General features: G+C 71.9%; 203 protein-coding genes, 1 tRNA gene, 3 pseudogenes and 1 riboswitch (1 of these 208 cut by a window edge). Of the genes and pseudogenes, 91 read left to right on the forward strand and 116 right to left on the reverse strand.

Annotated features, from left to right (window positions below; translation table 11 throughout):
* Window positions 1-197, reverse strand: partial view of a metal-dependent transcriptional regulator gene (locus ACZ6B1_RS16900; protein WP_020940714.1) — the start only. It extends 496 nt beyond the left edge of the window; only the first 197 of its 693 coding nucleotides appear in the window; its start codon is at window positions 195-197; its stop codon lies off the left edge, out of view.
* A 237-nt stretch (window positions 198-434) separates the two neighbouring features.
* Between ACZ6B1_RS16900 and ACZ6B1_RS16905 the strand changes: the two genes are divergently transcribed.
* Window positions 435-1196, forward strand: a complete 762-nt coding sequence (locus ACZ6B1_RS16905; RefSeq protein WP_468779051.1) for an SIS domain-containing protein — start codon at window positions 435-437, stop codon at window positions 1194-1196.
* A 15-nt stretch (window positions 1197-1211) separates the two neighbouring features.
* On the opposite strand, the gene ACZ6B1_RS16910 is transcribed toward ACZ6B1_RS16905, so the two are convergent.
* From ACZ6B1_RS16910 to pdxH, 3 genes are all read right to left on the reverse strand, one after another.
* Window positions 1212-2657 (reverse strand): PAS domain-containing protein, encoded by a 1446-nt coding sequence (locus ACZ6B1_RS16910; protein ID WP_468779053.1) that lies wholly within the window; start codon window positions 2655-2657, stop codon window positions 1212-1214.
* A 114-nt stretch (window positions 2658-2771) separates the two neighbouring features.
* Complete coding sequence (locus ACZ6B1_RS16915) at window positions 2772-3227, reverse strand: GNAT family N-acetyltransferase (RefSeq protein ID WP_468779055.1); 456 nt, start codon at window positions 3225-3227, stop codon at window positions 2772-2774.
* A gap of 355 nt (window positions 3228-3582) precedes the next feature.
* Entirely contained in the window at window positions 3583-4269 is a 687-nt protein-coding gene (pdxH, locus tag ACZ6B1_RS16920; protein WP_468779057.1) for a pyridoxamine 5'-phosphate oxidase, read from the reverse strand.
* A 165-nt stretch (window positions 4270-4434) separates the two neighbouring features.
* On the opposite strand from pdxH, the gene ACZ6B1_RS16925 reads away from it, so the two are divergent.
* The gene (locus tag ACZ6B1_RS16925; RefSeq protein WP_468779059.1) at window positions 4435-5535 is read left to right on the forward strand and encodes a citrate synthase 2; all 1101 of its coding nucleotides are present in this window, start codon (window positions 4435-4437) and stop codon (window positions 5533-5535) included.
* 66 nt (window positions 5536-5601) lie between these two features.
* On the opposite strand, the gene ACZ6B1_RS16930 is transcribed toward ACZ6B1_RS16925, so the two are convergent.
* From ACZ6B1_RS16930 to ACZ6B1_RS16970, 9 genes are all read right to left on the reverse strand, one after another.
* Window positions 5602-6633, reverse strand: coding sequence for an isopenicillin N synthase family dioxygenase (locus tag ACZ6B1_RS16930; RefSeq protein ID WP_468779060.1), 1032 nt, complete (start codon window positions 6631-6633; stop codon window positions 5602-5604).
* A 438-nt stretch (window positions 6634-7071) separates the two neighbouring features.
* Window positions 7072-7677, reverse strand: coding sequence for a TetR/AcrR family transcriptional regulator (locus tag ACZ6B1_RS16935; protein WP_468779062.1), 606 nt, complete (start codon window positions 7675-7677; stop codon window positions 7072-7074).
* Window positions 7665-8402, reverse strand: coding sequence for an enoyl-CoA hydratase family protein (locus ACZ6B1_RS16940; protein WP_468779064.1), 738 nt, complete (start codon window positions 8400-8402; stop codon window positions 7665-7667). The genes ACZ6B1_RS16935 and ACZ6B1_RS16940 overlap by 13 nt, the downstream gene beginning before the upstream one ends.
* Window positions 8399-9967: a 4-coumarate--CoA ligase family protein gene (locus ACZ6B1_RS16945; RefSeq protein ID WP_468779066.1), complete on the reverse strand. Its 1569-nt coding sequence runs from the start codon at window positions 9965-9967 to the stop codon at window positions 8399-8401. Before ACZ6B1_RS16945 ends, ACZ6B1_RS16940 begins: the two co-directional genes overlap by 4 nt.
* A gap of 28 nt (window positions 9968-9995) precedes the next feature.
* Window positions 9996-11156, reverse strand: coding sequence for an acyl-CoA dehydrogenase family protein (locus tag ACZ6B1_RS16950; RefSeq protein ID WP_468779068.1), 1161 nt, complete (start codon window positions 11154-11156; stop codon window positions 9996-9998).
* On the reverse strand, window positions 11153-13009 hold the full coding sequence (locus ACZ6B1_RS16955) for an acetyl/propionyl/methylcrotonyl-CoA carboxylase subunit alpha (protein ID WP_468779069.1): 1857 nt from the start codon (window positions 13007-13009) through the stop codon (window positions 11153-11155). Before ACZ6B1_RS16955 ends, ACZ6B1_RS16950 begins: the two co-directional genes overlap by 4 nt.
* A gap of 5 nt (window positions 13010-13014) precedes the next feature.
* On the reverse strand, window positions 13015-14613 hold the full coding sequence (locus ACZ6B1_RS16960) for an acyl-CoA carboxylase subunit beta (RefSeq protein ID WP_468779071.1): 1599 nt from the start codon (window positions 14611-14613) through the stop codon (window positions 13015-13017).
* The gene (locus ACZ6B1_RS16965; RefSeq protein ID WP_468779073.1) at window positions 14610-16286 is read right to left on the reverse strand and encodes an acyclic terpene utilization AtuA family protein; all 1677 of its coding nucleotides are present in this window, start codon (window positions 16284-16286) and stop codon (window positions 14610-14612) included. Before ACZ6B1_RS16965 ends, ACZ6B1_RS16960 begins: the two co-directional genes overlap by 4 nt.
* Window positions 16283-17077: a TIGR03084 family metal-binding protein gene (locus ACZ6B1_RS16970; RefSeq protein WP_468779075.1), complete on the reverse strand. Its 795-nt coding sequence runs from the start codon at window positions 17075-17077 to the stop codon at window positions 16283-16285. The genes ACZ6B1_RS16965 and ACZ6B1_RS16970 overlap by 4 nt, the downstream gene beginning before the upstream one ends.
* Window positions 17078-17197: 120 nt before the next feature.
* Here ACZ6B1_RS16970 and ACZ6B1_RS16975 point away from each other — a divergent pair, with 120 nt between their 5' ends.
* On the forward strand, window positions 17198-17938 hold the full coding sequence (locus ACZ6B1_RS16975) for a class I SAM-dependent DNA methyltransferase (protein ID WP_468779077.1): 741 nt from the start codon (window positions 17198-17200) through the stop codon (window positions 17936-17938).
* A 27-nt stretch (window positions 17939-17965) separates the two neighbouring features.
* Here ACZ6B1_RS16975 and ACZ6B1_RS16980 read toward each other — a convergent pair whose 3' ends face one another.
* Window positions 17966-18913, reverse strand: coding sequence for an EamA family transporter (locus ACZ6B1_RS16980; protein WP_468779079.1), 948 nt, complete (start codon window positions 18911-18913; stop codon window positions 17966-17968).
* A gap of 191 nt (window positions 18914-19104) precedes the next feature.
* Entirely contained in the window at window positions 19105-21924 is a 2820-nt protein-coding gene (locus ACZ6B1_RS16985) for an FAD-binding and (Fe-S)-binding domain-containing protein (protein WP_468779080.1), read from the reverse strand.
* Between the two features lie 156 nt (window positions 21925-22080).
* Here ACZ6B1_RS16985 and serC point away from each other — a divergent pair, with 156 nt between their 5' ends.
* A complete protein-coding gene (serC, locus tag ACZ6B1_RS16990) occupies window positions 22081-23199 on the forward strand; it encodes a phosphoserine transaminase (RefSeq protein WP_468779082.1) in 1119 nt (372 codons plus the stop codon).
* Window positions 23200-23331: 132 nt separating this feature from the next.
* On the opposite strand, the gene ACZ6B1_RS16995 is transcribed toward serC, so the two are convergent.
* Window positions 23332-24849, reverse strand: coding sequence for a cellulase family glycosylhydrolase (locus ACZ6B1_RS16995; RefSeq protein WP_468779084.1), 1518 nt, complete (start codon window positions 24847-24849; stop codon window positions 23332-23334).
* A gap of 137 nt (window positions 24850-24986) precedes the next feature.
* Window positions 24987-25952: a TolB-like translocation protein gene (locus ACZ6B1_RS17000; protein WP_468779085.1), complete on the reverse strand. Its 966-nt coding sequence runs from the start codon at window positions 25950-25952 to the stop codon at window positions 24987-24989.
* Window positions 25953-26040: 88 nt separating this feature from the next.
* Between ACZ6B1_RS17000 and ACZ6B1_RS17005 the strand changes: the two genes are divergently transcribed.
* From ACZ6B1_RS17005 to ACZ6B1_RS17015, 3 genes and pseudogenes are all read left to right on the forward strand, one after another.
* Window positions 26041-26724 (forward strand): GDSL-type esterase/lipase family protein, encoded by a 684-nt coding sequence (locus tag ACZ6B1_RS17005; RefSeq protein ID WP_468779087.1) that lies wholly within the window; start codon window positions 26041-26043, stop codon window positions 26722-26724.
* 50 nt (window positions 26725-26774) lie between these two features.
* A pseudogene (locus ACZ6B1_RS17010) lies at window positions 26775-27179 on the forward strand (Uma2 family endonuclease); the annotation flags it as partial.
* Between the two features lie 52 nt (window positions 27180-27231).
* Window positions 27232-28224, forward strand: a complete 993-nt coding sequence (locus ACZ6B1_RS17015) for an aldo/keto reductase (RefSeq protein ID WP_468779089.1) — start codon at window positions 27232-27234, stop codon at window positions 28222-28224.
* A gap of 141 nt (window positions 28225-28365) precedes the next feature.
* On the opposite strand, the gene thpR is transcribed toward ACZ6B1_RS17015, so the two are convergent.
* On the reverse strand, window positions 28366-28938 hold the full coding sequence (gene thpR, locus ACZ6B1_RS17020) for an RNA 2',3'-cyclic phosphodiesterase (protein WP_468779091.1): 573 nt from the start codon (window positions 28936-28938) through the stop codon (window positions 28366-28368).
* 77 nt (window positions 28939-29015) lie between these two features.
* Between thpR and ACZ6B1_RS17025 the strand changes: the two are divergent.
* Window positions 29016-29159: pseudogene (locus ACZ6B1_RS17025) on the forward strand (Uma2 family endonuclease); the annotation flags it as partial.
* Between the two features lie 153 nt (window positions 29160-29312).
* On the opposite strand, the gene ACZ6B1_RS17030 reads toward ACZ6B1_RS17025, so the two are convergent.
* Window positions 29313-30650 (reverse strand): MFS transporter, encoded by a 1338-nt coding sequence (locus ACZ6B1_RS17030; protein ID WP_468779093.1) that lies wholly within the window; start codon window positions 30648-30650, stop codon window positions 29313-29315.
* Between the two features lie 27 nt (window positions 30651-30677).
* A complete protein-coding gene (locus ACZ6B1_RS17035) occupies window positions 30678-31115 on the reverse strand; it encodes a MarR family winged helix-turn-helix transcriptional regulator (RefSeq protein ID WP_359548596.1) in 438 nt (145 codons plus the stop codon).
* Between the two features lie 155 nt (window positions 31116-31270).
* On the opposite strand from ACZ6B1_RS17035, the gene ACZ6B1_RS17040 reads away from it, so the two are divergent.
* Window positions 31271-31453, forward strand: coding sequence for a ribbon-helix-helix protein, CopG family (locus ACZ6B1_RS17040; RefSeq protein WP_199210976.1), 183 nt, complete (start codon window positions 31271-31273; stop codon window positions 31451-31453).
* Window positions 31454-31463: 10 nt separating this feature from the next.
* On the opposite strand, the gene ACZ6B1_RS17045 is transcribed toward ACZ6B1_RS17040, so the two are convergent.
* Window positions 31464-32915 (reverse strand): NCS2 family permease, encoded by a 1452-nt coding sequence (locus tag ACZ6B1_RS17045; RefSeq protein ID WP_468779095.1) that lies wholly within the window; start codon window positions 32913-32915, stop codon window positions 31464-31466.
* A 149-nt stretch (window positions 32916-33064) separates the two neighbouring features.
* On the opposite strand from ACZ6B1_RS17045, the gene ACZ6B1_RS17050 reads away from it, so the two are divergent.
* Both ACZ6B1_RS17050 and ACZ6B1_RS17055 read left to right on the forward strand, forming a co-directional pair.
* Window positions 33065-33334, forward strand: coding sequence for a DUF2530 domain-containing protein (locus ACZ6B1_RS17050; RefSeq protein WP_468779097.1), 270 nt, complete (start codon window positions 33065-33067; stop codon window positions 33332-33334).
* A 101-nt stretch (window positions 33335-33435) separates the two neighbouring features.
* The gene (locus tag ACZ6B1_RS17055; protein WP_468779099.1) at window positions 33436-35832 is read left to right on the forward strand and encodes an HAD-IC family P-type ATPase; all 2397 of its coding nucleotides are present in this window, start codon (window positions 33436-33438) and stop codon (window positions 35830-35832) included.
* A 3-nt stretch (window positions 35833-35835) separates the two neighbouring features.
* On the opposite strand, the gene ACZ6B1_RS17060 is transcribed toward ACZ6B1_RS17055, so the two are convergent.
* From ACZ6B1_RS17060 to ACZ6B1_RS17070, 3 genes are all read right to left on the reverse strand, one after another.
* Complete coding sequence (locus ACZ6B1_RS17060; protein WP_468779100.1) at window positions 35836-36780, reverse strand: hypothetical protein; 945 nt, start codon at window positions 36778-36780, stop codon at window positions 35836-35838.
* Between the two features lie 146 nt (window positions 36781-36926).
* Entirely contained in the window at window positions 36927-40055 is a 3129-nt protein-coding gene (locus ACZ6B1_RS17065; RefSeq protein ID WP_468779102.1) for a sacsin N-terminal ATP-binding-like domain-containing protein, read from the reverse strand.
* Between the two features lie 69 nt (window positions 40056-40124).
* Window positions 40125-40298, reverse strand: coding sequence for a DUF397 domain-containing protein (locus ACZ6B1_RS17070; protein ID WP_468779103.1), 174 nt, complete (start codon window positions 40296-40298; stop codon window positions 40125-40127).
* On the opposite strand from ACZ6B1_RS17070, the pseudogene ACZ6B1_RS17075 reads away from it, so the two are divergent.
* The 3 genes and pseudogenes from ACZ6B1_RS17075 to ACZ6B1_RS17085 all read left to right on the forward strand — a co-directional run.
* Window positions 40245-40612 (forward strand): annotated as a pseudogene (locus tag ACZ6B1_RS17075) (ATP-binding protein); the annotation flags it as partial. The gene ACZ6B1_RS17070 and the pseudogene ACZ6B1_RS17075 overlap by 54 nt on opposite strands.
* A gap of 156 nt (window positions 40613-40768) precedes the next feature.
* On the forward strand, window positions 40769-41617 hold the full coding sequence (locus ACZ6B1_RS17080) for a helix-turn-helix domain-containing protein (protein WP_468779105.1): 849 nt from the start codon (window positions 40769-40771) through the stop codon (window positions 41615-41617).
* 52 nt (window positions 41618-41669) lie between these two features.
* Window positions 41670-42263, forward strand: coding sequence for a Uma2 family endonuclease (locus ACZ6B1_RS17085; protein WP_468779107.1), 594 nt, complete (start codon window positions 41670-41672; stop codon window positions 42261-42263).
* A 25-nt stretch (window positions 42264-42288) separates the two neighbouring features.
* On the opposite strand, the gene ACZ6B1_RS17090 is transcribed toward ACZ6B1_RS17085, so the two are convergent.
* Together ACZ6B1_RS17090 and ACZ6B1_RS17095 are read right to left on the reverse strand one after the other, a co-directional pair.
* Window positions 42289-42756, reverse strand: a complete 468-nt coding sequence (locus ACZ6B1_RS17090) for a DUF3592 domain-containing protein (RefSeq protein ID WP_468779109.1) — start codon at window positions 42754-42756, stop codon at window positions 42289-42291.
* Window positions 42757-42767: 11 nt separating this feature from the next.
* Window positions 42768-43694: a DUF3027 domain-containing protein gene (locus ACZ6B1_RS17095; RefSeq protein ID WP_468779111.1), complete on the reverse strand. Its 927-nt coding sequence runs from the start codon at window positions 43692-43694 to the stop codon at window positions 42768-42770.
* Window positions 43695-44100: 406 nt separating this feature from the next.
* Here ACZ6B1_RS17095 and ACZ6B1_RS17100 point away from each other — a divergent pair, with 406 nt between their 5' ends.
* The 4 genes from ACZ6B1_RS17100 (at window position 44101) to ACZ6B1_RS17115 (ending at window position 47630) form a co-directional block, all read left to right on the forward strand.
* On the forward strand, window positions 44101-45504 hold the full coding sequence (locus tag ACZ6B1_RS17100; protein ID WP_468779113.1) for an MFS transporter: 1404 nt from the start codon (window positions 44101-44103) through the stop codon (window positions 45502-45504).
* A 62-nt stretch (window positions 45505-45566) separates the two neighbouring features.
* Entirely contained in the window at window positions 45567-46067 is a 501-nt protein-coding gene (locus ACZ6B1_RS17105) for a DUF2771 domain-containing protein (RefSeq protein WP_468779115.1), read from the forward strand.
* The gene (locus ACZ6B1_RS17110) at window positions 46037-46792 is read left to right on the forward strand and encodes a futalosine hydrolase (protein WP_468779117.1); all 756 of its coding nucleotides are present in this window, start codon (window positions 46037-46039) and stop codon (window positions 46790-46792) included. The genes ACZ6B1_RS17105 and ACZ6B1_RS17110 overlap by 31 nt, the downstream gene beginning before the upstream one ends.
* A complete protein-coding gene (locus ACZ6B1_RS17115; RefSeq protein ID WP_468779119.1) occupies window positions 46776-47630 on the forward strand; it encodes a 1,4-dihydroxy-6-naphthoate synthase in 855 nt (284 codons plus the stop codon). Before ACZ6B1_RS17110 ends, ACZ6B1_RS17115 begins: the two co-directional genes overlap by 17 nt.
* Before the next feature lie 51 nt (window positions 47631-47681).
* Here the strand turns inward: ACZ6B1_RS17115 and ACZ6B1_RS17120 are convergent, their stop codons facing one another.
* Window positions 47682-48065 (reverse strand): cold-shock protein, encoded by a 384-nt coding sequence (locus ACZ6B1_RS17120; RefSeq protein WP_468779120.1) that lies wholly within the window; start codon window positions 48063-48065, stop codon window positions 47682-47684.
* Between the two features lie 163 nt (window positions 48066-48228).
* Between ACZ6B1_RS17120 and ACZ6B1_RS17125 the strand changes: the two genes are divergently transcribed.
* The gene (locus ACZ6B1_RS17125) at window positions 48229-48492 is read left to right on the forward strand and encodes a hypothetical protein (protein ID WP_468779122.1); all 264 of its coding nucleotides are present in this window, start codon (window positions 48229-48231) and stop codon (window positions 48490-48492) included.
* On the opposite strand, the gene ACZ6B1_RS17130 is transcribed toward ACZ6B1_RS17125, so the two are convergent.
* On the reverse strand, window positions 48456-49085 hold the full coding sequence (locus ACZ6B1_RS17130) for an HAD family hydrolase (protein WP_468779124.1): 630 nt from the start codon (window positions 49083-49085) through the stop codon (window positions 48456-48458). The two genes, ACZ6B1_RS17125 and ACZ6B1_RS17130, sit on opposite strands and share 37 nt — an antisense overlap.
* Before the next feature lie 59 nt (window positions 49086-49144).
* Window positions 49145-50128 carry a hypothetical protein gene (locus ACZ6B1_RS17135; RefSeq protein ID WP_468779126.1) on the reverse strand — a complete coding sequence of 328 codons (984 nt, stop codon included), beginning with the start codon at window positions 50126-50128 and terminating at the stop codon, window positions 49145-49147.
* A 123-nt stretch (window positions 50129-50251) separates the two neighbouring features.
* Here ACZ6B1_RS17135 and ACZ6B1_RS17140 point away from each other — a divergent pair, with 123 nt between their 5' ends.
* Window positions 50252-52783, forward strand: a complete 2532-nt coding sequence (locus tag ACZ6B1_RS17140) for a helicase C-terminal domain-containing protein (RefSeq protein ID WP_468779128.1) — start codon at window positions 50252-50254, stop codon at window positions 52781-52783.
* 12 nt (window positions 52784-52795) lie between these two features.
* Here ACZ6B1_RS17140 and ACZ6B1_RS17145 read toward each other — a convergent pair whose 3' ends face one another.
* Window positions 52796-53365, reverse strand: a complete 570-nt coding sequence (locus ACZ6B1_RS17145) for a hypothetical protein (protein ID WP_468779129.1) — start codon at window positions 53363-53365, stop codon at window positions 52796-52798.
* Between the two features lie 147 nt (window positions 53366-53512).
* Between ACZ6B1_RS17145 and ACZ6B1_RS17150 the strand changes: the two genes are divergently transcribed.
* Window positions 53513-55162, forward strand: coding sequence for a DNA repair helicase XPB (locus tag ACZ6B1_RS17150; protein ID WP_468779131.1), 1650 nt, complete (start codon window positions 53513-53515; stop codon window positions 55160-55162).
* Here the strand turns inward: ACZ6B1_RS17150 and ACZ6B1_RS17155 are convergent.
* Together ACZ6B1_RS17155 and ACZ6B1_RS17160 are read right to left on the reverse strand one after the other, a co-directional pair.
* Window positions 55114-56316: a glycosyltransferase 87 family protein gene (locus tag ACZ6B1_RS17155; protein WP_468779399.1), complete on the reverse strand. Its 1203-nt coding sequence runs from the start codon at window positions 56314-56316 to the stop codon at window positions 55114-55116. The genes ACZ6B1_RS17150 and ACZ6B1_RS17155 overlap by 49 nt on opposite strands.
* A gap of 147 nt (window positions 56317-56463) precedes the next feature.
* A complete protein-coding gene (locus tag ACZ6B1_RS17160; RefSeq protein WP_468779136.1) occupies window positions 56464-56646 on the reverse strand; it encodes a hypothetical protein in 183 nt (60 codons plus the stop codon).
* Window positions 56647-56954: 308 nt separating this feature from the next.
* Between ACZ6B1_RS17160 and ACZ6B1_RS17165 the strand changes: the two genes are divergently transcribed.
* The gene (locus tag ACZ6B1_RS17165; RefSeq protein WP_468779138.1) at window positions 56955-59033 is read left to right on the forward strand and encodes a HelD family protein; all 2079 of its coding nucleotides are present in this window, start codon (window positions 56955-56957) and stop codon (window positions 59031-59033) included.
* 277 nt (window positions 59034-59310) lie between these two features.
* Here ACZ6B1_RS17165 and ACZ6B1_RS17170 read toward each other — a convergent pair whose 3' ends face one another.
* Window positions 59311-59460 (reverse strand): hypothetical protein, encoded by a 150-nt coding sequence (locus ACZ6B1_RS17170; RefSeq protein ID WP_468779140.1) that lies wholly within the window; start codon window positions 59458-59460, stop codon window positions 59311-59313.
* On the opposite strand from ACZ6B1_RS17170, the gene ACZ6B1_RS17175 reads away from it, so the two are divergent.
* On the forward strand, window positions 59459-60040 hold the full coding sequence (locus ACZ6B1_RS17175) for an LppU/SCO3897 family protein (protein ID WP_468779142.1): 582 nt from the start codon (window positions 59459-59461) through the stop codon (window positions 60038-60040). The two genes, ACZ6B1_RS17170 and ACZ6B1_RS17175, sit on opposite strands and share 2 nt — an antisense overlap.
* Here ACZ6B1_RS17175 and ACZ6B1_RS17180 read toward each other — a convergent pair.
* Together ACZ6B1_RS17180 and ACZ6B1_RS17185 are read right to left on the reverse strand one after the other, a co-directional pair.
* The gene (locus ACZ6B1_RS17180; RefSeq protein WP_468779143.1) at window positions 60037-60762 is read right to left on the reverse strand and encodes a copper homeostasis protein CutC; all 726 of its coding nucleotides are present in this window, start codon (window positions 60760-60762) and stop codon (window positions 60037-60039) included. The two genes, ACZ6B1_RS17175 and ACZ6B1_RS17180, sit on opposite strands and share 4 nt — an antisense overlap.
* Before the next feature lie 91 nt (window positions 60763-60853).
* Window positions 60854-61531: a maleylpyruvate isomerase family mycothiol-dependent enzyme gene (locus tag ACZ6B1_RS17185; RefSeq protein WP_468779144.1), complete on the reverse strand. Its 678-nt coding sequence runs from the start codon at window positions 61529-61531 to the stop codon at window positions 60854-60856.
* 50 nt (window positions 61532-61581) lie between these two features.
* Here ACZ6B1_RS17185 and ACZ6B1_RS17190 point away from each other — a divergent pair, with 50 nt between their 5' ends.
* Complete coding sequence (locus ACZ6B1_RS17190) at window positions 61582-62226, forward strand: HD domain-containing protein (RefSeq protein WP_468779145.1); 645 nt, start codon at window positions 61582-61584, stop codon at window positions 62224-62226.
* Here the strand turns inward: ACZ6B1_RS17190 and ACZ6B1_RS17195 are convergent, their stop codons facing one another.
* Entirely contained in the window at window positions 62227-62517 is a 291-nt protein-coding gene (locus tag ACZ6B1_RS17195; RefSeq protein WP_468779146.1) for a hypothetical protein, read from the reverse strand. It abuts the gene before it with no gap.
* Window positions 62518-62686: 169 nt separating this feature from the next.
* On the opposite strand from ACZ6B1_RS17195, the gene ACZ6B1_RS17200 reads away from it, so the two are divergent.
* The gene (locus tag ACZ6B1_RS17200) at window positions 62687-63763 is read left to right on the forward strand and encodes a GNAT family N-acetyltransferase (RefSeq protein WP_468779148.1); all 1077 of its coding nucleotides are present in this window, start codon (window positions 62687-62689) and stop codon (window positions 63761-63763) included.
* Here the strand turns inward: ACZ6B1_RS17200 and ACZ6B1_RS17205 are convergent.
* Together ACZ6B1_RS17205 and ACZ6B1_RS17210 are read right to left on the reverse strand one after the other, a co-directional pair.
* Entirely contained in the window at window positions 63745-64023 is a 279-nt protein-coding gene (locus ACZ6B1_RS17205) for a DUF4031 domain-containing protein (protein ID WP_468779150.1), read from the reverse strand. The genes ACZ6B1_RS17200 and ACZ6B1_RS17205 overlap by 19 nt on opposite strands.
* A 7-nt stretch (window positions 64024-64030) precedes the next feature.
* Window positions 64031-64414, reverse strand: coding sequence for a hypothetical protein (locus ACZ6B1_RS17210; RefSeq protein ID WP_468779152.1), 384 nt, complete (start codon window positions 64412-64414; stop codon window positions 64031-64033).
* Between the two features lie 55 nt (window positions 64415-64469).
* Here ACZ6B1_RS17210 and ACZ6B1_RS17215 point away from each other — a divergent pair, with 55 nt between their 5' ends.
* From ACZ6B1_RS17215 to ACZ6B1_RS17225, 3 genes are all read left to right on the forward strand, one after another.
* Window positions 64470-65375 carry a MurR/RpiR family transcriptional regulator gene (locus tag ACZ6B1_RS17215; protein WP_390054380.1) on the forward strand — a complete coding sequence of 302 codons (906 nt, stop codon included), beginning with the start codon at window positions 64470-64472 and terminating at the stop codon, window positions 65373-65375.
* 34 nt (window positions 65376-65409) lie between these two features.
* Window positions 65410-66333, forward strand: coding sequence for an N-acetylmuramic acid 6-phosphate etherase (gene murQ / locus ACZ6B1_RS17220; protein ID WP_468779154.1), 924 nt, complete (start codon window positions 65410-65412; stop codon window positions 66331-66333).
* Between the two features lie 112 nt (window positions 66334-66445).
* Window positions 66446-67021, forward strand: coding sequence for a hypothetical protein (locus ACZ6B1_RS17225; protein WP_468779156.1), 576 nt, complete (start codon window positions 66446-66448; stop codon window positions 67019-67021).
* A gap of 15 nt (window positions 67022-67036) precedes the next feature.
* On the opposite strand, the gene ACZ6B1_RS17230 is transcribed toward ACZ6B1_RS17225, so the two are convergent.
* The 5 genes from ACZ6B1_RS17230 to thrC all read right to left on the reverse strand — a co-directional run bounded on the left by ACZ6B1_RS17230 (window position 67037) and on the right by thrC (window position 72487).
* Complete coding sequence (locus ACZ6B1_RS17230; protein WP_468779158.1) at window positions 67037-68161, reverse strand: NADH:flavin oxidoreductase; 1125 nt, start codon at window positions 68159-68161, stop codon at window positions 67037-67039.
* A gap of 204 nt (window positions 68162-68365) precedes the next feature.
* The gene (groL, locus tag ACZ6B1_RS17235; protein WP_143630975.1) at window positions 68366-69988 is read right to left on the reverse strand and encodes a chaperonin GroEL; all 1623 of its coding nucleotides are present in this window, start codon (window positions 69986-69988) and stop codon (window positions 68366-68368) included.
* 296 nt (window positions 69989-70284) lie between these two features.
* Entirely contained in the window at window positions 70285-70488 is a 204-nt protein-coding gene (locus ACZ6B1_RS17240) for a cold-shock protein (protein ID WP_004929928.1), read from the reverse strand.
* Window positions 70489-70931: 443 nt separating this feature from the next.
* Window positions 70932-71207 (reverse strand): MoaD/ThiS family protein, encoded by a 276-nt coding sequence (locus ACZ6B1_RS17245; RefSeq protein WP_468779160.1) that lies wholly within the window; start codon window positions 71205-71207, stop codon window positions 70932-70934.
* Window positions 71204-72487, reverse strand: a complete 1284-nt coding sequence (gene thrC, locus ACZ6B1_RS17250; RefSeq protein WP_468779162.1) for a threonine synthase — start codon at window positions 72485-72487, stop codon at window positions 71204-71206. Before thrC ends, ACZ6B1_RS17245 begins: the two co-directional genes overlap by 4 nt.
* A 17-nt stretch (window positions 72488-72504) precedes the next feature.
* Window positions 72505-72646, reverse strand: a riboswitch (SAM riboswitch).
* A gap of 160 nt (window positions 72647-72806) precedes the next feature.
* Between thrC and ACZ6B1_RS17255 the strand changes: the two genes are divergently transcribed.
* Window positions 72807-73778 (forward strand): glucosyl-3-phosphoglycerate synthase, encoded by a 972-nt coding sequence (locus ACZ6B1_RS17255; RefSeq protein ID WP_468779164.1) that lies wholly within the window; start codon window positions 72807-72809, stop codon window positions 73776-73778.
* Window positions 73779-73873: 95 nt separating this feature from the next.
* Complete coding sequence (locus ACZ6B1_RS17260) at window positions 73874-75292, forward strand: alpha,alpha-trehalose-phosphate synthase (UDP-forming) (protein WP_468779166.1); 1419 nt, start codon at window positions 73874-73876, stop codon at window positions 75290-75292.
* Between the two features lie 24 nt (window positions 75293-75316).
* Here ACZ6B1_RS17260 and otsB read toward each other — a convergent pair whose 3' ends face one another.
* The 3 genes from otsB to ACZ6B1_RS17275 form a co-directional block, all read right to left on the reverse strand.
* Entirely contained in the window at window positions 75317-76150 is an 834-nt protein-coding gene (otsB, locus tag ACZ6B1_RS17265; protein WP_468779168.1) for a trehalose-phosphatase, read from the reverse strand.
* A 66-nt stretch (window positions 76151-76216) separates the two neighbouring features.
* The gene (locus ACZ6B1_RS17270; protein WP_468779170.1) at window positions 76217-76444 is read right to left on the reverse strand and encodes a DUF3263 domain-containing protein; all 228 of its coding nucleotides are present in this window, start codon (window positions 76442-76444) and stop codon (window positions 76217-76219) included.
* A 36-nt stretch (window positions 76445-76480) separates the two neighbouring features.
* A complete protein-coding gene (locus ACZ6B1_RS17275) occupies window positions 76481-77749 on the reverse strand; it encodes an extracellular solute-binding protein (RefSeq protein WP_468779401.1) in 1269 nt (422 codons plus the stop codon).
* Between the two features lie 109 nt (window positions 77750-77858).
* Here ACZ6B1_RS17275 and ACZ6B1_RS17280 point away from each other — a divergent pair, with 109 nt between their 5' ends.
* From ACZ6B1_RS17280 to ACZ6B1_RS17290, 3 genes are all read left to right on the forward strand, one after another.
* Complete coding sequence (locus tag ACZ6B1_RS17280) at window positions 77859-78812, forward strand: ROK family protein (protein WP_468779172.1); 954 nt, start codon at window positions 77859-77861, stop codon at window positions 78810-78812.
* A complete protein-coding gene (gene nagA, locus ACZ6B1_RS17285; protein WP_468779174.1) occupies window positions 78812-79981 on the forward strand; it encodes an N-acetylglucosamine-6-phosphate deacetylase in 1170 nt (389 codons plus the stop codon). Before ACZ6B1_RS17280 ends, nagA begins: the two co-directional genes overlap by 1 nt.
* 119 nt (window positions 79982-80100) lie before the next feature.
* Window positions 80101-81030 (forward strand): 1-phosphofructokinase family hexose kinase, encoded by a 930-nt coding sequence (locus ACZ6B1_RS17290; protein WP_468779175.1) that lies wholly within the window; start codon window positions 80101-80103, stop codon window positions 81028-81030.
* A 4-nt stretch (window positions 81031-81034) separates the two neighbouring features.
* Here ACZ6B1_RS17290 and ACZ6B1_RS17295 read toward each other — a convergent pair whose 3' ends face one another.
* Both ACZ6B1_RS17295 and cdgB read right to left on the reverse strand, forming a co-directional pair.
* The gene (locus tag ACZ6B1_RS17295; RefSeq protein ID WP_468779177.1) at window positions 81035-81973 is read right to left on the reverse strand and encodes a carbohydrate-binding protein; all 939 of its coding nucleotides are present in this window, start codon (window positions 81971-81973) and stop codon (window positions 81035-81037) included.
* A 118-nt stretch (window positions 81974-82091) separates the two neighbouring features.
* Window positions 82092-83750 (reverse strand): diguanylate cyclase CdgB, encoded by a 1659-nt coding sequence (cdgB, locus tag ACZ6B1_RS17300; protein ID WP_468779179.1) that lies wholly within the window; start codon window positions 83748-83750, stop codon window positions 82092-82094.
* A gap of 397 nt (window positions 83751-84147) precedes the next feature.
* On the opposite strand from cdgB, the gene ACZ6B1_RS17305 reads away from it, so the two are divergent.
* Window positions 84148-84666: a flavin reductase family protein gene (locus ACZ6B1_RS17305; protein ID WP_468779181.1), complete on the forward strand. Its 519-nt coding sequence runs from the start codon at window positions 84148-84150 to the stop codon at window positions 84664-84666.
* A gap of 30 nt (window positions 84667-84696) precedes the next feature.
* On the opposite strand, the gene arfB is transcribed toward ACZ6B1_RS17305, so the two are convergent.
* Window positions 84697-85134, reverse strand: coding sequence for an alternative ribosome rescue aminoacyl-tRNA hydrolase ArfB (gene arfB, locus ACZ6B1_RS17310; protein ID WP_468779183.1), 438 nt, complete (start codon window positions 85132-85134; stop codon window positions 84697-84699).
* Between the two features lie 170 nt (window positions 85135-85304).
* On the opposite strand from arfB, the gene ACZ6B1_RS17315 reads away from it, so the two are divergent.
* From ACZ6B1_RS17315 to ACZ6B1_RS17325, 3 genes are all read left to right on the forward strand, one after another.
* On the forward strand, window positions 85305-85880 hold the full coding sequence (locus tag ACZ6B1_RS17315) for a TerD family protein (protein ID WP_061918604.1): 576 nt from the start codon (window positions 85305-85307) through the stop codon (window positions 85878-85880).
* Between the two features lie 118 nt (window positions 85881-85998).
* Window positions 85999-86943 carry a bifunctional GNAT family N-acetyltransferase/NUDIX hydrolase gene (locus ACZ6B1_RS17320; RefSeq protein WP_468779185.1) on the forward strand — a complete coding sequence of 315 codons (945 nt, stop codon included), beginning with the start codon at window positions 85999-86001 and terminating at the stop codon, window positions 86941-86943.
* 300 nt (window positions 86944-87243) lie between these two features.
* Window positions 87244-88833, forward strand: a complete 1590-nt coding sequence (locus tag ACZ6B1_RS17325; protein WP_468779403.1) for a M4 family metallopeptidase — start codon at window positions 87244-87246, stop codon at window positions 88831-88833.
* A gap of 36 nt (window positions 88834-88869) precedes the next feature.
* On the opposite strand, the gene ACZ6B1_RS17330 is transcribed toward ACZ6B1_RS17325, so the two are convergent.
* Window positions 88870-90261 (reverse strand): M1 family metallopeptidase, encoded by a 1392-nt coding sequence (locus ACZ6B1_RS17330; RefSeq protein ID WP_468779187.1) that lies wholly within the window; start codon window positions 90259-90261, stop codon window positions 88870-88872.
* A 71-nt stretch (window positions 90262-90332) separates the two neighbouring features.
* Between ACZ6B1_RS17330 and ACZ6B1_RS17335 the strand changes: the two genes are divergently transcribed.
* Window positions 90333-90833, forward strand: a complete 501-nt coding sequence (locus ACZ6B1_RS17335; protein ID WP_468779405.1) for a hypothetical protein — start codon at window positions 90333-90335, stop codon at window positions 90831-90833.
* Between the two features lie 4 nt (window positions 90834-90837).
* On the opposite strand, the gene ACZ6B1_RS17340 is transcribed toward ACZ6B1_RS17335, so the two are convergent.
* Entirely contained in the window at window positions 90838-91521 is a 684-nt protein-coding gene (locus ACZ6B1_RS17340; protein WP_468779189.1) for a pentapeptide repeat-containing protein, read from the reverse strand.
* Window positions 91522-91638: 117 nt separating this feature from the next.
* Between ACZ6B1_RS17340 and ACZ6B1_RS17345 the strand changes: the two genes are divergently transcribed.
* Window positions 91639-93153 (forward strand): MFS transporter, encoded by a 1515-nt coding sequence (locus tag ACZ6B1_RS17345; RefSeq protein WP_468779191.1) that lies wholly within the window; start codon window positions 91639-91641, stop codon window positions 93151-93153.
* Here the strand turns inward: ACZ6B1_RS17345 and ACZ6B1_RS17350 are convergent.
* Genes ACZ6B1_RS17350 through ACZ6B1_RS17360 form a run of 3 tightly spaced genes read right to left on the reverse strand, consistent with a single transcriptional unit; the run spans window position 93142 to window position 95749 of the window.
* Window positions 93142-93624 carry a GNAT family N-acetyltransferase gene (locus ACZ6B1_RS17350; protein WP_468779193.1) on the reverse strand — a complete coding sequence of 161 codons (483 nt, stop codon included), beginning with the start codon at window positions 93622-93624 and terminating at the stop codon, window positions 93142-93144. The genes ACZ6B1_RS17345 and ACZ6B1_RS17350 overlap by 12 nt on opposite strands.
* 42 nt (window positions 93625-93666) lie before the next feature.
* Window positions 93667-95073 (reverse strand): NAD(P)/FAD-dependent oxidoreductase, encoded by a 1407-nt coding sequence (locus tag ACZ6B1_RS17355; protein ID WP_468779195.1) that lies wholly within the window; start codon window positions 95071-95073, stop codon window positions 93667-93669.
* A gap of 10 nt (window positions 95074-95083) precedes the next feature.
* A complete protein-coding gene (locus tag ACZ6B1_RS17360; protein WP_468779196.1) occupies window positions 95084-95749 on the reverse strand; it encodes a rhomboid-like protein in 666 nt (221 codons plus the stop codon).
* A 277-nt stretch (window positions 95750-96026) separates the two neighbouring features.
* On the opposite strand from ACZ6B1_RS17360, the gene ACZ6B1_RS17365 reads away from it, so the two are divergent.
* Together ACZ6B1_RS17365 and ACZ6B1_RS17370 are read left to right on the forward strand one after the other, a co-directional pair.
* Window positions 96027-97157: a right-handed parallel beta-helix repeat-containing protein gene (locus ACZ6B1_RS17365; RefSeq protein ID WP_468779198.1), complete on the forward strand. Its 1131-nt coding sequence runs from the start codon at window positions 96027-96029 to the stop codon at window positions 97155-97157.
* Window positions 97158-97216: 59 nt separating this feature from the next.
* Window positions 97217-98245: a methyltransferase gene (locus ACZ6B1_RS17370; RefSeq protein WP_468779200.1), complete on the forward strand. Its 1029-nt coding sequence runs from the start codon at window positions 97217-97219 to the stop codon at window positions 98243-98245.
* Between the two features lie 88 nt (window positions 98246-98333).
* Here ACZ6B1_RS17370 and ACZ6B1_RS17375 read toward each other — a convergent pair whose 3' ends face one another.
* From ACZ6B1_RS17375 to ACZ6B1_RS17405, 7 genes are all read right to left on the reverse strand, one after another.
* Window positions 98334-98657 carry a TcmI family type II polyketide cyclase gene (locus ACZ6B1_RS17375; protein ID WP_199211023.1) on the reverse strand — a complete coding sequence of 108 codons (324 nt, stop codon included), beginning with the start codon at window positions 98655-98657 and terminating at the stop codon, window positions 98334-98336.
* Window positions 98658-98677: 20 nt separating this feature from the next.
* Window positions 98678-99157, reverse strand: a complete 480-nt coding sequence (locus ACZ6B1_RS17380) for an SRPBCC family protein (RefSeq protein ID WP_468779202.1) — start codon at window positions 99155-99157, stop codon at window positions 98678-98680.
* 1 nt (window position 99158) lies between these two features.
* Complete coding sequence (locus tag ACZ6B1_RS17385; protein WP_250399651.1) at window positions 99159-99413, reverse strand: acyl carrier protein; 255 nt, start codon at window positions 99411-99413, stop codon at window positions 99159-99161.
* A gap of 21 nt (window positions 99414-99434) precedes the next feature.
* Window positions 99435-100679: a ketosynthase chain-length factor gene (locus ACZ6B1_RS17390; RefSeq protein WP_468779205.1), complete on the reverse strand. Its 1245-nt coding sequence runs from the start codon at window positions 100677-100679 to the stop codon at window positions 99435-99437.
* A gap of 7 nt (window positions 100680-100686) precedes the next feature.
* The gene (locus tag ACZ6B1_RS17395) at window positions 100687-101946 is read right to left on the reverse strand and encodes a beta-ketoacyl-[acyl-carrier-protein] synthase family protein (protein WP_468779207.1); all 1260 of its coding nucleotides are present in this window, start codon (window positions 101944-101946) and stop codon (window positions 100687-100689) included.
* Window positions 101943-102383 carry a cupin domain-containing protein gene (locus tag ACZ6B1_RS17400; RefSeq protein ID WP_468779407.1) on the reverse strand — a complete coding sequence of 147 codons (441 nt, stop codon included), beginning with the start codon at window positions 102381-102383 and terminating at the stop codon, window positions 101943-101945. The genes ACZ6B1_RS17395 and ACZ6B1_RS17400 overlap by 4 nt, the downstream gene beginning before the upstream one ends.
* 89 nt (window positions 102384-102472) lie before the next feature.
* Window positions 102473-103558, reverse strand: coding sequence for a SchA/CurD-like domain-containing protein (locus tag ACZ6B1_RS17405; protein WP_468779209.1), 1086 nt, complete (start codon window positions 103556-103558; stop codon window positions 102473-102475).
* 198 nt (window positions 103559-103756) lie between these two features.
* Between ACZ6B1_RS17405 and ACZ6B1_RS17410 the strand changes: the two genes are divergently transcribed.
* Window positions 103757-105397 (forward strand): FAD-dependent oxidoreductase, encoded by a 1641-nt coding sequence (locus ACZ6B1_RS17410; protein WP_468779211.1) that lies wholly within the window; start codon window positions 103757-103759, stop codon window positions 105395-105397.
* Between the two features lie 79 nt (window positions 105398-105476).
* Here ACZ6B1_RS17410 and ACZ6B1_RS17415 read toward each other — a convergent pair whose 3' ends face one another.
* Window positions 105477-105701 (reverse strand): cold shock domain-containing protein, encoded by a 225-nt coding sequence (locus ACZ6B1_RS17415; RefSeq protein ID WP_390846988.1) that lies wholly within the window; start codon window positions 105699-105701, stop codon window positions 105477-105479.
* A gap of 249 nt (window positions 105702-105950) precedes the next feature.
* Window positions 105951-106024: transfer RNA gene (locus ACZ6B1_RS17420), tRNA-Thr, on the reverse strand.
* Between the two features lie 221 nt (window positions 106025-106245).
* Here ACZ6B1_RS17420 and msiK point away from each other — a divergent pair.
* The 3 genes from msiK to ACZ6B1_RS17435 all read left to right on the forward strand — a co-directional run bounded on the left by msiK (window position 106246) and on the right by ACZ6B1_RS17435 (window position 108837).
* Entirely contained in the window at window positions 106246-107385 is a 1140-nt protein-coding gene (gene msiK / locus ACZ6B1_RS17425) for a diacetylchitobiose ABC transporter ATP-binding protein MsiK (protein ID WP_468779213.1), read from the forward strand.
* A gap of 229 nt (window positions 107386-107614) precedes the next feature.
* On the forward strand, window positions 107615-108076 hold the full coding sequence (locus ACZ6B1_RS17430) for a hypothetical protein (protein ID WP_468779215.1): 462 nt from the start codon (window positions 107615-107617) through the stop codon (window positions 108074-108076).
* 29 nt (window positions 108077-108105) lie between these two features.
* Window positions 108106-108837, forward strand: a complete 732-nt coding sequence (locus tag ACZ6B1_RS17435; protein WP_468779216.1) for a nucleotidyltransferase family protein — start codon at window positions 108106-108108, stop codon at window positions 108835-108837.
* Window positions 108838-108925: 88 nt separating this feature from the next.
* On the opposite strand, the gene ACZ6B1_RS17440 is transcribed toward ACZ6B1_RS17435, so the two are convergent.
* The 7 genes from ACZ6B1_RS17440 to ACZ6B1_RS17470 all read right to left on the reverse strand — a co-directional run bounded on the left by ACZ6B1_RS17440 (window position 108926) and on the right by ACZ6B1_RS17470 (window position 115729).
* Complete coding sequence (locus ACZ6B1_RS17440; protein WP_468779218.1) at window positions 108926-110611, reverse strand: DoxX family protein; 1686 nt, start codon at window positions 110609-110611, stop codon at window positions 108926-108928.
* Window positions 110612-110764: 153 nt separating this feature from the next.
* Entirely contained in the window at window positions 110765-111706 is a 942-nt protein-coding gene (gene rlmB, locus ACZ6B1_RS17445; protein WP_468779220.1) for a 23S rRNA (guanosine(2251)-2'-O)-methyltransferase RlmB, read from the reverse strand.
* Window positions 111707-111802: 96 nt separating this feature from the next.
* Entirely contained in the window at window positions 111803-113203 is a 1401-nt protein-coding gene (gene cysS, locus ACZ6B1_RS17450) for a cysteine--tRNA ligase (RefSeq protein WP_468779222.1), read from the reverse strand.
* Between the two features lie 44 nt (window positions 113204-113247).
* Window positions 113248-113652, reverse strand: a complete 405-nt coding sequence (locus tag ACZ6B1_RS17455) for a PPOX class F420-dependent oxidoreductase (RefSeq protein WP_468779223.1) — start codon at window positions 113650-113652, stop codon at window positions 113248-113250.
* Between the two features lie 55 nt (window positions 113653-113707).
* Entirely contained in the window at window positions 113708-114202 is a 495-nt protein-coding gene (gene ispF, locus ACZ6B1_RS17460) for a 2-C-methyl-D-erythritol 2,4-cyclodiphosphate synthase (protein WP_468779225.1), read from the reverse strand.
* Window positions 114192-114944: a 2-C-methyl-D-erythritol 4-phosphate cytidylyltransferase gene (ispD, locus tag ACZ6B1_RS17465; RefSeq protein ID WP_468779227.1), complete on the reverse strand. Its 753-nt coding sequence runs from the start codon at window positions 114942-114944 to the stop codon at window positions 114192-114194. Before ispD ends, ispF begins: the two co-directional genes overlap by 11 nt.
* Before the next feature lie 302 nt (window positions 114945-115246).
* On the reverse strand, window positions 115247-115729 hold the full coding sequence (locus ACZ6B1_RS17470; protein ID WP_003953493.1) for a CarD family transcriptional regulator: 483 nt from the start codon (window positions 115727-115729) through the stop codon (window positions 115247-115249).
* Between the two features lie 635 nt (window positions 115730-116364).
* Here ACZ6B1_RS17470 and ACZ6B1_RS17475 point away from each other — a divergent pair.
* Window positions 116365-117066 carry a copper chaperone PCu(A)C domain-containing protein gene (locus ACZ6B1_RS17475; protein ID WP_468779229.1) on the forward strand — a complete coding sequence of 234 codons (702 nt, stop codon included), beginning with the start codon at window positions 116365-116367 and terminating at the stop codon, window positions 117064-117066.
* 74 nt (window positions 117067-117140) lie between these two features.
* Here the strand turns inward: ACZ6B1_RS17475 and phoP are convergent, their stop codons facing one another.
* Both phoP and phoR read right to left on the reverse strand, forming a co-directional pair.
* Entirely contained in the window at window positions 117141-117812 is a 672-nt protein-coding gene (gene phoP / locus ACZ6B1_RS17480) for a two-component system response regulator PhoP (protein WP_018568744.1), read from the reverse strand.
* A 5-nt stretch (window positions 117813-117817) separates the two neighbouring features.
* Window positions 117818-119071, reverse strand: a complete 1254-nt coding sequence (phoR, locus tag ACZ6B1_RS17485; protein ID WP_468779232.1) for a two-component system sensor histidine kinase PhoR — start codon at window positions 119069-119071, stop codon at window positions 117818-117820.
* A gap of 235 nt (window positions 119072-119306) precedes the next feature.
* Here phoR and phoU point away from each other — a divergent pair, with 235 nt between their 5' ends.
* On the forward strand, window positions 119307-119996 hold the full coding sequence (phoU, locus tag ACZ6B1_RS17490) for a phosphate signaling complex protein PhoU (RefSeq protein WP_468779233.1): 690 nt from the start codon (window positions 119307-119309) through the stop codon (window positions 119994-119996).
* 522 nt (window positions 119997-120518) lie between these two features.
* Here phoU and ACZ6B1_RS17495 read toward each other — a convergent pair.
* The 4 genes from ACZ6B1_RS17495 to ACZ6B1_RS17510 all read right to left on the reverse strand — a co-directional run bounded on the left by ACZ6B1_RS17495 (window position 120519) and on the right by ACZ6B1_RS17510 (window position 126857).
* Entirely contained in the window at window positions 120519-120980 is a 462-nt protein-coding gene (locus ACZ6B1_RS17495) for a hypothetical protein (protein WP_468779235.1), read from the reverse strand.
* A 72-nt stretch (window positions 120981-121052) separates the two neighbouring features.
* Window positions 121053-125507: a HEAT repeat domain-containing protein gene (locus ACZ6B1_RS17500; protein WP_468779237.1), complete on the reverse strand. Its 4455-nt coding sequence runs from the start codon at window positions 125505-125507 to the stop codon at window positions 121053-121055.
* 155 nt (window positions 125508-125662) lie between these two features.
* Entirely contained in the window at window positions 125663-125995 is a 333-nt protein-coding gene (locus ACZ6B1_RS17505) for a hypothetical protein (RefSeq protein ID WP_468779238.1), read from the reverse strand.
* A gap of 640 nt (window positions 125996-126635) precedes the next feature.
* Entirely contained in the window at window positions 126636-126857 is a 222-nt protein-coding gene (locus ACZ6B1_RS17510) for a CarD family transcriptional regulator (RefSeq protein ID WP_468779240.1), read from the reverse strand.
* Window positions 126858-127324: 467 nt separating this feature from the next.
* Here ACZ6B1_RS17510 and ACZ6B1_RS17515 point away from each other — a divergent pair, with 467 nt between their 5' ends.
* Window positions 127325-127810, forward strand: a complete 486-nt coding sequence (locus ACZ6B1_RS17515; RefSeq protein WP_468779242.1) for a VOC family protein — start codon at window positions 127325-127327, stop codon at window positions 127808-127810.
* A 119-nt stretch (window positions 127811-127929) separates the two neighbouring features.
* Here the strand turns inward: ACZ6B1_RS17515 and ACZ6B1_RS17520 are convergent, their stop codons facing one another.
* Window positions 127930-128691 (reverse strand): phosphoglyceromutase, encoded by a 762-nt coding sequence (locus ACZ6B1_RS17520; RefSeq protein WP_468779243.1) that lies wholly within the window; start codon window positions 128689-128691, stop codon window positions 127930-127932.
* A 265-nt stretch (window positions 128692-128956) separates the two neighbouring features.
* Here ACZ6B1_RS17520 and ACZ6B1_RS17525 point away from each other — a divergent pair, with 265 nt between their 5' ends.
* On the forward strand, window positions 128957-130228 hold the full coding sequence (locus ACZ6B1_RS17525) for an MDR family MFS transporter (RefSeq protein WP_468779244.1): 1272 nt from the start codon (window positions 128957-128959) through the stop codon (window positions 130226-130228).
* Between the two features lie 95 nt (window positions 130229-130323).
* Here the strand turns inward: ACZ6B1_RS17525 and ACZ6B1_RS17530 are convergent, their stop codons facing one another.
* Together ACZ6B1_RS17530 and ACZ6B1_RS17535 are read right to left on the reverse strand one after the other, a co-directional pair.
* Window positions 130324-130554, reverse strand: coding sequence for a hypothetical protein (locus ACZ6B1_RS17530; RefSeq protein WP_468779246.1), 231 nt, complete (start codon window positions 130552-130554; stop codon window positions 130324-130326).
* A 360-nt stretch (window positions 130555-130914) separates the two neighbouring features.
* A complete protein-coding gene (locus tag ACZ6B1_RS17535; RefSeq protein WP_468779248.1) occupies window positions 130915-131364 on the reverse strand; it encodes a DUF2000 family protein in 450 nt (149 codons plus the stop codon).
* Window positions 131365-131413: 49 nt separating this feature from the next.
* Between ACZ6B1_RS17535 and ACZ6B1_RS17540 the strand changes: the two genes are divergently transcribed.
* Window positions 131414-132217, forward strand: a complete 804-nt coding sequence (locus ACZ6B1_RS17540; RefSeq protein ID WP_468779250.1) for an AraC family transcriptional regulator — start codon at window positions 131414-131416, stop codon at window positions 132215-132217.
* A 12-nt stretch (window positions 132218-132229) separates the two neighbouring features.
* Here the strand turns inward: ACZ6B1_RS17540 and ACZ6B1_RS17545 are convergent, their stop codons facing one another.
* From ACZ6B1_RS17545 to mshA, 3 genes are all read right to left on the reverse strand, one after another.
* On the reverse strand, window positions 132230-133033 hold the full coding sequence (locus tag ACZ6B1_RS17545; protein ID WP_468779252.1) for a hypothetical protein: 804 nt from the start codon (window positions 133031-133033) through the stop codon (window positions 132230-132232).
* Between the two features lie 111 nt (window positions 133034-133144).
* Window positions 133145-133645, reverse strand: a complete 501-nt coding sequence (locus ACZ6B1_RS17550; protein WP_468779254.1) for a type III secretion system chaperone family protein — start codon at window positions 133643-133645, stop codon at window positions 133145-133147.
* On the reverse strand, window positions 133638-134975 hold the full coding sequence (gene mshA / locus ACZ6B1_RS17555; RefSeq protein WP_468779256.1) for a D-inositol-3-phosphate glycosyltransferase: 1338 nt from the start codon (window positions 134973-134975) through the stop codon (window positions 133638-133640). Before mshA ends, ACZ6B1_RS17550 begins: the two co-directional genes overlap by 8 nt.
* Window positions 134976-135279: 304 nt before the next feature.
* On the opposite strand from mshA, the gene ACZ6B1_RS17560 reads away from it, so the two are divergent.
* The 3 genes from ACZ6B1_RS17560 (at window position 135280) to ACZ6B1_RS17570 (ending at window position 139042) form a co-directional block, all read left to right on the forward strand.
* Window positions 135280-136068 (forward strand): class I SAM-dependent methyltransferase, encoded by a 789-nt coding sequence (locus ACZ6B1_RS17560; RefSeq protein WP_468779258.1) that lies wholly within the window; start codon window positions 135280-135282, stop codon window positions 136066-136068.
* Between the two features lie 258 nt (window positions 136069-136326).
* Entirely contained in the window at window positions 136327-137418 is a 1092-nt protein-coding gene (locus ACZ6B1_RS17565) for a C40 family peptidase (RefSeq protein WP_468779260.1), read from the forward strand.
* A 322-nt stretch (window positions 137419-137740) separates the two neighbouring features.
* On the forward strand, window positions 137741-139042 hold the full coding sequence (locus ACZ6B1_RS17570; RefSeq protein WP_468779262.1) for a PP2C family protein-serine/threonine phosphatase: 1302 nt from the start codon (window positions 137741-137743) through the stop codon (window positions 139040-139042).
* 19 nt (window positions 139043-139061) lie between these two features.
* Here the strand turns inward: ACZ6B1_RS17570 and ACZ6B1_RS17575 are convergent, their stop codons facing one another.
* The 3 genes from ACZ6B1_RS17575 to ACZ6B1_RS17585 all read right to left on the reverse strand — a co-directional run bounded on the left by ACZ6B1_RS17575 (window position 139062) and on the right by ACZ6B1_RS17585 (window position 140721).
* On the reverse strand, window positions 139062-139409 hold the full coding sequence (locus ACZ6B1_RS17575) for a DUF2516 family protein (protein WP_392295383.1): 348 nt from the start codon (window positions 139407-139409) through the stop codon (window positions 139062-139064).
* A 106-nt stretch (window positions 139410-139515) separates the two neighbouring features.
* Window positions 139516-140160, reverse strand: a complete 645-nt coding sequence (locus tag ACZ6B1_RS17580) for a hypothetical protein (RefSeq protein WP_468779264.1) — start codon at window positions 140158-140160, stop codon at window positions 139516-139518.
* 75 nt (window positions 140161-140235) lie between these two features.
* A complete protein-coding gene (locus tag ACZ6B1_RS17585) occupies window positions 140236-140721 on the reverse strand; it encodes a helix-turn-helix domain-containing protein (RefSeq protein ID WP_468779266.1) in 486 nt (161 codons plus the stop codon).
* 168 nt (window positions 140722-140889) lie between these two features.
* On the opposite strand from ACZ6B1_RS17585, the gene ACZ6B1_RS17590 reads away from it, so the two are divergent.
* The gene (locus ACZ6B1_RS17590; RefSeq protein ID WP_468779268.1) at window positions 140890-141795 is read left to right on the forward strand and encodes an aminoglycoside phosphotransferase family protein; all 906 of its coding nucleotides are present in this window, start codon (window positions 140890-140892) and stop codon (window positions 141793-141795) included.
* On the opposite strand, the gene ACZ6B1_RS17595 is transcribed toward ACZ6B1_RS17590, so the two are convergent.
* The 5 genes from ACZ6B1_RS17595 to ACZ6B1_RS17615 all read right to left on the reverse strand — a co-directional run bounded on the left by ACZ6B1_RS17595 (window position 141773) and on the right by ACZ6B1_RS17615 (window position 146786).
* Window positions 141773-142288, reverse strand: a complete 516-nt coding sequence (locus ACZ6B1_RS17595) for an HAD domain-containing protein (RefSeq protein ID WP_468779270.1) — start codon at window positions 142286-142288, stop codon at window positions 141773-141775. The genes ACZ6B1_RS17590 and ACZ6B1_RS17595 overlap by 23 nt on opposite strands.
* Before the next feature lie 180 nt (window positions 142289-142468).
* On the reverse strand, window positions 142469-144646 hold the full coding sequence (locus ACZ6B1_RS17600; RefSeq protein ID WP_468779272.1) for a phosphotransferase: 2178 nt from the start codon (window positions 144644-144646) through the stop codon (window positions 142469-142471).
* Between the two features lie 235 nt (window positions 144647-144881).
* A complete protein-coding gene (locus tag ACZ6B1_RS17605; RefSeq protein WP_468779273.1) occupies window positions 144882-145046 on the reverse strand; it encodes a hypothetical protein in 165 nt (54 codons plus the stop codon).
* Window positions 145047-145158: 112 nt separating this feature from the next.
* Window positions 145159-145878 (reverse strand): HAD family hydrolase, encoded by a 720-nt coding sequence (locus ACZ6B1_RS17610; protein WP_468779275.1) that lies wholly within the window; start codon window positions 145876-145878, stop codon window positions 145159-145161.
* A gap of 29 nt (window positions 145879-145907) precedes the next feature.
* On the reverse strand, window positions 145908-146786 hold the full coding sequence (locus ACZ6B1_RS17615) for a GntR family transcriptional regulator (RefSeq protein WP_468779277.1): 879 nt from the start codon (window positions 146784-146786) through the stop codon (window positions 145908-145910).
* Window positions 146787-146916: 130 nt separating this feature from the next.
* On the opposite strand from ACZ6B1_RS17615, the gene ACZ6B1_RS17620 reads away from it, so the two are divergent.
* A complete protein-coding gene (locus ACZ6B1_RS17620) occupies window positions 146917-147105 on the forward strand; it encodes a hypothetical protein (protein WP_385010252.1) in 189 nt (62 codons plus the stop codon).
* Here ACZ6B1_RS17620 and ACZ6B1_RS17625 read toward each other — a convergent pair.
* From ACZ6B1_RS17625 to ACZ6B1_RS17635, 3 genes are all read right to left on the reverse strand, one after another.
* On the reverse strand, window positions 147050-148039 hold the full coding sequence (locus ACZ6B1_RS17625) for a winged helix-turn-helix domain-containing protein (protein WP_468779279.1): 990 nt from the start codon (window positions 148037-148039) through the stop codon (window positions 147050-147052). The two genes, ACZ6B1_RS17620 and ACZ6B1_RS17625, sit on opposite strands and share 56 nt — an antisense overlap.
* A gap of 325 nt (window positions 148040-148364) precedes the next feature.
* A complete protein-coding gene (locus tag ACZ6B1_RS17630) occupies window positions 148365-149606 on the reverse strand; it encodes a GNAT family N-acetyltransferase (RefSeq protein ID WP_468779281.1) in 1242 nt (413 codons plus the stop codon).
* A 71-nt stretch (window positions 149607-149677) separates the two neighbouring features.
* A complete protein-coding gene (locus ACZ6B1_RS17635; protein ID WP_468779283.1) occupies window positions 149678-150268 on the reverse strand; it encodes an RsiG family protein in 591 nt (196 codons plus the stop codon).
* A 159-nt stretch (window positions 150269-150427) separates the two neighbouring features.
* On the opposite strand from ACZ6B1_RS17635, the gene dtd reads away from it, so the two are divergent.
* Window positions 150428-150853: a D-aminoacyl-tRNA deacylase gene (gene dtd, locus ACZ6B1_RS17640; RefSeq protein ID WP_468779285.1), complete on the forward strand. Its 426-nt coding sequence runs from the start codon at window positions 150428-150430 to the stop codon at window positions 150851-150853.
* Between the two features lie 34 nt (window positions 150854-150887).
* On the opposite strand, the gene ygfZ is transcribed toward dtd, so the two are convergent.
* The 6 genes from ygfZ to ACZ6B1_RS17670 all read right to left on the reverse strand — a co-directional run bounded on the left by ygfZ (window position 150888) and on the right by ACZ6B1_RS17670 (window position 155709).
* The gene (gene ygfZ / locus ACZ6B1_RS17645) at window positions 150888-151853 is read right to left on the reverse strand and encodes a CAF17-like 4Fe-4S cluster assembly/insertion protein YgfZ (RefSeq protein WP_468779287.1); all 966 of its coding nucleotides are present in this window, start codon (window positions 151851-151853) and stop codon (window positions 150888-150890) included.
* A 9-nt stretch (window positions 151854-151862) separates the two neighbouring features.
* On the reverse strand, window positions 151863-152300 hold the full coding sequence (locus tag ACZ6B1_RS17650) for a Fur family transcriptional regulator (protein ID WP_351666104.1): 438 nt from the start codon (window positions 152298-152300) through the stop codon (window positions 151863-151865).
* A gap of 151 nt (window positions 152301-152451) precedes the next feature.
* On the reverse strand, window positions 152452-153027 hold the full coding sequence (locus tag ACZ6B1_RS17655; protein WP_468779288.1) for a heme-binding beta-barrel domain-containing protein: 576 nt from the start codon (window positions 153025-153027) through the stop codon (window positions 152452-152454).
* Between the two features lie 233 nt (window positions 153028-153260).
* Window positions 153261-154085 carry a hypothetical protein gene (locus ACZ6B1_RS17660; protein ID WP_468779290.1) on the reverse strand — a complete coding sequence of 275 codons (825 nt, stop codon included), beginning with the start codon at window positions 154083-154085 and terminating at the stop codon, window positions 153261-153263.
* Window positions 154082-154906, reverse strand: coding sequence for a hypothetical protein (locus ACZ6B1_RS17665; protein ID WP_468779292.1), 825 nt, complete (start codon window positions 154904-154906; stop codon window positions 154082-154084). The genes ACZ6B1_RS17660 and ACZ6B1_RS17665 overlap by 4 nt, the downstream gene beginning before the upstream one ends.
* On the reverse strand, window positions 154903-155709 hold the full coding sequence (locus ACZ6B1_RS17670; protein WP_468779294.1) for a hypothetical protein: 807 nt from the start codon (window positions 155707-155709) through the stop codon (window positions 154903-154905). Before ACZ6B1_RS17670 ends, ACZ6B1_RS17665 begins: the two co-directional genes overlap by 4 nt.
* A gap of 103 nt (window positions 155710-155812) precedes the next feature.
* Here ACZ6B1_RS17670 and ACZ6B1_RS17675 point away from each other — a divergent pair, with 103 nt between their 5' ends.
* Window positions 155813-156175 carry a DsrE family protein gene (locus ACZ6B1_RS17675; protein ID WP_468779296.1) on the forward strand — a complete coding sequence of 121 codons (363 nt, stop codon included), beginning with the start codon at window positions 155813-155815 and terminating at the stop codon, window positions 156173-156175.
* Window positions 156176-156194: 19 nt separating this feature from the next.
* On the opposite strand, the gene ACZ6B1_RS17680 is transcribed toward ACZ6B1_RS17675, so the two are convergent.
* Both ACZ6B1_RS17680 and ACZ6B1_RS17685 read right to left on the reverse strand, forming a co-directional pair.
* On the reverse strand, window positions 156195-156575 hold the full coding sequence (locus tag ACZ6B1_RS17680) for a VOC family protein (RefSeq protein ID WP_468779298.1): 381 nt from the start codon (window positions 156573-156575) through the stop codon (window positions 156195-156197).
* A 12-nt stretch (window positions 156576-156587) separates the two neighbouring features.
* Window positions 156588-156848: a DUF3099 domain-containing protein gene (locus ACZ6B1_RS17685; protein WP_468779300.1), complete on the reverse strand. Its 261-nt coding sequence runs from the start codon at window positions 156846-156848 to the stop codon at window positions 156588-156590.
* 126 nt (window positions 156849-156974) lie between these two features.
* Between ACZ6B1_RS17685 and ACZ6B1_RS17690 the strand changes: the two genes are divergently transcribed.
* From ACZ6B1_RS17690 to ACZ6B1_RS17705, 4 genes are all read left to right on the forward strand, one after another.
* The gene (locus ACZ6B1_RS17690) at window positions 156975-157697 is read left to right on the forward strand and encodes an LmeA family phospholipid-binding protein (protein ID WP_468779302.1); all 723 of its coding nucleotides are present in this window, start codon (window positions 156975-156977) and stop codon (window positions 157695-157697) included.
* A gap of 199 nt (window positions 157698-157896) precedes the next feature.
* Entirely contained in the window at window positions 157897-157977 is an 81-nt protein-coding gene (locus tag ACZ6B1_RS17695) for an Ms5788A family Cys-rich leader peptide (protein WP_351055874.1), read from the forward strand.
* 135 nt (window positions 157978-158112) lie between these two features.
* Window positions 158113-158958, forward strand: coding sequence for a sulfurtransferase (locus ACZ6B1_RS17700; protein WP_468779304.1), 846 nt, complete (start codon window positions 158113-158115; stop codon window positions 158956-158958).
* Between the two features lie 55 nt (window positions 158959-159013).
* The gene (locus tag ACZ6B1_RS17705; RefSeq protein WP_042174833.1) at window positions 159014-159301 is read left to right on the forward strand and encodes a DUF1416 domain-containing protein; all 288 of its coding nucleotides are present in this window, start codon (window positions 159014-159016) and stop codon (window positions 159299-159301) included.
* A 118-nt stretch (window positions 159302-159419) separates the two neighbouring features.
* Here the strand turns inward: ACZ6B1_RS17705 and ACZ6B1_RS17710 are convergent, their stop codons facing one another.
* From ACZ6B1_RS17710 to ACZ6B1_RS17720, 3 genes are read right to left on the reverse strand one after another with little or no spacing between them, the layout of a single operon-like run.
* On the reverse strand, window positions 159420-160625 hold the full coding sequence (locus tag ACZ6B1_RS17710) for a hypothetical protein (protein ID WP_468779305.1): 1206 nt from the start codon (window positions 160623-160625) through the stop codon (window positions 159420-159422).
* A 4-nt stretch (window positions 160626-160629) separates the two neighbouring features.
* Window positions 160630-160884, reverse strand: a complete 255-nt coding sequence (locus ACZ6B1_RS17715; RefSeq protein WP_401134665.1) for a MoaD/ThiS family protein — start codon at window positions 160882-160884, stop codon at window positions 160630-160632.
* Between the two features lie 46 nt (window positions 160885-160930).
* Window positions 160931-161782: an alpha/beta hydrolase gene (locus ACZ6B1_RS17720; RefSeq protein ID WP_468779307.1), complete on the reverse strand. Its 852-nt coding sequence runs from the start codon at window positions 161780-161782 to the stop codon at window positions 160931-160933.
* A gap of 171 nt (window positions 161783-161953) precedes the next feature.
* Between ACZ6B1_RS17720 and ACZ6B1_RS17725 the strand changes: the two genes are divergently transcribed.
* The 6 genes from ACZ6B1_RS17725 (at window position 161954) to ACZ6B1_RS17750 (ending at window position 167655) form a co-directional block, all read left to right on the forward strand.
* Window positions 161954-162733: a winged helix-turn-helix transcriptional regulator gene (locus ACZ6B1_RS17725; RefSeq protein WP_468779309.1), complete on the forward strand. Its 780-nt coding sequence runs from the start codon at window positions 161954-161956 to the stop codon at window positions 162731-162733.
* Window positions 162734-162829: 96 nt separating this feature from the next.
* Window positions 162830-163855 carry a LacI family DNA-binding transcriptional regulator gene (locus ACZ6B1_RS17730; RefSeq protein ID WP_468779311.1) on the forward strand — a complete coding sequence of 342 codons (1026 nt, stop codon included), beginning with the start codon at window positions 162830-162832 and terminating at the stop codon, window positions 163853-163855.
* Between the two features lie 142 nt (window positions 163856-163997).
* Complete coding sequence (locus tag ACZ6B1_RS17735) at window positions 163998-165056, forward strand: S1C family serine protease (protein WP_468779312.1); 1059 nt, start codon at window positions 163998-164000, stop codon at window positions 165054-165056.
* 31 nt (window positions 165057-165087) lie between these two features.
* Window positions 165088-165354 (forward strand): hypothetical protein, encoded by a 267-nt coding sequence (locus tag ACZ6B1_RS17740; RefSeq protein ID WP_468779314.1) that lies wholly within the window; start codon window positions 165088-165090, stop codon window positions 165352-165354.
* Between the two features lie 88 nt (window positions 165355-165442).
* Window positions 165443-166177: a response regulator transcription factor gene (locus tag ACZ6B1_RS17745; protein ID WP_468779316.1), complete on the forward strand. Its 735-nt coding sequence runs from the start codon at window positions 165443-165445 to the stop codon at window positions 166175-166177.
* Window positions 166174-167655, forward strand: coding sequence for a sensor histidine kinase (locus ACZ6B1_RS17750; RefSeq protein WP_468779319.1), 1482 nt, complete (start codon window positions 166174-166176; stop codon window positions 167653-167655). Before ACZ6B1_RS17745 ends, ACZ6B1_RS17750 begins: the two co-directional genes overlap by 4 nt.
* 378 nt (window positions 167656-168033) lie before the next feature.
* Here the strand turns inward: ACZ6B1_RS17750 and ACZ6B1_RS17755 are convergent, their stop codons facing one another.
* Together ACZ6B1_RS17755 and ACZ6B1_RS17760 are read right to left on the reverse strand one after the other, a co-directional pair.
* Window positions 168034-169257, reverse strand: coding sequence for an LmeA family phospholipid-binding protein (locus ACZ6B1_RS17755; protein ID WP_468779321.1), 1224 nt, complete (start codon window positions 169255-169257; stop codon window positions 168034-168036).
* A gap of 72 nt (window positions 169258-169329) precedes the next feature.
* Window positions 169330-171129, reverse strand: coding sequence for a bifunctional metallophosphatase/5'-nucleotidase (locus ACZ6B1_RS17760; RefSeq protein ID WP_468779323.1), 1800 nt, complete (start codon window positions 171127-171129; stop codon window positions 169330-169332).
* Between the two features lie 243 nt (window positions 171130-171372).
* Between ACZ6B1_RS17760 and mshD the strand changes: the two genes are divergently transcribed.
* The 8 genes from mshD to ACZ6B1_RS17800 all read left to right on the forward strand — a co-directional run bounded on the left by mshD (window position 171373) and on the right by ACZ6B1_RS17800 (window position 179611).
* On the forward strand, window positions 171373-172299 hold the full coding sequence (gene mshD / locus ACZ6B1_RS17765; RefSeq protein ID WP_468779325.1) for a mycothiol synthase: 927 nt from the start codon (window positions 171373-171375) through the stop codon (window positions 172297-172299).
* Between the two features lie 115 nt (window positions 172300-172414).
* Window positions 172415-172801 carry a GntR family transcriptional regulator gene (locus ACZ6B1_RS17770; RefSeq protein WP_351666146.1) on the forward strand — a complete coding sequence of 129 codons (387 nt, stop codon included), beginning with the start codon at window positions 172415-172417 and terminating at the stop codon, window positions 172799-172801.
* Window positions 172798-173694, forward strand: a complete 897-nt coding sequence (locus ACZ6B1_RS17775; RefSeq protein WP_468779327.1) for an ABC transporter ATP-binding protein — start codon at window positions 172798-172800, stop codon at window positions 173692-173694. Before ACZ6B1_RS17770 ends, ACZ6B1_RS17775 begins: the two co-directional genes overlap by 4 nt.
* Window positions 173691-174716 (forward strand): ABC transporter permease, encoded by a 1026-nt coding sequence (locus ACZ6B1_RS17780; RefSeq protein ID WP_468779329.1) that lies wholly within the window; start codon window positions 173691-173693, stop codon window positions 174714-174716. Before ACZ6B1_RS17775 ends, ACZ6B1_RS17780 begins: the two co-directional genes overlap by 4 nt.
* Window positions 174713-175570 (forward strand): hypothetical protein, encoded by an 858-nt coding sequence (locus tag ACZ6B1_RS17785; RefSeq protein WP_468779331.1) that lies wholly within the window; start codon window positions 174713-174715, stop codon window positions 175568-175570. The genes ACZ6B1_RS17780 and ACZ6B1_RS17785 overlap by 4 nt, the downstream gene beginning before the upstream one ends.
* 124 nt (window positions 175571-175694) lie before the next feature.
* A complete protein-coding gene (locus ACZ6B1_RS17790) occupies window positions 175695-178049 on the forward strand; it encodes an RNA degradosome polyphosphate kinase (RefSeq protein ID WP_468779333.1) in 2355 nt (784 codons plus the stop codon).
* A complete protein-coding gene (locus ACZ6B1_RS17795; protein WP_468779335.1) occupies window positions 178030-179178 on the forward strand; it encodes a CHAD domain-containing protein in 1149 nt (382 codons plus the stop codon). Before ACZ6B1_RS17790 ends, ACZ6B1_RS17795 begins: the two co-directional genes overlap by 20 nt.
* 19 nt (window positions 179179-179197) lie before the next feature.
* Window positions 179198-179611: an NUDIX hydrolase gene (locus tag ACZ6B1_RS17800; protein WP_468779337.1), complete on the forward strand. Its 414-nt coding sequence runs from the start codon at window positions 179198-179200 to the stop codon at window positions 179609-179611.
* Between the two features lie 43 nt (window positions 179612-179654).
* Here the strand turns inward: ACZ6B1_RS17800 and ACZ6B1_RS17805 are convergent, their stop codons facing one another.
* Entirely contained in the window at window positions 179655-179828 is a 174-nt protein-coding gene (locus ACZ6B1_RS17805) for a hypothetical protein (protein ID WP_468779339.1), read from the reverse strand.
* Between the two features lie 101 nt (window positions 179829-179929).
* Here ACZ6B1_RS17805 and ACZ6B1_RS17810 point away from each other — a divergent pair, with 101 nt between their 5' ends.
* Together ACZ6B1_RS17810 and ACZ6B1_RS17815 are read left to right on the forward strand one after the other, a co-directional pair.
* Window positions 179930-180823, forward strand: a complete 894-nt coding sequence (locus ACZ6B1_RS17810; RefSeq protein ID WP_468779341.1) for an SCO4651 family lipoprotein — start codon at window positions 179930-179932, stop codon at window positions 180821-180823.
* A gap of 92 nt (window positions 180824-180915) precedes the next feature.
* Entirely contained in the window at window positions 180916-181113 is a 198-nt protein-coding gene (locus ACZ6B1_RS17815; protein WP_468779342.1) for a hypothetical protein, read from the forward strand.
* A gap of 19 nt (window positions 181114-181132) precedes the next feature.
* On the opposite strand, the gene ACZ6B1_RS17820 is transcribed toward ACZ6B1_RS17815, so the two are convergent.
* Window positions 181133-181438 carry a metal-sensitive transcriptional regulator gene (locus ACZ6B1_RS17820; RefSeq protein ID WP_031173267.1) on the reverse strand — a complete coding sequence of 102 codons (306 nt, stop codon included), beginning with the start codon at window positions 181436-181438 and terminating at the stop codon, window positions 181133-181135.
* A 206-nt stretch (window positions 181439-181644) separates the two neighbouring features.
* On the opposite strand from ACZ6B1_RS17820, the gene ACZ6B1_RS17825 reads away from it, so the two are divergent.
* The gene (locus ACZ6B1_RS17825; protein ID WP_351666163.1) at window positions 181645-182265 is read left to right on the forward strand and encodes a DUF47 domain-containing protein; all 621 of its coding nucleotides are present in this window, start codon (window positions 181645-181647) and stop codon (window positions 182263-182265) included.
* Between the two features lie 7 nt (window positions 182266-182272).
* A complete protein-coding gene (locus ACZ6B1_RS17830) occupies window positions 182273-183271 on the forward strand; it encodes an inorganic phosphate transporter (RefSeq protein ID WP_468779345.1) in 999 nt (332 codons plus the stop codon).
* 107 nt (window positions 183272-183378) lie between these two features.
* On the opposite strand, the gene pstB is transcribed toward ACZ6B1_RS17830, so the two are convergent.
* The 4 genes from pstB to pstS all read right to left on the reverse strand — a co-directional run bounded on the left by pstB (window position 183379) and on the right by pstS (window position 187550).
* A complete protein-coding gene (gene pstB / locus ACZ6B1_RS17835; RefSeq protein WP_390054174.1) occupies window positions 183379-184155 on the reverse strand; it encodes a phosphate ABC transporter ATP-binding protein PstB in 777 nt (258 codons plus the stop codon).
* Between the two features lie 65 nt (window positions 184156-184220).
* The gene (gene pstA / locus ACZ6B1_RS17840) at window positions 184221-185282 is read right to left on the reverse strand and encodes a phosphate ABC transporter permease PstA (RefSeq protein WP_468779347.1); all 1062 of its coding nucleotides are present in this window, start codon (window positions 185280-185282) and stop codon (window positions 184221-184223) included.
* Window positions 185279-186286 (reverse strand): phosphate ABC transporter permease subunit PstC, encoded by a 1008-nt coding sequence (pstC, locus tag ACZ6B1_RS17845; RefSeq protein WP_468779349.1) that lies wholly within the window; start codon window positions 186284-186286, stop codon window positions 185279-185281. The genes pstA and pstC overlap by 4 nt, the downstream gene beginning before the upstream one ends.
* 136 nt (window positions 186287-186422) lie before the next feature.
* Window positions 186423-187550 (reverse strand): phosphate ABC transporter substrate-binding protein PstS, encoded by a 1128-nt coding sequence (pstS, locus tag ACZ6B1_RS17850; RefSeq protein WP_468779350.1) that lies wholly within the window; start codon window positions 187548-187550, stop codon window positions 186423-186425.
* 323 nt (window positions 187551-187873) lie between these two features.
* Here pstS and ACZ6B1_RS17855 point away from each other — a divergent pair, with 323 nt between their 5' ends.
* Window positions 187874-189433: an FAD-binding oxidoreductase gene (locus tag ACZ6B1_RS17855; protein WP_468779352.1), complete on the forward strand. Its 1560-nt coding sequence runs from the start codon at window positions 187874-187876 to the stop codon at window positions 189431-189433.
* A 128-nt stretch (window positions 189434-189561) separates the two neighbouring features.
* Here ACZ6B1_RS17855 and ACZ6B1_RS17860 read toward each other — a convergent pair whose 3' ends face one another.
* The 3 genes from ACZ6B1_RS17860 to ACZ6B1_RS17870 form a co-directional block, all read right to left on the reverse strand.
* The gene (locus ACZ6B1_RS17860; RefSeq protein ID WP_468779353.1) at window positions 189562-190263 is read right to left on the reverse strand and encodes a phosphatase PAP2 family protein; all 702 of its coding nucleotides are present in this window, start codon (window positions 190261-190263) and stop codon (window positions 189562-189564) included.
* Window positions 190264-190485: 222 nt separating this feature from the next.
* Window positions 190486-191487, reverse strand: coding sequence for a C40 family peptidase (locus ACZ6B1_RS17865; RefSeq protein ID WP_468779355.1), 1002 nt, complete (start codon window positions 191485-191487; stop codon window positions 190486-190488).
* Window positions 191488-191600: 113 nt separating this feature from the next.
* Window positions 191601-192380 (reverse strand): trypsin-like serine peptidase, encoded by a 780-nt coding sequence (locus ACZ6B1_RS17870; RefSeq protein WP_468779357.1) that lies wholly within the window; start codon window positions 192378-192380, stop codon window positions 191601-191603.
* Window positions 192381-192623: 243 nt separating this feature from the next.
* Here ACZ6B1_RS17870 and ACZ6B1_RS17875 point away from each other — a divergent pair, with 243 nt between their 5' ends.
* The 10 genes from ACZ6B1_RS17875 (at window position 192624) to ACZ6B1_RS17920 (ending at window position 204501) form a co-directional block, all read left to right on the forward strand.
* Complete coding sequence (locus ACZ6B1_RS17875) at window positions 192624-193052, forward strand: cupredoxin domain-containing protein (RefSeq protein ID WP_468779359.1); 429 nt, start codon at window positions 192624-192626, stop codon at window positions 193050-193052.
* 287 nt (window positions 193053-193339) lie between these two features.
* Window positions 193340-193648: a hypothetical protein gene (locus ACZ6B1_RS17880; RefSeq protein ID WP_014673544.1), complete on the forward strand. Its 309-nt coding sequence runs from the start codon at window positions 193340-193342 to the stop codon at window positions 193646-193648.
* A 168-nt stretch (window positions 193649-193816) separates the two neighbouring features.
* Window positions 193817-194635, forward strand: a complete 819-nt coding sequence (locus ACZ6B1_RS17885; protein ID WP_468779361.1) for a DUF8175 domain-containg protein — start codon at window positions 193817-193819, stop codon at window positions 194633-194635.
* Window positions 194625-195947 (forward strand): hypothetical protein, encoded by a 1323-nt coding sequence (locus ACZ6B1_RS17890; protein WP_468779363.1) that lies wholly within the window; start codon window positions 194625-194627, stop codon window positions 195945-195947. Before ACZ6B1_RS17885 ends, ACZ6B1_RS17890 begins: the two co-directional genes overlap by 11 nt.
* Before the next feature lie 14 nt (window positions 195948-195961).
* Window positions 195962-197500 (forward strand): SCO6880 family protein, encoded by a 1539-nt coding sequence (locus ACZ6B1_RS17895; protein WP_468779410.1) that lies wholly within the window; start codon window positions 195962-195964, stop codon window positions 197498-197500.
* Between the two features lie 14 nt (window positions 197501-197514).
* Complete coding sequence (locus ACZ6B1_RS17900; RefSeq protein ID WP_468779365.1) at window positions 197515-198927, forward strand: ATP-binding protein; 1413 nt, start codon at window positions 197515-197517, stop codon at window positions 198925-198927.
* 12 nt (window positions 198928-198939) lie between these two features.
* Window positions 198940-200448 (forward strand): type IV secretory system conjugative DNA transfer family protein, encoded by a 1509-nt coding sequence (locus ACZ6B1_RS17905; protein WP_468779366.1) that lies wholly within the window; start codon window positions 198940-198942, stop codon window positions 200446-200448.
* Between the two features lie 377 nt (window positions 200449-200825).
* Entirely contained in the window at window positions 200826-201263 is a 438-nt protein-coding gene (locus ACZ6B1_RS17910; RefSeq protein WP_468779367.1) for a hypothetical protein, read from the forward strand.
* Window positions 201260-203353 (forward strand): bifunctional polysaccharide deacetylase/glycosyltransferase family 2 protein, encoded by a 2094-nt coding sequence (locus ACZ6B1_RS17915; RefSeq protein ID WP_468779369.1) that lies wholly within the window; start codon window positions 201260-201262, stop codon window positions 203351-203353. Before ACZ6B1_RS17910 ends, ACZ6B1_RS17915 begins: the two co-directional genes overlap by 4 nt.
* Entirely contained in the window at window positions 203350-204501 is a 1152-nt protein-coding gene (locus ACZ6B1_RS17920) for an LCP family protein (RefSeq protein WP_468779370.1), read from the forward strand. The genes ACZ6B1_RS17915 and ACZ6B1_RS17920 overlap by 4 nt, the downstream gene beginning before the upstream one ends.
* A 15-nt stretch (window positions 204502-204516) precedes the next feature.
* Here ACZ6B1_RS17920 and ACZ6B1_RS17925 read toward each other — a convergent pair whose 3' ends face one another.
* Window positions 204517-205077, reverse strand: a complete 561-nt coding sequence (locus tag ACZ6B1_RS17925; protein ID WP_468779371.1) for a GNAT family N-acetyltransferase — start codon at window positions 205075-205077, stop codon at window positions 204517-204519.
* 82 nt (window positions 205078-205159) lie between these two features.
* Here ACZ6B1_RS17925 and ACZ6B1_RS17930 point away from each other — a divergent pair, with 82 nt between their 5' ends.
* Window positions 205160-205708: a cysteine hydrolase family protein gene (locus tag ACZ6B1_RS17930; RefSeq protein WP_468779373.1), complete on the forward strand. Its 549-nt coding sequence runs from the start codon at window positions 205160-205162 to the stop codon at window positions 205706-205708.
* Window positions 205709-205804 lie beyond the last annotated feature (96 nt).

The raw sequence follows: 205804 nt of genomic DNA on the forward strand, positions 1-205804 counted from the left end.
TCCGTGAGCTCCAGATGCCGGTCGCTGGCCACGGACACCAGACCGTCGCGCTCCATGCGTGCCACGGTCTGGCTCACCGTCGGCCCGCTCTGGTCCAGCCGCTCCGCGATGCGGGCGCGCATGGGGACGACGCCTTCCTCTTCCAGCTCGAGGATGGTGCGGAGATACATCTCCGTGGTGTCGATCAGTCCGGACATACGTGCCCCTCGATTACCTCTGCCGGAACCTGCCCGGCGCGTGCGCTGGCCCTGACCTCAATTCTGCCGGATACCACCGACAACCGTGCCGCACCAACCAAACGAACAGCACCCGTCACGGGACCGGGCGGCCCCCGTCGGCCACCAGTACCCCCCACAACCCCCCGCCCGTATTGACACCGCACTGGTCCAGACCGCACGGTGATCCGCGACACAGACGCTGCGAAGGGGCACCGCATGAGCGACGGCACACCCGCCGACCTGTTCTTCGACGCCGCCATCGGCCTGCTGCAACGAGTCCGCGAGGAGGAGTCCGGGGCGATCACCGCCGCGGCCACCCTGCTCGCCGACACCGTGGCGTCCGGCGGCCGCCTCTTCGCGTTCGGTGCCGGCCACTCGTCGCTGGCCGCCCAGGACGTCGTCTACCGGGCCGGCGGACTCGCGCTCATGAACCTGCTCACCGTCCCCGGAGTCGTCGGCGTCGACGTCACCCCGGCCACCCTCGGCTCCGCCCTGGAACGCGTCGGCGGACTCGCGAGCGCCGTCCTGGACACGTCCCCCCTCCGCTCCGGCGACGCCCTCGTGATCATCTCCCTCTCCGGCCGCAACGCCCTGCCCGTGGAGATGGCCACAGGCGCCCGCGCCCGCGGCGTGAAGGTCATCGGCGTCACCTCGGTCGCGTACGCCTCGGAGACCACCTCCCGGCACACCTCCGGCACCTTCCTGAAGGACCACTGCGACATCGTCCTGGACTCGAAGATCACGGTCGGCGACGCGGAACTCACCCTCGACACCATCCCGGCGCCCTTCGCCCCGGCCTCGACCGTGGTCACCACCGCCCTGATGCAGGCCGTCGTCGCCACCGCCGCCGCCACCCTCGCCGACCGCGGCATCGAACCCCCGCTGCTGCGCTCCGGCAACGTCGACGGCGGCCACGACTGGAACGCCCGGGTCATGACGGAGTACGGCGACCGCATCTTCTACTTCTACCGGCACTGACACCGGGCCACCGGCCTACTCCGCCGCCCGGGGCGCCCGCACCGCGCAGGCGAGATCCAGCGCCGCCCCCACCCGCGCCGCCACGTCCTCCGCGTAGGCCGCGTCCGACCGCTCGAAGCGGCTCCGGGCGGCCCCGCGCAGGAAGGTGACCACGCCCAGCGTCCGGCCCCGGCTGCGCAGCACCGCGCACAGCGCGTGCACCGCGTCCTCGGGCCACTGCCGGGCCAGCGCCCAGTCCCGCGCCCGCTCGGCCGGCACCGGCCCCGCGTCCGCGCGCACGGTGCCGGCCCGCTCGACGCACTGCAGCGCCGGATGACCCTCCTCGTAGCGCAGCGGCAGCCCGGCCGCGCCCGAGACCAGGCTCGGGCCGGGCGCCCCGGCGGGTGACGCGGCGAGCCGCACCAGCCGTACCGGAGCCGAGTCGTCGCCCTCCGCGCGCGGAGCGCCCGCCAGGCGGTCGAGCAGCGCGTGGTCGGCGAAACCGGCGAGCGCGAAGTCGAGATGGACGGTGGCCGCCTCTTCCGGGTCCTCGCACTCCGCGGCCGCCCGGGCGGCCCGGTGGAGCTGGTTGGTGCGGAAGCGCAGCAGGGACGCCTCCTGCTCGCCCTGCTTGGCCTCGGTGACGTCCAGGAAGAGCCAGCCCACGCCGAGCGGCACCGGTTCCTCCGCGAGCGGCGAGGCCAGCCGCACGAAGCCGCTGCGCCAGCAGCGCCGCCGCTCGCCCTCGGGCCCGCGCACCGTCACCCACATCTCGGCGGGCGCGGGCGGCGCGCCCTCGGCCAGCACATGGGTGAGGGCGCTCTCCAGCTCCTCCACCCCCTGCGCGAGCAGCTCGCCCAGCGGCCGCCCGAGCGCCGACGTCCGACCGATACCCAGGGCCCGCGCCGCGTGCCCGTTGACGACGGCCGGCCGCAGATCGGCGTCCACGAGGACCACACCCCAGGACGCGTCGTCGAACAGCGCCTCGCTCAGCGCGATCGACCGCTCCAGGTCGATCTGCGCGTGCACCTCGCTGAAGGCGCAGTACACCCCCGCCGGCTTCCCGTCCGGCCCGCGCACGGCGGCGGACTGCGTCCGCACGAGCACCCGCCCACCGCCCTTGGTCACCAGCGCGAACTCGTGCACCTGCCGGCCGGGCGCGTGCATGGCCGACATCAGGCGCTCCTGGACCTCCTCGGCGTCCGCGCTGCGCACCGCCCAGCCGGCGAACCCGTGCCGCCCGACCGCCTCGGCCACCGTCCAGCCCAGGATGCGCTCCGCCTCGCGGTTCCAGTGCGTCACCACCCCGTCGGCGTCGAAGGCGCACAGGGCCGCGTCCATGCCGTCCAGCAGCGCGGCGAGCAGATCGGAGCCGCCGGACTCCTCAGGGCAGTCGGCACCGTCCGGCCCGTCCGGGCCGCCCCGCTCGGGCTCGTCGGGCCCCAGCTCGTCGGTGGTCCCACTCCGCCGGGAAGCACTCACCTGGACCCCCTGAGACGCTGCGTCCGCGCACGCACGGCGCTCGGTTCGCTCATTGGCCTTCATTCAACTCGAACGTGACGCAGCCCACATCCTGTTCCCGCAAGATTGCCGCAATCATTGCCCGGCCGGTGCCGCGAGCCGCAGGTCGACCCACTCGTCGTCCTCCCCGTCGAGCACATACCGGTCGACCTCCACGAACCCGTGCCGCCCGGCGAACCGCAGCCCGTCCTCGTTCACCGCCAGCACGCACGTCTCGACGACCTGCGCCCCCAGCCCGCGCGCGTGCGCCAGCCCGTCCTCGTAGATCACCGTCCCGAAACCACGCCGCCGGAATCCGGGCAGCACCCGCGCGATCACGGTCGCCACCGCCTCGTCCCCGGTCGGCGGCCGAACGGTGGAACACCCGACCAGCTCCTCCCCGAGATAGGCGTTCACCAGGCGATACCGCCCCACCCGCGTCCGTGCGCCCGCGCGGGACATGGCAGCGGGCGGCACCACCACGTTGTGCACGTACCGCCACTGCTCGAGCATGCCGTCGCCGTCCACGGCCCGAATCCGAAGATCACCCATGCCCGGCAAGCTAGGGGCATCCCCCGGGCCCGTCCACCGCATTCGGCCCGCCTGCCGAGGTCCGCGGAAAATCCCTTGAGCATCCTCGGATCGCTTCTTAGGGTGTCGGTTACACGAGAAGGGAGGTGGTTCGGCAGATGTATGAATACCGGACGCGTGAGGTGGCTGCGGGCTAGCGGTCCGCCACCACACCGAGTGCGGTGCCGGACCAGCGCGTGACAGACGCGTGCAGCCGGCCCCAATCCCAAGCAGTCACCCGACCCGCGAGCTCGCCGGTACGTCCGGCCGGCTTCGCCGCCGTCAGGCGGTGGAACCGAGCTCGCGGGTCGTCTGCGTTCTCCGGCCCCGGGCGGGCTCAGGGGCTCAGGCGTTCCAGGGTCCAGGAGCCGTCGGGGCGGCAGGTGTAGCGCAGGCGGTCGTGGAGGCGGTTCTCGCGGCCCTGCCAGAACTCGACCGTCTCCGGGGCGATCCGGAAGCCGCCCCAGTGCGGCGGGACCGGGATCTCCTCGTCCTCCGGAAAGCGCGCGTCCAGCTCGGCGTAGGCCGCTTCCAGTTCGGCGCGGGAGGCGATCACGGAGGACTGGGCGCTGGCCCAGGCGCCCAGCCGGGACCCGCGCGGGCGGGTCCGGAAGTAGGCGGTGGTCTCCTCGCGGCCGGTGCGGCGGGCGACGCCGGTGACGATGACCTGGCGGGCGATCGGGTGCCAGGGGAAGAGCAGCGAGACGTAGGGACTGGCGGCGAGTTCGCGGGCCTTGCGGGAGTCGTAGTTGGTGTAGAAGACGAAGCCGTCGGTGTCGAACTGCTTCATCAGGACCGTGCGGGAGCTGGGGCGGCCCGCCGCGTCCGCGGTGGAGACGACCATCGCGTTGGGTTCGTAGAGCGTGCCGTGCAGGGCCGCCCGCGCGGCGTCCTCGAACCAGCCGGTGAACTGGTCCATCGGGTGCGCCGGGAGATCCTTCTCGTCGAGGCCCGCGGCCCGGTACTGCTTGCGCATGGCGGCGGGGTCCAGCAGCGGGTCGGGGGTGGGTTCGCGGTCGGTCACGCGGTCATCCTGCCGTATCGAACGCGCGTGGCACTCAGTGTCGCGTGGGCTCCCCAACCGTGGCACTCGGGGTTATGGTGCAGGTTCCGCCGCGGTTTGGGTGACCACCGGCCGATCGGGGCATCACCGGGGTGACCGCCGCCGACATTCACGAGGAGCCGCCTGATGTCCGATTTCGTACCCGGACTCGAAGGGGTCGTCGCGTTCGAGACGGAGATCGCCGAACCCGACAAGGAAGGCGGTGCCCTGCGGTATCGGGGCGTCGACATCGAGGAGCTGGTCGGGCACGTCTCCTTCGGGAACGTGTGGGGTCTGCTGGTCGACGGCGCCTTCAATCCCGGGCTGCCGCCGGCCGAGCCGTTCCCGATCCCGGTGCACTCCGGTGACATCCGGGTGGACGTGCAGTCGGCGCTCGCTATGCTGGCCCCCGTCTGGGGTCTGAAACCGCTGCTGGACATCGACGTGGCGCAGGCCCGTGCGGACCTGGCGCGGGCCGCCGTGATGGCGCTGTCGTACGTCGCGCAGTCGGCGCGCGGGCAGGGGCTGCCGATGGTGCCGCAGCGGGAGATCGACAAGGCCGGCTCCGTGGTCGAGCGGTTCATGATCCGCTGGCGGGGCGAGCCGGACCCGAAACACGTGGCCGCCGTGGACGCCTACTGGACCTCGGCCGCCGAGCACGGCATGAACGCGTCCACCTTCACCGCCCGGGTCATCGCCTCCACGGGTGCGGACGTCGCGGCCGCGCTGTCGGGTGCGGTCGGCGCGATGTCCGGTCCGCTGCACGGCGGTGCGCCCTCGCGGGTGCTCGGGATGATCGAGGAGATCGAGCGCACCGGGGACGCGGAGGCGTACGTCAAGCAGGCCCTCGACCGCGGTGAGCGGCTGATGGGCTTCGGGCACCGGGTGTACCGCGCCGAGGACCCGCGCGCGCGGGTGCTGCGCCGTACCGCGCGGGAGCTGGGGGCGCCGAGGTTCGAGATCGCCGAGGCCCTGGAGAAGGCCGCGCTGGAGGAGCTGCACAACCGGCGGCCGGACCGGGTGCTGGCGACCAACGTGGAGTTCTGGGCGGCGATCATGCTGGACTTCGCCGAGGTGCCGGCGCACATGTTCACGTCGATGTTCACGTGCGCGCGGACGGCCGGCTGGTCGGCGCACATCCTGGAGCAGAAGCGGACGGGGCGGCTGGTGCGGCCGTCGGCGAAGTACGTGGGGCCGGGGTCGCGCAGCCCGCAGGACATCGACGGGTACGCGGACATCGCCCACTGAGGGAGCCGCAGAGGAGCGCGGGCGGTCGCACGTAGGTGCGGCCGCCCGCGGCACTTGCGGCGCCGGTCACGCCGGGGTCAGCAGGTCCCCGTGGTGCCGCTCCGCCGCCAGCGGGTGGGCCCTGAGCTTGCCCTTGAGCTCGTTGTAGCCGTACTCGGCGTACAGCGGGTTGGCCGGGTCGGTGGTGATTCCGGGGGCCGTGGGGGCGTGCGGGAAGGGCAGCGGCTCGACCCTGGCGTCCAGGCGGGGGTTGTAGAAGAACGGGACGGAGAAGCGTTCCGTCGCTCCGGGCGGGCTCACCACGCGGTGGTTGGTGGCGAGCAGGTAGCCGTTGGTCGCGACCTCGAGGAGTTCGCCCAGGTTGACGACGAAGGCGCCCTCGATCGGCGGCACGTCGTGGAAGCGGCCGTCCGCGCGCTGGACCTGGAGGCCGCCGACGGTGTCCTGCAGGAGCAGGGTGAGGAAGCCGTAGTCCTTGTGGGCGCCGACGCCCTGGTCGGTGCCGTCGCCGGCGCTGCCCGGGTAGCGGACGAGCTTGAGGTGCGGGTGGGCGTGCTCGCCGAAGACCGGGTCGTAGAAGTCGGCGGGGGCGCCGATGGCGGTCAGCAGTTCGCGCAGCAGGCGCTGGGCGACGGCGCTCAGCCGGTCGATCCAGGCGAGGGCGGCGGTGCGCAGTCCGGGGAGGGCGGCCGGCCACTGGTTGGGGCCCTGCAGCCACCAGTAGGGCGGTTCGCCGGGGCCGGGGACGTGGGCGGGGCGTTCGGCGCCTATGTCGAGCTGGTCGCGCCAGTCGCGGGCGCCGGCGGTGCGTTCGTCGCCGGTGCGGGTGTAGCCGCGGAAGTGCGGGGAGCCCACGTTGTCGAGGGCGAGCCGGTCGGCCTCGGGGAGGTCGAAGAAGGCGCGCATGGCGGTGAGCAGCGCGTCGGTCTCGGCCGGTGTCACGCCGTGTCCGACGAGCTGGAAGAAGCCGACGTCGTGGGCGGCGCTGTGCAGTTGGGCGTGGAGCAGGGCGCGGGCCTGGGGTCCGCGGTCGGCGGCCGAGAGGTCGATGATGGGGAGCTGGGCGTACGACGGGTTCGTCGCGGTGTGCGTCGTCATGGGGTGCGTCCGCTGGGTGTACGGGGCACGGGTGGCCGCCGGGGGTGTGGCGGCCCCCGGGTGCCGGAAAGAGGGAGGAAGCGCAGAGGGGGCTGGGTCAGGCGGAGAAGCGCCGACAGCCCATGCTCGTGACGCGCACGTAGTCCACGTGGCGGCGTCGGACGAGCATCGGAAGCATGGGGGCAAGGGTACTGCGGCTCGCTGGATGTGCCTGTGGCCCGGCTCACTCCGCCCGGGCCGCGGCGTGCGGGGTGGGAGCTTGCCCTGTATGTGGGCCGTGCGGTGCCGTCCATCCTCTCGGCCGGCCGCGCGCGGAAGTCCTCGGTGAGCTCGGGCCGGCCGCGCCGGCCGCGGTGCGTCCTGCGGGGTCGCGTCGAGGCCGACGAGCTGGAAGTGCTCGCCCATGCGTGCGCCGTGGCTTCGGCCACTGACAGCGGCTCAGTCCAGGGCCGTCTCCACGAGTGCCGCCCACTGGGCGACCACGCGCTCGCGGCGGGCGGTGTCGTCGGTGAGGAGGTTGGCGAGGCCGAGCCCGCGGGCCATGTCGAGCAGGCCCTGGACGGTTTCCCGCACGCCGGGGCGGGACTCGTCGGCGCCGAGGAGTTCGACGGCGATGCGGTGGGACTCGCGGCCGACGCGTGCCTCCAGTTCGGTCACGCGCGCGCGGAGCTGTTCCTCGTCGCTGGCGGCGACCCACAGGTGCAGGGCGGCGCGGAAGAGGGGGCCGGTGTAGAGGCCGACGACGGCGGAGACGACGGCGCGCCGGTCGGCGGGGCCGTCGGGGAAGAGTTCGCGCAGGGCGGTGGAGCGTTGCTCGGCGACGTACTCGACGGCGGCCGTGAACAGGTCCTCGCGGGTGGGGAAGTGGTGCTGGGCGGCGCCCCGGGAGACACCGGCGCGTTCGGCGACGACGGCGACCGTGGAGCCCGCCCAGCCGTGTTCGGCGAGGCAGGCCACCGCGGCCTCCAGGAGCCGCTGCCGGGTGGCCCGGCTGCGGTCCTGTTTGGGTACGCGGTCGCGTTCCGCCGTACTCACACCACCCATGCCGCATCCCGTCTTTCCAGGAAGGCCGTCATCCCCTCCCGGGCCTCGGGCGAGGAGAACAGCCGCGCCGAGAGCGCGGTCAGGGCGGCCGCGTCCCGGTCGAAGGTCTCCAGAACCCTAGCCGTGAGCAGCCGTTTCGTCTCGGCCAGGGCCTGGGGCGAGGAGCGGCGCAGGCCGTCCAGGACGGGGCTGAGGGCTTCGTCGACGTCGTCGGCGGTCACGGTGAGCAGGCCGAGGCGTACGGCTTCGGCGGGGTCGAAGCGTTCGCCGGTGAGGTAGTAGCGGGCCAGGGTGCGCGGGTCGGCGCGTGGCATCACGGGCAGGGAGATCACCGCCGGGGCGACGCCGATGCGGACCTCGGTGAAGGCGAAGGTGGCGGTGGTGGCGGCGGCGGTGATGTCGCAGGCGGCGAGGAGGCCGAGGCCGCCGGCCCGGACGTGTCCGGTGACCCGGGCGACGACGGGTCTGGGCAGCTCCACGATCTGCCGCAGCAGGCCCACCAGGGCGTCCGGGTGCGGCGGGTCGCGCAGGTCGGCCCCTGCGCAGAAGGTGGTGCCGGTGTGGGTGAGGACGACGGCGCGTACGCCGGGGTCCTCGGCGCAGTCGGTGAGCGCCCCGGAGAGGGCGTCGACGAGGGCGGCGGAGAGCGCGTTGCGGGTGCCGGGGGAGTCGAGGCTGAGGGTTTCGACGGCACGCGCGCGCGTGCGTGAGACGAGGGTGCTCAAGGCAGCTCCCGGAGCCGGCGGCGGAGGATCTTCCCGGAGGCGGCGCGGGGCACGGTGCCGATGAAGGTGACGCGGCGGACGCGCTTGTAGGGCGCGACGCGTTCGGCGACGTGCAGCATGACCTCGTTCTCGCTCAGGTCTCCGGCGGTGGGCTGGCGGACGACGAAGGCGTGCGGGATCTCGTTGCCGTCGTCGTCGTGGGCGCCGATGACGGCGGCGTCGGCGATGCCGGTGTGGGTGAGCAGCAGGGCTTCCAGTTCGGCCGGGGCCACCTGGAAGCCCTTGTACTTGATGAGTTCCTTCACCCGGTCGACGACGAAGAGCCAGCCGTCGTCGTCGACATGCCCGACGTCCCCGGTGTGCAGCCAGCCGTCGGGGTCGATCACGGCGGCGGTGGCGTCGGGGCGGCCGAGGTAGCCCTTCATCACCTGCGGGCCGCGGATGAGGATCTCGCCGGGTTCGCCGGTGCCGAGGTCCTTGCCGGGGTCGTCGAGGGAGACGATGCGCATCTCGGTGCCGGCGATGAGCCGGCCGACGGTGCCGGCGGGCGCGCTGTGCAGGGCGTCGAGCGGTACGACGTGGGTGCCGGGCGACAGTTCGGTCATGCCGTAGGCCTGGCCGATCGGGGGCAGGCCGAGGCGTTCGGAGCAGGCGGCGGCGAGACGCGCGTCGAGGGGGGCGGCGGCGCTGATGACGTGCTTGAGGGAGGAGAGGTCGTAGCGGGCGACCGCCGGGTGCTTGGCGAGGGCGAGGACGATCGGCGGGGCGACGTACAGGCCGGTGATGCGGTGGGTCTCGATGGCGGCGAGGAAGGTCTCGAGGTCGAAGCGGGGCAGGACGACGACGGTGGCGCCCTTGCGCAGGGGGGCGTTCATCAGGGCGGTGAGCCCGTAGATGTGGAAGAACGGCAGCACGGCGAGGATGCGGTCGCCGGGTCCGGCCGGGACGGGGGCTTCGAGCTGGGCGAGGTTGGTGGCGATCTGCCGGTGGGTGAGCATCACGCCCTTGGGGACGCCGGTGGTGCCGGAGGAGTACGGCAGGGCGGCGACGTCCTCGGCCGGGTCGAAGCCGATCTCCGGCTCGGGGGCGGTGCCGGCGAGCATGTCGATGAGCGAGCGGTGCCCGGGTGCGCTGTCGCAGACGAATATCTCCCGTATGCCGCCCGCGAGTTCCGCGGCGCGGCGGGCGGTCCCCAGCAGCGGGGAGACGGTGACGATCCAGCGGGCGGCGCAGTCGGCGAGCTGTTTGGCGAACTCCTCCGGGGTGGCTAGCGGGTGCACCGTGGTGACGGAGGCGCCCGCGCGCGTGGCCGCGTAGAAGGCGGTCGGGAAGGCGATGGTGTTGGGGCTGTGCAGGGCGAGTACGTCGCCCTTGCGGACACCGGCGTCGGCGAGGGCGGCGGCGAGCCGCCGGTGGAACCGGTCCACTTGCTCGTACGTGAGGGTGGTGCCGTCCGTGCCGTCGATGAGGGCCGGGTGGTCGCCGTAGCCGGCGGCGGGGCCCAGGACGACGTCGTGGATGGGGAGTTCTACGGGCGGGACGTCTGCGTACTCGCTGCGGAACACGGTTCCTCCAAGCGGCCGCCGCTGCGGCCTAGTACGACTTGGGCAGGCCCAGGGTCTGGTGGGAGACGTAGTTGAGAATCATCTCCCGGCTCACCGGTGCGATACGAGACACGCGCGAGGCCGTTATCAGTGAGGCGAGGCCGAACTCGCGCGTGAGGCCGTTGCCGCCGAGGGTGTGCACGGACTGGTCGACGGCCTTCACGCAGGCCTCGGCGGCCGCGTACTTGGCCATGTTGGCGGCCTCGCCCGCGCCGATGTCGTCGCCGGCGTCGTAGAGGTGGGCCGCCTTCTGCATCATGAGCCGGGCCAGTTCCAGGTCGATGTGCGCCTGGGCGAGGGGGTGCGCGATGGCCTGGTGGGCGCCGATGGGGGCCTTCCAGACGGTGCGCTCACGGGCGTACTCGACCGCCCTGGCGAGCGCGTACCGGCCCATGCCGATCGCGAACGCGGCCGTCATGATCCGCTCGGGGTTGAGCCCCGCGAAGAGCTGCAGCAGACCGGCGTCCTCGTCGCCCACCAGCGCGTCGGCGGGCAGCCTCACGTCGTCGAGGACGAGTTCGAACTGCTTCTCGGCTGCGTTGAGTTCCATGTCGATGGGACGGCGCTGGAAGCCCTCGGCGTCCCGCGGGACGATGAACAGGCAGGGCTTGAGGCGTCCGGTGCGGGCGTCCTCGGTGCGGCCGACGATCAGCACGGCGTCGGCCATGTCGACCCCGGAGATGAAGACCTTGCGGCCGGTGAGGAGCCAGTCGGCGCCGTCCTTGCGGGCCGTGGTCGTGATGCGGTGGGAGTTGGAGCCGGCGTCGGGCTCGGTGATGCCGAAGGCCATGAGCCGGGTGCCGTCGGCGAGCCCGGGGAGCCAGGTCCGCTTCTGCTCCTCCGTACCGAAGCGGGAGATCACCGTTCCGCAGATGGCCGGGGAGACGACGAGCATGAGGAGCGGCGAGCCCGCCGCGCCCAGTTCCTCCAGGACGATGGAGAGTTCGGTGATGCCGCCGCCTCCGCCGCCGTGCTCCTCGGGGAGGTTGACGCCGAGGTAGCCGAGTTTCCCGGCCTCCGCCCAGAGTTCGGTGGGGTGGCGGCCCTCGGCGAGGGTCCGGGCGATGTAGTCGCGGCCGTAGCGCTTGCCGAGGGCCGCCACCGCGGCGCGCAGGGCCTTGTGCTCTTCGGACTCGATGAGAGTGCTCATGGTGTCTCCTGGAGTTCGTTCACGACCGCCAGCAGCGTTCCTGGCTCCACCTGCCGGCCCGTCGTGGCGTGCAGGGCGGTGAGCGTGCCCGTGACGGGCGCCGAGATCTGGTGCTGCATCTTCATCGCCTCCAGCCAGATCAGCGGCTGGCCGGCCCGCACCGTGGCGCCCTCGGTCAGCCCTTCGGCGACCCGGACGACCGTGCCCGGCATGGGCGCGAGCAGGGAGCCCGGGGCGATCTGTGCCGCGGGGTCGGGGAAGCGGGGCAGGACGGTGAGCGCGGTGGAGTTCACGTACACCCGGTCCGTGCCGTACCGGGACACCTCGAACCGGCGCTGGACGCCGTCCACTTCGAGTACGACCAGACGCGCGTCGGCGTGCACCACCCGGACCCCGTCTGCGGTGAGGCCCTGCCGGGTGTGCCGGTAGTGGACCTCGTGTTCCTCGCCTGCCGTCTCGTACCGCTTGACCTGCGGCTGGGAGGGCACGTTGCGCCAGCCGCCGAAGCGGGAGCGGCCGTGGGCGTCGGCGAGGGCGGCGGCGAGCGGGGCGTGCGGGTCGGGGGCCGGGGCGGTGAGGGCGGCGAGGTGGCGGTCGTAGAAGCCGGTGTCCATACGACCGGCGGTGAACTCCGGGTGGCGCAGGGAGTTCAGCAGCAGGTCCCGGTTGGTGACCGGGCCGTGCAGCGCGGCGCGTTCCAGCGCGCCCGCGAGCCTGCGGATCGCCTCCGCGCGCGTGGGGGCGTGGGCGACGACCTTGGCGAGCATCGGGTCGTAGTGGACGCCGATGGTGTCGCCGTCGGTGTAGCCGGTGTCGAGGCGGACCCCGGCGGGTACGGCGAGGCGGTGCAGGGTGCCGGTCTGGGGGGCCCAGTCGCGGGCGGGGTCCTCGGCGTACAGGCGTACCTCGACGGCGTGCCCGCGCGCGTGTGGCGGCTCGCTCGCCAGCGGGTGGCCCTCGGCGACGCGGATCTGCTCCGCCACCAGGTCGACGCCGAACACCGCCTCGGTGACGGGGTGTTCCACCTGGAGGCGGGTGTTCATCTCCAGGAAGTGCGCGCGGCCGTCGGCGACCAGGAACTCCACGGTGCCGGCGCCGACGTAGGACACCGCGCGCGCGGCGCGTACGGCGAGCGTGCGCAGCTCCTCCTGGAGTCCCGTGGTCAGACCGGGCGCCGGGGCCTCCTCGATCACCTTCTGGTGGCGGCGCTGGAGGGAGCAGTCGCGGGTGCCGAGCGTCCACACCGTGCCGTGGGTGTCGGCGAGGATCTGCACCTCGACGTGGCGGCCGCGTTCGAGGAAGGGCTCGGCGAAGACCTCGCCGTCGCCGAAGGCGCTGGCGGCCTCGGCGCGCGCGCCCTCCAGCGCGTCCGGCAGGTCTTCGAGGCTGCGCACGATCCGCATCCCGCGCCCGCCGCCGCCCGCCGCGGCCTTGACCAGCACCGGCAGGTCGGCCTCGGTGACCTCGCCGAGGGGCGCGATGCCCATCAGCTCCTTGGCGCGCGTCTTGGACGCCATCGCCTCGATCGCCTCCGGGGGCGGGCCGATCCAGACGAGTCCGGCATCGAGGACGGCCCGGGCGAACGCGGGGTTCTCGGAGAGGAAGCCGTAGCCGGGGTGGACGGCGTCGGCGCCGGCCGCCAGGGCGGCCTTCACGATCAGGTCGCCGCGCAGGTAGGTCTCGGCGGGTGTCGCGCCCGGCAGCCGTACGGCGGTGTCGGCCACGCGCGTGTGGAGCGCGTCCTCGTCGGCGTCCGAGTGCACCGCGACCGTGCGGATGCCGAGTTCACCGCAGGTGCGGAAGATCCGGCAGGCGATCTCGCCGCGGTTGGCGACCAGCAGAGTCGAAATCATGAGCCTCACATCCGGAAGACGCCGAAGCCGCCGCGCGCGCCCTCGAAGGGGGCGGTGTGGATGGCGGACAGGCACAGGCCGAGGACGGTGCGGGTGTCGCGCGGGTCGATGACGCCGTCGTCGTACAGCCGCCCGGACAGGAACATCGGCAGCGACTCGGACTCGATCTGCTGCTCCACCATGGCGCGCAGGGCGGCGTCCGCGTCGTCGTCGTACGGCCGTCCCTTCGCCGCCGCCGACTGCCGGGCGACGATGGAGAGGACGCCCGCGAGCTGCTGGGGGCCCATGACGGCCGACTTGGCGCTGGGCCAGGCGAACAGGAAGCGCGGGTCGTAGGCGCGGCCGCACATGCCGTAGTGCCCGGCGCCGTACGACGCGCCCATGAGGACGGACAGATGGGGCACGCGGCTGTTGCTGACGGCGTTGATCATCATGGCGCCGTGCTTGATGATGCCGCCCTGCTCGTACTCCCTGCCGACCATGTAGCCGGTGGTGTTGTGCAGGAAGAGGAGCGGGATGTCGCGCTGGTTGGCGAGCTGGATGAACTGGGCGGCCTTCTGCGACTCGGCGCTGAACAGCACGCCCTGGGCGTTGGCCAGGATGCCGACCGGGTAGCCGTGCAGCGCGGCCCAGCCGGTCGTCAGGCTCGTCCCGTACAGCGGCTTGAACTCGTCGAAGTCGGAGCCGTCGACCAGCCGGGCGATGACCTCGCGGGGGTCGAAGGGGATCTTCAGGTCGCCGGGAACGATGCCCAGCAGCTCCTCGTTGTCGTATTTGGGTGGTTGTGCGAAGGGGGGATCGGGATGGGCCTTGCGGTGGTTGAGGCGGGCGACGACCCGGCGCGCCTGCCGGAGCGCGTCCCGCTCGTCGACGGCGAAGTGGTCGGCGAGGCCCGACACGCGCGCGTGCATCTCGGCGCCGCCGAGGGACTCGTCGTCGCTCTCCTCGCCGGTCGCCATCTTGACCAGCGGCGGACCGCCGAGGAACACCTTGGCGCGCTCCTTGACCATGATCACGTGGTCGGACATGCCGGGCACGTAGGCGCCGCCGGCGGTGGAGTTGCCGAAGACGACGGCGACGGTCGGGATGCCGGCCGCCGAGAGCCTGGTGAGATCCCGGAAGATGGCGCCTCCGGGGATGAAGATCTCCTTCTGCGACGGCAGGTCGGCGCCGCCGGACTCCACCAGGCTGATGCAGGGCAGCCGGTTGGCGAGGGCGATGTCGTTGGCGCGCAGCGCCTTCCGCAGGCTCCAGGGGTTGCTGGCGCCGCCGCGCACGGTCGGGTCGTTGGCGGTGATCAGGCACTCCACGCCCTCGACCACGCCGATGCCGGTGACCAGCGAGGCGCCCACCGTGTAGTCGCTGCCCCAGGCGGCGAGCGGGGACAGTTCGAGGAACGGGGTGTCCGGGTCGAGGAGCAGTTCGATGCGCTCGCGGGCGAGCAGTTTGCCGCGGTCGCGGTGCCGTTCGACGTACTTCTCGCCGCCGCCCGCGAGCGCCTTGGCGTGCTCCGCCTCCAGGTCGGCGAGCTTGGCGAGCATGGCCTCGCGGTTGGCCAGGTAGTCGGGGCCGCCGGTGTCGAGGGCGGAGGGCAGGACGGTCACAGCAGGGCCTCCGGGATGTCCAGGTGGCGGGAGCGCAGCCATTCGCCGAGGGCCTTGGCCTGGGGGTCGAAGCGGGCCTGCGCGGCGACGCCGGCGCCGAGGATGCCGGTCACGACGAAGTTGAGGGCGCGCAGGTTGGGCAGCACGTGCCGGGTGACGGGCAGGTCCCGGCTCTCGGGGATCAGCTCCCGGAATCGCTCGGCTGTCAGCTCGTGGGCGAGCCACCGCCAGGCCTCGTCGGACCGCGCCCACACGCCCACGTTGGCGTTCCCGCCCTTGTCCCCGCTGCGGGCTCCGGCGACCAGACCGAGGGGCGCCCGGCGGGCCGGCCCGGGCGGCGGGGGTTCGGGCAGCGCGGGTTCCGGTACGGCGTCCAGTGCGGCCGTGTCCGCGGCCGGTGCCACGGGGATACGGCTGCCGTCGTGGAGGACGGCCACATGGTCGACGGCGCCATGGGGCACGTACACATCCTCGAAGACTCCATAGGGCGCGCCCTTACCCGGTGGGGCGAGCACGTGGAAGCCGGGGTAGCTGGCCAGCGCCAGCTCCACGGCAGCCCCACTGAGGGCCCGTCCCACGAGCCGCTGGTCCGGGTCCCGGACGACCAGGCGCAGCAGGGCGCTCGCGGTCTCCTCGGTGTCCGCGTCGGCGCGGTCGGTGCGCACGAGGTCCCAGCGGACCTCCTGGGGCGGCGACTTGGCGAGCGCGTCCGTGAGCTGCTCGCGCACGAGGGCGGCCTTGGCCTCGATGTCGAGTCCGGTGAGGACGAAGACGACCTCGTTGCGGAAGCCGCCGAGCCGGTTGAGCCCGGCCTTGAGCGTCGGCGGCGGCGCCTCCCCGCGCACCCCCTCGATCCGCACCCGGTCCGGCCCGTCCTGGCTCAGCCGTACGGTGTCCAGCCGGGCGGTGGCGTCCGGCCCGGCGTACCGGCCGCCTGCCGTCTCGTACAGCAGTTGGGCGGTGACGGTGCCGACGTCGACGAGGCCGCCGGTGCCGGGATGCTTGGTGACGACACTGCTGCCGTCGGCGTGGATCTCGGCGAGCGGGAAGCCGGGCCGGCGTACGTCGCCTTCCCCGAAGAACGCGTAGTTGCCGCCGGTGGCCTGCGTCCCGCACTCCAGCACGTGCCCGGCGACGACGGCACCTGCGAGCCGGTCGTACTCCCCCGGCCGCCAGCCGAAGTGGGCGGCGGCCGGCCCGGTGACCAGCGCCGCGTCCGTCACCCGCCCGGTGACGACGACGTCCGCGCCCGCCCGCAGGCACTCGGCGATCCCGAAGCCGCCCAGGTAGGCGTGGGCGGCGAGGGCGCCGGGGTGGGCGGCGCCCAGATCGTCGCCCTCGACATGGGCCACCCGCACCGGTATCCCGAGCCGCTCGCTCAGCTCCCGCACCCGCTCGGCGAGTCCGGCCGGATTGAGGCCACCGGCGTTGGTGACGATCCGCACCCCGCGCTCATGGGCGAGGCCGAGGCAGTCCTCCAACTGGCGCAGGAAGGTGCGTGCGTATCCGGCGGAGGGGTCCTTCAGCCGGTCGCGGCCGAGGATGAGCATGGTGAGTTCGGCGAGGTAGTCACCGGTGAGGACGTCGACCTCGCCGCCGGTGAGCATCTCGCGCAGCGCGTCGAAGCGGTCGCCGTAGAAGCCGGAGAAGTTGCCGATGCGCAACGCGTTCACCGGGTGCCCTCCCGCGGCGGGCGGCCGGTACCGGGCGGGCCGGCGAAGGCCTGGGCGATGCCGAGCCAGCGGTCGGCGTCCGGGCCCTCGGCGCGCAGGGCGAGGTCGGCGCGGTGGGCGCGCTGGGTGACGAGCAGGCAGAAGTCCAGCGCGGGCCCGGTGACACGCTGGGAGGCGTCCTCCGGCCCGTACGCCCACAGGTCACCGGACGGCGCCCGGAGCTCGACACGGAACTCGTCGGCGGGCGGCGTGAGTCCGTGGGCCAGGTGGGCGAAGTCGCGGGTGCGCACCCCGAGTCGTGCCACATGCCTGAGCCGGTCGGTGGGCGGCCGGTCCGCACCGAGGGCGTCGGCGATGTCCAGCCCATGGGCCCAGGTCTCCATGAGGCGGGCGGTGGCCATGGATGCGGCCGACATGGGCGGCCCGTACCAGGGGAACCGGCTGCCGGCCGGCGCGGCACGCACGGCCCGCTGCAGGGCGTCCCGTCCGGCACGCCACCCCGCCAGCAGCTCGGCGCACGGCAGCCGGGCGCCTTCCTCCGCGCCCTCGTCCACGAAGGAGCCGGGGGCGGCCAGCGCCTTCTCGACCAGCGCCTGGAAGGCCCCGGCGTCGGTGACGGCCAGCAGGGCCGAGCGGTCGGTCCAGGCGAGGTGCGCGATCTGGTGCGCGACGGTCCAGCCGGGCGCGGGAGTGGGGCGGGCCCACTGCTCCGGTCCCAAATCCGCGACCAGCAGGTCGAGTTCGTCGCTTTCGGCACACAGGTCGTCGATGACGGGCGTCGGGTCGGCCATGAGGGGGAGCATGGCAGTGGGCCCAGAAACAATCAAGCATGCTTGCATTAATTTTCGCGGCAGGTGTGCCCGCCGAAAAAGGCCGCGCGGCGCCCGACGCTCCCCCTCTACCGTCGGAACATGGTCGATGAGGACGGTTACTTCGGGGAGTCCGTCGCGGCTTCGTACGACGAGTCGGTGGCGGAGATGTTCGAGGACGGGGTCATCGAACCCGCGGTCGGGGTACTGGCGGAGCTGGCCGGCGACGGGCGGGCGCTGGAGCTGGGGGTCGGGACCGGGCGCCTCGCGCTGCCGCTCGCGCGGCGCGGGATCGAGGTGCACGGCATCGACCTGTCACGGGCGATGGTGGACCGGCTGCGGGCCAAGCCGGGCGGTGACGCGGTCGGGGTGACGGTCGGGGACTTCGCGACGACGAAGGTGGACGGCACCTTCCGGGTCGCCTATCTGGTCTTCAACACGATCATGAACCTGACCTCCCAGGACGCCCAGGTGGACTGCTTCCGCAACGCGGCAGACCATCTGGAGCCCGGCGGCTGCTTCGTCATCGAGGTCGGGGTGCCGGATCTGCGCCGGCTGCCGCCCGGGCAGAGCGCGGTGCCGTTCCGCGTGGAGGAGGGGCGGCTGGGCTTCGACCTGTACGACGTGGCGACGCAGTCCGTCAGCTCGCACCATGTGCGGGTGACGGACGGCCGGGCGACGTACTTCTCGGTCCCGTTCCGGTACGCGTGGCCCGCGGAGTTGGATCTGATGGCCCGCCTCGCGGGGCTGCGGCTGCGCGAGCGGTGGGACGGCTGGACGCGGGAGCCCTTCACGAGCGACAGCCGGCAGCATGTGTCGGTGTGGGAGAAGCCGGCCGGCTGAACTCCGGCCGCGCCGTGCGCGCGCCGGTCAGGCCTCGGGGGCCGGTGCCGGGACCTTGCCGCGCCCGACCTGGGACCGCACCGCGCCGATGGACGCCGCGATCACCAGGGCGACGGCGGCGGCCTCCGTGGCGGAGAGCGCCTGGCCGAGCACCAGGAAGCCCGCCGTGGCCGCGATGGCCGGCTCCAGGCTCATGAGGATGGCGAAGGTGTGGGCGGGCAGGCGGCGCAGCGCCAGGAGTTCGAGGGTGTAGGGCAGCACCGAGGAGAGCAGCGCCACCGCCGAGCCGAGGGCGACGGTGGTGGGGTTCAGCAGGCGGCTGCCGGCCTCGGCGATGCCGAGAGGGAGGAAGAGCAGGGCGGCCACCGCCATCGCCAGCGCCAGGCCGTCCGCCTGCGGGAAGCGGCGGCCCGTGCGGGCGCTGAAGACTATGTAAGTCGCCCACATGGCACCGGCACCAAGGGCGAAAGCGACACCTGTGGGGTCCAGGTCGCTGAAGCCTCCGCCGCCCAGGAGGAAGACCCCCGCCAGGGCGAGCGCCGCCCACAGCGCGTTGATCGCCCGTCGGGACGCCAGCACGGACAGCGCCAGCGGGCCGAGGACCTCCAGGGTGACGGCGGGGCCCAGCGGGATACGGGCGACCGCCTCGTAGAACAGGCCGTTCATCGCGCCCATGGCGACACCGAAGACGATCACGGTGCCCCAGTCGGTGCGCGAGTGGCCCCGCAGCCGGGGCCGGCAGACCACCAGCAGGACCACGGCCGCCGCGAAGAGCCGCAGGGTGACGACGCCGAGCGCGCCGGCCCTCGGCATCAGGGTCACCGCGAGCGCCGCGCCGAACTGCACCGAGATCCCGCCGGCCAGCACCAGACCGACCGGCCCGAGCGAGCCGAACGAACCGAACCGACGCGGGGCACCCCCGGAGGATGCCGGCGCATGCTGCGTCGAGGGGGCGGTGTGGCTGGAGGTGCTCACGGGCGGTCCTGGGGCTGGCTGGGATCTGGGGTCGGAGTCAGGGACTCAGGTCATGTTCATCTCGATGTACTTTCAAGTCCAGGGTAATGGACTCCGTCAGGAGTGTGAACCCGGTACGCGACTGTTCCGCATGCTGGGACACCGTGCGTTCACATACCGACACTCCGCCCGTCGTTCGGCCCCCTCCCCCGTCACCCGTCGGCCTCCGTCCCGGCGTCGAGCGCCTCCGCCAGCACCTCCGCCAGATGCCGTCCCCGCACCCCGGCCAGCTGCTCCAACTGGGTACGGCACGAGAAGCCGTCCGCCAGGATCACCGTCCCCTCGGCCGCCGCCCGCACCGACGGCAGCAGCTGTTCCTCCGCGCAGGCCCGGGAGACCTCGAAGTGGCCTTTCTCGAAGCCGAAGTTGCCCGCGAGGCCGCAGCAGCCGCCGCTCAGCTCGCCGGTCAGGCCCGCGGACGCGCGCAGCGCGCGGTCGGCGCCGTCACCGAGGACCGCGTGCTGGTGGCAGTGGGTCTGCCCGGCGACCGGGCGGCCGACGGCGGGCGGGGTCCAGTCGGGGGCGTGCCGCCGCAGCGTCTCGGCGAAGGTGAGGACCGCCGACGACAGCCGGGCCGCGCGCGGGTCGTCCGGCAGGAGTTCCGGGAGGTCGGCGCGGAGGGCCGCGGCGCAGCTCGGTTCCAGGACGACGACGGGAGTGCCCCTGCGCAGCGCCGGTTCCATCAGGTCCAGGGTGCGGCGCAGCACAGTGCGGGCCCGGTCGAGCTGGCCGGTGGAGACGTAGGTCAGGCCGCAGCAGACCCCGCCGCCGACCGGCCGGGACGGTGGCAGCACCACCCTGAGTCCGGCGGCCTCCAGCACCCGCACGGCCGCCTGCCCGACCGAGGGCGAGAGATGCTCGGTGAAGGTGTCGGGCCAGAGCACGACAAGGTCCCCGCTGTTCCGCCGCTCGCGCCGCCGCCACCAGCGGCTGAAGGTCCGCGGCGCCAGCCGGGGGATGTCCCGCTCCGGGGCCATCCCGGCGAGCCGCTTGCCGATCCGGGCCGGCAGCCGCAGCGAGGCGAGCCGGTTGAGCAGCCGTGCCGCGCCGCTCCGCGCCGCCCAGCGCAGCCACACCGGCAGCCGGCCCATGCTGTAGTGGGCGGCCGGCCGGCGCCTGCCCCGGTAGTGGTGGTGCAGGAACTCCGCCTTGTAGGTGGCCATGTCGACACCGACCGGGCAGTCCGAGCGGCAGCCCTTGCAGGACAGGCACAGGTCCAACGCGTCCCGGACCTCCGTGGAGCGCCAGCCGTCCGTGACCAGTTCACCCGCGAGCATCTCGTGCAGCAGCCGGGCCCGGCCCCGGGTGGAGTGCTCCTCCTCGCCGGTCGCCCGGAACGAGGGGCACATCACGGCGGGCCCGGACGCCGTGGTGGTACGGCACTTGGCGACGCCGACGCAGCGGCGGACGGCGGCCCGGAAGTCGCCGCCGTCGGCCGGGTAGCCGAAGGCGACGTCGACCGGGCGGCGGGGCAGCACGGAGAAGCGGAGGTTCGCGTCCAGCGGGTCCGGGCGGACCAGCATCCCGGGGTTGAGCAGATCGTCCGGGTCCCAGACCCCCTTGGCCCGTTCGAAGAGCCGCACCGTCTCCTCGCCGTACATCCGCGGCAGCAGCTCCGCGCGGGCCTGGCCGTCGCCGTGCTCCCCGGACAGGGAGCCGCCGTGGGCCACCACCAGGTCGGCGAGGTCACCGGAGAACCGCCGGAAGCGGCCCACGCCCGCCTCGGTGAGCAGGTCGAAGTCGATGCGGACGTGGATGCAGCCGTCACCGAAGTGGCCGTAGGGAGTGCCCCGCAGGCCGTGGGAGGACAGCAGGGCGCGGAAGTCCCGCAGATAGGCGCCGAGCCGGTCCGGCGGCACCGCGCAGTCCTCCCAGCCGGGCCAGGCCTCCCTCCCGTCGGGCATCCGGGTCGCCGTACCGCTCGCGTCCTCGCGGACGCGCCACAGGGCCCGCTGCGCCGCCGGGTCGGTGACCACGAGGGAGTCGAGGACGTCGGCCGCGCGGACGATCGCCTCCGCACGCGCGCGTGCCTCGGCCGCCGTCCCACCGCCGGTCTCCACGAACAGCCAGGCGTCCCCCCGGGGCAGCGCGGCCGGTTCGGGCACCAGGTCGGCGGCCATGCCCTCCACCGCCAGCGGCCCGAACGGGAGCAGGCCCGCCGCGGCCTCGGCGGCCGCGCTCTCGTCGCCGTACCCCAGCACCGCCAGCGCACGCGCGCGCGGGGCCTCCACCAGCCGTACGACAGCCTCCGTCAGGATGCCGAGCGTGCCCTCGGAGCCGCAGAAGGAGCGGGCGACGTCGGCGCCGTTCTCGGGCAGCAGGGCGTCGAGCGCGTACCCGGAGATACGGCGGGGCAGCTCGGGGAAGCCGGTGCGCAGCCGGGCCAGGTCGCCCGCCACCAGCTCGCGCAGCCCCTCCGGCGCACCGGCCCAGTCCCGCCCGAGCCGCAGTCGCTGCCCGCGCGCGGTGATGACGGACAGCTCCCGCACGCTGTCCGCGGTGGTGCCCCAGGCGACCGAGTGGGAACCGCACGAGTTGTTGCCGATCATTCCGCCGAGCGTGCACCGGCTGTGCGTGGCGGGATCGGGACCGAACCGCAGGCCGTGCGGGGCGGCGGCCTCCTGCAGTCGGTCGAGGACCAGCCCGGGCTGGACCACGGCCGTGCGCGTGTCCGGGTCCAGCTCCAGCAGCCCGTTCATGTGCCGGGTGAAGTCCAGCACCACGCCCGTGCCGGTCGCCTGCCCCGCGATCGAGGTGCCCCCGCCGCGCGCCACCACCGGCACCCCGCGCGCCCGGCACACCTCCAGCACGGCCGCGACGTCGGCGGCGTCCCGCGGGGCCACCACCCCCGCCGGCACGCGCCGGTAGTTGGACGCGTCCATCGTCACGAGCGCCCGGGACGTGATGTCGAAGCCGACCTCGCCCCGGACGGCCCCGCGCAGTTCCGCCGCAAGACCCGAGAGATCCGTCATGCGTCCAGGATGCATCCGCTCACGCACAGTCACCGAAACTTTTCCACAGCCGCACCGGTTTCGTCGTACAACCGCACAAGTCCATGAGCCGGCGGACTCGTCTCATCGGACGGACACGGTTCCGTACCGTTTCGCGTAGCGGATACCCTCCGAAGCGTGGCCGACATCCAGATCCCCGCTGACATCAAGCCCGCCGACGGACGCTTCGGCGCTGGCCCCTCCAAGGTGCGGACCGAGGCGCTGGACGCCCTCGCCGCCACTGGCACGTCCCTCCTGGGTACCTCCCACCGCCAGGCGCCCGTGAAGAACCTGGTCGGCAAGGTACGTGAGGGCATCTCCGAGCTGTTCTCCCTCCCCGAGGGCTACGAGGTGGTCCTCGGCAACGGCGGCTCGACCGCCTTCTGGGACATCGCCACCCACGGACTGATCGAGAACAAGTCCCAGCACCTCACCTTCGGCGAGTTCTCCTCGAAGTTCGCCAAGGCCGCGAAGCTCGCCCCCTGGCTGGCCGACCCCACCGTCGTCGCCGCCGACCCCGGCACCCACCCGGAGGCGCACGCCGAGGCGGGTACCGACGTGTACGCGTTCACCCACAACGAGACCTCCACCGGTGTCGCCATGCCGATCAGGCGCGTGGCCGGCGCCGACGAGGGCGCGCTCGTCCTGGTGGACGCCACCTCCGGCGCGGGCGGCCTTCCGGTCGACATCGCCGAGACGGACGTCTACTACTTCGCCCCGCAGAAGTCCTTCGCCTCCGACGGCGGCCTGTGGATCGGCGTCTTCTCCCCGGCCGCGGTCGAGCGCGCCGAGCGCGTCCACGCCTCCGGCCGGCACATCCCGGAGTTCTTCAGCCTGCCGACGGCGATCGACAACTCCCGCAAGAACCAGACGTACAACACCCCGGCCCTCGCCACCCTCTTCCTGCTGAACGAGCAGCTCGAGTGGATCAACGGCCAGGGCGGCCTGGAGTGGTCGACGGGCCGCACCAAGGACTCCTCGACCCGCCTGTACGGCTGGGCGGAGGAGTCCAAGTACGCCACCCCGTTCGTCACCGACCCGGCCAAGCGCTCGCAGGTCATCGGCACCATCGACTTCTCCGACGAGATCGACGCGGCCGCCGTCGCCAAGGTGCTGCGCGCCAACGGCATCGTGGACACCGAGCCGTACCGCAAGCTCGGCCGCAACCAGCTTCGCATCGCGATGTTCCCGGCGATCGACCCGGCGGACGTCGAGGCGCTGACGAAGTGCGTGGACTACGTGATCGAGAAGCTCTGACCCTCCGGGTACGAGCGGGAGGGCGCCCGGCGCTTGTCGCACCGGGCGCCCTCTTCTCATGCCGCCGTACGGACGGCCGCCTCAGCCGCCGTACGGGCGGCCGCTCTCATACCGCCGTACGGGCCGCATCGTTCACGTCGCGGTGCAGGTAAGCGACGGCACCGCCCCGCCGCCGGGTGCGCCGCCGAAGCCGAAGCTCGTGGAACCGGCGACCGGCACACCGCCGTTGTGAGCGGCGTTCACAGCCGTGACACCGGCCCCGCTCTGCGTGTAGCCCGCGTTCCACATGGACGTGATCTGCTGTGAACCGCTCCAGGTCCACGTCACCTTCCAGGACTTGAGGGCGGCGGTCCCGGTGTTCGTCACCGTCACCTGGGCGTTGAAGCCGCTCCCCCAGTCGCTGCTGACGGCGTAGGAGGCGCCGCAGGCGGCCGAGGTGCCACCACCGCCACCGCCACCCCCACCGTCGCCACCGCCCCCGGTGCCCGGGAACAGCGGCGCCTTCACGCTCGCCAGATACCCGTCCTTCACCGTGTCCACGGTCGACCAGTCGTCCTTCAGGATGCCGCCCGTGTCACCGGAGTTGGGGTTCCACGACCAGAACGTCCACTGAAAGGCGTCCGCGCCGTACGCCGACGTCGGCCGCAGGTAGCTCACCAGCGCGGCCAGCCACTTCTGGTCCACGGCCGACTGCAGGGTGGTGCCGAACTCGCCCACCCACACCGGCGCGATGTCCTGCTTGAAGATGTAGCCCCAGTACTTGTCCCAGATCCCGGGCATGTTGGCGGGGAACGACGGATCGCTGAACCAGCTCTGCTGGGCCACGCTGGTGGCATAGTCGTGGGCGGAGTACACGACCCGGTTCGCCACGTCGAGGCGGACCGGGTACTGCCCGACGCCCATCAGGTTGCCGCCCCACCAGCCGGACACGCCGTTGTACGTCTGCACGCCCTCGACGAAGACCAGCAGGGCGGGGTTGACGGAGAGCACCGCGTTGCCGCCCCGCTCGGCCGCGAGCCGCCAGTCGGTGGCCTGGTCGCCGCAGCCCCAGCAGGCGGGGTCGTGCGGCTCGTTGTGCAGGTCGATGCCGATGACCGTGTCCTGGCCCTTGTAACGGGCCGCCAGCGCCTTCAGGTTGGCGATCCAGGTCGACTCGGGCACGGACGCGGTGTACCAGAGGGCCGACTGGCCGCCGGCGTCGGGCCGGTGGCGGTCGAGGATGACCTTCAGGCCGTCCTGACCGGCGTAGGACACGATCCGGTCCATGACCTGCAGCGAGGTCAGGCCCTGCAGATCGGCGTTCTTGCCGCCGGAGAAGTCGATGCTCTCGGGCATCGTGCCGGACTTGAGGACGTCGTCGCTGTAAGGCAGCCGGATGGTGTTGTAGCCCAGCGACCTCATCTGGTCGATCATGCTCTTGTAGTCGCGCGACCAGAGGCCGTGCACCACGTGGTTGCCGGTCTCGAACCCGAACCAGTTGATCCCCGCGACGCGCACCGGCTGCCCGGCCGCGTCCAGGATCTGACGGCCGCTGGTGTGCCAGTAGCCGGCTCCGGGGGCGGCGGCCGCGTGCGCCTGGTGTGCGCCCGCCAGGGGCAGCAGGAGTGCCGCGGCGGCAGCACACAGCGCTCTTCGCAAGCTGCGGAACATGTGCCTTGGTTCCTCTCGGGAGGCGCGGCCCCGGAACAGAATGGGAGCGCTCCCATACACCGCGCACCTCCAGGAAACTGGGACACCATGGCCACGTCAAGATGCTCGGCGGGCCGGCTCCGCCGCGAGGGCGGCGCTCAGCCGCGCCGGCGCAGCAGCCGCAGCCCGATGAGGACGACCGCGCCCACCGCGACGACGGCGGCCCCGACCTTGAGGCGCCCGCCACTGCCACCGCCCCCGTCGGACGCCGAACCGCCGTTCCCGGAGGGGGACTTGGCGGAGTGGTCGCCCGGCGCGTCCTGCGCCTGGACCGAGCTGCCGGCGCCCTCGCTGCCGTACATCAGCCTGGTCCCGTCGGTGGAGTACGTCAGGGACTCGCCCTGCCCCTGCAGGGGCACGTCGAGCCGGCCCTCCCGCTTGATCCGGCCGCCGTTCCAGTCGTAGTAGATCCCGCCGAAGTACCCGCGCACCGCCAGTTGCCGGCCGTCCGGGGAGAAGGCGGCGTCGGTGGCCCACAGGTCGACCGGGGCGACGGGCCGGAAGACGTTCGCCCCGGCGGTGGAGAGCGTCGCGGGCCCCTCGAACAGGTGCCCGCCGTCCTCCTTCTTGTCGATGATGTACACGCGCCCGGTCTTCGGGTGGACCAGCAGCGACTCGGCGTCGCGCGGCCCGTCGGAGTACTTCACCACGTACTGCTTGGCCGTGACCGTCTGGTCCTTCAGCACCTTCGGCTCGGGCAGCCGGTAGATCCACACGTACGGCCATCTGCCGTCGAAGTTGTCCCCGATGTCGCCGACGTAGATCTCGTTGTGCGGGCCGATGGAGATGGACTCCACATCACGCGGGGAGCCGATACCGCGCAGGGTCACGGTCGCGACGGTGTTTCCGGTCGCGCTGTCCACGGCGTAGATGTACGGACCGTCGTCGCTGTCGTTGTGCGTCCAGTAGATGCCGGGGTGCAGCCGGGAGGCGGCCAGGCCGCTTGACTCGGTGATCCTCGGGTCCTTGATGGTGAAACCCCGATCACCGTCGGCGGCATGGGCGGGCAGCGCGCAGGCACCCGCGAGCAGGGCCCCGGCAAGCAGGGCGAACGGTCGACGCATGCCCCAAGCCTGCCATTCGCCCCATGGGTCCGGTGGACGTGTCGGGCCTCACATCCCACCGGCCACGGTGATCGTCCATCATGAGCGGGTGCTCAGGTTCATGCCCGTGGGGGACTCGATGACGATCGGGAGCGCGGGCGAACACACGTGGCGCTACCGTCTGTGGCAGCATCTGCGCGATTCGCACGACGGTCCGTTCACCTTCGTGGGCCCGCGCGAGGAGCTGTACGACAAGGCGGCCGAGGCGCCGGTGTCGTGCGCGTACGCGGAACCGGACTTCCCCCGGGCCCATCTGGCCGGCTGGGGCGAGGGCTGGCTGCACATGGCGCCGCTGATAGGCGAGGCGGTGCGCGAGCACCGGGCCGACGTGCTGCTGGTCTCCCTGGGCCTGATCGACCTCGGCTTCTACACCAACGCCCAGCAGACGGCTCAGAACGTACGGGCGTTCGTCACCGGCGCCCGCGAGGCCCGGCCGGGGGTCCGCACGGTGATGCTGCCGGTGATCCCGAACATCCGCGCCCGGGCGGACGAGGTCTTCGCGTCGCAGGTCGACCAGTTCAACGAGCTGCTCGCCAAGACGGTGGCCGATCTGGACGAGCCCCGCTCCCCGCTGCTGCTGGCGTCGCCGCCCGAGGCGTACGACATCCACGCGGACACCTACGACGGGACGCACCCCAACGCGAGCGGCGAGCACCGGATCGCGGAGGCGTTCGCCGCCGCGATGTGGGAGGGCTGGGGAATCGGACAGGCGTACGCGGCTGGAACGGGTTGACCTGATTCCGTCGCTTCCCCGTCACCGTGCGTATCGTTGAAGCGCGCGTGGCTCTTGATGACAGGTTCGGGAGGGACGTCAAGGTGTTCTCGGACGTCCGGATCGACTTCCCGGGCCACGAGAACGGCTTCTGCCCGGACGTCGCCCTGCTCAAGGACTCGGCGAAGCCGGACGACACGGGCCACTGGCTGTACCAGGACGTGGAGTTCGTCGCCGAGGTCGTCTCCCAAGGCACCGCCGCCAACGACTACGGCCCCAAGAGAACCGCCTACGCGACCGCCGAAGTCCCGGTCTACGTCATCGCCGACCCCTACCTGGGGCGTTGCCTCGTCCACACCGACCCCAAGGACGGCGACTACGCCCAGCCCACGCAAGTGGACTTCGGCACCGACATCGACCTGACCGGCACGGTGGTCGACCTCGTCGTGAAGACGGACGCCTTCCCACGCGACTAGCCGGCCGGCCGCCCTTGCTTCGAGCGCACTCCAGGCCGTTGGCTAGGACACCATGAAGTACACGCAGCTAGGACGCACGGGACTCAAGGTCAGCCGACTCGTCCTCGGCACCATGAACTTCGGCCCGCAGACCGACGAGGCGGACAGCCACGCCATCATGGACGCGGCGCTTGACGCGGGCATCAACTTCTTCGACACGGCCAACGTCTACGGCTGGGGCGAGAACAAGGGCCGTACGGAATCGATCATCGGCAACTGGTTCGCCAAGGGCGGCGAGCGCCGGGACAAGGTCGTTCTCGCCACCAAGGTGTACGGCAACATGGGCGCCGAAGGCGACGCCTGGCCCAACCACGACAAGCTCTCCGCGGTCAACATCCGCCGCGCGGTGGACGCCAGCCTGAAGCGGCTGCGGACCGACTACATCGACCTCTACCAGTTCCACCACGTCGACCGGAACACTCCCTTCGAGGAGATCTGGCAGGCGATCGACGTGCTGGTCCAGCAGGGCAAGATCCTCTACGCCGGCTCCTCCAACTTCCCCGGCTACAAGATCGCCCAGGCCAACGAGATCGCCGCCCGGCGCGGCGGCACCATCGGCCTTGTCAGCGAGCAATGCCTGTACAACCTCGCCGAGCGCCGCGCCGAGATGGAGGTCATTCCGGCCGCGCAGGAGTACGGCCTCGGGGTCATCCCCTGGTCGCCGCTGCACGGCGGTCTGCTGGGCGGGGTCATCAAGAAGGAGGTGCAGGGCGGGCGCCGTGCCTCCGGGCGGGCCGCCGACACCCTCGCCGACCCCACCGCCCGCGCGCAGATCCAGTCCTACGAGGACCTGCTCGACAAGCACGGCCTCGAGCCCGGCGAGGCCGCCCTGGCCTGGCTGCTGACCCGGCCCGGCGTCACCGGCCCGATCGTCGGACCGCGCACCGCCGAGCAGCTCGATTCCGCGATCAGGGCCGTGGAGCTGGAGCTGAGCGAGGAGCTGCTGACCGGCCTCGACGAGGTCTTCCCGGGCCCGGGCCCCTCACCGGAGGCCTTCGCCTGGTGAGCGACGCCCGCCGCTGATCGCCTCCGCGGCCGCGCCCAGGCCTCACCTGCCGAGCGCGGCCGCCAGGGCGACGACGGCGAACATCAGCACGAGCACAAAGGCCATGATCCGGTTACGGGTCTTCGGGTCCACGTACCGAGGTTAACCGGCCGCGCCGAGTGCCCAGCGGGCGACCGGCTCGTAGCGGGGCTGCTCGCCGGCCACGCCGGACTTCGGCAGGTCGCTGCGAACGAGGACCAGCTCGTCCACCGTCCAGGTACGGCTGCCGAAGTCGTGCAGCGCCGTCACGTACGGCCGTACGTCCACCGCCGCCCGGCTGCGGGCCACCGTCAGGTGCGCCTGGTAGCGGCGGTGCTCCCCCATCTCGATGCCGCTCCTGCGGGCCGCCGCCTCCGCGCGCCCGGCCAGCAGTCCCAGGGCGCGCAGATCGCCGTCGGCGCCCGCCCACAGCGCCTTCCCACGCCCGAACTGGCCGCCGCCGCGCAGCGCCAGCGGAAAGGCCGGCGTACGGCCCGCCGCGCGCTCCAGGCGGTCCCGCAGCTCCGGTACCAGCTCCTCGCCGACCTCGCCGTAGAAGGCGAGCGTGAAGTGCCAGCCGGGGCGCCCGGTCCAGCGCAGCCCGTCGGCGCCGGGCAGCGCCCGCAGCGCGACCACCTCTTGGGCGAGCGCGTCGGCGACGTCGTCCGGGGGCAGCAGGGCGGCGAAGAGTCTCATGCCGTCAGTCTCCCGCGCACGCCCCGGCGTGTCCGGATGACCGTGCGTATCGTTGTACCGCGCGGCTGCGTTCGCTCGTGGGGCGGCCGGGGAGGAGCGCCACGATGACCGTCCTCGAAGACAGGATCGCGCTGGCCGAGAGCGACAACACGATCACGCTCGACGAGATGTTCGCGCGGCTCGAGAAGATGCCCGTCCCCGAGGGATACAAGGTCGAGATGAGTGCCATGTCTTCACCCACCCCAGGGACGGCAGGTACGCCCTCGAGGTGAAGGCCGACTTCGGGGAGGAGCTGGACCTCACGGGGACCCTCCTCGGTCTCGTCCTCAAGACCGGCGAGTTCCCCCGCGACTGAATCCCGCTCCTCCCGCCCGTCAGGCCGCAGGGGCCAGTTGCTCCTTGGGGACGAAGCGGACCTGGGGGTGGCCGCGGTGCCAGCCGACCGAGAGGCGCAGGCCGCCGATGCGGGCCAGGATCAGGCCGATGGTGGCGGCGGCCACGGCCGAGATCACTCCGCCGAGGGCGAAGCCGACCCGGGCGCCGTAGGTGTCGGTGATCCAGCCGACGACTGGTGCGCCCAGCGGCGTACCGCCCATGAAGACCATCATGAACAGGGCCATCACCCGCCCGCGCATGGCCGGGTCGGTGGCCATCTGGACCGCCGTGTTCGCCGTGACGTTGACCGTCAGGCCGAAGACCCCGATCGGGACCATGAGCAGTGCGAACAGCCAGTAGGACGGGGCCAGGGCGGCCACCGTCTCCAGCGTGCCGAAGGCCAGCGCGGCGGCGATCAGCAGCCGCAGCCGGGCCGTGCCGCGGCGGGCGGCCAGCAGGGCGCCGCCGAGGGAGCCGACTGCCATCAGGGTGTTGAAGAGGCTGTAGGCACCGGCGCCGGAGTGGAAGACGTCGTCGGCGTAGGCCGAGAGCCACACCGGGAAGTTGAAGCCGAAGGTGCCGATGAAGCCGACGAGGACGATCGGCCAGATGAGCTCAGGGCGCCCGGCGACGTAGCGCAGGCCCTCCCGGAGCTGGCCCTTGCCGCGCGGCGCGCGCTCGACGACGTGCAGCTCGCGGGAGCGCATCAGCAGCAGTCCGGCGATGGGCGCGGCGAAGGACAGGCCGTTGGCGAGGAACGCCCAGCCGGTACCCACGCCGGTGATCATGAGACCGGCGACGGCGGGGCCGACGAGCCGGGCCGACTGGAAGTTCGCGGAGTTCAGGCTGACCGCGTTCTGGAGCTGGCCGGGGCCGACCATCTCGGAGACGAAGGACTGCCGGGCCGGGTTGTCGACCACCGTGGCGAGTCCGACGGCGAAGGCGGCGACGTAGACGTGCCAGACCCGGACGTGACCGGAGAGGGTCAGGAAGGCGAGCGCGAGGCCGGTCATGGCCATGGCCGTCTGGGTGACCAGGAGGGTGGGCCGCTTGGGCAGCCGGTCGACCAGGACGCCGCCGTACAGACCGAACAGCAGCATCGGCAGGAATTGCAGGGCCGTGGTGATACCGACGGCCGCGGAGGAACCGGTGAGGCCGAGCACCAGCCAGTCCTGGGCGATGCGCTGCATCCAGGTGCCCGTGTTGGAGACGACCTGGCCGGCGAAGAACAGCCGGTAGTTCCGGACTTTCAGCGAGCTGAACATCGAGGACTTGCGGGCGGTGGGGGTAGTAGTGGTCGGTGCGGGGGCGGAAGCTGCTCCGGATCCCGTACTCAAACGAGTTCGCCTCCTTGAGTGGCTTGCTTACAGATGCGCGAGCTTCTCCAGCACCGGGGCGGCGGCACGGAGTTTGGCCCACTCGTCCTCGTCGAGGGCGTCGACCAGGCCGGCCAGGAACGCGTTGCGCTTGCGGCGGCTCTCCTCGAGCATCGCCTCGGCCTGCTCGGTCCTGGTGACGACCTTCTGGCGACGGTCCTCGGGGTGCGGTTCGAGCCGGACCAGTCCCTTGGCCTCCAGCAGCGCGACGATGCGGGTCATCGACGGCGGCTGCACGTGCTCCTTGCGGGCGAGTTCGCCCGGGGTGGCGGTGCCGCAACGGGAGAGGGTGCCCAGCACCGACATCTCGGTGGGGCTCAGCGACTCGTCGACCCGCTGGTGCTTGAGCCGACGGGACAGCCGCATCACGGCGGAGCGCAGGGAGTTCACGGCGGCGGCGTCGTCGCCATGGTTGAGGTCCGGCATGGTCATTAGCGTAACTCATTACTCTCGCTAAGGACCACCCGAGAGAGAAGCGCGGGCCCGTGACGCCCGCCACTCGCCCCATTGATCACCCATAAGAGTGAGACGATTCCGGAAAGTGACGCATGGGATGGCTTGATGTGGCGACCCTCGTACCCATGGGGACCACTGTGCTCAGCCTGCGGATAGACGGGGAGCTGCTCGAACGGCTCCGGCATCACGCGGCGAGAAGAGGAATGAGCGTGCAGGACTATGTGGTCCGCACGCTCATTCGGGACGACTTCGACGAACGGTTCCAGACCGCCGTCGAGGAGACGGAGAAGTTCTACGGCGTCACCTGACGCCCGTGCCTCAGGTGAGACCCAGAGCCGGCATCAGGTAGTAGAAGGCGAACACCGCGGCGACGACGTACATCGCGACCGGGATCTCGCGGGACCGTCCGGCGGCCAGACGCAGCACCACGAAGGTGATGAAGCCCATGCCGATGCCGTTGGTGATCGAGTAGGTGAACGGCATCATCATCATGGTCACGAAGGCCGGGATGGCGATGGTGTAGTCCGCCCAGTCGATCTCCTTGACGGAGTTCGAGAGGATCAGGAAGCCCACCGCGACCAGGGCCGGCGTGGCCGCCTGGGACGGGACCATGGTGGCGACCGGGGTGAGGAAGAGGGCCACCGCGAAAAGGGCGCCCGTGACGACGTTCGCGAAACCCGTGCGCGCGCCCTCGCCGACACCGGCCGTGGACTCCACGAACGCGGTGGTGGCCGAGGAGGAGCTGGCGCCGCCCGCCGCGACCGCGATGCCGTCGACGAAGAGGACCTTGTTGATGCCCGGCATGTAGCCCTGGGCGTCGGTCAGCTTGGCCTCGTCACCGATGCCCATGATCGTGCCCATCGCGTCGAAGAAGCACGACAGCAGGACCGTGAAGACGAAGAGGATGCCGGTCAGCACGCCGACCTTGGAGAAGCCGCCGAAGAGGCTGAACTGCCCGATCAGGCCGAAGTCGGGGGTGGCCACCGGGTTGCCGGGCCACTTCGGGACCGTCAGGCCCCAGGTGGTGACGTGGGCGACCGAGTTGATGATCAGCGCGAGGACCGTCATGCCGACGATGGAGATCAGGATCGCGCCCGGCACCTTGCGGACGATCAGCGCGAAGGTGAGCAGCGCGCCCAGGATGAAGATCAGCACCGGCCAGCCGTCGAGGTGACCGCCGACGCCGAGCTGGAGCGGGACGGTGGTCTGCGCGGCGTCCGGGATGCGGGTGACGAAACCGGCGTCGACCAGGCCGATCAGCATGATGAACAGGCCGATACCGATCGAGATCGCCTTGCGCAGACCGAACGGCACGGCGTTCATCACACGCTCGCGCAGCCCGGTGGCGACCAGCAGCATGACCACGAAGCCGGCCAGCACGACCATGCCCATGGCGTCCGGCCAGGACATCCGGGGGGCGAGCTGGAGCGCGACGACGGAGTTCACACCGAGACCGGCGGCGAGCGCGATCGGCACGTTGCCGATGACGCCCATCAGCAGCGTGGTGAACGCGGCCGTCAGCGCGGTCGCGGTCACCAGCTGGCCGTTGTCCAGATGGTGCCCGTACATGTCCTTCGCGCTGCCCAGAATGATCGGGTTCAGCACGATGATGTACGCCATCGCGAAGAAGGTGGCGAGACCGCCCCGGATCTCGCGGCCGAGCGTGCTGCCGCGCTCGGAGATCCGGAAGTAGCGGTCGAGAGCGCCGTAGGCGGGAGTGCCGCCCGGCTGCTCGGGGGCGGGGACCTTGGCAGGTGCCGAGGTGGACATGAGGACCTCATCACCAGCGGGGTTCCCCCGAGCCCCGTTGGAGTTTCATACGAACAGAAGCGGCCAAAGACAAACGGTTTCAGTATGAACGTATGAGAGGTAAAGCGCCATCTCCGCGCGTAGATCTGATCGCCTCGTAAGCTGTCCCCATGACGAAGTGGACCCCGAAGCACGAGGCGCCGGAGCCCCTGGAGGGGCCCGTGGTCGCCACCATCACCGGCGGCACGATCGTGTGGTTCGTCCTCTTCCTGGTCCAGCTCCCCTTCTACGGCTGGTTCGACGACCACGGCCACCTGTGGTGGCTGTGGACCTGCCTGGCCGGCGGCGGTCTCGGCCTGATCGGCATCTGGTACGTCCGCAGGCGGGACGCGGCTATCAAGCGGGACGCGGCGCTGAAGGCGGCCACCGCGAGCAGGTAGCGGCCGGGCTCTCCAACCAGCGCAGGACGTCCCTCCTCCCCAGGTCGGATCTCCCCCCGCTCGGCAGGTGGAGCCGCAGATCCGCACGTACCGTCGAATGCATGACGCACATCGACGCGGGGGCCGAACTCGACCCGGTGCACCCGGTGGCTCTGCCGGGGACCCGGTCGTCGGGTCTGACCCGGGCCGAGGTCGCCGAACGCGTCGCACGGGGGGACGTCAACGACGTCCCGCTGCGCAGCAGCCGCTCGATGGGCGAGATCGTCCGCGCGAACGTCTTCACCCGGTTCAACGCGATCATCGGTGTGTTGTGGCTGGTCATGCTGTTCGTCGCGCCGATCCAGGACAGCCTCTTCGGCTTCGTGATCCTCGCCAACACCGGCATCGGGATCGTGCAGGAGTGGCGGGCCAAGCAGACCCTGGACTCGCTCGCCGTGATCGGCGAGGCCCGGCCCACCGTCCGCCGCGACGGAGCCGCCGTCGAAGTGGCCACGAACGAGATCGTCCTCGACGACCTGGTGGAGGCGGCCCCAGGCGACAAGATCGTCGTGGACGGGGTGTGCGCGGAGGCCGACGGCCTCGAGATCGACGAGTCGCTGCTCACCGGTGAGGCCGACCCGGTGCTCAAACGGCCCGGCGACCAGGTCATGTCCGGCAGCTTCGTCGTGGCCGGCGGTGGCGCGTTCCGGGCGACCAAGGTGGGCCGGGAGGCGTATGCCGCACAGCTCGCCGAGGAGGCGTCCCGGTTCACGCTCGTCCACTCCGAGCTGCGCTCCGGCATCTCCACGATCCTGAAGTACGTGACCTGGATGATGGTCCCGGCCGCGCTCGGCCTGGTCGTCACCCAGTTGGTGGTGAAGAACGACGACCTCAAGGACGCGGTCGCCCGCACGGTCGGCGGCATCGTCCCGATGGTTCCGGAGGGGCTGGTGCTGCTCACCTCCGTGGCCTTCGCCATCGGGGTCATCCGGCTCGGGCGCAAGCAGTGCCTGGTGCAGGAGCTGCCCGCCATCGAGGGCCTCGCCCGCGTGGACACCGTCTGCCTGGACAAGACCGGCACGCTGACCGAGGGCGGCATGGACGTCACCGAGCTGCGGGCCCTGAACGGGGCCGACGTGCCGTATGTGCGCAAGGTGCTCGGCGCCCTCGGTGAGTCCGACCCGCACCCCAACGCCTCCCTCCAGGCGATCATCGACGCCTATCCGGACAGCGAGGAGTGGCGCTGCGTCGAGTCGCTGCCCTTCTCCTCCGCCCGCAAGTACAGCGGCGCCGCGTTCAGCGAGGGCGACGGCGAGGCCAGCACCTGGCTGCTGGGCGCCCCCGACGTACTGCTCCCCCAGGACGACCCCGCCCTGTCCGAGACCGAGCGCCTGAACGAGCAGGGGCTGCGGGTCCTGCTGCTGGCCCGCGCCACCCGCGACCTGGACGACCCCGAGCCGGCCCACGGCGCCCACCCGACCGCGCTGGTCGTGCTGGAGCAGCGGCTGCGCCCCGATGCCGGTGACACCCTGCGCTACTTCGCCGACCAGCGGGTCCACGCGAAGGTCGTCTCCGGTGACAACGCGGTCTCCGTCGGCGCGGTCGCGGCCAAGCTGGGGCTTTCCGGTACGGCGGTGGACGCGCGCCGGCTGCCCGCCGACGCGCGGGGCATGGCGAAGGCGCTGGACGAGGGGACCGTCTTCGGCCGGGTCACCCCGCGGCAGAAGCGGGACATGGTCGGCGCGCTGCAGTCGGGCGGGCACACGGTCGCGATGACCGGGGACGGCGTCAACGACGTGCTGGCCCTGAAGGACGCGGACATCGGCGTCTCCATGGGCTCGGGCTCGGAGGCGACCCGGGCGGTGGCGCAGATCGTGCTGCTGGACAACAGCTTCGCCACACTGCCCTCGGTGGTCGCCGAGGGCCGCCGGGTGATCGGCAACATCACGCGCGTGGCGACGCTGTTCCTGGTCAAGACGGTGTACTCGGTGCTGCTGGCGCTGCTGGTGGTGTGCTGGCAGGTGGAGTACCCGTTCCTGCCGCGTCACCTGACCCTGCTGTCCACCCTCACCATCGGCGTGCCGGCCTTCTTCCTGGCCCTGGCCCCCAACAGGGAGCGGGCCCATCCCCACTTCGTCCACAGGGTCATGCGGTACGCGGTGCCCGGCGGGGTGGTGGCGGGAGCGGCGACCTTCGCGACGTACCTGCTGGCCCGGCACTACTACAGCGGCCCGGGCTCCCTGGAGGCGGAGACCAGCGCGGCCACGCTGACGCTGTTCCTGATCTCCATGTGGGTCCTGGCGATCATCGCCCGCCCGTACACCTGGTGGCGGATCGCCCTGGTGGCCGCGATGGGCGCGGCCTTCCTGCTGGTCCTCGTCGTACCGGCCCTGCAGGACTTCTTCGCCCTCAAACTGGTGGGCGTCACCATGCCGTGGACGGCGGTGGCCGTCGCGGCGGTGGCGGCGGCCGCCCTGGAACTCCTGTGGAGATGGGTCGGCCGCCGCTTTCCGGCTTGAGGCTTACCTCACGTCGACGTAGTCACCCGCGGCGTTGACCGCCGGGGTGGTCGAGGTGCCCGCGAACGAGAAGCGGTAGTAACCGTCGGCCGTGGCCGTGGTCGTGGTCTTCAGGTTGCCGGTGGAGTTGGTGGTGATGGTCTTCAGCGTGGTGTAGGTGCTGGAGCTCTTCTTGCGGTACTGCAGCTTCACCGACTGGCCGGTGTAGCCGTGGTACGCGTGGTCCTCCCAGTTGGCGCGGGAGAGCTTGCCGGTGACCGTGATGGTCTTGCCCTTGGTGACCGGCTCCGGGGAGGCGTTCACGGTGAGCTTGGAGTAGCGCTGGAGCTTGGTGGTGCCGAGGCCGTCCTGGGCCACGAAGCCGACCTTGCTGGGGTCGAAGTCGTCGGCGCTCGGGTCCTGGCCGTTGAAGGCGTAGGCGTAGCCCTCGGCCTTCCAGGTGGTGGCGTCGGCGTTGATCAGCCCGAAGTCCGGGTCCTGCGGGTAGATGTCGATGGTCCCCTTGCAGGAGGCCACGGTCGCCGACGTGTCGGTGCAGGTCGGCCAGTCGTCGCCGACCTGGAAGCGGGCGTTCGGGTCGTTGAACGATCCGCGGTAGATGTCCACGTCCATGAAGAAGTCATCGGCGTGGATGTCGACGTCCGCGCCGTGCGTGACCGTGTAGGTGACCGGCACGGAGACGCGGTTGGTGGTGCCGACGACGATCGGCTTGCCGTTGTTGATCTTCACGCCGGAGAAGCTGAGGTCCAGAGTGTAGGGCTCGTCGGTGGCCGCGGCGGAGGAGCTGAACGCCGACTTGCCGGAGGAGGCGTGGAGCGCGCGAGCGTCCTTCACCAGGTCGGCGGGGCTGTAGGACGAGGAGTTGTCGGCGGCCTGCGCGGCCGGCACGACGAAGGCGGAGAGGGCCAGGGCGCCGGTGACGGCGGCCACGGTGGCACGTATGCGCATGCGTTCCCCTGTGTGGAGAGGGTGGGCACAGAAGTGCCCAAATGATCGTGGAGTCAGTCGACTCGTTGATCAGACTCGCCACCCAGGGGAACGGTTGTAGGAAAGTTGAAGGTTTTGCGAGTGACTTACGAAACCAGCGCCGAACCTCAGTCGAACCAGCGGTCCCGGGCCAGCTCCCGCGTCCTGGACGGGTCCTCCAGCAGGGCCGCCACCTCGAAGCGGCGGGGCCACTGGTCGGCCGCCCAGGCGAGGCCGGCCGCCACCCCCTCCAGGGTGGCCGCGTGCAGCGTGCCGTCGTCGGTGAGGCGCCAGTCGATCTCGACGCCGTCCACGACCAGTTCCTCGTGCTCCACATAGGTGCCGGGCGTGCGCGGCCCGAGCAACACCCGCACCGCGTCCGGTACGTCGTGCTCGGTGCCCTCGGAGTCCACCGACCCGGTGAGGGACTCGCTCAGCCGCCGCACCTGGAACAGCTCGGCCAGTTCGGCGGCCCGGGCCGGGCGGACCGGCAGCAGCGGGACCCCGGAGGTGAAGGGGAGCAGGTCCGGGGAGTCCACGACCACCGCGTCGGCCGCGTCCACCACCTCGACCCGGCCGTCCACGACCGCCCGCAGCTCTTCCGGCAGGGTCACCTGCTCCGGGTCCAGCTCGGCCAGCGCGCCGTAGAGGCCGTGCAGTTGCGTCGGGCTCACGGGCCGCTCGGGGTCGGACAGCCGGTCCAGCAGTTCGGCCGCGCCGCCGGGCTCGTCGAGCAGGGCGGCGACGGAGGTCCGTACGCCCAGCGCGCGCAGCACCTGCTCGTCCTCGAAGCCGGTCGCGTCGGCCTCGTCGTACAGGCCGTGCAGGAGCGGGTCGCCGCCGGCCGCGAGCAGGCCCGCCGGGCGGCGGCCGTCGAGCACCGGGTGCCCGCGCAGCCACCACGCGGTGTACGGGCGTACGACCTCGTGGGTGCCGTCGGGCAGCAGGACGCGCACCGGCTGGGTGAGGGCGTCGCGCAGCGGCGGCTGGGCGAGCAGCGCGAGCGCCTGCGGCCACTTGTCGTCGTCCACCAGGTCGAGGTCGCGGACGGCGACCAGTTCGGTGGCGACCGGCGGCACGGGCGTGTCCGGGAAGCGGTCGAGGATGTCCTCGCTCCACACGTCCACGGCGTCCAGCAGGCCCGCGTCGTCGGGCTCGGCGAAGTCGCCCTCCCGGGGCTCCAGTTCGTCCGGGTCGAGGACGACGTCCGTGGCGCGGACGAGCGCGAAGTTGGCGAGCACCCCGCAGGCGGTGAGCGGCTGCTCGCCCCACTTGCCGGCCAGGTCATGGTCGACGGCGGCCAGCTCGTCCTCCCGGATCACCTGGGCGAACGGGCTGCCGGGCAGGACCAGTTCGCCGGCCGGGGCGAGTTCGCCGTCCTCGTCGGGCAGCGCGAGCGCGCCCAGCCAGGGTTCGTCACCGGGTTCGAGGGCGGCGTCGCGGACGAGCGCGAGGACGGTGTCGGCCAGTTCCTCCGCGTCCGGAGCGTCCTCCTCCCACAGCGCCCCGCCCTCGTCGTCCAGCGAGGCCGCCACCGCGGCCCGCACCTGCGGGGTGGTGAGCACCGCGCGCGAGGTCGCGGGCAGCGCGCCCAGCTTCTCCAGCAGCGGGTGGACGGCGTCCTCGTGGGCGACCTTCAGCCCGAGCCGGCCGAGCACGTCCGGGTCCAGGCCGGCGGCGTCGGGGCTGGGCAGCAGCACCTGCCGGGGGCCGATGGTGGTACGGCCGTCGGCGAGCGGCACCGGCAGCCCGGAGAGCCGGTCGGGGTCGACCCCGGCCAGGCTGTCGTAGAGCCGCCACCACCAGTCGGGGTCCTTCTCCAGACCGGCGAGCCGGTCGACGGCGTCGGCGAGGGGCAGCCGGGCAACCCCGAGGGTGCGCAGCTCCACGCTGCGCTCGAGCCCGGCGGGCAGCAGGGTGGGCAGCACCTCGGCGAGGACCCGCACGGTGTCCGCGCCCGCGCCCTCCACGATCTCGGCGTCCCTGGGCCGCAGCGCCTCGGGGAGGTCGTCGTCCTCCTTGTGGCCGGCGGCCGGGGGCAGGAAGGCGGTACGCGGCAGCCGCTCCAGGATCGCCTGGCGCAGCGCGCCGTCCAGCTCGCCCCTGCCCAGCGGCCCCGGCACCAGGTCGATGACGCCGTCGGTCACCGGGCGCCACTCGGCGAGCAGTTCGGCGTACGCGTCCGCCGCCCGCTGCACCAGGAAATCGGTCAGCGGGCCGGGCGCCGCGTGCCGGCGGGTGGTGTCCAGCGGGAAGGACGCGATGAGCAGCGCGGGGACGCCGAGGGGCTCGTCGCTGGGGGTCGGGGCGTGCACGACCGCCGCCGTGCGCGGACGCGCGGGGCTGCCCTGCTCGTCCGCCGGTACGGCCCAGGTCACCGACCAGTGCGGGCGCAGGCGTTCCTCCACCGGCCGGTCGGCGAGCAGTTCGGCGGTGAGCGGGCCGTGCGAGGCGACGGTGCGCCAGCGGGTGACACCGTCCCGTGAGTCCTCCACGACGGTGACGGCGTCCTCGGTACGGCGGCGCAGGGTGCGCGGCGCCTCGCCGTCGACCTCGACCACGACCTCCTCCAGCCCGGGCAGGGCGAGGAGCAGCGCGTCGTCCACGGCGTCGAGGAGACGCTCGGCGAGGTCGGCGGCGGCCGTGTCGCGCAGAGGAAGGATGACGGCGGTGTCGTACGGGTCCGGGGCGGAGCCCTCGGCGGCGAACGGGAGCCGCAGCAGCGGCACGTGCCCGTCCCGGCGGCGGACCTCGTCACCGAGGCCGGGGCTGTGCCGGGCGGTGTCGGCGGCCAGCGCCCGTGCCTCGGCCAGCGACCAGCGGACCCCGCCGTGCCGGCCGACGATCGCCGGCTCGTCGGTGACGGACACCACGGCGGCGAAGCCCACGCCGAACCGGCCGACGGCGCCGTGGGTCTCATCGGCGTTCCGCTTGGCGGAGGCGCGCAGGGTGGACAGCGACTCGACGCCGGTCGCGTCCAGACCGGCGCCGGTGTTCGCGGCGACCAGGACACCGTCGCGGAGAGTGAGACGCAGCCGCCCCGGCACCTTCGCCCGGGCGGCGGCGTCGGCGGCGTTCTGGGCCAGCTCGATGACGAGCCGGTCCCGGTAGCCGCCGAGGACCAGGTCCTCCTCGGCGTTGGCGTCCTCGCGGAACCGGGCGGGGCTGGTGGCCCAGGCGTCGAGGACACCGCGGCGAAGACGGGCGGTGCCGAAGGGGTCGGCGCCCTCGGTCGCCGGCCGCACGTATTTGCTCACGTTCACTCTCCTCGTCTGCCTGAGGACGAAGGTACAGCCCCGTGAGCGGGTGGCCGTCCGGCCCCGGCGTCAGCGGCGGGAGGCGTATACGACGAAGCTCGCCCAGGTGGCGGGGGTGACGGTCAGCAGGGGGCCCTCGTCCTGCTCGGAGTCGCGTATGTGGACGGTGGAGGACGTGGGAGCGACACGAACGCGGCCACGCACGGGCGGGTGACGGGCCGGGACTTCCGGCTCACGCTCCACGTCGTCGCGGACGTGCTGCGCATCGAAGTGACCGACACACGCGGCGAACGGCTCCCCCGCACCGGAGACCGGATCCGGACGGCGACTCGGGTCGCGGATCGCTGCTGGTCGACGCGCCGGCCGGCCGCTGGGGCGTCACCCCGGGCCTGACGCCCCGCAAGACGGTGTGGGCGGAGATCGCTCTGCCACCGAAACCCGGGAACTCGTGCTCCGGTCCGAGTGGCGCTCTTTCCCAAAGGACCACCAGGGAGAAAGAACCCCGCCAAGCCCCACCCCTCCCGCCCGCGACGGCGCACGCTCACTCGCCAGGGTGAACATCGCCAACGCGACTGGCGTGGCGGCCGGTTGATCGCTCTACGCTCGGCGCAGCAAGCACGGCAAATTTGGTGAACCGGCAAAAATAACGGCCCCCGGCCGGGAGTAGCGATCCCGATCGAGGGCCTGACCACCTAGGAAGCAAACCCTTCCCGATGGATACCCAGAACCGTAGCGCGCCCGTGCGCGCCCAGTCCCGAGTTGTCGCCAAGAACCACCCGAACCGGCGGTCGGCCGCCGGCGGGCTGATCCATGACAACACCCGTCACTCCGCCCGCTTCACGGTGATCGGCAATCACCTGGCCCAGCACCCGGAGCTCTCCGGTCTCGCGATCGGGCTCGGGGTGCACATCCAGTCGCTGCCCGCGGGGTCCCGCGTAGACATCAGGACCCTGACCGCCCGCTTCCCCGAGGGCGCGGTCCGGATCGCCGCCGCGCTGCGGGAGTTGGAGGCCCACGGATACCTGCGGCGCGAGCGGAAGCGCGGATCCGACGGCCGGATCGTCACGCGCACGGTCTCCTGCAACCAGCCGGGAGGCGGCGGGGACGCCCCCTCGGCGCCGCCGCCTGGGAAGAAGAAGGCCGTGAGCAGGGCGCTGCCGCCCGTACCGCGTCCGGCCCGGCCCTCTCCCGTCCTCGTCCGGCAGGCCACAGACCTGCTCGGGGACCTCCGCCGCCACGACTCCCGCCTGCTGCTGTCGGCCCGGGACACCGCGCATCTGGCGCCGGGTGTCGTCGCCTGGCTGGAGCGGGACGCGACGCCCTCGGCCGTACGGCACGCGCTGACCACGGGCCTTCCGGACGAGCCCCTGTGCCGCCCGGCCGCCCTGCTGGCCCACCGGCTGACGGCCCAGTTGCCGCCACCACCCCCGTTCCGCACCCCGGCACCCCCGCCGGCGGTCCGGCACCCGCTCCAAAACTGCGAGGGCTGCGACCGCGCCTTCCGCGCACCCGACCCGGGACTCTGCTCCGGCTGTCGCCCCGGACCACCGGACGCCGCCTAGCATGAAAGCGACGATCCTTGCCCCTGGGCACAGACGACGAGGAGCGAGCGCCATGACCATCGCGCCGGACAGCGAGCGACGGGGTGCCGACCACGTCTACCGGGCCATGCGGGACCTCATCGAGTCGATGGACGACACCATTCCCGGCAAGTTCGAGATCACCAAGGAAGGCATCGTCCACGACATGATGGCGCCCGTCAGGCCGCACGAACTCACCGTGCTGCGTCTTCGGAAACGCCTGGAGAAGGTGATGCCCGAGGAGATCGTGGCCCACACCGGTGAACCGGATGTGGAGGACGAGCCGGAAGGCATCATGCGGCGCCCCGACGTCATGGTCATCGCCGAGGCGGACATGGAGGGAGGCGGGTCGTTCGACCCGCGGACGCTGATCGCCGCCATCGAGATCGCTTCGCGTTCCAACCCGGACAACGACTGGGTCGGCAAGATGCGTGACTATCCGCTCCTGGGCATTCCGGTCTACGCGATCTTCGACCCCCGCACCGGCAGCGGCACTGTCCTCACCGACATCCACTCCACCCCCGACGGGCCGCGCTACGCGACCCGCAAGGACTTCGTCTACGGCGAGGACGTCACCATCGCCGACTGGACCATCTCGTCGGAGAACCTGCCGCTCTACGGCGACTGATCCGCGCCGGGCCCGCGACCGGAACTCAGCGGGAGCGGCGCCGCGTCACCAGGGCGACCGTCGTGCCGACGCCCGCGAAGACCAGGCCGATCCCGCCGAAGATCAGCGGCAGCAGCCACAGCGAGGCGAAGCCCTTGATCCGGGCGTCGTCGGGGGAATCCGCGTCGTAGAGGACTTCGACCTGCTCGCCCTTGTCGTACGACGGCGGGTTGGAGCCGAAGGAGCTCCGGAACGTCCGCCGCACACCGTCCGCCGAGGTGAACGCGACCACCGGGTACGCCACCGGGTCGTCGTGCGCCCGCTTCCTGCGGGAGCCGCTGTGGTCCTCGCGCCACTCCAGCGCGACCACGGTTCCCCGGGCGTGCTTCGCGTCCGACAGGAACGAGACCGACACGCCGGTGAGGATCAGCCCGACGATCAGGAACAGCGAACCGAACGCGATCGCCCCGAACGTGATCCATCGGACGGCACGCCGGTGCACCCCCACCCTCACGACGCCCGCCCTCAGGAGTGGCCGAGTTCCGCGGTCTCCGCGTCGCCCGCCTCCGGGACGGAGCCCGAGTCGCGGGCCGGGCGGAGCGGGAAGACGTCGATCCGGGTCTCGTCCACGACCGGCGGGGGCGGCTGCGGGGTCTTCGGCATGACGGCCGCCTCGGAGTGGCCGCCGCAGCCGTAGGACAGGGAGACCACATGGCCGTCGGCCGGGGAGAACTCGTTCGCGCAGACACCGAAGGCCTGGCCGAGCGAGCCGCCGATCGGGGTGAGGAACCCGCAGCTCGCGCAGGTGGCGGGGGCCGCCTGGGCCATCGGGGTCTGGGGGCCGAACGACTCCTCCCAGCGGTCGGCCGCGACATGCAGGCCGTAACGGGAGAGCACCCGCGCGCGCCGCATGCCCAGCTCTTCCGCCACCGAGGCGATCGAGCCGCGGACGGGCGTCGTGGGCTGGACGGCCGGGACACCCGGAGAGAGCTCCGCGTCCTCGGCCTCCGCCAGTTCCGCCATCTCGCCGGACACGACCGAGTTCGGCGGGGGCTCCTCCTCACCCGTGTAGCCGGGCTCCAGGCGCAGATCCTCCTGGTCGGTGGGGAGCAGGTCGCCGGGGCCGAGGTCGCCGGGGCGCAGGCGCTCGCTCCACGGCACCCACTCGGGGGCGAGGAGGGCGTCGGGGCCGGGGAGCAGGACCACCTCGTCCAAGGTAACGATCTTGGCACGGGAGGCGCGGGCGACCGTCGCGGCCCAGCGCCAGCCCCGGTAGCCCATCTCCTTGCACTCGAAGAAGTGCGTGACAACACGGTCGCCCTCCGACACCAGACCGACGTGCTCGCCCACCACCCCGGGTGCGGCGGCCTCTTCGGCGGCGGCGCGGGCGAGGTCGACGGCCTCGGCGCACAGACGGTCGGGGGTGCGGCTTCGCGTTGTCGCTGCGCTCACAGGTATCGCTTCTCTCCTACGCCGTCTGCAATGAGTGCGGCTGCCTCCGGCGGTTGGGGGGACGGAGCGGACCTGGGGGCCGCATCGACGTCCGCATCCGATCGCGCTCGGGCGCACCTCTGCCATCCATTCTGCGTTATGGCTGAGATACGCACGCTACCCGGTCGCCGGTGGTCGGGGACAGTCCGGCGCTGCCCGGCGATGTTTCCCGACCGGCAACGCGTGCCGGTTGGCCGAGAACCGGCCTCGGCGAACGGCCCGGTTGGCCGAAAAACGACCGGTCCGAGGGCCGGTGTCCGTCATGGGGTGATCGGGTGGCGGGCCGGCCTGCGCCCGGCCCGCCGCCAACGGGCCGGCCGACTCGCGTGAATTCAAACCGCACTATCGGGCGGGGTCTCGGGGCACTATGAACGACGTGGCAGCCACGGACAGGGGCAGCGTTCGGGGTGGCGGTTCGGGCCGGGTCGGCGGTGCCGTCCGCGCGGTCGGCCGTGCCCTGCACTTCCCCGTGACCGGCACCGCGCGCGGCATCCGCAAGGTCACGCACGCGCACGGCGCGGGCGAGTCGGGTCTCGGCAAGCTGATCGAGCTGCACGCGGTGAACGGCGCCGGGGACGTCATGATCACGGTCGCGCTCGCGTCGACCGTTTTCTTCTCGGTGCCGACCGACGAGGCCCGCGGGCGTGTCGCGCTCTACCTGGCCATCACCATGGCCCCGTTCACCGTGCTGGCGCCCGTCATCGGGCCCCTGCTGGACCGGCTGCCGCACGGGCGGCGGGCCGCGATGGCGGGGGCGATGCTGGCCCGGGCGCTGCTGGCGCTGATCATCTCGGGGGCCGTGGCGAGCGGAAGCCTGGAGCTGTATCCCGCGGCGCTGGGCGTGCTCGTCGCGTCCAAGGCCTACGGAGTGGTCCGCAGCGCGGTCGTGCCCCGGCTGCTGCCGCCCGCCTTCTCCCTGGTGAAGGCGAACTCCCGGGTCACCCTGGCCGGGCTGCTGGCCACCGGGGTGGCCGCGCCGGTCGCGGCGGGCCTGCACGCCCTCGGCGATCCCTGGCCGCTGTACGGGGCGTTCGTGATCTTCGTCGCAGGGACGTTTCTGTCCTTCTCCCTGCCGCCCAAGGTCGACTCCGCCAAGGGCGAGGACGTGGCGCTGCTCGCGGCCGACGAACAGCATCTGCACGGGCCGCGGCGCAAGCAGCAGGCCAAACGGCCGGGGCTGCGGACCGTGGGGCCCGCCGTCACGCACGCCCTCGCCGCCAACGCCGCGCTGCGCTGCCTGTCCGGCTTCCTGATCTTCTTCCTCGCCTTCCTGCTCCGCGAGCACCCGCTGACCGGCGAGAGCGCGGCGGTCTCGCTGGGGATAGTCGGAGTCTCGGCCGGGGCGGGGAACGCCCTCGGCACGGCGGTGGGCGCCTGGCTGAAGTCGAAGGCGCCCGAGATCATCATCGTGACGGTCGTCGCGGTGGCGCTCGGCACGGCCGTCGTGGCCGCCGTGTTCTTCGGGGCGTTCCTCGTGGCCTGCCTGGCCGCCGTCGCCGGGTTCGCCCAGGCACTGGCCAAGCTGTCGCTGGACGCGCTGATCCAGCGGGACGTGCCGGAGCAGGTGCGCACCTCGGCGTTCGCCCGGTCCGAGACACTGCTGCAGATGGCGTGGGTGTTCGGCGGCGCGGTCGGCATCGTGATGCCGCTCAACGGAGCCCTGGGCCTCGCCGTCGCCGCCACGTTCGTGGCCGCCGGCTGGCTGAGCACGCTGCGCGGGCTGCTCGCCTCGGCCCGGCACGGCGGCCGGACCAGGGCGCGAGTGGCGTAACGAACCGGGCACGCCGTACCCCACGTGGGCGGACGGCTACAGGTGCCCGATAGCCTTCGGCCATGACCACGCTGCCCCGCGGCGAAGCCGCTGATGTAACACGTGCTGTGCGACGCCGCCGCGCCGTCGCCGCCGCCGGCGCCGTTGTCGCCGGACTGCTCGTCCTGTCGGCCTGCGACAAGCCGACGCCCGTCGCGACCGTCACCATTGGCCGGGACTCGGTCAGCTCGGAGGCGCTCTGCTACAACGACGGCAAGGCGCTGGACGCCAAGTCGCTGGCGAAGTGCTCCAAGAAAGCGAAGGACATCGAGTCCATCAAGCTGGACCAGGACCAGACGGTCCGCTTCGGCGTCGACCCGAAGATCGCGGACGCCGGCTGGACGATCCTGGTGAACGGCAACCCGTTCTCCGAGTCCAGCCACCTGACCACGCGCACCCTCCCGTACAACGCGTTCTTCAACCAGCAGTACGGCACCCAGGGCGACACCAACACCGTGTCCGTCCAGATGGGCGCCAACCCGCCCAAGGGCCTGTGGTCCTTCAAGGTGAAGAAGGCGGGCTGACCACGCCTTCCGCACGCGTCCTCGTCGCCACCGCCGTCCCGGCCGAACGGGACGCGGTGGCGGGCGCGTTCCCCGGCGAGTCGGCCGCGGTACGGCTGCCGGGCACCGGACTCGTCCGGGTCCCGGGCGGCCCCGACCTGCTGGCCGCCGGTGTCGGACCGGCCCTCGCCGCCGCCACCACGGCCACCGCGCTCACCGCCGCCGCACTCGCCGGGACGCCCTACGACCTCGTGGTGTCCGCCGGGATCGGCGGGGGCTTCATGCCCGAGGCACCGCTCGGCTCGCTCGTCGTCGCCGACGCGATCACCGTGGCCGATCTGGGCGCCCAGACCGCCGACGGCTTCCTCCCGGTCACCGAACTCGGCTTCGGAACCGTCACCCACCGGCCGCCGGAATCACTCGTACGAGGAATTTCCCGGGCCACCGGAGCACGCGCCGGCACCGTCCTCACCGTCTCCACCGTGACCGGCACCGCCGCCCGCGCCGCCGAGCTGCGCGCCCGTCATCCCCGGGCCCTCGCCGAGGGCATGGAGGGGTTCGGCGTGGCAGAGGCGGCCGCCGCGCACGGCGTGCCCGTGCTGGAGATCCGCGCGGTGTCCAACCCGGTCGGCCCGCGCGACCGCGCCGCCTGGCGCATCGGCGAAGCCCTCGCCGCCCTCACCGAGGGCTTCGGGAAGCTCACGCCCGTACTGGAGAGTTGGAACCCGCATGACCGCAACCGCTGAGCAACTGCAGATCGCGTACTCGCCCTGCCCGAACGACACCTTCGTCTTCGACGCCCTCGCGCACGGCCGCGTCCCCGGCGCACCCGCGCTGGACGTGACCTTCGCCGACATCGACATCACCAACGGCATGGCCGAGCGCGGCGAGTTCGACGTGCTGAAGGTGTCGTACGCGGTGCTGCCGTACGTCCTGGAGGAGTACGCGCTGCTGCCGTGCGGCGGGGCGCTCGGCCGGGGCTGCGGTCCGCTGGTGCTGACCCGAGAGGCGGGGGCGGACCTGACGGGCCGTACGGTCGCGGTGCCGAGCGAGAAGTCCACCGCCTACCTGCTGTTCCGGCTGTGGGCCGCGGACACCCTGCCCGGCGGCGTCGGCGAGATCGTCGTCATGCCGTTCCACGAGATCATGCCGGCCGTGCGGGACGGCAAGGTCGACGCGGGGCTCGTCATCCACGAGGCGCGCTTCACCTACCAGAACTACGGGCTGCACAAGCTCGCCGACATGGGCGAGCACTGGGAGCGCACCACCGGGCTGCCGATCCCGCTGGGCGCGATCATCGCCAAGCGCTCGCTGGGCGCGGACACGCTGGGCCGGCTCGCCGAGTCCGTGCGCGCCTCCGTGCAGGCCGCCTGGGACGACCCGCAGGCGTCCCGGCCGTACGTGATGGAGCACGCCCAGGAGATGGACCCGGCCGTCGCGGACCAGCACATCGGGCTGTACGTGAACGAGTTCACCGCCGCTCTCGGCGAGGACGGCTACGCGGCGGTCCGCGGGCTGCTCACCCGCGCGGCGGCCGAGGGGCTCGTACCGCCCCTCGGTCCGGATGCGCTCGCCTTCCCCTAGGGCCTCCCGCCCGCGGCACCGGGGCCTGCTCGGCAGGCCCCGGGTCCGGGGTCAGACGTCGAGCTGGTCGGCGACCGCGCGCAGCAGGCCGGCGATCTTCTTGCCGGAGGTCTTCTCCGGGTAGCGGCCCCGCTCCAGGCCCGGCGTGATGTTCTCGAGAAGGGTCGTCAGGTCCTGCACGATCGAGGCCAGCTCGTCGGGCTTCCTGCGCTGGGCCGCCGCGACCGAGGGCGCCGGGTCGAGGATGGTCACCGAGAGCGCCTGGTCGCCGCGCTGACCGGCGACGACACCGAACTCCACGCGCTGTCCCGGCTTGAGCGCATCCACTCCGGCGGGAAGAACCGAGGAATGGACGAAGACGTCACCGCCGTCGTCGCGGGAGAGAAAGCCGAAGCCCTTCTCGCTGTTGAACCACTTGACTTTGCCGGTGGGCACGTCTGTCCTCGTCCTCGTACTCGTCGGGAAAACTGCTCGGAAACGGCTTCTGACAGCAGAGAGCGGGTCGACCATGACCCGCCGCAACCAAGGCTAATGGTCTTCGGGCGGGTGACAAGACGTCCCCCGGTTGTTCTCTCGCGCTGGGAACTACCCTGGTCGGGTGCGTGACAAAACCCAACCGAATTCCGCCGGACCCGGTGACCGACTGATCCGCGCCGGTGTCGTCGTGTTCTTCATCGGGGCACTGGCCACTCTCGTCACCGTGGCCCCGCTGCTTCTCGGTACCGAGCCCTTCCCGACGTTCATGTTCGGCTTGAGCATGCTCATGGCCGTCGGCTTCCTGATCGCCGGCGCGGGGATACTGCGCTCCGTCACCGCCGGGCGGCGTCAGGCCAGGGAGGCGGCGCCGGGCGCCTCGCGGTAGCCGGCCAGCCAGGCCGGGAACGCCGCGAGGTCGTCGAGCACCACGTCCGCACCGGCGGCACGCAGCTCGTCCCCGTCGCAGGGGCCGGTGGCCACGGCCACGGACAGCGCGCCCGCCGTACGGGCGCCGCGGACGTCACCCACGTGGTCGCCGACGTACACCCGCGCACCGTGCTCGCGCAGGGCCCGAGCCTTCTGCTCGGCCCAGAGGTCGCCGACCACCACGTCCGGTTCCAGGCCCAGGTGGGTGAGGTGCAGCTTGGCGTTCGGCTCGTACTTCGCCGTGACCACCAACGTCCGCCCGCCGGCCGCCCGCACCGCCTCCATCGCCTGCCGGGCCCCGGCCATGGCGGGGGTCGCGGTGATCGCGATCGTCGGGTACATCTCCCGGTACAGCCCGGCCATCTCGGAGACGTGCTCCGCCGGGAACCAGTTGATCAGCTCCTCGGCGAGGGGCGGGCCGAGCCGGGTCACCGCGAGGTCGGCGTCGATGTACGTGCCCGTCCGCTCCGACAGCGCGAGATAGCAGGCGCGGATGCCGGGGCGGGAGTCGATGAGGGTCATGTCCAGGTCGAAGCCGACGGTGAGGGTCATGGGCGTCATTTTGCCCGGGGTGCCGTTGCCGTCCGGGCCCGGGTGCCCGGTTTCCGGCTTCAGCGGGACCGCTGGGAGCGCCAGACCAGGTACAGGGCCGAGGCCACCGCCGCGCCCCGGACCACCCAGGGCCAGGTCTGGGTGAGGGCGTCGTTCATGTGGCCCCGGGCGATGGGGTCGCCCCAGCGGCCGGTGTTCCTGCCCCACAGCCAGACCAGGCCCGCCACCGCCGCCGAGCCGGGCAGGACCAGTACCGCCCACTTGCTCTCGGCCGGGGTCAGGCGCCGGGAGCCGTAGGCGGTCAGCCAGCCGAGGAGCAGCGCGAACCAGTTGCCGAGCACGGCGCCCGCGACCAGCGCGGCGGCGGCCAGCAGCAGGAGCGGGTTGGTCCAGCCGGCGGCCGGGCGGGGAAGCGGGAGCAGTCGGCGGCGCGCGGGGACCGGGGCCTCGTCGATCGCCTCCTGCGCCTCTTTCAGTTCCTCAGAGGCCGGTCGTTCCGTCTCCTCTGGGTCCTTCGGGGGGCGTTTGAGCAGGTCGGGGATCTCCACACCGCCCACGAAGCCCGGGACGGCGTCACCGGCCCCGGCGCCGAACGGGCTGTCCTCCACCCGCCACCAGTCGGGCCGCGCCGCGCTGTCCCCGAGCTCGTGCGCGGCGGCCAGGTGCGGCGGTGAGGCCCCCGCGCTCGGGGCGGGCCGCTCCGGTTCGGCGGGGCGCGGGCGCGGCACGACCCGGCGGAGCCCCTTGGGCCGCTCCAGCGGCTCCGGCTCGCGCTGCACGGGCACGGCGGTGACCGGCGGCTGCGGGGCCGCCGCGGCGCCGCCCGCGGCCTCGACCACCTCGTCCGGCGTACCGAGCCGGTCCAGGATGCGGCGCACGGCGTCCGGACTGTCCACCGCCGTCCTGGCGCGGTGCCGGTCGATCTCGTCGCGCAGTCGCGACACCAGCCGCATCCGGGTGGACGACGGCAACTGCCGTTGCTGAGCGACGTCCCCGACGCGGCTCAGATACTCGTAGACGACCTGATCGCTCTCGATCCCCACGGAACCCCTCCGGGGCGACGCCGATGAAACCCCTTGCCGATGAAACCCGTTGAGGAAGGTAGCGCAGTCCGGCATCGAACAGCCCGCCCGGCGTTCGGCACGGCACCCGCTAACGTGGGTCAGATGAGCCCCGAGGCCAACTCAGCCCCCCGTTCCCTCGCCGAATCGCTCCGCATGAGGGACGACGCCTCGCTGGCCGCGCTGCTGCGCAGCCGCCCCGATCTCATCACCCCCGTCCCCACCGACCTCACCCAGCTCGCCACCCGCGCCGGCACCCGCGCCTCGGTGCTGCGCGCGCTGGAGCGGCTGGACCGGTTCGCCCTGCAGACGGCGGAGGCGCTGGCGGTGGCCCCGGATCCGGCGTCGCACGGGACGCTGCTCGGCCTGATGGCGGGGGACGCGGGCGACGCGGCCGTGGCCGCCGCGCTGCCCCGCGCCGTCGCCGTCCTGCGCGAACAGGCGCTGGTGTGGGGCCACGACGACCGGCTGCGGCTGGTGCGCACCGCGCAGGAGCTGCTCGCGCCCTCCGCGCAGCACCCCTCCCCCACCGGTCTCGGCCCGAGCGTGCAGGAGGCCACCTCGGGCATGTCGCCGGGGCGGATCCAGGAGATCGTCACCTGCGCCGGGCTGCCCTCCACGCACGACTCGGTCTCCGCGGTGACCGCGCTGACCGCCCTGTTCAGCGACCGCGGGAAGATGGCCAAGCTGCTCGCCCAGGCGCCGGACGCCTCCCGGGAGGTGCTGTCCCGGCTGATGTGGGGGCCGCCGTACGGGCAGGTGACGCCGGAACCGGCGGCGCATCTGCGCTGGCTGCTGGACCGCGGCCTGTTGCTGCCGACCGCGCCCGGCACCGTGGTGCTGCCCCGCGAGGTGGCGCTGCACCTGCGCGAGGGCCGCGCCCACCGCGCGCCCGAGCCGCGGCCGCCCGCCGTGGAGCCCGCCGCCACGCACGGGGCGCAGGTGGTGGACGCCACCGCGGCCGGGCAGGCGTACACCGCGCTGGCCACCGTCGAGGAGCTGCTGAAGGACTGGGACGAGGGCGGGCCCGCCGTGCTGCGGGCCGGCGGTCTCAGCGTGCGGGACCTGAAGCGCACCGCCGTCGCCCTCGACGTGTCCGAACCGGTCGCCGCCTTCTGGATCGAGCTGGCCTACGCGGCCGGGCTGCTCGCCTCCGACGGCGAGGCCGACGAGCGGTACGCGGCCACGCCCGCCCACGACGAATGGCTGGACCAGCCCCCCGCCGAACGCTGGGCCCGGCTGGCCCAGGCCTGGCTGACGGCCACCCGGACGCCGGGGCTGATCGGCGGACGGGACGCCAAGGACCGTACGTTGTCCGCGCTGGGCCCGGGACTCGACCGGTCCGCCGCGCCCGAGGTACGGCACCGGGTGCTGACCCTGCTGGCCGGGCTCCCGGCGGGCGCGGCGCCGGCGGCCGAGGCGATCCTGGCCCGGCTGCGCTGGGAGCGGCCGCTGCGCGGTCACCGGCCGGACGACGAGGAGGATCTGCGCTCCCGGCTCGCCCGCTGGACCCTGGCGGAGGCGGAACTCCTCGGGATCACCGGGCGCGGTGCGCTGTCCGCGCACGGCCGGGCGCTGCTGGGCCCGGCCGCGGCCGGGCAGTCGTCCGCCACGGCGGAGTCATCCGGTCCCGGTGACAAGCTGCCCGTCCACCACCGCCCGGCCGGCCCCGCCGATCCGCTGACCTCCGCCGAGCAGGCCGTCGCCACCGGCGCGGCCGCCCGGCTCCTCGCGCCGCTGCTGCCCGAGCCCCTTGACCACGTGCTGCTCCAGGCCGACCTGACGGCGGTGGCCCCGGGCCCGCTGCGGCGGCCGCTCGCCGAGACGCTCGGGGTCCTCGCGGACGTCGAGTCCAAGGGCGGGGCGACCGTCTACCGCTTCACCCCGGCCTCGGTGCGCCGCGCGCTCGACGCCGGGCGGACCGCCACCGACCTGCACTCCTTCCTCACCGCGCACTCCCGTACGCCGGTCCCGCAGCCGCTGGCCTACCTCATCGACGACGTCGCCCGCAGGCACGGCCATCTGCGGGTGGGCGCGGCCTCCGCGTACGTGCGCTGCGACGACGACGCGGTGCTGAACGAGATCCTCGCCGACAAGCGGTCGGCCGCCCTGCGGCTGCGCCGGCTGGCGCCGACCGTCCTCGCCACCGAGGCGGACCCGGCCACACTGCTGGAGGGGCTGCGCGCGATGGGGTACGCGCCGGCGGCGGAGTCCGCCGAGGGGGACGTGCTCATCGCCCGCGCCCATGCCCACCGCACTCCGCCGCGCACCGCGCCCGAGCCGGTGCCGGACGGGCCGCCGCCGCCCGACACCACGCTGCTGTCGGCGGCGGTCCGGGCGATCCGGGCGGGCGACCTGGCCGCCACCGCGCCCCGCAAGACCACCGGCGCCGCTCCGGCCCCGGGCGAGCTGCCCCGCACCGGCTCCGCCGAGACCCTGGCCACCGTGCAGGCCGCGGTGCTGACCGGCGAGGCCCTGTGGATCGGCTACGTCAACGCCGAGGGCAGCGCCAGCCAGCGGGTGATCGCCCCGATCCGGGTCGAGGGCGGCTTCGTCACGGCGTACGACCACACGGCCGACGAGGTACGGACCTACCCCCTGCACCGCATCACCGGGGTCGCCGAGCTGGAGGAGTAGCCCGCGGGCCGGTCAGCAGCCCCGTACCGGAGCGTTCACCGGCAGGCCGAAGTGGTCGCGGGCGGCGGTCGCCAGGGCGCCGGACGGCATCGAGTCGCCGGTGTCCGCGTCCGTCCGGTGGTCGAAGTTGGCGTCCACCCACTGGGCGTAGCCCGCACCGTCCGGCGGGCGCTGCGTCGACACCACGCGGTAGCCGCCGGCCGCGCCCGTGTCCCGCCGCAGCCGCAGCACCTGGGGGCCCTGGGCGCCGCCGCACTCCAGCAGCACGCCCGCCCGCACCCCGTACTCCAGGCACAGCGTGCTCACGCCCGCCCGTACCAGGCCGTCGTGCTCCTCGAGGTCCCGTGCCTGCGCCCGGCAGAACCACCGCGCCCGGAGCCCGGGCACCGCCTCCCCGTACCCGCCGCCCCGGGAATCGGCCACCAGCCGGGCCTCGATCACCGGCCTGACCTCGCTCCACAGGCGCTCGTCGACACCCGCCGCCCGCCCGGCGCCGTCGGCGGCCGGTCCCATCGCCCACACCCCGGTCACCACCAGCACCCCCGTGGCCGCCAGACCGGTCCCCCACCTGCCCACAGACATCGCCCGACCTCCTCCGGGGCCGCGCCCCCGCGCCGCACCCGCACGTGAAGACCCGCGGCGGTCGCCCGGGGTTGCAGGCGGCCCCGCCGCGATCAGCCGCCGGTAGGGCACACTGGACGTTTGGCCGTGCGGAAGGGAAGTGCGTAGGTGAACGGACCGCTTATCGTCCAGTCGGACAAGACCCTGCTCCTGGAAGTCGACCACGAGCGGGCCGACGAGTGCCGTCGGGCCATCGCGCCCTTCGCCGAGCTGGAGCGGGCCCCCGAGCACATCCACACCTACCGGGTCACCCCGCTCGGCCTGTGGAACGCGCGGGCCGCGGGGCACGACGCCGAGCAGGTCGTGGACGCGCTGGTGCAGTACAGCCGTTACCCGGTGCCGCACGCGCTGCTCGTGGACATCGCCGAGACGATGGACCGGTACGGCCGCCTCACCCTCTCCAAGCACCCCGCGCACGGACTCGTGCTCACCACCACCGACCGGCCGGTACTGGAGGAGGTGCTGAAGTCCAAGCGGATCATCCCGCTGGTCGGCGCCCGCATCGACCCGGACAGCGTCGTCGTGCACCCCTCCGAGCGCGGGCAGATCAAGCAGACCCTGCTGAAGCTGGGCTGGCCGGCCGAGGACCTCGCCGGGTACGTGGACGGCGAGGCGCACCCGATCGAGCTGCTGGAGGACAACTGGGCGCTGCGCCCGTACCAGAAGCAGGCCGTGGAGAACTTCTGGCACGGCGGCAGCGGTGTGGTCGTGCTGCCCTGCGGCGCCGGGAAGACGCTGGTCGGCGCCGGGTCGATGGCGCAGGCGAAGTCCACCACCCTGATCCTGGTCACCAACACCGTCTCGGCCCGGCAGTGGAAGCACGAGCTGGTGAAGCGGACCTCGCTGACCGAGGACGAGATCGGCGAGTACAGCGGGACCAGGAAGGAGATCCGCCCGGTCACCATCGCCACCTACCAGGTGCTGACGACCCGGCGGAAGGGCGTCTACCCGCACCTGGAGCTCTTCGACTCCCGGGACTGGGGGCTCATCGTCTACGACGAGGTGCACCTGCTGCCCGCCCCCGTCTTCAAGTTCACCGCCGATCTCCAGGCGCGGCGGCGGCTGGGGCTCACCGCGACCCTGGTGCGTGAGGACGGGCGCGAGTCGGACGTGTTCTCGCTCATCGGGCCCAAGCGGTTCGACGCGCCCTGGAAGGAGATCGAGGCGCAGGGCTACATCGCGCCGGCCGACTGCGTCGAGGTCCGCGTCAACCTGACCGACTCCGAACGGCTGGCGTACGCGACCGCCGAGACGGAGGAGAAGTACCGCTTCTGCGCCACCACCGCGACCAAGCGGAAGGTCACGGAGGCGATCGTCCGCCGGTTCGCCGGGCAGCAGATCCTCGTCATCGGGCAGTACATCGACCAGCTCGACGAGCTGGGCGAGCACCTGGGCGCCCCCGTCATCAAGGGCGAGACCTCCAACGCCCAGCGCGAGAAGCTCTTCGACGCCTTCCGTGAGGGCGAGATCAGCGTGCTGGTCGTCTCCAAGGTCGCCAACTTCTCCATCGACCTGCCCGAGGCCACGGTCGCCGTCCAGGTGTCCGGCACCTTCGGCTCCCGCCAGGAGGAGGCCCAGCGCCTCGGCCGCGTCCTGCGTCCCAAGGCCGACGGCCACCAGGCCCACTTCTACTCGGTGGTCGCCCGCGACACCATCGACCAGGACTTCGCGGCCCACCGCCAGCGGTTCCTGGCGGAACAGGGCTACTCCTACCGCATCGTGGACGCCGACGAGATCCTGGCCGAGGACACCGGCTGAGCGACGGTGAGCGCCGCGCCCGCCAGTAGCACGAGTCCCAGCAGCGGGTACGGCGAGGCCAGTGGCTGCTGCCACCAGGGCAGACGCAGATCGCCGTCGCCCTGGTGAGGGACCAGCCAGAGCGTGCGGGCGGTGAAGACGGCCGCCGTCACGGCCGCGAGCCGCGGGCGGCCGTCGGCCAGCAGCACCGCGAGCAGCGGCACACACCACACCCAGTGGTGGGACCAGCTGATCGGGGAGATCAGCAGGGCCGTGAACGCGGTCAGCAGGATGCCGTGACGGTCCTGCCGGGCGCGGGCCGCCAGGTACAGCCCGGTCGCGCCCACGGCCACCGCCGTGAGGAGCCAGTACGCCCCCGGCGCCGGGTCGTGCAGCGCGCGGGCGAGCAGTCCCTGCAGGGACTGGTTGTCCACGATCCACGCCTTGCCCACCCGGCCGGTCTCGTACAGCCGCCGCGACCAGTACTCGACGCTCGCGGCGGGGAGCAGCAGGACGCCGAGCAGGGCGGTGGCGGTGAAGGCCGCCGTCGCCGTGGCCGCCTCGCGGGTGCGGCCCCTCAGCAGCAGATAGGCGATGAAGATCGCCGGGGTGAGTTTGACGCCGGTCGCGAGGCCCAGGGCCAGGCCCTTTCCCGGGGCGCCCGGGGGGCGGGTCAGGTCCCACAGGACCAGGCAGGTGACGGCGAGGTTGATCTGGCCGAAGAGGAGCGTCTGGAAGACCGGTTCGAGCCAGAGGGCCAGGGCGGTGGCCGTGCAGAGGACGGGCGGGGGCAGGGGCCACAGGTGCGAGGAGGCCGGCGTCGGCGGGTCGGGCGTGGGAAGAGGGCCCGGCGGAGGCAGGGGCAGGTGTCGTGGCAGGGGCAGGTGTCGTGGCGGGGGACGGTGCGGTGGCGGGGGGCGGTGTGGTGGCAGGGGTGGAGGGTGGAAGGCGAGTCGGGCGGAGAGGGAGACGAGTCCGGCGAGCAGGAGCGCGTTGCCCGTGAGGAACGCCGCCTTCAGCCCCGGTACCGGGATCCAGGTCGTCGGGACGAACAGGGCCGCCGCGAAGGGCGGGTAGGTCGCCGGCAGCCGCCAGGGTGTGGCCGTGAAGCCGTAGAGGTCGCCACCGTGGGAGGCGGCGGAGCCCTCGGCCCGGTAGACCAGCAGATCGGCCATGGGGGCGCGTTGCAGCAGGTACAGGGCGGCGAAGGAGCAGAGGGAGACCGCCAGGAGAAGCGCGGGAAGTAACGAGGGGAGAGGAGGTGGCAGGGCAGGGAGCAGGGGCTTCACCGTCCGTTTCCGCACGGAGGTGACCTTATGCCGTCACTTACGGCGTATGCCCGCCTCCTCGCCGTACTCGCCAAGGATCACGACGCCGAACGCGGCCTCGACGAACACCTTGACGGCGCGCAGGGCGTTGCCGAGGGGATGGTGATGAGGGCCGTCCATGGCCGTGGCGCCGGACGGGGGACGGACAGGGGCTGGAGAGAAGGTCGCTGCGCTCATGTCTCCATGGTGGAACTTCGGACGCCTGTCCGGAATCGGTCTCCGGGTCCAATTCCCGGGGACCTCGCACAGGCCTCCGGGTGGAGCGCTCCCCCTACACCGGGCGGATCTCGTCCCTTAGGGGAGCAGAATTCGGGGGAGCCGAAATCCATTGGCCCCATCCCACCGTCCTCACTTAAGATCTCCGCTCTTGCCCGCCTCCCTCTCGGAGTGCCGCCGCCCGGCCGGAAACCGGACGGCATCGTCGCCGGCCCGAAACCGACGGCATCCGTCGTAGCCACACAGCAGGCCCATCCGGAGGCACCCCCTTGTCCACGCCCGCCCACGAACAGCTCGACGGCCCCCTCGACGGCTCGCCCGGCGACCCGCTGGCCCGAGAGCGCTCCCACCTGGCCTCGTCCCGGTCCGCCCTGCGCGCCATGCGCGAGGACGTCGAGGCGCTGGACATCAGCGACGTCACCGCGAACTGGGTCAACGCCGCGGTGCTCGCCCATCAGATCGACGAACGCATCAAGGCGCTGGCCGACCTCAGCGACACCCCGCTGTTCTTCGGCCGGCTCGACTATCTGCACGCCCCGGGGGCCTCGCAGGCCGAGGGCGCGGAAGGCGAGCAGTTCTACATCGGGCGGCGGCATGTGCACGACGCCGACGGCGACCCGATGGTCATCGACTGGCGTGCCCCGGTCTCGCAGCCGTTCTACCGCGCGTCCAAGAAGAACCCGATGGACATCGCGCTGCGCCGCCGCTTCGGCTACACCGGCGGCGACCTCACCGCGTACGAGGACGAGCACCTGTCCGACCCGGCCGAGGCGGCCACCACCAGCAAACTGCTCCAGCAGGAGATCGAGCGGCCGCGCGTCGGCCCGATGCGCGACATCGTGGCCACCATCCAGCCCGAGCAGGACGAGATCGTCCGCAGCGGGCTCGGCGGGACCGTCTGTGTGCAGGGAGGCCCGGGCACCGGCAAGACCGCCGTCGGCCTGCACCGGGTCGCCTACCTCCTCTACGCCCACCGGGAGCGGCTCGCGCGCACCGGCACGCTGGTCATCGGACCGAACCGGTCCTTCCTGCACTACATCGAGCAGGTCCTGCCTGCGCTCGGCGAGCTGAGCGTGCAGCAGGCGACCGTCGACGACCTGGTCGCGCAGGTGGAGGTGCGCGGCACCGACGACGCGGCCGCCGCGGTGGTCAAGGGCGACGCCCGGCTGGCCGAGGTGCTGCGCCGGGCCCTGTACTCCCATGTGACCATGCCCACCGAGCCGGTCGTGGTGGTGCGCGGCTCACGGCGCTGGCGGGTCCCGGCGTACGAACTGGAGGAACTGGTCCGCGAGTTGCTGGACCGGGACATCCGCTACGGCGCCGCGCGCGAGGCCCTGCCGCAGCGGATCGCGCACGCGGTGCTGGTGCAGATGGAGCGGGCCGGGGAGGCGCCGGACGACCGGGTGCAGGACGCGGTCGCCCGCAACAGCGCGGTCAAGGCGGCCGTGAAGGAGGTCTGGCCGGCCGTGGAACCGGCGAAGCTCGTCCTGCGGCTGCTGAGCGACGCCGATTTCCTCGCCGAGCACGCCGAGGGCGTCCTGGACGAGGACGAGCAGAAGACGATCCTGTGGGCCAAGCCGGTGCGCAGCGTGAAGTCGGCGAAGTGGTCGGCGGCGGACGCGGTGCTAATCGACGAGGCGACCGACCTGATCCAGCGCACGCACTCGCTGGGCCATGTCGTCCTGGACGAGGCGCAGGACCTGTCCCCCATGCAGTACCGGGCCGTCGGGCGCCGCTGCACCACCGGCAGCGCGACCGTCCTCGGCGACCTGGCGCAGGGCACCACGCCCTGGGCGACCCGGAGCTGGGACGAGGCGCTGGCCCATCTCGGCAAGCGCGAGGGGGTCATCGAGGAGCTGACGGCCGGTTTCCGCGTCCCCACGGACGTCATCGCCTACGCCTCCCGGCTGCTCCCGCACATCGCTCCGGGTCTCACCCCGGTCGCCTCGGTCCGGGAGAACCCGGGCTTCTTCGAGGTCCGCCCGATCGCCGAACCCGCCGAAGTGGTCGCCGCCTGCGAGGAGTTGCTGCGGTACGAGGGCTCGACGGGCCTGATCGCCGCGGACGCCCGCATCCCGGTCCTCGCCGAGGCGCTGGCCGCCGCGGGAATCGCCCACCTCGCCCCGGGCGAGGAGACCACGCGAGAGACCCGGCTCACCCTCGTACCGGCCTCCCTCGCCAAGGGCCTGGAGTACGACTACGTCGTGCTCGACGAGCCGCAGGCGGTGGTGGACGGCGAACCGGACGAACGCACCGGCCTGCGCCGCCTGTACGTGGCCCTGACCCGTGCGGTGTCCGGGCTGACCGTGACGCACACCGCCCCGCTGCCCGGGCAGCTCGCCGACTAGGGTGCTGTGACGTCCCGCTCCGTCACGTCCCCCCGGAAGGCGCCCAGTTGAGCACCCCACCGCCGTCGCACCCCGCCCACCAGCAGACGCCGGGGCCCTATCCGCCGGAGCCGGGGCCGTACTCACCGGGGCCGGGGCCGTACGGGCGGCCTTCCGGCTCGTACGGGCATCCGTCCGGGCCGTACGCGCAGCCCGCAGGGTCGTACGCGCAGCCCACCGGTCCGTACGCGCAGCCTCAGCCGGCGCCTGGGGCGTATCAGCCGGTTCCCGGGCCCTATCAACAGGCGCCGGGGCCGTACCCGCAGGCTCCCGGGCCGTACCTGGGCGGGGGGCCGGTGGGCGGGGCGGCGGCGGGGTGCCAGGTGTGCGGGGCGGCCCCCGCGGCGCCGGTGACGGTCCGCGGCCACCAGGGCATGCTGGTGATCATGCGGTTCCTGCGCCGCCAGGGGGTGTTCTGCCACCCCTGTGCGCTGGCCTCCTTCCGGGACATGCAGGCGGACACCCTGATCATGGGCTGGTGGGGCCCACTGTCGGTGTTCATCACGCCCGTCACCCTGCTGGCCAACCTCAGCGCCCTGTCCGGCATCCGGCGGATCCCGGCACCGGTCACGCCCGGGTTCCGGCCGCCACTGGACCCGGGCCGGCCGGTGTTCCGGCGCCCGGCCGGCATCATCGCCCTCATCCCGCTCGCCGTCCTGGGCCTGCTGGTCCTCGCCGTCACGGCCCTCATCGTCATCGGCCTCGTGGCAGGACCGAGCGACAGCGACGACGGCACGGACACCGGGAGCGTCGGCGTGACCCTGGAGGCCGGCTCGTGCGCGCGCAACGACGCCTCCTGGCCCGCGCAGGAGCTGAAGCCCGTGGACTGCGGCTCACCGGACGCCCAGTACCGCGTCATCGACCCGAAGAGCGGCTCCTGCGCGTCCGGGGACTACGCCGCCTACGCGCAGTACAGCGACGACGGCACGTCCTTCTGCCTGCGCCCGCTGAAGAACCGGGCGTCCTAGAGCCTGTCGCCCCGGGTGCGGGCCAGGGCCACATCCGCGTCGAGCACCGACCGCCACTGCTCGACCGCCGCCGCGGAGACGGGCCCGGCCCACCCGTCGGGGCGGGCAGCCCCGCCGATGTGGAACGCCTCGATCCCGGCGGCGCGGAGCCGCGGCACGTGGTCGAGGCGCAGTCCGCCGCCGACCATGATCTGCTGCTCGTAGCCGGGCTTCCCGCCGAGCGCGGCCTCGGCGACCAGCGTCGGCAGCCCCTCGTCCACGCCCGACGCGGATCCCGCCGTCAGATACGTGTCCAGGCCGGGCAGGCCGGCGATCCGGCGGCGCAGGGCGTCGCGGTCGGCGGTACGGTCGATCGCCCGGTGGAAGGTCCAGCGGCAGCCGTCCAGCGCGGCCACCAGCCGCTCCACCGCGGCCAGGTCCACCCCGCCCGCCGCGTCCAGGAACCCCAGCACGAACTGGTCGGCGCCCGCCTCCCGCATCTCGCGCGCGACCCGGACCAGCCGGTCCACGTCACCGGCCGCGAACCCGTCCGCCAGCCTCAGCATCACGCGCAGGTCGATGTCGACGGCGGCCCGGATCCCGGCGACGGTGGCGGCCGGCGGGGTGAGTCCGTCGGCCGCCATCTCGGTGACCAGCTCCAGGCGGTCCGCGCCTCCGGCCTGGGCGGCGACCGCGTCCTCGATGTCGAGGGCGATCACCTCCAGGACTGCACGCTTGCTCATGGCACCCCATTCATCGGCGGTATGCGTCCGCGGTTCATCGACGGCTACAGGTCTAGTCCAATCCAAGACTACGCCGATCCGGGGACGCCCTTCAGCCGAAGATGTTCAGCTCCCCCTCCCGCGCCCCCGCCAGCTCGTACGCCGCCCCGGACACCGACCGCCCGGAGTACAGCCGTACGAGGGTGGGCGCGTCGCCGATGTACCGGGCGGGCGGGGCGGCCCCGGCCACGGCGCCCAGGCGCAGCGGCTCGTCCATGTCGTCGAGGTCGGCGTGCAGCGACAGGTGCCCCTTCTCACGCGTGACGTGGGCCAGCAGCGCCAGCGCGTCCGGCAGGACGGCGCCCGCGTACGCCCCGGGCTCGCCCAGGACCTCGCGCACGTCCCCGGCGTGCACCCACTCCCCGAGCGCGATCACGTCCAGCACCCCGCCGGCCTCGGCGATCACCGGTCCCGCCTCGGTCATCCCACGTTCCAGCTCGTCCACGACCCGGGCGTTCGTCCACTGGGCGCGTTCGGCGATGTCCCGGTCGTTGGACTCGGGCGAGAACACGCCCTTCTCGAACCGGCTCTCCATCACCCGCCTCAACGCGGCGGAACAGTGCGCCAGCACGTCCCGCACCGTCCAACCCGGACACGCGACGACCGGCAACGCGAAGTCCGCGTCCGCCCGCGCCCGCAGCAGCGGTATCAACACCTCACTCTCGGCACTCAGCAGCCGACCGGGCAGCTCGGGGTCCCTTACGTCGTGCACATCCGCAGGAGTCGTCATGGATGTCACGCTAGGGGGCCGGCCGGCACACGTCACGGAACAATGGGGGTATGGCCGACCTCGACACCCTGCGTGCCCGATTCGCCCGCGCCCTGGAAGGAGCCCGCGGCCCCGGCGGCGGCCCCGACCCCACCCCGTACGCCGACAACCTCCTGGACCGCTGGCAGGAGCCGCAGCGGCACTACCACACGCTGACCCACCTCACGGCGGTGCTGGACCACATCGACACGCTGGAGAAGTACGCGGCCGACCCGGACGCGGTCCGGCTGGCCGCCTGGTTCCACGACGCGGTCTACCTGCCCGACCGCTCCGAGAACGAGGAACGCTCCGCGGCCCTGGCCGAACGCGCCCTGCCCGAGGCGGGGGTGCCGGCACCGAGGACGGCCGAGGTCGCCCGCCTGGTCCGCCTCACCATCACCCACGCCCCCGCTGACGACGACCCCGACGGCCAGGTCCTCTGCGACGCCGACCTGGCGATCCTGGCCTCACCCCCGTCGGCGTACGCCCACTACACGGCCGAGGTCCGCGAGGAATACCACTTCATCCCGAGCGACGCCTTCCGCGAGGGCCGCGCCGCCATCCTGCGCCAACTCCTGGACCTGCCAACCCTGTTCCACACCCCGCACGGCCGCGAACACTGGGAGCGCACGGCTCGCTACAACCTCACGGCCGAGTTGGAGATGCTGTCGGCCTGATCATCCGAGCGCAATGCTCCACACGTCACCATGACCAGGCCAGGCGCCGCGCTCGGAATTGTCGTCGACCACGAATACAGAGACTTTGACGTCCGGATTCCTGTATTCCAGGAAATCTCCCTGCCGTGCGCGTTGCAGCGCCAAGCCAGGCGCAGAAGACAAAGATTCTCTCACCAGGTCAAGCCAGGACATATACCGACCGAAGACAGCCCCCGAAAACTCGCTGACCTCACGAATGAGCTCATCGCTCTCGGGCAAGCGATGCAGCTCCAGCGTGGCGCCGCTCAGCACCCAGTCAGCCTCACAAGCCCAGACCGGTCGGGACAACGTACAGCTGGTCAAGATGCGGTAAGGCGAGGGTCGACTGAGGTGTCAGGCAGATGAGATGGGGCGCCGTCCCGCGCCCGCGATGCCGGAAATACCGTCGCCCCCCGAGGACAGCCCCTCTAGGGTTCGCCCCATGCGACCTATAAACGGGGATGACGTGATGAAGGCCGTCGAGGGGTGCCTCGCGGTGCTGGGGCCTGTGGTGGGGCGGGACTGGGAGGGGGTGCGGGGCGCCGGGCTGGAGTGGAGCTGCCGGGAGACCGTGGAGCACATCGCGAGTGATCTGATCGCCTACGCCGGGCAGTTGGCCGGAAGGCCGCGGGACGCCTACGTCCCGTTCGAAATCAAGCTCGACGAGGGCACCGACAACGCCGGCCTGCTGGAGGTCGTGCGGGCGACCGGTGTGCTGCTCGCCGCCGCCGTCCACACCACCCCGCCGCACGCCCGCGCCTTCCACCCCTACCCCTTCCGCAGCGCCGACCGCGAGGGCTTCGCCGCGATGGGTGTCGCCGAGGTGGTGCTGCACACGCATGACGTCACCCAGGCGCTCGGCATCGAATACGTGCCGCAAGAGGGTCTCGCCGAGGCCGTGCTCGACTGGCTCTTCCCGCACGTGCAGCCCGGTCCCGCGGCGTGGCCGACCCTGCTGTGGGCGACCGGCCGGGGTGAGCTGCCGGGGCGGGCGCCGGTCACCGAGTGGCGCTGGCGCAACAACCTCGTCGTCCCCGCCGAGCGGCTCGAACTGGTCGGGCTGCGGCCGGCCGTCGCACGGGATCTCCGGCTGGGCGGCGGCGGAGGCCTGGACTGGATCGAGGGCGGCCCCTACGAGGGCACCCGGGAGGCCGCCGGCCTCCTGGTGAAGGCCTACGAAGGGGGCACGCACCGGCCTGAGTTCGGGGTCTTCGCCCTCGTACGGAAGGAGGACGGCCGCGCGGTCGGCGGCATCGGCTTCCACAGCGCGCCGGACGAGGACTGCCGGGTGGAGATCGGTTACGACCTGGTGGAGGGCGCCCGCGGGCAGGGCTACGCCACCGAGGCCGTGCGCGCGCTGGCGGACTGGGCGCTGGCCCGGGACGACGTCGGCGCCCTGTTCGCGACCGTCGAGCGGGAGAACACCGCCTCCCAGGCCGTACTGACCCGGGCCGGCTTCACGCGGGTGAGCGAGGAGGACGGCAGCGGCGCGGAACTGGCCTACGAACTGCGCCGCTGAGCGGACCTCTTGGGCCGGCGCAGCCCGGACGCACGCAGCAGCCGCACCACCTCGCGGCTGCTGACCTGCACCGCCCCGGCGGCCACCGCGTCCGCGTACCGGTGCGACGGAAGGTCGTAGTGGTCGCGCTCGAAGGCCCGCCGGGGCACGCCCAACGCGTCGGCGAACCGGTGCAGTTCGTCGTAGGAAGCGTCGCTCACCAGGTGCGACCACATGCGGCCGTGGCCGGGCCAGGCAGGCGGGTCGATGTAGACGGTCACGGGCGCCTCACGAGGACCGCGTCCCGCCCATGGCCTGCCCCAGCGACCCCACCGACGCGACCTGCACGCCCGCCTTGTGGCACACCCAGTGCGGGTCGGGCCCCAGTTCCGGCTCCACGTCCAGGGCGTGCGGGTCGCCCGTGCCGCACACCGGGCACAACGGCCAGCGGCCGTACCGCTCCAGCAGCGCGTCCTGGACGTCCTGCGCGACCAGCCCGGGCAGGAAGGGCGCGCCGTCCGGCCACTGCTCGACCCACCAGCGCCGTTCGGCGACGGAGTCCTCCACCAGTGAGACCACGTCGGCCTCGGCGACCCGGCCCGCGATCAGGTCGGCGAGCACCAGGGCGCGGGCGGCGTGCAGTGCCTGCTCGAGCGGGGTGAACGACTCCATGGTCCCATTGTGCGCACTCTTGACCGCGGAACCGAACCGAAAATATCTTTCATTGGTGACCCAGGACGTGAAGGAAATTTTCGGCAGTCCGGGCGGCTCCCTCGCCGCGAAGGTGCGCACCCTCGCCCCCTCGATGACCCGTTCCATGCAGCGCGTCGCCGAGGCCGTCGCGGGCGACCCGGCCGGCTGCGCCGCCCTCACGGTCACCGGCCTCGCCGAACTGACCGGCACCAGCGAGGCGACGGTCGTCCGCACCGCCCGCCTGCTCGGCTATCCCGGCTACCGGGATCTGCGCCTCGCTCTCGCCGGCCTCGCCGCCCAGCAGCAGTCGGGCCGCGCGCCGGCGATCACGACGGACATCGCGGTGGACGACCCCATCGCCGACGTCGTGACCAAGCTCGCCTACGAGGAGCAGCAGACCCTCGCCGACACCGCCGCCGGACTCGACACCGCGCAGCTCGGCGCGGCCGTCACCGCGCTGGCGGGCGCCCGCCGCACGGACGTGTACGGGATCGGCGCCTCCGGTCTGGTCGCCCAGGACCTCACCCAGAAGCTGCTGCGGATAGGGCTCATAGCCCACGCGCACAGCGATCCGCATCTCGCCGTGACCAACGCGGTGCAGTTGCGCTCGGGTGATGTGGCGATCGCCATCACCCACTCGGGTTCCACCGGCGACGTCATCGAGCCGCTCCGGGTCGCGTTCGACCGCGGAGCGACCACCGTCGCCATCACCGGCAGGCCCGACTCGCCGGTGACGCAGTACGCCGACCACGTGCTGACGACGTCCACGTCACGGGAGACGGAGCTGCGGCCCGCCGCGATGTCCTCCCGGACGAGTCAGCTGCTGGTGGTGGACTGCCTGTTCGTCGGGGTGGCACAGCGGACGTACGAGAGTGCGGCGCCCGCGCTGGCCGCGTCCTACGAGGCGCTGGCGCACCGGCACCGCTCCACCCCCAGGTGAGTGCAAGCACGCGAATCGGAGAGAGCCACCCCCCATGACCTCCCATGACCTGCGCAACGAGCTGGAGTCCCTCACCACCGAAGCCTTCCGGCCGGAACTCGCGGAGATCGACCGGCTGCCCACCCTCGACATCGCACGCCTCATGAACGGCGAGGACGCGGGCGTGCCCGCCGCCGTCGCGGCGCGCCTGCCGCAGATCGCCGCCGCGATCGACGCCGTGGCCGAGCGCATGGCCCGCGGCGGACGCCTGGTCTACGCCGGCGCGGGCACCGCCGGGCGGCTCGGCGTCCTCGACGCCTCCGAGTGCCCGCCCACCTTCAACACCGAGCCCGGTCAGGTCGCCGGCCTGATCGCGGGCGGCCCCGGGGCGATGGTCACCTCGGTCGAGGGCGCCGAGGACTCCGCGGAACTGGCCCGCGAGGACCTGGACGCGGTGAAGGTCCGGCCCGAGGACACGGTGGTCGGCGTCTCCGCCTCCGGCCGCACCCCGTACGCCGTCGGCGCCGTCGAGCACGCCCGCGCGCTCGGCGCCCTGACCGTCGGCCTGTCCTGCAACGAGCACAGCCCGCTCGCGGCCGCCGCCGAGCACGGCATCGAGGTCGTCGTCGGGCCCGAACTGCTCACCGGGTCCACCCGGTTGAAGGCCGGCACGGCCCAGAAACTGGTACTCAACATGCTGTCGACGATCACGATGATCCGGCTGGGCAAGACGTACGGGAACCTGATGGTCGACGTCCGGGCCTCCAACGCCAAGCTGCGGGCCCGCTCCCGCCGCATCGTGTCCCTGGCCACCGGGGCCCCCGACGAGGAGATCGAGCGGGCGCTCACCGAGGCGGGCGGCGAGGTGAAGAACGCGATCCTGATCGTCCTCGCCGGTGTCGACGGCGACGAGGCCGCCCGCCGCCTGGGGGACTCCGGCGGCCATCTGCGCGCGGCCCTGGGGGCGAAGGCCACCTGACCGGCGCTCCGGAGAGGGCGTGCCGCTGCCGCCGGGGCGTTACCGTCGAACTGCCGGCCCCGGCCGGCACCACCCTGGACCCGGAAGAAGCCGAAGGACTGCGCGGACCGACATGAACCACGCCCAGCTCACCGCCCTCGGACGTGCCCTCAGGCTGCTCGGGGAGCACGGGGAGACCCTGTCCGCCGACACCCCGGACGCCCGGCTGCACGAGGTCAAGGCCGATCTGCGGCGCGCCCTCGACCTGCTGGACGAGACCGTGGGGGCGGGGGCGCCCAGCACCCGGTGTCCCGAGCATCCGCACGGGCCCGTCGACAAGAGCGCGCCCGATCTGTGTCTGCTGTGCGAGACCCGCAGAAGGGCCGCCCGGCGCTCGGAGTACCAGAGCGGGGGCCGGGCGCAGGCCGGGGAGGCGCCCGCCGGCGCGACCTCGCGCTACGGCGTCCGCGCCGACCGCCCCCAGCCCCAGCAGCGGTGGCTGCCGGAGGCGTGGAACGGCCGGGAGTGGCAGCTCTGCGGGACGCCCCGGCGGGACCGGCGGGAGGCCGAGGCGTATCTCGCCGCCCAGCGGCGCGGGTCCCGGCCGGCGATGGCGTACCGGCTGGTGCACGAGTTCACCGACTACGAGGTGCTGCGGGTGTGGGGGACGCCCGTCCAGGTCGACATCGAGCCGATGGGCAACCTCTAGACGTCCCCGCACACGTCAGCTGAGGGTCTGCAGCGCCGCCGCGTCGTACGGCTTCAGCTCGTCGAAGCGGTCGCCGAGCACCTTGGCCGCCCACTCGGGGTCCTGGAGCAGGGCGCGGCCGACGGCGACCATGTCGAACTCCTCGGCCTCCAGCCGGTCCAGCAGGTTGTCGATGCCCTTGACCGGGGAGCCCTCGCCCTGGAAGGCGCTGATGAAGTCGCCGTCGAGGCCGACCGAGCCGACGCTGATGACCGGCTTGCCGGTGAGCTTCTTCGTCCAGCCCGCGAGGTTCAGGTCGGAGCCCTCGAACTCGGGGAGCCAGTAGCGGCGGGTGGAGGCGTGGAAGACGTCGACGCCGGCGGCGACGAGCGGGGCGAGGATCGCCTCCAGCTCCTCGGGGGTCTCGGCGAGACGGGCGTCGTAGGCCTCCTGCTTCCACTGCGAGAAGCGGAAGATGACCGGGAAGTCCGGGGAGACGGCGGCGCGGACGGCCGCCACGATCTGCGCGGCGAAGGTGGTGCGGGCGACCGGGTCGCCGCCGTAGGCGTCGGTGCGGCGGTTGGTGCCCTCCCACAGGAACTGGTCGAGCAGGTAGCCGTGGGCGCCGTGCAGCTCCACGCCGTCGAAGCCGATGCGCTCGGCGTCGGCCGCGGCCTGGGCGAAGGCGCCGATGACGGCGTCGATGTCGTCCTGGGTCATGGGCGTGGCGTCCTCGGTGCCGTCCACGCGCAGCCCGGAGGGGCCGTGGGAGGGGGCGTCCGGGTTGGGGTTCTGGCCCTGCTTGCGGACCGTGCCGATGTGCCAGAGCTGCGGCACGATGGTGCCGCCCGCCTCGTGCACGGCCTCGACGACCTTCGCCCAGCCGGCGAGCTGCTCCTCGCCGTGGAACCGGGGCACGCGGCTGCTGCCGCCGGCCGACTCGTGGCCCACGTAGGTGCCCTCGGTGACGATCAGGCCGACGCCGGCGGCGGCGCGCCGGGCGTAGTACGACACCACGTCCTCGCCGGGGATGCCGCCCGGGGAGAACATCCGGGTCATCGGCGCCATCACGATGCGGTTGGGGACGGTGAGGCCGCCCAGCGTGATCGGGCGGGAGAGGATCTGGGCCGCGCGGGAGGCGGGGGGCGGCGTGACGGTCACGTGGGGGCTCCTCGGGGACTACTGGGTATACCGACGGGTATGTGCGCACGCATTGTTGCAGCTCCTTAAGCAACCTCCCAGGGCCTGTCCCACATTCCGCTTGCGGTCGGTGAGCGCTGTGATCCCGGACACGCCCGAGGGCGGCACCCCCTGCCACTGGCAGGAAGTGCCGCCCTCGGAAAGGACAGGCCGATCCGCGCGGGATCAGAAGTCCATGTCACCGCCCGGCATGCCGCCCGGAGCGGCCGCGGCGGCCTTCTCCGGCTTGTCGGCGATGACGGCCTCGGTGGTGAGGAACAGCGCGGCGATGGAGGCAGCGTTCTGCAGCGCGGAACGGGTCACCTTCGCCGGGTCGATGATGCCCTCGGCGACCAGGTCGACGTACTCGCCGGTCGCGGCGTTCAGGCCGTGGCCCGGGGTCAGGTTGCGCACCTTCTCCACCACGACACCGCCCTCGAGGCCGGCGTTGACGGCGATCTGCTTCAGCGGGGCCTCGAGCGCGAGCTTCACGGCCTGGGCGCCGGTCGCCTCGTCACCCTCGAGCTCCAGCTTCTCGAAGACCTGGGAGGCCTGCAGCAGGGCCACGCCACCACCGGCGACGATGCCCTCCTCGACGGCGGCCTTCGCGTTGCGGACGGCGTCCTCGATGCGGTGCTTGCGCTCCTTGAGCTCCACCTCGGTGGCGGCACCGGCCTTGATGACCGCGACACCGCCGGCGAGCTTCGCCAGGCGCTCCTGCAGCTTCTCGCGGTCGTAGTCCGAGTCGCTGTTCTCGATCTCGGCGCGGATCTGGTTCACGCGGCCGTTGACCTGCTCCGAGGAGCCGGCACCGTCGACGATGGTGGTCTCGTCCTTGGTGATGACGACCTTGCGGGCGCGGCCCAGGAGGTCCAGGGTCGCGTTCTCCAGCTTGAGGCCGACCTCCTCGGAGATGACCTCGCCGCCCGTGAGGATGGCGATGTCGCCGAGCATGGCCTTGCGGCGGTCGCCGAAGCCCGGGGCCTTGACGGCGACGGACTTGAAGGTGCCGCGGATCTTGTTGACCACCAGGGTCGACAGGGCCTCGCCCTCGACGTCCTCGGCGATGATCAGCAGCGGCTTGCCCGACTGCATGACCTTCTCCAGCAGCGGGAGCAGGTCCTTGACCGAGCCGATCTTGGAGTTGGCGATGAGGATGTACGGGTCCTCGAGCGACGCCTCCATGCGCTCCATGTCGGTCGCGAAGTAGGCGGAGATGTAGCCCTTGTCGAAGCGCATGCCCTCGGTGAGCTCGAGCTCGAGGCCGAAGGTGTTGCTCTCCTCGACGGTGATGACGCCTTCCTTGCCGACCTTGTCCATGGCCTCGGCGATGAGCTCGCCGATCTGGGTGTCGGCGGCGGAGATGGACGCGGTGGAGGCGATCTGCTCCTTGGTCTCGACGTCCTTCGCCTGCTCCAGCAGGGCGGCGGAGACGGCCTCGACGGCCTTCTCGATACCGCGCTTCAGGGCCATCGGGTTGGCACCGGCGGCGACGTTGCGCAGGCCTTCCTTGACCAGGGCCTGGGCGAGCACGGTCGCGGTGGTCGTACCGTCACCGGCGACGTCGTCCGTCTTCTTGGCGACTTCCTTGACCAGCTCGGCGCCGATCTTCTCGTACGGGTCCTCGAGCTCGATCTCCTTGGCGATGGAGACACCATCGTTGGTGATCGTGGGGGCACCCCACTTCTTCTCGAGGACGACGTTGCGGCCCTTGGGGCCGAGCGTCACCTTGACGGCGTCCGCGAGCTGGTTCATGCCGCGCTCGAGGCCGCGCCGCGCCTCCTCGTCGAACGCGATGATCTTGGCCATGTGAAGTGGTCCCTCCAGGACTGGGGGTGATTCCTTCGGACCGCGCCCGCGCCCGCGACGGACGGCTCGCCGGCCCCGTGGTTCCTTGCCCCACTTGGCCTGCGGGCCTCACCGACCCGGTCCTCACTGTCACTCTCACCTTCAGAGTGCTAACGCAATGATTAGCACTCGGCATGGTCGAGTGCAAGCGCCTCCCGGGGTACGGGCGCCCCCGTCAGCCACCCGCGAACGGGGGCACGGGCACAGCGAAGGGCCCGCACCCTGTGCGAGGTGCGGGCCCTTCGTGCAAGAAACGTTCAGGCGCTGAGGCGAACCATGTCGGCCTGCGGGCCCTTCTGGCCCTGCGAGATCTCGAACTCCACCCGCTGACCCTCTTCCAGGGTGCGGTAGCCGTCCATCTGAATGGCGCTGTAGTGGACGAATACGTCCGCACCACCGTCGACCGCGATGAAGCCGTACCCCTTCTCCGCGTTGAACCACTTGACGGTGCCCTGAGCCATGCCTAACTCCCCTATTACTGGCCCTTGCACAGATCCACACTTCGCGGACCCGGGTCAGACCTCACCCCCCATTGGCCGGGGGCGTGCGCCGGAACGCGTCGACCGCCGCTGAATGTATCTGCCCAACTGCCGTCTGCAACAGGTCAATCGGACGAGAAATATGGACGCGAACGGTCCGGAATGTAGCGTGAATTCGCCCGAATTCAGGGCAAATCGGGCCCCATAAAATGCGCAAAAGCCGCAGAAAGCACCCACACTTTGGCTATTTCTTGTCGGGTGCACCGCGGTGAATCCAAGGCTCCTGACCCATGGTCCGGGAGCGGCTTCCCCAACTCTACCGCGCTCAATCACGCAGAATGGCCCCCTCCGTTTCTCGCACGGGGGAGGCCATTCAATGAACAATCGGTAACCGGCGTTACCGAAGGTAATGATCGGTCATTCTGTCAGCCGCCGGCGACGGCCGGAATGATGGAGACACCGGCGCCGTCCGGAGTCGCGGTCTGCAGGCCCTGCTCGAAACGGACATCGTCGTCGTTGACGTACACGTTGACGAAGCGGCGCAGCTTGCCCTGGTCGTCCAGCACCCGCGCGGCGATCCCGGTGTGGTTCTTCTCCAGGTTCTCGATGACCTCGGCGAGGTTCGCGCCCTCGGCGGCGACCTCGGCCTGCCCGCCGGTGTAGGTGCGCAGGATGGTGGGGATGCGAACGGTCACGCTCATGCGAGGCCAGCCTCTCGGAAGGAGTCCAGGTTCGGGCGGATGGTGGCGGTGAGGCCGGTGCCGGCCACCGCGTCGAGGGTCTTGAGGCCGTCGCCGGTGTTGAGGACGACGGTGGTCTTCGCCGGGTCCAGCACGCCTTCCTTGAGCAGCTTGCGGGTGACGCCGACGGTCACCCCGCCCGCCGTCTCCGCGAAGATGCCCTCGGTCCGGGCCAGCAGCTTGATCGCGTCCACGACCTCCTCGTCCGTCACGTCCTCCACCGCTCCGCCGGTGCGGCGCGCGATGTCCAGGACGTACGGCCCGTCGGCCGGGTTGCCGATGGCGAGGGACTTGGCGATGGTGTTCGGCTTCTGCGGCCGCACGACGTCGTGGCCCGCCTTGTACGCGGTCGACACCGGCGAGCAGCCCTCGGCCTGGGCGCCGAAGATCTTGTACGGCCTGTCCTCGACCAGGCCGAGCTTGATCAGCTCCTGCAGACCCTTGTCGATCTTCGTGAGCTGGGAGCCGGAGGCGATCGGGACCACGATCTGGTCCGGCAGCCGCCAGCCGAGCTGCTCGCAGATCTCGTACGCCAGCGTCTTGGAGCCCTCGGCGTAGTACGGCCGCAGGTTGACGTTGACGAAGCCCCAGCCCTCGCCGGCCGGGTCGCCGATCAGCTCGGAGCAGAAGCGGTTCACGTCGTCGTAGTTGCCCTCGATCCCGACGAGCTCGCCGCCGTAGACCGCGGCCATGACGACCTTGCCCTGCTCCAGGTCGTGGGGGATGAACACGCAGGAGCGGAAGCCGGCCCGGGCGGCGGCGGCGCCGACGGCACCGGCGAGGTTGCCGGTGGAGGAGCAGGACAGGGTGGTGAAGCCGAAGGCGCGGGCGGCCTCCAGGGCCTGGGCGACGACGCGGTCCTTGAAGGAGTGCGTCGGGTTGCCGGAGTCGTCCTTGACGTACAGCCCGCCGGGGACGCCCAGCTCGCCGGCCAGGTTGTCGGCCTTGACGAGCTTGGTCCAGCCGGGGTTGATGTTCGGCTTCTCGGCCACGTCCGCGGGGACGGGCAGCAGGGGTGCGTAGCGCCAGATGTTCGCGGGGCCCGCCTCGATGCGCCGGCGCAGCTCTTCGGTGTCGTAGGCGGAGAAGTCGTAGGCGATCTCCAGCGGGCCGAAACACTCCTCGCACGCGAAGACCGGTCCGAGGGGTACCCGGTGGCCGCATTCGCGACAGCTCAGGGCAGCGGCGGGGCCGAGATCGACGGCGGGATTGCTGGTGCTTGCAACTGTCTGCACAGCCATGGAGGCGAGGCCCTTTCTCCTCATCTTCCTCACGACGCATCTCGCCGTGAGACGGATTTGGCACCTTCCCTGGCCGGGAGCCTCGCGCGAAACGAGTGCGGCTCAGGGGGGTTGCCGGGGCTTCATCGGGCCGTGTCCCTCTGCCCCTCTGGATGAGCGGTATTCGGTTGTGAACGCCGGGCGACCCCCGACATGCGATGGTCATCGGCGTTGTTCAAGACTGTAACCGACGGCCGGGACAGTTGAGATAGTCGTCCGAACCGCGAGATGCATCACCCCCCTCAACAGGTGTGATCACGACAGTGAGGAGCCGCAGACCGTGCTGGAAGAAGTCGAGCGCTGGCTGGCCACCCGCTCCTGGTCCGTGGCCGACCGCCCGTTGCACGGAGTCCTGGCCGCCAAGCAGCGCACCGGGCAGTCCGTCTCCGTCGTCCTGCCCGCGCTGAACGAGGAGGAGACGGTCGGCGACATCGTCGCCGTCATCCGTCACGACCTCATGCGGCAGACTCCGCTGGTCGACGAGATCGTCGTCGTCGACTCCGGCTCCACCGACCGCACCGCGGAGGTCGCCGCCGCGGCCGGCGCCCGGGTGGTGCACCGCGACAGCGTCCTGCCGCGCATACCGGCCGTCCCCGGCAAGGGCGAGGTGCTGTGGCGCTCGCTGCTGGCGACGAGCGGGGACATCGTCTGCTTCATCGACGCCGACCTGAGGGAGTTCTCCTCCGACTTCGTCCTCGGCATCGTCGGCCCGCTGCTCACCGACCCGGACGTCGACCTGGTCAAGGCGATGTACGACCGCCCGCTCACCGTGCCCGACGGGCGCGCCTCCGGCACGGCCGCCGCAGGGCAGGGCGGCCGGGTCACCGAGCTGATGGCCCGCCCGCTGCTGAACATGCACTGGCCGCAGCTCGCCGGCTTCGTGCAGCCGCTGGGCGGGGAGTACGCGGGCCGCCGCTCGCTGCTGGAGCAGCTCCCGTTCCCGGTGGGCTACGGCGTGGAGCTGGGCATGCTGGTGGACGCGCTGCACATGGTGGGGCTGGACGCGCTGGCCCAGGTGGACGTCGGGGTGCGCAGGCACCGGCACCAGGACGGGCAGGCGCTCGGCCGGATGGCCGCGGCGATCTACCGCACCGCCCAGCTCCGGCTGGCCCGCGGCCACCTCGTGAGGCCCTCGCTCACCCAGTTCGAGCGCGGCGAGGACGGGTTCGAGCCGCGCACCTACTCGGTGGACACCGAGGAGCGGCCGCCGATGGTGGAGATCGCGGAGTACGCGCACCGCAAGGTGGCCTGAGCGGCGCGGTGAACGCGGAAGAACGGCTGTATACAGCGCCCTTCCGGGGCGGAGCGTACGTTTGAGCGTTTCCGGGCCGGGCTAGGTTGAGAATCATGGCTTCCACGCAGGGTGCTGAGGTGCTGGTCGCGTCCAACCGCGGCCCGGTTTCGTACGAGGTGCTCGAGGACGGCTCGCTGAGCGCCAGACGCGGCGGGGGAGGGCTGGTCTCGGGGCTGTCGGCCATCGGGCCGGACCACAACGCGGTGTGGGTCTGCGCCGCGCTCGGCGACGGCGACCGGGAGGCGGTACGGCGGGCGGGCGGGGGTCTGCTGCCGGCGGAGGACACCGGCGAGCAGCGGGTGCGGATGCTCGACATCGACGCGACCGTGTTCGCCGACGCCTACAACGGCATCGCCAACTCGGTGCTCTGGTTCGTCCACCACATGCTGTACCAGACCCCGCTGGAGCCGGTCCTCGACGCGGAGTTCCGCCGCCAGTGGGCCTCGTACCAGGCGTACAACCGGGCGTTCGCACAGGCGCTGGCGCAGGAGGCGGCCGAGGGAGCCGCGGTGGTCATCCAGGACTACCACCTGGCCCTCGCCCCGCGGATGCTCCGGCAGCTCCGGCCGGATCTCCGCATCGGCCACTTCTCGCACACCCCGTGGGCGCCGCCGGACTACTTCCGGCTGCTGCCCGACGACATCGCCGCCGAGCTGCTGACCGGCATCCTCGGCGCGGACCGGGCGGCGTTCCTGACCAAGCGCTGGGCGGACGCGTTCACGGACTGCTGCCACGCGGTGCTCGGCCCCGGCATCCCGTCCGGGACCCGGATCGGGGTGCACGGGCTCGGCGCGGACGCGGACTTCCTGCGCGAGCGGGCGCACCGGCCGGACGTGGACGAGCGGATGACGGCCCTGCGCGCGGAGATCGGCGAGGGGCGCCGGACCATCGTCCGGGTGGACCGCACCGAGCTGTCCAAGAACATCGTGCGCGGGCTGCTGGCGTACCGGCAGCTTCTGGACGACCGCCCCGAGTGGCGCGAGCGGGTCGTGCACATCGCGTTCGCCTACCCCTCACGGCAGGACCTCGCGGTCTACCGCGCCTACACGGCCGAGGTGCGGCGGGTCGCCGACGAGATCAACTCCCGTTACGGGACGCCCGGCTGGACGCCGGTGGTGCTGCACGTCAAGGACGACTTCGCCCGCTCGCTGGCCGCCTACCGGCTCGCGGACGTGGCCCTGGTCAACCCGATCCGGGACGGCATGAACCTGGTCGCCAAGGAGGTGCCGGTCGTCTCCGACGAGGGGTGCGCGCTGGTGCTGTCGCGGGAGGCCGGGGCGTACGAGGAGCTGGGCGAGGACGCGATCGTGGTCAACCCGTACGACGTCGTGGGGACGGCGGACGCGCTGCACGCCGCGCTGAGCATGCCCCAGGGCGAGCGGGCGGAGCGGTCCAAGCGGCTGGCCGCCGCCGCCACCGCGCTGCCGCCGGCGCAGTGGTTCCTGGACCAGCTCGGCGCGCTGACCGGCTGAGGGCCGTCGGCCCGGTGGTCCGGGTCAGCCGAGCCGCGCCGCCAGCGCGCGCAGGAGCGCGACGACGCCCTCCGGGCCGTCGACCACCAGGTCCGCCCGTTCGGCCAGTTCGGTGACCTCGGTGCTGCCGCTGCAGACCAGCAGGCCGGGGACGCCCTCGGAGCGGAGTTCCCCGACGGCCGCGAAGGCGGGCAGGTCGCCGAGGTCGTCGCCCGCGTAGAGGACGGACCCGGCGGCGGTACGGCGGACGTGGTCGAGGAGGGCGACGCCCTTGTCCATGCCGGGCGGGCGCAGTTCCAGGACCAGCCGGCCGGGTTCGACGATCAGGCCGTGCCGGGCGGCGAGTTCGGTGAGGGGGCCGCGCAGGGCCTCGAAGGCGGCTTGGGGGTCGTCGGCGCGGCGGGTGTGCACGGCGACGGCCCGGCCCTTGTCCTCGGTCCAGGTGCCGTGCCCGGCGCCGACGCGCTCCAGCAGACCGGGCAGTTCGGCGCGGACCGCGGCCACACCGGGGTGCGGCGCCGGCGCGGTGACCTCGCCGGTCGCGGCGTCCCAGCGCTCGGCGCCGTAGTGGCCGAGGACGGTGAGGTGTTCCAGGCCGGGCACGTCCGCGAAGCCGCCGTACCGCACCGCGACCTCGGCGGGCCGGCCGGTGACCACGGCGACGGAGGCCACCTCGGGGGCGAGCCCGGCCAGCGCGGGAACGGCGTCGGGGTGGGCGCGGGCCTGCTCGGGGTCGGCGACGATCGGGGCGAGGGTGCCGTCGAAGTCGAGTCCGATCACCGCCGCGCGGGGCTTGGCCAGCAGCGCGTGCAGTCCGTCGCGGCCGGCCTGGGTCGCCGGGGTCGGCAGGAGGTCCATACAGGGACAGTATCCGGCGCGGGCCCTGGTCACTCCTGGACCGTTTCCCCCGGCCGAGCCGGGAACTCAGCGCTCCGCGCGGCGGGCCTCCCGCACCCGGCGCAGCCGGTTGACCGTGACCGGGTCCGCGGCGAGCGCCCGGGCGTCGTCCAGGAGGGCGTTGAGGAGCTGGTAGTAGCGCACCGGGGCGAGACCCAGCTCCTCGCGGATGGCCCGTTCCTTCGCGCCGGGGCCGGTGAAGCCCCGGCGTTCCAGCGCGAGGATCGCCTGTTCGCGGCTGCCCAGTTCCTCCATGGGGGCAACCGTAGCGCCGGGCACCGACAGCCTGCCTCAGTTCACGTCCGCGCTGTCCGCGGCCGACGCGGTGGACTGCAGCCGGGACAGCACGTCGGCGGGGCTGGCGCCGGGGGTGACCGCCTGGCCGATGTCCTTCTTCACGGCCGCGCTGACCGAGGCCCACGAGGTCTTGCCGACCGGGTAGAGCTGGGAGAGCGGAAGCTCGTCGAGGAAGGGGCGCAGGACCTTGTCGCCGGCCGCGTCCGAGTCGGACATGGCGCTGGACGCGGAGTCGGTGACCGGCAGCAGCCCGTACTCGCGGGAGAAGGCGAGGACGTTCTTCTTCTCGTAGACGAAGTCGAGGAAGTCGCCGATCTCGCGGGCGTGCCCGTTCTGCCTGAAGCCCATCATCCAGTCCGCGACACCCATCGACGCCTTGGCCCGGCCGGTGCGGCCCGGCATCGGGACCGTGCCGAACTTCACGCCCTTCTTGGCGGCCTGCTGGATCAGCGTGGGGTGGCCGTTGAGCATGCCGACCTGGCCGTCGGCGAAGGCGGCGAAGGCGTCCGCGCGGTTCAGCTTGCCGGGGGCGACCGGACCGGTCAGGCCCTTGCCGACCAGCTCGTCCTTGAGCCAGGTGAAGGTCTCCACGTTCTTCGCGGAGTCGATGCTGTAGGCACCGATGTCGTCGGTGTAGCCGTCACCGCCGCCCAGCAGCCACTGCATGGTCTCGGCCTGGGCCTCCTCGGGACCGAGCGGCAGCGCGTAGGGGTACTTCACACCCTTGTCCTTGAGCGCGCGGGCGTCGGCCGCCAGCTCGTCCCAGGTGGTGGGCGGGGTGATGCCGGCCTGGCTGAACAGGGTCTTGTTGTAGAAGAGCACCCGGGTGGAGGCCGCGAAGGGGATGCCGTACTGCACGTGCTTCCACTGGCCGGCGTCGGAGAGCGCGGAGGGGAAGTCGGCCTGGGTGCGGATGGAGAGCAGGTCGGAGGCCTGGTACAGCTTGCCCGCGGCCGCGTAGTCGGCGTAGGCGCCGATCTGGGCCAGGTCGGGGGCGTGCCCGGCGTCGACCATCTCCTTGACCTTGCGGTCGACGTCGTTCCAGGAGTAGACGCTGACCTCGACCTTCACCCCGTGCTCGGCCTCGTACTCCTCGGCCAGCCCGTCCCAGTACTTCTTGGAGCCGTTCGCCGCCGAGTCACCGTAGTCGGCCGCGACGAGTCTGAGGGTCACGTCGGAGTCCGTGCTCCCACAGCCGCCGAGGACCGCCGTCATGCCCAGTGCGGACACAACCGCGATCGTTCCTGCCGTACGCCGACGCACCCTCAAAGCCCCAACCCTGCTGTCTGACCGTTCAATATGTGGACACATAAGGTCTACACCACGTGAGTGGACTAGACCTCTTGTGGGTCAGGGGGCCACACTGTCTCCCGTGAGACATGTCATCGCCCTGGACGTCGGCGGTACCGGGATGAAGGCCGCCCTCGTCGGAGACGACGGCGAGCTGCTGCACCGCGCCCGCCGGGCGACGGGACGCGAGCGCGGGCCGGACGCGGTGGTCGAGACGATCCTCGGCTTCGCCGCCGAACTGCGCGCGTACGGCACCGAGACCTACGGCGAGCCTGCCGCGGCGGCCGGCATCGCGGTCCCCGGCATCGTCGACGACGAGCACGGGATCGCCGTGTACGCCGCCAACCTCGGCTGGCGGGACGTCCCGCTGCGCGCCCTGCTCGCCGAGCGGCTCGGCGTCCCGGTGGCGCTCGGCCACGACGTGCGCACCGGCGGGCTCGCAGAAGGGCGGATCGGCGCGGGCAGGGGCGCCGACCGGTTCCTGTTCGTGCCGCTGGGCACCGGGATCGCCGGCGCCATCGGCGTGGACGGCCGGGTGGAGGCGGGCGCGCACGGCTTCGCCGGCGAGATCGGGCACATCGTCGTACGTCCCGGCGGCGCCCCGTGTCCCTGCGGGCAGCACGGCTGCCTGGAGCGGTACGCCTCCGCGTCCGCCGTCAGCGAGGCATGGGCAGCGGCCTGCGGGGACCCGGAGGCGGACGCGGCCGACTGCGCCAAGGCCGTCGCGTCCGGTGACCCGAACGCCGTCCGGGTGTGGCAGCAGGCGGTGGACGCGCTCGCCGACGGGCTGGTCACCGCGCTCACCCTGCTGGACCCGCGCACGCTGATCATCGGTGGCGGCCTGGCCGAGGCGGGGGAAGTGTTGTTCCAGCCGCTGCGGGACGCCGTCCGGCGCCGGGTCACCTTCCAGAAACTGCCGTCCATCGTCCCCGCCGCCCTCGGCGACACCGCCGGCTGCCTGGGCGCGGGGCTTCTCGCCCGGGATCTCCTCGACTCCACCGACCCCACGACCGACCCCTCGGAGGTAACCGCCTGATGGCTCCCAGCTTGGTTCTCGCAGGTGCTCGGGTGGTGCTGCCCACCGGGGTGGTGGACGACGGGCAGGTGACCGTGGAGGGCACCAGGATCACCGCGGCAGGCGCGCCGGACACCGGGGGCGCCACGGCCCCGGCCGGTGCCGAGGTGATCGACGTCAGCGGTCACTGGCTGGTCCCGGGGTTCGTGGACATCCACAACCACGGCGGCGGCGGGGCGTCCTTCTCCGGCTCGGCCGAGGAGATCCTCACCGCCGTCCGCACCCACCGGCGGCACGGCACCACCACGCTGGTCGCCTCCACCGTCACCGACGAGATGGACCTGCTGGTCCGGCAGGCCGGGCTGCTGAGCGAGCTGGCCGAGCAGGGCGACATCGCGGGCATCCACTTCGAGGGGCCGTTCATCTCGCCGTGCCGCAAGGGCGCGCACTCCGAGGAACTGCTGCGCGACCCGGAGCCGGCCGAGGTGCGCAAGCTGATCGACGCCGGGCGCGGCCGGGCGAGGATGGTCACGCTCGCCACGGAACTGCCGGGCGGTATCGACTCGGTGCGGCTGCTCGCCGAGCACGGGGTGATCGCGGCGGTCGGGCACACGGACGCCACCTACGAGCAGACGGTCGCGGCCGTCGACGCGGGCGCCACGGTCGCCACTCACCTCTTCAACGCCATGCCCGCCCTGGGCCACCGCTCCCCCGGCCCGATCGCCGCCCTGCTGGAGGACGAGCGGGTCACCGTCGAGCTGATCAACGACGGGACCCATCTGCACCCTGCCGCGCTGGAGCTGGCGTTCCATCACGCGGGCGCCGACCGGGTCGCGTTCATCACCGACGCGATGGACGCGGCCGGAATCGGCGACGGCCGCTACATGCTCGGCCCGCTGGAGGTCGAGGTCAGCGAGGGCGTGGCACGGCTGGTGCACGGCGGTTCGATCGCCGGCTCCACGCTGACCCTGGACCGCGCGTTCAAGCGGGCCGTGACGGTCGACGGGCTGACGGTGCGGGACGCCGTCACCGCCCTGTCCGTCAACCCGGCCCGCCTGCTGGGCCTGTCCGACCGCATCGGCTCCCTGGAGCCCGGCAAGGACGCCGACCTGGTGCTGCTGGGCGCGGACTTCGACCTCAAGGGCGTGCTGCGCCAGGGACAATGGGTCGTCGCGCCCCAACTGCCCTGATCCGTCCCGGCGTCGAGAGACGGTGACCGACCCGCGCACTGGGCCGGCCGCCGTCTCTTTGGCATGATCAGGTCCCCGCAAACCGATGGCGCGACGGACTTCGAGGGAGGTCGGACCCGGTGATCCTCACGGTCACGCTGAACACCGCTCTCGACATCACCTACCGCGTGAGGTCGCTGCGGCCGCACACCTCGCACCGGGTCTCCCAGGTCCTCGAACGGCCAGGCGGCAAGGGCGTGAACGTGGCCCGGGTGCTGGCCGCCCTCGGCCACGAGGTGACGGCCACCGGCTTCGCGGGCGGCGCCACCGGCCGGGTGCTGCGCGAACACCTCGCGGACACACCCGGGGTGACGGACGCGCTGGTGCCGATCGTCGGGGCCACCCGGCGCACCGTCGCCGTCGTCGACGAGCGGACCGGCGACACCACGCAGCTCAACGAACCGGGCCCGCAGATATCCCCGGCCGAGTGGGGCGCCTTCCAGGACCGGTACGCGCAACTGCTCGGCGGAGCCTCGGCGGTGGCGCTGTCCGGCAGCCTTCCCCCGGGCGTGCCGGTGGGCGCGTACGCGGGGCTGATACGCGCGGCCCGCGCCCACGGTGTCCCCGTGCTGCTGGACACCGGCGGGGAACCGCTGCGCCGCGGGGTGGCGGCCCGCCCCGACATCATCAAGCCGAACTCCGAGGAACTGGCCGAACTCACCGGCTCGCACGAGCCGTTGCGCGCCACCCAGGACGCCCGCCGGCGCGGCGCCCAAGCGGTGGTCGCCTCCCTCGGCCCGGAGGGCCTGCTCGCGGCCACCCCCGAGGGCCGCTGGCGCGCCACCCCACCCGCACGCATCCACGGCAACCCGACCGGCGCGGGCGACTCGGCGGTGGCGGCCCTGCTGTCGGGCCTCGTGGAACGACTCCCCTGGCCGTCCCGCCTGGCCCGCGCGGCGGCCCTCTCGGCGGCGACGGTACGGGCGCCCGGCGCGGGCGAGTTCGACCCCGGGACCTACGAGGAACTGCTGGAGCGGGTCGCGGTGACCGGGGTGGTCAGCGCGGCGTGAGCGGTCAGCTCTTGACCTGGCCCTTCTTGATCCAGAGCTGGTCCAGCAGGGCGTCGCACTTGTCGCCGGGCTGGCAGGAGATGGACACCGTGTTGTGGCCCTTGTCGAGGGTGGGCCACACGAAGGTCGTGGTCCAGCCCTTGGAGAAGTCGCCGTCGTTGGTGTGCGTGTAGTTCTTCAGCGGCATCTTGGTGGCGAACGGCTTGCCGTTGATGGTCACCGTCATCGCCTGGTCCTCGCCGACCACGCTGAAGTGCGCGAAGAGGGTGTAGGCGCCCTGCTCGGGAACGTTGTCGAAGGTCCAGGTGACGGAGGACCCGACGCTGTTCAGGCCGCCCACGTAGGTGCCGCCCGCCGCCTGGGCGCCCTTGACGTCCGAGGCCTTGGCGGCGGTGCCGGCGAGCTGGAGGGCGGCGGCGTCCGTCTTCGGCAGTTCGCCGGCCGGTGCCGAGGCGCTGTTCGACGGGCTGGGCCCGCTGCTCTGGGACTGGGCCGGGGAGGCGTCCGCCTGGTTGCCGGACTTGTCGTCGTCCGTGTTGCCGTTGATCATCGCCACACCGATGCCGATGACGACCGCGGCGACCACCGCGATCGCGCCGATCAGCAGGCCCTTGGTGTTCGGGCCGCGGCGGCCGCCGCCACCGCCGGGCGGCATGGAGTGCCTGCTCGTCGGAGCGCCGCCGGGCAGCGTCTCCGGGGCCTGGTAGTGGGCGTTCGGCCGGCCGTAGGCACCCTGCTGCGGGACCGTGGGCTGCTGCTGGCCGTAGGGGGCCTGCGGCTGGGCGTACTGGCGCTCGCCGACCGTACGCACTCTGCTGACCGAGTTCGGATAGCCGTAACCACCCGACGGCGGCTGGGCTCCTCGGGCCTGGCCGTCGGCGTACAGGTAGCCGAACGGGTCGTCGTCCTCGGGCGTGCTCGCGCCGTTGTCGCCGGGCGTCATCCCTTGGTACTCCTCAACAGGTGCGGGTGGATGCGATACGGGTGTGGAATGGCGAGCCTACCCGCTCCGACTGGGCCAAACGGGTGACTCGTATCGCATCAGCTCACTGACCTGCGATTCATCCGGCACGCCGGTGCTGTTTGGGACGAGATCTTTTCTCTACGTACATCCGTTCGTCGGCGGACTTCAGCACTTCGTCCGCCGTCATGCCGCAGTGCGCCCAGCCGATACCGAAACTCGCGCCCACCCGGACGGCCCGGTCCTCGGCGCGGATGGGCTGGATGATCTCGTTGCGCAGACGTACGGCGAGGTCCTGGGCGTCCGCCTTGCCGAGGCCGTCGGCGAGGATCACGAACTCGTCGCCGCCGAGCCGGGCGACCGTGTCACCGTCACGCACTCCGCGGGTCAGCCGCCGGGCGACCTCGATGAGCACCGCGTCGCCCGCGTTGTGGCCGAACCTGTCGTTGATCGACTTGAACCCGTCCAGGTCGCAGAAGAGGACCGCGAGGCCCTTGGTGCCGTCGTCGTGGCCGTCCTCGGGGGCGACGGTGTGGACATGGTGGTCGTAGCCGTCGAACGCCTCCACGCTCTGCGCGAAGTCGAAGCCGTGCCCGGGCGGGGCGTCGAAGGCGGGGTGGCCGTAGGCCGCGTCCAGGGACTCCAGGGCCCCGGCGTGCGACGGGCGGTGACACAGGCGCGCGGAGAGCCGGGAGCGCAGCTCGGCGGAGTTCGGCAGGCCGGTGAGGGAGTCGTGGGAGGCGCGGTGGGCGAGCTGCAGCTCGCGGCGCTTCCGCTCCTCGATGTCCTCGACATGGGTCAGCAGGAAGCGAGGCCCGTCGGCGGCGTCGGCGACCACGCTGTTGCGCAGGCTCACCCAGACGTAGCTGCCGTCGCGGCGGCCCAGGCGGAGCTCGGCCCGGCCGCCCTCGGCGGACGTCCGGAGCAGCGTGCCGATGTCCTCGGGGTGGACCAGGTCGGAGAAGGAGTAGCGGCGCATCGCGGAGGCGGGGCGGCCGAGCAGCCGGCACAGGGCGTCGTTGGTGCGCAGGATGCGGCCGTGCTGGTCGCCGCCCATCTCGGCGATGGCCATGCCGGAGGGCGCGTACTCGAAGGCCTGCCGGAAGCTCTCCTCGCTGGCCCTGAGCGCCTGCTGCTCGCGCTCGAGCCGGACCAGGGCGCGCTGCATGTTGGAACGCAGACGCGCGTTGCTGATCGCGATGGCGGCCTGGAAGGCGTACATCTGCAGGGCCTCGCGGCCCCAGGCGCCGGGGTGCCGGCCGTTGCGCGGCCGGTCGACGGATATGACGCCGAGCAGCTCGCCGGAGGAGCCGCCGCCCTGTGCCCCGGGCGTGTACATCGGGGCGAAGAGGCGGTCGGAGGGATGCCACTCGTCCTCGAAGCGCGGGGCCGGACCGTCGGTGTACCACTGCGGGACGTCGTCGTCGTCCAGCACCCAGCCCTCGGTGTGGGGTATGAACACGAGGTCACCCCACTGTTCGCCCATGCTCAGCCGCCGGTCCCAGGAGTCGCGGGAGCCGACCCGGCCGGTGATCAGGGCCTCGGCGGCGGAGTTGCCGGAGAAGGCGGCGATGACGAGATCCCCGTCGGGGCGCACGAGGTTGACGCACGCAAGCTCGTACCCGAGAGCGCTGACCGCGCCGTCGGCGACCGTCTGCAGCGTGTCCGCCAGGCTGCGTGCCGTGTTCATGTCGGCCATGACCTGGTGCAGCTGCCGCAGGGACGCAAGGCGGACATACGGTTCCGACTCGGTCTCCATGCTCGCCCTCCCCCCGAGACCTCGCAGCGAATCAAGGGTTGTCGTCGGCGCTTCCTTACAGTGCGTCCCGTCGTCTCTCAGTGGTCTCCAGCCACTGAATCACAGCGCGCTGCCCACTCGGTACACAGGGTCAACAATATCTGTCCCTTGTGACTCAAGTCACAGGGGAACGTGAACAATTGAGTGGAGTTTCTGCGTTTTCCCTGTGCGTTTACTGAACGCAAGTTTTGTCGTCGTGTGCACATGATGCACGAACCGTCACCTCGTGGTCCCCCGGTCCTAGGACCCGGATAGGGCCAGGGCCCGATGCGGCCCGTCCGGGGCGGAGATTAGCGTTCATGGCGTGCTGAACACCTCCTCCCCCACCGCCGCAGCAGTCACCGGGCATGCTGAGGGGGTGAGCAACGACGAGTTCCGGGCCGCCATGTCCCGGCTGGCCGCGGGCGTGGTCCTGGTGACCGCGCAGGAACCGCCGCTGGACCCCGACGACCCGGCCGCGCCGGTCGGCGAGGACGTCGGCATGACCGCGACCGCCTTCATGTCCGTCTCGCTGGACCCGCCGCTGGTGATGGTCAGCCTGCGCGAGGGCTCGCGCATGGACGACCTGCTCGACGAACAGCCCCTGTGGGCGGTCTCGGTGCTCGCCGACAACCAGCGCCACATCGCCGGGCGCTTCGCCATGAAGGGCCGGATCAGCGACCGGCTGCTCTTCCAGGACCTGCCGCGGGTGCGCGGTGAGGTCACCGGCGCCCCAATGGTGGGCGGCGCGCTGGCCACCCTGGAGTGCCGCACCGAGCAGCGGGTGGCGGCAGGCGACCACACCCTCGTCATCGGCCGGGTGCTGACCGCACGGGCGCCGGGCACGGAGGGCGGCCCGCTGATGTACTTCCGCGGCCGGTACCGGCAGTTGGGCTGACGGCCACCGGAACCGGAGGAACCGGGGTGCCTAACCCCAGTCCCGCCCGGAGCGGCCGCGCTTCCTCTCCGAGCGCTGCTTCTTCTCGCGCAGCCGGCGCTCGTTGATGCCGCGGGGGATGCGGGTGGGGCGGCGGGGCTTGGGCGGGGGTGCGGTGGCCTCGGCGAGCAGGGCGGCGAGGCGTACGGCGGCGGCCTCGCGGTTGCGCCACTGGGAACGGTGCTCGGAGGACCGTACGACGACCACGCCGTCCACCAGCCGCCCGGCCAACCGGCGCAGCGCCCGGTCCTTCCACACCGGCGGCAGCGCCTCGGTGCGCGCCAGGTCGAAGCGCAGCTCGACCTGCGAGTCGCTGGTGTTGACGTGCTGCCCGCCCGGCCCGGAGGACCTCGAGAAACGCCACATCAGCTCGGCCTCGGGCAGCGAGACCGAACCGCGGATGACATGGGGACCGGACATGCCTCCCATGTTCCCGGCCCGACCGGTCCCACGTCACCCGGTTTTAGCCGGTGACGGCCACATGGGTAAAAAAGGTAAAGGGACCCGGAACCACCGGTACCCCCCTCGACGTTCTCCCCGGTGACGGTAGCTTCGTCGGCACAGATGCGCACGAATAACTAGGGAAGGGACTCCCAATCATGGCTGTAAGCCTGTCCAAGGGTGGCAACGTCTCGCTCACCAAGGAGGCTCCGGGCCTGACCGCCGTCACCGTGGGCCTCGGCTGGGACGTCCGCACCACCACCGGCACGGACTTCGACCTGGACGCCTCCGCCATCGCGGTCAACACGCAGGGCAAGGTCTACTCGGACGCCCACTTCGTCTTCTTCAACAACAAGCAGACGCCGGACAACTCCATCGTCCACACCGGTGACAACCGCACCGGCGAGGGCGCCGGCGACGACGAGGCGATCAACGTCAACCTGGCCGCCCTCCCGGCCGACGTCGACAAGATCGTCTTCCCGGTCTCCATCTACGACGCCGAGAACCGCGGCCAGAACTTCGGCCAGGTCCGCAACGCCTACATCCGCATCGTCAACCAGGCCGGCGGCGCCGAGATCGCCCGCTACGACCTCTCCGAGGACGCAGCCACCGAGACGGCCATGGTCTTCGGCGAGCTGTACCGCAACGGCGCGGAGTGGAAGTTCCGCGCGGTGGGCCAGGGTTACGCCTCGGGCCTGGTGGGCATCGCCCAGGACTTCGGTGTGAACGTCTGACGTACAGCGCGTCGAGCGGAAGCCCCCGGCCCGCGGGGCAGGGGGCTTTCCCGCCCCCGCCCGCGGGCACCCCGAAATCCGCCGGAGGCTCCGGCACCCCGCGCGATACGTTGCCCACGTGATCCTCGAAGCCCTCGCCCTCACCGCCGATCATGACCTCCCAGCCCCGCTGCTCACCGAGCTGACGGCGCTCTACGCCTCCAACCGCGCCTTCCACGCGCTCAGCGGCGACTTCCCCGACCCGGACGACGTCCGGGCCGAACAGGTGGCGGCGGCGCTGGCCGACGAGCTGGCCCAGCCGGGCGCCGAGGTGCTGCTGGCCCGGTCCGAGGGGTGCCTGGTCGCGATCGTGATCACACTGGCCCGGCACCCCGACCCGGCCGACCCCGATCCGTGGATCGGGCTGCTGATGGTGAACGCGGCCGAACAGGGCAAGGGACACGGCCGCCGGGTCGCCACGGCGGTCGAGGAGCGTTTCCGCGCCGCCGGCCGCCGGGCCGTGCGCCTCGCCGTCCTGGAGAACAACCCCGGAGCGCTGGCCTTCTGGACCGCCCTCGGTTACGAGGTCGTCGGCCACCGCCCCGACCGCGCCCTCGGCCGCCCCTGCGCCGTACTGCGCAAGGTGCTGCGGACACCCCGGCAGGCCGCCCGGGTCGCCGTCGTGGACCCCGGCGGCGCGGTACTGCTCTTCCGGTACGACAACGTCGAGGTCGGCGTCCACTGGGCACTGCCCGGCGGCGGGCTGGAGCCGGGCGAGGCCCCGCGCGAGGGCGCCCTGCGGGAACTGGCCGAGGAGACCGGCTGGACCGACCTGCTGCCGGGCCCGCTGCTGTGCACCTGGGAACACGACTTCACGCACACCGGCGTCCCCGTCCACCAGCACGAGCACGTCTACGTCACTCACGGGCCGCACCGCGAGCCGGCCGGCCCCGATCTGGCCGCCGCGCACGCCGCCGACGGCATCCTCACCTGGCGCTGGTGGAGCAGGCGGGAACTGGCCGAGGAGCCGGAGCCGGTCTGGCCGCCCGGCCTCGCCCGGCTGCTGGACGAGTGGGAGGGCTGAGGGCGCGGTGGACCGGCCGGCCCGCGAGGTGTGACGCCGGAGCCCTCAAATTCGCTTGACAGATGACGAGTTGAGCACTCGGCGCCTGTCCGGATAACGGTTCCCAAGGAACGGCATTCGGATACGAACACGTAAAGTCTTGTCGGCGCTCTGTCAAACAAGGCCCTAACGGTGTCACTCTCTCCGCACCCGCCGCAGCTTGTACGTCCCCTGTGCCCCAACTGTGTCTCCGGCCCCACCGGAGGCCGGCCATAAGGAGATCGAGTGACACAGCACCCCCGCGCCTCCCGCAGGACCGCCATGCGCGCCGCCGCGCTGGCCGGCTCGGCGGCGATGGTCGTCCTCGCGCTGCAGAACGGCTCCGCCACCGCCGCCCCCACGCACACCCCCGGCGCCACGGCCGTCCCGCTCAGCGCCCCGGCGCGCGCCGCCGCCATCGAGACGGCCCAGCGGCACGCCGGTGCCGCGGCCCGCGAACTCGGTCTCGGCGCCAAGGAGAAGCTGGTCGTCCGGGACGTGGTCAAGGACGCCGACGGCTCCGTCCACACCCGCTACGAGCGCACCTACGCGGGTCTTCCCGTGCTGGGCGGCGACCTGGTCACCCACGTGGCGAAGAACGGCTCGCTCAAGGGCGTCAGCAAGGCGGCCAAGGCCCGCATATCCGTGCCGACCACCACCGCCGCCGTGTCCGCCACGAGCGCGAAGAAGACCGCTCTCAAGGCCGCCGACACCGCCAAGGCCACCGCTTCGTCCTCCCGCAAGGTGGTCTGGGCGGCCGGCGCCAAGCCGGTCCTCGCCTACGAGTCCGTCGTCAAGGGCCTCCAGCACGACGGCACCCCGAGCGAGCTGCACGTCGTCACCGACGCCCGGACCGGCAAGAAGATCTACTCCTATGAGGCGGTCGACACCGGCACGGGCACCAGCCAGTACAGCGGCACGGTCACCATCGGCACCACCGCCTCCGCCTCCGGCGGCTACGACCTGATCGACGGCGGCCGCGGCGGCCACAAGACCTACGACCTGAACGGCGGCACCAACGGCACCGGCGCCCTCTTCCACGACGCCGACGACGTCTGGGGCAACGGCACCGTCTCCAACCGCCAGACCGCCGCCGTGGACGCCGCCTACGGCGCCGCCGTCACCTGGGACTTCTACAAGTCCGCGTTCAACCGCAACGGCATCGCGGGCGACGGCAAGGCCGCCTACTCCCGCGTCCACTACGGCAACGCCTACGTCAACGCCTTCTGGGACGACAGCTGCTTCTGCATGACGTACGGCGACGGCGCGGGCAACGCCGACCCGCTGACCTCGCTCGACGTGGCCGGCCACGAGATGAGCCACGGTCTGACCGCGGCCACGGCGAAGCTCAACTACCGGGGCGAGTCCGGCGGCCTGAACGAGGCCACCTCGGACATCCTCGGCACCGCGGTGGAGTTCTTCGCGAACAACTCCTCCGACACCGGTGACTACCTCATCGGCGAGAAGATCGACATCAACGGCGACGGCACCCCGCTGCGCTACATGGACAAGCCCAGCAAGGACGGCGGCTCCGCCGACTACTGGTCGAAGTCCGTCGGCCGCCTGGACGTGCACTACTCGTCCGGTGTCGCCAACCACTTCTTCTACCTGCTGTCCGAGGGCAGCGGCGCGAAGACCATCAACGGGGTGTCCTACAACTCCCCGACGTACAACGGCTCGACGGTCACCGGCATCGGCCGGGACAAGGCGGTCCAGATCTGGTACAAGGCCCTGAGCACGTACTTCACCTCGACCACCAACTACGCGGGCGCCCGCACCGGCACCCTGCAGGCCGCGGCCGCCCTGTACGGCTCGGGCAGCGCGGAGTACAACGCGGTGGCGGCCGCCTGGAAGGCGGTCAACGTCAACTAGTCCCGCCAAGCGGGTTTCCGGCAGCCGGGCCGTCCGTCACGGACGGTCCGGCTTGCCGTCTCCGTACAGCCAGTCCTTCCAGATCCCGCCGAAGTCCTCGTCCGGGGCCTTCTTCTCCACGTACGCGGTGAACTCGGCGGTGTCGGCGGTGCCGTGGCGGTGGGCGGCGGCCCAGCCCTTGAGGATGTCGTGGAAGGTGTCGTCGCCGACCTTCTGGCGGATCTTCTGCAGCACCATCGCGCCGCGTTCGTAGACCGGGCTGTCGGAGATGTGCGCGGCGTCGGACGGCCTGGCCGGCGGAAAGTCCCAGACGGCGTCGTCGTCTCCGTCGTACAGGTCGGTGAAGGTCTGCTGGGCGCTCTTGCCGCCGTGGTCCTCCTGGTACAGCCACTCCGCGTACGTCGCGAAGCCCTCGTTGAGCCACATGTCCCGCCAGCTCCTCGGGGTGACCGAGTCGCCGTACCACTGGTGGGCGAGTTCGTGGACGAGCGTGCCGGTCTCGGGGGCGCCGGGGAAAACGGGGCGGGTCTGGGTCTCCAGGGCGTACCTGACGTCGCCCGGGCGGTCGACGACCGCTCCGGCGGAGGAGAACGGGTACGGCCCGAAGTTGTACTCCTCCCAGTCGAGGATCTCCGGGATCTTCGCCAGGACGTCCTTGCTCGCCTTCGCCTGGCCGGGGTCCACGGCGGTGAGGACGGGCAGGCCGTGCGGCCCGGTGCCGCGGCCGATGTCGTAGTGGCCGACGGCGACGGCGGCCACGTAGCTCGCCATCGGCTGGGCGGTGTGCCAGGAGTACGTCGTCCGGCCGCCCTTGCTGGTCCGGCGGGTCAGCTCCCCGTTGGAGACGGCCTGCAGGCCCTCGGGGACGGTGACCGTGATGTCGTAGGCAGCCTTGTCCGAGGGATGGTGGTTGCCGGGGAACCACGCCATCGAGCCGACCGGCTCGCCGAGGCCGAGCGCGCCGTCGGCGGTGGGCAGCCAGCCCTCCCTGGAGCCGTCGGGGTCGGTGAGGGTCCGCGGGGTGCCGGAGTAACGGACGGTGGCGGTGAAGGTCTCGCCGTCGCGGAGGTCGTCGTGGGGGCGGACGGTGAGTTCCTGGCCCGCGCGGTTCCAGCGGGCGTCCTCGCCCTCGACGGTGACCGAGCCGACGTCCAGTCCGTCGAGGTCGAGGTCGAATGCGGTCAGGTCCTGGGTGGCGCGGGCGGTGATCACGGCCCGGCCGGTGAGCCTGCGGGTGGCCGGGGTGTAGCCGAGGGTCAGGGCGTAGTGGGTGACGTCGTAGCCGCCGTTGCCCGCCTTCGGGAAGTAGGGGTCGTGCACGCCCGAGCCGCCCGGAGTGCCGCGTACTCCGCCGCCGCACGCGGTGCCGGTGAGCGTGAGCGCCAGGAGGGCCGCGACGGCCGGGACAAGGCGTGCGGATCTGGACATGACAGTGATCCTACGGCGGCGGCGCGCACCGGGGCGGGGGTGCCGTGGCGGGGCGTGACACCATCTCCTGCGTGCTCGACATCGGCTACGCCCTCTCCAACCGCTTCCCGGACCCGCCGCAGACCGACTACCGCCACGCGGACGTCCACGCGCTGCGGCACGACCTGTTCTGCGGGGACGTCTATCTCGCGGACACGAATTCGGACCGCGAGCTGTCCACAGCCTGGGGATGGGTGCCGGTGCTGGACTTCGCGTGGGCGCTGTGCGACATCGTGGAGCGGCTGGACCGGGACCCGATGGGCTCGCGTGCCTCCCGGCCGCAGCAGGCGGAGCTGGACTTCACCGAGTCCACCGACCGGATGCTCTTCGAGCGCCGCTTCGGCTGGGTGGACATCGAGGCCGACTGGATGCCGGCCGAGGAGGCCCCGCTGTCCTTCTCCCACTCCGAACTGCGCCGGGAGTCCCGCGACTTCCTGCACGACCTGATCGCCGACCTGAGCGATCTTCACGAGGACCTGTCGGAGAACCCGGCGATCTGGACCCTGCAGGCCCGCTTCCCCCGCGTGGCCTGAGCCCTCAGTCCTCCACCCTGATCCCCAGCTCACCGGCCAGCACCGGCGCCAGGTCCAGCAGCTGCCCCGTGCTGATCACCGCCCCCGCCAGCCGGTCCAGACCCCGGACGATCTCCAGCGGGGCGGCCCCGCGCAGGTCGACGTCCCTGAGGGTCGCGCCGCCGAAGTCGGCCTCCTTCAGGGCACAGCCGGTGAACTCCACCCGTTCCAGGCGGGCCCCGGCGAAGTCCGGCTCGACCAGGACGCAGGAGTCGAAGACCACGTCCCTGAGCCGGGCCTCGCGGAGATTGAGGAAGTCGATCTTGCCGCCGCGGATCACGACCCGCTCCAGCACGGCGCCGTGCAACTGGGTGCCGCCCAGCCGGGGATCGAGCAGCTCCACATCCCGGAACGTGGCCTCGGCGAGGTCGGTGCCGACGCCCCGCAGGCCGCGCAGGACCGAGTCCAGCACGCGCGCGCGGCGCAGCACCGCCTCGTCCACCGCGCAGTCCGTCAGCGCGCAGTCCATGAAGCGGGCGCCTGCGCCGTCCTGCCCGGCCAGGTCCGCCGCCCGGAACTCCAGTCCGTCGTAGTCCCCGTCCGGCTCCAGTTCGCCGCCGGTCCAGGGCTCAAGGGGCGGCAGCCGCACCTCCGGCCGCCGCGCGCCCTTCACCCGTGTTCCGTCCGCGCCCGTGGGTCTCCTCGCCATGCCCCCATGCTGCCCCGTGCCACTGACAATCGGGCTGACCTGGGGGAACCGGTCCCATGCGGTGGGACCCCGGCACACCCGGATGCGATACCCACCGATTCATGGTGTTCTGACCAGATGAATATCGGCCGAAAGGGTGAGGCCCCGCCGGCGTCCGCCGGCGCCGGGCAAGCCGATCCCCACCGCTGGTGGGGCCTGGTCGTCATCGCCCTCGCCCAGCTGATGGTGGTCCTGGACGCGACGATCGTGAACATCGCGCTGCCCTCGGCCCAGCACGACCTGCACATGTCCGACGCCAACCGGCAGTGGGTGATCACCGCCTACACGCTGGCCTTCGGCGGACTCCTGCTGCTGGGCGGCCGGATCGCCGACCTCGTGGGCCGGAAACGCACCTTCGTCATCGGGCTCATCGGCTTCGCGGCCGCCTCCGCGCTCGGCGGAGCGGCCACCAGCTCCGGAATGCTGTTCGGCGCCCGCGCCCTGCAGGGCGTCTTCGCCGCCCTGCTCGCGCCCTCCGCGCTGAGCCTGCTGACCACGACCTTCACCGACCCGCACGAGCGCGGCAAGGCCTTCGGCATCTACGGCGCCCTGGCCGGCAGCGGCTCGGCCATCGGGTTCATCGTCGGCGGCCTGCTCACCGAGTACCTGAACTGGCGCTGGTGCCTGTACGTCAACGTGCCCATCGCCGTCGTCGCGGTGCTCGGCGCCTTCGCCCTGCTGCACGACCGCCCAGGACATCGCGGGGCCCGGCTCGACGTGCCCGGCGTGCTGCTCGGCTGCGGCGGACTCGTCGCGATCGTCTACGGCTTCGCCGAGGCCGAGCCGCGTGGCTGGACCGACCCGCTGGTGATCGCCCTGTTCGCGTCCGGCGCGGCGCTGCTCGCGGTGTTCGTCTGGTGGCAGGCCCGGGCGCCGAGCCCGCTGCTCCCGCTGCACATCGTCAGGGACCGCAACCGCGCGGGCTGCTTCCTGACCATGATGCTCGCGGTGATCGGCATGTTCGGGTTGTTCCTGTTCATGACCTACTACCTGCAGGTCATCCTCGGCTACTCGCCGGTCCGGGCGGGCCTGGCCTTCCTGCCGCTGACCGCCGCGATCATCATCGGCTCCACCCAGATATCGGCCCGGCTGCTGCAACGTGTGGCTCCGCGCCTGCTCATGGTGCCCGGCATGCTGCTGGCCGCGTCCGGGCTGCTGCTCCTGACCCGGATGACCGTCGGCTCCTCCTACACCGGCGAGATCCTGCCCGCGCTGATCCTGATGGGCCTCGGCATGGGCCTGACCTTCATGCCGGTGTTCGCCACCGCCACCGCCGGTGTGGCCCCGCGCGACGCCGGCGTCACCTCGGCGACCGTCAACACCTCCCAGCAGGTGGGCGGCTCGATCGGCACGGCCCTGCTCAACACGATCGCCACCACGAGCAGCGCCGCCTACGTCACCGCCCACCTGCGCGGCCCGGCCTCCAAGGCCGCGGTCGTCCCGGCGGGCGTGGTGCACGGCTACACGGTCGCGATCGCGTGGGCGGCGGGCGTGATGCTGCTGGCCGGCCTGGTGGCGGGCCTGATGGTGACGGCCAGGGCCCCGGGCCACGGGGCACCGGCCGAGACACCGGTGCCGGAGTCAGTGGGCTGAGCCGCCCAGTTCCGCCAGCGCTCCGTCGGTGAGCCGGTACACCGTCCACTCGTCCTGCGGGCGGGCGCCGAGGGCCTCGTAGAAGCCGATCGCGGGCCGGTTCCAGTCGAGCACCGACCACTCCAGGCGCTCGTAGCCGCGCTCCACGCAGATGCGCGCCAACTCGGTCAGCAGCGCCCGGCCGTGCCCGCCGCCCCGGGCGGAGGGGCGGACGTAGAGATCCTCCAGGTAGACGCCGTGCACACCGCGCCAGGTGGAGAAGTTCAGGAACCACAGCGCGAAGCCGACGCTCTCCCCGGTCCCGTCGTCCACGGCCATGTGCGCGAACGCCGCCGGCCGCTCCCCGAACAGCGCCTCACGCAACTGCTCCTCGGTCGCCCGCGCCTCCTGCGGGGCCTTCTCGTACTCGGCCAGCTCACGGATCAGGGCGTGGATGACGGGGACGTCGGCGGGGGTCGCGGAGCGAATCATGAGGGTGAGGCCAACCGGGCGCGTCCGGCCCGGTCACGCCGGTCAGTTCCGCCCCGCCACCCGGTCGGCCACCCGTGCCAGCCGGGAGGAACCGGCGCCCGGGTGCAGCAGTTCGCGCCGGTCGGCGGCGCGGTAGGTGGCGTACATGCCGTGCACGCCGAGCCAGCGGAGGGGTTCCGGCTCCCACTTGCGGACCTTGTGGTTCACCCAGGGCAGGTCCGTCAGCCCGGTGCGCCCGGCCTGGCCCGAGTCCTGCTGCACGAGGTCGCGCAGGGTGCGGGCGGCCAGGTTGGCGGTGGCGACGCCCGAGCCGACGTAGCCGCCCGCCCAGCCGAGCCCGGTGGCGCGGTCGAGGGTGACCGTGGCGCACCAGTCGCGCGGCACGCCGAGCACACCGGACCAGGCGTGCTCGACCCGCACGCCCGCGAGGGCCGGGAAGAAGCGGGTCAGGATCTCCCGCAGCGCCTCGACCGTCTCGGCCTGGGTGCGGCCGTCGTTGTCGGTGCGCGAACCGAAGCGGTACGGCACCCCGCGCCCGCCCAGCGCGATCCGTCCGTCGGCGGTGCGCTGCGCGTACATGTAGGCGTGTGCCATGTCGCCCAGCGTCTCCCGGCCGTCCCAGCCGATCGCCGCCCACTGCTCGTCGGTGAGCGGCTCGGTGGCGATCATCGAGGAGTTCATCGGCAGCCAGGTCCGCCGCTGGCCCGTGAGCGAGGCGGTGAAGCCCTCCGTGCAGCGCAGCACGTAGGGCGCGCGGACCGTGCCGTACGGCGTCACGGCGTGCTTGGGCCGGATCTCGGTGACCGGGGTCGACTCGTGGATGACCACGCCCAGCGCCTCCGCGGCCGCCGCGAGCCCCTTGACCAGCTTCACCGGGTGCAGCCGCGCGCCGTGCGGGGTCCAGCTCGAGCCCACCGCGCCGGCCACCCTGATCCGCTCGGCGGTCTGCCGGGCCCCGTACAGCTCGCGGTCCTTCTCGCCGTACGACAGCTCGTGCTCGTGGAAGGCCCGCAGCCGCGCCAACTGGGCGGGGGTCGTCGCCACTTCCAGCACCCCGCCCCTGTGCACGCCGGCGTCGATGCCCTCCGCCTCGGTGACGGCGACCACCTCGGCCACGGTGTCGTTCATCGCCCGCTGCAGGCGTACGGCGGCCTCGTGGCCGTGCAGCTTGGCGTACCGGTCGCGGCCCGCGATCCCGTTGTAGAGCCAGCCGCCGTTGCGGCCGGAGGCGCCGTATCCGCAGAACTTCTGCTCCAGGACGGTGATACGCAGGAAGGGGGCGGCCTTCTTCAGGTAGTACGCGGTCCACAGTCCCGTGTAGCCGCCGCCGACGATGACGACGTCGGCCGAGGCGTCCCCGGGCAGCGGTTCCCGCACCGCGGGGAGGCCGTCGTCCGCGTACCAGAAGGAGATCCCACCGTTGACGACACTGGTTGCCGAGCTGCTCATGGCCGGGACGTTAACCCCTGGGAGCGGCCAGTGTCTCCTTCGGATTCCATGCTTTTGCGCTGCCCCTGACCAGCGGACGGCACGCGAGACCGACCAGGACGGACAGGAAGTGCCCGAAGTCGGTGAAGGTACGGCTCGCGACCAGCGGCACGGCGTAGAAGGCGAGCAGGCAGGCGAGGTACAGGTACCGCCAGGGCGCCGCGATCCGGTAGGTGAGCACCGCCATCACCCCGGCCAGCGCGTAACTCACGCCGATGTCCAGGGAGTTGACGGCGGAGTTCGGGGCGTGGCCGTCGTGGATCGCCTGGAGCAGGGCCAGCTCGCTGACCAGCGTGGCGAGCACGTGCGCGGCGACGCACACCGCGAGCCAGCGCAGGGTGCCGAGCCAGCGCTCGGCCTGGGCGTGGAAGACCGAGTACAGCACGGCGTACGGCAGCCAGTGCCCGCTGTCGATCCACATCGCGCTGGTGATCAGCACCCGCACGGGGTTCTGCGACAGCTCGTGGATGTTGGTCGAGCGCTGCCGCAGGAAGTCCTGTTCGAACGCCGGTGACATGTGGTGCAGGGCGACCGTGGTGAAGAAAAGGATCGTGAGCCAGACGTAGGTGCCCGGGGCGCCGCGCACATAGGCCGCGGCCGCCCGGAGCCCTCGCCGTGCGCTGATGACCCGGTTCACAACCGACAGTATGGTCGCCAGGAAGTTCGGGGCGCCTGGCGAGTCCGGCCACCGGCCCTCCGCCGGGCCCGGGCGACGGCCGCCCCCGCCTCTCGGCGGGATGCGCCGTCCGGGTGACGGCGCGCGGGCGGTGCCCGGCAGGGCCGAACGGGTGACCACCGCTCCCGGGCCGTCGGTCGGCACTCCCGGCTCCGGTCCGCCGCCCGCGCCGCTCCTGACACGCCGCCGGATGGCCTATCCGGCCATAGAAGGATAAAACAGCCATACCGTACGCGATATGAAGAGATGTCACATCGCATATCTCGCCAGCGCCGCCGCCCTCCTCGGCACCGGCCTGGGCGCGGCCCCCGCGGTGGCCGCCCACTCGACCCTGGTGGTCCGTCCCGGCGAATCGATCCAGAAGGCGGTCGACGCCGCCAGGGCCGGCGACACCGTGCTCGTGCTCGCCGGCACGTACCACGAGAGCGTGACGATCCGCACCCCCCACGTGACCCTGCGGGGCGTGGGTTCCGGGACGGTCATCAAGCCCGCCGCCAAGAAGGCCACCAAGAAGCCCGCCAAGGCGAGCACCAAGAAGGCCACCAAGAAGGCCTCGAAGAAGGCCGCCAAGAAGATCGCGAAGAGCTGCGCCGAGGGCGGCAACGGCATCTGCGTGCTGGGCACCAAGACCAAGGACGTCAAGGGTGTCACCGTCGCCGACCTGAAGGTGACCAAGTTCAGCCGCACCGGGGTGTTCGGCATGGCCACCGACGGCCTGACCGTGCGCGGGGTGAACGCCGCCGACAACGGCGTGTGGGGCATCGCCGAGGAGCGGTCGGTGCGCAGCCTGCTGCGGGACAACTACGCGCACGGCAACGGTGACGCGGGTGTGTTCCTCGCCAACACCATCCAGGAGGAGGCCGGCGCCTACGACGCCAAGCAGACCCTGGTGTCGCACAACCGGCTGGAGGGCAACCGGATCGGCGTCACCGTGCGCCGGCTGCGGAACCTGACCGTCGCCCGGAACTGGGTCTCCGGCAACTGCGCCGGGGTGTTCGTGGTCGGTGACGAGAACAAGCCCAAGGCCGGTCACCTGGACGTCACCGCCAACCAGGTCGTCGCGAACAACAGGTCCTGCCCGAAGACCGAGCGGCTGCCGGCCCTGAAGGGCTCCGGCATCGTCCTGACCGGCACCGAGCAGGCCCGGGTGTCCCGGAACTGGGTCACCGGCAACTCCGGCAAGTCCCCGCTGTCCGGCGGCATCGTGCTCTTCAAGAGCTTCGTGGGCGTGGCCGGCACCGACAACCGCGTCGACGGCAACGTCCTCTCGGAGAACTCCCCCGCCGACCTGGTGAGCACCGAGACCGGCAGGACCAACTCCTTCGAGCGCAACTCCTGCCGGGCTTCCAAGCCCGCGGGCCTGTGCTGACCGCACGCCCGCTGCCACTGCTGGACCGACGAAGGCCAAGGAAAGAGAGAGGGCGGCAGATGACGTCCGCTGAAACAGCACCACCGCCTCCCATGCGGCTGCGCGAACTCGTGTTCGGCGCGGCCTGTGCCGCCGCCGTCCGGGCCGCCGCCCGGCTGGGCGTCGCCGACGCCCTGGGCGACACCCCGATGACCGCCGAGGACCTCGCCGCCGCGGTCAAGACCGAACCGAAGCCCCTGCGCCGGCTGCTGCGGGCGCTGTCCTGCTACGACGTCTTCGCCGAGCGGCCGGACGGCACCTTCGCGCACACCGGCATGTCGCGGCTGCTGCGCGAGGACGACCCCAACAGCCTGCGCGCCATCGCCCTGTGGTGCACCGAACCCTGGACCTGGGACGCCTGGCCCAAGCTGGACGAGGCCGTGCGCACCGGCGACAACGTCGTGGAGGGCCTGTACGGCAAGGAGTTCTTCACCTACCTCAACGAGGACGCCCCGGAGTCCGCGGACGTCTTCAACCGCGCCATGACCCGCTCCAGCGAGCAGTCCGCGCGCGAGGTCGCGGCCCTGCTCGACCTGTCCGGGGCCAAGTCGGTCGCGGACGTCGGCGGCGGCCAGGGGCACGTGGTGGCCTGCCTGCTGGACAAGTACCCGGCGATGCGCGGCAGCCTGCTCGACCTGCCCCGGGTGGTGGAGAACGCCCTGCCGCGGCTGCGCGAGGGCGGCGACCTCGCCGACCGCGCGCGGATCGTGCCCGGTGACGTCCGGGACGCGATCCCGGTCCAGGCCGACGTCTACATCATCAAGAACATCCTGGAGTGGGACGACGAGAGCACGTCCCGCACGCTGCGCAACGTCGTCGAGGCGGGCGGCCCGGGCACCCGGGTCGTCGTCATCGAGAACCTGGTGGACGACACCCCCTCGATGCGCTTCAGCACCGCCATGGACCTGCTGCTGCTCCTCAACGTCGGCGGGGCCAAGCACACCACCGACTCCATGGTGAGCCGGCTGACCTCGGCGGGCCTGAAGGTGGGCGACATCCGTCCGGTCAACCCGTATCTGCACGCGTTCGAGTGCCACGTGCCCGCGTGACGCGGACGCGACGGCACAGGCCACCGGCCGCCGGGCCCGCGACGCTGCGGGCCCGGCGGCCGGTGGCCGTCCGGGGGTGCCGTACGGCTCAGTCGCGCTCCCAGACGTAGAAGCGCTGTGCCATCGCGTCCTTGGGGGACCGCCAGGTCTCCGGGTCGTACGCGCTGACGTACGCCGTCAGGCGCTCGCTGATGTCACGGAACTCGGGGTGGCCGGTCACCTTGGCGATGGCGGGCCCGGGGTCGCGCTCGGACTCGACGAGGTGCATGTACACATCGCCGAACTGGAAGAGGCTGCGCCGCACCACACCGACGAGGTGGGGCAGTTCTCCCCGGTCGGACTCCTCGAACACCTTGGCGATGTCCGGGGCGGAGCCCGGGGCCATGCGCGCGACGATCAGTGCCTGGTGCATCGAATCGGTCCTCCCTCCGGTCAGTCGGCCAGGGCCGGCGCGGGACGCCGTCCGGCGGCCGCCTTCTCGATCTTCTCCCGGATGAGGGCCATCTGGACCTTGGAGTTCCTGTTGATGTTGTCGGTCATCCAGTCGTCGTCGACCGGGGCGTCCGGCTTCATCGCGAAGTCCTGCGTCCAGACCATCCGGGTACCTGCCGGGACCTCCTCGTACTGCCAGAGGATGTCCATGTGGGCGAACGGGCCGGTCTCGACCCGGCGGGCCTTCACGGTGCGGGCCTTGCGGTCGGGCTCACGCTCGGAGACCCAGCTCCAGACGGTGCCGTTGTCGTCCGGGTGCATGGTCAGCCGGAACGTCGTCTTCTTCCCCTCCTGGGAGAGGATCTCGACGGACGCGTACTCGCTGAAGAGCTGCGGCCACTTCTCCAGGTCGTTGGTCATGTCCCAGACCAGGTCGAGCGGCGCTGCGATGGTGATCTCGTTCTGCGTGTGTCCTGCCATCTCAGGCTCCTGCCATCAAGGTGCTGTTGACGAGGTTGAGGAACTGCTGGGGTGTCTTGCAGCGCTCCGCGTCGACCGGCATCGGGGTGCCGTGCGTGTTCTCCAGCTCGCCGACGATGCCGAGCAGGCCGAGCGAGTCGACACCAAGGACGTCGAAGCCGGTGTCCGGCGTGTCCTGGAGCTGCTGCGGGCTGACGGTGACCCCGGCAGCCTTCTTCATCAGCGCGGCGAGTTCTTCCACGGTGATCTGAGGCATTGCTCTCCTCCTTTGCTGTCCTCACTTTTCGGCGCCGTGCCGGAGCACGAGCGCCGAGTTCGACCCCATGAGCCCGCGGCTGAGCACCAGCGCCGTACGGAGCTCGGCGACCCGGGCGCGGCCGGTCACGAGGTCGAGGTCGTGGCAGACGTCGGCGACGTTGGGGGTGGGTGGGATCAGGCCGTGCTCCATCGCGAGCACCGCCGCCGCGGTGTCCAGCACCGGAGCCGCGCAGTAGCCCCGGCCGATGCCGGTCTTCGGCGCGGTGACCGGTACCCGGGTGCCGTGCGCGCCGAGGGCGTCGGCGAGCGCGAGGGCCTCGGCCCGGTCCGCCGCCGGCACCCCGAGGGCGTCGGCGAAGACGACGTCGACCTCCTCGGGAGCACAGCCGGCCTCGTCCAGCGCCTGCCTGATGGCCTGCGCCAGACCGTCCCGGGACAGGTCCCAGCGGGAGGCACCGGTGAAGGTCGCCGCGTGGCCCGCGACGTAGGCCCGCACGTCCGCACCGCGCTCACGGGCCGACGTCTCCGCCTCCACCACGAGCATGGCGCCGCCCTCGGCCGGCACGAAGCCGCAGGCGGCGTCCGTGAACGGGCGGTAGGCGCGGGACGGGTCGGTGTCGGTGCTCAGCTCCTCGTAACCGAGCTGGCAGACCATCGAGTACGGCGCCAGCGGCGCCTCGGTGGAACCGGCGACCATCACATCGGTGCCGCGCCGCACCGCCCGGGCGGCGTGCGCGAGGGCGTCCAGACCGCCCGCCTCGTCGGAGGCGACCACCGAGCAGGGGCCCTTGAACTTCCGGCGGATGGAGATCTGGCCGGTGCTCGCGGCGTAGAACCAGGCGATGGACTGGTACGGGCCGACGAACCGGCTGCCCTTGCCCCAGAGCTGCTGAAGCTCGCGCTGGCCGAACTCACCGCCGCCGGAACCGGCCGCGGTGACCACCCCGATGGAGTACGGCTCCCCGGAGATGTCGGCCTGCCCCAGCCGGGCGTCCTCCAGCGCGAAGTCGGCGGCGGCCAGGGCGAAGTGCGTGAACCGGTCGGTCTGGACGAGGAACCGCTCGTCGATGGTCGCCGCCGGCTCGAAGCCGCGGACCTCGCCGGCCACCTTCAGCGGAAGGTGCTCACAGCCCTCGCGGGTGACCCGGTCGAGGACGCTGAGGCCTTCCTGGGTGGCCTTCCAGAACGTGTCGGTGCTGGTTCCGTTGGGCGCGACCACCCCGATGCCGGTGACGGCCGCGCGCCGTACATGCGGAGCACTCATCGTGTCCTCACTCCCTGGAACGGGTCAGGACCACCGCGGACTGGAAGCCGCCGAACCCGCTGCCCACGGACAGGACGCTGCTCAGCTTCCGGTCGCGGGCGACGCGCGGGACGTAGTCCAGGTCGCACTCGGGGTCGGGGATCTCGTAGTTCGCGGTCGGGGGTACGACCTGCTTGGCGAGGGCCAGCACACACGCGACCACCTCGATCGCCCCGATCGCCCCGAGGGAGTGCCCCACCATCGACTTGATGGAACTCATGGGGGTGTCGTAGGCGTGGTGGCCGAGCGCCCGCTTCACGGCCGCCGTCTCGTGGCGGTCGTTCTGCCGGGTGCCGGAGCCGTGGGCGTTGACGTAGTCGATCGCCGTCGGGTCCAGCCGGGCGTGGCCGAGGGCCATGTCGATCGCCCGGGCCATCTCCAGGCCCTCGCTGGTCAGACCGGTCATGTGGTAGGCGTTGCCGAAGGTGGCGTAGCCGCCCAGCTCGCAGTAGACGTGCGCGCCGCGGGCCCGGGCGTGCTCCAGCTCCTCCAGGACGAGCACCGCGCCGCCCTCGCCCATGACGAACCCGTCACGGTTGTTGTCGAAGGGCCGGGAGGCGTGCGCGGGGTCGTCGTTGTTCGGGGACGTGGCCTTGATCGCGTCGAAGCAGGCCATGGTGATCGGGGAGATCGGCGAGTCCGACGCCCCCGCTATGCAGATGTCGGCCCGGCCCTCCTCGACCGTGTGGAAGGCGTATCCGACGGCGTCCAGGCCCGAGGTGCAGCCGGTGGAGACGGTCTGTACGGGACCCTGGGCGCCGAAGCGTTCCGCAACCGCGGAGGCGACCGTGCTCGGCGAGAACGCCCGGTGCAGATACGGCTCCGCCTCCCGGTGGTCGACGTCCCAGCGCTCACCGCGGTGGCTGACCAGGACGTAGTCGTGCTCCAGCCGGGTCGTGCCGCCGACCGCGGTGCCCACCGAGACACCCACGCGCCACGGGTTCTCGGCGGACAGGTCGAGACCCGAGTCCCGGACCGCCTCCTGCCCGGCGACCAGGGCGAACTGGATGTACCGGTCCGCCCGCGCCGCCTGCTCCTCGTCCAGGCCGTGCGCCGCCGGGTCGAAGTCGCACTCGGCCGCTATCCGCGACCGCAGCCCCGAGGGATCGAAGAAGGTGATGCCCCGCGTCGCGGTCCGGCCGTTGGCAAGCAGATCCCAGAAAGCCGGTACGCCGATACCACCCGGAGCCACGATGCCTATGCCAGTGACCGCCACGCGCCGGGTCATGACCGGACCTGACCTCGGTCGTGGGCGGCACCCGCCGCGGCCGGCTCCGTGACCACCGCGGCGGCCCCGATGATCTCCGTCTCCTCGGTGTCGACATGACCGAGCTGCGGACGCGGCGCCAGCGGACCCAGGTGGAAGACGATCCGCGCCTCGACCTTCCCGACGTTGCGGAATCGGTGCCGCATGTGTGCCGGGATCATCAGACCCTGCTCGGGCCGCAGCGTGTGCGGCTCGTCGTCCAGGTCCACCTCGAGCTGGCCGCAGACGACGTAGACGAACTCCTCGGAGTACGGGTGGTAGTGCTCGCCGATGCGGTCACCGGGCTGCACGATGGCCACGCCCATGAAGCCGCTGGTGGAGCCGACCGTGGCAGGGGTGAGCATGGCGCGCAGGTCGCCACCTCGCCGGACGTTGGGCTCGACCTCACTGAGGTCCACGATTTTCGGACGGGGTTTGATGGACAACGTTTCCTCCGGTGTCTGTGCCGCGTACGGCGCTGGGTGCTGGAAGGAGCCGCCGCGCCGGATCAGGCTTCGGGCGAACGGCGGTCGGTGATCAGGTCCATGCGCGCGGCCTCGGCGTCCAGCAGCTCGCGCACCTCGGCCGCCGCCCGCGCCGGCAGTGGCAGCGCCTCGGCACCCTGCTCGGGACGAACGTCGACCAGCCGCACCACGACGTCGTCACGCTGGAACACCGTGCTGCGCAGCACCGGGCTCGCCGGGTCGTCCGCGGACTCCGAGTCGGCCTGCGCGAGCAGCTCCGCCAGCCGCATCCCCCGGCCCGGCCGGGCCGCGTAGTACAGGGCCTGGCGCAACCCCTCCTGGTGGTCGCCCGCGCTCACGTGGTGCACGGCCGGCAGCGCCGCACGGGTGAAGAACATCCGGGCCGACTCCTGGTCGTCGAGATCCCGGTCCTGCTCCAGATACGGGTTGATCGCCTCCTCCACGGCCCGCACCTCGGGCTGCCGGGCCACGTGCCGCAGCGCCGCGAGCAGGTCGCCCCGCACCTCGATGGCCCGCACCACCCGGTTGCCGTGCATGAACAGCGAGGTCCGGCACAGCCGCGTGGTGTCGTCCACCCGGGCCTCGGGCGAGGCGTAGTCCGAGAGGATCTCCGCGACCTTCTTCTCACTGCCGGGCTTGACGGTGAAGGTCAGCGCGTGCCGGATCACACCGTCACCGATGCGCGGGTGAGCCTGCAGCCGGCGCTGTCCCGGTTCGGCCTGCGGCGCGGCGCCACCGGTCTCGCGCACCACGTGGAACCGCAGCGACCGGGTGTCCCGGACGCAGCTGTGCAGCGGCTCCACCATCCGCACGTGCTCCTCGCTGTTCACCCAGGTGAGGAACGGCGGCGCACTCTCCCACTCGCTCGTGATGAGCCACTGGGACGGGTTCTCGATCGACTGGCAGAGCTGGTCGCTCACATGGCCCGGCACCGACGCGACCTGGTTGCACAGCTGCTCGTAAGCCTCCAGGAACTGCTGCTGCGCTCCGTCGTGGACATCGACCAGCAGCACCACCCGGAGCCGCGAGCCGTCGAAGACGGACTGCGAGACACGCTTCGACACCTCACGGGCCGGCGTTGCTGAAGGACGTTCAGACGTCGTGGTCATCCTGTACACATCTCCTTCGCGGGGCAGAGTCGACGCCGCGCGACTGACGCGACGGCAGCGTTCCTTGATCCTGTGCCGGACCCCTCACGCCCGCGACTCGTATGAACCACGTGGGTGATTGGGCACGCGGAGCCACCGCCACCGGGCAAGAACACACACAGGCCCCCACTCGCGAACCCCTTGCCCCTGGAGACTTCGATGCATCAGAAAGCCGACCACCGGGTCCCCGTCCTCATCGTGGGCGGCTCCCTGGTGGGCCTGTCCACGTCCGTCTTCCTGGGCCGTCTCGGTGTCCGGCACATGCTCGTCGAGCGGCACTCCGGCACGTCCATCCACCCACGCGGACGCGGCAACAACGTCCGCACGATGGAACTCCTCCGGGTGGCGGGCATCGAACCGGACATCAAGGCGGCGGCCTCACTCCTCGCCGACAACCACGGCATCCTGCAGACGCCCACCCTCGTGGGTGACGCGGGCGAATGGCTCTTCAAGCACATCGACCCCGGCGGCGGACTCGCCAGGTTCAGCCCCACCGGCTGGTGCCTGTGCAGCCAGAACGACCTCGAGCCCGTCCTCGTCGACAGCGCCCGCGAACTCGGCGGAGATCTGCGCTACTTCCACCAGATGGAGTCCTTCGAACAGGACGCCGACGGGGTGACGGCCGTGATCCTCGACCGCGGCACCGAGGAGCGGTACACCGTGCGGGCGGACTACCTCGTCGCCGCCGACGGCCCCCGCAGCCCCGTCCGGGGCGCCCTCGGCATCGGCCAGAGCGGCCCCGGCGACCTCTTCGCCAACGTCAGCGTCACCTTCCGCTCCACCCGGCTGGCCGACACCGTCGGCGACCGCCGCTTCATCTGCTGCTACCTCACCGACCCCGAGGCCGACGGCGCCCTGCTCCCCGTCGACAACAAGGAGCACTGGGTCTTCCACGCCCCCTGGCACCCCGAGCACGGCGAGACCCTCGAGGAGTTCACCGAGGAACGGCTCCAGCGCCACATCCGCCGGGCCGTCGGCGTCCCCGATCTCGACGTCCAGATCACCGGAAAGGCGTCCTGGCGCGCCGCCGAACGAGTGGCCGACCGCTACTCCCGCGGCCGCGTCTTCCTCGCCGGCGACTCCGCCCACGAGATGTCACCCACCGGCGCCTTCGGCTCCAACACCGGCATCCAGGACGCCCACAACCTCGCCTGGAAACTCGCCGCCGTCCTCGACGGCTGGGCGGACCCCGCCCTCCTCGCCACCTACGACACCGAGCGCCGCCCGGTCGCGATCGCCACCAGCGCCCGCGCCTCCGCCCGCTCCGTCGAGCACAGCCACCCGGGCTTCGCCCCCGCTCCCGGCGTCGGCGGCGGCAAGCGCGGCGGCATCCTCAACGTCGTCCTCGGCTACCACTACCCCCACGGCGCCGTCCTCGGCGCCGACCCCGACCGGCCGATCGTCCCCGACGCCCTCGACCTCACCGGCCGGCCCGGCACCCGCGCCCCGCACCTCTGGCTGCGCCGCGCCAACCGCCGGCTGTCCACCCTGGACCTCTACGAGCGCTCCCTCGTCCTCCTCAGCGACGCCCCGGACGACGCGGGCTGGCACACGGCGGCCCGCAGGATCGCCGAGGCGGACGGCGTACGCCTGGACGCCTACCGCATCGGCCCGGGCGCTGACGCGGACCTGACCTACGAGGACGACGCCGCCGACTGGGCCGAGCTGCACGGCGTCACCGCCGACGGCGCGGTCCTCGTCCGCCCCGACGGCTTCGTGGCCTGGCGCGCGACGGGCGCCGTCCCCGACCCGGAGGGCGCGCTGCGCGAGGTGCTCGGGACGCTGCTGCGAACCGGCTGACCCCGGACGGCCGACAGGGCCACCCGCACCGGTGCGTGCGGGTGGCCCTGTCTGCCGTTGCTGATGTCAGGTGTGGATGTCAGGCCGGCCGAGGCACGATCTTCACTGCCCGGTAGTCGTAGCCGTCCTGCTTGAAGCCAGGGGCTTCCCATTGGAGATCTACGCGTTGCCCCGGCGACAGCGTATGGAAGCCCTTCGTCTGGATGTCGGCGTAGTGGCCCCAACAACCGCCGGGTGTCTCGGGGGAGTCGAGTACCCCCCACCCTTCCTCGTCGTACCACTCGCGGACAGTCGCAGTCACCATGCAGCGACTCTACGGGGAGCCGGACGAACCGACGTATCGGGGCCCTCAGCTTGGGAAGCTTGGGTTCTCGGCAGCGGTCTTCTCTGCTGTCGACGTGATCACGCCCGGCACGGCTGCCCCACGCTTCTCACGGCGGCCGGTGTCGCGCCCCGTGTCGACCGTGGGTGACCGCCCCGGTTGATGTCACCCGTGGATGTCGAACGCCCCGGACCGATCATCGGCCGGGGCGTTCGCGCTGTTCAGCTTCAGAGCCCCCTGTCGGATTCGAACCGACGACCTTCGCTTTACAAGAGCGGCGCTCTGACCAGCTGAGCTAAGGAGGCCTGCACGCGCGCGCGTGTCGCGTACGTGCCTGTGCAGTGTACCCACGTCCGGGCCGGGCCCCGGAGAGAAATTCCGCGAAGTTCACAGGGGTCCGGGTACTGACAGACCGCGTGCCGCCAGGTAGCGTCCTGAGCCGGTTCACTTCGGTGGACTACACCAACCACCTTCCTACAACGGATCGTCCGGCACGTTCCTGCCGGTAGAAGGGGGCCCATTCACCATGGCCACTGTCACGTTCGACAAGGCGACCCGGATCTACCCGGGTTCCACCAAGCCCGCCGTCGACGGTCTCGACATCGCGATCGAGGACGGCGAGTTCCTCGTCCTGGTCGGCCCGTCGGGCTGCGGCAAGTCCACCTCCCTGCGCATGCTCGCGGGCCTGGAGGACGTCAACGGCGGCGCGATCCGCATCGGTGACCGCGACGTCACGCACCTGCCGCCCAAGGACCGGGACATCGCCATGGTGTTCCAGAACTACGCCCTCTACCCGCACATGTCGGTCGCCGACAACATGGGCTTCGCGCTCAAGATCGCCGGCGTCAACAAGGCGGAGATCCGGCAGAAGGTCGAGGAGGCCGCGAAGATCCTCGACCTCACGGAGTACCTGGACCGCAAGCCGAAGGCGCTCTCCGGCGGTCAGCGCCAGCGCGTCGCCATGGGCCGCGCCATCGTGCGTGAGCCCCAGGTCTTCCTCATGGACGAGCCGCTGTCCAACCTGGACGCCAAGCTCCGTGTGTCCACCCGTACGCAGATCGCCTCGCTGCAGCGCCGCCTCGGCATCACCACCGTCTACGTCACCCACGACCAGGTCGAGGCCATGACGATGGGCGACCGGGTGGCCGTGCTCAAGGACGGTCTGCTCCAGCAGGTCGACTCGCCGCGCAACATGTACGACAAGCCCGCGAACCTCTTCGTCGCCGGCTTCATCGGCTCCCCGGCCATGAACCTGGTCGAGGTGCCGATCACCGACGGTGGTGTGAAGTTCGGCAACAGCGTGGTGCCGGTGAACCGCGACGCGCTGAAGGCCGCCGCCGACAAGGGCGACCGTACGGTCACCGTCGGTGTCCGGCCCGAGCACTTCGACGTGGTCGAGCTGGGCGGCGGTGCCGCCGCCACCTCGCTGTCCAAGGACTCCGAGGACGCCCCGGCCGGTCTCGCCGTCTCCGTGAACGTCGTCGAGGAGCTGGGCGCCGACGGCTACGTCTACGGCGCCGCCGAGGTCGGCGGCGAGGTCAAGGACCTGGTGGTCCGGGTCAACGGCCGCCAGGTGCCGGACAAGGGCGCCACGCTGCACGTCGTACCCCGTCCGGGCGAGACCCACGTGTTCTCGACCTCCACGGGCGAGCGTCTCTCCGACTGAGCCGCACCCGGCCGCGGAACCCCGGGGGAATCCGGGATGAACCGGTCATGTTGACACCAGAGGCCCCGCGAACTGCCGCGGGGCCTCTTCCGTTGCGGAGATATACCCCGGCAGAGCGATCATTTCGGGCGGTGGGCGTCAACCCCTTACCCAGAAAGTGGCGGCACTTCATCCCCCATAAGGGTGACCGAATGTCGCCAAATCATTACCGGGCGCTACCCTCACACGCGTGAAGCACTCCACCATCCCTCAGACGCGACGCGGCCACCGGGGCGGCCCTGCCCGCCGTATCGGCCGCACTCTCGCCCTCGTCCTGCCCGTCGTCCTGGTGCTCTCCGGAACCCTCGCGGTCACCCGGGTCAACTGGACGGGGAGCTCATCCAGCTCGGTGCTCATGGCCTCGGACGTCTCCTCGGCGTCCGTCTCCTCCAAGGCCGTCTCCCGCGCCCCGCAGGACGTGCTCCGTGACCAGCTCATGAGCGAGCTGCAGGACAAGAACCCGGGCGTGGTCCTGACCCACCTCCAGCAGGCGGTGAACGGGCACCCGTCACTGGCCAGGCACTGCGGCTCCATCGCCCGCGCCCTGGGCAAGGCCGCCGTGCGCATCTACGGCCCCTCGCGCGCGCAGTCGTACGCCCGCCCGGTCTGCGACACGTCCTTCGCCTCCGGGGTGCTGACCGCGCAAGGCTGAGCGCCGGGGCGCCACGTACAGTTCGGGGCATGACCCATCCGAACGCGGCGTCGCGCCCCACCCAAGCCGTCGTCCTGGCCGGCGGCCAGGGCTCGCGGCTGCGCCCCTACACCGACGACCGGCCCAAGCCGATGGTCGAGATCCCGGGCACGGGCACTCCGATCATCGGCCATCAGCTTGCCTGGCTCGCCGAGGAGGGCGTGACGGACGTGGTGGTCTCCTGCGGCCACCTCGCCGAGGTCTTGGAGAAGTGGCTGGACTCGGCCGATCTGCCGGTGTCCGTCACCACCGTCGTCGAGACGGAGCCCCTCGGCCGCGGCGGCGGCCTGAAGTACGCCGCCGCGCGTCTGCCCCACCCCGACCGGCCCTGGTACGCCACCAACGGCGACATCTGGACCCGCTTCTCCCTGCGGGACATGGCCGACTTCCACACCGAGCGGGACGCCGTCGCCACGCTGGCGCTGGCCAGGCCGCGGATCCCGTGGGGCGCGGTGCGGACCGACGGCTTCGGGCACATCACCGACTTCATCGAGGCCCCGCCGTCGACGTTCGAGATCAACGCGGGTGTCTACGTGTTCTCGCCCGAGTTCGCCGGTCTGCTGCCCGAGCGGGGCGACCACGAGCGGACGACGTTCCCGCGGCTGGCCCGGGAACAGCGGCTGGCGGGCTTCCCGATCCCGCAGGGCGCCTACTGGCGGGCCATCGACACCGCGAAGGACCTCGCCGAGGCGGCCAAGGAACTGGCGGCTCCGGGGCGGTAGCTCCGGGACGGTGACCCGGCCCGTACGCCGGACACGCCGAAGGGCCCGTACCGCGGTGGTACGGGCCCTTCGGCGTGTGTACGGCCGGCTAGCCCAGCAGGCCGCCGACCAGGCCCGGCTGGCCGGAGGAGGTGCTGCCGCCCGAGCCGGTGCCGCCGGTCGAGCCGCTGCCGCCCGTCGAGCCGCCGCCGGTGCTGCTCGGGCCCGCCGTGGTGCTCGGGGCGCCGCCGGCCGGGGAGGTCGGGCGGGGCGGGACCCGGCCCGTGGTGCCCTGGGTCTGGCTGGGCGTCGTCGTGGTGGTGCCGGCGCTGCTGCGGCTCGCGCCGGGCGTGGTCGCCGCACCGGACGGGCCGGTGGTGGCGCTGCCGCTGGGCGCCCTGGAGGCCGGCGGAGAGGTCCGACGGCCCTGGCCGGGCTTCTCCGGGAGCGGGGAGCCGGGCACGTTGTTGCGGGGGGCCTCGCCGGGGCCGGGGACGACCACCCGGCTGGAGTCGCGCACCGCGCCGCCGAGGACGGAGCCCACGAGCAGGGTGAGGCCGACGGTGACGGCGGTGACGAGGGCGCCGCGGCGCAGGACGTAGCGGCGCAGCTCCCAGATGTCGGAACGGGGCCCGAGCCGGCGCCAGGCGCTGCCGGCGAGGCGGCCGTCGACCGAGTAGACCGGGGCGCCGGCGATGATCAGCGGGGACCAGGCGGCGAGGTAGATGATGTCGGGCGCGTCGTAGGCCGGGACCGTCTTCCAGCTCACGGTGACGATCAGCGCGGCGGAGAGCAGTGCGCCGACGCTTGCCGCGACACGCTGCCAGCAGCCGGCGATGGTCAGGACGCCGACGACCACCTGCAGGAAGGCGATGACCAGCCCGGAGCCGATGGGGTGGTGCAGGGCGAACTGGCGCAGCGGCTCGGCGACTTCCCACGGGTGCAGGGTGTTGAGCCAGGTGACCATGGAGCCGCGTTTGCCGCCGTCGAAGTAGACGGGGTCGCACAGCTTGCCCATGCCGGCGTAGATGGAGATGAAGCCGAGGAAGACGCGCAGCGGGAGCAGGACGACGCCGAGGTTCATCCGGCGGCCCGGGTAGTAGGCGTGCCGGGCCGGGTCGTCACTGTGGCGCCGGCCGCGGCGGGGGCGGTCGCCGGCCTCGGCGGAATCCTCATAGTCGTCGAACTCGTCGTCGCCGTAAGCCGGTTCGTCGTACCGGGAGCCGGCGTACGCCGACTCGGCGTAGCCCGGTTCGTCGTAGACGCTGCCGCCGCCGCGCAGGGGCGGCAGCAGCCGGGTGCCGTCGTCGGAGGAGGTGCGCTGGTGGCCGACGAGGGGGGTCTCCACGGTCCCGTCGAGGCCGCCGTAGGCGTCGGGGTACCCGCCGCCCACGCGCGGGATGACCTGGGTGGCGCCGGCCTCGAGGCCGGGCTCCTCGGTGTGGCGGACGCTGCTGCCCCGCACGGCCTGGAGCAGCCGGTGGGCGCCGGTGTCGTCGGGGGCGGACCTGCCGCTCCACACGACGGGCCGGCGGCGGCCGGCCGCCCCGGCCCGGCCCGCCGCGCCCATGGACGGCATGTGGGCGGTGTCCTGGGCGGCACTCAGGTGCCGGGCGATCCGCGGGGACTGGCTGCGCCTCGACGACGCGCCCAGCTGCACGCGGAAGCTGGCGTGGGTGACGATGACCTGCGCCGGATCGCTCGGCACCTTCACCATGCTCAGCGCGGGAGCGTCGTCGTACCCCGACGAGCGGTCCCCCGTGGGTGTCCGGGGTGTTCTGGTGTCCACACTCATCTAACCGAGTGACGTGGAGTTAGGACACTGCCGTGATGGGGCGGATGTGTCCGGACCCCGTCAAAGGTGTCCCCAACACCCCATGGGCACCGGAATTCCCCCGTGCGGGTGAAGTTGCGGACGGGTGTTCAGTCCCGTCCGCATGACGTCACGTCAGCTCCGGCGGCGCGCCGCCTCGTACAGCACGATGCCCGCCGCCACACCCGCGTTCAGCGACTCCGCGCCACCCGGCATCGGGATGCGGACCCGGAAGTCGCAGGTCTCACCGACCAGGCGGGACAGGCCCTTGCCCTCGGAGCCGACCACGATGACCACCGGGCCACCCAGCGCCTCCAGGTCACCGAGCTCCGCCTCGCCGTCGGCGGCGAGGCCGACGACCGTGATGCCGGCCTTCTTGTAGGCCTCCAGCATGCGGGTGAGGTTGGTGGCGCGGGCGACCGGGGTGCGGGCGGCCGTACCGGCGGAGGTCTTCCAGGCACCGGCGGTCATGCCGGCCGAGCGGCGCTCGGGGACGACCACGCCGTGCCCGCCGAACGCGGAGACGGAACGGACGACGGCGCCGAGGTTGCGCGGGTCGGTGACGCCGTCGAGGGCGACGATCAGCGGGTCCTCGCCCTCGTCGTAGGCCGCCGCGGTGAGGTCCTCGGGGTGCGCGTACTCGTACGGCGGGACCTGCAGGACCAGGCCCTGGTGGTTCAGGCCGTTGGTCATACGGTCCAGCTCGGGGCGCGGGGCCTCCATGAGGTTGATCCCGCCGCGCTCGCCGACGAGCTGGAGGGCTTCGCGGACGCGCTCGTCGTTGTCGATGAACTGCTGCACGTAGAGGGTGGACGCGGGTACGCCCTCGCGCAGCGCCTCGACGACCGGGTTGCGGCCGACGACCAGCTCGGAGGCGGACTTGCCGCCGCGGCCCCGGGCCACGGGGCGGCGCACGGCCTGCTTCGCCTTCGCGTTGGCGATGCGGTTCTTCTTGTGGCCCTTGCGCATCTCGGCGGGCGGGGTCGGGCCCCTGCCTTCCAGGCCCTTGCGCCGCTGGCCGCCACTGCCGACCTGCGCGCCCTTCTTGCCGGACATGCGGCGGTTGTTCGCGGCCATGACCTACCTGTTCTCTGGAGAAAGTGTTCGTACGTCTATGCAGTGTGCCGCCCGGAGGGCCGGAGGGCACAATCGATCACCGGATCGCCCGCGGGTTCAGCGCGGGCCGAGGCTCCAGCGCGGACCCTGCGGGCTGTCCTCGATGACCAGTCCGGCCTGGCCCAGCTGGTCGCGGATGGCGTCGGCGGTGGCCCAGTCCTTGCGCGCGCGGGCGGACTCGCGCTGCCCGAGGACGAGGCGTACGAGGCTGTCGACCACGCCGTGGAGGTCCTCGCCCCGGTCGCCGTCACCGGCCCAGTGCGGGTCGAGCGGGTCGAGGCCGAGGACGCCGAGCATGGCCCGCACCTCGGCGAGCCGGGCGACGGCGGCCTCCTTGTCGTCGGCGGCCAGCGCGCTGTTGCCCTGCCGGACGGTGGTGTGCACCACGGCGAGGGCCTGCGGGACGCCCAGGTCGTCGTCCATGGCGTCGGCGAAGGCGGGCGGGACCTCGGCGGCGGGCTCGACCACTCCCCCGGCCAGTTCGACCACACGCTGCACGAAGCCCTCGATGCGCGCGAACGCCGACTCGGCCTCGCGCAGCGCCTCCTCGCTGTACTCGATCATCGACCGGTAGTGCGGGGTGCCGAGGTAGTAGCGCAGGACGACGGGGCGCCACTGCCTGACCATCTCGGAGACCAGGACGCTGTTGCCGAGCGACTTGGACATCTTGTCGCCGGCCATGGTGACCCAGGCGTTGTGCACCCAGTACTGGGCGAAGTCGTCGCCGTAGGCCTTGGCCTGGGCGATCTCGTTCTCGTGGTGCGGGAAGATCAGGTCCAGGCCGCCGCCGTGGATGTCGAAGGCGCTGCCCAGGTACTTGTGGGCCATGGCGGAGCACTCGAGGTGCCAGCCGGGCCGGCCGGGGCCCCACGGGGTGGGCCAGGTGGGCTCGCCCGGCTTGGCCGCCTTCCACATGGCGAAGTCGCGCGGGTCCCGCTTGCCGGTCTCGCCCTCGCCGGACGGCTGGAGCAGGTTGTCCAGCTCCTGCCGGGACAGCTCCAGGTAGCGCGGGAAGGAGCGTACGTCGAAGTAGACGTTGCCGTCGGAGGCGTAGGCGTGCCCGCGCTCGATGAGGCCCTGCATCATCTCGACCATCTCGGTGACATGGCCGGTGGCGCGGGGCTCGTAGGTGGGCGGCAGGCAGCCGAGGGCGGTGTAGCCGTCGTTGAAGGCGCGCTCGTTCTCGTAGCCGATCGACCACCAGGGCCGGTTCTGCTCCTTGGCCTTGGCGATGATCTTGTCGTCGATGTCGGTGACGTTGCGGACGAACGTCACCTCGTAGCCGCGGTACTCGAACCAGCGGCGCATGATGTCGAAGTTCAGGCCCGAGCGGATGTGCCCGATGTGCGGGGCCGCCTGCACGGTGGCGCCACAGAGGTAGATCGAGACACAACCCGGCTTGAGCGGGGCGAAGTCACGGATCTGCCGGGCGCTGGTGTCGTACAGGCGAATAGTCACCTCTCCAGGGTAGTGGGCCCGGAGTGGTGCCTCGTGCCGGTTGGCTAGAACATGCCCACGACCTTCTCGGGCGTGATCCGGACGACCACCCGATCGGCGTCGTCGGCCGAGGCCGGGTTGAACTCGGCGTACTTCTTGCCGGTGTATTTCACCGACAGCTCGTCGATGAGGTCGTCGGCGCCGTCGGTGGTGAACTCCGCGGTGCCCCGGATCTCCCCGTAGAAGTAGGGCATCTCGGGGTCCTGGACGACGACGCTCACCCGGGCGTCGCGGTCCATGTTCTTCTTCTTGCGGCGGTCGACGGTGGTGGAGAACAGGATCTGGTCGCCGTCCCGCTTCACCCACACCGGGGACAGTTGCGGGCTGCCGTCGGGCTGGATCGTGCCGACCACGATGAAGACTGGTCCGTCGAGCAGGGACTTGAGCCGGTCGGACAGGGCGGCGGGCATGGGTACCTCCACAACCTCGAGTCTGCGGTGACTCTGCAGGTACCCTCGCACGCCCTCAGCGCACCCGCACCACGAGCGCGGTGGCGACCGCCATCAGGCCCTCCTCGCGTCCGGGGAAGCCGAGCCCGTCCGTCGTCGCGCCGGACACCGACACCGGCGCGCCGGCCGCCTCGGAGAGGATCTTCTGCGCCTCGTCCCGCCGCTTGCCGATCTTCGGGCGGGGCCCGACGACCTGGACGGCGACGTTGCCGATGGTGAAGCCGGCCTCGCGGACGATCCGGGCGGCCTCGGTGAGCAGGGTGACACCGGAGGCGCCGGACCACTCGGGACGGCCGGTGCCGAAGTGCTGTCCGAGGTCGCCGAGGCCGGCCGCGGAGAAGAGCGCGTTGCAGGCGGCGTGGGCGACGACGTCGGCGTCGGAGTGCCCGGCCAGGCCCGTCCCCTCGCCCTCCCACTTCAGGCCGGCGCACCACAGTTCGCGGCCGTCCTCGAAGGCGTGGATGTCGGTGCCGATGCCCACCTGGGGCAGCACGGGAGCGTCAGAAGCCATCGTTGAGCCTCCTGCGGGCCAGGACCGCCTCGGCGAGGACGAGGTCGAGCGGGCGGGTGACCTTGAAGGCCTCCTCGTGGCCGGGGACGGTGACGACCCGCAGGCCGAGCCGCTCGACCATGCCCGCGTCGTCCGTGACGTCCTCGGTGACCGTCTCGTGGGCGCGGACCAGGGTCTCCCGGTCGAACCCCTGGGGCGTCTGCACGGCGCGCAGCCGGGACCGCTCGGGCGTGGCCACGACCGGCTCGGGGTCACCGGGGACGGCCGCGGGCTCGACCTCCTTGACGGTGTCGGCCAGCGGCAGCGCCGGAACGACGGCGGGCGCTCCGTCGCGTACGGCCTCGATGACCGCGTCCACGGTGTCGACCGGTACCAGCGGGCGGGCCGCGTCGTGGACGAGGACGACGCCGTACTCGGGCGACAGGGCGTCGAGGCCCAGCCGGACCGACTCCTGGCGGCTGTCCCCGCCGGGCACGACGAGGAAGTCGGTACGGTCGGGCAGGGCGTGCGCGTCGAGCAGCGACTTGACCTCGGCGGCGCCGTCGGGCGGCGCGACGACGATCACCAGGGAGACATGGCGGGACGCGGCGAGGGCGCGGACCGCGTGGATCAGCATGGGCGTGCCGTTCAGCGTGCGGAGCGCCTTGGGGGCGCCCGGGCCGAGGCGTACGCCGCGGCCGGCGGCGGGAATCACGGCGGCGACGGGGATCTGCGCGGGTGCGGGGCGCGAATCGTCAGACATCGGTTCCTGTCAGGTTTGTGTGCTCGACCTAGGTGGGTATGGCCTGGAGAGTGCCGGGCACGACCGCTCGACCGGACCCTTCCGTGACCCTGGTCGAGCCATGTGCCCGGGCCCGGCACACCAAGTATCGGGGGCTCTCCCCCGAGATGAACGGCAGGCACTCGCGGCGGCCCGGCACGATGGCCGGGATGTCCGGGGACGAACATGCCGCAGCGCCCGGCGACAGGTTCAGTGTCATCGGGCACCGCGGCATTTTCACTGTGCTGAGCGTACTGACGGCTGTGCGTGCCGCCCGTCGCGCGTCAGGAGGCGAGCACCTCGTCGAGCAGGGCCTCGGCCTTGTCCTCGTTGGTGTTCTCCGCGAGGGCGAGTTCGCTCACCAGAATCTGGCGAGCCTTGGCGAGCATGCGCTTCTCACCGGCGGAGAGTCCGCGCTCGCGCTCGCGACGCCACAGGTCACGCACGACTTCCGCGACCTTGATGACATCGCCGGAGGCGAGCTTCTCCAGGTTTGCCTTGTAGCGACGGGACCAGTTCGTGGGCTCCTCGGCGTACGGCGCGCGCAGTACCTCGAAGACCCGGTCCAGCCCGTCCTGACCGACCACATCACGCACGCCGACGAACTCCGCATTGTCCGCTGGCACACGCACCGTGAGGTCACCCTGGGCGACCTTCAGCACCAAGTAGGTCTTGTCCACGCCTTTGATCTGACGAGTTTCGATGGCCTCGATCAGCGCGGCCCCGTGATGGGGATAGACCACGGTGTCGCCAACCTTGAACGTCATGTGACAGGTACCCCTTCCGTGGCTATCCAGGGTAACACGGATACGGCGTGTTCTGAATGGCGTTTTCGCAGGTCAGGGCATATCTCGGGGCTTGACAACAGCAACACGAACGTGCTGCGAGGGGGTCGGCCGAACCGGAGGGCGGCGGGAATTCGCAGGTCGGAGGGGCTCTTCGAGCGGGGCGAAACACGTATGCCACACACGCGCCGAGCCGCCTCCAGAAGGTTGAACGTCCCGATATGTCCCATCCCAAGCGTACGACTTCCGCTACTCCGTTCGGCGGCGGAGGTCGGGTCCGAGACGATTCCGGAATTGATCACAAGGTCCCGGAAGGGCGGTGGATGATCAATATCCGGGGCGGTCACGCATTCCTTCACGGAAATTTCGCGCAGCGTGTTGCCGCGATGCGGACCTCGGTGTTGCGGGTGCGTTATACGAATGCGGACGACCGCTCCGGCAATGTGACCCGTGAGTCACTTGCGGCCCCCGCGGACCCCCCGCCGGAGGGAACGGGGCGCTTGGGGGAGGGTCGGGTGCGGTCGTGCGGGAGCGGCTCGGTAACCTGAGGCCGCTGACAGACACTTAGGGCGGCTTTATACGGGAGCCGCCCCTGCGTTCAAGGAGATGCCGCCGCCGTGAGCAGCAGCCTTCGACGCGGCGCCCTCGGCGCCGCCGCCATCGCCTTCTCGGTCGCCTCGCTCGCCGCGTGCGGCTCCGGCAACGACGCCCAGACCCTGCAGATCAAGCCGGACAACGCGGCGACCAGCGTCGGAAGCATCAAGGTCCAGAACGCCACGGTCATCACGCAGCCCGACCTGACGTCGACCGGGCCGGCCGTCGTGTCCGCGACCATCTTCAACACCGGCAAGACCGCGCAGACGCTGCAGTCGATCGCCGTCGCGGGCACCGGCAAGACCGCCACGCTGCACCCCGCCAAGGGCCAGAGCCTGACCATCCCGCCGCAGGGCTCGCTCATCCTCGGCGGCAAGGACAACGCCTCCGCGGTGCTGGAGAGCAGCCGCGAGGCGGTCCTGGACGGCAACGCCCAGAAGGTCACCTTCACCTTCGACAAGACCGGTGACGTGAGCCTGCGCGCCTTCGTGGTGCCGGCCACCAGCTACTTCAGCGGCTGGGGCCCCAGCGAGGTCCCGTCCGCCTCGGCCTCCGCGGCTCCGGGTGCGACCGCCTCCGGCAAGGGCAAGGGCAGGAACGACAAGGCGAGTGCCTCTGCGACCGCCTCGGACGCCGCGACCGTCTCGGGCGGGGACGCCTCCGGCGGCGACGCCACCGGCGCCACCCCGAGCGACTCCGCGTCGCAGTCGGCCGCCGGCAACTGAGCAGCCGTTTGCACGACGAAGGGCGGCACCCCGCAGCGGGGTGCCGCCCTTCGTCGTACGTGCCCGTCGCAGGCCTACGGCTCGAACTTGTAGCCCAGCCCCCGCACCGTCACCAGGTAACGCGGCGCACCCGGGTCGGGCTCGATCTTGGCGCGCAGGCGCTTGACGTGGACGTCGAGAGTCTTGGTGTCGCCCACGTAGTCGGCGCCCCAGACCCGGTCGATCAGCTGCATGCGGGTCAGGACGCGGCCCGCGTTGCGCAGCAGCATCTCCAGCAGGTCGAACTCCTTCAGCGGGAGGTCGACCTTGGAGCCGGAGACCGTCACCACATGCCGGTCGACGTCCATCCGGACCGGGCCCGCCTCCAGGGCGGCCGGGGTGACCTCCTCCGGCTCTCCGCGGCGGCGCAGCACCGCACGGATGCGGGCGACCAGCTCGCGGGAGGAGAAGGGCTTGGTGACGTAGTCGTCGGCTCCTATCTCGAGCCCCACGACCTTGTCGATCTCGCTGTCCTTCGCGGTCACCATGATCACGGGGACGTTGGAGCGGCCGCGCAGCTGACGGCACACCTCCGTACCGGGCAGACCCGGCAGCATCAGGTCGAGGAGAACGAGGTCGGCGCCGTTGCGCTCGAACTCGTCGAGTCCGTCGGGGCCGGTGGCCGCGACGGCGACCTCGAAGCCCTCCTTGCGGAGCATGTACGACAGGGCGTCGGAGAAGGACTCCTCGTCCTCGACGACGAGCACTCGGGTCACGGAAGGACCTCCGGGGCGGGAAGCGGTTCGTAAGGAGATGAGTCGGGGGCGCCCCCGGCCTCGTCATCGAGGTCGGGGTGCTGCTGTGCGCGGTCGCGGGCCGCGCCCGCCTCCGGCAGCCTCAGGGTGAACGTGGAGCCCTGGTTCTCGGCGCTCCACACCGTGACCTCCCCGCCGTGCGAGGCGACCACGTGCTTGACGATCGCGAGACCCAGACCGGTGCCTCCCGTGGCCCGGGAGCGGGCCGGGTCGACGCGGTAGAAGCGCTCGAAGATGCGCTCCTTGTCCCGCTCGGAGATGCCGATGCCCTGGTCGGTGACGGCCAACTCGATCAGGTCGCCGCCCGGTGCGCTGACCCTGCGGGCGGCGATGCCGACGCGGGTGCGGGCCGGGGAGTAGTTCACGGCGTTCTCGACCAGGTTGCCGAGGGCGGCGGCGAGCTGGCCGCGGTTGCCCCAGACATGCAGGTCGGCGGTGCCCCCTGCGGCCATGGTGATCTGCTTGGCACCCGCCTGGTGGCGGCAGCGGTCGACGGCCTCGGCGACCAGCTCGTCCACCCGGACCGGCTCGGCGTCCTCGAGGGGATCGTCGTTCTGGACCCGCGACAGGTCGATGAGCTCCTGGACCAGGTTGGTCAGCCGGGTCGCCTCGATCTGCATGCGGCCCGCGAAGCGCTGGACGGCCTCGGGGTCGTCGGAGGCGTCCATGACGGCCTCGGAGAGCAGGGAGAGCGCGCCGACCGGCGTCTTCAGCTCATGGCTCACGTTGGCCACGAAGTCGCGCCGTACCGCCTCGATCCTGCGGGCCTCCGTGAGGTCCTCGACCAGCAGCAGGACCAGCCGGGAGCCGAGCGGGGCCACGCGCGCGGAGACGGCGAGCGCCTCGCCGCGTCCGGTGCCGCGCCGGGGCAGGTCCAGCTCGACCTGGCGTATCTCGCCGTCGCGTCTGGTGTCCCGGGCCATCTGCAGCATCGGTTCGACCGAGAGCTTGCCGCCGCGGACCAGCCCGAGGGCGTAGGCGGCGGAGCTGGCCTTGACGACGGCGTCGGCCTCGTCGAGGACGACGGCCGACGAGCGGAGCACGGACAGCACGGTGTCCACGCCGGGCGGGAGTACGGCATCGGTGTGCAAGGAAGTCCTGGTAGGTCGCTTCTGGTCGCGTTCGCTCCAGCGGAACGCCAGCATGGCGATGACACCGGTGAGCACCCCGGCGATCGCTGCCGCTGCGGCGACCGCCGCGTTCACGTCCATGCCACAAGGTTAGGCATGGCGTGGGACATGACCACAGCCGTCGAGGTGCGACCTCGAACACTCGTCGCCCAGAGTTCACCTTGGAGCCAGGACCGGTTCATTTGGGGTGGCGGAAACGGACGCGTACGGGGCAGAACGTGGGAGCGTGGGGTTCACACCGCCGGTCACGCCAGGGGGCGCCTGGTGTCACGGCCCCCGGAACCCCGAAGGAAGAACGTACGAGAGGGAAACCCTGATGCGGGACGCGTACCACGAGGAACTTGACTCGATCGGCGACAGCCTGGTGGAGATGGCCCGCCTGGTCGGGTCGGCGATCGGGCGCGCCACGACCGCCATCCTCGACACCGACCTGAAGCTGGCCGAGAACGTGATCGAGGCCGACAAGAAGGTGGACGAGCTCCAGCACGACCTGGAGGCCCGGGCGATAGCCCTGCTGGCCCGCCAGCAGCCGGTGGCGACCGATCTGCGGATCGTCGTCACCTCGCTGCGCATGTCGGCCGACCTGGAGCGCTCCGGCGACCTCGCCCAGCACGTGGCGAAGCTGGCCCGGCTGCGCTTCCCCGAGCGCGCGGTCCCGCACGACCTGCACGCCACGATCCTGGAGATGGGCCAGCTCGCCCAGCGCCTCATGGCGAAGGCGGCCGAGGTGCTCGTCACCAAGGACGTCGACCTCGCGATGCAGCTCGAGCAGGACGACGACGAGATGGACCTGCTGCACCGCACCCTCTTCCAGCACCTGATCGACGACCGCTGGCAGCACGGCATCGAGACCGCCGTCGACGTCACCCTGCTGGGCCGGTACTACGAGCGGTACGCCGACCACGCGGTGGCCGTCGCCAAGCGGGTCGTCTACCTGGTGACCGGCGAGCACGCGGACGACCTGCAGCAGGACATCCAGCCGGTGACCAAGGTCGAGGGGCCGTAGGGCCTCCCGGCCGGATCGTGCCCTCTCTCCCCCCGGCCGGTCGTGCCCGGCCGGGGGGAGGCCGGGCGGGGCGGGCGGACGCCTCGATGCGCCGTTGATGCGCCCGGCGGAACGGGCATGGAATGGGCGAAGGCATTTTGCCGAGCCTCTGAGGAGGGGACCCATGGCCGAATCCCCCGGCACCACGCCCGACCCCACGCAAGCGCGCGAGTCGGACCAGCCCACCGAGAGCAGGCACCTCCCGCTCGTCGCCGCGTGCGGCTGCGGGTCGGGCTGTGGCTGCGGGTGCCAGTCGGGCGCTCCCTGCCAGTGCGGCTGACCCGGAACGAACCCCGAGGGCCGGTGTGAACCCGTTTCACACCGGCCCTCCGGCGTTCACGGTCCCGGCCCACCGGCGTTCGGGGCCGCTCAGCGCGGCCGGCGGGGCCGGGCGTGGGCGTGCGCCGCACCGCACGACGGGGTCGATGTCGCCGGCGAAGGAGTCGGCCGGCCCGACGAGCACCCCGGCGAGCGCCGCTGGGGTCAGCGGTCCGCGGACGCCGCCACGACCCCGTAGGTGACCAGGCCGTAGGCGAGGTGCGGGACCAGGTCCGAGGCCCAGTCCACCGCGGACCACGTCCGGGGATCGCTGACCCCGAGGCCGGCGATCGGCGCGTCCGCCGCCGCCATCGCCAGGGCCCCGGTGAGCGGCCCGCCCAGCCACACCGGTACGCGCGCACCCGCCCGGTGAGCCAGGGCCACGGCCACACCGGCCGCGACACCCACGGCGATGCCCGACAGCGCCCCCAGCCCGGTCAGCCGGTTCTCCCGCCCCTCGGACTCCGGAAGCGGATGTCCCAGGCCCGAGCTGACCTTGTCCACCACGGTCTCCGGGGTCCCGCTGGAGGGCCTCCCCCGCAGCGCCATGTCCGCGTACGTCACGGTGTTCAGCGCGGTGGTGCCGGCGGCCCCCGCGACACACCCCCACACGATGCTTCGGAACATGCCGCTACAGGTTTCCCGAACCCGCGCGGCCGAATCACCACCGGCCCCACGGTCACCGAAGCGGGTCAAGGGTCAGGCGTCCGCGCGGCGGAAGGCCGCCGCCACGTCCAGCGCGACCCGCGCCGCCCGCCGGGCGGCCTCGGTCTGCTTGGTCTTCTTGTCGACTGACATCTCCTCGTCGCCGAGGTCGCTGACGCACTTGAGCATCGCCCCGCCCACGAAGTCCTTCGCCTTGAACGCCTCCCAGATCGCGTGCAGCACCCCATGCGCCTCGGTCTCCACCCCGGCGATGTCCGGGGACAGCCCGAGCAGTTGGGCGCGCAGTCCGGAATCCTGCCAGGCGATCACCTTCTCGCCGCTCGCGAAGTCCTTCACCAGCAGCTCGCCGCCGTCCAGCGACTCGTCCAGCCTGCTCCGGACGTAAAGCCGGTTGACGAGCCGCAGCACCTGTTCGTCCGTCCGGTACACCTGCGGCCGCAGCCCGCCGCCCTCCGGCCGCACCTTCTCCGGGCCGTAGTCGAAGACCTCCCGCGCCAGCAGCACGTCGTACGGCGACACCCCGCGCTCACCGAAGCCGCCGCACACCCCGATCAGGAAGACCAGGTCCGGCCGGAACGCGGACAGCAGGTCGCGGGTCACCGCCGCCGCCGACTGGCCGCCCTGGTCGGTGGCCTGCGTGGTGACCACCCGGACGGGGGGCTGCCCTTCGGAGGCCAGCTCGAAGACGTCGTAGTACCGCCCGTCGCGCTGCATCTCGGTCGGGGTGATGTCGCGCTCGTCGAGGGCGTGGAAGAGCGCCTTGGTCTCGACGGGAACGGCGGTGAGCAGCGCGACGTGGTACTCGTCGCCGCCGGACTCGGGCACGGTCACTTCGAACCTCGACTTCCGTTGTTCGCGGAACCCGGCGAGCACCGCCGCGGGGTTGCGGTTGAACGCCTCGACACCGGCCTGCACGCGCCCGCGCTCGGCCAGGTGCACCCGTTCGGAGTCCAGCGCCACCGTCAGGTACGGGTTCTCCGGTGGCTCGTCGCCCACGAGCTCCACGATGCGGGCGAAGACCCGCTCCGCGACGGGCAGCGGAAGCAGACGCAGCTGGATGAGCGGGGGGATCACCGTCGTCCGGTAGGTGGTCTTCTGCACGAGCAGGTGAACGAGGCTCGGGAGCAGGGACTCGGTGTAGGCGGGACGGTCGGCCGCGGCCCGCACGACGGCGGTCGCCGCGACGCCCAGTACGCCCGCGTCGCTGTCCCGGGGCCGCTTGTCCGGCCGCGGGCTCTCGGGCGCGATGGTGAACTTGATCAGGTCCGGATCCGCCTGCCCGGCCCGCGCCAGCCCTTCGAGGGCCGTCGTACGGTTGAGCGGGTCCCTGTCCCGGTGGACCACGCCGACCAGCCAGTCCTTCGTCACCGGTGTGATCTCCCGGCGGGCCACCAGGTCGATGATGGCCCCGCGCAGGGCGCGTCCGTTCCGGTCGCGGGCGGTGAACCTGAGCCGGTCCGCGACCTTGGTGATCCACGCCTCGTCCCCGGTGTCCAGGTGACTGAGCGAGCCGACGGCGGCGCGCCGGGTCAGATAGGTCTCGTCGGGGTTGCCGATGGTGGCCCGCAGGACGTCCGCCGCGGCCGGGTCGCCCAGGTGCCCGAGCGCGTTGGCGGCCGATCCGCGCACCTTGCCGACGCGGTCGCGGACGAGAGTATCGGTGAGCGGGGCCAGAGCTCCGGGGGCGTTGATGTGGCCGAGGGCGTTGGCCGCCGCCCCCCTGGTGTGGCTGTCGGTGTCCTCGGCGAGGGCGGTGGTCAGCGCCTCCAGCGCGGCAGGGTCCCCGATACGGCCGAGGGCGGTGGCGGCCGCCCCTCGGTTGTAGCTGTCGCTGTCCTCGGCGAGGGCGGTGGTCAGCGCGTCGAGGGCGGCGGGGTGGCCGATGAGGCCGAGGGCGTTGGCGGCCGAACCCCTGACGATGGCGCCGGGGTCGGTGAGGGCGGCGACGAGCGCGTCGATGGCGCCGGGGTCCCCGATACGGCCCAGGGCGGTGGCGGCCGTCCCCCGGGTGTAGCTGTCGTTGTCCTCGGCGAGGGCGGTGGTCAGCGCGTCGAGGGCGGCGGGGTGGCCGATGTAGCCGAGGGCGTTGGCGGCCGAGCCCCGGATGATGGCGCCACGGTCGGTGAGGGCGGCGACGAGCGCGTCGAGGGCGCCGGGGTCCCCGATACGGCCCAGGGCGTCGGCGGCCGCCCCCCGGGTGTAGCTGTCGCCGTCGTCGGCGAGGGCGGTGGTCAGCGCGTCGAGGGCGGCGGGGTGGCCGATGTGACCGAGGGCCTTGGCCGCCGAACCCCGGACGTTGGCGTTCAGGTCGGCGGCGAGGGCACCGGTCAGCGCGGGCACCGCCCGGGGATCTCCGACCCGGCCGAGGGCGTCGGCCGCCGAACCCCGGACACCGGCGTCGCCGTCGTCGGCCAGAGCGGTGCTCAGCGCGGACACCGCCTGAGGGTTACCGATCTGGCCGAGGGCGTTCGCGGCCGAACCCCGGACACTGACCTCACCGTCTTCGGCGAGAGCGGCGATCAGCGCGGGCACCGCCTGAAAGTTGCCGATGTGACCGAGGGCGTTCGCGGCGGAACCCCGGACAGCGGCCTCGTCGTCACCGGCGAGGACGGCGATCAACGTGGGCACCGCCTGGGCGTGGCCGATCCGGCCGAGGGCCTTGGCCGCCGACCCCCGGACGATGCCGTCCCGGTCGGCCTCGGTGGTCTCCAGAAGCGCGGGGACGGCCCGATGCGAGCCGATCCGTCCGAGCGCGGTGGCGCAGGCGCCGCGGACCTTGGCGTCCGAGTCCCCCAGCATGGCCGTTCGCAGGTCCTCGACGTCCTTGTCACCGCCGTTGCTGCCCAGCCAGTTCGCGCTGCGGCGGCGCGCGACCGGGTCGGCGTCCGCGCGCAGCCACTCCCCCCGCTTGGCGGCCCGGGCCTCGTCGCGATCGCGTCCCGCCGCCGCCGCGTCCGTCTTGTTGCGCTCGTGCTTCCGGCGCAGTCGCTGCAGCGTATGGGCGTCCAACGCGCCGTTGCGCAGGGTGTCGAGGACGTCTTCCGCGAACCCCGGGTCCCTGGCGTTGAGCGCCCGCAGCAGACCGCGCTGGAGCCCGTCGCGCAGCACGGTCGGCGGCAGGCCGGCCAGCGCACCGGCCAGGCGGTCGCGCATCTGGCGCCCCCGGTCGAAGCAACTGCCGAGTTGCCGCCACAGCGCCCCGCGCGCCTCGTCGCCCAGCACGCCCCGGTTGGCCACGAGGACGTCCACCACCAGTTCGGGCGGCAGCGGCTTGGCGTCCGGGGCGAGCAGAGCGAGTACGGCGTTGTCCGGGTCCGGTTGCAGGCCGACCCAGTCGCCCAGGCACTGGTCCAGGTAGGCGGCGTCCAGCACGAAGGGGGGCGGGACGGTGCTCTGCCAGGCGAGGGCCAGGCCGAAGTCCACGAAGGCCGGGTGTATGAGGCTGTACTGGCCGTCCGCCCCGTCACCGACCGGCTCCACCATCTGCGTGTGCAGGAACGCCTTCACCGTGCGGGCCGTCTCGCGCTCGTCCTCCCACACCAGACCGAGCAGCGCCGCCACGTCCACGTCGGCGAAGTCCGCGTTGCCCTTGCCCGTGGTGATCGCGGCCAGTGCCGCCGCGCACAGCGCCGCCTCCATACCGAGCCCGCGCTTCGCCTCGCCCTCTTCCGCCGTATCGCTGCTGGGCCGGACCATCGTCTCCCGGAGCAGGTCCGCACGGCTGCGCGGGATGGCCCGGCCGTCGACGGACCGCGTGCCGAGCAGCCAGTCGGTCAGCAGCGACAGCATGAAAGGGTTGGACGCCACGCCCAGCATGTCGCCCGACCTGATCTCGTCCAGCGCCTGGGTGGCCGATCCGTCGCGCATCCCCAGATAGCGCTTGATGTCCTGCTCGTCCAGCGGCTCGATGGATATCGTCTCGACATCGCGCATCAGGGTCCAGTTGAGGTCATCGGACTCACTGCGCGACGTCGCCAGCACCGTGAAGTCGTGCGATCCCGCCAGTAACTGCCAGACGAAGCTCCATTTGGCGGTGCCCTTGAACTCGCGCTCCAACTCGTTCAGGGCGTCGACCAGGAAGACCACGCGGTGCTTCTTGACGTGCGCCTTCCACAACTTCTCGTCGAGGCCCGACGGCCGGGACTGCCTGGCGAATTCCTCGACACTCAACCCGGTCACGTCCGAGTGCCTGATCAGGCGGTTGTCGACGACCGCGCAGGGGGTCTCCCGGTCCAGGAGCGCGATCGCGTACTGCAGGACGGCTGTGCTCTTGCCGCTGCCCGCACCACCGGTGACCAGCCATGTCTTGGGGACCGGCTCGTACTTGGGCACGTAGGACGGGAGTTGGTCGAGGAGTGCGTCGAACCGGATACGCTCCACTGCGGACTCGTCCGTGGAATCGCGGACCCGGAACGTGGGCGGGAGGTAGTGCCGGACAGTCCTGCGCGCCAGCCTGGCGCGCATCGCGCTGTACGGCGAACCACTCATCCGTCCCTCGCGCCCGCTCCACGCCACCCCGACAAATGTGCTTCAAGTTACCACGCGGGGCGCCTGGTTGAGCCGGAATTCCCCCACGCCCAGCCGCTTGGCACCTCCGGCCGGACCGGCGCCGTGACAACGGGAGACGGGTACTCGCACACCGCTCATCGACCATGGAAGGGCCCGCGCCACCACGGAACACCAAGGCGGTCGGCCGGGATGACCAGGGCTCTCGCCAGGATCTTTCGGTCGAGGGCCCACACGAGGGCGCGCAACTCACGCGCGCTCTTCCTGGGCAGCGCGTGAAGCACGGCCTCCAGGTGATCGCGGAAGTGGCCGCCGTAGCAACCGCACTCGAGGATGCCGCAGTCAGAATCGGCCAGCGAGTCCAGAAGCTGCCCGAGAGGGCCGTGGGCGAGGGCCTTCCAGTGCCAGAACGCCTCGTCCGTGGCTTCGGCCCAGAAGCGGGTCCGCTCAAGCCGGCGCAGATCGGCCACGCATGAACCGGTGAGACGGTCGATGACCGGATACCGCCGCCTGAGGAGGCGGACCGGCAGCTCGCCCCGCAGGGCTGACGGGCGCCTACGCGGCATTGCCCCTTCGGTTGTAGGTCATGGTGGCAACGTACGCGCCGACGTGTCAGGTGACCACCGCTTATCGCCCCCGGCCCTTCGGGGCCGGTTCGAGGGCGCGCCGAATCCGGGTCGCGCCCCGTGCTCAAACGGCCGCATCGGCTGGATCCTGGCCACGACCGTCATCACAGGCGTGACCAGAGACGTCAGCCGCCGGTGAGCCGGCTGGCCGCGTACCGCGAGGCCGGGCGGTTACTGCGGCGCGGAGGACAGCCGCGGCCGGATGCCGAGGCCGCCGGGCCGGCACTCGTGGAGCTAAGCCGCCTTGCGCCGCGCCGCACGTACGGCCGGGGCCGGCTCCTCTGCGTCCTCGAGCGGCCAGGTTTCGTCTTCCCCGAAGTCGGGGGCCTGGAAGGGGTTGGTCGCCGGAGGCGGCGATGTCGCGGTGGAGCGGCTGGGCTGCCCTTCCAGGGCGGAGAACAGGGAGGTCATGTCGATCGATGGACTCTCTCTCGTTGCAGGTCCCTACAGGAACCTGGTTGTGCCGTGACCGGGCACAGCGGTCCTACAGCTTGGTCATCTTGGTGTACGGGCTCAAGATCCGCATCTGCGCCGAGCCGAAATCCACGAGCACCGCGACTCCGTCCTCGATGCCGACCACTCGGCCGAGGCCGTACATGTCGTGCGTGACCTGGTCGCCCACGGCGAAGTGCTTGGGATCCGGCGTGACCGGGGCCTTGAAGGGGCTCGTGGGCAAATGGCGCTTCGGCGCGGCAGGCTTTGTCATGGCTCAGTATGCGCCTTCGTTCGACCTGTTTGCTGTGGCCGTCGGCACAGATCCACTCGAGGACACCCCCCTCACGCCGCTGACCTGCGGTTTCGAGGTCTACGGAGTCAAAACTGGACCGCAGCGCTTCTTCGCCTGCCGTCGCTGACGCCCGCATCGGCGCAGCGCGTGCGGACGCGGACGTCGCGGACGGGCCGATGGCCGGCAACCGCCCTTCGATCGTGGCACCCGCAAACACCGCAACACCGTCGAACGATGCATCCAGAAGCGCGGGCGCGACCCGGGGGCATGGAGTCTGTCCCTGGGCCGTCAGCGGGGATGACCTTGCCCCAGGGCAGACCAACAGGCCTTGTGCGACGAGCACTTGCGGGGCCACATCGACGCTTGACCTCAACCAAACTTGAGATCTTAGGTTCGTTCCGAAGCCGCAGGAACCGACCAGCGGTGCGTTCCCCAGGAGATTCGCCATGTCCGAGCGCACAGCCCCCATCAAGATTCCCGACCGCTACCGCTACGCCGTGATACCGCACATCATGGTCGACGACGCCGCCACGGCGATCGACTTCTACCAGCGGGCGTTCGGCGCCCGGGAGAACTTCAGGATCGATGCTCCGGACGGCGGGATTCTGCACGCCGAGATCACCGTCGGACGGTCGGCCCTGATGCTGGGCGACGCCGGCGTGGACGAGACGGAGGCCGCCCGCTTCGCCGCGCCGACCTCGCTGGGCGGAGGCACGTCCGTGACGCTGCATGTCTTCGTGCCGGATGTCGACAGCCTGGCGGAGCGCGCGGAAGCCGCCGGGGCCGAGATCCTCCAGCCACCGAAGGACACGTTCCACGGTGACCGCACCGTCATCCTCAAGGACCCTTCGGGACACATCTGGGTATTCCTGACGCACCTGAATGACGTCTCACAGGAGGAGCTCCACCACCGCCTGGCGACCGCCGGGTGACTGGACCCGTGCACGGTGATGCGGACCGATACCGGCGACGAGGGCCCGCGGCGGGCCCGGACCATGAAAATGCCTCCGACCCGCACGGTGAGTGCGGCTCGGAGGCATGATCCGAAAGGCTACTTCTTCTTGCCCTGGTTCTTGACCGCCTCGATGGCCGCTGCCGCAGCCTCCGGGTCGAGGTACTTCCCGCCCGGGTTCACCGGGCGGAAGTCGGCGTCGAGTTCGTAGTACAGGGGAATGCCCGTCGGGATGTTGAGGCCCGCGATGTCGGCGTCCGAGATGCCGTCCAGGTGCTTGACCAGGGCGCGCAGGGAGTTGCCGTGGGCGGCGACGAGGACCGTGCGGCCGGTCAGCAGGTCGGGGACGATGCCGTCGTACCAGTACGGGAGCATGCGGGACACGACGTCCTTCAGGCACTCCGTGCGCGGGCGCAGCTCCGGCGGGATGGTGGCGTAGCGGGCGTCGTTCGCCTGGGAGAACTCGGAGTCGTCCGGGAGCGGGGGCGGCGGGGTGTCGTAGGAGCGGCGCCAGAGCATGAACTGCTCCTCGCCGAACTCGGCCAGCGTGGCCGCCTTGTCCTTGCCCTGCAGGGCGCCGTAGTGGCGCTCGTTCAGACGCCAGCTGCGGTGGACCGGGATCCAGTGGCGGTCCGCGGCCTCGAGGGCCAGCTGGGCCGTGCGGATCGCGCGCTTCTGGAGGGACGTGTGGACCACGTCCGGGAGGAGGTCGGCGTCCTTCAGGAGCTCGCCACCGCGGACTGCCTCCTTCTCGCCCTTCTCGTTCAGGTTGACGTCCACCCAGCCGGTGAACAGGTTCTTCGCGTTCCACTCGCTCTCGCCGTGGCGGAGGAGGATCAGCTTGTACGGTGCGTCGGCCATGCCTCAGAGCGTAATCCACGTGTTCGGGCCGTCGCCCTGCCTGCCCGGTGGGCGGACGGGCCGCCCGTCGAGCGGGCCGTTCCCGTCGGGCGTCCGGTACGGCTCGGGCCCGGCTCAGGTGCGGCTTCCGCGGGGTCCCGGGTGACTTCCAGGCGGCTCCCGCGCGGCTCCCCATTAATCGAGTGGCCGCCGCCCGTCCCGTACAGGTAAGTTGCGCATACCGCGTGAGCCGCTTACATCTCCGTACCCGTGGGGGGTCCCGTCCATGTCCGTCGCGTCCGTCGCGTCCGTCGCCCGTCTCAGACGTGCCGCCCGGGAGACCGTCTCCGGACTGCCCCGCGAGTTCTGGTGGCTGTGGACGAGCACCCTGGTCAACCGGCTCGGTGCGTTCGTCGCCACGTTCATGGCGCTGTACCTCACGCTCGACCGGGGCTACTCGGCCTCGTACGCCGGTCTCGTCGCCTCGCTGCACGGGCTCGGCGGGGTCGTCTCCTCCCTCGGGGGCGGCGTGATGGCCGACCGGCTCGGCAGGCGGCCCACCCTGCTGATCGCCCAGACCGCCACGGCCGTGTCCGTCGCGGTGCTGGGGTTCATGCAGGACCCGGTCACCATCGCCGGCGTCGCCTTCCTGGTCGGTATGGCCTCCAACGCCTCGCGACCCGCCGTGCAGGCGATGATGGCGGACATCGTCCGGCCGGAGGACCGGGTGCGGGCGTTCTCGCTGAACTACTGGGCGATCAACCTCGGCTTCGCCGTCTCCTCCATGGCGGCCGGGTTCATCGCCGAGTTCAGCTATCTCGCCGGATTCCTGATCGAGGCCGGGATGACCCTGGCGTGCGCTGTGGTCGTCTTCCTCAAGCTGCCCGAGTCGCGGCCCGTGGCCACGGCCAAGCGGGCGGGCGGTGACGTCGGCCTGGGCACGGTGCTGCGCGACGGGCGGTACATGGCCGTCGTCGGGCTGTCCTTCCTCGTCGCCCTCGTCTTCCAGCAGGGGTCCGTCGGACTGCCGGTGGCCATGGGACGGGCCGGGTTCACCGCCGCCGACTACGGCTTCGCCGTCGCCGTCAACGGCGTCCTCATCGTCGCGCTGCAGATCCCCGTCACCCGCTTCATCGAGCACCGCGACCCGCGCACGCTCCTCGTCGCCTCCTCCCTGCTCGCCGGGTACGGCTTCGGGCTCACCGCCTTCGCCGGGTCGGTCGGCGTCTTCGCGCTCACCGTGTGCGTGTGGACGCTCGCCGAGATCGTGAACGCCCCGACCCAGACCGGTCTGGTGGTACGGCTGTCCCCGGCGCACGGGCGGGGGCGCTACCAGGGGATGTACACGCTGTCGTGGTCCGTGGCCGCGCTGGTTGCGCCGCTCATGTCCGGCGCGGTCATCGACCGGTTCGGCGCTGAGTGGCTGTGGGCCATGTGTGCCGGCGTGGGGACCGTGGCCGGGATCGGGTACGGGGTGCTCCTGCGGCGGCCGGCCGCCGAGCGGCAGCCGGCGGAGAGCGCCCCGGCGGATGCGGAGGCCGAGCTCAGCGCGGCCTGAGCGGGGACGGGACAAAGGGGCGAGCCCCCTGCGCGCGGTGCTCCGCGGGCAGGGGGCTCGTCGCCGTGGGCGCCGGGGGGACGGCGCGCGGGCGATCAGAGGGAGGCGTAGACGCCGACCCGGTTGAACTGGGCGGCGGCGCCCTGGAGCTGACCGACGGCGCCCTGCACCGTGTCCGTGACGGTGCCGAGCTGGGCCAGCAGGTCCGTGCTGTTGAGCGCGGCGGGACCGGCGACGATGCCGGCCTGCGGGTTCAGGCCGCCGGAGACGCCGTCCAGCTCGGTGTCGGAGAGCTCGGCGGTCTGGACCTGGGGAGCGGAGGTCATGTCGAAACTGCCCTTCGTCGGAGGTTCCACAAGGGGGGAGCGGCCCCGCCGGGGACAGACGGGTCGGCCGCGACCGCGGGCGTGGGACATCCGTTTTTGGACGACCTGGCTTGAACCCGGCGGCGCGATGGATCAAATCACGGAGCGTGTCCGGCATCCAGTCGACCGGCCTGCGTCACGCGGCAGTTGGGGGCACCGGCTCCTCATCCGTGTTCACCTGGTCATCGGTTGAGGGCAGGTTCTCCACAAGCGGTCCGGCGCGGAGGGGCCGTAGCTCTTGCCAGGGCGGACCCGATCCGGGCAACTCCGCATCAACCGCGCTCGCGGACGCGGGGTTGCGCGTGCGCTGTGCAGATTCGGTCACCGATGCATGCGGGCGCCCTTCAGCACCTTGTCCACCCCGTTCCGCGGGCCGTACACCGCCAGCCCGACGAGGTCCAGTTCGGCGGTCCCCACCGCCCGCACCGCGGCCCGGTTGTCGCGGTCGTTGCCGGTGGCGAACAGGTCGGAGGTGAACACCGACCGGGGCAGCGCGCGGGACAGGGCCCGGGCGTGGGCCGCCGTGAGCGTCTCCTTGGTGCCCTCGAAGACCAGCACCGGCTGGCGGAACATCGGCAGGTAGGTCACACCGTCGGCGTCCTCGTACGGCTCCCCGATCACCTCGGGGACCTGGCTGCCCAGGCCGCTGACCAGGAACGCCGTCACGTTCAGGCGCTGCCAGGGTTCCAGGTCCTCACGGAGCAGTACGGCGATCTTGGTGTCGAAGCGGACGGGGGCGGCGGCCGGATCGGCGTGCGGTTCGGTGTTCATGGAGTGAGACTGCCGACCGAGGCGGACCGCGGTCTTGTACGTTTTTTGCGTGGCCGCCGACCAGTCCGACGTCTCCGCCTGGCGCCCGCGCGTCCCGGGTGTGGTGGAGGTCTTCCACGCCCACTTCACCGAGTACGCGTACCCGATGCACGTCCACGACGCCTGGACGCTGCTGATCGTCGACGACGGCGCCGTACGGTACGACCTCGACCGGCACGAGCACGGCACCCCGCACGACACCGTCTCGCTGCTGCCGCCGCACGTGCCGCACAACGGCTCCCCCGCCACCCCGCACGGTTTCCGCAAGCGGGTGCTGTACCTCGACGGCAGCCACCTCGGCGACGAGCTGATCGGTCCGGCCGTGGACGGCCCCGATCTGCGGGACCCCGTACTGCGGCTGCGGGTGGGGCAGCTGCACTCAGTCCTGGGCCGGCCCGGAGACGAACTGGAGGCGGAGAGCCGGCTGGCGCTGGTCGGCGAGCGGCTGCGGGAGCATCTGCGGCGCCGGGACGCCGGTGCCCGCCGTCCCGGCCGCGGCCCCGGTCTCGCCCGGTCGCTGCGCGAGCTGCTCGACGAGCACGTCACCGAGGGGCTGGCGCTCGCCGACGCGGCGCGGCTGCTGCACGCCCATCCGGCCCACCTGGTGCGGGCGTTCAGCGGTGCCTACGGGATCCCCCCGCACCAGTACCTGATGTCCCGCCGGGTCGGCCGGGCCCGGCGGCTGCTGCTGGACGGGCTGCCGCCGGGTGAGGTGGCGGCGGCGACCGGTTTCTGCGACCAGGCCCATCTCACCCGGCACTTCAAGAAGCTGGTGGGCGTGCCGCCGGGGCGTTACCGGCTCAGTGCCCGGTGAGGGCGCGCCGGGTCACCTGACGTCGACGTAGTCGCCGGCGGCCGTGGCTCCGCCGGTCGTGGACGTCTCGCTGTAGGTCCAGCGCCAGTAGCCGTCCGCGGCCGCGGTGACCGTGGTCTTCAGGTAGCCCGCCGAGTCGGCCTGCACGATCTTGACGGTGGAGTAGGTGCTGGTGCCCGCCTTGCGGAACTGCAGCTTGGCCGACTTGCCGCCGAAGCCGGTGTAGGTGTGCCTCACCCAGTCCGCGCGGGTGAGCCGGCCGGTCACGGTGAGCTTCCCGCCCTTGGCGACGGGCTCGGGCGCGGCGTTGACGGTGGCCTTGCCGGCGCGCTTGACCGGTACGGAGCTGAAGCCGGTCAGGTACTCCTCGCCCTTGAACTGCTCGTTAGAGTCCCAGACGCGCACCCAGACGGCCGCCTTCCAGGTCGTCGCGTCGTTGTTGGAGTCGAGCCGCCAGCGCGGGTCGATGTACAGCTCGCCCTGGCAGTCGGCAGCGCGCGTGCCGGCCGCGTCGCAGGAGGTGAAGCCCGTGTAGATGCCGCCGGATTCGGCTCCCTTGGCAGCCGTGGTGTCGTGGTACAGGTACGGGAACGGGGTCACGTCGTCGGCACCGACGCCGGACGGCAGGGACATGTGGAAGGTGAAGCCGGGCCGCACCTCCGCGGTGGTGCCCACGATGATGGGCTTGCCGTGGTTGACCACCAGGTTCGACACCGTGACGCCGGTGTCCGCCGCCGCCGCGGACGGTGCGGCGTACGCCCCCAGGGCGAGCGCTCCCGCGAGCGCGACCGCGGAGCCGGATCTGCCTGCGCGCATGCACAACCTCTTGCTGGTGAGAGACCGGTGAGGAACCGGTAAGAGTCAAGGTCGCCGCAGGGTAACAGCACGCGCGCGGACGCGGGTTCCAGCCCCCGGGCTCCGGTTGTGTCAGTCGGCCGGGCGCTCGATCAGGTGGCTGAACGCGTCCAGGTTCCGGGTCGACTCGCCGCGCGACACCCGCCAGGCGTACTCCTTGCGGATCGCGGAGGCGAAGCCCAGTTCCAGCAGGGTGTTGAAGGCTCCGTCGGCGGCCTCCAGGACCTGGCCGAGCAGGCGGTCGGTCTCCTCGGGCGTGACGGCGGCCAGCGGCAGACGGGCGGTGACGTAGACGTCGCCGAGCCGGTCCACGGCGTAACTCACGCCGAACAGCTTGAGGTTGCGCTCCAGCAGCCAGCGGTGGACGCCCGCCTCGTTCTCGTCGGGCTGCCGGATGACGAAGGCGTTGAGGGAGAGGGTGTGGCGGCCGACGATGAGGCTGACCGTGGTGGAGAGCTTGCGGGTGCCGGGGAGCTTGACGACGTACGTCCCGGACTCGGGACTCTCCCACTCCAGCTCCGCGTCCTTCAGGACGTCCTCGACGACCCGCGTGGTCTTCTCGACATCACCCATGCTGGGAGCGTACGCGACGGCGGTGGGCGTGGGCCGCGGCCGTGTAGACGTCGGCGGTGGCGGCCGCCGCCGTGTCCCAGCCGAAGCCCAGCGCGTGCCGGGCGGCGGCCGCGCCCATGCTGTCCGTCAGCGAGGGGTGGTCGGCGAAACGGGCCAGCACGCGCGCGTACTCGGCCGGACGGTGGCCCTGCACGAGGAAGCCGGTGGCGCCGTCGCGCACGGCCACCGGCAGACCGCCGACCGAGGCGGCGAGCACCGGGGTACCGGCTGCCTGCGCCTCTATGGCGACCAGCCCGAAGGACTCGCTGTAGGAGGGCATGACCAGGACGGAGGCCGCCCGGAACCAGTCCGCGAGCTGCTCCTGCCCGACCGGCGGACGGAACTGCACGACATCGGCGATGCCGAGGCGCGCGGCGAGCTTCTGCAGGCCCTCGGGCCTGGCGAGGCCGCTGCCGCTGGGCCCGCCGACGACCGGCACGACGATCCGGGAGCGCAGCTCGGGGCGCTCGTCCAGCAGGGCGGCGACCGCCCGGAGCAGCACGTCCGGCGCCTTCAGGGGCTGTATGCGGCCGGCGAAGAGGGGGATCAGGGCGTCCTGCGGGAGGCCGAGGCGGGAGCGGGCGGCGGCGCGGCCGTCGGCGGGGCGGAAACGGTCGAGGTTCACGCCCGGATGGACGACGGCGACCTTGGCGGGGTCGGCCGCGTAGTGCCGGACGAGTTCGCCGGCCTCCTCGTCGGTGTTGGCGATGAGGCGGTCGGCGGCGGCGACGATCTGGGTCTCGCCGATGACGCGGGCGGCGGGCTCGGGGGTGTCGCCGTCGGCCAGGTTGGCGTTCTTGACCTTGGCCATGGTGTGCATGGCGTGCACCAGCGGAACGCCCCAGCGCTGGGCGGCGAGCCAGCCGACGTGGCCGGAGAGCCAGTAGTGGGAGTGGACGAGGTCGTAGTGGCCCGGGCGGTGGCCGGCCCACGCCTGCATCACGCCGTGCGTGAAGGCGCAGAGCTGGGCCGGCAGGTCCTCCTTGGCCAGGCCCTCGTAGGGACCGGCGTCGACGTGCCGGACGAGGACGCCGGGGGCGAGGTCGACCCGGGGCGGGAGGCCGCCCTCGGTGGCGCGGGTGAAGATCTCGACCTCGATGTTGATCGCGGCCAGCCGCTGGGCCAGCTCCACGATGTAGACGTTCATGCCGCCGGCGTCACCGGTTCCGGGCTGGTGGAGCGGCGAGGTGTGCACGGAGAGCATGGCGACGCGACGGGGCCTGCGGTGCAGCCTGAGCCGCGGGGGCGCCGCGGGGGAGCGACGCCCGAGCCTGCCGGCGTACTGGCTCACGTGGCGTTCCTCCTCGGTGCGGCCATGCCTGCCGGAGGACCGTCCGCGCCCTCCAGGGGGTGCAACAGCCGACGGGTGCCCCGCCATTTCCCGATCACGCGCCTTTACCGAATCATGACCTGATCTCGCTCAACCGTTCGACGGACGCGCGCGTGGGCCCCGGGGGGCGCATGGCCCGGCACCCGCCGGGCGGGCCGGGCGGGAGCCGGTACGCCGCCGAGCCCCGCTTACCCTCGTAGGCATGACTGCCCGCGCCGCGACCCTCCCCCGCTCCCGGCCTCGCCCGAGCGGCGGGACCCCTGTCGTGGGGAACGTGACGCGCGGGACCACCAACCCCAACCGGCTGCGCCGCATGGACCGCTGGATCGCCGCCACGCACGGTGCCGCACTGCGCCGCGCGGCCGACCCGGTGGCGATCGACCTCGGGTACGGGGCCGCGCCCTGGACCGCGGTGGAGCTGCTCGGCCGGCTGCGCACCGTCGCGCCCCGCGCGCGCGTGGTCGGTGTCGAGATCGAACCGGAGCGGGTCGCGGCCGCCCGGCCCTACGAGCGGGACGGGCTGGCCTTCCGGCACGGCGGCTTCGAGATCCCGGTGCCCGGACGCCCGGTGCTGGTGCGGGCCGCCAACGTGCTGCGGCAGTACGACGAGGACCAGGTCGCCGCCGTGTGGCAGCGGCTGTGCGCGCGGCTCGCGCCGGCGGACGGCGGCTCGCCCGGGGGGCTGCTGGTGGAGGGGACCTGCGACGAGATCGGCCGGCGGCACGTCTGGGTGGCGCTGGGCCCGCAGGGTCCGCGGACGGTGACCTTCGCGACCCGGCTCGGTTCCCTCCAGCGTCCCTCCGACCTCGCCGAGCGGCTGCCGAAGGCGCTGATCCACCGGAACGTCCCCGGGGAGCCGGTGCACACCTTCCTGCGCGACTTCGACCGCGCCTGGGCCGCCGCCGCGCCCTACGCCTCGTACGGCGCCCGCCAGCGCTGGATCCGCGCGGTGCGGGACCTCACCGCCGACTGGCCCGTGACGGACTCGGCCGCCCGCTGGCGGCAGGGGGAAGTGACCGTCGCCTGGAGCGCGTTGGCGCCGCGCGCCCACTGAACCGGCGCCGGCCCACACGAACCGGCCACCGGGAACGATCTCGGTGCGTCGTTCGTCACATCCGCGAGGAGGTCGTCGTAACCGACGCGGGCCAGGGGAGGCGGGCGGAGGGAGCGATGGGTGATCGAGGCGTGCGCGAGGGCGCGAGGGGCGGGCGGAAACCCGACTCCCCGTGACCTCTGTCGCTTTGCGCGCCGCCATGGCACGATCCATCGGACGACCACAAGTTACTGACGGTTAACCAGCTTGGGGGACTGTATGGGGACGGGCAAGCGCGGCCTGCTCATGGCCGCCGTGACCGTGGTCTGCGCGGTGACCGTGCTGGCGGCGCCCGGCACGGCGTTCGCCGCTCCGACGCCCACACCGAGCGGGAGCGCGACACCGGGTACGTCCCCGAGCCCGGCACCTCCGCCGAACAAGGACCTGGAGAAGGTCCGCACGCGGCTCGACCGGCTCTACCACGACGCGGCCGTGGCCACCGACGCCTACAACGCGGCCGAGGAGAAGACGAAGAAGCAGTCGGCCCGGATCGCCGCGCTGACCAAGAAGATCACCGAGGGTCAGGAGAAGCTGGAGCGACTCAGGAACCAGGCCGGCGCGTCGGCCCGGGCCCAGTACCGCACCGGCGGACTGCCGCCCACGGCCCAGTTCCTGCTCAGCGACGACCCGCAGCGCTTCATCGACGGCGCCGGGACGGTGCTGAACGGCCAGCGGGCCACCAACAAGCTGATCGGTGAAATGACCCGCACCCAGCAGGACTTGCGGGACTACGCCGACGACGCCTCCGCCCAGTGGAAGAAGCTCGAGGTCAACCGCAAGGCCAAGGCCGCCGCCAAGAAGCGGATCAAGCGGCAGATCTCCGAGGCCGAGCGGCTCGAGGACCGGCTCGAGGCGAAGGAGAAGGAGCGGCTCGCCCAACTGGAGGCCGAGGCGGCCGACAAGGCGCAGACGGAGTGGCTGGACACCGGCGTCCTGGACGATCTCAGGACCAAGGCCTCCAAGCAGGGCCGCGAAGCGGTGGAGTTCGCCACCGCCCAGCTCGGCAAGCCGTACGTGTGGGGCGCCGAGGGCCCCGACTCCTTCGACTGCTCGGGTCTGACCTCCCAGGCCTGGGCCGGCGCCGGCCGGCCCATCCCGCGCACCTCGCAGGAGCAGTGGAAGCAGCTCGAACACGTCGACATCGAGGACATGCGCCCCGGCGACCTCATCATCTACTTCCACGACGCCAGCCACGTCGCGATGTACTCCGGTGACGGCCGGATCATCCACGCCCCGCGGCCGGGGCGGACGGTGACCGTCGCGGGCGCGGGCACGATGCCGATCCTGGGCGTCGTACGGCCGGACGCGTGACCCAGCTCATGTGACGGCCCGCACGTCGGGCGCCGCGCGGCCGGAGGTGCGGGCCCCCGCGACCCCGCCGCGCCCCGGCCCTGTGACCCACCGCACGGCCAACCCCCGCACAAACCGGGGCGATACGTGAGCTTCGTCATCCCCGCCCCGCGGGCGTCCTGTCCAACTGCGTTACAAATCGCGGCATATGACAGTGGCCTGCACGCGAGCGGCGCGGCTCACACCATTCCATCGAGGCGGTCGGTACCGCTATGGTCACCCGACGGTGGGTCGAGGTCCCTCGCCCCGCCTGCCCTCGGGGGGAGGGAAGGAAAACAGGACGATGCCCGTACCCGTACCGCGGCAGAGAGCGATCCCGGCCGTGGAGAGTGGTCAGGCGCAGGCCGTCACCCAAGGCGGCCCCCTCAAGGAAGAGGCTCACCGCAACGCCACCGCCGGCGCCAACAGCGCCACTCTCACCCTGCTGCTGATCGAGGACGATCCGGCAGGCTCGCCGATCGTGCCCGAAATGCTGGACGCCTCCGGCAAGCCCATCCGCGTCCGCACCGCCCGCAACCTCACCGAGGCCGAGCGGCTGCTGACCGACGACGTCCACTGCATCCTGCTGGACCTCGCGCTCGCCGCGCCCGGCCGGACGCAGGGCGAGGACGCCGACGAGCTGGCCGTGCTCCGGCACGTGCTCCAGCTCGCGCCCCGGCACGCCGTGCTCGCGCTGACCGCCTCCGGCGACGCCGAGCGCGGCGCCGAGGCCGTGCGCGTCGGCGCCCAGGACTACCTGTTCCGGGACGAGCTGGATGGCCGGCTGCTCAGCCGTGCCATCCGCTACGCGGTGGAGCGCAAGCGCTCCGACACCGCCGAGCGGCGGCTCGCCGAGGGCAGGCTGCGCGCCCAGGAGAACCGCCGGCTGGAGCGGGGCCTGCTGCCCACGCCCCTGCTGGAGGGCTCCTCACTGCGCTTCGCCGCCCGCTACCGGCCCGGCCGCTCCCGAGCCCTGCTCGGCGGCGACTTCTACGACGCCGTACGCACCCCCGACGGCACCGTGCACGCCATGATCGGTGACGTCTGCGGCCACGGCCCGGACGAGGCCGCGCTCGGCGTGGAGCTGCGCATCGCCTGGCGCGCGCTGACGCTGGCCGGGCTGTGCGGGGACGAGCTGCTGGGCACCCTTCAGGAGGTGCTGGAGCACGAGCGCGCGGACGAGGAGATCTTCGCGACGCTGTGCACGGTGGACATCGCCCCGGACGGCCGCCGGGCGGGCCTGTGTCTGGCCGGCCACCCGTCGCCGCTGATCGCCCGCCCCGGCCGGGCGCCGAAGCTGCTGCCGTACGAGAACAACGGTCCCGCCCTGGGCCTGCTGCCCGGTGCCCGCTGGCCCCGGATGCAGGTGGAGCTGGGCGCCGAGTGGAGCCTGATGCTCTACACCGACGGCCTGATCGAGGGCCGCGTCGGCACGGACGGGGAGCGGCTCGGCCAGGACGGCATGGTGGACATGATCCGCCGCCAGCTGGCCGAGGGGCTGCGCGGCGAGAGTCTGCTGCGGGCCGCCGTGAGCGAGGTCCGGGACCTCAACGGCGGCGAGCTGACCGACGACGTGGCGGTGGTCCTGCTGGACCGCACGTCCTGACCACCCGGCGGCCCGGCGTTCAGCGGCCGCCGTTGTACGGACCGTAGGGGCCGTCGCTGCTGCTTCCGCCGCGGCGGCGGCCCCAGCCGCTGCCGCCGGAGACCTGCTTGAGCGCGGGGCGCACGTCGACGATGTAGACGATGCTCGCGATCACACCGGCGATCGGCAGGATGGACAGGAGCGAGAACAGGTAGCTGACCACGAGCGCGATGCCGAGGATGATCAGCCAGAAGACCTTGTTCTGCTTGTCGGCCGCGCGGAAGGCGTCCTCGCGCCGGAAGGCGGCGTCGAACAGCCCGAACGCGGCGAGGGCCATCATGACGATCTTCAAGATCCCCATGAACCCCGCGAAGCCCAACATCAGCATGCTGTCCACCGCCCGTTGTCTCCCGATCCGTACGCGGCCACCGTACCCGTAGAACGGGCCGGGCACCCCAAGGGTGCCCGGCCCGTTCAGGTCCTGCCGGATGTGCTCACTTGGCCGGCGGGGTCGTCTTCTTGGCGGTCGGGGTGACCTTGCGCGGCGCCGGGGCCTTCTTCGCGGCGGAGTCCTTGGCCGCGGACTCCCTGAGGGCGGACTCCTTCGCCGCGGGCTTCTTCGCCGTGACGGGCTCGGTCCTGACCGCGGCCGGCTTCGGCTCCGTCCGGACCTCGCCCGGCTCGGGCTTGCCCTCGACGGCGATGGCCAGGTCCTCGATCTCCTCGGCCGCCTCGCCGCGCCAGTTCCGCACGGTCTGCTCACCGTGCTCGGCGACCTTCTCGTAGGCCTCGCGGGCCTTGACGGCGTACTCGGCGGCGACGCCGACCCCGCGCAGGGCGAGGTCCTGGGCGTTCTCGCCGAGCTTCTTCAGGTCGACGTCGAGGGTGCCGATGAACTCGTTGACCTTGGTCTGCAGGGTCGTCTGGGCCTCCTTGGCCCGGCTGGCCGCCCTCTCCTGCACGGCCTTCGGGTCGGTGTTGCGCACCGCGTCGATACGGGCCGGCGCCTCGGCGCGCAGCTGCTCGACCAGGGCGGGCACCCTCTTGGCCTGCTGGAGCGCGAGGTCGGCGGTGCCGGCGGCGAAGTAGAGCGGCTTCGGGTCGCTGAGGGTCTTGCGCAGGTCGTCGGTGATGGCCATGGTGAGGGTCCTCCCGGATTCGCGTTCGGCTGAGGTTGGTGTGTCCGCGGTCTGGGCGGCCGGGCCCTGGTCCGGCTATCCGGCCGTCCGCCGCGGACCGGCATCACTGCCGCCGGCCGTGCGGGTGCCGCGTACGGCGGTGCCGCTCGGGACATCGGTGCCGTCGGTCCGCTCCGCCGCCTCCCCGTCCTCCGCCGCCGGCTCGCCGACCCCGAATCCGTTCTCCTTGCGGAAGGACTCGTAGATCTGGAGCAGCACCTGCTTCTGCCGCTCGTTGAGCGAGGGATCGGCGAGGATGACGGCGCGCGTCTCCACCTCGTCCCGGTCCCGTTCGGCGTCGAGGATGCCGGCGCGGACGTACAGCGTCTCGGCGGAGATGCGCAGCGCCTTGGCGACCTGCTGGAGCACCTCCGCGCTGGGCTTGCGCAGCCCGCGCTCGATCTGGCTCAGGTACGGATTGGACACCCCGGCGGCGTCGGCGAGCTGCCGCAGCGAGAGCTGTGCGTTTCGACGCTGCTCGCGCAGGTACTCACCGAGATTGCCGACGTTGAGCGATGCCATGCCTCCACCATGCCGCACTTCCGCTAACAATTGCAAGCATCTGCTTGCAAGAGTGCGCCGCGCCACGCGAGGACTTCACCCGCTCGTCCCAGTGCCGCCCCGGCTCAGGGCCACGACCCCGCGGAAACTCGGTGGCGACCCGATCCCTCCGGCCGTGAGACTGCCGCGGTGACGCTTCACGAGGACGAGATCCCGGTCGACGAGACGCTCATCCGGTCACTGCTGCGGGCACAGCGCCCGGAGTGGTCCGGTCTGCCGCTGTCGCCCGCGGGCGCCGGCTCGGACAACACCATGTACCGGCTGGGCGACGACCTGCTCGTACGGATGCCGCGGACCGCCGACGGAGGGTCCGTGCGCAAGGAGCAGGAGTGGCTCCCCCGCCTGGCGCCGCTCCTGCCCTGCCCGATCCCCGAACCCGTGCACGCCGGTACGCCCACCGACGCGTTCCCCGTCGCCTGGTCGGTGCACCGCTGGATCGACGGCCACGAGGCCGGCCCGGACACCGTCCGGGACTGGGCGGCCTTCGGCGCCGACCTGGCGGCAGTGGTGCGGGAGCTGCACGGCGTCGATCTGATGGGGGCGACGCGCACCGGGGACCTGAGCTGGTACCGCGGCGGCCTGCTCGAGCCCTGCGACGAATGGGTCGGTGAGGCCTTCGAGAACTGCCGGGCCACCGTGGACTCCGGGCTGGACGTCGACGCCCTGGAACGGCTGTGGCGGGCGGCGCTCGCCCTGCCCGACCCCGCCGGACCCCATGTATGGCTCCACGGCGACCTCAAGCCGACCAACCTCCTGGTCCGCGACGGCGCACTGCACGCGGTCATCGACTTCGGGGCGCTCTCCGTCGGCTTCCCCGACGCCGAGCACGCTCCCGTGTGGGACCTTCCGCCGCTGGCGCGCCAGGCCTACCGGGACGCCCTGGACCTCGACGACGCGACCTGGGCCCGCGCCCGCGCCTGGGCGATCGCGGTGGGGGTCAGCGGGATCTCCTACTACTGGCACACCTGGCCCGCCTTCGTCGCCGAGTGCCGGGCCCGGCTCCAGGCGATCCTCACCGACGCCGCGGCCGGCTGAGGGGCTGGGCCGACAGCCGCAGCCAGTCCGCCACGGCGGTGAAGTCGGCACCGGTCAGGCCGTACCGGTGGTCGACCCGGTGGAGGAGGGCGGGCGCCTGATGGTGGACGGCGACCCAGGCACGGTCGGCCTCGGTCAGCTCGTCGTCGATCCAGACGAAGGGCCTGCCCGCCGCCCAGGCGACCAGCGGGCGGGTCTTCCAGTGCAGCAGGCCGGGCGGCTCGTCCTCGTCCGGCCACCGCACGACCGGCAGCGCGGGCAGCCCGAGCCACGGCGCCAGGCACGCGTTGGCGTCGTCCATCCAGGTCGTCGCCCACACCAGTTCGCAGCCGAGCCCGCCGAGCCGTGCGCCGAGCGCCGGGTCCACGCGGTTCAGCAGCGGATGGCCTCCCGGGTCCGGCGGCCCGGCGAGGCCGCGCTCGTACACCGGATAGGCCCGGTCCGCCGCCCCGAACGGGATGAGCGGCCCGTCGACGTCGAGGAAGAGCAGCATCACCGTTCAGGATGCCCACATCCGCCGGTTCCTGCGCTCGCCCACGCCATCGCGTCCGCGTCCCCGGCCCGGCGCCATGACTCAGCCGGTCGTGACCTGCCGCCACCCGGGCCTGCTCGCGAGCGACCAGAGATCGGCTTGTTCCACGTGGCCACGGCCTCGGATGGGGCAATGGTCCCCTCACGCCAGAGCGCGGGCAAGATAGGGATTCACGATCGGGCGGCGGGCGGGCAGGCCGAGGGAGGCGGTCGCGGCGGCCAGCGTCATGGCGTACGAGTCCACCGCCCGGCGGACGTTGGGGGCGTCCAGGCTCGCGCCGGTCACCAGGCGGTCGAGGTCCACGTAGGCCGACCGCACGATCTCGATCCAGCGGTAGACCCGCCAGTCCTGTGGCCAGTCGACGGTGTGGCCGGGGGCCAGCAGCTTCTGCCAGCGCTGGAACATGCGGTCCCGGATCTCCGGGCGGGTCGGGGTGAGGTGCATGTGCCTGACCAGGTCGTAGAGCGGGTCGCCGACCACCGCCATCTCCCAGTCGATGATCGTCAGCGCCAGCTCGTCGGAGCGGCGCACGAGGTTCCAGGGGTTCAGGTCGCCGTGCAGCAGGGCCGGCTCCCGGCGGCTCACGGTGTGCCGGGCCAGGATCTGCCGGAGCCGGCCGGCGTCGGGCAGCCCGAACAGCCGCGCCAGTTGCTGGGACTCCTTCGGCAGCTCCTCCACCAGCAGGACGAGCTGCTCGCTCAGCCAGCCGTAGAAGTCCCCCTCGCCGGCCGCCGGGTCGAGCGCCTGGTAACTCACCCGAGTCAGGGCGTGGAGCTGGTCCACCAGCCGGTCCGCCTCGTGAGGCAGCAGGCCGTGCACGGGGTGGTTGGGCGGATGCTCGCCGTCCCGCGGGCCCTCGTAGGTGTGGATCGCGAACTGTTCCCCCTGGTAGCTGGTCCCCAGGGCCAGGAACTTGGGGGCCGCCACGCCCACGCCGGCGAGTTCGATGGCACGGAGCACGGCGTGCTCGCTCAGGAAGCCGCGCTCCCGGCGGCAGACGTTGGCCACCTTGCGCCGGACCACGACGGGGAAGTCGATATCGGCGACCCGAACCACCGAGTTGAGGTGCCCGGTGCCCTTGAAGACCCGGCTGGCGGGCGTGGCGCCCTCGGCGAACAGGGCCTGGCGCACCGCGGAGTGCGGGAAGTCGGGGTGCTCGGGTACGCGCTGGTCCTGGTGCCAATCCCTGATCTTGGCGGACAGGCCGAGGCCGCCGTTCCGCGCGGCACGCCAGCGGAAGAGGATCCGCTCGATCTCGCGTGCGTCCGGCAGATTGCTGAGGCAGAGCGGGCCGGCCGCCGCCTCCAGGGCGCGCCGCACCGCCGCGGTCGCGTCGTCCAGGCTCTTCTGGTCGGGCGAGGCGTGCAGGGAGTCGGCCGCCCGCATCACGTCCGGGTAGACAGACTGCGCCCGCTCGAAGGCGATGTAGTGCCGCAGGTCCTTGGCGAGTCCGTTGACGGCCGCGGGACGGATCAGCCGCATGGCGTCCGCCCAGGCGTCGATCAGCTCGTTCCACTGGTGCGGCGGGTACTGCATGCGGACCAGGTGGGTCGCCAGGTCGTGCAGGGGATCGCCGTAGGTCGCCAGCTCGAAGTCGACGCAGATCAAGGGCGGGTCACCGCCGTAGGACATGATCAGGTTGTCGCGGTGCAGATCGGCGTGGAGCAGGCTGTAGGGCCGCCGGGCCATGGCCGGAACCCGCTCGGCGAACCGCGTCAGGGCGTCCTCGGGGATGCCGAGCGCGGCGAACAGACCACCGAAGCCGGGCCAGTTCGCCCGCCTGATCTGACGGTCCGCGAGATGGGCGAGCGTCTGCAGGAAGCCCTGGCTGTCCTTGTCGTTGCGCGGCCAGGCGGCCGGCAGGGGCGGCAGCGCCTCCCTGCGCACCTGGGCCATCTGCGCGAGCAGACCGGCCAGTGCCTTGACGAGCAGGGCGTCGACCGGCTTGCCGTCCTCGCACACGCTGGACAGCGGCACACCCTCGACATAGCTGTGGATCGCGTAACCGTCGCCCTTGGCCAGGCACTGCGGGACGTGCGGCAGGATGCCCCTGATGGCGTCCAGGATCGCCGACTCGTCCTGCCACGTCCTGATCACGACCGGCAGCGCGTCGCCCCGGCGGACCCGTACCGTCACGGAGGTGCCGGTGTCACGCCCCAGCAGGTGCCGCACGTCCTCGGTGACCGGCAGCACGTAGTTCCGGTTGTGGTGCCCGCTGCTCGCCACGCCCCGTTCGGCGGCTCTGCGGACGAATGCGCTGATGGCGCCGGGCCGGGCGCCTTCCCCGGGGTGCCGACGGGGAAGAGAGGGTGCGCCCACTGGCCGCTCCGGGTGATTCGCGCGAGAGAGACGGAAGGTATGCCAAACACTAGGTGCAGCTGATTCCAGGCACGACCAGAGTCGGCCTCGAGTGGTCACAACGGGTGGTCTGCCGGGCTTCGAGGCCGGTCGCCGGGCGTGCTGGTTCGCCGTCTCCATGCGCGGGGAACAGACCGACCGGTTCAGCGGTGCGGGAATGCTAGCGCACGGGAGCCGTCCTCCGGGGCGCCCCGCGCTATTCGGCGAGGCGGTCCCAGACCGAGTCGAACCACGTCTGCATACTGCCGACGAACACCGATCCGGGCGAGTTCGGGTCACCGTTCTTCACATGGTGGGTCAGGGTGGCGCCCAGACCGAGGACGTCGAGAGCGGTGATCACCTCCTCGTCGTCGAGCTCCATGCGCTGCGGCCGGATGATTCCCGCGCGGATGCGCTCCACCGGCGGTGGGCATACGGGCGCGCCGGGCCGGCCTCGCGGTCGGGGCAGCCGTGGTCTTCACCCTGCTGATGACTCAGGCCTGAGCCCGTACCCGCCTCAGCACCGACTGCAGCGAACGCACGGTGTGCGTGGCACCGGCCTCCCGCAGCAGCTTCTCCTTGCGCTCGTTGCGCGCGTAGCCGAGGAAGGGAACCCCGGCGCCGTTCGCGGCGAGCAGGTCCGAGGGCGTGTCGCCGATCATCAGGGCGGCCCCGGGGGCCGCGCCCATCGCCCTCAGGGCACGGTTGAGGCAGTGCGGGTCCGGCTTGAGGTGGTGGAGGTCCTGGCTGCGACCGTAGATGTGCGGGGTGAAGCAGTCCACGAGGCCACGGCCCGCCAGGTACTCGCGCACCACGCGCGGCGAGTTGTTGGTGGTGATGGCGAGCCGCGAGCCGACCGCCGTCCAGGTGCGGATCAGCGGATCGGCGTACGCGGTGGGCATCGCCGACCCGGTGGCCCGCAGCTCCTCCTGGGTGAGCCGTTCCTCCAGCTCACCGACCAGGTCGCTGCCGGGGTGCCTGCGGTCCACGGCGCGCAGGACGACATGCGGGTCCAGGGACTCCCGCTCCTCCTGCGTGAGCAGGCCGTGCAGGCCCCGGCTCTCCAGCCACCGGGCCAGGTCGGTCGCCACGCGCTCCGCCGAGTGCCCGGCGAAGAGCCGGCAGATCGGCCCGTCGAAGTCCCACAGCACGACACGTGCGCGTCTGATCAGATTCCGCAGTTCCTCGGCCTCGTCCTCGGTCTCTTCCGTCACCGGTTCGGTCCGCGTCGCATCAGAAGTCACTAGGAGAGTGTCAGGTCCGTCGTGATGGTTTCCCAGAGGGCGTCGAACCACTTCTGTGATTGCTCCACGAATGCCGCGTCCCGCTGACCGGCCCGCTTCTCGAAGGAGAAGAGCAGGGACTCCGAGCCGAGCGTGTCGTACATCTCCAGCGTGCCGGAGTCGGTGGGCTCCTCGCGGCGGGTGACCATGTAGTGCGCGAAGAGCGCCTCCGCACCGTTGAGCAGGTACAGCTTGACCGGCGGGGTGAACGGCAGGGCCCGGAAGGTGACCTGGACGTCGATGTCGTGCGTGGAGCGCAGGGCCCGCAGGTTGTACTGCAGGACCTGGCCCTGGGCGTTGCGCATCTCCAGCCAGCGCCGGTGCACGGGGTCGTCGTCGCCGTGCGCGTCGACCGACACCGGGAAGGCGAGGTTGATGTCCCGGGACGGCAGCAGGATGCGCACGTCGATCCGGCCGGGGTGGATGCGGCCCTCGTGGATCAGCCGGAGCGGCTCACCGAGGGCCGGGATCAGGCTCTGCGCGGTCAGGCACACGGCGTCGATGCGGACGTGCGGCGCCGCGAACGCCTCGGTCAGCCGGGGGGCGAGACCCACCATCGTCGGCTGGGGCTCGTCATGCGCGGGGGCGGGCTCGGCGACGCGCGGCGGGCTGCCCTTGCTGACGCCGCTGAGCAGACCGTCGTCCGCGAGCAGCCGCAGGGCCTGCCGTACGGCACCGCGCTCCACACCGAACTCCACCGCCAGTTCGGCCTGGGTGGGCAGGCGCTCCCCCGCCCTCAGGGTGCCGGTGCGGATGCGTTCCCGCAGGATGTCGGCGATCTCCTGGGACGTGAGCCTTCTGCTGCCGTTCACTGCCACGTTCTCCTGAGCCACAACCAAACGCTACAACCCTGATCCATCTGACGGGAGTTGTCGCCAAGTTGTTTATTAGTAGGAGCCAAGTGGGGACAACTTAATCAGAGTTGGCTGCCAACTTGGGCAAGTTGGCAGACCGGAAGGGGGAACGTCCATGCCTGTCCTCGCGCTCCTCTGCGCCGTCTTCGTGGTCGGCTTCGAACAGCTCGTCGAATGGAAGTACGGCGCCACCGGTCTGGTCGGCCTGCTGCTGCTCTCCGTGGGCATCAAGGCCAAGAGCCCGGCCGTCAGCTCCGCCGGGGCCTTGCTGCTCGCCCTGCTCCTCGCCGGTCCGGCCCTGTGACCGGCGCCGGCGATCTTTGAGGTGTGAGCAGGAGATCCGAACTGATCGTCTCCCACAGTGCGTTGAACCACAGGTGGGACTGTTCCACGAACGTGGTGTCGCGCAGGTGCGCACCCTGCGCGAAGGGGAACAGCATCGACCGCGTGCCCTCGGCGTCGTACAGCTGCAGGTGCTCATGGTCGATCTCCCGCTCGCGGCGGATGAGCGTGTAGTAGGCGAACAGCGCCTCGCTCCCGTTGAGCAGGTACAGCTTGACCGGCGGGGTGAAGGGCAGGGCCCGGAAGGACACGCGCACGTCGATGCCGTGCGTGGTGCGCAGCGCCAGCAGGTTGTCGCGCAGCACCTGGCCCTGGGCGTTGCGCATCTCCAGCCAGCGCCGGTGCACGGGGTCGTCGTCGCCGTGCGCGTCGACCGACACCGGGAAGGCGAGGTCGATGTCCCGGGACGGCAGCAGAACCCGTACATCGATCTTGGCCGGTTTCAGCTGTCCGGCGTGGATCTGCCGGAGCGGCTCCCCGATCGCCAGTGTGAGCGAGACGGACGTCAGGCACAGGGCGTCGATCTCGACGTGCGGGGCGGCGAAGGCCGCCGCGATGCGCGGGGCGAGGCCCACCATGGTGGGCTGCGGCCCGGCCGCGGGTCCGGACACCGGCCCGGCCTGCTGGGCGAGGGCGGCCACGATGGCGGGGGCGCCCTTGGAGACGCCGGTCAGCAGATGCTCCGACTGCAGGATGCGCAGGGCCTGGCGCACGGCACCGCGCTCCACTCCGAACTCGTCCGCCAGCTTGGCCTGGGTGGGCATGCGCTGGCCCGCCCGCAGTTCCCCGGACCTGATCCGGGTGCGCAGTTCGTCGGCCACCTCGCGGTGTGACGTGCGTGACCGCTGTGGCCTCTTCCGCCCATTGGCGGAGGCGTGTTCCGGGTCCACGAACAAACACTACAACTTCGCGCCAAGTTGCGGCAGTTCACGGGAAGGTGGTTATGAGACGCGTCCAAACGGAGATAAGTACAGTGAAGTTGGTCGCCAACTTGAGCGACATGGTCAAGCTTTTCAGTGGTAGGCCGACCGGGCTCCCTTCCGGAGGGGAGCCGGGAGCCCGGGCAGGGGACGGCCACCGGAGCGCACAGTCACAACTGAACGGCCCGTACGGCCCGCACAGCCACAACTGAACACGGCATCGCACAGCCACAACCGAACACCGTGACAACTGAACAGCTCGCTACGGATGAACAGCACTGGTCGCCGGCAGAAGGGACCGTCAGAAGACGTCCGGGCACCACGGTCGCCCGGGCGTGCGCAGCAGGGCGTCGGCCTTCCGGGCGGCGCCCTCTCGCTGTTCCTGGACCCGCCCGAGGGCCGCGAGCCGCACCAGGGACTCGTCCCCCAGCCAGACCGTGCCCAACTCCGCGACGGGCAGCGTGAGATCGGCGCTCGCCCCACCGGCCGGGGAGCAGGAGGCACCCTGCGGCGAGGCCTCCAGCCGGAACCGCCCACCGGCCAGGCCGTCCGCGTCCACGACCTCCAGCACCAGCGAACCCGTCCCGTCGTACGTGCGCGCCTCCAGGGCCCGTACGACGTCCAGGATCCGCACCCACAGCCAGTCCGCGTACGCCGTCACCCGGGCCGCGCGGGGGTCGGGCAGGAAGAACGGCAGCAGGTCGTCCGGGCCGCGCCAGCCGCTCTTGACCTTGGTGATCCAGTCGATCGAGCACAGGAACCGCCACAGCGCCCGCTCGGCCGCCGGGGTGGCGGCGATCAGCCAGTTGACGTCGGCGGTGCTGTGCGGCTGCTTGTCGTGCCAGTGGTCGTCGGACTCGTACGACACCAGGCCCTCGACCTCGCCGGAGGCCGCCCGGTAGACGGCGTGGAACGGCTCGGTCCAGCTGCCGCCGAAGCGGACGGCACCGGTGTTCACCTGCCACCACAGCTCGTCCCTGCTGACCGCCCCGGGCTGGGCGCGGCGGACCCGCTCGTGCAGCTCGGGTCCGAGCTTGCGGACGTCCTCGCCGTCCACGAGATCGATCCGGCCGCCGTCCTCCGGGCCCGACCAGCGCGGGTCGAGGCCGCTGCGGGGCACCTCGACGGTCCACTCGGTCGTCCAGGTCGCGGGGCCGAAGCCGTAGCGGCCGTAGATCGGGTACTCGGCGGCGATCAGCGTGGCGACGACGTCACCGCGCTCCTTCGCCGCCGCCAGGTCCTGCGCCATCATGCGGCTCAGCAGGCCGCGCCGGCGGTGGGTGGGGCTGACGGTGACGTTGGTGATGGCGTCCGCGGGGACGGCGGCGCCGCCCACCGCGGTGATCTCCTGGGCGAAGGAGCGGAACGTCGCCACGCAGCGGCCGTTGTCGAAGGCGCCCAGCGGCCGGCCCCCGGCGAACTGCCGGCGGCGCGCCTCGATCCCCTCGGGTGCTGTCACCGGCTCCCTCAGGAACCCGGTGTTCAGCGCGCGGAGCCAGTCCTCGAACTCGGCGTCGGTGACCGTGCGGACGTCGTTCGTCATGCGGCCACGGTAGGGGGCGGCGCGGGCCCTGTCGCGCGGATTTCCGGTGGCCGGCCGGAGCTCTCCCGGGGTCAGGTCAGCAGGTCGTCGACCTGTGCCTCACCCACCCGGTAACGGCGGGCGATCTCCCCGCTGCAGTCGTCCGCGACGCGCTGCAGGCGCTGGCGGCGCCGGGAGACCTCCTGCTCGTAGCCGACCAGACGGCCCATGGCGCAGGTCAGCTCCCGGTCGGTACGGGCCCCGAGGTCCGACAGCTCGACCTCGCCGAGCATCTCGGCGGCCAGCAGCCGGTACTCCTCGTTGAGCGGGGTGCCGAGCGTGACATGGCGGGCCGAGGAGCGCTGGCGGGCCGGGGCGTCGGTGAGGATCTCCGGGAGCCGCTCCACCACGGAGGCGTCCGCCGGCGCCGGTACGGACGCCCGGCCGCGGCGGGCGAGTTCGGCGCGCAGGATGTCGATGCGGCCCTGCAGCAGCCGCCGCACATAGCTGAGGTCCGCCTCGTCGCGCTGTGCGTCGCGGCGCAGGGTGCGCAGCTCGGGCAGGCTCGGCCGGGTCAGGTCGTACTCGGCGGGTTCCGCGGGCAGCGACGGGCCGGGCTGCTCCTCGCCGCGCTGCGTGGGCGGCCGGTGCGCCCCCAGCCTTCCGGTGCTCGGTGTGCTCATGTGCGTGTGACCGTCCCCTCGACCGGCGTGTGGAAGCATCGTGCCACCCCAAGTCGCCGCTATGTGACCGAGTGCCCCCGAACGGCCCCACATGGGGGCGTAAGGATCAATAATGGGCCGACCGTGTCCAGGGGCCGGCCACCCGGCATGATGGTCGGCATGCGTGCGGTGGTGCAGAGGGTGGACGGCGCGAGCGTCGTCGTGGACGGCGAGACGGTGGGCGCGATCGAGGGCGAGGGACTGTGCGTCCTGGTCGGCGTCACCCACGAGGACACCAAGGAGAAGGCGGCCCAGCTCGCCCGCAAGCTCTGGTCGATCCGGATGCTGCAGGACGAGCGGTCGTGCAGCGACATCGACGCCCCGCTGCTCGTCGTCAGCCAGTTCACCCTCTACGGCGACGCCCGCAAGGGGCGCCGCCCCACCTGGAACGCGGCCGCGCCCGGCGATGTCGCCGAGCCGCTGGTGGACGAGGTCGTCGCCCAGCTGCGGGCGCTGGGCGCGACGGTGGCGACGGGGCGGTTCGGGGCGCGGATGCGGGTGTCCCTGACGAACGACGGGCCGTTCACGGTGCTGCTCGAGATGTAGGCCCGTCGCCGGACTGGCTCGGCGTGCGAAGGCCCTAAGGCTCGACGACCACTTCCTGGGCGGCGGCCGTCTCCCCGGCCACCAGCCGGGCGTCGAGCGGTACGTTGCGCTTGACCAGGGCGAGGGCCACCGGGCCCAGTTCGTGGTGGCGCGCGGACGTGGTCACGAAGCCGATCCTGCGGCCGTCGGGCCCCTCGTCCGCGATGCGGATCTCGGTGCCGTGGACGGGCAGGTGCACATCGCTGCCGTCGAGGTGCAGGAAGACCAGCCGCCGGGGCGGCTTGCCCAGGTTCTGCACCCGGGCCACCGTCTCCTGGCCGCGGTAGCAGCCCTTCTGGAGGTGGACGGCGGTGCCGATCCAGCCCAGCTCGTGCGGGATGGTGCGGTGGTCGGTCTCGAAGCCGAGGCGGGGGCGGTGGTGCTCCACGCGCAGCGCCTCGTAGGCGAGCAGACCGGCGGCGGGGCCGGACGTCGCGGCGAACGACTCCAGCTCGGCGCGCGGCAGGAAGAGATCACGGCCGTACGCCGTCTCGCGTACGGCGACGCCCTCGGGCACCTCGGCGATGGAGCCGGCGGGCAGATGGACCACCGCCACGTCGGCGGTGCGGTCGGCGACCTCGACCCGGTAGAAGAACTTCATCGACTCCAGGTAGGCGATCAGCGCCTCCTCGGTGCCGGGCTCCACATGGGCCCAGACGGTCGTACCGTCGTCCACCAGGTACAGCGCGTGCTCGATGTGACCGTTCGCGGAGAGGATCAGGGCCTCGGTGGCCTCGCCCGCCGGCAGGTCGCTGACGTGCTGGGTGAGCAGCAGGTGCAGCCAGCTCAGCCGGTCCTCGCCGGTGACGGTGATCACCCCGCGGTGGGACAGGTCGACGAAACCGGTGCCGTCGGCGAGTGCGCGCTGTTCGCGGAACAGCTCGCCGTAGTGGGCGGCGACGCCTTCGTCCGGGCCCTCGCCGGGGACGGCGCCGGGCAGGGACAGCAGAGGGCTCTTCATACGGCAAGCCTACGTCGTGGTAGTTGAACCCTTCAGGGCACAGTCCTTGCAGCGGCCGAAGATCGCGAAGTGCTTCATGTCGGTGTCGAAGCCGAACTGCTCGCGGAGCTTGGCCGTGAAGTCCGCGGCCACGTCCACGTCCGCCTCGATGACGTTCTCACAGTCACGGCACACCAGGTGCAGATGGTGGTGGCGGTCGGCGAGGTGGTAGGTGGGCGCACCGTGGCCGAGGTGGGCGTGGCTGACCAGACCGAGTTCCTCGAGCAGCTCCAGCGTGCGGTAGACGGTGGAGATGTTGACCCCCGAGGCGGTCTTGCGCACCTCGCCGAGGATGGCGTCGGGGGTCGCGTGCTCCAGTGCGTCCACGGCTTCGAGCACGAGTTGCCGCTGCGGCGTGAGCCGGTAGCCGCGCTGCCTGAGGTCGCTCTTCCAGTCGGTGCTCACCACACCGGAAAGTCTAGGGCCACCGGCCGGCGGGGCTCACTCGCCGACAGGCCCGCCTGCCGGACGGGCCCGCCGCGAGGCGGACCTGCCGGTGGGCGGGCCTGTGGAAAGCGGACGAGCCTGTGCGAAGACGAGCCGCACCGGCCGGCGGGGCCTACTTGAAGAACGCGATGCCGTCGTCCGGCATGTCGTCGGGCAGGGCCTTGGCCCAGCGCTCGACGTCCTCCGGGGTGACGACCTTCTTCAGGTGGGCCGACATGTAGGGGCGCAGCTCGACCTCGGGGGTCTGCTTCTCGCCGACCCACATCAGGTCGCTCTTGACGTAGCCGTACAGCCGCTTGCCACCGCTGTAGGGCGGGGCGTCGGGGGTACGGGCGACGGTGTCGGAGACGAGGTCGATCTGGGGCTTCTTGGCGGCCATCTCGCCGTACCAGATCTCGATGACGCCGTCGTCGCGGGTCATCGTCACCTCGACCCGGCGTTCGGCGTCGATCCGCCAGAAGCCGGACTCCGACTCCAGCGGGCGGACCTTGTTGCCGTCGTTGTCCAGCACCCAGGTACGGGAGTGGTACTCCAGGAAGTCCCGGCCGTCGTGGCCGAAGGTGACCTCCTGACCGAAGTTGCACTTCTCCGATCCGGGGAAGTCGTGCACGCCCGCGCCGGCCCAGTTGCCGAGCAGGAAGGCGAGCGGGACGAGGTCCTTGTGCAGGTCGGACGGGATCTCGATCATGATCGGCAGTGTTCCTGGGTGGGGGTGGTCAGCGCTGGCCCTGGTACAGCTTCTTCACGGTCAGACCGGCGAAGGCGAGAACGCCGACGCAGACCAGGACCAGCAGGGTTTCGAAGAAGATCTCCACGGGTGCTCCTTGAGCGAGGGTGGGCGTACGACAGAGCCGGGGCCCAGCTTACGCGGCCGGGTCCCGGCCCTCCTTCCGAGGTGGTTCCCCCGAGTCCTCCAGGGGGTCAGCCGAGCAGCTGGCCCTGCAGCACCACCGTCTGCTGGAAGGGGACCGCGGGGGCGGAACCCTTCCGGGACTGAAGGATCACGGCGTAGACGTCCCCCGCGGCGACGTAGGCCTCACGGACCTGTTCGGCGCCGTAGGGCCTGGTCTCGACGTACGCGGTGCGCTCGGTCCCGGACACCGCGGCCGCGTCGGGGAAGCGCTCGTCGTAGACGGCCTCGCCGACTCCACGCACCTGGCGGTCGGGGACGCTGTACGCGACGTTGTCGCTGGCGAACTCGTTCTCCACGACGTTCGCCGTGCCGAACTGCAGCAGGTAGACCCGGGTCCGGGTGCCGTCCGGCATGGTCCAGCCGCGGGCCGCGATGTGCCGCAGACCGGTGTCGACGAGCTTCTGCCGCAGCTCGTCCCGTTCCTCCTCCTGCGCGAATTCCGCGAGGAAGGTGCCGGTGGCCAGCCAGCCGTCCCGGCCGCGCAGCGCCTTGTCCTCCGTGGCGCCCCTCGGCGCGGGGAGCAGCAGGGCGCGCAGGTCGGCGTAGTGCGAGCCGGCGCGGTTCGAATCGGCGAAGGGAGAGGGGCTGCCCGACGGCAGCGGGGGCCTGGTCAGCTCCGGGTAGTCCCAGCGGCCGTCCGACTCGGTGGCGAGTCCGGGTACGTCCGTCCGCTCCATCCGGGTGATCCCGTACGCCGTGCCCGCCCCGACCGCCGCGAACGCGACGACGGCCGCGGTCCAGCGCAGCACGGCCCGCAGGACGCGGCGGTCTCTGCCGGGGGCGGGCGGTACGGGCTGCCCAGGTGTCGCGATGATCGTCTCCTGCTCGCTCATACGGCCTCCCCCGGCTCGTCTATGCGGTCGAGTTGGGTGCGCACGAGCTTCGCGACCCCGTCGGCGTCCAGCGGCCGCGCCCCGTACGCGGTGACGGTGACCACGACATCGCCGACGAACGCCGTGCAGAACATCCCGTCGAGCTCCTCGTCGCCGCCCCTGGGCGGACGTACGCACGCGGCGTTCTTCTCGTAGCCCTTGATCTTCGGTCCGGAACGCAGGGCGCTCAGGGTCTCGCGGAGGTACCGCGAGGCGTTGCGGACCGTGGCGCTGTCCCCGACCTGGGCGAGCACGATGCTCACGGTGTAGATCTCCTCGTTCCACAGGTACGCCCGGGACTGTCCGCTGTAGTAGCTGCGCATGGCCATGCCCTTGATGCGCTCACGGTCGATCTGCCTCTCCAGCAGCGTGCGCTCCGAGCGGGGCAGACCGCTCAGTGACTCCTTCCGCAGGGCGGTGGCCTGGGCACCGTCGAGCTGTGTGTCGGAGCCGAACTCCCCGATGTCGGGGCCGCGGACCCAGGTGCCGGTGCCGTAGGGGACGAGCATCCCCGCGAGCCCGTGCCGCGCGTGCTCCTCGTCCCTGCCGACCGTCGCCCTGGGGAACTTCCAGGTCGGGGCGCCCGAGTCACGGTCGGCGCCGTGCACGGTCACGACCGTCCAGCCCGCCCCGGCGAGGACGGCGCCGGCCAGCAGCACGGAACCGACGACTGCGGCGACACGACTCCGGCGGCCGGACTCGCGGGCGACGGCCGGCGCGGCCGGTGCGGCCGGTGCGGTGGCTTCGCGGGGTTCGTCGTGGTTCTCGGTGTTCTCGGTCACAGCCGCTCCATCTGCCGCTCGGCCAGGTCCGTGATCGTCTTCTTGCTGATCGGGTGGGTGCCGTAGATCCAGATCTCCATCGCGATGTCCCCGCGCCAGGCATGCGCCTCGGCGCTGTACGACGGCGCCTGGTCGTGGACGTACGCCCTGCCGTCCCCGGTACCCGGGATGGCCCGGCTCTCGGTCGCCGGCTCCTTCTCCGCCCAGTCCTCCAGGTTGTGGCTGGCGTCGGTGGCCGCCATGGAGTCCTCCTGCCGGAACTGGACCAGCCGGATCTCCACGCTGTACGAGGTGTCGGTCCTCCAGCCGGTGACAGCGGCACGGCGGAACTGGTCCGTCACGAGGGAGCTGAACTTGTCGCCGGGACGGGTGTACCCGTCGGCGTAGGCGGCCAGGTCCAGCCAGCCGTCGTGAGGCAGCCAGTCCAGGTCCCTCGTGCCGCGCGGCTTGTCCAGCAGGAGCTTGCGCAGGTCGCCGTCCGTCCTGACCTTGCGGTCCTGGGCGGCGGAGAGCGGCTCGGCCTCGCCCCCCGCCTGCTCGATCACCGGCTGCGAGAGCGGGGGCAGCTTCGTGGGCTCGCGGTCGGCCTGCACGAGGTACCCGGCGCAGACCCCGGCCACCAGGCCCAGCAGCGCACCGGCACCGGCCAGCCGGGCCGTACGGCCGCGCCGGCCGGGCCGGGGCGCGGCGGGTGCGCCGGAGATGTCCGCAGCGCCGCTGCCGTCCCGCGCGACCGGATCATTCGCTCCACCCGGAACATCCGGCGCGTCGGGTCTCTCTTCCGGCTCTTCTGGTTTTTCCAAGACGTCCCCCCACAGAACGGGAAGCGTGAATTCCGAATCCACGCCTCACAGCAGACTCATGGTCAGGTCCGGGAGTTGCGGGGGCGTTGATTACGATTCGGCCATGGCGAAGAAGCTCGTGATCAAGGTGACTGCCGGGACCGACGCCCCCGAGCGCTGCTCGCAGGCGTTCACAGTGGCGGCGGTCGCCGTCGCCAGCGGGGTCGAGGTCTCCCTGTGGCTGACCGGGGAGTCGTCCTGGTTCGCGCTGCCGGGGCGGGCCGCCGAGTTCGAACTGCCGCACGCGGCGCCGCTGCCCGACCTGATCGACTCGGTCCTCGCCGGGGGCCGCGTCACCCTGTGCACCCAGTGCGCGGCCCGGCGCGAGATCACCGAGAAGGACGTCATCGAGGGCGTACGGATCGCGGGCGCGCAGGTCTTCGTGCAGGAGGCGCTGGCCGACGGGACCCAGGCGCTCGTCTACTGAGACCGCCGCTCCGGCCGGTTCACTCCCCCTGCCGGGTCCACAGGCAGAAGGGGTGCCCCGCCGGATCCAGCAGCACCCGGACGTCGGACTGCGGCTGGTGCGCGGCGAGCGTCGCGCCTTCGGCGACCGCGCGTGCGGTCTCGTTCTCCAGGTCGTCGACCTCGATGTCGAGGTGCAGCATCATCTGCTGGTCGCCGGGGCCGCGGCCGGGCCAGACGGGCGGGACGTAGCCGGGCTCCGTCTGGAACGAGAGCGCGGTGCCACCGCCCGGGGGCCCGATGAGCACCCAGCCGGGTTCCTCGGCGCGTACGACGTACCCGAGCAGGCGCAGGTAGAAGCCGGCCAGCGGGTGCGCGTCCCGCGCGTCGAGCACCACTGTGGACAGCCGTGCGGATGACATGCGGGGCCCCTCCTACTGCCGGCGTTTCCTGCCGTCCAGCTCGTCCCACCACTCGTCCGACTTCGGGTCGCCGGACGGATCGTCCCACCAGCGGTCGTCCGGTCCCCGCCGGTTCGCGATCATCGCGGCGACCGGCGGAATGACCATGGCCACCACGCACATGCCCACGGCCGCCGGGACCGACCACAGGCGCACCACCGCCCACGCCAGGACGAAGAGACCGATGCAGGTCCCCATCATGGCGAAGTAGATGTGCCGTCGCCGGGCGAGCATGGTTCAAGCGTAGGTCGCGGCGCCCGGTCCCGCCGCTGTCACAACTGATCGACAAACTTCCGCGTGCCGCGCCCCGCACGGTTACCGTGGCGTATCCAGACCACCGCCGACCCGGGGGACCTCCACATGCGCGCCTTGCGAATACTGCTGATCCTCCTCGTGGTCCTCGGTCTGCTGTTCGTGGTCGTGGACCGGGTCGCGGTGCACTTCGCGGAGGGCGAGGTGGCCGACAGGCTGAAGACCACCGAGAACCTGGCGAGCACCCCCGACGTGTCCATCAAGGGCTTCCCGTTCCTCACGCAGGTGGCGAGCGGCGAGCTGGACGACGTCGAGGTCGACGTCAAGGACTACGAGGCGGCCACCGGCAAGGGATCGCAGACGATCCGCATCGACGACCTCAGGGCCGACATGCGGGACGTGACCTTCTCCGGCGACTACAGCTCGGCCACGGCCGCCGACGCCACGGGCACGGCGACCATCGCCTACGACGAGTTGCTCAAGGCCGCGAAGTCGGAGCCCACCCCGCTCGGCCTGGGACTCACGGCCCAGGTGGTCGGCCTCTCGGACGGGGGGAACGGCAAGATCAAGATGGCCGTGAAGGTCTCCGGGCTGGGCACGATCCACCTGCTGAGCTCGGTCACCGTCCGGAACAACAAGCTGCAGGTCAAGGCCGACGGCGTGCCCAGGTTCGGCGGCCTCGATCTCGCGGAGGGCCTGATCCGCTCGGTCACCGACTTCCAGCAGGCCGTCGACCGGCTGCCCGGCGGCATCGAGCTGGACAAGGTGCAGGCCGCGGAGAACGGCGTGGAGATCAGCGTGAAGGGTTCGGACGTCAAGCTGGCGGGGTAGTACGACAGCCTGCGCAGACGGCGGTGTCCGACAGCCGAGACACGTGTGTCCGTACCGCAGATGCGAAAGCGTGGACGAGCGCCCGGGAGCCGTACGACGACGGTCCGGGCGCTCTTCCGTTCCCATCATGCGGACGATCGCGTCTCATAATGCGACACGCCGGTGACACGTCCGCCCAGACATCCCTACGATCGTTCCCATGAGGCGACAGGCGGATCTCACGAAGCGGCGGGCAGTGGACCTGTGCCGCGTTGCCGCCATGCTCTGTCGCCCTTTCTGAAGCGGTAGCGCCACCCTCGGCCCTCCGCGTTCCCCACCGCCCTGTGTCGAAGGGCACCCGTGCGCCGCTCGCAGCCGAGCGCCCGTACCCACGCACTCGCACGCCCCGCCGTAACTGCCCCGGAGGAGAAAGAGCATGAGCCGCAGCGACGTCCTCGTAGACGCTGACTGGGTCCAGGAGCACCTGGACGACCCGAACGTCGCCATCGTCGAGGTGGACGAGGACACGTCCGCCTACGAGAAGAACCACATCAAGAACGCGATCCGCATCGACTGGACCAAGGACCTGCAGGACCCGGTCCGTCGTGACTTCATCGACCAGGAGGGCTTCGAGAAGCTCCTGTCGAAGAAGGGCATCGCCAACGACACGCTGGTGATCCTCTACGGCGGCAACAACAACTGGTTCGCGTCCTACGCCTACTGGTACTTCAAGCTGTACGGCCACGAGAACGTCAAGCTCCTCGACGGCGGCCGCAAGAAGTGGGAGCTGGACGCCCGCGAGCTGGTGGCCGGCGACGACGTGCCCGAGCGCGCCGCCACCGAGTACAAGGCCAAGCCGCAGGACGCCTCGATCCGCGCCTTCCGTGACGACGTCGTGGCCGCGATCGGCTCGCAGAACCTGGTCGACGTCCGCTCTCCCGACGAGTTCTCCGGCAAGCTGCTCGCCCCGGCCCACCTGCCGCAGGAGCAGTCCCAGCGCCCGGGCCACGTCCCGACCGCCGCGAACATCCCGTGGTCGAAGAACGCCAACGACGACGGCACCTTCAAGTCGGACGACGAGCTGCGCGAGCTCTACGCCCAGGAGGACGTGGACCTCGCCAAGGACACCATCGCCTACTGCCGCATCGGTGAGCGCTCGGCCCTGACCTGGTTCGTGCTGCACGAGCTGCTCGGTGTGCAGAACGTCAAGAACTACGACGGCTCCTGGACCGAGTACGGCTCCCTGGTCGGCGTGCCGATCGAGCTCGGCTCCGGCAAGTAACCGCAACCAACCCTTCCCGACCGACCTTCTGGTCAGACCCCTTACGGAGAGACACATGTGTGGAGCGAAGGCCGGCGGCCCGGACGCCTCGACGATCAAGCCCGGTGAGACCACGATCCAGGGTCACGTGACCCGCGACGGCGAGCCGGTGACGGGTTACGTCCGGCTGCTGGACTCGACCGGCGAGTTCACCGCGGAGGTGCCCACCTCCGCCACGGGCCAGTTCCGCTTCTACGCGGCGGAGGGCACCTGGACCGTGCGCGCGCTGGTGCCCGGTGGCACGGCGGACCGCACGGTCGTCGCCCAGCAGGGCGGGCTGGCCGAGGTCGCCATCGCGGTCTGAGCGGGCCCGACGGGCTCGGTGACGGCGAAGGGCCGCATCCCTGGGTTGGACGCCAGGGGGATGCGGCCCTTCGGCATGTCCGCGTGCCCGGGGCGACGCGGGAGGGAGCGGTGGCCGACTAGCCGAGCGCCCGCCCCAGCACCCACACCACCGGAGCCGCCGCCGACAGGGGCAGCGCCACGCCCGCCGTGAAGTGCACGAAGCGGGACGGGTAGTCGTAAGCGGCGACACGGTGGCCGATCAGCGCGCACACACCGGCCGCCGCGCCCAGGGCGGAGCCCTTCGCGCCGAAGCCCGTCATGCCGCCCACCGCGATGCCCGCGCCGGCCGCCGCCAGCACGGCGACCACGACCGAGGCCGGGGTCGGCAGCGGCAGGGCACGGGCCACGACGGCCACCGCGACCGCCGCCGCGCCCACCGACACCGCGTGCGGGTCGGCGCCCAGATAGCCGGTGGCCAGTACCGACAGGGCCGTCGAGGCGACCGTCGCCATCAGGCCGTACATCCGCTCGTCCGGCGAGGCGTGCGAGCGGAGCTGGAGGACGAGGGCCAGCAGGACCCAGACGCCGAGCGGGCCGAGGATCGCGGCGGGCGCGTGGTCGCGGCCCGCGGCCAGCACCGCGATGTCCGCGGTGAGCGCTCCCGCGAAGGCCAGCGCGATGCCCTGCCGGGCGGGCCACATGCCGTTCAGCCGGAACCAGCCCGCGGCCGTCACGGCCTGGAGCAGCACCAGCGGTACGACGAGGGCGTACGAGGCGACGGGCGCCGTCACGGCCAGCAGCAGGCCCAGCAGGGCGGTGAGCAGCGCCGGCTGCATGCCGGGCTCGATGATCGGCGAGCGGCCCTCGAGGCGGGCGCGCTGGGCGTCGGTGACGCGGCTGTTGCCGGCGAGGGTGGCGGGGCCGTACCCGGGGTCCGTTCCGGTTGCCGCGGCGGCCTCCGCCGCCGGTGCCGCCGCGTGCGACCGCGCGTGCGTCTCCGGCTGGGGCTGCGGCTGCGGCGCCCGGTGCTGCGGCTGGGCCTGCGGCGCGTACGGCTCGGCGGCCTGCGGGTGGTTCTGGTACACCTGCTGCTCCGGCGGCAGCGGGTACGCCTGGGCCGGCTGTACCGGTGCGTGGGTCTGCGTCTCCCACGTCTGCCCCTGCCACTGCTGGGTGAGCTGGGGGTCGTGGCCGGGCTGTGCGTACTCGTCGTAGCCGGACCACGCCTGCTGCCCCTGCTGCGCCTGCTGGTGCTCCTGCGGCTGCTGGTGCTGCTGGTACGGCTGCTGCTGGTACGGGTCGTACCCCTCGTACGGCCCGCCCTGATACGGCTGGTCGCTCATCGCCTCATCCTCCTGCGAACGGCGGGAGCACCTCGACCGTGCCGCCCTCGGCCAGCCGTACCGTCTCATGCGCGCGGGTCCCGACGGGGTCACCGTCGACGAGGAAGGAGCAGCGCCGCAGGACGCGCGTGAGTTCACCGGGGTGTCGCTCACGCACGGTGGCGAGCGCCTCGGCGAGTGTGGCCGCGTCGTACGGCTCCTCGCCGACCCCGGCCGCGGCCTTGGCGGCGGCCCAGTAGCGGACCGTGACCTTGGGCATCTGGTTCCTCTATCGACGGCGGAAAACAGGGAAGTCTGGTGTCAGGCTAGCCCGCCCGGCGGGCCGCCCATTCCGCGATCCGGCCCAGCAGGGCGTCGCCGGCCGCGTTCTCCGCGTGGCCCATGCCCGGCTCCACCCAGAGCTCGCCGTGCTCACCGGCCGCCTCGGCCAGCATCCGGGGATGGTCGAGGGGGAAGTAGCCGTCGCGGTCGCCGTGCACGATCAGCAGCGGGGTCGGCGCGATCTCCGGCACCGCCTGCACCGGGGAGAGCGGCACCGGATCCCACTGCCGGTGGTGGATACGGGTACGCAGGCCGTAGCGGCCGACCAGGCGGCCCGCGGGGCGGGTGACCAGCCAGTGCAGACGGCGCATGGGGGCCGTGCCCCGGTAGTACCAGCGGGCGGGCGCGCTCACCGCGACCACCGCGTCGACCGTGCCGGGCCGCAGGGCCGCGTGCCGGAGGACCACCGAGCCGCCCATGGAGAAGCCGACGGTCACCACGCGCGCGTGCCCGAGACCGCGCGCCCACTCCACCGCCGCGGCCAGGTCGAGCACCTCCTTGTCGCCGACCGTGGACCGGCCGCCCGAGGCACCGTGGCCGCGGAAGGAGAAGGTGACGACGGCTCCGTACCGGGCGAGCACGCCCGCCGCCCTGCGCACGTGCGGGCGGTCCACGTCCCCGGTGAAGCCGTGCGCGATCACGAACACCGGGGCACCTGAGGGTGCCGTGGCGGTCTCCGGAGACGCTTCGTATACGACCGGGCCCGGATCGTATACGGAATCGACCGCGACGCCGTCGGATGTGCGCAGGAACGTCCGGATAGGGGCCCGTCCGGCCGTCTCGTGATTCGGACGAACGGTGGAACGCGCCACATGACCTGACGGACGGTTGCTCATGTGGGCTATTCTGCTTGGCAGAGGACTCGGGCAGCGCAGCCCCCGGGTCCTTTTGTGCTTTCGGAAGCGTTGTATACGAAGCGGGAGACCGCGGGTGTACGGGGCCTTCGGGATCGCAGAGCAGTTCCGTACCGCACATGTCCTCGCAGGGACCGAGGAGGAACCAGACGTATGAGTTCTCTGCTGCTCCTGACCAACGCCCTCCAGCCGTCGACGGAGGTGCTCCCCGCGCTGGGCCTGCTGCTGCACAACGTGCGGGTGGCCCCGGCCGAAGGCCCCGCCCTCGTCGACACCCCGGGCGCCGACGTCATCCTCATCGACGGTCGCCGCGACCTGCCACAGGTGCGCAGCCTGTGCCAGCTCCTGCGCTCCACCGGTCCCGGCTGTCCCCTGCTCCTGGTCGTCACCGAGGGCGGCCTCGCCGCCGTCACCGCCGACTGGGGCATCGACGACGTGCTGCTCGACACCGCCGGCCCGGCCGAGGTCGAGGCCCGTCTCAGGCTCGCCATGGGCCGGCAGCAGATCGTCAACGACGACTCCCCCATGGAGATCCGCAACGGCGACCTCTCCGTGGACGAGGCGACCTACTCCGCCAAGCTCAAGGGCCGGGTCCTGGACCTGACCTTCAAGGAGTTCGAGCTGCTCAAGTACCTCGCGCAGCACCCCGGGCGGGTCTTCACCCGCGCCCAGCTGCTGCAGGAAGTGTGGGGCTACGACTACTTCGGCGGCACCCGCACGGTCGACGTGCACGTACGGCGGCTGCGCGCCAAGCTCGGCCCGGAGCACGAGTCGCTGATCGGCACCGTCCGCAACGTCGGCTACCGCTTCGTCACCCCCGAGAAGGGCGACCGCTCGGCCGACGAGAAGAAGGCGAAGGCCGACCGGGCGAAGGCGGACGATGCGGACACCTCGGCCGCGCTCGACGCCACCGAGATCCACGTGGACGCGTAGCGCGGGCGGGCCGGGGCCCGGGCAGGGTGCCACCGGCGCATGGCCGGGATGTGATACGCCCTGCCCAGAGCGGGTCAATCCGCGTAGACTCCGCGCGTGGCGAAGGTGACTCGTGATGACGTGGCACGGCTGGCTGGGACCTCCACCGCCGTCGTCAGTTATGTCATCAACAACGGACCCCGGCCGGTCGCCCCGGCCACGCGCGAGCGTGTCCTCGCGGCGATCAAGGAGCTGGGGTACCGGCCCGACCGGGTCGCCCAGGCCATGGCCTCGCGCCGGACGGACCTGATAGGTCTGATCATCCCGGACGCCCGCCAGCCCTTCTTCGGGGAGATGGCGCACGCGGTCGAGCAGGCCGCCTCCGAGCGCGGGAAGATGGTCCTGGTCGGCAACACCGACTACATCGCCGAGCGTGAGGTCCACTATCTGCGGGCGTTCCTCGGCATGCGGGTCTCCGGCCTCATCCTGGTCTCGCACGCCCTGAACGACCTGGCCGCCGCCGAGATCGACGCCTGGGACGCCCGGGTGGTGCTGCTGCACGAGCGCCCGGAGGCGATCGACGACGTCGCCGTCGTCACCGACGACCTGGGCGGCGCCCAGCTCGCCGTGCGGCACCTGCTGGAGCACGGCTACGAGTACGTGGCCTGTATGGGCGGCACGGCACAGACGCCTGCCGTCGGCGACCCGGTCTCCGACCACGTCGAGGGCTGGAAGCGGGCGATGGCCGAGGCGGGCATCCCCACCGAGGGCCGCCTCTACGAGGCCCCGTACAACCGCTACGACGCCTACCGGGTGGCCCTGGACGTGCTCTCCGGTCCGGACCGCCCGCCCGCCTTCTTCTGCTCCACCGACGACCAGGCGATCGGCCTGCTGCGGGCCGCGCGCGAGCTGCGCATCGACGTGCCCGGCGAGCTGGCGGTGGCCGGGTTCGACGACATCAAGGAGGCGGCGCTCGCCGACCCGCCGCTGACCACGGTCGCCTCGGACCGCTCGGCGATGGCCCGGGCGGCGGTGGACCTGGTCCTGGACGACGGACTGCGGGTGGCCGGGTCCCGGCGCGAGCGGCTGAAGACGTTCCCGTCGCGACTGGTGGTGCGCACGTCCTGCGGCTGCTCGAACTGAGGGCTCCGGCGCGTGTCTGCGGGGCGGGTGAGAGCCCGCTCCGGACGACGAGAAGCGTCCTCATATCGGGCGAACGAGGTTCTGCCGGGCTTCTCAGGGAGCACTCAGGCGGCTCTCATGGTCGCGGGACATGCTCATTGTCATGACCGAGAGCATCCGCCGCAGCGGCGAGTACGAGTACGAGGGCCCCCAGGGCGCGTACGCCCAGCAGCACGTCTACTCCGCTCCCGTGAACCCCGAGTGGCCGCCCCCGCCGCCGTACGAGCCCGCGGCGGCCACGGTCACGGCTCCGGGCACCGAGCCGGCCGCCGGACCGGCCAGGCAGCGCACCCGGGGGCCGATAGCACTGCTCGCCGCCGTGGCGATCGTCGCGGCCGCGGTCGGCGGCGGCACCGCCTTCGCCTTCCAGGAGCTGACCGGCAAGGACACGGTCGCTTCGGCCGGCACCTCGACCACCGTGGTCCCTTCGAGCAAGAGGGGCGACGTCGCCACGATCGCCTCGGCCGTGAGCCCGAGCGTCGTCGAGATCCAGGCGACCCTCAGCAACGGCTCGTCCACCGGCTCCGGTGTGATCATCACGTCCGGCGGCGAGATCGTCACCAACAACCACGTCGTCTCCGGCGCCTCCTCGATCAAGGTGCGCACCAGCGACGGCAAGAGCTACACCGCCGACGTCGTCGGCACCGACAGCTCCAAGGACCTCGCCCTGATCAAGGTGCGGGGGGCCTCCGGGCTGACGGCCGCGGCGCTGGGCGACTCCTCCGGCGTCGAGGTCGGCGACTCGGTCGTCGCGATCGGCTCCCCCGAGGGCCTGACCGGCACCGTCACCTCCGGCATCGTCTCCGCGCTCGACCGGGACGTGACCGTCTCCACCGACGAGAGCCAGGGTCAGGGCCAGGGCCAGGGCGACGACGGCCAGTGGCCGTTCCAGTTCGGCGGCCGCCAATTCAACGGTGACACCGGCTCGTCCACGACGACCTACAAGGCGATCCAGACCGACGCCTCGCTGAACCCCGGCAACTCCGGCGGCGCGCTGATCGACGCGAGCGGCCGTGTCATCGGCATCAACTCCGCGATGTACGCGTCGAGTTCGCAGGCGTCCTCGTCCTCGGACGCGGGCAGCGTCGGGCTCGGCTTCGCGATCCCCGTCAACACCGTCAAGTCCGACCTCGCCAAGCTGAGGGCCGGCTCGACCAGCTGAACGACCCACCCGGCACAGTAGGGAGCACGTCATGATCACTCAGGTCTCGCACAGTGACGTCACGGGCACCGGCCCGGCCGCCCTCACCCTCCCCCTGGCAGTGGCGTACGAGCTGCACGCCCCCGCCCCCGCCCCCGCCCCCGGTCCCCGCGTCCCGGAGGTCGCCGTCCCGGCCCCGGAGCTGATGGGCCTGCGCACCTCCGCCGACCGTCCGCACCGCCGCAAGGTGCCGCTGCGCCGGCTGAGCGCGGTGCACCAGCTCGGCGCGGCCCGCGGACTGAGCATGCTGGGCTCCTGAGCCCGGCGTGCGTGCCCCACGGCCCCCCGGCGTGCGAGGCTGAGAGGCACCCCGTCCACCCGCCCCCCACCCCGAGGAACCGCGAGCGATGAGCCCCGCCGAAGGCGACCGTGACCCCCAGCGCATCCTGATCGTCGACGACGAGCCCGCCGTGCGCGAGGCACTGCAGCGCAGCCTCGCCTTCGAGGGATACGGCACCGAGGTCGCGGTCGACGGCGCGGACGCCCTGGAGAAGGCGGCCGCGTACCGGCCGGACCTCGTGGTGCTGGACATCCAGATGCCCCGCATGGACGGCCTGACCGCGGCCCGCCGGTTCCGGGGCACCGGGGACACCACCCCGATCCTCATGCTCACGGCCCGCGACACGGTGGGCGACCGGGTGACGGGACTGGACGCCGGGGCCGACGACTACCTGGTCAAGCCCTTCGAGCTGGACGAGCTGTTCGCCCGTATCCGCGCCCTGCTGCGGCGCAGCTCGTACGCGGCCGACGTGTCGGCCGAGGGCCAGGCGGACGAGGCGCTGACCTTCGGTGACCTGCGCATGGACCTCGCCACCCGGGAGGTCACCCGGGGCGGCCGGCCGGTGGAACTGACCCGCACGGAGTTCACGCTCCTGGAGATGTTCATGGCCCACCCGCGCCAGGTCCTCACCCGCGAGCAGATCCTGAAGGCCGTCTGGGGCTTCGACTTCGAGCCCTCCTCCAACTCTCTCGATGTCTACGTCATGTACCTGCGCCGCAAGACCGAGGCGGGCGGCGAGCCGCGGCTGGTGCACACCGTCCGGGGCGTGGGGTACGTACTGCGGCAGGGCGGCGCGGAGTGAGGCGGCTGGCACGCCGCTACCGGGCGCTGCCGATCAGGGCCCGGCTGGCGATGCTGGTCGCGGCGGCGGTGGCCTTCGCGGTGGCGGCGGTCTCGGTGACGTGCTGGTTCATCGTGGAGCGCAAGCTGTACGACCAGGTCGACGCCGATCTGCAGAAGGTCTCGGAGCCGCAGCGGCTGGTGAACATCGTCTCCACGCTGGAGTCGTGCCCGCAGACGCCCGGCGACGCCGGACTCGGCGACTTCCACGCCCACGGCAACTACTACTACATCCAGCTCGTGAAGCAGAACGGCACCGCCTGTGTGTCCTCCAACTCCGCGGGCCGTGTGAAGACCACCTCCGCCGACACCGACGTCATCGCCAAGGCGGACGACCACGACGGGCTGCTGCATGACGGCATCCTGCGCGACGGCACCGACTCCGAGGGCAACGCGGTGCGGGTGCTGACCCAGCCGCTGACCTTCAGCCCGGGGCCCGGGACACAGCCTCAGATGTACCCCAACACGGCGCTGATGGTCGCCATACCGCTGAAGAACACCGAGGACACACTGAAGGACCTCGCCCTGATCCTGCTCCTCGTCTCCGGCATCGGAGTCGTCGGGGCCGGCGCGGCGGGACTCGCGGTGGCCCGGGCGGGGCTGCGCCCGGTCGACAAGCTCACGGAGGCCGTCGAGCACGTGGCCCGGACCGAGGACCTGGGCATCCGCATCCCCGTGGACGACGACAGCGAGGACGAGGTGGCGCGGCTCTCGCGCTCCTTCAACTCGATGACCACCGCGCTGGCCGGCTCCCGCGACCTCCAGCAGCAGCTCATCGCGGACGCCGGCCACGAGCTGCGCACCCCGCTCACCTCGCTGCGCACGAACATCGAGCTGCTCACCCGCAGTGAGGAGACGGGCCGCCCGCTGCCCCCGGAGGACCGGAAAGCGCTGCTCGCCTCGGTGAAGGCGCAGATGACGGAACTGGCCGCGCTCATCGGCGACCTGCAGGAGCTGTCCCGCTCGGAGGGCCAGCGGGGCGAGCGCGTCCAGGTGGTGTCCTTCCAGGACACCGTCGAGGCGGCCCTGCGCCGGGCCCGCCTGCGCGGTCCGGAACTGACCATCACGGCGGACCTGGAGCCCTGGTACGTCCGCGCGGAGCCCTCCGCGCTGGAGCGGGCGGTGGTCAACGTCCTGGACAACGCGGTGAAGTTCAGTCCGGAGGGCGGCACCGTCGAGGTGCGGCTGGCCGAGGGCGTCCTGACGGTCCGTGACCACGGCCCCGGCATCCCGGCAGACGAACTCCCGCACGTGTTCGACCGTTTCTGGCGCTCCCCCAGTGCCCGCGCCCTGCCGGGCTCCGGCCTCGGCCTGTCGATCGTGGCCCGCACGGTCCAGCAGGCGGGCGGCGAGGTCTCCCTGACCCGGGCGGAGGGCGGCGGCACGACCGCCACGATCCGCCTGCCGGGCGCGGCCACGGCTCCGCCCGAGACCGTGTAGCCATCCGGCCGCACGGCGGGCCGGGCACGGGGCCGCGAGCGCGGGCCGTCCCCGGCCGGCCCAAGCTCAGGTCGCGGACCGGGAGATCGCAGACCGGTTAGATGACCGGACGCCCGCCTCTTCCTGACGCCGGGAGCCGCTCCGTAGGGTGAGGGCCTTGTGGAGAGGTCGGCGATGCGCCGGAGCCGGCCGCCGGACAGGGCGGAGGTGCCGGGGGCGAGGCGGGTGTCGTAGCCGTCGGGCAGCGCGGTGATGAAGTCGTGCGCCGCCGCGTCCCTGGCCGCCCGCTCGATCTCGGTGTCGAAATGGCCCTGAGAGAAATTCTCAGGGCCATTTCGGAAACCGGCAGAGCATTCACACAGGAATTACGGGACCCGTTCAGTCCCCGACCCGGAGTCCCGACCCGGTGAGCCGCACCCGGATCCCGTCCTTCTCCACCCGTACGTCCCGCAGCCGCACGTCCCCCCGCTCGGGCGAGGGGAGGTCGAAGGCCAGGGAGAGCCGGTCGGCGAGCACCGGGCGGGTGAGCCGGGACAGCGCGGCCGGCAGCCGGGGGTCGAGCCCCAGGCGGCGGAGCACCTCCGGATGGTCCAGGGCCAGGTCGATGAGGTTGAGGCGGGCCGCCCTGCGTGCGAACCGCGGGGAGCCGGTCAGCTCGGCCAGCTTGCCCTCGTCACTCAGGGCCGCGCGCACGGCGGAGTCGGGCACGCCCATCCGGCGCACGAGGGCCGGGACGGACAGCAGCGCCTTCGCCTTGCGCGTCTCACCGGCGAGCCCGGCGGCGGCCCCCGGGGTCAGGTACAGACCCTCCGAGGCGCGGCTGCCGGGTCGGTACGTCGCCAGATCGCCGATGTCCAGGCGCATCCCGCCGATCCGGGTGGCGATGCCCCGCTCGCCCGTCCGCAGGATCCGCGCCTCGGCGCGCAGCCGCAGGTCGTGCCCCGCGACCGGCAGGACGCCCCGCGCCCGGACCCGGTCCCGGCCCTGCCCGCTGAAGGTGACCTGGGAGGCGCCCAGTTCGCGGCTCAGGTCGGAGAACGACAGCAGGACGTCGCCGTCGAGCCGGGGCACGCGGGCGCCGCGTACGGCGGTCGGGCCGTCCGCGTCCAGCGTCACGTCGTGGGCGGTCGCCGTCACCTCCGCCAGCGAGACCCGGTCGGCGGCGACGTCGGGCACGGTCACCCGGACCGACTTGAGGCGTCCGTCGGCGAGTTGGGTGAGGAAGGGGAAGCCGCCGATCTCCACTTCGGGAGCGGCGGCCAGGTGCAGCCGGTCCTTGAGGGTGCCCGCCGCCCGGTGCTCGGCGTACAGCACGGCCCAGCGGTCGGCGAGGCCGAGGAAGGCGGCGGCGACGGCGAGGGCGGCGACCGCCTTCGCCGCGAACCGCAGCCGGGCCCGGCGGCCGCGTCGCCTGCGGCGGCCGCCGCGCCGGTGCTGGGGCGGGGACCAGTCCTCCTCCGGCCCGGAGACGGTGTCCCGCGCGGTGGCGTCCCGGAGGAAGTCCTCCAGCGGGGTCTCCCGCAGCGGCCCCTCGTCGAGCGTGCCCAGCTCGTCGTAGGGATTGGGACGTGAATGCGCAGCTATGTGGTGGGGGGTACGCATCGACTCATCCGATCATGCGTACCGCCCCCACCCGCAACCTCTACCGGAGGTATGCGATCCACCTCACGGCGGCTACTGCGTGATCGTGACCCGGTCCGCCTTCGGCGGCGTGATCGGGTTCGTGGCCGAGGAGTTGGCCGTCAGGTACTTCGCAAGCGCGGCCAGGTCGTCGCTGCCGACCAGGTCGTTCGTGCCCTGCCCCAGGGTGGGGAAGCCGTCGCCGCCGCCCGCCAGGAAGCTGTTGGTGGCGACGCGGTAGGTGGCCGCCGGGTCGATGGCGGCGCCGTTCAGCCGGATGGAGTCGGTGACCACGCGGTCCGCCCCGGACTTGGTCATGTCGAGCGTGTAGGTGAGTCCGGCCGACGGCTGGAGGATCTTCGGCGCCGCCGCGTTGGGCCCGCTCACCTGCTCCTTGAGCACCTGGACGAGCTGGGCGCCGGTGAAGTCCTGGAGGTTCACGGTGTTGGCGAAGGGCTGGACCGTGAAGCCCTCGGCGTAGGTGACGACTCCGTCGCCCTCGGCGCCCTTGGCGGCGTAGGTCAGGCCCGCGCGCACGCCGCCCGGGTTCATCAGGGCGAGGCTGGTCCTCGGGTCCAGTTCCTTGCCGTGGGCGAGTTGCGCGTCGGCGATGAGGTCACCCATGGGGGACTCGGCGCCGGTGTTGTTGATGTCACCGGAGATGTAGCCGATGGGCCGGTTGCCGATGGGGGCGGCCAGGGTGTTCCACTTCGAGATCAGCCCGGTCATGTCCGCCGCCTTGGGGACGTCCCGGGAGACCACGTGGTTCGCGGACTTCACGGCCGTGCGCACGATGTCGCCGGTGCGGTGGTCGTAGGTGAGCGTGGTGTCCGTGTACAGGCGGCCGAAGGAGGACGCGGAGGTGACCATCCGGGGCCGGCCCGACGGATCGGGGATCGTGCAGACGTAGGCGTTGTGGGTGTGGCCGGTGACGAGCGCGTCGACGGCCGGCGTGACGTTCTTCGCGATGTCCACGATCGGGCCGGAGATGCCGGAGCCGGCGCCCGCGGAGTCGCAGTCGTAGTTGTAGGAGCCGGAGGCCGGGAAGCCGCCCTCGTGGATCAGGGCCACGATCGACTGGACGCCCTGGCGCTGGAGCACCTTGGCGTACTTGTTGATCGTCTCGGTCTCGTCCTTGAACTTCAGGCCCTTGACGCCGTCGGCGGAGACGATGTCCGGGGTCCCCTCCAGCGTGACGCCGATGAACCCGATCTTGACGCCCTTCTTCTTCCACACCCAGTAGGGCTTGAGGAGCGGCCGGTCCGTCTTCTCGTCCAGGACGTTGGCGGTGAGGTAGGGGAAGTCGGCGCCCTCGAACTCCTTGTCGCCGTAGCAGCCGTCCGTGGGGTGGCAGCCGCCGTTCTGCAGGCGGGCCAGTTCCCTCGCGCCCTCGTCGAACTCGTGGTTGCCGACCGAGGTCACGTCCAGCTTCAGCTTGTTGAGCGCCTCGATGGTCGGCTCGTCGTGGAAGAGCCCGGACAGCAGCGGGGAGGCACCGACCATGTCGCCGCCGGCCGCGGTGATGGAGTAGGGGTGGCCCTGGCGGGCCTGGCGCAGATGGGTGGCGAGGTACTCGGCGCCGCCGGCGTCGATCGTCTTGGTCGTGCCGTCGGGCTGGAGTTCGGTGACCCGGCCGGAGGAGCCGGACGGGGGCTCCAGGTTGCCGTGCAGGTCGTTGAAGGACAGCAGCTGGACGTCCTGGTAGCGGCTGGAATGGCCGTGCCCGTGGCCGTCCTTGCCGGTGTGCGCCTGCGCGGGCAGGGCGGCGGCCAGGCCGGCGGCCGTGGCGAGAGCGGCGGTGGTGGCGAGGAGGCCGTAGGTCCTGCGTCTGGTGCGCCGGGGTGCGGCTGACATGAAACCCCCCTGTGGGTCGGCTGGGGCGCGTGGCCCCCGTTCGCCGCGCAGCCTAAGGTCAACGCGCGTAGCGCGACAGGGGGTTCGTGGTTACGTCCTGGTTTCCCTTTGCCGTCCTTCTCCCCCCGCGGTGCCGGGACTTGCGCCGCGCGCGGTACGGCGGCTTCCGCCCTCCGCGGTACCGGGACTTCTCACCTCCGCGGTACCGGGACTTCGCTCCGGCGGCCCCGTACCCTCGTACGCATGAGCAGCGACGACACCGTACGGCCGGCCCCCTCCCGTTCCCTCGAGACCCGCTCCGCGCTCGACCCGGACCAGGCCGAGGCCGTGCTCGGACTGCTCGCCGAGGCCGCCGGCGTCGACGGGCAGCAGCCGGTGTCCGAGCAGGGCCGGCTGCAGCTTCACGGCGGCTCGCGCGAGGGCGTCTCGCATCTGCTGCTGACCGCCGGGGGCGAACTGGTCGGGTACGGCCAGCTGGAGGACACCGACCCGGTGGAGGCACCGGCCGCCGAGCTGGTCGTCCACCCGGCGCACCGCGGGCACGGGCACGGCCGGGCGCTGGGCTCGGCGATGCTCGCGGCCTCGGGCAAGCGGCTGCGGGTGTGGGCGCACGGCGGGCACTCCGCCGCCCGTCATCTCGCCCAGGTGCTCGGCCTGACCCTGTTCCGTGAACTGCGCCAGATGCGGCGGTCGTTGACCGACCCGGAGCTGTCCGAACCGGTACTCCCGGAGGGTGTGAGCGTGCGGCCCTTCGTGCCCGGCAAGGACGACGCGGCCTGGCTGGCGGTCAACGCGGCCGCGTTCGCGCACCACCCCGAGCAGGGCTCGCTGACCCAGCGCGACCTGGACGACCGCAAGGCCCTGCCGTGGTTCGACCCGGCCGGGTTCTTCCTGGCGGAGCGGCGCGGGGAGCTGGTGGGCTTCCACTGGACCAAGGTGCACGCCGAGGAGGGGCTCGGCGAGGTGTACGTGCTGGGGGTCCGGCCGGGCGAGCAGGGCGGCGGGCTCGGCAAGGCCCTGACCCTGATCGGCCTGCGGCACCTGGCGGCGCAGGGGCTGCCGACGGCCATGCTGTACGTCGACGCCGACAACAAGGCGGCGGTCGCGGTGTACGAACGGCTGGGCTTCACCACGTACGAGACCGACCTGATGTACCGCACCGAGACCTGACACACCCGGGCGCGCGGAGGCGCCCGGCGCGGACCTCAGGGGTGGCCGGCTTGACGGCCACCCCTCTCTTGGACCACCCTTTCACTACTCAATTAGTGAAAGGGTGGTTCAACGCGTGGTCGAATACCGCATCGACCGGCACAGCGGGGTCGCCACCTACGTCCAGATCGTCCAGCAGACCAAACAGGCCCTCCGGCTGGGCCTGCTGCGCCCGGGCGACCGGCTGCCGACGGCCCGCGAGGTCGTCGAGGCCACCGCCATCAATCCCAACACCGTCCTCAAGGCCTACCGCGAGCTGGAGCGGGAGGGCCTGGTCGAGGCGCGGCGCGGACTCGGCACCTTCGTCCGGCGCTCACTGGGCGCCGCCCCGGCCGACTCCCCCCTGCGGGCGGAGCTGGAGCAGTGGACTGCGAGGGCCGCCGAGGCGGGCCTGGACCGGGACGACGTGGCGGCCCTTTTCACCGCCGTACTCGACAAGCACTTCCAGGGAGAACGTTCATGAGCGACACGGCTCTGGAGGCCACCGGCCTCGGCAAGCGCTTCGGGCGCAGGGGAGGCTGGGCGCTGCGCGACTGCGGCTTCCGGCTGCCCGCCGGGCGGGTGTGCGCCGTCGTCGGGCCCAACGGCGCCGGAAAGTCGACGCTGCTCGCCCTCGCCGCGGGCCTGCTCCCGCCCACCGAGGGCCGGCTGACGGTACTCGGCGGCACACCCGCCGCGGCCCGCGCCCGGGTGGGCTACGTCGCCCAGGACAAACCGCTGTATCCGCAGCTCACGGTCGCCGAGACGCTGCGCATGGGCGCCGACCTCAACCCCGAGCGCTGGGACGCGGAGACCGCCGGACGGATCGTGGCCGCCGGTCCGCTCGATCCCAGGGCCCGCATACGGTCGCTGTCCGGCGGCCAGCGCACCCGGGTCGCACTCGCCCTGGCCCTCGGCAAGCGCCCCGGACTGCTGCTCCTGGACGAGCCGATGGCCGACCTGGACCCGCTCGCCCGGCACGAGCTGATGGGCACCCTCATGGCCGAGGCCGCCCAGTACGGCACCACGATCGTGATGTCCTCGCACGTGGTCGCCGAGCTAGAGGACTCCTGCGACCACCTGCTGCTGGTGGGCGACGGCCGGGTCCGGCTGGCCGGTGAGATCGACGACCTGCTCGCCGCCCACCTGCGGGTCAGCGGCCCCGCCGAGAAGGCGGCCCTGGACGCGCACACCGTGGTCGAGGACCGGGTCACCGGCCGCCAGCGGACGGCGCTGATCCGCCCCGCCGGCCCGCTCGGCGGCGACTGGCGCGCCTCGGCGCCCACCCTGGAGGAACTGGTCCTCGCCCATCTGCGCAATCCGCAGGCCCCCGCGCTCACCACCGCACCGGCCGCGACCGAGGAGAGTGCCGCATGACCGCCGCGACCGCCCCGGCCTCCGTCCGGGCCCCCGCCGCGCGGCCCCGGACGGCCCGCTGGCTGCTGCGCCTGCACCGCCCCGCGCTCGTCGTCTGGACCGGCCTGGTGGTCCTCGGCGCCGCCCTGCTGCTGTGGCTCGCCGGACCGCTCACCGACGCGGCCGCGGAGGGCTGGCGGCAGTACAACGCCTGCGAGTGGTCCGAGAAGTGCACCTACTCCCAGGACGCGATCCTGCGCTACAAGGACGTCTACAACTACCTCACGCTGTCCCTCGCCGCGCTGCCGTTCCTCGTGGCCGCCTGGGCCGGCGCCGCCCTCACCGGCCGCGAGCTGGAGTCCGGCACCGCCCGCCTGGCCTGGATCCAGGGCATCACGCCCGTCCGCTGGCTGGTGACCAGGCTGGTCCTGCCCGCCGCCGCGGTCACCGCGGGCACGAGTCTGCTGGTGTTCCTGCACCACCGGGCCTGGTCGGCCGCCGACGGCCGTGTCGACACCGCCAAGAGCTGGTCCGACTTCTGGACCTTCCACGCCAACGGCCCCACCACCGTCGCCCTCGCCCTGGCCGCACTCGCCGTCGGCGCCCTCACCGGCCTGGCCCTGGGCCGTGCCCTGCCCGCACTCGCCGTCTCCGTCGTCCTCACCGCCGGCGTCTGGGCCCTGGCGCAGTGGCTCATGCCGCACCTGTGGCCGGCCGTAACCCGCGTGACCGGCCTCGAACACGGCTACGCCGCCCCCTACTCCGGTGTGGAGGTCGCCAAGGGCCTGGTCACCCGCGGCGGCGCGCACATCCCCGAGCCCGAGTGCTCCGCGGCCACCACGGAAGGGTGCGCGCGGGTGTTCCGTGAGCAGGGTGCCGTCGGCTGGTTCCACACCTACCACCCCGCCTCCCACTACTGGCCGCTCCAGCTCACCACCAGCGCCTTCGTGCTGGCCCTGGCCGCCCTGTCCACCCTGGCCGCGTTCCGCGTGCTCGGGCGCCTGTCCGGGTCGCAGCGGGCCGCAAAGGGGGCCGCCGCGTGAGCGCCGCCCTCCAGGGCCTGCCCCGCGCCGTGCTGCGGCTGCACCGCACCGCCCTGCTCGTGTGGGCCGCCGCCGTCGCCGCGCTGACCGGCTGGCTGGTGTGGCTGAACGAGGTCACCGCCGGCCGCGCGCGGCACGGCGAGGCGGTCTGCGCGCACACCCACGTCTGCGCGGACCTCTTCAGCCGCCTCGACTACACCGAGCCGTCCGGCTGGATCTCCACCCTCATCTGCTACAGCTTCCTCGCCGTCGCCGCGTTCGCGGGCGGTGCCCTGATCGGCCGCGAACTGGAGACCGGCACCGCGAACCTGGCCTGGACACAGGGCGTCACCCCGGTCCGCTGGCTGACCGCGAAGCTCGCCCTCCCGGCCCTGGGCGTCACGGCCGGCGGCCTGGTCCTGGTGGGGGTGTACCGCTGGGGCCGGGCGGCCAACGGGGACCTGCTGGCCACCGACGACTGGACCTCCGTCGACGTCTTCGCGGCCCTGGGCCCGCTCACCGTGGCGTACGGCCTGTGCGCCCTGGCCGTCGGCACCCTCACCGCGCTGCTGCTGCGGCGCGCCCTGGCCGCGCTCGGCACCACGTGCGCCGTGATGTGGCTGGTCCACTTCGTGGTGGACGGCTGCCGTCCCCACCTGTGGCCGGTGGTGACCCGTACCTCGCCGAAGCCGTTCGTGCTGCCCGAGAACGCCTGGCAGGGGAACACCGGACGGAACGCCGAAGGCTATTTCGCCGTCTACCACCCCGCGTCCCACTTCTGGCCGCTGCACCTGGTGGAGACGGGCGTCGTGCTGGCCCTGACCACGCTGGCCACGACGGCCGCCTACCTGGTGCTGCGCCGCCGGGCCGCCTGAGACGACACCCGGGTGCGCGTCCCTTCCACGGGGGGAGGGACGCGCACCCGGGGGCCGCTCCCCGATATCCGGGACGTCATGTCTCCGTAACCATCGATTCAGACTGGCTTGCGACGCTCGGCCAATGAAGCCCGTCGTGCCAGAGCCTTCGCCGCCCCCCGAGGGGCCCGCGCGGAACGGGGCCGTGACGCTCCCTCCCGCACGTTCCGACGCGCCTGTCTCGCGCGTGGCGCGGAAGAATGGTGTCATGAGTCAGCAAGACACCCAGGCAGAGGCCCAGCACACGCAGCCCTCCGTGGGCTCCATCGCCGCGCACCGGTCCCATGCGGTCGCCGCGACCGTTTCCGACCTGGAACCCGACCTCGACGCCGACCTCGACGCCTACGAAGAGGCGCAGAGCGACGGGGCCCCGCTGCCCCAGGGTCGTTTCCTCGACCGGGAGCGAAGCTGGCTCGCCTTCAACGAGCGCGTCCTGGAACTGGCCGAGGACCCGAACACACCTCTGCTGGAGCGCGCCAACTTCCTGGCGATCTTCGCCAGCAACCTGGACGAGTTCTTCATGGTCCGGGTGGCCGGCCTGAAGCGCCGCATCGCCACCGGTGTCGCCACCCGCTCCGCGTCCGGCCTCCAGCCGCGCGAGGTGCTGGAGATGATCTGGGCCCGCTCGCGCGAGCTGATGGCACGGCACGCCGCCTGCTACCACGAGGACGTGGCCCCCGCGCTCGCCGACGAGGGCATCCATCTGGTCCGCTGGAACGAGCTGGCCGAGAAGGAGCAGGCACGCCTCTTCACGCTGTTCCGGCACCAGATCTTCCCCGTGCTGACCCCGCTGGCCGTCGACCCCGCGCACCCGTTCCCGTACATCTCCGGCCTGTCCCTGAACCTGGCCGTCGTCGTGCGCAACCCGGTCAGCGGCCACAAGCACTTCGCGCGCGTGAAGGTGCCGCCGCTGCTGTCCCGCTTCCTGGAGGCCGCCCCGGGCCGCTACGTCCCGCTCGAGGACGTCATCGCCGCGCACCTGGAGGAGCTGTTCCCGGGCATGGAGGTGCTGGAGCACCACGCCTTCCGGCTCACCCGCAACGAGGACCTCGAGGTCGAGGAGGACGACGCCGAGAACCTGCTCCAGGCGCTGGAGAAGGAGCTCATGCGGCGCCGCTTCGGACCGCCGGTGCGCCTGGAGGTCGAGGAGTCCATCGACCGCGAGGTGCTGGACCTGCTGGTCCGCGAGCTGAAGATCTCCGAGGCCGAGGTGTATCCGCTGCCCGGCCCCCTGGACCTCACCGGCCTCTTCCGCATCCACAGCCTCGACCGTCCGGAGCTGAAGTACCCGAAGTTCGTCGCGGGCACCCACCGCGACCTGGCCGAGGTGGAGTCGGCGTCCGCGCCGGACATCTTCGCCGCCCTGCGCACCCGTGACGTGCTGCTGCACCACCCGTACGACTCCTTCTCCACCTCCGTGCAGGCCTTCCTGGAGCAGGCGGCCGCCGACCCGGACGTGCTGGCGATCAAGCAGACCCTGTACCGCACCTCCGGCGACTCCCCGATAGTCGACGCGCTCATCGACGCCGCCGAGTCCGGCAAGCAGGTCCTCGTCCTGGTCGAGATCAAGGCCCGCTTCGACGAGCACGCCAACATCAAGTGGGCGCGCAAGCTGGAGGAGGCCGGCTGCCACGTGGTGTACGGCCTGGTCGGTCTGAAGACGCACTGCAAGCTGTCCCTGGTGGTCCGTCAGGAGGGCGAGACACTCCGCCGCTACAGCCACGTCGGCACCGGCAACTACCACCCGAAGACCGCCCGGCTCTACGAGGACCTCGGCCTGCTCACCGCCGACCCGCAGGTCGGCGCGGACCTCTCCGACCTCTTCAACCGGCTGTCCGGCTACTCCCGCCGGGAGACCTACCGCCGCCTCCTCGTCGCCCCCAAGTCGCTGCGCGACGGCCTGATAGCGCGGATCGACAAGGAGGTCCAGCACCACCGGGCCGGCCGCCCCGCCTTCGTGCGCATCAAGGTCAACTCGATGGTCGACGAGGCGGTCATCGACGCGCTCTACCGCGCCTCCCAGGCCGGAGTTCCGGTGGACGTGTGGGTGCGCGGCATCTGCGCCGTCCGCCCCGGCGTCGCGGGCCTGTCGGAGAACATCCGGGTCCGCTCCATCCTCGGCCGCTTCCTCGAGCACTCCCGGGTGTTCGGCTTCGGCAACGGCGGCGAACCCGAGGTGTGGATCGGCAGCGCCGACATGATGCACCGCAACCTCGACCGCCGGATCGAGGCCCTGGTCCGGGTCACCGACCCCGGCCACCGGGCGGCCCTGAACCGGCTGCTCGACACCGGCATGTCCGACACCACGGCCTCCTGGCACCTCGGCCCCGACGGCGAGTGGACCCGGCACGCGACCGATATGGACGGACAGCCGCTGCGCAACGTCCAGGAGATGCTCATAGACGCCCGGAGGCGCCGGCGTGGCACAGCAACACCTTGACCCGACGGACCCCACGGCTCAGGCGGTGACCGGGGACGCCCTCGCGGGCTACCTCCGCGCCCGGGCCACGGAGTTCCTCCGCGCGCTGCGCACGCACCGGGAGACCGGCGGCGTCCCTGCGGGCGGCGCGGAGGAGTCCGTCGACGCCGCGCTGCTGCTGCGCCGCTCGGCCCGCCGCATCAGCGCCAGCCTGCACACTTTCCGCCCGTTGCTCGATCCGGACTGGTCGGAGGAGATGCGCCCGGAACTGGCCTGGCTGTCGGGCACCCTGAAACTGGAGCACGCCTACGAGGCCCGCCTCGAGCGGCTGCTGCTGGCCCTGAACCGGCTCTCGGGCACCGCGGCGCTGCCGGCCCGGCCGGTGGCCGCGGTGACCGTCGGCACCCTGCCCGACGCGGCCGGGGCGGCCGCGGGCGGTCGCGGCAGCGGGACGGCACCCGTCCCGCCGAACGCGGCGCCGCCCGGCACCGGCGCCCCCGCGCGGCCGGCGCCCGTCCCGGAACGCGGCAACCTGACGGTCGGCGCTGCCAAGGCGGGGGCCCTGCTGGAACGCCAGCTCACCCTGGCCCGGACCCGGGCCCACTCCACGGCGCTGCAGGCCCTCGGCTCCTCCCGTTTCCACGCGGTCGCCGACAAAGTGGCCTTACTGGCGAGCGAGGTCCCGCTCACGCCCCACGCGCCCGGCGCCGCGCTGCATCCCCTCGCCGCCGCGGCCGAGGAACGCCTCACCCAGGCCGTCGCCGCCCTCCCGCTGCTCACCGCGGGCCACCCCTACAACGCGGAGGCCCTGGTCCACGGCCTGTCCCCGGACCCGTCCCCGCACCCCCAGGACGGCCCCTGGCACCAGGTCCGCCTGCTGCTGCGCCTGCACCGCTACGCCCGCGAGGTACTGCACGGCGGCAACTCTCCCGTCGACGCCCGGCTGCTGACGGCCGGCCAGTCCCTGAACCGGCACCGGGACGCCTCGGAGGCGGCGGCAGCGGCGGCCCAGGCGGCCCGTACCCCCCGGATCGCCCCGGCGACGGCATACGCGCTGGGCGTGCTCCACGCCGACCAACGGCACGAGGTGGAGGCGGCCAGGTTCGCCTTCCAGCAGGCCTGGCAGAAGCAGACGGTCGGCGCGTCCTGAACCCCCGCGAGGAGGCGGTGTGAACGACACCACGGTCGAGGCGGCGGGCTGCGTCCTGTGGCGCCGCTCGCCGGCGGCCGGCGGTCTGGAGCTCTGCCTGGTCCACCGGCCCAAGTACGACGACTGGTCCCATCCGAAGGGCAAGCTGAAGCGGGGCGAGGACGCGCTCGCGGGCGCCCTGCGCGAGGTCGCGGAGGAGACCGGGTACGCGGCCGAGCCCGGATCCGAGCTGCCGACCCTGAGCTATCTGGCCAACGGCCGCCCCAAACGGGTGCGTTACTGGGCGGCCGAGGCCACCGCGGGAGTCTTCGCCCCGAGCGACGAGGTGGACCGGATCCTGTGGCTCTCGCCCGCCGAGGCCCGCCACCGGCTGACCCAGCCCCGCGACCGCGACCTCGTCGACGCCCTCACCCGCCGCTTCGAACACCGCTGAAGGGCCGCCCGGTGAGGCCGGGAGAGGTCCGGGAGGGCCGCTTTCACTCCAGCTCCGCGTGCGCCTGCGCGTCCGCTCTGGCGAGGCTGCGCGCCCGGCGGGCCGGGCCGCGCCAGCCGCAGCTGCAGCGGGCCACGCAGAAGCGGCCCTGCTCGGTCGTAGTCGTGAGGTGTTCCTGCCCCTGCCGGGCTCGCTCCGGCCCGTCCTGCTGCACCACGGTGACAACGGTACGGCAGCGCGTGACGGTGCTCCCTACCGGTCGTTAACCCGGGCAGACAGGGGGCCCGTGACGGACCTACCGGCTGGGGGTTTCACGCGATGGAACGGCGGCAGTACAGGCGCGCGGGAAGGACCGCCCTCGCGGTGGGAGTCATGCTGGGGCTAGGGGCGGCCGCCACCGGGTGCACCGGTGGCCGGGCCGCCGCCGAGGGTGCGCACGGCGCCGGCGGCGACCCGGTGGCCGTGCTGCGGCGGGCCCCCGACACCCTGCGCGAAGCGGGCAGCTCCAAGGCCACCACGGCCATGGAGATGGCGACCGGCGGCACCCGGGTCACCATCCGCGGACGCGGCGGCTACGACTTCCGGCACCGGCTCGGGGAGCTGACCGTGGTGCTCCCGGAGGACCCGGCGGGCACCCCCGAGCACCGGCCCATCACCGAGCTCCTCGCGCCCGGTGCCCTGTTCATGAAGAACCGGGGCGCCGGCGTTCCCGCCGACAAGTGGGTACGGGTGGAGACCGCGGGCCTGTCCGACGGCAACCTCGTCACCGGCGGCGCCACCGATCCGTACGCGGCGGCGGAGGTGCTTCGCGGGACACGCACGGCGACGTACGTGGGACGGACCGAGGTGGGCGGGACCCCGGTGCGGCACTTCCGGGGCACGGCGGACCTGTCCCGCGCCTCGGCGAGCGCCTCGGTGGACAACCGGGCGTCCCTGGCCGCCGCGGCGAAGGGGTTCGCCACGGCGGAGGTGCCGTTCGACGCCTACCTGGACGACCAGGGCCGCATCCGCAAGCTGCGCCAGCGCTTCAGCTTCGTCAACGGCCGCGAGAAGACGCCGGTCGCGGTCGCCTCGACCACGCTGCTGTTCGGGTTCGGCACCCCCGTCGACGTGCGTCTGCCGAGTCCGGGGGACATCTACGCGGGCCGCATCGCCGAGAGCGGGGCCGGCGGCAGCGCCGGCGCCGGGGGCGAGATCCAGTCAGGGCACTAGTCAGTGACGCCCCTGTCGAACTAGCCCGTCCGTGCCATGCGCGGTGTGTGGAGGGCTGCCTACTCTAGGAAGTCGGTGACGGCAGAGACGAGGTGACGCACGTGGCTCCGCTCGGCGGTACGGCAGTTCAGGACCACGTGGCCCTCGCCGAGATCGAACTGTGCGGAGAGCTGATCATCGCCGCCTCGGCCGCCGAGGACCGGCTGAGCCTGGAGAGTATCGACGAGGTGCTGCGGGTGACCGAGGAGCGGAAATCCGCCGATCGCCCCCGGAGCCCGGACCGGCTCTGAGACCGGCGGCGGGTCCGGCTCAGGTGCGCAGCAGCCGGCCGATCGCCTTCGTGGCCTCGTCCACCTTGGCCTCGATCTCATCTCCGCCCTTGAGGGCCGCGTCCGCCACGCAGTGCCGCAGGTGCTCCTCCAGCAGTTGCAGGGCGAAGGACTGCAGGGCCTTGGTGGAGGCGGACACCTGGGTGAGTATGTCGATGCAGTACGTGTCCTCGTCGACCATGCGCTGCAGGCCGCGGATCTGGCCCTCGATGCGGCGCAGCCGTTTGAGGTGCTCGTCCTTCTGCTTGTGGTAGCCGTGCGTGGCGCCGGCCTCGGTCGTCGTCATCACGGGCCTCCATGTCGGGACGAGCTGCGGATACATACCCCTACTGGGTATATGGTAACGAATTTCGCGGGGTAGAGGGCCCTTGGTACGCCCCCGTGCTGATCGATCCGAACGATGGGCGACACTGGGAGACGGCCCGATAGCCGTGGCCGGATGTTGCGCCTAGCATCAGCCTGACCGAAACCGAAGCACCTAGAGGACCCCAAGTGCGCTTTCGTCTGACCCCCAGGGAGACGAGCTTCTACGACATGTTCGCCGCGTCCGCGGACAACATCGTCACCGGCTCGAAGCTCCTGATGGAACTGCTCGGGGCGGACGCTTCCGCCCGGGCCGAGATCGCAGAGCGTATGCGGGCCGCGGAACACGCAGGTGACGACGCCACGCACGCGATCTTCCACCAGCTGAACTCCTCCTTCATCACGCCCTTCGACCGTGAGGACATCTACACCCTCGCCGGGTCCCTGGACGACATCATGGACTTCATGGAGGAGGCCGTCGACCTGGTCGTCCTCTACAACGTCGAGGAACTGCCGAAGGGCGTCGAGCAGCAGATCGAGGTGCTGGCCAGGGCCGCCGAGCTGACCGCGGAGGCGATGCCGAACCTCCGCACGATGGACAACCTCACCGAGTACTGGATCGAGGTCAACCGGCTCGAGAACCAGGCCGACCAGATCCACCGCAAGCTGCTGGCACACCTCTTCAACGGCAAGTACGACGCCATCGAGGTGCTGAAGCTGAAGCAGATCGTGGACGTGCTCGAAGAGGCGGCGGACGCGTTCGAGCACGTGGCGAACACGGTGGAGACCATCGCCGTCAAGGAGTCCTGAGGCGTCGATGGACACCTTCGCCCTGATCGTGACCGTCGCGGTCGCGCTCTTCTTCACGTACACGAACGGCTTCCACGACTCCGCGAACGCGATCGCGACCTCGGTGTCGACGCGGGCGCTGACCCCGCGGGCGGCGCTCGCCATGGCCGCGGTGATGAACCTCGCCGGTGCCTTCCTGGGCTCCGGGGTCGCCAAGACCGTCAGCGAGGGCCTGATCGAGACACCGCAGGGCTCGAAGGGGATGGCCATCCTCTTCGCGGCCCTGGTCGGCGCCATCGTCTGGAACCTGCTGACCTGGTACTTCGGCCTGCCCTCGTCGTCCTCGCACGCCCTCTTCGGCGGCATGGTGGGCGCGGCGCTCGCCGGCGGTACCGAGGTGCTCTGGAACGGCGTCCTGGACAAGGTCGTCATTCCGATGTTCCTGTCGCCGGTCGTCGGCCTGATCGTCGGCTACCTGGTGATGACGGCCATCCTGTGGCTGTTCCGCCGGTCCAACCCGCACAAGGCCAAGCGGGGCTTCCGTATCGCGCAGACGGTGTCGGCGGCCGCGATGGCACTCGGCCACGGCCTGCAGGACGCCCAGAAGACCATGGGTGTCGTGGTGCTGGCCCTGGTCATCTCCGGCCACGAGACCTTCGGCGACCCGATCCCGGTCTGGGTCAAGATCGTCTGCGCCGTGATGCTGTCGCTGGGCACGTACGCCGGTGGCTGGCGGATCATGCGCACGCTGGGCCGCAAGATCATTGAGCTCGACCCGCCGCAGGGGTTCGCGGCCGAGGCGACGGGCGCGTCGATCATGTTCACCACGGCGTTCATCTTCAAGGCGCCGATCTCCACCACCCATGTCATCACCTCGGCGATCATGGGTGTGGGCGCGACGAAGCGGGTGAACGCGGTGCGCTGGGGCGTGGCCAAGAACATCGTCCTGGGCTGGTTCATCACGATGCCGGCGGCGGCCCTGGTCGCCGCGGCGGCCTTCGGGATCGTGAACCTGACCGTCCTCTAGCGGCGCCCGGCAGGAAAACGGATGGGCCCGCCCCCGGGATTTACGGGGGCGGGCCCTTCTGCGTCCTCGCGGTGGCACCGCCATGCAGCACCGCGAGGGGATCTGGGTTACCCGAAGCGCCCGGAGATGTAGTCCTCCGTGGCCTGCACCGACGGGTTGGAGAAGATGCGCTCGGTGTCGTCGATCTCGATCAGCCGACCCGGCTGGCCGACCGCAGCCAGGTTGAAGAACGCCGTACGGTCCGACACCCGGGCCGCCTGCTGCATGTTGTGCGTCACGATGACGATCGTGAAGCGCTCCTTCAGCTCACCGATCAGGTCCTCGATGGCGAGCGTGGAGATCGGGTCCAGGGCCGAGCACGGCTCGTCCATCAGCAGCACCTTCGGCTCCACGGCGATCGCCCGGGCGATGCACAGCCGCTGCTGCTGACCGCCGGACAGGCCGGAGCCGGGCTTGTTCAGCCGGTCCTTGACCTCGTTCCAGAGGTTCGCGCCCTTCAGCGACTTCTCCACGACGTCGCTGAGCTCGGACTTCTTGTAGCTGCCGTTCAGCCGCAGCCCCGCCGCCACGTTGTCGAAGATCGACATCGTCGGGAAGGGATTCGGCCGCTGGAACACCATGCCGACCTCGCGCCGCACCGACACCGGGTCGATCCCGGCGCCGTAAAGATCTTCGTCGTCCAGCAGCACCTTGCCCTCGACACGGCCGCCGGAGGTCACCTCGTGCATCCGGTTCAGCGTGCGCAGGAACGTCGACTTGCCGCAGCCGGACGGCCCGATGAACGCCGTCACCGAGCGCGGCTCGACCGTCATCGAGATGTCCTCGATCGCCTTGTGGGAGCCGTAGTAAGCGGTGAGTCCGCTCACGTCGATTCGCTTGGCCATAACTACTTCACTTCCAGTAAGTCGCTGAGGGGGTCGCCATGCGGCGGTAGCCGCCAATCGATGCCTTAGCGACCGGTCTTCGGGGCCTTCCAGCGGGCGATGCCCCGGGCCACCATGTTGAGGATCATCACGAAGGCGATCAGCGTGAGCGAGGCCGCCCACGCGCGGTCGTACGCCGCGTTGGCGCCGGCGCTCTGCGAGTACTGCTGGTAGATGTACAGCGGCAGCGACGCCTGCGCGCCCTCGAAGGGGTTGTTGTTGATGAACGGGTTGCCGAACACCAGCAGCAGCACCGGCGCGGTCTCGCCCGCGATACGGGCGACGGCGAGCATGACGCCGGTGGTGATGCCGCCGATCGAGGTCGGCAGGACCACCTTGAGGATGGTGCGCCACTTCGGCACGCCCAGCGCCAGCGACGCCTCGCGCAGCTCGTTCGGTACGAGCTTGAGCATCTCCTCGGTGGAGCGGACCACGACGGGCATCATCAGGATGGCCAGCGCGAGCGAGCCGGCGAAGCCGAAGGGCTGCATCTCGAAGATCAGCATCAGGCTGAGGATGAACAGGCCCGCGACGATCGACGGAATGCCGGTCATCACGTCGACGAAGAAGGTGACGGCCTTGGCGAGGCGGCCGCGCCCGTACTCGACCAGGTAGATCGCGGTGAGGATGCCGATCGGCGCGCCGATCAGGGTGGCGAGGCCGACCTGCTCCAGGCTGCCGATGATGGCGGCGTAGATGCCGCCGCCCGGCTCGGAGTCGGCGACGACCCCCATGGAGTGGGTCAGGAAGTAGACGTCGAGGACCTTCACACCGCGCGCCACGGTCACCCAGATCAGGGAGACCAGCGGGACGAGGGCGAGCAGGAAGGCGACCCAGACGAGCGAGGTCGCGACGCGGTCCTTGGCCTGGCGGCGGCCCTCGACGCGGGCGGCGATGCCGAACGTGCCGAGGATGAACAGGATCGCGGCGATCAGGCCCCACTGGGCCTTGCTGTCCAGGCCGGCGCCGAGGCCGATGCCCACCGCGACCAAGAGGGACCCGGCCGCGATGGCCCAGAGGGACCACTTCGGCAGGCTCGCGCCGCGCAGCGAACCGGCGCGCTTGTCGGCGAGGCTGGCGGTGCTCATGCGTTGGCCCCCGAGTACTCCTTGCGGCGGGCGATGATCGCGCGGGCCGCACCGTTGACCAGCAGGGTGATGACGAACAGGACCAGACCGGAGGCGATCAGCGCGTCACGGCCGTCCTGGGTCGCCTCGCTGAACTTGCTGGCGATGTTCTGGGCGAAGGTGCCGCCGCCCGGGTCGAGCAGGCTGGCCTGGATGTCGAAGGTCGGGGAGAGCACGGTGGCGACGGCCATCGTCTCGCCGAGGGCGCGGCCGAGGCCGAGCATCGAGGCGGAGATCACGCCGGAGCGGCCGAAGGGCAGCACCGCCATGCGGATGACCTCCCAGCGCGTGGCGCCGAGGGCCAACGCGGCCTCCTCGTGCATCTGCGGGACCTGCCGGAAGACCTCACGGCTCACGTTGGTGATGATCGGCAGGATCATGATCGCGAGCAGCAGGCCGACGGTGAGCATCGAGCGCGGGGCACCGCCCTGCCAGTCGAAGACGCCGGTCCAGCCCAGGTACTCGTCCAGCCAGCCGTAGAGGCCGGTCATGTGCGGCACGAGGACCAGCGCGCCCCACAGGCCGTACACGATGGACGGCACCGCGGCGAGCAGGTCGATCACGTAGGCGACCGGGCCGGCCAGCCTGCGCGGCGCGTAGTGCGTGATGAACAGCGCGATGGCGACCGAGATCGGGACCGCGATGACCATGGCGACGACCGAGGAGACGACCGTGCCGAAGGCCAGCACCGCGATGCCGAAGACCGGCGGGGTGAGGTTGGTGTTCCACTCGAAGGTGGTCAGGAAGTTGCCGTGGTCCTTGCTGATCGCGAGCGAGGCGCGGTAGGTGAGGAAGACCGCGATCGCGGCCATGATCACCAGCAGCAGGATGCCCGAGCCACGGGACAGGCCGAGGAAGACGCGGTCACCGGGGCGGGTCGCGCCACGGGCGCTGCGCGCCTGCTCGGTCAGGGTCGGCTCTGGACCGGGGGGAAGTGCGTCGGTTGTGTGCGTCGATATGTCCATCGGGTTCTCCGGTCTGCGGAGCCGCTTGGGTGGGCGGCTCGGTGGAGCCGTACGCCCGTCGGGGGGCGGTGCGGCTCCGGGCGGCGGTGCACCGGACGGTGCGGCCCGGCCCCGCGGGGGCCGGGCCGCACTCAGGTCAGTTCAGGCCCTCGATGGTGGTGCGGACCTTGGCGATGATCTCGTCGGGGACGGGCGCGTAGTCGATGCCCGAGAGGATCTTCTGGCCGTCCTCGCTGGCGATGTAGCGCAGGAAGGCCTTGGTGGCGGGCAGGCTGTCCGCCTTGTTGCCCTTGTCGCAGACGATCTCGTACGTGACCAGGGTGATCGGGTACGCGCCCTCCGCCTTGGTCTTGTAGTCGAGCTGCAGCGACAGGTCCTTGCCGGTACCGACGACCTTGGCGGCCGCGATGTCGGCGGTGGCGCTCTCGGTGCTGGGCGCGACCGGCTTGCTGGCACCCGTGTCGATGGAGACGGCCTTGATGCCGTCCGAGACGTAGGACAGCTCGAAGTAGCCGATGGCGCCGGAGGTCTGCTTCACCTGCTGGGCCACGCCCGCGGACTGCGGAGCGGACTGGCCGCCCTTGGCCTGCCAGGCCTTGCCGCCGGAGTACTTCCAGTTGCCCGGGGTGGTGGCGATCAGGTACTTGGTGAAGTTGTCCGTGGTGCCGGACTCGTCCGAGCGGTGGAACGGCTGGATCTTGAGGTCGGGAAGCTTCGCCGACGGGTTCAGCTTCTTGATCGCCGGGTCGTTCCAGTTGGTGATCTTGCTGTCGAAGATCTTGGCGAGGGTCGGCGCGTCCAGGACCAGGTTGTCCACACCCGGGACGTTGAAGCCGACGGCGATCGGGCCGCCGACCATCGGGAGGTCGATGCCCTGGCCGCCGGAGCAGACCTTCTTGGAGGCGGTGACCTCTTCCGGCTTCAGCGCGGAGTCGGAGCCGGCGAAGGCGACCTGACCCTGCGTGAACGCGGTGACACCGGCGCCCGAGCCGCCGCCCTTGTAGTTGATCTGCACGCCGCAGGCCTGCGAGAAGTTCTTCACCCAGGCGTCGATCGCGTTCTTCTGCGCGGAGGAGCCGTCGGCGAGGAGCTGCCCCTTGGCGTCGTCGCACTTGATGGAGCTGGCGCTGGTGGACGACGAGGAACCGTCCGTCGTCTTCTTGCCCGTGTCGTCGGAGCCGCACGCCGTCAGGGCCAGGGCGCCGGAGACGGCGACAGCACCGAGCGAGAGGGCGCGCAGCCGGTTCTTGCGCTGAAGCTTCACTTTCGGGAGTTCCTTCCAGGAGCCGCCGCAGTCGGCGGCGTGCGAAGACATCGAAGGTGCGTGAGCGCGTTCATGGCCGCCCCGAGCACCGCGTAAGGCCGAAATTAGGCAGAACAGGTGAAGCCGCCGATGGCCGGAAGTGAACGAGGGGTGAACCCCTGCCGTCGGCCCGGTGAGGTCACGGAATGCTCACGGGGAGAGCACGTGGAGGTTCCGGCGTCCCTCTCGCACGGACACGCCTTCGATGTTCTTCCCCGTGCGCCGGGAACCCGTGTGCGCATGGCGTCGTCTCGTTCCAGGAGAGCCGAGGAAAGGCGACGGACATGGAACGGCGTACGTTCATCACGGGCGGCACGGCCGCGCTGGCCACCACCGCGCTGGCGGGCTGCACTTCTGGCACGGACTCCTCCGCGCGGTCCTCGGCACGGTCCTTCTCATCGTCCGGTACGGCGCTGAAGACCACCAGCCAGGCCGCCGCCGCGAACTGGGCGGCCCTCGCCCGCGACCTGGACGGCACCCTGGTGCGCCCCGGGGACGCGAGCTGGCGGACGGCCCACCAGCTCTACAACACCCGCTTCGACGGCCTGAAGCCGGCAGCGGTGGCCTACGTCTCCCACACCGCCGACATCCGTACGGCGCTGGCGTACGCCAAGGCCCACGGCATACGCGTGTCGATACGCAACGGCGGCCACTCCTACGCGGGCTACTCCTCCGGCGACAACCGCCTCGTCCTCGACGTCTCCCGGCTGAACCGGATCCGGGTGAGCGGCGGCCAGGCGGTGGTCGGCGCCGGCTCCAAACTGATCGACGTCTACCGGGGGCTTGCCGCGAAGGGCGTGACCATACCCGCCGGCTCCTGCCCCACCGTCGGCGTCTCCGGCCTGGTCCTCGGCGGCGGTCACGGTGTCGCCTCCCGCGCCTACGGCCTGACCTGCGACAGCCTCACCCAGGCGACGCTCGTCACCGCCGACGGCACCCAGGTGACGGCCGACGCGCACAACCACTCCGACCTGTTCTGGGCGCTGCGCGGAGCGGGCAACGGGAACTTCGGCGTCGTCACCGAACTGCACTTCAGGACGCATCCGGCGCCGCAGGCGGTGACGGCGTACATGACGTGGCCCTGGTCCAGGGCGGCCGCGGTCGTCAAGGCCTGGCAGGAATGGGGCCCGTCCCAGCCGGACGAGATCTGGTCCTCCCTGCACCTGGCCTGCTCACCGGGCCGGACCCCCACCGTCTCGGTGGCCTGTTTCTCCCTCGGCACCTACGGCGAGCTGCAGAACGCCGTGGACCGCCTGGCCCACAAGGCCGGCGCGAACGCCACCTCCGTCTCGCTGCGCCGCCGGGGCTACGAGGAGGCCATGGAGATCTACGCCGGCTGCTCCTCCTTCTCCTCCGACGCCCAGTGCCACCTGCCCGGCTCCACCCCGGGCCGTTCCTCCCAGGGCAGGCTGGGCCGGGAGACCTACGCGGCCCGCTCCGACTTCTTCGACCGCTCGCTGTCCGCCGCGGGCGTCCAGGCCCTGCTCAAGCAGATCGGCTCCGTCCGCGGCGGCGCGGGCAGCATCGCGTTCACCGCACTCGGCGGCGCGGTGAACCGGGTCTCCCCCACGGCGACGGCCTTCGTCCACCGCCGCTCCCGGATGCTGGCGCAGTACATCGCCTCCTGGGGAGCGGGTGCCTCCGGCGGTACGGCGCAGTCGTGGCTGACGTCGGCTCACCGGGCCATGGCCCCCTACGCCTCCGGCGCGGCCTACCAGAACTACACGGACCCCACCCTGAGGAACTGGCGCAAGGCCTACTACGGAGACGCGGCGACGCGACTGAGCACCGTGAAGAGGCAGTACGACCCGGAGCGGTTCTTCTCCTACGCGCAGGGGCTGTAGCCCATCGCCCCGGCTGGGGATCACCACCGACTGCGGGGCGCCCGTGGCTGGACGCGTGGTTCTCCGCGCCCCTTTCCAGACACCCGTGCCTGCGCGGTTGCGGGCGCCCCGGCCGGCATCAGGGCCGGTTACGCCGCGAGATCCCGTTCCTCGGACTCGACCGGCGTACGGGCACCGGAGAACAGGGCGTCACCCCGGCTCCCGGTGGAGCGGCTCCGTACGAGCCACCCCGCCCGGGGCGAGCGCTCGACCGCCTTCACCAGCGGCGTCAGCAGCGCCATGGCCGGCGGCGACAGCAGCAGCGCGACGGCCGTGCCCAGTGCGAACCCGCCGACGACGTCCGTCGGGTAGTGCACGCCCATGTAGACCCGGCAGAAGCCCTCCAGCAGCGCAACTCCTATGCCCGCCAGGCCGAATCGGCGGTTGGCCACGAACAGCCCGACCCCCAGCGCCATCGTGATCGTCGCGTGGTCGCTGACGAAGGAGAAGTCCGTCTTCCCGGAGACGAGGACGTCCAGCCCCCGATGGTCCACGAAGGGCCGCGGCCGCTCGACGAACCCTCGTATCGGCACGTTCACCAGGACCGCGACGCAGGCCGCCAGCGGGGCCCACACCAGTGCCGCGACGGAGGAGGCCGCCTCCTCGCCGCCCCGCCGCCGCACGGACCACCAGCACCACAGCACGAGCAGCACCATGGCCACCAGCAGGCCGTACTCACCCACGAACTCCATGCCCCGGTCGAACCAGTGCGGCGCGTCCTTGGCCAGGCCATTGATGTCGTACAGCAGGTCGACGTCGGGGTTCGATCCGGATTCGGCGAGTACAGCCATGGTGCTGTGGCCCCTTCGTCGTAGTCCCGGACGCACCTCGTGTGCGTCGCTCCGGCTCCCCGTGGTTCGTAGATCCGCATCCGCTGCACTGACGTCCGCTCGGCTACGTCAACAGGAACGCACGGCTCCCATCAATACGTTCCACTCTCCACCGAATGATCACGCAGACGTTATCGAAGAGAGACTCATCTCCGCAGCTCAGGGGGCAGGTTCACGCTTGGTTCACACGTTCGTGGGGAGTGCTTTTGCGCCATCTTCGGTCACCCGGGTGGCACCGAAGTAGTCGGGGGTGTCGACCGGGTCGAACCGGATCACGGCACCCGTCCTCGGCGCGTCGATCATGTACCCGCCGCCGACGTAGATACCCACGTGCCGGATGGTCCGCGAGTCGGTGAGGTCGTCGGAGAAGAAGACCAGATCGCCCGGCATCAGCTCGTCCCGAGAGGGGTGCGGACCGGCGTTGTACTGGTCGTTGGCGACCCGGGGCAGGGTGATGCCGACCTTCTCGTACGCGGCCTTGGTCAGACCCGAGCAGTCGAAGCGTCCTCCCTGGTCGGCGGTGCCGTTGCCGCCCCAGAGATAGGGCGTGCCGAGCTTGCTCTGGGCGAAGGCGATGGCGCCCGCGGCCTGCCGGCTCGGGTCGAGCCGGGTGACCGGCGCGGCGAAGCTCTTCTCCAGACTGCGGATCCGCTTCACGTAGTTCTGCGTCTCGCTGATGGCCGGCACCCCGCCCGACCTTATGACGCGGTAGGCGCCCGCGTTGTAGGCGGCGAGCATGTTGTCGGAGACGTTCCCGGGAACGTCCTTGACGTACTTGGCGAGTTCGCAGTCGTACGACGCGGCCGACGGAATCGCGTCATTCGGGTCCCAGATGTCGCGCGTGCCGTCGCCGTTGCCGTCGATGCCGTGGGTCGCCCAGGTGCTCGGGATGAACTGGGCGATGCCGCGCGCGTCCGCCGGGCTGACGACGGTCGGGTTCCAGCCGCTCTCCTGGTAGAGCTGGGCGGCGAGCAGCGCCGGGCTCAGCGCGGGGCACAGATTGCCCCACTGCTGCACGAGCTGCTTGTAGGCGGCCGGTACGGCGCCCTTGGCGAGCCCGCGGCTGCCCGTGGCGACGTTGTTGACGAGGTTTCCGGCGACCACGTACACCCCGACGACGAGCAGCATGACGAAGCCCATCCCGAGCCCGACCGCCGCACCACCGAGCACCCATACCTTTCGCACGGTCCAACTCTCCCCCATGTCGGACCGGTTCCAGTCCCCACAGGCGCGAAGTGGCGCCATTTCACAGGGGAACGGCGAGAACGACGGGGGGGGGCAGGGCGACTGACGTGCCCTCAGGACGCGGCCGTGGCCTCCCGGTACAGCTCCGCGGCCTGCCCGCGCAGCACCACGCTGTACGAGACGTCGGCCGTGTTCCCGCCCTTCTTGTACCCCCCGAGCACCCCGACGACCTGTCCGGCGCCGTCGGTCCACGGGCTGCCGCTGGTGCCGCCCGGGAAGTCGGGGCAGTCGATGCGCTGCTGGGTGCGGCTGTACCGGTCCGGCCTGTTGGTACAGCTGACGGGCGCCTCGCGGGAGTCGGGGTAGCCGGTCAGGGTCACGGCGGTGGCACCGGTGGCCACCCCGGCCCGGAACCGGTCGGCCCCGACCACGTCCTCGACCTCCCTGCCGTCCAGCGCGTCCAGGCGTGCCAGGGCGACGTCGCTGTCCTCGCCCTGTCCCTTCGCCCACCCGTCCGGAACGAACCGCTTCCCCACCCTCCACACCCCGTACGGCGCCTTCCCGTCCCGGTATCCCGGCACGAACACCAGATCGCCGCCGGCGCCGTCCACGCAGTGGGCCGCGGTGACGATCAGATCGCGCTGCGGGCTGTGCACGACCGAGGCGGTGCAGAAGTGCCCGCCGGCCAGTCCGCCGGTCCGGTCGGCCCCGAACAGCGCGCCCACCCGCACGGTCCGCGCCGTCTCGGCGGCCACGGCCGTGACCCCGAGCGACCCCGGTCCCTCGTCGGCGGCCGCGGCGGAGGCGGAGGTCAGCGCGAGCAGCACCACGGCACCGAGGAGCACGGGCCGCGAGGTGAACCGGACACGGACGGTGCGAGAGATGCGCTTCATCAGGCCCTCACTCTCCGCCACGAGCTGAGAAAGCCGTCCCGACCACACCGATACTCTTCCCGCGAGACTCCCGGAGTCACGCCATCGCATCCACCGTACTGTCCCCCCGCCACTCCCGCCTCCCGAGTCGTCACGCCGGGTCACCACCGCCGAAGCCCAGGGGGTGGCCGGCCCCGGCAAACCCTGGTGCGCACTCGCCCGTATACAGCCAGACGGCCTTTCACCCGGAAGGGGATGAGCCGCATGACACTCCCGGCACACAGGACCCTCACGCCACTCGGCGCCGCGGCGGCGGCATGCGCGACCGCGCTCGTTCTCGCCGCCTGTTCCGGCGGGGGCGGCGGCCGGACGAGCGGCACGACGGCGAGCCACCCCGCGACCGGGGCGAACCCCGGGACCCGGGTGACGGTCACCGAGACCGAGTACGCGCTGAAGCTGTCCCGGTCGTCCTTCGCACCGGGCACCTACACCTTCGTCTCCGACAACCACGGCAGGATCACGCACGCCCTGTCGATCGACGGCCCCGGCGTGGAGGACGCCAGGACCGGAAATCTCCGGAGCGGCCAGGAGGGGACGCTGACGGTGCACCTCAGGAAGGGCACGTACGACCTGTACTGCCCGGTCGACGGCCACAAGCAGCTCGGGATGGACCGGCACATCGAGGTCGGCTGACCCGGCGTGAGAACATCGTGTCGACGCGTCACCCGACCAGCCGTCAGAAACCGTGCGGAGTCGTAGAAGGGGTCAACGACGGAACCACACGACAGGTTCCGCTCCGGCGTCGTTGCCCGGCGTGACCTGCCGTGATACACAGAGTGACCATACGGGTCATTCGTACGAAACCCGCCGGCCAATGACGTCAAGTCGACATACGACCGCGGCGTTGTCGGCGAGAATGGACCTGACCTCTGCACACCGCAGGGGGCTTGCGGAACTACCCACCAGGGGCGGTGACTTACATGCTCTTTGCGGCCGACAAGGGAGACATCAACACCATCATCGGCGGGATCGCTCCGGACTGGGGCCCCTTCGGCAGCCTGGGCAACGAGGCCAAGGTGATGATCGAGGTGGTCATGGCCGTGGCCATTCTGCTCTGCCTCGGCATCGCGGTCTGGGGAGCGGCCAAACAGCGGATCGGCGCGACAGCCCTGCGGGACACCTTCAGCGCGGAACAGGGCAAGGGCCTCATCATCGCGGGCCTCACCGGGGTGTTCATCATCGGCTCTCTCGGCACCCTGTTCACGATCGTGTACGGCATGGCGGTCTGACGCCCCCTCGACCGCCGGGCCGGCCCGGTCGTCCCCTCCACCCCACCCACCCGTCGTGCCCACCGGCTGAGGTTGCGTTTCCCTGATGTCGAGTCACCACACCGCGCCCGCGCGGGAACCAGCACGGCTACCGTCGTATGTCCACGACGTGGAGGGGGCCTACCCGGCATGAGTCCCGGAGACGAGCAGGGTTACACCGAGGCGGGCCAGACCCGGACCCGCCTGCCCGGCGGCGACCCCTACGGCGGCGCGCCCCGCAGAACGGGCCGCTCCTCCTCCCGTGGCCTGGTCACGGTCGTCGGCGTGGTGGTCCTCCTCATCGCGGCGATCGCCTTCGCGAACCGGGGAGACGGCTCCTCCACGGACGGCGCCGCCGACAAGGCGGACCGGCCGAAGGCCGCGTCCACAGCGGCGAGCGGCACGAAGCCGGTCGACACCAGGTCCGCCGACATCCCCGCGGGCTTCGCCCACACGGAGCAGGGGGCCCAGAGCGCTGCCGCGAACTATGCGGTGGCGCTGGTTTCCGCCGACATTCTCAAGCCGGCTTTGCGGGGCGCGATCGTCAAACAGGTGTTTGTCTCGGAAAAGCAGGCACCCCTGACGGACAAGTTCAACAAGGCTTACGACAAGCAGTTCCTGAGCAACGTCGGCCTGGACCAGAACGGAAACTCCCCTGCGGGACACACGTATGTCTCGCGCACAGCCCCCATCGGGACCAAGCTCACGGACTACTCGGACTCAGTCGCCACGACCGAAGTCTGGTGCACCGGCGTGTTCGGCACCGCCGGTGACAACTCGACCAACCCCGTCACCAGTGACTGGTTCACCATGAAGCTCCAGCTGCGCTGGGAGAACGGTGACTGGAAGGTCGACAGCTTTTCCCAGGCCGACGGCCCCGCGCCCGTCCCCGGTGACAGCAAGGCATCCAGCGCCGACCAGATGGCCAAGGCCGTCGAGGAGTACGGAGGCTTCACCTATGCCCGGTAGTCCGCGCCTCGTACTCAAGGTCACCACCGCTGTCGCCGCCGTGCAGAGCGCTGTCCTGCTGCTTGCCACCCGAGCTGTCGCTGCACCGACGCCCAAGCCGTCGTCCAACAACTGCGACCTGATCGTCGGTCCCGCCAAGCGACTGTGCGAACAGGACAGCGGCGGCTCGAAAAAGGGCCTCACCACCCCCGACAACCCCCTCACATCCACCCTCGACCCCCTCTCCTCCCTCGGCAAGGGCTGTGCGGACGCCGCGTCGTGGACCATCGGCAAGCTCAGTGACGCCGTGAAGGAGACCGCGAACGTCGACTTCACGAACACCAAGTTCCTCCAGCAGTACGCCGTGGTCTTCGCGGCCTCCACGATCCTCACGCTCCTGCTCTGGCTGCTGGCCGTCGCCAAGCGGGCGGTCCGCGGTGTGCCGCTGACCACCGCCATCTCGGAGGCCGTCGGCTTCCTGTGGCTGACCGTGCTCGCCTCCGCCTTCACCCCGCTGATCCTGTACACCGTCGTCTCCGCGGCCGACGGCGTCACCGACGTGCTCGCCAAGGCGACCGGCGACCAGACCGACACGTTCTTCGGCACCTTCTCCGGCGCCCTCGACAAGGGCGACGACATCGGCGGCGGACCGATCATGCTGATCGTCGTCTCCCTGGTCAGCATCCTCGCCGCCGGCATCCTCTGGCTCGAGCTGGTCATCCGCGCCGCCCTGCTCTACGTCGGCGCCCTGCTCGGCACCGTCGTCTACGCCGGCCTGGTCGACAAGAACCTGTGGGGCCACGTACGGCGCTGGGCCGGGATCATGATCGCCGTCATCCTGGTCAAGCCCGTCATCGTCATCGTGCTCGGCCTGGCCGGCGCGCTGGCCGGCGACAACGGCCCCGACGCCTTCTCCGCCGTCGTCTCCGGCCTCGCCATCATCCTGCTCGCCATCTTCGCCAGCGCGATGATCTACCGCTTCGTCCCCGGCTTCGGCGACGAGATCGCCGGCTCCCGCAGCAACCGCATCATGCAGGGCGCCGAGGGCAAGGCCGCCGCGGTGATCAGCTCCCCCGCCACCCTCGTCGCCCAGGGCATCAAGACACACAGCACCCGCGCCGACAACAACGGCTCCGGCGGCGGCTCCACCGGCGCCCGCCCCGCCAACCCCGCCTCCGGCGGCGTCGCCGCGCACAGCGGCCGCACCCCACAGGGCGGCGGAGCTGTCCCCTCCGCCGCGCCCGCACCGCGCGCACCCAGCCCGGTGAACACCCCGCACGCCGGGAACACACGCAACAGCAGCAGCAACCGCTCAGGAGGTGACGGGCGTTGACGACCGAGTCCCACATGTCCCATCCGGTCACGCCCCGCCGTACGTATCTGATCGGCCGCGCCCGGCCGAACGCGATCATCGGCCGGAACCGCGAGTCCGGCGAGATCGCGCTGATCGTCGCCGGCGCGTTCCTCGGCATGATGTGCGGCCTGCTCGTCCCCGTCCTGTCCCTGCGGATCGTGCTGCTGACGGGCTTCCCGCTGCTCGCGCTCGCCGCGGTCTACGTGCCGTACAAGCGCCGCACGTTCTACAAGTGGTTCGAGATCAACCGCTCGTACAAGCGCACCGTCAAGCGCGGCACCACCTACCGCTCCGGTGTGGTCGAGGCCGGCACCCGGCTGGACGGGCGGGAGGTCGAGGTCGGGCCGCCGCCCGGCATCGGGCGGATCACCTGGCTCGCCGCCCCGTTCGGGCCCGACGAGATCGCCGTACTCCTGCACGCCGACCGCAAGACCGTCACCGCCGCCATCGAGATCGAGGGCCCCGGCGTCGGCCTGCGCGACTCCGAGGACCAGGAGGCCCTCGTCGACCGCTTCGGCACGCTGCTCAAGCACGTCGCCAACGGCGACGGCTTCGTCACCCGGCTGCAGATGCTCGCCCGCACCCTGCCCGCCGACCCCGACGCCCACGCCAAGGACGTCACGCTGCGCGGCGACGACAAGGCCCCCGACTGGCTGTCCCGGTCCTACGACCAGCTCCAGTCCATGGTGTCCACCAGCAGCGAGCAGCACCGCGCCTACCTCGTCGCCTGCATGCACTACGGCCGCGAACTGGCCGCCGAGGCACACGCCATGGGCCGGGCCGTCCGCGCGCACGGCGGCAAGGTCGACCGGGACGCCGGACTCGCCGTCGTCATGGCCCGCGAGCTGACCGACATCTGCTCCCGGCTGCAGGAGGCCGACATCCGCGTCCGCCAGCCCCTCGGGCAGGGCAGACTCGCCTCCCTCATCCACTCCATGTACGACCCGGACCACCCCATCGACCACATCCAGGCGATGACCCAGCGCAACGCCTGGCCGGCCGAACTCGACGCCATGGAGCCCACCTACCTCCAGGCCAAGACCCGTGAGTCCGCCACCCGCGCCCCCTGGTGCCACGCCACCGCCTGGGTGAAGGAGTGGCCGATGACCCCCGTCGGCGTCAACTTCCTCGCGCCCCTGCTCGTCCACACCCCGGACGTCATCCGAACGGTCGCCGTGACGATGGATCTCGAGCCCACCGAGGTAGCCATCGAACGCATGCTGACCGAGAAGACCAACGACGAGGCCGAGGCATCCCGCGCGGCCAAGATGAACCGCACCGTCGACCCGCGCGACATCGCCGCCCACAACCGCCTGGACCAGCGAGGCGAAGACCTCGCCAGCGGCGCGGCCGGCGTCAACCTGGTCGGCTACATCACCGTCTCCGCCCGGTCCCCGGAGGCCCTCAACCGCGACAAGCGGACCATAAGGGCCTCCGCCGGAAAGTCGTACCTGAAGCTGGAGTGGTGCGACCGCGAGCACCACCGGGCCTTCGTGAACACACTTCCCTTCGCCACCGGCATTCGACGGTAGGGGCTGATGCGCTGATGCGGGACCCGCTGTCCGTCCTCACGGAAGCCTTCACGTCCTTCCTGTTCGGCAAGGTCGAGACGACCCGGCTGCCGGTGCGCACCTCCACGGGCCAGGCCCAGGCGGTCTATCTGCCCACCGCCGCCCCCGGCCTCGGCGACTCGGGCGTCATCATCGGCCGCGAGGTGTACTCCGGCAAGGGCTACATCTACGACCCCTTCCAGCTCTACGGCCAGCAGCTGCCGGCCCCCCACTGGCTGGTGCTCGGCGAGTCCGGCAACGGCAAGTCGGCCCTGGAGAAGACGTACGTCCTCAGGCAGCTCCGCTTCAAGGACCGCCAGGTCGTCGTCCTGGACGCCCAGGGCGAGGACGGCGTCGGCGAATGGAACCTGATCGCGGAGGAGCTGGGGATAACCCCCATCCGTCTGGACCCGACCGCGGCCCTGAACCACGGCATCCGGCTGAACCCCCTGGACCCCTCGATCACCACCACGGGCCAGCTCGCGCTGCTGCGGACGATCATCGAGGTCGCGATGGGGCACGGCCTGGACGAGCGTTCCGGCTTCGCCCTCAAGGTCGCGCACTCCTACGTCAACGAGTCCATCCTCGACCGCCAGCCGGTCCTCACCGACATCGTGGAGCAACTGCGGCACCCGGAACCGGAGTCCGCGGAGGCGATGAACGTCGCCACAGACGACGTACGGGCGTGGGGCCTGGACGTCGCCCTGGTCCTGGACCGGCTGGTCGACGGTGACCTGCGGGGCATGTTCGACGGCCCGACCACGGTCGGCATCGACCTGGACGCCCCGCTGATCGTCTTCGACCTGTCCCACATCGACCGCAACTCCATCGCCATGCCGATCCTGATGGCGATCGTCGGTGTGTGGCTGGAGCACACCTGGATCCGCCCCGACCGCAGGAAACGCATCTTCCTCGTGGAAGAGGCCTGGCACATCATCAACAGCCCGTTCGTGGCGCAGCTCTTCCAGCGCCTGCTGAAGTTCGGGCGCCGGCTCGGCCTGTCCTTCGTGGCGGTCGTCCACCACCTGTCCGACGTGGTGGACGGTGCGGCGGCGAAGGAGGCCGCGGCGATCCTGAAGATGGCGTCGACCAGGACCATCTACGCCCAGAAGGCCGACGAGGCGAGAGCGACGGGCCGGGTCCTCGGCCTGCCGCGCTGGGCGGTCGAGATCATCCCCTCCCTCACCCCGGGCATCGCCGTATGGGACGTCAACGGCAACGTCCAGGTGGTCAAGCACCTCGTCACGGAGACCGAACGCCCGCTGGTCTTCACCGACCGCGCGATGACCGAGTCCTCCAGCGACCGGGCGGCCGACGACGCCCTGCGCGCCGCCGAACTGGAGGCCGAGCAGCGGGCGGCGGCCTTCGTGGAGCAGCACCTGGGCGACTCGGAATCGACGGTGGCGTAGGGGGAGGCAGGAGTGAGACCGGACGATCGCCGTGACACCCGCCGGGAGGGCCAGGGCGGAATCCCCGACGGGCTGCTGATCGGCGTACTCGCCTTCCTCCTCGGCATGACCGTGCTGGTGTGGACGGCCACCGGTCTGGGGGCCCTGTTCGCCCACGGCGCCTGGCCGGACGGTGTGACGTTCGCCCGCACGGCCCTCGCCATGCGCCACCTCATCGGCAGACCGCACGACCTGCCCGGCGCCTGGCCGGACACCCCCACCGCCCAGCTCTCGGGCTGGGGCCTGTTCTGGGGCCTGTTCATCGGCCAGCTCATGATCCTGCTCGTCCTCACCCTGTTCGTGATGGGCACGGTGGCGAGATGGCGGGCGGAGAAGGCACGGCGCGCCTCCGAGCGGGGAACGGCGCCTGCCGCCGCCGCTCCTGCGCCGACCGCCGTTTCTGCCGTTCCTGCCGTCACCGCCGTCGTTCCCGTGCCCGAGGCGGCGCCGGAGCAGCGGCACGAGGTCCCGGTGCCGCGCACCGAGCCGGCTCCACAGCCTGTGGAACACCTCGTGGGCGGCGGTGCCCCGACGGGCGGCGGCGAGGCGCCCGGCGGCGAGGGCGGAGTCCGCTACGGCGCTCCCTCGACCCGGCACACCGCCGCGGTCCAGGCCGTCCAGGACGCCCCGGGCCCGACCCTGGTGGTCACCTCGAACCCCGCCGTCTGGGCGGAGACCAAGGACGCCAGGGCCAAACTGGGCCCCGCCCACCTCTACGACCCCACCCACCTCTGCGACACCCCGGCCCGCCTCCACTGGTCCCCCACCAGCGGCTGCGAGGACAAGGAAACGGCGCTGAACAGGGCCACGGGCCTCCTCGGCCCCGTCCGGCCCACCGCCAGGCTCGACCAGGCCGTGGCCGACACCGCCACCACGCTGCTGCGCAGCTATCTGCACGCCGCCGCCCTGGAGTCCCGCACCGTCCGCCATGTCCACCGCTGGGCCCAGGGCACCCAGGTCCAGGACGCCGTACGCACCCTCCGTACCCACACCAAGGCCGCCCCCGGCGCCGCGGGCGAGCTCGAGGCCGCCCTCACCGCGCATCCCGAACGCCGGGACATGGCACAGGAGTTGATCAGCAGGGCGCTGACCGCGCTCTCCACCGTCAACATCCGCGAAGCCTGCACCCCAAACCGAACCGATGCCCTCGCCCTGGATTCCTTCGTCCACGAAGGGGGCACGCTTTATGTGGTCGGTGAATCCATCGAGGACCCCAGGACCCACCCGGGTGCGATGCCCCTCCTGACGGCCCTCGTCTCGAGCGTGGTCGAGCACGGCCGGCGCATGGCCGAACGGTCATCCTCCGGTCGGCTCGACCCACCACTGACTCTGGTCCTGGACGACATCGCGGCCGTGGCCCCCCTCCCCCAGCTCCCCCATCTGCTCGCCACCGGAGCCGACCAGGGCATGCCCACCCTCGCCCTGCTCCGCTCCCGCGAACAGGCCAGGGCCCGCTGGCCGCACCAGGAACTGCCGGCCTGACCGCCGTCTCAGGACAGGCGCCGGGGCACCACCCCCGGCGGCCGCGGAACATGCCGCCCGATCAGGGGGGGTGCCCCGGAAAGTTTCTGCCGAGTAGGGTCGGAAGCCGTGTGATCTGCCGGTCGTCGCGCCATCAAGTATCCCGGCTCCCCCACGAGTTGGGTGCGGGTGCGCGTACCGGCACCTCACGCGGCGCACCACAGCGGGCCCCCGGGTCCGTCCCCCCACCACAACAGCCGCGTCCGCGCGGCGACAGATCAGGAGCAACCCGTGCAGGGCACCCCCCACATAGCCGGCACACCCAGCGACGGGCGCTGCGCGCCCCCGGCGCCTGCCCACGACGGACGCCCGGACGTCCGCAGCGGCAAGGCACGCTCATGAGGCGGCCGACGTACTCCACGGCGCCGACGATCAAAGTCCGGACGACTCCCGGCTGGCAGTACCACCACGGACCCGGCACCCACCCCGCACAGCGGCCCGAGGCGCAGCCGCCCGAGGCCCGCCGGCGCCCCGTCTTCATCGACCATTCCGGGCGGCGCCGCAGGCTGCTGCAACTGGTGTCCCTGAGCGCGGGACTGGCCTGCTCCGGCTACCTGCTGTTCGTCGGAGCGCTGGTCGGCGGGCTCATGGAACCGATGGGCTCGGCGCCGCCCCGTACCCATGGCCCCGCACCCGCCGGCCACGACACCCCGGGACCCACCGGCAGCCCCGACCGCGCGCACCACCCGTCCCACGCGCCGGACCCCGGCCACCACGACATCGCACAGAGACGTGCGCCTCGGCTCCGGGCGGAGGGCGGAGGCACCCCACGGTGAGCCCGCACGCCGACGTACGACGTCCACCACGCGGACACTGGCTGCTGCTCCTGCTCTCCCTGACGGCGGTCGCCGTCACCCTCGTCTGCGACGGCTGGACCACCCACCAGGTCGACTCCGCACGAGCCAAACAGCCCTGCACGCGGCCCATACCGCGCGCGGCCGACGACGGGAAACCGGTGCTCCGCTTCGGCCCGTCCGGCGTCGAGACCTCCGGCATGCCGCCGGGCACCGCCGCCCTCACCTTCGAGGGCGGCCCCGACCCGGTTTGGACGCCACGCCTGCTCGACCTGCTGCGCCGGTACCACGTACGGGCGACGTTCTTCGTCCACGGCAACGACGCCGTCCGCCACCCCGCCCTCCTGCGGCGGATCGTCCGGGAGGGCCATGAGGTCGGCTCGTACACCTACACCGGCGGCGACCTCGGCACCGCCTCGCCGTTCCGCGCCCGCGCCGAACTGGCCCTCACCCAGACCGCGCTCGCCGGCGCCGCCGGAATCCGCACCAGCCTGCTGCGGCTGCCGCACACGACGGCCGCGGACACGCTCTGCGGCCCCGAGTGGCAGGCGGCGCGGCGCGCGGAGGCCCAGGGCTACCTCGTGGTCGCCTCGGACCACCCGGCCCGCAAGCCATGGCAAGGGGTGATCACCCGGTACAGCCACACCGACCTCGGCTACCACGAGGCGCGGGCGCTGCTGCGGGACCACCGGGTCTCCAGGTTCACCACCGTCAGCGGCGGACTCGGGCGCCCCTCCTTCGTGACCCGGGTCCCCGCGGCCCAGCGCGTCAGGGGCGAGGGGCTGATCTGGTCGGTGCGGATCGGGCACGTCTTCACCACCGTGATGGCGTGGACCCTCGCTGTCGCCGGCTCGCTCGGTGTCCTGAGACTGCTGCTGCTCAGCGTCTTCGCCCGCGTCCACAAGCGCCGGGTGCACACCTTCCGCTCCGGCACCCCCCGCCTGCGCCCGGTCACCGCCCCGGTGACGGTCCTGGTGCCCGCGTACAACGAGGAGGCGGGCATCGCCTCCACCGTGTACTCGCTGCTCGCCTCCACCCATCCCCGGCTGGAGATCATCGTGATCGACGACGGCTCGACGGACTCCACCGCGCGCATCGTCGAGGCCGTCGCCGACCCGCGGGTACGGGTGATCCGCCAGCCGAACAGCGGCAAGCCGCAGGCGCTCAACACCGGCCTGGCCCACGCCCGCCACGACATCGTCGTGATGGTGGACGCCGACACCATCTTCGAACCGGAGTCGCTGTCCCGGCTGGTCCAGCCGCTCGCCCACCCCTCGGTAGGAGCGGTCAGCGGAAACACCAAGGTCGGCAACCGGCGTCACCTGCTCGGCAAGTTCCAGCACCTGGAGTACGTCAACGGCTTCAACCTCGACCGGCGGACCTTCGACGTCCTCGAGTGCATGGCGACCGTCCCCGGCGCGATCGGCGCCTTCCGCAGGGACGCGCTGATGGGCATCGGCGGGGTCAGCGACGAGACCCTCGCCGAGGACACCGACCTCACGATGGCGCTCTGGCGCGCCGGCTGGCGCGTCGTCTACGAGGAGTCGGCGGTCGCCTGGACCGAAGTGCCCGGCACTCTGAGCCAGTTGTGGCGGCAACGCTACCGCTGGTGCTACGGCACCCTGCAGTCGATGTGGAAGCACCGCCACTCGCTCACGGAGATCGGCCCCGCCGGCCGCTTCAGCCGCCGCGCGCTGTCGTACCTCATGGTGTTCCAGATCCTCGCGCCGCTGTGCGCGCCGGTGATGGACCTCTACGCGCTGTACGGCGTCCTCTTCCGCGGGCTCGTCCAGTCCGTCGCGATCTGGCTCGGCTTCCTCGCCGTCCAGATGGTCACCGCCGCTTACGCGCTGCGGCTGGACCGGGAAAGGCTGCGCACCCTGTGGGTGCTGCCGCTCCAGCTCTTCGTCTACCGGCAGCTGATGTACCTGGTGGTCATCCAGTCCGTGATCACGGCGCTCCTCGGCACCCGCCTGAAGTGGCACAGCATGCACCGCTCCGGAACCGCGGACCCGCTCCTGCAGGAACCGGCAGCGGGACGGCCCCAGCGGGAGGGGGTGGCATCGGCATGACCGTGAACACCGGGAAGGACGCCGGGACGGAGCAGGGGGGTCCGAGCGTGACGACACCGCAGGCCCGGCGGGCCGGACACGGCACCGACACGCTCGCCCGGTTCTCCGGGCGGCCCAGCTCCCGCTACGCCCCACGGCGTGCCCACGCACGTCAGGCGAAGAGGAAACGGCGGAAACTGTGGCGCTGTCTGCTGGCCCTGGTCGTCACCGTCGTCACCGCGGCCGGCGGCACCTACGGATGGGCGGAGGCCGAGCTGAACCGTGACGTGGACCTGAACGCCTACGGGCACCGCCCGCCGCCGGGCAAGGGCACCAACTACCTCGTCGTGGGCTCCGACAACCGTGACGGGCTGTCGTCGGAGGAGGTGGAGCACCTGCACGCCGGCGGTGGCGGCGGCCGCCGGACGGACTCGATGATGATCCTGCACACCGGCGCGCACGGCGCGACCATGGTGAGCCTGCCCCGCGACTCCTGGGTCGCGCTGCCCGGCCGTTTGGACCCCTCGACCGGGAAGACCCTGCGCACGGCCCGCGACAAGCTGAACGCCGCCTTCTCCTACGGCGGTCCCGAGCTCCTCGTGAACACCGTCGAGTGCAACACGGGCCTGCGTATCGACCACTACGCGGAGATCGGCTTCGGCGGGTTCGTGCACATCGTCGACGCCATCGGAGGCGTCCCGATGTGCCTGGCCCGCGACGTCAAGGACGAGAAGTCGGGTGCCGACCTCCACAAGGGCTGCCAGACGCTCTCCGGCAGGCAGTCGCTGGCCTTCGTGCGCGAGCGCCACCAGGAGGCCAGGGGCGACCTGGACCGCACGCAGAACCAGCAGAGATTCCTCTCGGCGCTCGCCCACCGGGCGGCGCACCGCGACACCCTGCTGGACCCCGCCGCCGTGTACCCGGCGGCCCAGGCGGGACTGGACAGCCTCGTCGTCGACGACGGCATGCACCTGCCCGAACTGGCGCGGCTGTTCCGGGCGATGCGGGACGTGTCCGGCGGCCGGGTCAGGCACATGAACGTCCCGGTCGCCGGTATCGGTGTTCCCACCTCCAAGGGGAACGTGGTGACCTGGGACAGGAAGAAGTCGCGCCAGCTCTTCACCGAGCTGCGCGGCGACCGCCCGGTCACCGGGCCGGGTCCCAGGTAGGCCGCGGCGGGCTGGTCACCGCTCCAGCACGAACTCCAGCTCGTTCTCGGCCTCGTCCTTCGAGAACGACACGACCAGCCCGCTCGGCCCGAACCCCGCCTTGCGATAGGCGCCCTGGGCCCGCGCGTTGTCCGCGTGCACGAACAGCCGCACCCGCTCGGCACTCTGCTGCCAGGCCCAGGAGACACCGGCGTCGAACAGCATCTTGATCAGCCCGTTGCCCCGGTGCTCCGGCCGGACGAACACCCCGACCACATGGCCCTGCCGCCGCTCGACCGGATACCCGGCCCAGTCCGTCGTCCCGGCCTGTTCGAGCAGCACGGTGACGGTGCCGGCCCAGCTTCCGTCGGGCGCCTCGGCGATGAACTGCCGCGCCGTGCCGGACCCTTCACCGGAGCCGACCGCCCGTTCCTGGTAGAAGGAGTCCGGCCGGGCCAGGGCGTCCTCGTAGGTCTCGAGGAAGGCGATGTGGGCGACCGGGTCCCGCAGCGCGTCCAGACGCAGCTGCTTCACGGCCGCCCACTCCTCGGGACGTATGGCGCGGACGACGTAGTCATCGCTGGTGGGGGTACTCATGCAGCCACGGTAGCCTCGCCCGTCACCGCCCTCACCCGATATACGGGCGCCCGCTGTCGGTGCCGGGCTCTACGGTGTCCCCATGACCACGCTTCCCGAACGACCCAACACCGCGTTGCTCGTCATCGACGTCCAGAACGGCGTGGTGGCGGACGCCCACGACCGCGACGGCGTCATCGCCAACATCGACACCCTGATCGGCAGGGCCCGCGCGGCGGACGTGCCGGTCATCTGGGTGCAGCACTCCGACGAGGAGCTGACGGAGGGCAGCGAGAGCTGGGCCTACGTCCCCGAGTTGACCCGCCGGGACACCGAGCCCCTGGTCCCCAAGAGCTACGCGGACTCCTTCGAGGACACCCGTCTGGAGGAAGTGCTGGCGGAGCGGAAGGTGGGCCGGCTGCTCGTCACGGGCGCCCAGACGGACGCATGCATCCGCTCCACCCTGCACGGCGCGATCGTCCGTGGCTACGACGCGACGCTGGTCGCCGACGCCCACACCACGGAGGACCTCACCAAGTACGGCGCTCCCGCCCCGGAGCAGGTGATCGCCCACACCAACCTCTACTGGAAATGGCACAGGGCACCCGGCCGCCAGGGCGGCACGGTCCAGACAGCCGAAGTGACCTTCTAGGGCCCTGAACGCAGAAAACCCCCGCATCTTTCGATGCGGGGGTTTTCCCAAAGATTGTTCGGCGGCGTCCTACTCTCCCACAGGGTCCCCCCTGCA

The sequence above is a fragment of the Streptomyces sp. NPDC041129 genome, assembly GCF_055592265.1.

What these genes read in the sequence shown, in the direction of transcription:
- ACZ6B1_RS17190 (WP_468779145.1), top strand. Translation starts at nt 61,582, where the DNA reads ATGGCCGACCTCGACACCCTGCGTGCCCGATTCGCCCGCGCCCTGGAA.
- ACZ6B1_RS17315 (WP_061918604.1), top strand. Translation starts at nt 85,305, where the DNA reads ATGGCTGTAAGCCTGTCCAAGGGTGGCAACGTCTCGCTCACCAAGGAG.
- ACZ6B1_RS17535 (WP_468779248.1), bottom strand. Translation starts at nt 131,364, where the DNA reads ATGAACACCGAACCGCACGCCGATCCGGCCGCCGCCCCCGTCCGCTTC.
- ACZ6B1_RS17920 (WP_468779370.1), top strand. Translation starts at nt 203,350, where the DNA reads ATGACCGTGAACACCGGGAAGGACGCCGGGACGGAGCAGGGGGGTCCG.
- ACZ6B1_RS17085 (WP_468779107.1), top strand. Translation starts at nt 41,670, where the DNA reads ATGACCATCGCGCCGGACAGCGAGCGACGGGGTGCCGACCACGTCTAC.
- ACZ6B1_RS17635 (WP_468779283.1), bottom strand. Translation starts at nt 150,268, where the DNA reads ATGAGCACACCGAGCACCGGAAGGCTGGGGGCGCACCGGCCGCCCACG.
- ACZ6B1_RS17520 (WP_468779243.1), bottom strand. Translation starts at nt 128,691, where the DNA reads ATGGCCGACGCACCGTACAAGCTGATCCTCCTCCGCCACGGCGAGAGC.
- ACZ6B1_RS17345 (WP_468779191.1), top strand. Translation starts at nt 91,639, where the DNA reads ATGAATATCGGCCGAAAGGGTGAGGCCCCGCCGGCGTCCGCCGGCGCC.
- ACZ6B1_RS17860 (WP_468779353.1), bottom strand. Translation starts at nt 190,263, where the DNA reads ATGGCTGTACTCGCCGAATCCGGATCGAACCCCGACGTCGACCTGCTG.
- phoR (WP_468779232.1), bottom strand. Translation starts at nt 119,071, where the DNA reads ATGGACGTGAACGCGGCGGTCGCCGCAGCGGCAGCGATCGCCGGGGTG.
- ACZ6B1_RS17735 (WP_468779312.1), top strand. Translation starts at nt 163,998, where the DNA reads ATGACCGAGAGCATCCGCCGCAGCGGCGAGTACGAGTACGAGGGCCCC.
- ACZ6B1_RS17900 (WP_468779365.1), top strand. Translation starts at nt 197,515, where the DNA reads ATGCGGGACCCGCTGTCCGTCCTCACGGAAGCCTTCACGTCCTTCCTG.
- ACZ6B1_RS17495 (WP_468779235.1), bottom strand. Translation starts at nt 120,980, where the DNA reads ATGTTCCGAAGCATCGTGTGGGGGTGTGTCGCGGGGGCCGCCGGCACC.
- ACZ6B1_RS17715 (WP_401134665.1), bottom strand. Translation starts at nt 160,884, where the DNA reads ATGCCCAAGGTCACGGTCCGCTACTGGGCCGCCGCCAAGGCCGCGGCC.
- ACZ6B1_RS17890 (WP_468779363.1), top strand. Translation starts at nt 194,625, where the DNA reads ATGCCCGGTAGTCCGCGCCTCGTACTCAAGGTCACCACCGCTGTCGCC.
- ACZ6B1_RS17045 (WP_468779095.1), bottom strand. Translation starts at nt 32,915, where the DNA reads ATGTCCACCTCGGCACCTGCCAAGGTCCCCGCCCCCGAGCAGCCGGGC.
- ACZ6B1_RS17720 (WP_468779307.1), bottom strand. Translation starts at nt 161,782, where the DNA reads ATGAGCAACCGTCCGTCAGGTCATGTGGCGCGTTCCACCGTTCGTCCG.
- ACZ6B1_RS17355 (WP_468779195.1), bottom strand. Translation starts at nt 95,073, where the DNA reads ATGAGCAGCTCGGCAACCAGTGTCGTCAACGGTGGGATCTCCTTCTGG.
- ACZ6B1_RS17240 (WP_004929928.1), bottom strand. Translation starts at nt 70,488, where the DNA reads ATGGCTCAGGGCACCGTCAAGTGGTTCAACGCGGAGAAGGGGTACGGC.
- ACZ6B1_RS17385 (WP_250399651.1), bottom strand. Translation starts at nt 99,413, where the DNA reads ATGCCTCAGATCACCGTGGAAGAACTCGCCGCGCTGATGAAGAAGGCT.
- ACZ6B1_RS17745 (WP_468779316.1), top strand. Translation starts at nt 165,443, where the DNA reads ATGAGCCCCGCCGAAGGCGACCGTGACCCCCAGCGCATCCTGATCGTC.
- ACZ6B1_RS17585 (WP_468779266.1), bottom strand. Translation starts at nt 140,721, where the DNA reads ATGGCATCGCTCAACGTCGGCAATCTCGGTGAGTACCTGCGCGAGCAG.
- groL (WP_143630975.1), bottom strand. Translation starts at nt 69,988, where the DNA reads ATGGCCAAGATCATCGCGTTCGACGAGGAGGCGCGGCGCGGCCTCGAG.
- ACZ6B1_RS17060 (WP_468779100.1), bottom strand. Translation starts at nt 36,780, where the DNA reads ATGCGCATACGTGCCACCGTGGCCGCCGTCACCGGCGCCCTGGCCCTC.
- ACZ6B1_RS17050 (WP_468779097.1), top strand. Translation starts at nt 33,065, where the DNA reads ATGACGAAGTGGACCCCGAAGCACGAGGCGCCGGAGCCCCTGGAGGGG.
- ACZ6B1_RS17880 (WP_014673544.1), top strand. Translation starts at nt 193,340, where the DNA reads ATGCTCTTTGCGGCCGACAAGGGAGACATCAACACCATCATCGGCGGG.
- ACZ6B1_RS17660 (WP_468779290.1), bottom strand. Translation starts at nt 154,085, where the DNA reads ATGAGCGAGCAGGAGACGATCATCGCGACACCTGGGCAGCCCGTACCG.
- ACZ6B1_RS17525 (WP_468779244.1), top strand. Translation starts at nt 128,957, where the DNA reads ATGTCCGTCGCGTCCGTCGCGTCCGTCGCCCGTCTCAGACGTGCCGCC.
- ACZ6B1_RS16975 (WP_468779077.1), top strand. Translation starts at nt 17,198, where the DNA reads ATGGTCGATGAGGACGGTTACTTCGGGGAGTCCGTCGCGGCTTCGTAC.
- ACZ6B1_RS17350 (WP_468779193.1), bottom strand. Translation starts at nt 93,624, where the DNA reads ATGATTCGCTCCGCGACCCCCGCCGACGTCCCCGTCATCCACGCCCTG.
- nagA (WP_468779174.1), top strand. Translation starts at nt 78,812, where the DNA reads ATGGCTCCCAGCTTGGTTCTCGCAGGTGCTCGGGTGGTGCTGCCCACC.
- ACZ6B1_RS17410 (WP_468779211.1), top strand. Translation starts at nt 103,757, where the DNA reads ATGCATCAGAAAGCCGACCACCGGGTCCCCGTCCTCATCGTGGGCGGC.
- ACZ6B1_RS17530 (WP_468779246.1), bottom strand. Translation starts at nt 130,554, where the DNA reads ATGACCTCCGCTCCCCAGGTCCAGACCGCCGAGCTCTCCGACACCGAG.
- ACZ6B1_RS17500 (WP_468779237.1), bottom strand. Translation starts at nt 125,507, where the DNA reads ATGAGTGGTTCGCCGTACAGCGCGATGCGCGCCAGGCTGGCGCGCAGG.
- ACZ6B1_RS17185 (WP_468779144.1), bottom strand. Translation starts at nt 61,531, where the DNA reads ATGACGACTCCTGCGGATGTGCACGACGTAAGGGACCCCGAGCTGCCC.
- ACZ6B1_RS17775 (WP_468779327.1), top strand. Translation starts at nt 172,798, where the DNA reads ATGAGCGACACGGCTCTGGAGGCCACCGGCCTCGGCAAGCGCTTCGGG.
- thpR (WP_468779091.1), bottom strand. Translation starts at nt 28,938, where the DNA reads ATGAGACTCTTCGCCGCCCTGCTGCCCCCGGACGACGTCGCCGACGCG.
- ACZ6B1_RS17550 (WP_468779254.1), bottom strand. Translation starts at nt 133,645, where the DNA reads ATGGGTGATGTCGAGAAGACCACGCGGGTCGTCGAGGACGTCCTGAAG.
- ACZ6B1_RS17015 (WP_468779089.1), top strand. Translation starts at nt 27,232, where the DNA reads ATGAAGTACACGCAGCTAGGACGCACGGGACTCAAGGTCAGCCGACTC.
- ACZ6B1_RS16955 (WP_468779069.1), bottom strand. Translation starts at nt 13,009, where the DNA reads ATGATTTCGACTCTGCTGGTCGCCAACCGCGGCGAGATCGCCTGCCGG.
- pstA (WP_468779347.1), bottom strand. Translation starts at nt 185,282, where the DNA reads ATGAGCACCGCCAGCCTCGCCGACAAGCGCGCCGGTTCGCTGCGCGGC.
- ACZ6B1_RS17035 (WP_359548596.1), bottom strand. Translation starts at nt 31,115, where the DNA reads ATGCCGGACCTCAACCATGGCGACGACGCCGCCGCCGTGAACTCCCTG.
- ACZ6B1_RS16995 (WP_468779084.1), bottom strand. Translation starts at nt 24,849, where the DNA reads ATGTTCCGCAGCTTGCGAAGAGCGCTGTGTGCTGCCGCCGCGGCACTC.
- ACZ6B1_RS17390 (WP_468779205.1), bottom strand. Translation starts at nt 100,679, where the DNA reads ATGAGTGCTCCGCATGTACGGCGCGCGGCCGTCACCGGCATCGGGGTG.
- ACZ6B1_RS17700 (WP_468779304.1), top strand. Translation starts at nt 158,113, where the DNA reads ATGAGCCGCAGCGACGTCCTCGTAGACGCTGACTGGGTCCAGGAGCAC.
- ACZ6B1_RS17330 (WP_468779187.1), bottom strand. Translation starts at nt 90,261, where the DNA reads ATGTCCAGATCCGCACGCCTTGTCCCGGCCGTCGCGGCCCTCCTGGCG.
- ACZ6B1_RS17695 (WP_351055874.1), top strand. Translation starts at nt 157,897, where the DNA reads ATGAGGCGACAGGCGGATCTCACGAAGCGGCGGGCAGTGGACCTGTGC.
- ACZ6B1_RS17510 (WP_468779240.1), bottom strand. Translation starts at nt 126,857, where the DNA reads ATGACAAAGCCTGCCGCGCCGAAGCGCCATTTGCCCACGAGCCCCTTC.
- ACZ6B1_RS17895 (WP_468779410.1), top strand. Translation starts at nt 195,962, where the DNA reads ATGTCCCATCCGGTCACGCCCCGCCGTACGTATCTGATCGGCCGCGCC.
- ACZ6B1_RS17705 (WP_042174833.1), top strand. Translation starts at nt 159,014, where the DNA reads ATGTGTGGAGCGAAGGCCGGCGGCCCGGACGCCTCGACGATCAAGCCC.
- phoU (WP_468779233.1), top strand. Translation starts at nt 119,307, where the DNA reads ATGCGGGACGCGTACCACGAGGAACTTGACTCGATCGGCGACAGCCTG.
- ACZ6B1_RS16915 (WP_468779055.1), bottom strand. Translation starts at nt 3,227, where the DNA reads ATGGGTGATCTTCGGATTCGGGCCGTGGACGGCGACGGCATGCTCGAG.
- ACZ6B1_RS17710 (WP_468779305.1), bottom strand. Translation starts at nt 160,625, where the DNA reads ATGAGCGACCAGCCGTATCAGGGCGGGCCGTACGAGGGGTACGACCCG.
- ACZ6B1_RS17605 (WP_468779273.1), bottom strand. Translation starts at nt 145,046, where the DNA reads ATGGAGCTCGACGACGAGGAGGTGATCACCGCTCTCGACGTCCTCGGT.
- ACZ6B1_RS17570 (WP_468779262.1), top strand. Translation starts at nt 137,741, where the DNA reads ATGCCCGTACCCGTACCGCGGCAGAGAGCGATCCCGGCCGTGGAGAGT.
- ACZ6B1_RS17875 (WP_468779359.1), top strand. Translation starts at nt 192,624, where the DNA reads ATGACACTCCCGGCACACAGGACCCTCACGCCACTCGGCGCCGCGGCG.
- ACZ6B1_RS17405 (WP_468779209.1), bottom strand. Translation starts at nt 103,558, where the DNA reads ATGACCACGACGTCTGAACGTCCTTCAGCAACGCCGGCCCGTGAGGTG.
- otsB (WP_468779168.1), bottom strand. Translation starts at nt 76,150, where the DNA reads ATGGACCTCCTGCCGACCCCGGCGACCCAGGCCGGCCGCGACGGACTG.
- ACZ6B1_RS17620 (WP_385010252.1), top strand. Translation starts at nt 146,917, where the DNA reads ATGCCTGTCCTCGCGCTCCTCTGCGCCGTCTTCGTGGTCGGCTTCGAA.
- rlmB (WP_468779220.1), bottom strand. Translation starts at nt 111,706, where the DNA reads ATGGCCGCGAACAACCGCCGCATGTCCGGCAAGAAGGGCGCGCAGGTC.
- ACZ6B1_RS17180 (WP_468779143.1), bottom strand. Translation starts at nt 60,762, where the DNA reads ATGAGCAAGCGTGCAGTCCTGGAGGTGATCGCCCTCGACATCGAGGAC.
- arfB (WP_468779183.1), bottom strand. Translation starts at nt 85,134, where the DNA reads ATGGGAGGCATGTCCGGTCCCCATGTCATCCGCGGTTCGGTCTCGCTG.
- thrC (WP_468779162.1), bottom strand. Translation starts at nt 72,487, where the DNA reads ATGGCTGTGCAGACAGTTGCAAGCACCAGCAATCCCGCCGTCGATCTC.
- msiK (WP_468779213.1), top strand. Translation starts at nt 106,246, where the DNA reads ATGGCCACTGTCACGTTCGACAAGGCGACCCGGATCTACCCGGGTTCC.
- ACZ6B1_RS17725 (WP_468779309.1), top strand. Translation starts at nt 161,954, where the DNA reads ATGAGTTCTCTGCTGCTCCTGACCAACGCCCTCCAGCCGTCGACGGAG.
- ACZ6B1_RS17810 (WP_468779341.1), top strand. Translation starts at nt 179,930, where the DNA reads ATGGAACGGCGGCAGTACAGGCGCGCGGGAAGGACCGCCCTCGCGGTG.
- ACZ6B1_RS17105 (WP_468779115.1), top strand. Translation starts at nt 45,567, where the DNA reads ATGACCACGCTGCCCCGCGGCGAAGCCGCTGATGTAACACGTGCTGTG.
- ACZ6B1_RS17365 (WP_468779198.1), top strand. Translation starts at nt 96,027, where the DNA reads ATGAAGAGATGTCACATCGCATATCTCGCCAGCGCCGCCGCCCTCCTC.
- ACZ6B1_RS17375 (WP_199211023.1), bottom strand. Translation starts at nt 98,657, where the DNA reads ATGCACCAGGCACTGATCGTCGCGCGCATGGCCCCGGGCTCCGCCCCG.
- ACZ6B1_RS17210 (WP_468779152.1), bottom strand. Translation starts at nt 64,414, where the DNA reads ATGGAGTCGTTCACCCCGCTCGAGCAGGCACTGCACGCCGCCCGCGCC.
- ACZ6B1_RS17675 (WP_468779296.1), top strand. Translation starts at nt 155,813, where the DNA reads ATGGCGAAGAAGCTCGTGATCAAGGTGACTGCCGGGACCGACGCCCCC.
- ACZ6B1_RS17295 (WP_468779177.1), bottom strand. Translation starts at nt 81,973, where the DNA reads ATGACGCCCGGCGACAACGGCGCGAGCACGCCCGAGGACGACGACCCG.
- ACZ6B1_RS17395 (WP_468779207.1), bottom strand. Translation starts at nt 101,946, where the DNA reads ATGACCCGGCGCGTGGCGGTCACTGGCATAGGCATCGTGGCTCCGGGT.
- ACZ6B1_RS17100 (WP_468779113.1), top strand. Translation starts at nt 44,101, where the DNA reads ATGAACGACGTGGCAGCCACGGACAGGGGCAGCGTTCGGGGTGGCGGT.
- ACZ6B1_RS17595 (WP_468779270.1), bottom strand. Translation starts at nt 142,288, where the DNA reads ATGCTGCTCTTCCTCGACGTCGACGGGCCGCTCATCCCGTTCGGGGCG.
- ACZ6B1_RS16970 (WP_468779075.1), bottom strand. Translation starts at nt 17,077, where the DNA reads ATGGCCGACCCGACGCCCGTCATCGACGACCTGTGTGCCGAAAGCGAC.
- ACZ6B1_RS17760 (WP_468779323.1), bottom strand. Translation starts at nt 171,129, where the DNA reads ATGTCAGCCGCACCCCGGCGCACCAGACGCAGGACCTACGGCCTCCTC.
- ACZ6B1_RS17870 (WP_468779357.1), bottom strand. Translation starts at nt 192,380, where the DNA reads ATGAAGCGCATCTCTCGCACCGTCCGTGTCCGGTTCACCTCGCGGCCC.
- ACZ6B1_RS17260 (WP_468779166.1), top strand. Translation starts at nt 73,874, where the DNA reads ATGGCTTCCACGCAGGGTGCTGAGGTGCTGGTCGCGTCCAACCGCGGC.
- dtd (WP_468779285.1), top strand. Translation starts at nt 150,428, where the DNA reads ATGCGTGCGGTGGTGCAGAGGGTGGACGGCGCGAGCGTCGTCGTGGAC.
- ACZ6B1_RS17270 (WP_468779170.1), bottom strand. Translation starts at nt 76,444, where the DNA reads ATGGAGGAACTGGGCAGCCGCGAACAGGCGATCCTCGCGCTGGAACGC.
- ACZ6B1_RS17755 (WP_468779321.1), bottom strand. Translation starts at nt 169,257, where the DNA reads ATGCGTACCCCCCACCACATAGCTGCGCATTCACGTCCCAATCCCTAC.
- ACZ6B1_RS16925 (WP_468779059.1), top strand. Translation starts at nt 4,435, where the DNA reads ATGTCCGATTTCGTACCCGGACTCGAAGGGGTCGTCGCGTTCGAGACG.
- ACZ6B1_RS17655 (WP_468779288.1), bottom strand. Translation starts at nt 153,027, where the DNA reads ATGATCGAGATCCCGTCCGACCTGCACAAGGACCTCGTCCCGCTCGCC.
- pstC (WP_468779349.1), bottom strand. Translation starts at nt 186,286, where the DNA reads ATGGACATATCGACGCACACAACCGACGCACTTCCCCCCGGTCCAGAG.
- murQ (WP_468779154.1), top strand. Translation starts at nt 65,410, where the DNA reads ATGACCTCCCATGACCTGCGCAACGAGCTGGAGTCCCTCACCACCGAA.
- ACZ6B1_RS17415 (WP_390846988.1), bottom strand. Translation starts at nt 105,701, where the DNA reads ATGGTGACTGCGACTGTCCGCGAGTGGTACGACGAGGAAGGGTGGGGG.
- ACZ6B1_RS17780 (WP_468779329.1), top strand. Translation starts at nt 173,691, where the DNA reads ATGACCGCCGCGACCGCCCCGGCCTCCGTCCGGGCCCCCGCCGCGCGG.
- mshD (WP_468779325.1), top strand. Translation starts at nt 171,373, where the DNA reads ATGAGCAGCGACGACACCGTACGGCCGGCCCCCTCCCGTTCCCTCGAG.
- ACZ6B1_RS17080 (WP_468779105.1), top strand. Translation starts at nt 40,769, where the DNA reads ATGGATACCCAGAACCGTAGCGCGCCCGTGCGCGCCCAGTCCCGAGTT.
- ACZ6B1_RS17930 (WP_468779373.1), top strand. Translation starts at nt 205,160, where the DNA reads ATGACCACGCTTCCCGAACGACCCAACACCGCGTTGCTCGTCATCGAC.
- ACZ6B1_RS17885 (WP_468779361.1), top strand. Translation starts at nt 193,817, where the DNA reads ATGAGTCCCGGAGACGAGCAGGGTTACACCGAGGCGGGCCAGACCCGG.
- ACZ6B1_RS17040 (WP_199210976.1), top strand. Translation starts at nt 31,271, where the DNA reads ATGGGGACCACTGTGCTCAGCCTGCGGATAGACGGGGAGCTGCTCGAA.
- ACZ6B1_RS17440 (WP_468779218.1), bottom strand. Translation starts at nt 110,611, where the DNA reads ATGAGTGTGGACACCAGAACACCCCGGACACCCACGGGGGACCGCTCG.
- ACZ6B1_RS17145 (WP_468779129.1), bottom strand. Translation starts at nt 53,365, where the DNA reads ATGTCTGTGGGCAGGTGGGGGACCGGTCTGGCGGCCACGGGGGTGCTG.
- ACZ6B1_RS17910 (WP_468779367.1), top strand. Translation starts at nt 200,826, where the DNA reads ATGAGGCGGCCGACGTACTCCACGGCGCCGACGATCAAAGTCCGGACG.
- ACZ6B1_RS17575 (WP_392295383.1), bottom strand. Translation starts at nt 139,409, where the DNA reads ATGCTGATGTTGGGCTTCGCGGGGTTCATGGGGATCTTGAAGATCGTC.
- ACZ6B1_RS17130 (WP_468779124.1), bottom strand. Translation starts at nt 49,085, where the DNA reads ATGACCCTCACCGTCGGCTTCGACCTGGACATGACCCTCATCGACTCC.
- ACZ6B1_RS17155 (WP_468779399.1), bottom strand. Translation starts at nt 56,316, where the DNA reads ATGGCCGATCTGCTGGTCTACCGGGCCGAGGGCTCCGCCGCCTCCCAC.
- ACZ6B1_RS17515 (WP_468779242.1), top strand. Translation starts at nt 127,325, where the DNA reads ATGTCCGAGCGCACAGCCCCCATCAAGATTCCCGACCGCTACCGCTAC.
- ACZ6B1_RS17435 (WP_468779216.1), top strand. Translation starts at nt 108,106, where the DNA reads ATGACCCATCCGAACGCGGCGTCGCGCCCCACCCAAGCCGTCGTCCTG.
- ACZ6B1_RS17680 (WP_468779298.1), bottom strand. Translation starts at nt 156,575, where the DNA reads ATGTCATCCGCACGGCTGTCCACAGTGGTGCTCGACGCGCGGGACGCG.
- ACZ6B1_RS16935 (WP_468779062.1), bottom strand. Translation starts at nt 7,677, where the DNA reads ATGGGTGGTGTGAGTACGGCGGAACGCGACCGCGTACCCAAACAGGAC.
- ACZ6B1_RS17630 (WP_468779281.1), bottom strand. Translation starts at nt 149,606, where the DNA reads ATGACGAACGACGTCCGCACGGTCACCGACGCCGAGTTCGAGGACTGG.
- ACZ6B1_RS17455 (WP_468779223.1), bottom strand. Translation starts at nt 113,652, where the DNA reads ATGCCCGCCGCCCTGTCCGACCGGCTCAAGTCCCTGCTCGACGGACCA.
- ACZ6B1_RS17820 (WP_031173267.1), bottom strand. Translation starts at nt 181,438, where the DNA reads ATGACGACGACCGAGGCCGGCGCCACGCACGGCTACCACAAGCAGAAG.
- ispD (WP_468779227.1), bottom strand. Translation starts at nt 114,944, where the DNA reads ATGTCTGACGATTCGCGCCCCGCACCCGCGCAGATCCCCGTCGCCGCC.
- ACZ6B1_RS17925 (WP_468779371.1), bottom strand. Translation starts at nt 205,077, where the DNA reads ATGAGTACCCCCACCAGCGATGACTACGTCGTCCGCGCCATACGTCCC.
- ACZ6B1_RS17225 (WP_468779156.1), top strand. Translation starts at nt 66,446, where the DNA reads ATGAACCACGCCCAGCTCACCGCCCTCGGACGTGCCCTCAGGCTGCTC.
- ACZ6B1_RS17830 (WP_468779345.1), top strand. Translation starts at nt 182,273, where the DNA reads ATGGACACCTTCGCCCTGATCGTGACCGTCGCGGTCGCGCTCTTCTTC.
- ygfZ (WP_468779287.1), bottom strand. Translation starts at nt 151,853, where the DNA reads ATGAAGAGCCCTCTGCTGTCCCTGCCCGGCGCCGTCCCCGGCGAGGGC.
- ACZ6B1_RS17340 (WP_468779189.1), bottom strand. Translation starts at nt 91,521, where the DNA reads ATGGCGAGGAGACCCACGGGCGCGGACGGAACACGGGTGAAGGGCGCG.
- ispF (WP_468779225.1), bottom strand. Translation starts at nt 114,202, where the DNA reads ATGGCTTCTGACGCTCCCGTGCTGCCCCAGGTGGGCATCGGCACCGAC.
- ACZ6B1_RS17055 (WP_468779099.1), top strand. Translation starts at nt 33,436, where the DNA reads ATGACGCACATCGACGCGGGGGCCGAACTCGACCCGGTGCACCCGGTG.
- ACZ6B1_RS16905 (WP_468779051.1), top strand. Translation starts at nt 435, where the DNA reads ATGAGCGACGGCACACCCGCCGACCTGTTCTTCGACGCCGCCATCGGC.
- ACZ6B1_RS17175 (WP_468779142.1), top strand. Translation starts at nt 59,459, where the DNA reads ATGCGGTTCCTGCGCCGCCAGGGGGTGTTCTGCCACCCCTGTGCGCTG.
- ACZ6B1_RS17370 (WP_468779200.1), top strand. Translation starts at nt 97,217, where the DNA reads ATGACGTCCGCTGAAACAGCACCACCGCCTCCCATGCGGCTGCGCGAA.
- ACZ6B1_RS16985 (WP_468779080.1), bottom strand. Translation starts at nt 21,924, where the DNA reads ATGACGGATCTCTCGGGTCTTGCGGCGGAACTGCGCGGGGCCGTCCGG.
- pstB (WP_390054174.1), bottom strand. Translation starts at nt 184,155, where the DNA reads ATGGCCAAGCGAATCGACGTGAGCGGACTCACCGCTTACTACGGCTCC.
- ACZ6B1_RS16950 (WP_468779068.1), bottom strand. Translation starts at nt 11,156, where the DNA reads ATGAGCACTCTCATCGAGTCCGAAGAGCACAAGGCCCTGCGCGCCGCG.
- ACZ6B1_RS17740 (WP_468779314.1), top strand. Translation starts at nt 165,088, where the DNA reads ATGATCACTCAGGTCTCGCACAGTGACGTCACGGGCACCGGCCCGGCC.
- ACZ6B1_RS17000 (WP_468779085.1), bottom strand. Translation starts at nt 25,952, where the DNA reads ATGCGTCGACCGTTCGCCCTGCTTGCCGGGGCCCTGCTCGCGGGTGCC.
- ACZ6B1_RS17790 (WP_468779333.1), top strand. Translation starts at nt 175,695, where the DNA reads ATGAAGCCCGTCGTGCCAGAGCCTTCGCCGCCCCCCGAGGGGCCCGCG.
- ACZ6B1_RS17325 (WP_468779403.1), top strand. Translation starts at nt 87,244, where the DNA reads ATGCGCGCCGCCGCGCTGGCCGGCTCGGCGGCGATGGTCGTCCTCGCG.
- ACZ6B1_RS17380 (WP_468779202.1), bottom strand. Translation starts at nt 99,157, where the DNA reads ATGGCAGGACACACGCAGAACGAGATCACCATCGCAGCGCCGCTCGAC.
- ACZ6B1_RS17245 (WP_468779160.1), bottom strand. Translation starts at nt 71,207, where the DNA reads ATGAGCGTGACCGTTCGCATCCCCACCATCCTGCGCACCTACACCGGC.
- ACZ6B1_RS17470 (WP_003953493.1), bottom strand. Translation starts at nt 115,729, where the DNA reads ATGACGTTCAAGGTTGGCGACACCGTGGTCTATCCCCATCACGGGGCC.
- cdgB (WP_468779179.1), bottom strand. Translation starts at nt 83,750, where the DNA reads ATGGAGACCGAGTCGGAACCGTATGTCCGCCTTGCGTCCCTGCGGCAG.
- ACZ6B1_RS17200 (WP_468779148.1), top strand. Translation starts at nt 62,687, where the DNA reads ATGCGACCTATAAACGGGGATGACGTGATGAAGGCCGTCGAGGGGTGC.
- ACZ6B1_RS17580 (WP_468779264.1), bottom strand. Translation starts at nt 140,160, where the DNA reads ATGGCCATCACCGACGACCTGCGCAAGACCCTCAGCGACCCGAAGCCG.
- ACZ6B1_RS17685 (WP_468779300.1), bottom strand. Translation starts at nt 156,848, where the DNA reads ATGCTCGCCCGGCGACGGCACATCTACTTCGCCATGATGGGGACCTGC.
- ACZ6B1_RS17115 (WP_468779119.1), top strand. Translation starts at nt 46,776, where the DNA reads ATGACCGCAACCGCTGAGCAACTGCAGATCGCGTACTCGCCCTGCCCG.
- ACZ6B1_RS16930 (WP_468779060.1), bottom strand. Translation starts at nt 6,633, where the DNA reads ATGACGACGCACACCGCGACGAACCCGTCGTACGCCCAGCTCCCCATC.
- ACZ6B1_RS17170 (WP_468779140.1), bottom strand. Translation starts at nt 59,460, where the DNA reads ATGATCACCAGCATGCCCTGGTGGCCGCGGACCGTCACCGGCGCCGCG.
- ACZ6B1_RS17545 (WP_468779252.1), bottom strand. Translation starts at nt 133,033, where the DNA reads ATGCGCGCAGGCAGATCCGGCTCCGCGGTCGCGCTCGCGGGAGCGCTC.
- ACZ6B1_RS17855 (WP_468779352.1), top strand. Translation starts at nt 187,874, where the DNA reads ATGGAACGGCGTACGTTCATCACGGGCGGCACGGCCGCGCTGGCCACC.
- ACZ6B1_RS17690 (WP_468779302.1), top strand. Translation starts at nt 156,975, where the DNA reads ATGCGCGCCTTGCGAATACTGCTGATCCTCCTCGTGGTCCTCGGTCTG.
- ACZ6B1_RS17565 (WP_468779260.1), top strand. Translation starts at nt 136,327, where the DNA reads ATGGGGACGGGCAAGCGCGGCCTGCTCATGGCCGCCGTGACCGTGGTC.
- ACZ6B1_RS17160 (WP_468779136.1), bottom strand. Translation starts at nt 56,646, where the DNA reads ATGAGCGCAGCGACCTTCTCTCCAGCCCCTGTCCGTCCCCCGTCCGGC.
- ACZ6B1_RS17140 (WP_468779128.1), top strand. Translation starts at nt 50,252, where the DNA reads ATGAGCCCCGAGGCCAACTCAGCCCCCCGTTCCCTCGCCGAATCGCTC.